General features: G+C 68.1%; 205 protein-coding genes, 7 tRNA genes, 1 other RNA gene and 3 pseudogenes (2 of these 216 running past the window's edge). 104 read left to right on the top strand and 112 right to left on the bottom strand.

Annotated elements, in window-relative coordinates; all coding sequences use genetic code 11:
* Positions 1–2,107: the 5' portion of a ribonucleoside-diphosphate reductase subunit alpha gene (locus D1793_RS15290; protein ID WP_119022912.1), read on the bottom strand. 794 nt of this gene lie to the left of the window's left edge; only the first 2,107 of its 2,901 coding nucleotides appear in the window; it begins with the start codon at positions 2,105–2,107; its stop codon lies beyond the left edge, outside the window.
* Positions 2,108–2,445: 338 nt separating this feature from the next.
* Between D1793_RS15290 and D1793_RS15285 the strand changes: the two genes are divergently transcribed.
* Both D1793_RS15285 and D1793_RS15280 read left to right on the top strand, forming a co-directional pair.
* Positions 2,446–3,159: a winged helix-turn-helix domain-containing protein gene (locus D1793_RS15285; protein WP_110070206.1), complete on the top strand. Its 714-nt coding sequence runs from the start codon at positions 2,446–2,448 to the stop codon at positions 3,157–3,159.
* 3 nt (positions 3,160–3,162) lie between these two features.
* Positions 3,163–4,764: an ATP-binding protein gene (locus tag D1793_RS15280; RefSeq protein WP_119022911.1), complete on the top strand. Its 1,602-nt coding sequence runs from the start codon at positions 3,163–3,165 to the stop codon at positions 4,762–4,764.
* Between the two features lie 13 nt (positions 4,765–4,777).
* Here D1793_RS15280 and D1793_RS15275 read toward each other — a convergent pair whose 3' ends face one another.
* Complete coding sequence (locus D1793_RS15275) at positions 4,778–5,692, bottom strand: LysR family transcriptional regulator (protein ID WP_110070204.1); 915 nt, start codon at positions 5,690–5,692, stop codon at positions 4,778–4,780.
* A gap of 104 nt (positions 5,693–5,796) precedes the next feature.
* Here D1793_RS15275 and metE point away from each other — a divergent pair, with 104 nt between their 5' ends.
* The 3 genes from metE to D1793_RS15260 all read left to right on the top strand — a co-directional run bounded on the left by metE (position 5,797) and on the right by D1793_RS15260 (position 9,683).
* A complete protein-coding gene (metE, locus tag D1793_RS15270; RefSeq protein WP_119022910.1) occupies positions 5,797–8,094 on the top strand; it encodes a 5-methyltetrahydropteroyltriglutamate--homocysteine S-methyltransferase in 2,298 nt (765 codons plus the stop codon).
* Positions 8,095–8,189: 95 nt separating this feature from the next.
* Positions 8,190–8,900: an MliC family protein gene (locus D1793_RS15265; protein ID WP_119022909.1), complete on the top strand. Its 711-nt coding sequence runs from the start codon at positions 8,190–8,192 to the stop codon at positions 8,898–8,900.
* A gap of 174 nt (positions 8,901–9,074) precedes the next feature.
* Positions 9,075–9,683, top strand: a complete 609-nt coding sequence (locus D1793_RS15260) for an NAD(P)H-dependent oxidoreductase (protein WP_119022908.1) — start codon at positions 9,075–9,077, stop codon at positions 9,681–9,683.
* Positions 9,684–9,779: 96 nt separating this feature from the next.
* Here the strand turns inward: D1793_RS15260 and D1793_RS15255 are convergent, their stop codons facing one another.
* Both D1793_RS15255 and D1793_RS15250 read right to left on the bottom strand, forming a co-directional pair.
* On the bottom strand, positions 9,780–10,847 hold the full coding sequence (locus D1793_RS15255; protein WP_119022907.1) for a metal-dependent hydrolase: 1,068 nt from the start codon (positions 10,845–10,847) through the stop codon (positions 9,780–9,782).
* A 61-nt stretch (positions 10,848–10,908) separates the two neighbouring features.
* Positions 10,909–11,445, bottom strand: a complete 537-nt coding sequence (locus D1793_RS15250; RefSeq protein WP_119022906.1) for a DNA-3-methyladenine glycosylase I — start codon at positions 11,443–11,445, stop codon at positions 10,909–10,911.
* A 101-nt stretch (positions 11,446–11,546) separates the two neighbouring features.
* Between D1793_RS15250 and D1793_RS15245 the strand changes: the two genes are divergently transcribed.
* Genes D1793_RS15245 through D1793_RS15235 form a run of 3 tightly spaced genes read left to right on the top strand, consistent with a single transcriptional unit; the run spans position 11,547 to position 12,940 of the window.
* Entirely contained in the window at positions 11,547–11,996 is a 450-nt protein-coding gene (locus D1793_RS15245) for a DUF411 domain-containing protein (RefSeq protein ID WP_119022905.1), read from the top strand.
* Between the two features lie 21 nt (positions 11,997–12,017).
* A complete protein-coding gene (gene gloA, locus D1793_RS15240; protein ID WP_119022904.1) occupies positions 12,018–12,458 on the top strand; it encodes a lactoylglutathione lyase in 441 nt (146 codons plus the stop codon).
* Positions 12,459–12,499: 41 nt separating this feature from the next.
* Positions 12,500–12,940: an META domain-containing protein gene (locus tag D1793_RS15235; protein ID WP_119023714.1), complete on the top strand. Its 441-nt coding sequence runs from the start codon at positions 12,500–12,502 to the stop codon at positions 12,938–12,940.
* Between the two features lie 184 nt (positions 12,941–13,124).
* Here the strand turns inward: D1793_RS15235 and D1793_RS15230 are convergent, their stop codons facing one another.
* From D1793_RS15230 to D1793_RS15210, 5 genes are all read right to left on the bottom strand, one after another.
* Complete coding sequence (locus tag D1793_RS15230) at positions 13,125–13,862, bottom strand: phosphatase PAP2 family protein (protein ID WP_240407687.1); 738 nt, start codon at positions 13,860–13,862, stop codon at positions 13,125–13,127.
* A 181-nt stretch (positions 13,863–14,043) separates the two neighbouring features.
* Positions 14,044–16,890 (bottom strand): valine--tRNA ligase, encoded by a 2,847-nt coding sequence (locus D1793_RS15225; protein ID WP_119022902.1) that lies wholly within the window; start codon positions 16,888–16,890, stop codon positions 14,044–14,046.
* A gap of 171 nt (positions 16,891–17,061) precedes the next feature.
* Positions 17,062–17,517, bottom strand: coding sequence for a DNA polymerase III subunit chi (locus D1793_RS15220; protein ID WP_119022901.1), 456 nt, complete (start codon positions 17,515–17,517; stop codon positions 17,062–17,064).
* Between the two features lie 3 nt (positions 17,518–17,520).
* Positions 17,521–18,621, bottom strand: coding sequence for a branched-chain amino acid aminotransferase (locus D1793_RS15215; RefSeq protein WP_119022900.1), 1,101 nt, complete (start codon positions 18,619–18,621; stop codon positions 17,521–17,523).
* A 165-nt stretch (positions 18,622–18,786) separates the two neighbouring features.
* A complete protein-coding gene (locus D1793_RS15210) occupies positions 18,787–20,298 on the bottom strand; it encodes a leucyl aminopeptidase (protein WP_119022899.1) in 1,512 nt (503 codons plus the stop codon).
* A gap of 150 nt (positions 20,299–20,448) precedes the next feature.
* Here D1793_RS15210 and lptF point away from each other — a divergent pair, with 150 nt between their 5' ends.
* The 8 genes from lptF to D1793_RS15170 all read left to right on the top strand — a co-directional run bounded on the left by lptF (position 20,449) and on the right by D1793_RS15170 (position 27,007).
* On the top strand, positions 20,449–21,531 hold the full coding sequence (lptF, locus tag D1793_RS15205; protein WP_119022898.1) for an LPS export ABC transporter permease LptF: 1,083 nt from the start codon (positions 20,449–20,451) through the stop codon (positions 21,529–21,531).
* Positions 21,528–22,592, top strand: a complete 1,065-nt coding sequence (gene lptG, locus D1793_RS15200) for an LPS export ABC transporter permease LptG (protein WP_119022897.1) — start codon at positions 21,528–21,530, stop codon at positions 22,590–22,592. The genes lptF and lptG overlap by 4 nt, the downstream gene beginning before the upstream one ends.
* Positions 22,593–22,605: 13 nt before the next feature.
* Entirely contained in the window at positions 22,606–23,082 is a 477-nt protein-coding gene (locus tag D1793_RS15195) for an RDD family protein (protein ID WP_110070189.1), read from the top strand.
* A gap of 111 nt (positions 23,083–23,193) precedes the next feature.
* Positions 23,194–23,400, top strand: a complete 207-nt coding sequence (locus tag D1793_RS15190; protein WP_110070188.1) for a (2Fe-2S)-binding protein — start codon at positions 23,194–23,196, stop codon at positions 23,398–23,400.
* 155 nt (positions 23,401–23,555) lie between these two features.
* Entirely contained in the window at positions 23,556–24,038 is a 483-nt protein-coding gene (bfr, locus tag D1793_RS15185) for a bacterioferritin (protein ID WP_110070187.1), read from the top strand.
* 303 nt (positions 24,039–24,341) lie between these two features.
* Positions 24,342–25,400, top strand: coding sequence for an ABC transporter substrate-binding protein (locus D1793_RS15180; protein ID WP_110070186.1), 1,059 nt, complete (start codon positions 24,342–24,344; stop codon positions 25,398–25,400).
* Positions 25,401–25,402: 2 nt separating this feature from the next.
* Complete coding sequence (locus D1793_RS15175) at positions 25,403–26,230, top strand: ABC transporter ATP-binding protein (protein ID WP_110070185.1); 828 nt, start codon at positions 25,403–25,405, stop codon at positions 26,228–26,230.
* Positions 26,231–26,239: 9 nt separating this feature from the next.
* Positions 26,240–27,007 carry an ABC transporter permease gene (locus D1793_RS15170; protein ID WP_110070184.1) on the top strand — a complete coding sequence of 256 codons (768 nt, stop codon included), beginning with the start codon at positions 26,240–26,242 and terminating at the stop codon, positions 27,005–27,007.
* 28 nt (positions 27,008–27,035) lie between these two features.
* Here D1793_RS15170 and D1793_RS15165 read toward each other — a convergent pair whose 3' ends face one another.
* From D1793_RS15165 to D1793_RS15150, 4 genes are all read right to left on the bottom strand, one after another.
* Positions 27,036–27,260 carry a DUF1653 domain-containing protein gene (locus D1793_RS15165; protein ID WP_110070183.1) on the bottom strand — a complete coding sequence of 75 codons (225 nt, stop codon included), beginning with the start codon at positions 27,258–27,260 and terminating at the stop codon, positions 27,036–27,038.
* Between the two features lie 55 nt (positions 27,261–27,315).
* Complete coding sequence (tcdA, locus tag D1793_RS15160) at positions 27,316–28,167, bottom strand: tRNA cyclic N6-threonylcarbamoyladenosine(37) synthase TcdA (RefSeq protein ID WP_110070182.1); 852 nt, start codon at positions 28,165–28,167, stop codon at positions 27,316–27,318.
* 12 nt (positions 28,168–28,179) lie between these two features.
* On the bottom strand, positions 28,180–28,953 hold the full coding sequence (locus D1793_RS15155; protein WP_110070233.1) for a pseudouridine synthase: 774 nt from the start codon (positions 28,951–28,953) through the stop codon (positions 28,180–28,182).
* An 86-nt stretch (positions 28,954–29,039) separates the two neighbouring features.
* Positions 29,040–30,218, bottom strand: a complete 1,179-nt coding sequence (locus D1793_RS15150; RefSeq protein ID WP_110070181.1) for a cation diffusion facilitator family transporter — start codon at positions 30,216–30,218, stop codon at positions 29,040–29,042.
* A gap of 171 nt (positions 30,219–30,389) precedes the next feature.
* On the opposite strand from D1793_RS15150, the gene D1793_RS15145 reads away from it, so the two are divergent.
* Together D1793_RS15145 and D1793_RS15140 are read left to right on the top strand one after the other, a co-directional pair.
* Positions 30,390–31,064 carry an SDR family oxidoreductase gene (locus D1793_RS15145; RefSeq protein ID WP_119022896.1) on the top strand — a complete coding sequence of 225 codons (675 nt, stop codon included), beginning with the start codon at positions 30,390–30,392 and terminating at the stop codon, positions 31,062–31,064.
* A gap of 97 nt (positions 31,065–31,161) precedes the next feature.
* Positions 31,162–32,454: an MFS transporter gene (locus D1793_RS15140; protein ID WP_119022895.1), complete on the top strand. Its 1,293-nt coding sequence runs from the start codon at positions 31,162–31,164 to the stop codon at positions 32,452–32,454.
* On the opposite strand, the gene D1793_RS15135 is transcribed toward D1793_RS15140, so the two are convergent.
* Entirely contained in the window at positions 32,423–33,769 is a 1,347-nt protein-coding gene (locus tag D1793_RS15135; RefSeq protein ID WP_119022894.1) for a glycosyltransferase, read from the bottom strand. The two genes, D1793_RS15140 and D1793_RS15135, sit on opposite strands and share 32 nt — an antisense overlap.
* A 159-nt stretch (positions 33,770–33,928) precedes the next feature.
* On the opposite strand from D1793_RS15135, the gene D1793_RS15130 reads away from it, so the two are divergent.
* From D1793_RS15130 to D1793_RS15120, 4 genes are all read left to right on the top strand, one after another.
* The gene (locus tag D1793_RS15130; RefSeq protein WP_119022893.1) at positions 33,929–34,348 is read left to right on the top strand and encodes an STAS/SEC14 domain-containing protein; all 420 of its coding nucleotides are present in this window, start codon (positions 33,929–33,931) and stop codon (positions 34,346–34,348) included.
* A gap of 45 nt (positions 34,349–34,393) precedes the next feature.
* Positions 34,394–36,565: a class I SAM-dependent DNA methyltransferase gene (locus D1793_RS15125; RefSeq protein WP_119022892.1), complete on the top strand. Its 2,172-nt coding sequence runs from the start codon at positions 34,394–34,396 to the stop codon at positions 36,563–36,565.
* A gap of 145 nt (positions 36,566–36,710) precedes the next feature.
* Positions 36,711–37,163 (top strand): restriction endonuclease subunit S, encoded by a 453-nt coding sequence (locus D1793_RS19510; RefSeq protein ID WP_162899985.1) that lies wholly within the window; start codon positions 36,711–36,713, stop codon positions 37,161–37,163.
* Positions 37,164–37,194: 31 nt separating this feature from the next.
* Complete coding sequence (locus tag D1793_RS15120; RefSeq protein WP_119022891.1) at positions 37,195–38,148, top strand: branched-chain amino acid ABC transporter permease; 954 nt, start codon at positions 37,195–37,197, stop codon at positions 38,146–38,148.
* Positions 38,149–38,236: 88 nt separating this feature from the next.
* Here D1793_RS15120 and gfa read toward each other — a convergent pair whose 3' ends face one another.
* From gfa to pqqA, 7 genes are all read right to left on the bottom strand, one after another.
* Positions 38,237–38,968, bottom strand: coding sequence for an S-(hydroxymethyl)glutathione synthase (gene gfa, locus D1793_RS15115; RefSeq protein ID WP_240407686.1), 732 nt, complete (start codon positions 38,966–38,968; stop codon positions 38,237–38,239).
* A gap of 137 nt (positions 38,969–39,105) precedes the next feature.
* Positions 39,106–41,592: an insulinase family protein gene (locus D1793_RS15110; protein ID WP_119022890.1), complete on the bottom strand. Its 2,487-nt coding sequence runs from the start codon at positions 41,590–41,592 to the stop codon at positions 39,106–39,108.
* The gene (gene pqqE, locus D1793_RS15105) at positions 41,589–42,740 is read right to left on the bottom strand and encodes a pyrroloquinoline quinone biosynthesis protein PqqE (protein ID WP_119022889.1); all 1,152 of its coding nucleotides are present in this window, start codon (positions 42,738–42,740) and stop codon (positions 41,589–41,591) included. Before pqqE ends, D1793_RS15110 begins: the two co-directional genes overlap by 4 nt.
* Complete coding sequence (gene pqqD, locus D1793_RS15100; protein WP_119022888.1) at positions 42,733–43,020, bottom strand: pyrroloquinoline quinone biosynthesis peptide chaperone PqqD; 288 nt, start codon at positions 43,018–43,020, stop codon at positions 42,733–42,735. The genes pqqE and pqqD overlap by 8 nt, the downstream gene beginning before the upstream one ends.
* Positions 43,020–43,805 carry a pyrroloquinoline-quinone synthase PqqC gene (gene pqqC, locus D1793_RS15095; protein WP_119022887.1) on the bottom strand — a complete coding sequence of 262 codons (786 nt, stop codon included), beginning with the start codon at positions 43,803–43,805 and terminating at the stop codon, positions 43,020–43,022. The genes pqqD and pqqC overlap by 1 nt, the downstream gene beginning before the upstream one ends.
* A 72-nt stretch (positions 43,806–43,877) precedes the next feature.
* The gene (gene pqqB, locus D1793_RS15090) at positions 43,878–44,807 is read right to left on the bottom strand and encodes a pyrroloquinoline quinone biosynthesis protein PqqB (protein ID WP_119022886.1); all 930 of its coding nucleotides are present in this window, start codon (positions 44,805–44,807) and stop codon (positions 43,878–43,880) included.
* 86 nt (positions 44,808–44,893) lie between these two features.
* Positions 44,894–44,965, bottom strand: a complete 72-nt coding sequence (gene pqqA / locus D1793_RS15085; protein ID WP_119023712.1) for a pyrroloquinoline quinone precursor peptide PqqA — start codon at positions 44,963–44,965, stop codon at positions 44,894–44,896.
* 357 nt (positions 44,966–45,322) lie between these two features.
* On the opposite strand from pqqA, the gene D1793_RS15080 reads away from it, so the two are divergent.
* From D1793_RS15080 to D1793_RS15045, 8 genes are all read left to right on the top strand, one after another.
* Positions 45,323–47,146, top strand: coding sequence for a methanol/ethanol family PQQ-dependent dehydrogenase (locus D1793_RS15080; RefSeq protein WP_119022885.1), 1,824 nt, complete (start codon positions 45,323–45,325; stop codon positions 47,144–47,146).
* Between the two features lie 106 nt (positions 47,147–47,252).
* Complete coding sequence (locus D1793_RS15075; RefSeq protein WP_119022884.1) at positions 47,253–47,729, top strand: cytochrome c; 477 nt, start codon at positions 47,253–47,255, stop codon at positions 47,727–47,729.
* 92 nt (positions 47,730–47,821) lie between these two features.
* Entirely contained in the window at positions 47,822–48,655 is an 834-nt protein-coding gene (locus D1793_RS15070; RefSeq protein WP_119022883.1) for a quinoprotein dehydrogenase-associated putative ABC transporter substrate-binding protein, read from the top strand.
* Positions 48,652–49,308: a hypothetical protein gene (locus tag D1793_RS15065; protein ID WP_162899984.1), complete on the top strand. Its 657-nt coding sequence runs from the start codon at positions 48,652–48,654 to the stop codon at positions 49,306–49,308. Before D1793_RS15070 ends, D1793_RS15065 begins: the two co-directional genes overlap by 4 nt.
* Positions 49,309–49,383: 75 nt before the next feature.
* Positions 49,384–50,601: an ABC transporter substrate-binding protein gene (locus D1793_RS15060; protein ID WP_119022881.1), complete on the top strand. Its 1,218-nt coding sequence runs from the start codon at positions 49,384–49,386 to the stop codon at positions 50,599–50,601.
* Positions 50,589–51,596 carry a PQQ-dependent catabolism-associated beta-propeller protein gene (locus tag D1793_RS15055; RefSeq protein WP_119022880.1) on the top strand — a complete coding sequence of 336 codons (1,008 nt, stop codon included), beginning with the start codon at positions 50,589–50,591 and terminating at the stop codon, positions 51,594–51,596. The genes D1793_RS15060 and D1793_RS15055 overlap by 13 nt, the downstream gene beginning before the upstream one ends.
* Positions 51,593–52,360 (top strand): ABC transporter ATP-binding protein, encoded by a 768-nt coding sequence (locus D1793_RS15050; protein WP_240407685.1) that lies wholly within the window; start codon positions 51,593–51,595, stop codon positions 52,358–52,360. The genes D1793_RS15055 and D1793_RS15050 overlap by 4 nt, the downstream gene beginning before the upstream one ends.
* On the top strand, positions 52,351–53,157 hold the full coding sequence (locus D1793_RS15045; RefSeq protein ID WP_119022878.1) for an ABC transporter permease: 807 nt from the start codon (positions 52,351–52,353) through the stop codon (positions 53,155–53,157). Before D1793_RS15050 ends, D1793_RS15045 begins: the two co-directional genes overlap by 10 nt.
* A gap of 15 nt (positions 53,158–53,172) precedes the next feature.
* Here D1793_RS15045 and D1793_RS15040 read toward each other — a convergent pair whose 3' ends face one another.
* The 3 genes from D1793_RS15040 to D1793_RS15030 are packed head-to-tail and all read right to left on the bottom strand — an operon-like array spanning position 53,173 to position 54,975.
* Positions 53,173–53,586, bottom strand: coding sequence for a c-type cytochrome (locus tag D1793_RS15040; RefSeq protein ID WP_119022877.1), 414 nt, complete (start codon positions 53,584–53,586; stop codon positions 53,173–53,175).
* A gap of 6 nt (positions 53,587–53,592) precedes the next feature.
* Entirely contained in the window at positions 53,593–53,973 is a 381-nt protein-coding gene (locus tag D1793_RS15035; protein ID WP_205527561.1) for a hypothetical protein, read from the bottom strand.
* Between the two features lie 45 nt (positions 53,974–54,018).
* The gene (locus D1793_RS15030) at positions 54,019–54,975 is read right to left on the bottom strand and encodes a LysR family transcriptional regulator (protein ID WP_119022876.1); all 957 of its coding nucleotides are present in this window, start codon (positions 54,973–54,975) and stop codon (positions 54,019–54,021) included.
* 127 nt (positions 54,976–55,102) lie between these two features.
* Between D1793_RS15030 and D1793_RS15025 the strand changes: the two genes are divergently transcribed.
* From D1793_RS15025 to fdhF, 5 genes are all read left to right on the top strand, one after another.
* A complete protein-coding gene (locus D1793_RS15025) occupies positions 55,103–56,212 on the top strand; it encodes an S-(hydroxymethyl)glutathione dehydrogenase/class III alcohol dehydrogenase (protein WP_119022875.1) in 1,110 nt (369 codons plus the stop codon).
* A gap of 76 nt (positions 56,213–56,288) precedes the next feature.
* A complete protein-coding gene (gene fghA, locus D1793_RS15020) occupies positions 56,289–57,146 on the top strand; it encodes an S-formylglutathione hydrolase (RefSeq protein ID WP_119022874.1) in 858 nt (285 codons plus the stop codon).
* 120 nt (positions 57,147–57,266) lie between these two features.
* Positions 57,267–57,971, top strand: a complete 705-nt coding sequence (mtgA, locus tag D1793_RS15015; RefSeq protein ID WP_119022873.1) for a monofunctional biosynthetic peptidoglycan transglycosylase — start codon at positions 57,267–57,269, stop codon at positions 57,969–57,971.
* A gap of 32 nt (positions 57,972–58,003) precedes the next feature.
* Entirely contained in the window at positions 58,004–59,722 is a 1,719-nt protein-coding gene (locus D1793_RS15010) for an NADH-ubiquinone oxidoreductase-F iron-sulfur binding region domain-containing protein (protein WP_119022872.1), read from the top strand.
* Positions 59,723–59,733: 11 nt separating this feature from the next.
* Positions 59,734–62,571, top strand: coding sequence for a formate dehydrogenase subunit alpha (fdhF, locus tag D1793_RS15005; protein WP_119022871.1), 2,838 nt, complete (start codon positions 59,734–59,736; stop codon positions 62,569–62,571).
* Here fdhF and D1793_RS15000 read toward each other — a convergent pair.
* Positions 62,531–63,457, bottom strand: coding sequence for a DMT family transporter (locus D1793_RS15000; RefSeq protein ID WP_119022870.1), 927 nt, complete (start codon positions 63,455–63,457; stop codon positions 62,531–62,533). The two genes, fdhF and D1793_RS15000, sit on opposite strands and share 41 nt — an antisense overlap.
* Before the next feature lie 326 nt (positions 63,458–63,783).
* On the opposite strand from D1793_RS15000, the gene D1793_RS14995 reads away from it, so the two are divergent.
* The 3 genes from D1793_RS14995 to D1793_RS14985 all read left to right on the top strand — a co-directional run bounded on the left by D1793_RS14995 (position 63,784) and on the right by D1793_RS14985 (position 66,968).
* Positions 63,784–64,179 carry a DUF4168 domain-containing protein gene (locus D1793_RS14995; RefSeq protein WP_110068552.1) on the top strand — a complete coding sequence of 132 codons (396 nt, stop codon included), beginning with the start codon at positions 63,784–63,786 and terminating at the stop codon, positions 64,177–64,179.
* A gap of 144 nt (positions 64,180–64,323) precedes the next feature.
* A complete protein-coding gene (locus tag D1793_RS14990) occupies positions 64,324–66,246 on the top strand; it encodes a DUF294 nucleotidyltransferase-like domain-containing protein (RefSeq protein WP_119022869.1) in 1,923 nt (640 codons plus the stop codon).
* Positions 66,243–66,968 carry a 3'-5' exonuclease gene (locus D1793_RS14985; protein WP_119022868.1) on the top strand — a complete coding sequence of 242 codons (726 nt, stop codon included), beginning with the start codon at positions 66,243–66,245 and terminating at the stop codon, positions 66,966–66,968. Before D1793_RS14990 ends, D1793_RS14985 begins: the two co-directional genes overlap by 4 nt.
* A gap of 58 nt (positions 66,969–67,026) precedes the next feature.
* Here D1793_RS14985 and D1793_RS14980 read toward each other — a convergent pair whose 3' ends face one another.
* Together D1793_RS14980 and D1793_RS14975 are read right to left on the bottom strand one after the other, a co-directional pair.
* On the bottom strand, positions 67,027–68,667 hold the full coding sequence (locus D1793_RS14980; RefSeq protein ID WP_119022867.1) for a BCCT family transporter: 1,641 nt from the start codon (positions 68,665–68,667) through the stop codon (positions 67,027–67,029).
* A gap of 48 nt (positions 68,668–68,715) precedes the next feature.
* The gene (locus D1793_RS14975; protein WP_119022866.1) at positions 68,716–69,141 is read right to left on the bottom strand and encodes a universal stress protein; all 426 of its coding nucleotides are present in this window, start codon (positions 69,139–69,141) and stop codon (positions 68,716–68,718) included.
* A 352-nt stretch (positions 69,142–69,493) separates the two neighbouring features.
* Between D1793_RS14975 and D1793_RS14970 the strand changes: the two genes are divergently transcribed.
* Both D1793_RS14970 and D1793_RS19505 read left to right on the top strand, forming a co-directional pair.
* Positions 69,494–69,856: a hypothetical protein gene (locus D1793_RS14970; RefSeq protein WP_119022865.1), complete on the top strand. Its 363-nt coding sequence runs from the start codon at positions 69,494–69,496 to the stop codon at positions 69,854–69,856.
* Between the two features lie 54 nt (positions 69,857–69,910).
* Entirely contained in the window at positions 69,911–70,315 is a 405-nt protein-coding gene (locus D1793_RS19505) for a hypothetical protein (protein ID WP_162899983.1), read from the top strand.
* A gap of 150 nt (positions 70,316–70,465) precedes the next feature.
* Here the strand turns inward: D1793_RS19505 and D1793_RS14955 are convergent, their stop codons facing one another.
* From D1793_RS14955 to D1793_RS14930, 6 genes are all read right to left on the bottom strand, one after another.
* Positions 70,466–71,854 carry a sigma-54 dependent transcriptional regulator gene (locus D1793_RS14955; protein ID WP_119022863.1) on the bottom strand — a complete coding sequence of 463 codons (1,389 nt, stop codon included), beginning with the start codon at positions 71,852–71,854 and terminating at the stop codon, positions 70,466–70,468.
* Positions 71,851–73,350, bottom strand: coding sequence for an ATP-binding protein (locus D1793_RS14950; RefSeq protein ID WP_119022862.1), 1,500 nt, complete (start codon positions 73,348–73,350; stop codon positions 71,851–71,853). The genes D1793_RS14955 and D1793_RS14950 overlap by 4 nt, the downstream gene beginning before the upstream one ends.
* 84 nt (positions 73,351–73,434) lie before the next feature.
* Positions 73,435–74,586: a PQQ-dependent sugar dehydrogenase gene (locus D1793_RS14945; RefSeq protein WP_119022861.1), complete on the bottom strand. Its 1,152-nt coding sequence runs from the start codon at positions 74,584–74,586 to the stop codon at positions 73,435–73,437.
* 118 nt (positions 74,587–74,704) lie between these two features.
* Entirely contained in the window at positions 74,705–75,580 is an 876-nt protein-coding gene (locus tag D1793_RS14940; protein ID WP_119022859.1) for an AEC family transporter, read from the bottom strand.
* Positions 75,581–75,662: 82 nt separating this feature from the next.
* The gene (locus D1793_RS14935; protein WP_119022857.1) at positions 75,663–76,577 is read right to left on the bottom strand and encodes a LysR family transcriptional regulator; all 915 of its coding nucleotides are present in this window, start codon (positions 76,575–76,577) and stop codon (positions 75,663–75,665) included.
* A 109-nt stretch (positions 76,578–76,686) separates the two neighbouring features.
* Positions 76,687–78,927 carry a TonB-dependent receptor gene (locus D1793_RS14930; protein WP_119022856.1) on the bottom strand — a complete coding sequence of 747 codons (2,241 nt, stop codon included), beginning with the start codon at positions 78,925–78,927 and terminating at the stop codon, positions 76,687–76,689.
* A 193-nt stretch (positions 78,928–79,120) separates the two neighbouring features.
* On the opposite strand from D1793_RS14930, the gene D1793_RS14925 reads away from it, so the two are divergent.
* Together D1793_RS14925 and D1793_RS14920 are read left to right on the top strand one after the other, a co-directional pair.
* Entirely contained in the window at positions 79,121–80,971 is a 1,851-nt protein-coding gene (locus D1793_RS14925; RefSeq protein WP_119022855.1) for an ABC transporter ATP-binding protein, read from the top strand.
* A gap of 210 nt (positions 80,972–81,181) precedes the next feature.
* The gene (locus tag D1793_RS14920) at positions 81,182–81,715 is read left to right on the top strand and encodes a DUF1440 domain-containing protein (protein ID WP_162899982.1); all 534 of its coding nucleotides are present in this window, start codon (positions 81,182–81,184) and stop codon (positions 81,713–81,715) included.
* 181 nt (positions 81,716–81,896) lie between these two features.
* On the opposite strand, the gene D1793_RS14915 is transcribed toward D1793_RS14920, so the two are convergent.
* Positions 81,897–82,535, bottom strand: a complete 639-nt coding sequence (locus tag D1793_RS14915) for a hypothetical protein (protein ID WP_240407684.1) — start codon at positions 82,533–82,535, stop codon at positions 81,897–81,899.
* 147 nt (positions 82,536–82,682) lie between these two features.
* On the opposite strand from D1793_RS14915, the gene D1793_RS14910 reads away from it, so the two are divergent.
* The 4 genes and pseudogenes from D1793_RS14910 to D1793_RS14890 all read left to right on the top strand — a co-directional run bounded on the left by D1793_RS14910 (position 82,683) and on the right by D1793_RS14890 (position 85,249).
* Positions 82,683–82,759, top strand: a tRNA-Ile gene (locus D1793_RS14910).
* A gap of 581 nt (positions 82,760–83,340) precedes the next feature.
* A complete protein-coding gene (locus D1793_RS14905) occupies positions 83,341–83,583 on the top strand; it encodes a hypothetical protein (protein WP_119022853.1) in 243 nt (80 codons plus the stop codon).
* 334 nt (positions 83,584–83,917) lie between these two features.
* Positions 83,918–84,094: pseudogene (locus D1793_RS14895) on the top strand (ATP-binding protein); the annotation flags it as partial.
* A 189-nt stretch (positions 84,095–84,283) separates the two neighbouring features.
* A complete protein-coding gene (locus D1793_RS14890) occupies positions 84,284–85,249 on the top strand; it encodes an arsenic resistance protein (protein WP_119022852.1) in 966 nt (321 codons plus the stop codon).
* 5 nt (positions 85,250–85,254) lie between these two features.
* Here D1793_RS14890 and D1793_RS14885 read toward each other — a convergent pair whose 3' ends face one another.
* From D1793_RS14885 to D1793_RS14870, 4 genes are all read right to left on the bottom strand, one after another.
* The gene (locus tag D1793_RS14885) at positions 85,255–85,944 is read right to left on the bottom strand and encodes a pirin family protein (RefSeq protein ID WP_119022851.1); all 690 of its coding nucleotides are present in this window, start codon (positions 85,942–85,944) and stop codon (positions 85,255–85,257) included.
* A gap of 25 nt (positions 85,945–85,969) precedes the next feature.
* Positions 85,970–86,872 carry a bile acid:sodium symporter gene (locus D1793_RS14880; protein ID WP_119022850.1) on the bottom strand — a complete coding sequence of 301 codons (903 nt, stop codon included), beginning with the start codon at positions 86,870–86,872 and terminating at the stop codon, positions 85,970–85,972.
* Positions 86,866–88,638, bottom strand: coding sequence for an AMP-binding protein (locus D1793_RS14875; RefSeq protein WP_119022849.1), 1,773 nt, complete (start codon positions 88,636–88,638; stop codon positions 86,866–86,868). The genes D1793_RS14880 and D1793_RS14875 overlap by 7 nt, the downstream gene beginning before the upstream one ends.
* 114 nt (positions 88,639–88,752) lie before the next feature.
* A complete protein-coding gene (locus D1793_RS14870) occupies positions 88,753–90,504 on the bottom strand; it encodes an ExeM/NucH family extracellular endonuclease (RefSeq protein WP_119022848.1) in 1,752 nt (583 codons plus the stop codon).
* A 218-nt stretch (positions 90,505–90,722) separates the two neighbouring features.
* Between D1793_RS14870 and D1793_RS14865 the strand changes: the two genes are divergently transcribed.
* The 4 genes from D1793_RS14865 (at position 90,723) to D1793_RS14850 (ending at position 93,541) form a co-directional block, all read left to right on the top strand.
* Positions 90,723–91,115 carry a CrcB family protein gene (locus D1793_RS14865; protein WP_119022847.1) on the top strand — a complete coding sequence of 131 codons (393 nt, stop codon included), beginning with the start codon at positions 90,723–90,725 and terminating at the stop codon, positions 91,113–91,115.
* Positions 91,112–91,531, top strand: coding sequence for a CrcB family protein (locus tag D1793_RS14860; protein WP_119022846.1), 420 nt, complete (start codon positions 91,112–91,114; stop codon positions 91,529–91,531). Before D1793_RS14865 ends, D1793_RS14860 begins: the two co-directional genes overlap by 4 nt.
* Positions 91,532–91,815: 284 nt before the next feature.
* On the top strand, positions 91,816–92,403 hold the full coding sequence (locus tag D1793_RS14855) for a GNAT family N-acetyltransferase (RefSeq protein ID WP_162899981.1): 588 nt from the start codon (positions 91,816–91,818) through the stop codon (positions 92,401–92,403).
* Positions 92,404–92,410: 7 nt separating this feature from the next.
* Positions 92,411–93,541 carry an aminoglycoside phosphotransferase family protein gene (locus tag D1793_RS14850; protein WP_119022844.1) on the top strand — a complete coding sequence of 377 codons (1,131 nt, stop codon included), beginning with the start codon at positions 92,411–92,413 and terminating at the stop codon, positions 93,539–93,541.
* A gap of 50 nt (positions 93,542–93,591) precedes the next feature.
* On the opposite strand, the gene D1793_RS14845 is transcribed toward D1793_RS14850, so the two are convergent.
* The 16 genes and pseudogenes from D1793_RS14845 to D1793_RS14770 all read right to left on the bottom strand — a co-directional run bounded on the left by D1793_RS14845 (position 93,592) and on the right by D1793_RS14770 (position 108,327).
* A complete protein-coding gene (locus tag D1793_RS14845; RefSeq protein WP_119022843.1) occupies positions 93,592–93,837 on the bottom strand; it encodes a hypothetical protein in 246 nt (81 codons plus the stop codon).
* Positions 93,838–93,936: 99 nt separating this feature from the next.
* Positions 93,937–94,545, bottom strand: a complete 609-nt coding sequence (locus D1793_RS14840) for an undecaprenyl-diphosphatase (RefSeq protein WP_119022842.1) — start codon at positions 94,543–94,545, stop codon at positions 93,937–93,939.
* Between the two features lie 150 nt (positions 94,546–94,695).
* On the bottom strand, positions 94,696–96,045 hold the full coding sequence (mgtE, locus tag D1793_RS14835; RefSeq protein ID WP_119022841.1) for a magnesium transporter: 1,350 nt from the start codon (positions 96,043–96,045) through the stop codon (positions 94,696–94,698).
* Positions 96,046–96,368: 323 nt separating this feature from the next.
* The gene (locus D1793_RS14830) at positions 96,369–97,460 is read right to left on the bottom strand and encodes a GTP-binding protein (protein ID WP_119022840.1); all 1,092 of its coding nucleotides are present in this window, start codon (positions 97,458–97,460) and stop codon (positions 96,369–96,371) included.
* Between the two features lie 3 nt (positions 97,461–97,463).
* Positions 97,464–98,684, bottom strand: a complete 1,221-nt coding sequence (gene zigA / locus D1793_RS14825; RefSeq protein WP_119022839.1) for a zinc metallochaperone GTPase ZigA — start codon at positions 98,682–98,684, stop codon at positions 97,464–97,466.
* Positions 98,684–99,112 carry a TraR/DksA C4-type zinc finger protein gene (locus D1793_RS14820; protein WP_119022837.1) on the bottom strand — a complete coding sequence of 143 codons (429 nt, stop codon included), beginning with the start codon at positions 99,110–99,112 and terminating at the stop codon, positions 98,684–98,686. The genes zigA and D1793_RS14820 overlap by 1 nt, the downstream gene beginning before the upstream one ends.
* Positions 99,113–99,130: 18 nt before the next feature.
* Complete coding sequence (locus tag D1793_RS14815; protein WP_346426396.1) at positions 99,131–99,943, bottom strand: DUF1826 domain-containing protein; 813 nt, start codon at positions 99,941–99,943, stop codon at positions 99,131–99,133.
* Positions 99,941–100,294 (bottom strand): annotated as a pseudogene (locus tag D1793_RS14810) (TRAP transporter large permease subunit); the annotation flags it as partial. The pseudogene D1793_RS14810 and the gene D1793_RS14815, both read right to left, overlap by 3 nt.
* A 240-nt stretch (positions 100,295–100,534) precedes the next feature.
* Complete coding sequence (locus D1793_RS14805; RefSeq protein ID WP_119022836.1) at positions 100,535–101,500, bottom strand: nitronate monooxygenase family protein; 966 nt, start codon at positions 101,498–101,500, stop codon at positions 100,535–100,537.
* 64 nt (positions 101,501–101,564) lie between these two features.
* Positions 101,565–102,503, bottom strand: coding sequence for an FAD-binding protein (locus tag D1793_RS14800; RefSeq protein ID WP_119022835.1), 939 nt, complete (start codon positions 102,501–102,503; stop codon positions 101,565–101,567).
* Between the two features lie 14 nt (positions 102,504–102,517).
* The gene (locus D1793_RS14795; RefSeq protein ID WP_119022834.1) at positions 102,518–103,267 is read right to left on the bottom strand and encodes an electron transfer flavoprotein subunit beta/FixA family protein; all 750 of its coding nucleotides are present in this window, start codon (positions 103,265–103,267) and stop codon (positions 102,518–102,520) included.
* Positions 103,268–103,311: 44 nt separating this feature from the next.
* A pseudogene (locus D1793_RS14790) lies at positions 103,312–103,521 on the bottom strand (acyl-CoA dehydrogenase); the annotation flags it as partial.
* A 246-nt stretch (positions 103,522–103,767) separates the two neighbouring features.
* Complete coding sequence (locus tag D1793_RS14785; protein WP_240407683.1) at positions 103,768–105,162, bottom strand: hypothetical protein; 1,395 nt, start codon at positions 105,160–105,162, stop codon at positions 103,768–103,770.
* Complete coding sequence (locus tag D1793_RS14780) at positions 105,159–105,578, bottom strand: PaaI family thioesterase (RefSeq protein WP_119022832.1); 420 nt, start codon at positions 105,576–105,578, stop codon at positions 105,159–105,161. The genes D1793_RS14785 and D1793_RS14780 overlap by 4 nt, the downstream gene beginning before the upstream one ends.
* Positions 105,575–107,176, bottom strand: coding sequence for an AMP-binding protein (locus D1793_RS14775; protein ID WP_119022831.1), 1,602 nt, complete (start codon positions 107,174–107,176; stop codon positions 105,575–105,577). The genes D1793_RS14780 and D1793_RS14775 overlap by 4 nt, the downstream gene beginning before the upstream one ends.
* Positions 107,176–108,327, bottom strand: coding sequence for an acyl-CoA dehydrogenase family protein (locus tag D1793_RS14770; RefSeq protein WP_119022829.1), 1,152 nt, complete (start codon positions 108,325–108,327; stop codon positions 107,176–107,178). The genes D1793_RS14775 and D1793_RS14770 overlap by 1 nt, the downstream gene beginning before the upstream one ends.
* A gap of 210 nt (positions 108,328–108,537) precedes the next feature.
* Here D1793_RS14770 and D1793_RS14765 point away from each other — a divergent pair, with 210 nt between their 5' ends.
* From D1793_RS14765 to csiR, 8 genes are all read left to right on the top strand, one after another.
* Positions 108,538–110,088, top strand: a complete 1,551-nt coding sequence (locus D1793_RS14765) for a 3-hydroxyacyl-CoA dehydrogenase (RefSeq protein ID WP_119022828.1) — start codon at positions 108,538–108,540, stop codon at positions 110,086–110,088.
* Between the two features lie 13 nt (positions 110,089–110,101).
* Positions 110,102–111,310 (top strand): 3-oxoadipyl-CoA thiolase, encoded by a 1,209-nt coding sequence (locus D1793_RS14760; protein WP_119022827.1) that lies wholly within the window; start codon positions 110,102–110,104, stop codon positions 111,308–111,310.
* Between the two features lie 217 nt (positions 111,311–111,527).
* A complete protein-coding gene (locus D1793_RS14755) occupies positions 111,528–112,337 on the top strand; it encodes an IclR family transcriptional regulator (RefSeq protein ID WP_119022826.1) in 810 nt (269 codons plus the stop codon).
* Positions 112,338–112,382: 45 nt separating this feature from the next.
* On the top strand, positions 112,383–113,516 hold the full coding sequence (locus D1793_RS14750; RefSeq protein WP_119022825.1) for an MlaE family lipid ABC transporter permease subunit: 1,134 nt from the start codon (positions 112,383–112,385) through the stop codon (positions 113,514–113,516).
* Positions 113,513–114,322: an ATP-binding cassette domain-containing protein gene (locus D1793_RS14745; RefSeq protein WP_119022824.1), complete on the top strand. Its 810-nt coding sequence runs from the start codon at positions 113,513–113,515 to the stop codon at positions 114,320–114,322. The genes D1793_RS14750 and D1793_RS14745 overlap by 4 nt, the downstream gene beginning before the upstream one ends.
* Entirely contained in the window at positions 114,322–115,260 is a 939-nt protein-coding gene (locus tag D1793_RS14740; protein ID WP_119022823.1) for an MlaD family protein, read from the top strand. The genes D1793_RS14745 and D1793_RS14740 overlap by 1 nt, the downstream gene beginning before the upstream one ends.
* The gene (locus D1793_RS14735) at positions 115,257–115,862 is read left to right on the top strand and encodes an ABC-type transport auxiliary lipoprotein family protein (protein WP_119022822.1); all 606 of its coding nucleotides are present in this window, start codon (positions 115,257–115,259) and stop codon (positions 115,860–115,862) included. Before D1793_RS14740 ends, D1793_RS14735 begins: the two co-directional genes overlap by 4 nt.
* A gap of 146 nt (positions 115,863–116,008) precedes the next feature.
* The gene (csiR, locus tag D1793_RS14730; RefSeq protein ID WP_119022821.1) at positions 116,009–116,692 is read left to right on the top strand and encodes a DNA-binding transcriptional regulator CsiR; all 684 of its coding nucleotides are present in this window, start codon (positions 116,009–116,011) and stop codon (positions 116,690–116,692) included.
* A gap of 23 nt (positions 116,693–116,715) precedes the next feature.
* Here csiR and sugE read toward each other — a convergent pair whose 3' ends face one another.
* Positions 116,716–117,030 (bottom strand): quaternary ammonium compound efflux SMR transporter SugE, encoded by a 315-nt coding sequence (gene sugE / locus D1793_RS14725; protein WP_162899980.1) that lies wholly within the window; start codon positions 117,028–117,030, stop codon positions 116,716–116,718.
* Between the two features lie 253 nt (positions 117,031–117,283).
* Here sugE and D1793_RS14720 point away from each other — a divergent pair, with 253 nt between their 5' ends.
* The gene (locus D1793_RS14720; RefSeq protein WP_119022820.1) at positions 117,284–117,496 is read left to right on the top strand and encodes a hypothetical protein; all 213 of its coding nucleotides are present in this window, start codon (positions 117,284–117,286) and stop codon (positions 117,494–117,496) included.
* A gap of 27 nt (positions 117,497–117,523) precedes the next feature.
* Here D1793_RS14720 and D1793_RS14715 read toward each other — a convergent pair whose 3' ends face one another.
* The 11 genes from D1793_RS14715 to D1793_RS14665 all read right to left on the bottom strand — a co-directional run bounded on the left by D1793_RS14715 (position 117,524) and on the right by D1793_RS14665 (position 127,716).
* Positions 117,524–118,477, bottom strand: a complete 954-nt coding sequence (locus tag D1793_RS14715) for a biotin-dependent carboxyltransferase family protein (protein ID WP_205527560.1) — start codon at positions 118,475–118,477, stop codon at positions 117,524–117,526.
* Positions 118,474–119,199 carry an allophanate hydrolase subunit 1 gene (locus D1793_RS14710; protein ID WP_119022819.1) on the bottom strand — a complete coding sequence of 242 codons (726 nt, stop codon included), beginning with the start codon at positions 119,197–119,199 and terminating at the stop codon, positions 118,474–118,476. Before D1793_RS14710 ends, D1793_RS14715 begins: the two co-directional genes overlap by 4 nt.
* Positions 119,196–119,951 (bottom strand): 5-oxoprolinase subunit PxpA, encoded by a 756-nt coding sequence (locus D1793_RS14705; protein ID WP_119022818.1) that lies wholly within the window; start codon positions 119,949–119,951, stop codon positions 119,196–119,198. The genes D1793_RS14710 and D1793_RS14705 overlap by 4 nt, the downstream gene beginning before the upstream one ends.
* Before the next feature lie 37 nt (positions 119,952–119,988).
* Positions 119,989–121,161: an NADH:flavin oxidoreductase/NADH oxidase gene (locus D1793_RS14700; RefSeq protein WP_119022817.1), complete on the bottom strand. Its 1,173-nt coding sequence runs from the start codon at positions 121,159–121,161 to the stop codon at positions 119,989–119,991.
* A gap of 89 nt (positions 121,162–121,250) precedes the next feature.
* Positions 121,251–122,063 carry a hypothetical protein gene (locus D1793_RS14695; protein ID WP_119022816.1) on the bottom strand — a complete coding sequence of 271 codons (813 nt, stop codon included), beginning with the start codon at positions 122,061–122,063 and terminating at the stop codon, positions 121,251–121,253.
* A 64-nt stretch (positions 122,064–122,127) separates the two neighbouring features.
* Positions 122,128–122,805, bottom strand: a complete 678-nt coding sequence (locus D1793_RS14690; protein ID WP_119022815.1) for a DUF2848 domain-containing protein — start codon at positions 122,803–122,805, stop codon at positions 122,128–122,130.
* A gap of 59 nt (positions 122,806–122,864) precedes the next feature.
* Complete coding sequence (locus tag D1793_RS14685) at positions 122,865–124,151, bottom strand: TRAP transporter large permease (protein ID WP_119022814.1); 1,287 nt, start codon at positions 124,149–124,151, stop codon at positions 122,865–122,867.
* Positions 124,148–124,744, bottom strand: coding sequence for a TRAP transporter small permease (locus tag D1793_RS14680; RefSeq protein WP_119022813.1), 597 nt, complete (start codon positions 124,742–124,744; stop codon positions 124,148–124,150). Before D1793_RS14680 ends, D1793_RS14685 begins: the two co-directional genes overlap by 4 nt.
* Positions 124,745–124,808: 64 nt before the next feature.
* Entirely contained in the window at positions 124,809–125,873 is a 1,065-nt protein-coding gene (locus tag D1793_RS14675) for a TRAP transporter substrate-binding protein (protein ID WP_205527559.1), read from the bottom strand.
* 40 nt (positions 125,874–125,913) lie between these two features.
* Positions 125,914–126,717, bottom strand: a complete 804-nt coding sequence (locus tag D1793_RS14670; protein WP_119022812.1) for a putative hydro-lyase — start codon at positions 126,715–126,717, stop codon at positions 125,914–125,916.
* A gap of 81 nt (positions 126,718–126,798) precedes the next feature.
* On the bottom strand, positions 126,799–127,716 hold the full coding sequence (locus D1793_RS14665) for a LysR family transcriptional regulator (RefSeq protein WP_119022811.1): 918 nt from the start codon (positions 127,714–127,716) through the stop codon (positions 126,799–126,801).
* A gap of 258 nt (positions 127,717–127,974) precedes the next feature.
* On the opposite strand from D1793_RS14665, the gene D1793_RS14660 reads away from it, so the two are divergent.
* The 3 genes from D1793_RS14660 to D1793_RS14650 are packed head-to-tail and all read left to right on the top strand — an operon-like array spanning position 127,975 to position 130,910.
* On the top strand, positions 127,975–128,964 hold the full coding sequence (locus tag D1793_RS14660) for a TRAP transporter substrate-binding protein (RefSeq protein ID WP_119022810.1): 990 nt from the start codon (positions 127,975–127,977) through the stop codon (positions 128,962–128,964).
* A 52-nt stretch (positions 128,965–129,016) separates the two neighbouring features.
* Positions 129,017–129,580, top strand: a complete 564-nt coding sequence (locus D1793_RS14655; RefSeq protein WP_119022809.1) for a TRAP transporter small permease — start codon at positions 129,017–129,019, stop codon at positions 129,578–129,580.
* A 25-nt stretch (positions 129,581–129,605) separates the two neighbouring features.
* On the top strand, positions 129,606–130,910 hold the full coding sequence (locus D1793_RS14650; RefSeq protein WP_119022808.1) for a TRAP transporter large permease subunit: 1,305 nt from the start codon (positions 129,606–129,608) through the stop codon (positions 130,908–130,910).
* 7 nt (positions 130,911–130,917) lie between these two features.
* Here D1793_RS14650 and D1793_RS14645 read toward each other — a convergent pair whose 3' ends face one another.
* Genes D1793_RS14645 through D1793_RS14630 form a run of 4 tightly spaced genes read right to left on the bottom strand, consistent with a single transcriptional unit; the run spans position 130,918 to position 136,294 of the window.
* Positions 130,918–132,768 (bottom strand): protein kinase, encoded by a 1,851-nt coding sequence (locus D1793_RS14645; protein ID WP_119022807.1) that lies wholly within the window; start codon positions 132,766–132,768, stop codon positions 130,918–130,920.
* 17 nt (positions 132,769–132,785) lie between these two features.
* A complete protein-coding gene (locus D1793_RS14640) occupies positions 132,786–134,093 on the bottom strand; it encodes a 2-oxo acid dehydrogenase subunit E2 (protein WP_119022806.1) in 1,308 nt (435 codons plus the stop codon).
* Between the two features lie 13 nt (positions 134,094–134,106).
* A complete protein-coding gene (locus D1793_RS14635) occupies positions 134,107–135,084 on the bottom strand; it encodes a transketolase C-terminal domain-containing protein (protein ID WP_119022805.1) in 978 nt (325 codons plus the stop codon).
* 1 nt (position 135,085) lies between these two features.
* Positions 135,086–136,294 (bottom strand): thiamine pyrophosphate-dependent dehydrogenase E1 component subunit alpha, encoded by a 1,209-nt coding sequence (locus D1793_RS14630; RefSeq protein WP_119022804.1) that lies wholly within the window; start codon positions 136,292–136,294, stop codon positions 135,086–135,088.
* A 242-nt stretch (positions 136,295–136,536) separates the two neighbouring features.
* Between D1793_RS14630 and D1793_RS14625 the strand changes: the two genes are divergently transcribed.
* The gene (locus D1793_RS14625; protein ID WP_240407682.1) at positions 136,537–137,097 is read left to right on the top strand and encodes a glutathione peroxidase; all 561 of its coding nucleotides are present in this window, start codon (positions 136,537–136,539) and stop codon (positions 137,095–137,097) included.
* Between the two features lie 9 nt (positions 137,098–137,106).
* Here D1793_RS14625 and D1793_RS14620 read toward each other — a convergent pair whose 3' ends face one another.
* From D1793_RS14620 to D1793_RS14605, 4 genes are read right to left on the bottom strand one after another with little or no spacing between them, the layout of a single operon-like run.
* Complete coding sequence (locus D1793_RS14620; protein WP_240407681.1) at positions 137,107–137,883, bottom strand: ABC transporter permease; 777 nt, start codon at positions 137,881–137,883, stop codon at positions 137,107–137,109.
* Positions 137,873–138,817, bottom strand: a complete 945-nt coding sequence (locus D1793_RS14615) for an ABC transporter ATP-binding protein (protein ID WP_119022803.1) — start codon at positions 138,815–138,817, stop codon at positions 137,873–137,875. Before D1793_RS14615 ends, D1793_RS14620 begins: the two co-directional genes overlap by 11 nt.
* Entirely contained in the window at positions 138,814–139,992 is a 1,179-nt protein-coding gene (locus D1793_RS14610) for an ABC transporter permease (protein ID WP_240407680.1), read from the bottom strand. The genes D1793_RS14615 and D1793_RS14610 overlap by 4 nt, the downstream gene beginning before the upstream one ends.
* Positions 139,993–139,995: 3 nt before the next feature.
* The gene (locus D1793_RS14605) at positions 139,996–140,907 is read right to left on the bottom strand and encodes an ABC transporter substrate-binding protein (RefSeq protein ID WP_119022802.1); all 912 of its coding nucleotides are present in this window, start codon (positions 140,905–140,907) and stop codon (positions 139,996–139,998) included.
* 98 nt (positions 140,908–141,005) lie between these two features.
* Between D1793_RS14605 and D1793_RS14600 the strand changes: the two genes are divergently transcribed.
* Positions 141,006–141,977, top strand: a complete 972-nt coding sequence (locus D1793_RS14600) for a DUF1853 family protein (RefSeq protein WP_240407679.1) — start codon at positions 141,006–141,008, stop codon at positions 141,975–141,977.
* Between the two features lie 98 nt (positions 141,978–142,075).
* Here the strand turns inward: D1793_RS14600 and cysS are convergent, their stop codons facing one another.
* Complete coding sequence (cysS, locus tag D1793_RS14595) at positions 142,076–143,497, bottom strand: cysteine--tRNA ligase (RefSeq protein ID WP_205527693.1); 1,422 nt, start codon at positions 143,495–143,497, stop codon at positions 142,076–142,078.
* Between the two features lie 14 nt (positions 143,498–143,511).
* Positions 143,512–145,206, bottom strand: coding sequence for a glutamine--tRNA ligase/YqeY domain fusion protein (locus tag D1793_RS14590; RefSeq protein WP_119022800.1), 1,695 nt, complete (start codon positions 145,204–145,206; stop codon positions 143,512–143,514).
* Between the two features lie 129 nt (positions 145,207–145,335).
* On the opposite strand from D1793_RS14590, the gene D1793_RS14585 reads away from it, so the two are divergent.
* On the top strand, positions 145,336–145,833 hold the full coding sequence (locus D1793_RS14585; protein WP_119022799.1) for a peptidylprolyl isomerase: 498 nt from the start codon (positions 145,336–145,338) through the stop codon (positions 145,831–145,833).
* A 78-nt stretch (positions 145,834–145,911) separates the two neighbouring features.
* Positions 145,912–146,676 (top strand): UDP-2,3-diacylglucosamine diphosphatase, encoded by a 765-nt coding sequence (locus D1793_RS14580; protein ID WP_119022798.1) that lies wholly within the window; start codon positions 145,912–145,914, stop codon positions 146,674–146,676.
* Here D1793_RS14580 and D1793_RS14575 read toward each other — a convergent pair.
* The 11 genes from D1793_RS14575 to D1793_RS14525 form a co-directional block, all read right to left on the bottom strand.
* Complete coding sequence (locus D1793_RS14575; RefSeq protein ID WP_119022797.1) at positions 146,665–147,723, bottom strand: GTP-binding protein; 1,059 nt, start codon at positions 147,721–147,723, stop codon at positions 146,665–146,667. The genes D1793_RS14580 and D1793_RS14575 overlap by 12 nt on opposite strands.
* Positions 147,724–147,877: 154 nt before the next feature.
* On the bottom strand, positions 147,878–149,695 hold the full coding sequence (locus D1793_RS14570) for a SurA N-terminal domain-containing protein (protein ID WP_119022796.1): 1,818 nt from the start codon (positions 149,693–149,695) through the stop codon (positions 147,878–147,880).
* 118 nt (positions 149,696–149,813) lie between these two features.
* On the bottom strand, positions 149,814–150,086 hold the full coding sequence (locus tag D1793_RS14565) for an HU family DNA-binding protein (protein WP_119022795.1): 273 nt from the start codon (positions 150,084–150,086) through the stop codon (positions 149,814–149,816).
* 177 nt (positions 150,087–150,263) lie between these two features.
* The gene (gene lon, locus D1793_RS14560; protein WP_119022794.1) at positions 150,264–152,669 is read right to left on the bottom strand and encodes an endopeptidase La; all 2,406 of its coding nucleotides are present in this window, start codon (positions 152,667–152,669) and stop codon (positions 150,264–150,266) included.
* Positions 152,670–152,879: 210 nt separating this feature from the next.
* Positions 152,880–154,160: an ATP-dependent Clp protease ATP-binding subunit ClpX gene (gene clpX, locus D1793_RS14555; protein WP_119022793.1), complete on the bottom strand. Its 1,281-nt coding sequence runs from the start codon at positions 154,158–154,160 to the stop codon at positions 152,880–152,882.
* 108 nt (positions 154,161–154,268) lie between these two features.
* On the bottom strand, positions 154,269–154,889 hold the full coding sequence (gene clpP / locus D1793_RS14550; protein ID WP_110068598.1) for an ATP-dependent Clp endopeptidase proteolytic subunit ClpP: 621 nt from the start codon (positions 154,887–154,889) through the stop codon (positions 154,269–154,271).
* 88 nt (positions 154,890–154,977) lie between these two features.
* Positions 154,978–156,339, bottom strand: coding sequence for a trigger factor (tig, locus tag D1793_RS14545; protein ID WP_119022792.1), 1,362 nt, complete (start codon positions 156,337–156,339; stop codon positions 154,978–154,980).
* 273 nt (positions 156,340–156,612) lie between these two features.
* A tRNA-His gene (locus tag D1793_RS14540) sits at positions 156,613–156,687 on the bottom strand.
* 41 nt (positions 156,688–156,728) lie between these two features.
* Positions 156,729–156,803: transfer RNA gene (locus tag D1793_RS14535), tRNA-His, on the bottom strand.
* A 38-nt stretch (positions 156,804–156,841) separates the two neighbouring features.
* Positions 156,842–156,918, bottom strand: a tRNA-Arg gene (locus tag D1793_RS14530).
* A 68-nt stretch (positions 156,919–156,986) separates the two neighbouring features.
* Positions 156,987–157,063 (bottom strand) — tRNA-Pro (locus D1793_RS14525).
* Positions 157,064–157,269: 206 nt separating this feature from the next.
* Between D1793_RS14525 and folD the strand changes: the two genes are divergently transcribed.
* From folD to D1793_RS14510, 3 genes are all read left to right on the top strand, one after another.
* Complete coding sequence (gene folD / locus D1793_RS14520; RefSeq protein WP_119022791.1) at positions 157,270–158,127, top strand: bifunctional methylenetetrahydrofolate dehydrogenase/methenyltetrahydrofolate cyclohydrolase FolD; 858 nt, start codon at positions 157,270–157,272, stop codon at positions 158,125–158,127.
* Between the two features lie 73 nt (positions 158,128–158,200).
* Complete coding sequence (gene mtnN, locus D1793_RS14515; protein WP_119022790.1) at positions 158,201–158,947, top strand: 5'-methylthioadenosine/S-adenosylhomocysteine nucleosidase; 747 nt, start codon at positions 158,201–158,203, stop codon at positions 158,945–158,947.
* On the top strand, positions 158,925–159,881 hold the full coding sequence (locus tag D1793_RS14510; RefSeq protein ID WP_119022789.1) for an alpha/beta hydrolase: 957 nt from the start codon (positions 158,925–158,927) through the stop codon (positions 159,879–159,881). The genes mtnN and D1793_RS14510 overlap by 23 nt, the downstream gene beginning before the upstream one ends.
* A gap of 80 nt (positions 159,882–159,961) precedes the next feature.
* Here the strand turns inward: D1793_RS14510 and luxS are convergent, their stop codons facing one another.
* Entirely contained in the window at positions 159,962–160,486 is a 525-nt protein-coding gene (luxS, locus tag D1793_RS14505; RefSeq protein ID WP_119022788.1) for an S-ribosylhomocysteine lyase, read from the bottom strand.
* Between the two features lie 119 nt (positions 160,487–160,605).
* Positions 160,606–161,643, bottom strand: a complete 1,038-nt coding sequence (gene pyrC / locus D1793_RS14500) for a dihydroorotase (RefSeq protein ID WP_119022787.1) — start codon at positions 161,641–161,643, stop codon at positions 160,606–160,608.
* 170 nt (positions 161,644–161,813) lie between these two features.
* Between pyrC and D1793_RS14495 the strand changes: the two genes are divergently transcribed.
* The gene (locus tag D1793_RS14495; RefSeq protein WP_119022786.1) at positions 161,814–162,704 is read left to right on the top strand and encodes a DMT family transporter; all 891 of its coding nucleotides are present in this window, start codon (positions 161,814–161,816) and stop codon (positions 162,702–162,704) included.
* Positions 162,705–162,745: 41 nt separating this feature from the next.
* Positions 162,746–163,183 (top strand): hypothetical protein, encoded by a 438-nt coding sequence (locus D1793_RS14490; protein WP_119022785.1) that lies wholly within the window; start codon positions 162,746–162,748, stop codon positions 163,181–163,183.
* 77 nt (positions 163,184–163,260) lie between these two features.
* Here D1793_RS14490 and D1793_RS14485 read toward each other — a convergent pair whose 3' ends face one another.
* From D1793_RS14485 to D1793_RS14475, 3 genes are all read right to left on the bottom strand, one after another.
* Entirely contained in the window at positions 163,261–164,502 is a 1,242-nt protein-coding gene (locus tag D1793_RS14485; RefSeq protein WP_119022784.1) for an FAD-dependent oxidoreductase, read from the bottom strand.
* 180 nt (positions 164,503–164,682) lie between these two features.
* Positions 164,683–165,138, bottom strand: coding sequence for a TerB family tellurite resistance protein (locus D1793_RS14480; protein ID WP_119022783.1), 456 nt, complete (start codon positions 165,136–165,138; stop codon positions 164,683–164,685).
* On the bottom strand, positions 165,077–166,372 hold the full coding sequence (locus D1793_RS14475; RefSeq protein WP_119022782.1) for a DegT/DnrJ/EryC1/StrS family aminotransferase: 1,296 nt from the start codon (positions 166,370–166,372) through the stop codon (positions 165,077–165,079). The genes D1793_RS14480 and D1793_RS14475 overlap by 62 nt, the downstream gene beginning before the upstream one ends.
* Positions 166,373–166,797: 425 nt before the next feature.
* On the opposite strand from D1793_RS14475, the gene D1793_RS14465 reads away from it, so the two are divergent.
* Complete coding sequence (locus D1793_RS14465) at positions 166,798–167,457, top strand: FCD domain-containing protein (RefSeq protein WP_119022781.1); 660 nt, start codon at positions 166,798–166,800, stop codon at positions 167,455–167,457.
* Between the two features lie 47 nt (positions 167,458–167,504).
* Here D1793_RS14465 and D1793_RS14460 read toward each other — a convergent pair whose 3' ends face one another.
* From D1793_RS14460 to smpB, 3 genes are all read right to left on the bottom strand, one after another.
* Positions 167,505–168,731 carry an integrase arm-type DNA-binding domain-containing protein gene (locus D1793_RS14460; RefSeq protein ID WP_119022780.1) on the bottom strand — a complete coding sequence of 409 codons (1,227 nt, stop codon included), beginning with the start codon at positions 168,729–168,731 and terminating at the stop codon, positions 167,505–167,507.
* A 268-nt stretch (positions 168,732–168,999) separates the two neighbouring features.
* Positions 169,000–169,380, bottom strand: a transfer-messenger RNA (tmRNA) gene (ssrA, locus tag D1793_RS14455).
* A gap of 41 nt (positions 169,381–169,421) precedes the next feature.
* On the bottom strand, positions 169,422–169,913 hold the full coding sequence (gene smpB / locus D1793_RS14450) for an SsrA-binding protein SmpB (protein ID WP_119022779.1): 492 nt from the start codon (positions 169,911–169,913) through the stop codon (positions 169,422–169,424).
* A 128-nt stretch (positions 169,914–170,041) separates the two neighbouring features.
* Here smpB and D1793_RS14445 point away from each other — a divergent pair, with 128 nt between their 5' ends.
* Both D1793_RS14445 and D1793_RS14440 read left to right on the top strand, forming a co-directional pair.
* Complete coding sequence (locus D1793_RS14445; protein ID WP_110070004.1) at positions 170,042–170,476, top strand: type II toxin-antitoxin system RatA family toxin; 435 nt, start codon at positions 170,042–170,044, stop codon at positions 170,474–170,476.
* A 3-nt stretch (positions 170,477–170,479) separates the two neighbouring features.
* Positions 170,480–170,776, top strand: a complete 297-nt coding sequence (locus D1793_RS14440) for an RnfH family protein (protein WP_119022778.1) — start codon at positions 170,480–170,482, stop codon at positions 170,774–170,776.
* Positions 170,777–170,828: 52 nt separating this feature from the next.
* Here D1793_RS14440 and bamE read toward each other — a convergent pair whose 3' ends face one another.
* Positions 170,829–171,290: an outer membrane protein assembly factor BamE gene (bamE, locus tag D1793_RS14435; RefSeq protein WP_205527558.1), complete on the bottom strand. Its 462-nt coding sequence runs from the start codon at positions 171,288–171,290 to the stop codon at positions 170,829–170,831.
* Between the two features lie 72 nt (positions 171,291–171,362).
* Here bamE and fur point away from each other — a divergent pair, with 72 nt between their 5' ends.
* The gene (fur, locus tag D1793_RS14430; protein ID WP_119022776.1) at positions 171,363–171,809 is read left to right on the top strand and encodes a ferric iron uptake transcriptional regulator; all 447 of its coding nucleotides are present in this window, start codon (positions 171,363–171,365) and stop codon (positions 171,807–171,809) included.
* Between the two features lie 102 nt (positions 171,810–171,911).
* Here fur and recN read toward each other — a convergent pair whose 3' ends face one another.
* Positions 171,912–173,585, bottom strand: a complete 1,674-nt coding sequence (gene recN / locus D1793_RS14425) for a DNA repair protein RecN (RefSeq protein ID WP_119022775.1) — start codon at positions 173,583–173,585, stop codon at positions 171,912–171,914.
* 234 nt (positions 173,586–173,819) lie between these two features.
* Between recN and grpE the strand changes: the two genes are divergently transcribed.
* From grpE to D1793_RS14405, 4 genes are all read left to right on the top strand, one after another.
* The gene (gene grpE, locus D1793_RS14420) at positions 173,820–174,437 is read left to right on the top strand and encodes a nucleotide exchange factor GrpE (RefSeq protein WP_119022774.1); all 618 of its coding nucleotides are present in this window, start codon (positions 173,820–173,822) and stop codon (positions 174,435–174,437) included.
* A 123-nt stretch (positions 174,438–174,560) separates the two neighbouring features.
* Positions 174,561–176,492: a molecular chaperone DnaK gene (gene dnaK / locus D1793_RS14415; RefSeq protein ID WP_119022773.1), complete on the top strand. Its 1,932-nt coding sequence runs from the start codon at positions 174,561–174,563 to the stop codon at positions 176,490–176,492.
* Positions 176,493–176,597: 105 nt separating this feature from the next.
* Positions 176,598–177,749 carry a molecular chaperone DnaJ gene (dnaJ, locus tag D1793_RS14410; protein WP_119022772.1) on the top strand — a complete coding sequence of 384 codons (1,152 nt, stop codon included), beginning with the start codon at positions 176,598–176,600 and terminating at the stop codon, positions 177,747–177,749.
* 175 nt (positions 177,750–177,924) lie between these two features.
* Entirely contained in the window at positions 177,925–178,206 is a 282-nt protein-coding gene (locus D1793_RS14405) for a DUF2218 domain-containing protein (RefSeq protein WP_086510472.1), read from the top strand.
* 64 nt (positions 178,207–178,270) lie between these two features.
* On the opposite strand, the gene D1793_RS14400 is transcribed toward D1793_RS14405, so the two are convergent.
* Positions 178,271–179,665 (bottom strand): efflux transporter outer membrane subunit, encoded by a 1,395-nt coding sequence (locus D1793_RS14400; protein ID WP_240407678.1) that lies wholly within the window; start codon positions 179,663–179,665, stop codon positions 178,271–178,273.
* 78 nt (positions 179,666–179,743) lie between these two features.
* On the opposite strand from D1793_RS14400, the gene D1793_RS14395 reads away from it, so the two are divergent.
* The 4 genes from D1793_RS14395 to D1793_RS14380 all read left to right on the top strand — a co-directional run bounded on the left by D1793_RS14395 (position 179,744) and on the right by D1793_RS14380 (position 185,696).
* Positions 179,744–180,310 carry a TetR/AcrR family transcriptional regulator gene (locus D1793_RS14395; protein WP_119022771.1) on the top strand — a complete coding sequence of 189 codons (567 nt, stop codon included), beginning with the start codon at positions 179,744–179,746 and terminating at the stop codon, positions 180,308–180,310.
* Positions 180,311–180,353: 43 nt separating this feature from the next.
* Complete coding sequence (locus tag D1793_RS14390) at positions 180,354–181,472, top strand: efflux RND transporter periplasmic adaptor subunit (protein ID WP_205527557.1); 1,119 nt, start codon at positions 180,354–180,356, stop codon at positions 181,470–181,472.
* Positions 181,469–184,582 carry an efflux RND transporter permease subunit gene (locus tag D1793_RS14385; RefSeq protein ID WP_119022769.1) on the top strand — a complete coding sequence of 1,038 codons (3,114 nt, stop codon included), beginning with the start codon at positions 181,469–181,471 and terminating at the stop codon, positions 184,580–184,582. The genes D1793_RS14390 and D1793_RS14385 overlap by 4 nt, the downstream gene beginning before the upstream one ends.
* 202 nt (positions 184,583–184,784) lie before the next feature.
* Positions 184,785–185,696 (top strand): DMT family transporter, encoded by a 912-nt coding sequence (locus D1793_RS14380; RefSeq protein WP_119022768.1) that lies wholly within the window; start codon positions 184,785–184,787, stop codon positions 185,694–185,696.
* Here the strand turns inward: D1793_RS14380 and D1793_RS14375 are convergent.
* The gene (locus D1793_RS14375; protein WP_119022767.1) at positions 185,693–187,669 is read right to left on the bottom strand and encodes an MBL fold metallo-hydrolase; all 1,977 of its coding nucleotides are present in this window, start codon (positions 187,667–187,669) and stop codon (positions 185,693–185,695) included. The two genes, D1793_RS14380 and D1793_RS14375, sit on opposite strands and share 4 nt — an antisense overlap.
* A gap of 132 nt (positions 187,670–187,801) precedes the next feature.
* On the opposite strand from D1793_RS14375, the gene dapB reads away from it, so the two are divergent.
* The 4 genes from dapB (at position 187,802) to greA (ending at position 193,815) form a co-directional block, all read left to right on the top strand.
* A complete protein-coding gene (gene dapB / locus D1793_RS14370) occupies positions 187,802–188,605 on the top strand; it encodes a 4-hydroxy-tetrahydrodipicolinate reductase (protein WP_119022766.1) in 804 nt (267 codons plus the stop codon).
* A gap of 310 nt (positions 188,606–188,915) precedes the next feature.
* The gene (gene carA, locus D1793_RS14365; protein WP_205527556.1) at positions 188,916–190,061 is read left to right on the top strand and encodes a glutamine-hydrolyzing carbamoyl-phosphate synthase small subunit; all 1,146 of its coding nucleotides are present in this window, start codon (positions 188,916–188,918) and stop codon (positions 190,059–190,061) included.
* A 50-nt stretch (positions 190,062–190,111) separates the two neighbouring features.
* The gene (carB, locus tag D1793_RS14360; protein WP_119022764.1) at positions 190,112–193,342 is read left to right on the top strand and encodes a carbamoyl-phosphate synthase large subunit; all 3,231 of its coding nucleotides are present in this window, start codon (positions 190,112–190,114) and stop codon (positions 193,340–193,342) included.
* The gene (gene greA / locus D1793_RS14355) at positions 193,339–193,815 is read left to right on the top strand and encodes a transcription elongation factor GreA (protein ID WP_086510466.1); all 477 of its coding nucleotides are present in this window, start codon (positions 193,339–193,341) and stop codon (positions 193,813–193,815) included. Before carB ends, greA begins: the two co-directional genes overlap by 4 nt.
* 105 nt (positions 193,816–193,920) lie before the next feature.
* Here the strand turns inward: greA and yhbY are convergent, their stop codons facing one another.
* Positions 193,921–194,247, bottom strand: coding sequence for a ribosome assembly RNA-binding protein YhbY (yhbY, locus tag D1793_RS14350; RefSeq protein WP_086510465.1), 327 nt, complete (start codon positions 194,245–194,247; stop codon positions 193,921–193,923).
* A 164-nt stretch (positions 194,248–194,411) separates the two neighbouring features.
* Here yhbY and rlmE point away from each other — a divergent pair, with 164 nt between their 5' ends.
* The 15 genes from rlmE (at position 194,412) to pnp (ending at position 210,322) form a co-directional block, all read left to right on the top strand.
* Positions 194,412–195,122 (top strand): 23S rRNA (uridine(2552)-2'-O)-methyltransferase RlmE, encoded by a 711-nt coding sequence (gene rlmE, locus D1793_RS14345; protein ID WP_119022763.1) that lies wholly within the window; start codon positions 194,412–194,414, stop codon positions 195,120–195,122.
* Positions 195,123–195,346: 224 nt separating this feature from the next.
* A complete protein-coding gene (gene ftsH / locus D1793_RS14340) occupies positions 195,347–197,338 on the top strand; it encodes an ATP-dependent zinc metalloprotease FtsH (RefSeq protein ID WP_119022762.1) in 1,992 nt (663 codons plus the stop codon).
* A 153-nt stretch (positions 197,339–197,491) separates the two neighbouring features.
* Positions 197,492–198,277, top strand: a complete 786-nt coding sequence (folP, locus tag D1793_RS14335; RefSeq protein ID WP_119023701.1) for a dihydropteroate synthase — start codon at positions 197,492–197,494, stop codon at positions 198,275–198,277.
* Positions 198,277–199,632, top strand: coding sequence for a phosphoglucosamine mutase (gene glmM, locus D1793_RS14330; RefSeq protein ID WP_119022761.1), 1,356 nt, complete (start codon positions 198,277–198,279; stop codon positions 199,630–199,632). The genes folP and glmM overlap by 1 nt, the downstream gene beginning before the upstream one ends.
* Before the next feature lie 67 nt (positions 199,633–199,699).
* Complete coding sequence (gene tpiA / locus D1793_RS14325) at positions 199,700–200,449, top strand: triose-phosphate isomerase (protein ID WP_119022760.1); 750 nt, start codon at positions 199,700–199,702, stop codon at positions 200,447–200,449.
* Positions 200,450–200,453: 4 nt separating this feature from the next.
* Positions 200,454–200,813 (top strand): preprotein translocase subunit SecG, encoded by a 360-nt coding sequence (gene secG, locus D1793_RS14320; protein WP_119022759.1) that lies wholly within the window; start codon positions 200,454–200,456, stop codon positions 200,811–200,813.
* Positions 200,814–200,843: 30 nt separating this feature from the next.
* Positions 200,844–200,930: transfer RNA gene (locus D1793_RS14315), tRNA-Leu, on the top strand.
* A 119-nt stretch (positions 200,931–201,049) separates the two neighbouring features.
* A tRNA-Met gene (locus D1793_RS14310) sits at positions 201,050–201,126 on the top strand.
* Positions 201,127–201,372: 246 nt separating this feature from the next.
* Positions 201,373–201,852 carry a ribosome maturation factor RimP gene (gene rimP / locus D1793_RS14305; RefSeq protein ID WP_119022758.1) on the top strand — a complete coding sequence of 160 codons (480 nt, stop codon included), beginning with the start codon at positions 201,373–201,375 and terminating at the stop codon, positions 201,850–201,852.
* Positions 201,853–201,924: 72 nt separating this feature from the next.
* Positions 201,925–203,415 carry a transcription termination factor NusA gene (nusA, locus tag D1793_RS14300; protein WP_119022757.1) on the top strand — a complete coding sequence of 497 codons (1,491 nt, stop codon included), beginning with the start codon at positions 201,925–201,927 and terminating at the stop codon, positions 203,413–203,415.
* 101 nt (positions 203,416–203,516) lie between these two features.
* The gene (gene infB / locus D1793_RS14295) at positions 203,517–206,024 is read left to right on the top strand and encodes a translation initiation factor IF-2 (protein ID WP_119022756.1); all 2,508 of its coding nucleotides are present in this window, start codon (positions 203,517–203,519) and stop codon (positions 206,022–206,024) included.
* A gap of 18 nt (positions 206,025–206,042) precedes the next feature.
* A complete protein-coding gene (rbfA, locus tag D1793_RS14290; RefSeq protein WP_119022755.1) occupies positions 206,043–206,483 on the top strand; it encodes a 30S ribosome-binding factor RbfA in 441 nt (146 codons plus the stop codon).
* Positions 206,483–207,400, top strand: coding sequence for a tRNA pseudouridine(55) synthase TruB (truB, locus tag D1793_RS14285; protein ID WP_119022754.1), 918 nt, complete (start codon positions 206,483–206,485; stop codon positions 207,398–207,400). The genes rbfA and truB overlap by 1 nt, the downstream gene beginning before the upstream one ends.
* Before the next feature lie 79 nt (positions 207,401–207,479).
* On the top strand, positions 207,480–207,749 hold the full coding sequence (gene rpsO, locus D1793_RS14280) for a 30S ribosomal protein S15 (RefSeq protein WP_110070029.1): 270 nt from the start codon (positions 207,480–207,482) through the stop codon (positions 207,747–207,749).
* Between the two features lie 437 nt (positions 207,750–208,186).
* On the top strand, positions 208,187–210,322 hold the full coding sequence (gene pnp, locus D1793_RS14275) for a polyribonucleotide nucleotidyltransferase (RefSeq protein ID WP_205527555.1): 2,136 nt from the start codon (positions 208,187–208,189) through the stop codon (positions 210,320–210,322).
* Between the two features lie 197 nt (positions 210,323–210,519).
* Here the strand turns inward: pnp and D1793_RS14270 are convergent, their stop codons facing one another.
* The 11 genes from D1793_RS14270 to dksA form a co-directional block, all read right to left on the bottom strand.
* Positions 210,520–211,695, bottom strand: coding sequence for an acetyl-CoA C-acetyltransferase (locus D1793_RS14270; RefSeq protein WP_119022752.1), 1,176 nt, complete (start codon positions 211,693–211,695; stop codon positions 210,520–210,522).
* Positions 211,696–211,922: 227 nt separating this feature from the next.
* Positions 211,923–212,303, bottom strand: a complete 381-nt coding sequence (gene panD, locus D1793_RS14265; RefSeq protein ID WP_110070032.1) for an aspartate 1-decarboxylase — start codon at positions 212,301–212,303, stop codon at positions 211,923–211,925.
* Between the two features lie 28 nt (positions 212,304–212,331).
* A complete protein-coding gene (gene panC / locus D1793_RS14260) occupies positions 212,332–213,180 on the bottom strand; it encodes a pantoate--beta-alanine ligase (protein WP_119022751.1) in 849 nt (282 codons plus the stop codon).
* A gap of 12 nt (positions 213,181–213,192) precedes the next feature.
* On the bottom strand, positions 213,193–213,984 hold the full coding sequence (gene panB / locus D1793_RS14255; RefSeq protein WP_119022750.1) for a 3-methyl-2-oxobutanoate hydroxymethyltransferase: 792 nt from the start codon (positions 213,982–213,984) through the stop codon (positions 213,193–213,195).
* A gap of 134 nt (positions 213,985–214,118) precedes the next feature.
* A complete protein-coding gene (gene folK / locus D1793_RS14250) occupies positions 214,119–214,613 on the bottom strand; it encodes a 2-amino-4-hydroxy-6-hydroxymethyldihydropteridine diphosphokinase (protein WP_119022749.1) in 495 nt (164 codons plus the stop codon).
* The gene (gene pcnB, locus D1793_RS14245) at positions 214,610–216,016 is read right to left on the bottom strand and encodes a polynucleotide adenylyltransferase PcnB (RefSeq protein ID WP_119022748.1); all 1,407 of its coding nucleotides are present in this window, start codon (positions 216,014–216,016) and stop codon (positions 214,610–214,612) included. The genes folK and pcnB overlap by 4 nt, the downstream gene beginning before the upstream one ends.
* Before the next feature lie 904 nt (positions 216,017–216,920).
* Positions 216,921–218,327: a sigma-54 dependent transcriptional regulator gene (locus tag D1793_RS14240; RefSeq protein WP_119022747.1), complete on the bottom strand. Its 1,407-nt coding sequence runs from the start codon at positions 218,325–218,327 to the stop codon at positions 216,921–216,923.
* Entirely contained in the window at positions 218,324–221,254 is a 2,931-nt protein-coding gene (locus tag D1793_RS14235; protein ID WP_119022746.1) for an ATP-binding protein, read from the bottom strand. Before D1793_RS14235 ends, D1793_RS14240 begins: the two co-directional genes overlap by 4 nt.
* 99 nt (positions 221,255–221,353) lie before the next feature.
* A complete protein-coding gene (locus D1793_RS19500) occupies positions 221,354–221,530 on the bottom strand; it encodes a hypothetical protein (protein ID WP_162899978.1) in 177 nt (58 codons plus the stop codon).
* Positions 221,531–221,539: 9 nt separating this feature from the next.
* Positions 221,540–222,436 (bottom strand): tRNA glutamyl-Q(34) synthetase GluQRS, encoded by an 897-nt coding sequence (gene gluQRS / locus D1793_RS14230; RefSeq protein ID WP_119022745.1) that lies wholly within the window; start codon positions 222,434–222,436, stop codon positions 221,540–221,542.
* Positions 222,437–222,520: 84 nt separating this feature from the next.
* Positions 222,521–222,958 carry an RNA polymerase-binding protein DksA gene (gene dksA, locus D1793_RS14225; RefSeq protein WP_119022744.1) on the bottom strand — a complete coding sequence of 146 codons (438 nt, stop codon included), beginning with the start codon at positions 222,956–222,958 and terminating at the stop codon, positions 222,521–222,523.
* A gap of 236 nt (positions 222,959–223,194) precedes the next feature.
* On the opposite strand from dksA, the gene D1793_RS14220 reads away from it, so the two are divergent.
* Positions 223,195–224,355, top strand: a complete 1,161-nt coding sequence (locus tag D1793_RS14220; protein WP_119022743.1) for a pyridoxal phosphate-dependent aminotransferase — start codon at positions 223,195–223,197, stop codon at positions 224,353–224,355.
* 9 nt (positions 224,356–224,364) lie between these two features.
* On the top strand, positions 224,365–225,138 hold the full coding sequence (gene sfsA / locus D1793_RS14215; RefSeq protein ID WP_119022742.1) for a DNA/RNA nuclease SfsA: 774 nt from the start codon (positions 224,365–224,367) through the stop codon (positions 225,136–225,138).
* Here the strand turns inward: sfsA and D1793_RS14210 are convergent.
* Positions 225,097–225,420, bottom strand: partial view of a Rieske 2Fe-2S domain-containing protein gene (locus D1793_RS14210; RefSeq protein WP_119022741.1) — the 3' portion only. It continues 18 nt past the right edge of the window; 324 of the gene's 342 nt are visible here — the last part of the coding sequence; its start codon lies off the right edge, out of view; its stop codon occupies positions 225,097–225,099. The two genes, sfsA and D1793_RS14210, sit on opposite strands and share 42 nt — an antisense overlap.

The following is a 225,420-nucleotide window of genomic DNA, read 5'->3' as shown; positions in this document are numbered from 1 at the left end:
GCGAGCCCTCGAAGCTCTCGTAGCGGCCGCGCTCGGCGGCGAGATCCGAGGAGGCCTCGATGGCGTGGTAGCTCACCAGCTCCATGGAGCGGTCGGCGAAGGCGACGGCAGCCTGGCTGGCGTAGGCGATGTCCAGGGCATAGAGGGCGTCCTGGAAGCCCATGATGCCGAGCCCCACCGGGCGGTGCTTGAGGTTGGAGTTGCGCGCCTGGGGCACCGCGTAATAGTTGATGTCGATGACGTTATCGAGCATGCGCACCGCGGTCCTCACGGTCTTGCGCAGCTTGGCGTCGTCGAGCTCGCCGTCGACCACGTGCTGGGCCAGGTTCACCGAGCCCAGGTTGCACACGGCGATCTCGTCCACCGAGGTGTTCAGGGTGATTTCGGTGCACAGGTTGGAGGAGTGCACCACGCCGGCGTGCTGCTGGGGGCTTCTCAGGTTGCAGGGATCCTTGAAGGTGATCCAGGGGTGGCCGGTCTCGAACAGCATCGAGAGCATCCGGCGCCACAGGTCCTTGGCGCGCACCCGCTTGAAGAGCTTGAGCTCGCCGGTGCGGGTCATCGCCTCGTACTCCTCGTAGCGCGTCTCGAAGGCGGCGCCATAGAGATCGTGGAGATCCGGGCAGGTGGAAGGCGAGAAGAGCGTCCACTCCTTGTCGTCGAAGACCCGCTTCATGAACAGGTCCGGCACCCAGTTGGCGGTGTTCATGTCGTGGGTGCGGCGGCGGTCGTCGCCGGTGTTCTTGCGCAGCTCCAGGAACTCCTCGATGTCCAGGTGCCAGGTCTCCAGGTAGGCGCAGACCGCGCCCTTGCGCTTGCCGCCCTGGTTGACCGCCACCGCGGTGTCGTTGACCACCTTGAGGAAGGGCACCACGCCCTGGCTCTTGCCGTTGGTCCCCTTGATCCAGGAGCCCAGGGCGCGCACCGGGGTCCAGTCGTTGCCGAGCCCGCCGGCCCACTTGGAGAGCAGGGCGTTGTCGCGGATGGCGCTGTAGATGCCGTCGAGCTCGTCGGGCACGGTGGTGAGGTAGCAGCTGGAGAGCTGGCTTCTCACCGTGCCGGCGTTGAACAGGGTCGGGGTCGAGGCCATGTAGTCGAAGCTGGAAAGCAGCTCGTAGAACTCGATGGCCCGCGCCTCGCGGTCGCCCTCGTTCAGCGCCAGGCCCATGGCCACGCGCATGAACATCACCTGAGGCAGCTCGTAGCGCACGTCATCGCGGTGGATGAAGTAGCGGTCGTAGAGGGTCTGCAGGCCCAGGTAGGTGAAGGCGTTGTCGCGGGTGTGGTCCAGCGCATCACCCAGGCGCGCCAGGTCGAACTCGGCCAGGCGCGGGTCGAGCTGCTCGAACTCGATGCCCTTCGCCACGTAGGCCTCGAAGGCCGGCCGGTAGAGCTCGGCCATCTCCTGATAGGTGGCCTCATCCGCCACGCCGAGGAAGGCGAGCGCCTCGCGGCGCAGGTTGTCCTGCAGCAGGCGGGCGGTGACGTACGTGTAGTTGGGCTCCTTCTCCACCAGGGTGCGGGCGGTCATCATCAGCGCCTGAGAGACGCCATCGACGCTGACGCCGTCGTAGAGGTTCTTCAGGGAGTCCTCGACGATGCGGCCGGGCTCGACGCTGTCGAGGCCCGCGCAGGCATCCTGCACCAGGGTCTCGACCCGGCCCAGGTCCAGCGGGCGGGTGGTGCCGTCGAGCAGGGTCACGTTGAGAGTGGGGTGAGGCTTCTGGATATCGCCGCCGGCGGCGGCGCGGGCCCGGGCGTGGGCCTCCCGGTAGAGCACATAGGCGCGCGCCACCTTCTGCTCGCCGGCACGCATCAGCGCCAGCTCGACCTGGTCCTGGATGTCCTCGATATGCACGGTGCCGCCGTCGGGCATGCGGCGCAGGAAGGCCTGGGCGATGGCCTCGCTGGCGTCACGCACGAGATCGCGTACCCGGGAGGAGGCGTCGGCGTTGTCGCCCTCCACGGCCAGGAACGCCTTGCGCATGGCCACGGCGATCTTGCCGGCATCGAAGGGCACCACGTCGCCGGTGCGCTTGATGACGCGCAGGGTCTGCGGGGCGGTGACGGTGACGGACGGCGCGTCCGGAGAGGTCGTGGATGACATGTCGATGGAGTCCCTGTCAGGTGAACGAGAGGCGGTGATGAAAAACGCTCGGGGGCGTCTGTGAAGGAACCGCGGCGGAGAGGGTCTTTTCACAGGATGTAGTGTTATGCCTCGTATGGAGGCACAAGATAGTGTGTGTTTCGGCAGGCTTCAAGTGGATAACCCTGTGGACGGCTTGTGATCTTCCTGGGGAGCCGTGGGCCCCCGCCGGGCGCTATGCCGTCGTCGAGTGGCGACAGGCAGGCGTATCCGGGGATTTCGGGTATCCTTTAGCCAATGGCGGTATGCCCCTGGGCGCCGCTGCCCCGATCACCTGCCAGTCAGGATGGAACTTGAGGATGGACGAGAGCTTGGACCCCCGGGAACAGGATCATGTGCTGATCATCGAGGATGATGAGCGCCTGGCCGACCTGACCCGCGACTACCTGCAGGCCAACGGCTTCCGCGTCACGCTTGAGGCCGACGGCGCTCGCGGCGTGGAGCGGATCCTGGCGCTGCAGCCGGACCTGGTGATACTCGATCTGATGCTGCCCGGCGAGGACGGCCTGTCGATCTGTCGGCGCGTGCGCGGCGACTATCCGGGCCCGATCCTGATGCTGACCGCGCGCACCGACGACATGGACCAGGTGCTGGGCCTGGAGATGGGCGCCGACGACTACGTGCCGAAGCCCGTTCAGCCCCGGGTCCTGCTGGCGCGCATGCGCGCCCTGCTGCGCCGGGCCGAGAGCGCCGAGGCCGCGACGGAGCCGCGGCTCACCTTCGGCAACCTGGAGATCGACAGCGCCACCCGCGAGGCGTGGCTGGACGGCGAGCGCATCGATCTCACCAGCGCCGAGTTCGACCTGCTGTGGCTGCTGGCCAGCAACGCCGGTCGGGTGCTGACCCGCGAGGAGATCTTCGCCCAGCTGCGCGGCATCAAGTACGACGGCCAGGACCGCTCCATCGACGTGCGGGTGTCACGCATCCGGCCCAAGGTCGGTGACGACCCCAACCAGCCGCATCGCATCAAGACGGTGCGCAGCAAGGGCTATCTCTTCGTCAAGGAGAGCTGAGCCATGCGGCGGGTCCTGGCCGACAGCACCTTCCTGCGCGTCTACGTGCTGCTGGCGCTCGCCCTGCTGCTGACCTTCGGCCTGGCCCTGCTGGGCGTGGCCATGGTCGACCAGGTGCGCCGTGAGCACCATCGCGAGCAGCTCGCCGAGGTGCCCATGCGCCTGCTCGCCCAGCGCCTCGAGGCCCTGCCCGCCGATGCCCATGCCGGCTGGCTCGAGGCCCAGGCCCGTCGCCTCGACCTGACCCCCTCCGTGCTGCCCGTCGGGGGCGCCTCCCTCGGCTACTTCACCCGCCTGCGCCTGGAACGGGGCAAGGTGCTGGTGCAGGAGCGCGATGAGCGCGGCTGGCGCCTGCTGAAGCAGCTGCCCGACGGCGAGCGCCTGCTGCAGGTGGACCTGGCCAGCCTCAGCGAGCAGCAGCTGCGCGGCTTCACCGAGCTGCTGGCGGAATGGCTGGCACAGAGCCCGCCCGCCGAGCGGCGCGCACGGCTCTCCCGGGTGGCTGCGGGCAGCGTTCCGGTCGACCTCGGCGATACGCCGCCGGCGGGGCTGGACCCCTACCAGCTTGGCCGCCTGGCCGATGGCGAGGTGGTGATCCGGCTCTTCCCCGGGCGCTGGGGCATGGCCATGTACCTGGCGCTGCCCGGCGGCGGCGAGGCCAACTGGCTGGCCATCGGGCCGGTGGAGGCCTTCGACCCGGTGCCGGTATCGCTGCAGCTGCTGGTGGTGCTGATCCTCCTGGCGGTGCTCGGGGCGACCATCTACCTGATCGTGCGCGGCGTCGAGGCGCGCATGGCAAGGCTGGAGCTGGCCGCCACGCGCATCGCCGCCGGCCGGCTCGACACCCGGGTCAAGGTGGAGAGTGGCGACTTCCTCGGCCGGCTGGGCATGGCCTTCAACGGCATGGCGGCCCAGGTCCAGGCGCTGCTGCGCGCCCAGCAGGACATGATCCGCGCGGTCTCCCATGAGCTGCGCACCCCGGTGGCTCGCATCCGCTTCGCGGTGCAGATGGTCGAGGACATGACCGACGATGCGGCGATTCGCCGCCAGCTGCAGGGGATCGATGGCGACATCGAGGAGCTGGACGGCCTGGTCGACGAGATCCTCACCTATGCCCGCCTGGGCAGCGACGCCGTCAAGGGCCGCGAGATGGAGGCGACCCTGGTGGATTGCCGGGCCATGGCGGAGCGGGTGATCGATGCGCTGAGCCCGCTGCACGGCCACCTGGCCATCGTGCTCGCCGAGGGACCCGAGGTGGAGGCCCTGGCCGAGGCGCGCTACCTGCAGCGGGCGCTGCAGAACCTGGTGGCCAACGCCTGCCGCCATGCGCGCAGTCGGGTGGTGATCCAGGTGCAGGCGGAGCCCCGCCTGGTGCGCATCGACGTGGAGGATGATGGCCCCGGGGTGCCGGTCGGCGAGCGCCAGGCGATCTTCAAGCCCTTCGCGCGGCTCGACGACAGCCGCACCCGCAGCTCCGGCGGCTATGGGCTGGGGCTCTCCATCGTGCAGAAGGTGATGACCTGGCACGGCGGCAGCGTGGGGGTGGACGCCAGCCCCGCCCTGGGCGGGGCCCGCTTCACCCTGCTGCTGCCCCAGCGACCCTAGCCGCCGGCGCCCGCTAGGCGGGCTTGATCCCCTCCAGCACCGCGAAGGAGGTCTCCCGGGCGGTGCGCAGGAAGTCCTCCATCCAGGGCGCCTGGCGGGTCTCCTCGCGGATCGCCGCGAACAGGGTGCTCCACACGCCCTTCTCCCCCAGCGCCACGGCCTTCACGTAGTCGCGCTCCAGGTACTCGGTCAGGGCCCAGTTGGGCAGCGCGCAGACCCCGCGGCCGCTGGCCACCAGCTGCATCATCATGATGGTCAGCTCGGCGGTGCGCAGCTCCTTCGGGCGCACCCCGGCCGGGTCCAGGAACTGGGTGAAGACATCCAGCCGCGCGTGCTCCACCGGATAGGTGATCAGCGTCTCCTCGGCCAGCTCCCGGGGGCTGACGAACGCCTTGCCGGCCAGGCGATGCTGGCGGGCCACCGCCAAGAGCCCCTCGTAGCGGAACAGCGGCTCGTAGTGGATGCCGGCCAGCGGCTGGGGGTCGGCGGTGATCACGAGGTCGAGCTGCTCGCGGGCCAGGGCCGGCAGCGGGTCGAAGTGGTGGCCGCCGGGGATGTCGATCTCCACCTCGGGCCAGTGGTCGCGGAAGTGGTCGACGGTGGGCATCAGCCACTGGAAACAGCTGTGGCACTCGATGGCCATGTGCAGCCGGCCCTGTTCGTTGCCGGCCAGCCGCGCCAGGTCGCGCTCGGCCATGCGCACCAGCGGCAGCACCTGTTCGGCCAGGGTCAGCAGCCGCTGGCCGGCGCGGGTGAACTCCACCGGCCGGGTCTTGCGCACGAACAGCGGATTGTCGAGCCGCTCCTCGAGGTCCTTGATCTGGTGGGAGAGGGCAGACTGGGTCAGGTGGACCCGCTCGGCCGCCTCGACGAGGGAGCCGGCGTCGCGCAGTGCGACCAGGGTGCGGAGGTGTCGCAGTTCGAGCATGCCGAGTGAGCCATTTTCATTTTCAAGATTAGGAAGTTTAGTTTGATTCACCCTGCGTGGCCAGCCAGACTCTGCTGGATTATTCATCCATGGAGGGTTTTTCAATGAGTATCTCTCATGTTATCGGTTATCCGCGCATCGGCGCCGATCGCGAACTCAAGCGTGCGGTGGAGGCCTACTGGCAGGGCGAGCTCGATCGCGAGGGGCTGGAGCGGGCAGGGCGCGAGCTGCGCGCCCGGCACTGGGCCGAGCAGCGCGAGGCGGGGCTCGACCTGGTCACGGTGGGTGACTTCGCCTTCTACGACCAGGTCCTGGACCTCTCCGTGACCCTGGGGGCGGTGCCGGCACGCTTCGGCGCCGAGGCCGAGCTGGCGGCCGGCGAGGTGTCGCTGGACACCGCCTTCCGCATGGCCCGCGGCCGGGCGCCCAGCGGCGAGCCCGCCGCCGCCTGCGAGATGACCAAGTACTTCGATACCAACTATCACTACCTGGTGCCCGAGCTCCACGCCGGCCAGTCCTTCCGGCTGGCCAGCTCCCGCCTCTTCGAGCAGGTGGCCGAGGCCCAGGCGCTGGGCCATGCGGTGAAGGTGACCCTGCTCGGCCCCCTGACCTGGCTGTGGCTGGGCAAGGCCCGCGACGAGGGGCTCGACCGCCTGAGCCTGCTCGAGTCCCTGCTGCCGGTCTATGGCGAGCTGCTGGTGCGCCTTGCTGACCTGGGCGTGGAGTGGGTGCAGCTCGAGGAGCCGGCGCTGGTGCAGGACCTGCCCCGTGAGTGGCAGCAGGCCTATGAGGCCGCCTACAGCGTGCTGGGCCGGGCCCCGGTGAAGCTGCTGCTGGCCAGCTACTTCGGCGGCCTGGGCGATAACCTCGGCCTCGCTCTCGGCCTGCCGGTGGCGGGGCTGCATATCGATGCGGTGCGTGCCCCCGAGCAGCTGGCGGCGGTGCTCGACCGGCTGCCCGCCTACAAGGTGCTCTCGGTGGGCGCCATCGATGGGCGCAACGTCTGGCGCGCCGACCTGGCGCTGCTGCGCGAACGTCTGGCCCAGGCGCGCATCCGCCTCGGCAGGCGGCTGTGGATCGCCCCCTCCTGCTCGCTGCTGCATGTGCCGGTGGACCTTGCGCGCGAGACCGAGCTCGACCCCGAGCTCAGAAGCTGGCTGGCCTTTGCCCGCCAGAAGCTCGACGAGACGGTGACCCTGGCGCGCCTGCTCGATGGCCGCGCCACCGAGGCCGACCGCGAGCGACTGGAGGCCGCCACCCTCGCCCTGCAGGCCAGGCGCGACTCGCCGCGCATCCACCGCCCCGAGGTGGCCGACCGGCTGGCGGGTATCGAGCCGGCAGACCTCGAGCGCGCGAGCCCCTATCCGCAGCGCGCCCTCGCCCAGCGCCGGGCGCTGGAGCTGCCGCTCTTCCCCACCACCACCATCGGCTCCTTCCCGCAGACCGACGCCATCCGCGCCGCGCGCCGCGCCTTCAGGGCCGGTGAGCTCGCCCGGGAGGCCTACGAGGCGCGCATGGAGGAGGAGATCGCCTACGCCGTGGCGCGTCAGGAGGCGCTCGGCCTCGACATGCCGGTGCACGGCGAGCCGGAACGCAACGACATGGTGGAGTACTTCGGCGAGCAGTTCGATGGCTACGCCTTCACCCGCTTCGGCTGGGTGCAGAGCTACGGTTCGCGCTGCGTGAAGCCACCGGTGATCGTGGGTGACGTCAGCCGCCCGGGCCCGATGACGGTGCGCTGGAGCCGGTACGCCCAGTCGCTCACCGACCGGCCCATGAAGGGGATGCTGACCGGCCCCGTCACCATGCTGCAGTGGGCCTTCGTGCGCGACGACCAGCCCCGCGAGACCACCTGCCGCCAGATCGCCCTGGCCCTGCGCGACGAGGTCCGGGACCTGGAGGCGGCCGGCATCCGCGCCATCCAGATCGACGAGCCGGCGCTGCGCGAGGGGCTGCCGCTGCGCCGGAGCGAGTGGCCGGGCTATCTGGCCTGGGCGGTGGATGGCTTCCGGCTGACTGCGGCCGGGGTGCGCGACGAGACCCAGATCCACACCCACATGTGCTATTCGGAGTTCAACGACATCATCGAGTCGATTGCCGCTCTGGATGCCGACGTCATTACCATCGAGACCTCACGCTCGAACATGGTGCTGCTCGACGCCTTCCAGGACTTCGCCTATCCCAACGAGATCGGCCCCGGCGTCTACGACATCCACTCGCCCAATGTGCCGGACGTGGCGTGGATGGTGGCGCTGATGGAGAAGGCCGCCGAGCGCATCCCGCTGGAGCGTCTGTGGGTCAACCCCGACTGCGGCCTCAAGACCCGCCGCTGGGAGGAGGTGGAGCCGGCCCTGGCCAACATGGTGGAGGCGGCGCGCCAGCTGCGCCGGCGCTTCGGCTAGGCGCCTCCAGCGTTGAGCCAGCGGGAGCGGCCGCCGGCCCCGGCGGCTGCTATGCTCGGCGGGTCAAGGAATCGTAACCCTCGCAAGGAGATGCCATGTCCCGCCTGCTCGTTCCCGCCGCCCTCGGGGCGGCCCTGCTGTTGGGGGGCTGTGCCACCGCCCCGGCGCCGGCGCCGATCACCTCCGGTCATCACGCCCCGCTGCTGCCCTCGGTGCTCTTCCCCGGTGGCGCCGAGAGCTTCACCGCCTGGCGCTGCACCCCCGACCAGGCCCTGGTCACCGCCGTCCCGGAGGGGGCGGAAAGCGAGCTGCGGCTGTGGTCGGCTCACGGCGCCTGGCGGCTTGCGCCCGCCGTGGTGGCCAGCGGCGCCCGCTACGAGCAGGGCGACGTCAGCTTCTGGAACAAGGGCTCCGAGGCGGTGGTGGAGACGCCCCGGGGGCGGCTCGAGTGCCAGGCCTACGTGCAGCGCCAGGCCCTGACCCGGCAGCAGCGGCCCGGGGTGATGTTCCAGGGGCGCGGCAACGAGCCGGGCTGGATGGTGCACCTGGCCCACGACCGGCCCGAGGCGACCCTGAGCCTGGATTACGGTACCCGGGAGCAGACGCTGCCCTATCGGGTGACCACCCTGGACAACGGCGCGGGGCGGGTGATCCTGCAGAGCGGCCGCGGCGATACCCCCTTCGAGCTGCGCATCGAGGCCGGCGCCTGCCTGGACGACATGAGCGGCGAGCCCTTCCCGGCGCGGGTCACCCTGACCGTGGACGGGCAGCAGTATCGGGGCTGCGGCCAGGGCATCGCTCCCTGACCGGGGCTGGCGAAAACTGTGTGCCCTCGACGCCTTTTCGCCAAGCCCCGGCGATTTGATCTTGGTCTCATCGATTTTATCGAACGGAGGGTGCGGATTTTTGCGCTTTTTATGGCAAAAAATGCATCTATCATGGTGACCATCATCCTGATGTCTGACTTCTAGGAGGTCGCCATGACCACTCGTACCCTCGTGATTACCGCTTCCATCCTCGGCGAGAACGGCCAGTCCAAGGCCCTGGCCGAGCACTTCATCGCCCAGGCTAAGAGCCGCGACGGCGTCGAGGTGACCCATCGCGACCTGGTGGCCAGCGAGCTGCCCCACCTCAACCTGGCCGAGCTCGGCAGCTGGCAGGTCGCCGAGGAGGAGCGCAGCGCCGAGCAGCGCGCGCTGGCTGCCCGCTCCGACTCGCTGATCGAGGAGCTCAAGGCCCATGACGTGGTGGTACTGGCGGTACCGATGTACAACTTCGGCATCCCGAGCCAGCTCAAGGCCTGGTTCGACCGCGTGATGCGCGCCGGAGTGACCTTCCGCTACACCGAGAACGGTCCCCAGGGCCTGGTGGAGGGCAAGCGTGCGGTGATCCTGGCGGCCCGCGGTGGCCAGTACGCCGGCACCGAGATGGATACCCAGACCCCGCACCTCAAGCTGATGCTCGGCATGATCGGCATCAAGGAGGTGGATAGCGTCTTCGCCGAAGGGCTCAACATGGGCAAGGGCAAGCGTGATGCGGCGCTCAAGGAGGCCCGTCAGGCCATCGACGGCCTGGTGGAGCGTCTGTAAGGCGGCGCTCTTCCGGCGCTGCGCTCGATAGCGCGCACACCCGAACGCAGCGGGGCGGCCAATGGCCGCCCCGCTGCGTTGTGGCGTCTGCCTGCCTCAGCAGGCTTCCGGGGTCTCCAACGCCCAGCCGGCGGCGACGAAGTCGCTGGTGCAGAGGGCTGTCTCGGGTGTCAGGATGCGGCCGGCCAGCCGGGTGAGGGCCTCGCGATTGCCGCGGGAGGGTGGCTCGAGCTGTTCGGAGGTCGCCACCGGCTGCCAGCCGTCGCTTTCGCGGGTGGCCAGGGTGAAGGCGAAGGGGTGAAAGCCGGGGAAGCCCAGCCGCAGATCGGTCACCACCAGGGTCTCGCGGCCGTCGAGCTCGCGGGTCTCGTAGCGCAGGAAAGGGCCGGCGAACCAGTCCAGCCGCTGGCCACGCGGGCTGTCGAGTGCCACCGCCTCCAGGTCGGCCCCGCGGCGGTAGGTCTCCACCAGCGGCGGTGTGTCTCCATCCAGCACCCCCACCAGCAGCTCGTGATGCTCGTCGCCATCCACCACCGTGACGCGCCACAGCAGGGTGTTGAAGGGGGTGGGCTGGACCAGGCGTGGGGCCTCGGCAAGCCCCCGCTCGGCCAGCACCGGTTCCAGGCGATGCTCCACCAGCTGCTTGGCGCCGAAGGCGAACACCAGGTAGGCGGAAGAGAGCGCCAGCCCCCAGGCCGGTCCGCGCCGCCCGTTGCCGGTGGCGAGCGCCACGCCGATGCCCACCAGCAGCGGCAGGGTGTAGAGCGGGTCGATGATGAAGACGATGGGGTAAGCCGCGGGTCGCACGTCCATGGGCCACCATAGCTGGGTGCCGTAGGTGGTGAGGGCGTCGAGCAGGGGATGAGTGGTCAGGCAGAGTACGTAGAAGAGCCACCAGTGCCCGAGGGGAATGTTCCGGGCCGCTTTCAGGCGCGAGGTGAGCAGGGCCAGCAGGGTGCCGAGGCCGGTGAGCACGAAGAGCGAGTGGGAGAAGCCGCGGTGCTCGGTGACATTGGCCACCGCATCGCCGTAGTCGATCATCACGTCGAGATCGGGGAGGGTGCCGAGCACGGCGCCGATCAGCACCGCCTTGCGGCCCAGTCGGCGGCCGAGCACGGCACCGCCCACGGCGGCGCCCAGGGCAGCCTGGGTAATCGAGTCCATCGGGAGGCGTTCCTCGCTGAGGGTGCCCGGCTATGATGCCACGGGCGGGGGCCGGGTTCCCTTACGCCTCCGCCCAGCGGGGCCCGGCGGCGAGGATGCGTGCCTGCACCGGGCAGTCGTCGCGGTGGGCGCCGGGGAGGTAGCCGGTGCTCATCAGAAACTCGCCGGTGATCTCCGGCCCGGTGAAGCGGAAGGTGCGCTTGAAGAGCCGGACCCACTCCGCATGGGAGAGCGGGTGGTGGTGGTCGAGCCAGGCGGCGAAGCTGCCGTGCTCATCGCGCAGGGCCTGGACCACGCCGGCATTATGGATCACGGCCTCGACCTTCAGGCGGTTGCGGATGATGCCGGCGTCGGCCAGCAGCCGGGCCCGCTCGGCCTCGCCATAGGCGGCCACCCGGTCGATGGCGAAGCCCTCGAAGGCCGCCCGGAAGGCGGTGCGCTTCTTCAGTACGGTGAGCCAGGAGAGCCCCGCCTGGTTGATCTCCAGGGCTAGGCGCTCGAAGAGGGCCTCGTCGTCGGCCACCGGGAAGCCATATTCGTGGTCATGGTAGGGGCCGTGAAACGGATGGCCCGGGGCCAGGTCACAGTAGTGGCTCATGCTGGGGCTCCCCGTGGCGCGCTGACTTGATCCAGGCCCTTGGCAAGGGCCTCGTCGATGCCGACAATCGTCCCATCACCCTACACCGCGGAGATCCTGCGATGAAGAGAACCCTTCGCCCCCTGGCCGCCGGTGCCCTGCTGGCACTGCTGGCCGCCCCCGCCTGGGCCGAGCGCCCTGTGGTCGAGATGTACCAGGACCCCAACTGTGGCTGCTGCGGCGCCTGGGCCGACCATCTGGAGGCCGAGGGCTTCACGGTGGAGCGCCACAAGACCCGCGAGATGCGCGCCATCAAGATCGAACAGGGCCTCACGCCTGAGCTCGCCTCCTGCCATACCGCCATGGTCGATGGCTACGTGATCGAGGGCCACGTGCCGGCGGCGGACATCCACCGCCTGCTGGAGGAGCGCCCCGACATGGCGGGCCTGGCGGTGCCGGGGATGCCCCACGGCTCGCCGGGCATGGAGACCGGCCGCTATGACGACTACCGGGTGCTGGGCTGGCACCGTGACGACCGTACGCCGGAGATCTTCAACGAGTATACTCACTGATCCCCTGACAAGGAGTTGGCTATGCAGTACCTGCACACCATGGTGCGCGTCAGCGACCTCGATGCCTCGCTGCGCTTCTACTGCGACCTGCTGGGCCTCAAGGAGGTGCGCCGCAAGGAGAACGACAAGGGGCGCTTCACCCTGGTCTTCCTGGCCGCCCCCGAGGACGAGGCGCGCTCCGCCGAACTCAAGGCCCCGGAGCTCGAGCTCACCTACAACTGGGACCCCGAGGAGTACACCGGCGGGCGCAACTTCGGTCACCTGGCCTATCGGGTCGACGACATCTATGCCCTGTGCGAGAAGCTCCAGGCCAACGGCGTGACCATCAACCGCCCGCCCCGGGACGGCCACATGGCCTTCGTGAGAAGCCCCGACGGCATCTCGGTGGAGCTGCTGCAGAAGGGTGATCCGCTCCCCGCCCGGGAGCCCTGGGCCTCCATGGACAACACCGGCAGCTGGTAGGCGGCCGGCCACGCGACAAGGAAGAACGACGACCCATGAAGATGACAGTTGTGGCCCGCCTGGGCCTGGTGATGGCCGCCGCTGCCCTGCTGGCGGCCTGTGGCGGGCGCCCCGAGGCACCGCCGGAGCGCGAGGTGAGCCTCTCGGGGCCGGTGGTGGAACAGCGCTGGAACCTGCTGCTGGTGGGCACCGACGAGCGGCTCTCCCTGCCCGAGCCCGCCTGGTTCCGCATCGACGAGAACGGCCGCGTCAGCGGCAGCGACGGCTGCAACCAGCTGATGGGACGGGCCAATCTCGGCGAGAATCAGCGCATCGAGTTCTCGCAGCTGGCCACCACCCGGCGCGCCTGCCCCCAGGGCGAGGACGCGGCGCGGGTGAAGGGGATGCTGGAGACCGCCTACCGCTACCTGATCGACCATGACCGGCTGGTCTTCTTCGGCCCCGATCAGCGAGTGCTCGGCGGCTGGCGCAAGGCCAACTGATCTTATTCAAGGCTGAGCTGCGCTTTGTGGGCGCATCGGAGCGAGAGGCGCCGGGGACAGGGCGAAGAGGAGGTCCTACGCCAGGGATGGCGTCGGTAGCGTACAGGGAGGTATTCACAGCGCCTCCTCGTAGCCCTGTCGACGGGTCAGCCTCGAGCGATCCTGCCAGGAGCAATGACCTGGTTTACCTTCTTCCCGGCAGCAGCGCCTGGACCCTGGCCATGCCCGCGGTGAGGCCGCGGGCCATGGCCGGTCCGACCGGCGTGAGCAGGAACCAGGGCGCGATGATCAGGTTGATGGCGATGGCGCCGAAGTAGACGTCGCTGAACCAGTGGGCACCGCTCAGGATGCGCGGGGCGCTCAGGATCACCGCGGCCACCAGGCTCACCAGCATCACCCTGAGTCCGGCGAAGCGCCACATGAAGGCGGCGAACAGGAAGAGGTTGACGCCGTGGTCGCCGGGAAAGCTCGCACCGGAGCTGTCCTTGGTGGAGAAGTCGACCATCTCGGTGATCAGGTTGACCTCCTGGTAGACCAGGGTGGGGCTCGGGTGGCTGTAGTCGATCACCATGCGCACGCCCTGGGCCATGAACACCGCCACCAGCAGCATGGTGATGCCGATGCCGCCCCAGCGCAGCATGCGCTGCTCGCGCACCGGGTCCCGGGAGATGGCCCACAGGTAGATGGCCAGCAGCACCAGCAGGCTCACCACGTCGAAGAGCCGCGCGTTGGTGGCCGCCACCAGCCACACCCAGGCGCCGTTCTCCTCGGTGAGCCAGCCGTTGGTGGTAAAGAAGACGGCGTCGTCGATCTCGGTCCAGAACAGCAGGTCCGGCGAGAGCCAGGTGAAGATCAGCAGCGCGCCCAGCAGGTTGAACAGCAGCAGGCGCCCGATGGCGAGGTCGGGGGGAGTCTGTGGCATCATGAAGTCGCGGGTCGGTGTATGTTCCGGCCCATTCTAGGCGAAGGGTTTTTGACAGAACAGCGTTTCTTAATATCTCTGTCACCGCCCTGTGCCAGGTCAATCCCGGCAGGCGATCTTGTCGGCCGAAACGACAGCGGCCCGCCGATGGCGGGCCGCTGCGTGCCAGAGGCGAGTGGGATCAGAGCGCGGCGATCTTGTCGCGCTGCTCCACCAGCAGGCGATGGGCGGCCTGGAACTCGGCCAGCTTGGCGCGCTCCTTCTCCACCACCGCTTCCGGGGCCTTGGCCACGAAGCCCTCGTTGCCGAGCTTCTTCTCGATGCCGCCGATCAGCTTCTCCTGCTTCTCGATCTCGCGGGCCAGGCGCGCGAGCTCCGCGTCCTTGTCGATCAGGTCGGCCATGGGCACCAGCACCTCCATCTCGCCCACCAGCTGGGTGGCCGAGAGCGGTGCCGCGGCCGGGTCGTCGAGCCAGGTGACGCTCTCGAGCTTGGCCAGCTTGGCCAGGAAGCGGCGGTTGGCCTCGAGGCGCTCGCGGTCGGCGGCGCCGCCCTTGGTGAGCAGCACCTCCAGCGGCTTGCCCGGGGCGATGTTCATCTCGGCGCGGATGTTGCGCACCGCCACGATCACGCCCTTCAGCCACTCGATGTCGCGGGTCGCCTGGTCGTCGAGCAGCGCGTCATCGGCGGTGGGCCAGGGCTGGGCCATGATGGAGTCGCCCTCGCCCTGGCGGGTGCCGGCCAGCGGGGCCACGCGCTGCCAGATCTCCTCGCTGATGTAGGGCATCATCGGGTGGGCCAGGCGGAGGATCGTCTCCAGCACCCGCACCAGGGTGCGGCGGGTGCCGCGCTTGGCTTCCGGGCTTGCGGCCTCGTCCCACAGCACCGGCTTGGAGAGCTCCAGGTACCAGTCGCAGTACTCGTTCCAGACGAACTCGTAGAGCGCCTGGGAGGCGTGGTCGAAGCGGAACTCCTCCATCGCCCTTGTCACCTGGGCCGCGGTCTGCTGCAGCCGCGAGAGGATCCAGCGGTCGGCCAGCGAGAGCTCGACGTCGCCACCGGCCGCCCCGCAATCCTCGCCCTCGGCGTTCATCAGCACATAGCGCGAGGCGTTCCACAGCTTGTTGCAGAAGTTGCGGTAGCCGTCCAGGCGGCCCATGTCGAACTTGATGTCGCGCCCGGTCGTCGCCTGGGAGAGGAAGGTGAAGCGCAGCGCATCGGTGCCGTGGGGCTCGATGCCCTCCGGGAACTCGCCGCGGGTGGCCTTCTCGATCGCCTTGGCCTTCTGGGGCTGCATCATGTTGCCGGTACGCTTCTCCACCAGCGTATCCAGCGCGATGCCGTCGATCAGGTCGATGGGGTCGAGCACGTTGCCCTTGGACTTGGACATCTTCTGGCCCTGGCCATCGCGCACCAGCCCGTGGACGTAGACTTGCTTGAAGGGCACCTCGCCGGTGAACTTCAGGGTCAGCATGATCATCCGTGCGACCCAGAAGAAGATGATGTCGAAGCCGGTGACCAGGACGCTCGAGGGATGGAAGGTCTTGAGCTCAGGGGTCTGCTGCGGCCAGCCCAGGGTGCCGAAGGTCCACAGGCCCGAGCTGAACCAGGTGTCCAGCACGTCCTCGTCCTGGGTCAGGACGACGTCGGCGGCCAGGCCGTTCTCCTCTCGGGCCTCGGCTTCGCTGCGGGCGACATAGACGTTGCCGTCCACGTCGTACCAGGCGGGAATGCGGTGGCCCCACCACAGCTGGCGGGAGATGCACCAGTCCTGCAGGTCGCGCATCCAGGCGAAGTACATGTTCTCGTAGTTCTTCGGCACGAACTGGATGTCGCCCTTCTCGACGGCCTCGAGGGCGGGCTTGGCGAGGCTCTCCACGGCGACGAACCACTGATCCGTGAGCAGCGGCTCGATGACGTCACCGGAGCGGTCGCCATAGGGCAGGGTGTTGCTGACGGTCTCGATCTGCTCGAGCAGCCCCGCGGCCTCCATGTCGGCGACGATCCGCTTGCGCGCCTCGAAGCGGTCCAGACCGGCGTAGGCCTCGGGCAGGCTCGGGTCGATGTCGGGCAGCGGCCGGCCCTGGATATCGAAGGCCTCGGCCTCGGGCAGGATCGCAGCGTCCTGGGTGAAGACGTTGATCAGCGGCAGCCCGTGGCGGCGGCCCACCTCGTAGTCGTTGAAGTCGTGGGCCGGGGTGATCTTCACGCAGCCGGAGCCCTTCTCCATGTCGGCATGCTCATCGGCAACGATGGGGATCCGGCGCCCGACCAGCGGCAGCGTCACGAACTTGCCGACCAGGGAGGCGTAGCGGGGATCCTCCGGGTTGACCGCCACGCCGGTGTCGCCCAGCAGGGTCTCCGGACGGGTGGTGGCGACCACCAGGTAGTCGAGGCCCGCGTCGGTGCTGACGCCGTCGGCCAGCGGATAGCGGAAGTGCCAGAACTGGCCCTGCTGGTCGCGGTTCTCCACCTCGAGATCCGAGATGGCGGTGTGCAGGGTCGGGTCCCAGTTGACCAGGCGCTTGCCGCGGTAGATCAGCCCCTCCTTGTGGAGGCGCACGAAGACCTCCTGCACCGCCTTGTAGAAGCCGTCGTCCATGGTGAAGCGCTCGCGGGACCAGTCGACGCTGGCCCCCATGCGGCGCAGCTGGCGGGTGATATGGCCGCCGGACTCGTGCTTCCACTCCCACACCTTGTCGATGAAGGCGTCGCGGCCGAGATCGTGGCGGCTCTTGCCCTCCTCGGCGGCGATCTTGCGCTCCACCAGCATCTGCGTCGCGATGCCGGCGTGGTCGGTACCCACCTGCCACAGGGTGTTGCGGCCCTGCATCCGCCGCCAGCGGATCAGGGTGTCCATGATGGTGTCCTGGAAGGCGTGGCCCATGTGCAGGCTGCCGGTGACGTTGGGCGGCGGGATCATGATGGAGTAGGGCTCGCCCTCGCCGGAGGGGGCGAAGCGGCCATCGGCCTCCCAGCGCTCGTACCAGCGGGATTCGATCTGCTCGGGTTGGTAGGTCTTGTCCATGGGCGTTCCGGGTCCAGAAATGAGCACCGCCGACCCGGGGGTCGGACGGCTGGAGAGGGCGACGAAAATGGGGCTGATTATAGCCCGGGGAGGCACTCGGCGTCAGCCGGACTGGCCGGGCATCTCGAGGGGGGCTGACCCGGCGGCGCCCTCCCGGCGAGGGTGGAGCCACTATCCTCCGCGCAGCTGGTGGGCCTTTACCGGGTAGCCGCGCTTCTTGTAGGTCTGCCAGCACTCGCGCTTGGCGGTGAGCACGTCCTGGTGCTGGTTGATGATCTCGGCGACCCGCTCGAAGCGCGAGAACCACTCCGGAATGTCCGGGGCGAGGTTGAGCAGCGCCTGGACGGCCAGGTCGGGGGAGGGCGGGGTGGCCCAGCCGATGGTCACCGGCACCCGCTCATCCAGGTCGGCCGCCGCCGCCTCCGTGCCCAGCAGAACATGAGGCACGTAGGCGTCGGGGCGGAAGGTCCAGAGCCGGTCGTCGAGCGCCCGGGCCATGGCCTCGTCCTCGGCGTGCAAGTGCAGCCGATAGCCCTTGCGCTGGATGGTCTCGGCCAGCCGGCAGGCGAAGTCGAGACGCGCCTCCAGTGTGGTGTCGGGGAGGACGTAGAAGTCGACCTGGGTCACCCCTTACACCAGCCGCGTCAGCCAGCCGTGAGTATCCTCGGCGCGGCCGTACTGCAGGTCGAGCAGCTTGCTGCGCAGGCGCTTGGCGATGGGGTTGCCGCTGTCGGCCTTCAGCCGGATGGTGCCCTCCTCGGTGACCAGCTCGCCCACCGGGGTGATGACCGCCGCGGTACCGCAGGCGAACACCTCGGTCAGCTCGCCGGAGGCGGCCGCCTCGCGCCACTCATCGATGCTGATCGGGCGCTCCTCGGGGGTGAGGCCCTCGTCGCGGGCCAGGGTCAGCACCGAGTCGCGGGTCACGCCCTCGAGGATGGTGTCGGTCAGGCGCGGGGTGGCGATGCGGCCGTCCTTGAAGACGAAGAACAGGTTCATGCCGCCCAGCTCCTCGATCCACTTGTTCTCGACGGCATCCAGGAAGGCCACCTGGCTGCAGCCGTGGGCGCTGGCCTCCTTCTGGGCAGCCAGGGAGGCGGCGTAGTTGCCGCCGCACTTGGCGAAGCCGGTGCCGCCGGGGGCGGCGCGCTTGTAGTGGCTGGAGAGCCAGATGGAGACCGGCTCGACGCCGCCCTTGAAGTAGGCGGCGGCCGGCGAGGCGATCACGTAGTAGTCCACCTCATGGGCCGGGCGCACGCCGAGGAAGCTTTCGCTGGCGATCATGAAGGGGCGCAGGTAGAGGCTGCACTCGTCGGCCTCGCTGTTCGGCGTCGGCACCCAGCCGTGGTCCTGGGCCAGCAGCGCCTTGAGCGAGCCGATGAAGTCCTCGTCGGAGAGCTCCGGCAGGGCCAGGCGACGGGCGCTGCGGCGGAAGCGTTCGGCGTTCTTCTCCGGGCGGAAGGTCCACACCGAGCCGTCGGCGTGGCGGTAGGCCTTGATGCCCTCGAAGATCTCCTGGCCGTAGTGCAGCACGGCGGCGGCGGGGTCCAGGGTCAGCGGCCCGTAGGGGCGTACCTCGCGGCCGTGCCAGCCGGCATCCAGGGTCCAGCGGACGTGGGCCATGTGGTCGGTGAAATAGCCACCGAAGCCGGGGTTCTCGAGGATCCCTGCCCGGATGGTGTCGGCGGTGGGGGTGGCGTTGGGAAGCAGTTCGAAGCTGGCAGTCGACACGGCAAGGGGTCTCCGCTACGCCCGGGGCGTGCCAGCCCCGGGGTGATACTGGAAGCTCGGGCCGGCGAGAGCCGGCCCGGGTCGTGGATTTATCGTCAGTCCCACATGAGAAAGGCGACGCGGAAAAAACGCAAGCCCGCGCCGCTATTCCACCTTGGTTTCCACTCAGGTTTCCACGATGGCGTCGCTTTCGCGATCCAGCAGGTACTGGGTCAGCAGGCCCACGGGACGGCCGCTGGCGCCCTTCTGCTTGCCGGAGGTCCAGGCGGTGCCGGCGATGTCCAGGTGCGCCCAGGGGAACTTGTCGGCGAAGCGCGAGAGGAAGCAGGCGGCGGTGATGGTGCCCGCCGGGCGGCCGCCGATGTTGGCCAGGTCGGCGAAGTTGGAGTCGAGCTGCTCCTGGTACTCGTCCCACAGCGGCAGGTGCCAGGCGCGGTCCCAGGCCGCCTCGCCGGCGTCGAGCAGGTCGAGGGCCAGGTCGTCATCGTTGGAGAGCAGGCCGGTGGCGTGGTGGCCGAGGGCGATGATGCAGGCGCCGGTGAGGGTGGCGATGTCGACGACGCTGGCCGGCTCGAAGCGCTCGGCGTAGGTGAGGGCGTCGCACAGCACCAGGCGGCCCTCGGCGTCGGTGTTGAGCACCTCCACGGAGAGGCCCTTCAGGGTCTTGATGATGTCGCCGGGCTTGGTGGCGCGGCCGTCGGGCATGTTCTCGGCGGCGGCGACGATGGCCACCAGGTTAACCTTCGGGCGGATGCCGAGGACGGCCTTGACGGTGCCGAAGACGCTGGCTGCGCCGCACATGTCGAACTTCATCTCGTCCATGGCCTCGCCGGGCTTGAGCGAGATGCCGCCGGTGTCGAAGGTGATGCCCTTGCCCACCAGCACGTGAGGGGCCTCCTCGGGATTCTCGGCGCCCTGGTACTTCATCACGATCAGCCGCGAGGGCTGCTCGCTGCCGCGGCCCACGGAGAGCAGGCTGTGGGCGCCCAGCGCCTCCAGGGCCTCCTCGTCGAGGATCTCCACGGCAAGCGCGCCGCCGGAGGCCTTGCCCAGCGCCTCGGCCTGCTCGGCCAGGTAGCTCGGGGTGCAGACGTTGCCCGGCAGATTGCCCAGGGTACGGGTGAAGCTCACGCCCTGGCCCACGGCGTCACCGATGCGCGCGCCCTCGCGGGCGGCGCCGGCCTCGCCGTCCTCGCTGACCAGCAGGGTCACCTGGGCGAGGCGCGAGGTGGGCGCCTTCTCCGACTTGAACTCATCGAAGCGATAGAGGGCGCGATGGGTCGCCTCGGCCACCATGCGCGCCTTCCAGTCGGCGCCGCGCTCGGCCAGCGGCACGTCGGTGAAGGCCACGGCGCAGTCGTCCACCGGCAGCTCGGCCAGCGCCGTGAAGGCGGCGTCCAGGGCCTTGCGGAAGGCGGCCTCCTGGCACTTGTCGCGCTTGCCCAGGCCCACCAGCAGCAGGCGCTCGGCACACAGGCCCGGGGCGAAGGGGATCATCTGCACACGGCCCAGCTTGGCGTCGAAGTCGCCGCGCTCGATGAGCTGGCCGATCAGCTTCTCGCTGGCGTCGTCGAGGCGTGCGGCGGCGGGCAGGAGCTCGCCCTCCTGATACACCGGGATGACGAGGCAGGCGGTCTCGACCTTGGCGGGGTTACCCGTCTTGACAGGAAATTCCATGGCGTCTCCACAGACAAGCGTGTTGGTTGCAGGCGTCGGGGGTTGCAAGCGCTAGGGTTACAACTGCTGGGGGATTCTGGATAATGCCGGCACGTCGCCGTGCCGTCCCAGTGTACCCAAGGCATGGCCCCATTGCATGGCAGACGCCGCATGATCATCTTCCGTTATCTGACCCGCGAGATCCTGCTGACCATGGCCGCCGTCGCCGGCGTGCTGCTGCTGGTGATCATGGGCAGTCGCTTCATCCGCTACTTCGCCGACGCCGCCGAGGGGGACATCCCGGCGAGCATCCTCGGCACCCTGATGCTGTTCCACCTGCCGGGCTTCCTCGAGCTGATCCTGCCGCTGGCCTTCTTTCTGGGCATCCTGCTCGCCTACGGCCAGCTCTACCTCAACAGCGAGATCACCGTGCTGGTGGCCTGTGGCACCAGCCCCAACAAGCTGCTCAAGGTGAGCCTGGTGCCGGCCACCCTGGTGGCGATCCTGGTGGGGCTGTGCAGCCTGTGGCTGACCCCGGCCGGCGCCCTGCACAACGCCGTGATGCTCGAGGAGCAGCGCAGCCGCATCGACTTCTCGGCCCTGGCGCCGGGGCGCTTCCAGGAGTTCGGCAGCGGCCGCACCGCCTACATGGAGGGCCTCAGCGCCGACGGCAGCGAGATGCGTGGCGTCTTCATCAGCGAGCGCCAGCGGCGCCGGGACGGCACCCCGGAGACGGCGGTGACTCGCGCGGAGGGGGGCTACCAGACCCTCGATCCCGAGACCGGCAGCCGCTTCCTGGTGCTGGCCGATGGCGAGCGCTACAGCGTCGATCCGGGGCGCTTCGAGGCGGAACGTCTCGAGTTCGACACCTACGCGGTGCGCCTCTCCCAGGCCGACGACATGCGCGAGCTCGACGCCCCCGAGTACGCCACCACCGCGGCGCTGTTCGGCGACGACTCGACCCGCGCCCAGGCCCAGCTGCAGTGGCGCCTGGGGCTGCCGCTGATGGTCTTCATCCTGACCCTGCTGGCGATGCCGCTCTCCCGGGTCAATCCGCGCCAGGGGCGCTTCGCCAAGCTGCTGCCGGCGATCTTCCTGCACGTGGCCTACCTGAGCCTGCTGCTGGCGGCGCTGGATGCCATCGGCCGCGGCGCCCTGCCGGCCGTGGTGGGCATGTGGCCGATCCACGGCGCCTTCCTGGCCCTGGGCCTGGTGATGATGATGCGCGCCCAACGCAAGGGGATGAGCGGATGATTGCCGATCGCTTCGACCGATACCTGGCGCGCAACGTGCTGGGGGCCATCATCGTGGTGCAGGTGGTGCTGCTGGGCCTGGACCTGGTGATCACCTACATCAACGACCTGGACGACGTGGAGGGCGACTATGGCGCCTTCCAGGTGCTGCTCTACCTGGGGATGCGCCTGCCCTGGCGCTTCTACCAGTACGCGCCGGTGGGGGTGCTGATCGGCGCGCTGATCGGGCTGGGCAGCATGGCCTCGAGCAACGAGCTCACCGTGATGCGCGCCGCCGGGCGCTCGCTGACCCGCATCCTGTGGGGGGCGATGAAGCCGATCATCCTGGTGATCGTCGCCGTGCTGCTGGTCGCCGAGTACGTGGCGCCGCGCACCGAGCAGTTCGCCAATGCCTGGCGCCTGGAGCGCATCCAGGGGGCCGGCGCCGTGGTCACCGAGCGCGGCGGCTGGCAGCGCGAGGGCGACAGCTTCTACCGCTTCGGCGCCATCCGCGCCGATGACACCGTGCTCGACCTGACCCGCTACCGCTTCGAGGGGGAGCGCCTGGTGGAGGCCGCCAGCGCCGAGCGCGCCGCCTGGCGCGACGGCAGCTGGCGGCTGGAGGAGGTGGAGGTCACCCGCTTCCATGACGAGCACACCGAGGCGGAGCACCACGCGGTGCTGCCCTGGGAGACCAGCCTCACGCCGGAGCAGCTCAACCGCCTGCTGCGCCCCATCAACAGCCAGGCGCCCAGCGAGCTCTGGGCCTATGCCCGCTACCTGCAGGCCCAGGGGCAGGCGGCCACCCAGCCGCTGCTGCACTTCTGGCAGAAGATGCTGATGCCCTTGACCATGGGCTCCCTGGTGCTGGTGGCCGCCTCCTTCGTGTTCGGCCCGCTGCGCACCGTGGCGGCGGGTACCCGAGTCTTCTACGGGGTGGTCACCGGCCTGGTCTTCAAGTACCTGCAGGACCTGCTGGCGCCGGCCTCCATGGTGTTCGGCTTCTCGCCCGCCTGGGCAGTGCTGGCGCCCACCCTGATCTGTGCCGCCGTGGGCCTCTACCTGCTGCGGCGCACCGCCTGAGCAAGGAACTTCCATGCAACGACGTTTTGGCAATCTCGACGATGTCTGGCCGGCGGGGTTCGCCCGCCGGCTGGGCGCCATGGTCTATGACAGCTTCCTGGTGGCCGCCATCTGGATCCTGGTGGCCGGCCTGCACCTGACGATCGGACGCCAGCTGCTGGGGATCTCCGCCGAGCAGGTGGGGGACGGGCCGTTCTGGGTGCTGTCGCTGCAGCTGCTGCTGCTGCTCTCGGCCTTTGCCTTCTTTGCCTTCTTCTGGACCCGCGGCGGCGTGACGCTCGGCATGCAGGCCTGGCGGCTGCGGGTGCAGACCCCTGACGGCCGCTCCATCACCCTGGCCCAGGCGGCGGTGCGCTTCGTGGTGGCCTGCCTCTCGATCGCCGCCTTCGGCCTCGGCTACCTGTGGATCCTGTTCGATGCCGAGCGGCGCAGCTGGTCCGATATCGCCTCGGGCACCCGGGTGGTGGCACTGCCCAAGCCGGCGAAGTAGGGGGCGAGCCGCGCGGGGTTGATCCGGATCAGACATTTGTCGATTCCCGCTTGCAGGGGGCTATGCGAATCATTTACATTTACCTCAGCAGTCGTCAGCGAGGTGATGTCGATGTACGTATGTCTCTGCAAGGGGGTCTCCGACCACCAGATCCGCCAGACCGTCGAGGACGGCGCCCGCAGCTGGCGCGACGTCCAGCGCGAGACGGGCTGCGGCACCCAGTGCGGCAAGTGCGCCTGCCAGGGCAAGGTCATCACCCGCGAGGCGGTGAAGGCCGAGCTGATGGTGGGTGCCGAGGACCTTGCCTACGCCGTCTGACGGAATCGAGATCATTCTCGCTTTCGTTATCATCCTCTTGATTTCATTGGTTTTTCGCCAGAGTTCGCTAGACTGGCAAGCAGCGCCTGGCAATGTCGCCCCTGGCATGCCAAGCTGCAGTCACATTTCCCTGACGACAGCCACAAGGTGAATCCATGAAAGGCGACAGCAAGGTCATCGAGCATCTCAACAAGGCGCTGGGCAACGAGCTGGTGGCGATCAACCAGTACTTCCTGCATGCCAAGATGTACAAGGATTGGGGCCTGCAGAAGCTGGCCAAGTGGGAGTACGACGAGTCCATCGAGGAGATGCAGCACGCCGACAAGCTGATCGAGCGCATCCTCTTCCTCGAGGGTATCCCCAACCTGCAGGACCTCGGCAAGCTCAATATCGGCCAGAACGTCCGTGAGATGCTGGAGTGCGACCTCAAGATCGAGCACGAGGGGCGCGCCGACTACATCGAGGCGATCACCTACTGCGAGCAGGTCAAGGACTACGTCAGCCGCGACCTCTTCCGTGACATCCTCGCCGACGAGGAAGATCACATCGACCATATCGAGACCGAGCTCGGCCTGATCGACAAGGTCGGCATCGAGAACTACATGCTCAAGCAGATGCAGATGGCCGGCGAGGAGTAACTCGCCTTCCCTCCTTCTGTCTGCTTCCCCTCACCGGCGCCCTCGTGGCGCCGGTGGCGTTTTGGGGCAGCCCCCCTCCTGAGCGACGCGATGTTCTACGCTGGTGCATAGCCCCCGCCGCGGCGCGGGGCGGTGCGCCATCGCGGTGCTTATGCCGGCGGCGGGGATGCCCTGCCATGGCGCGCCTGCCTTGACCGACAGGTCAGGCCGTCAACCTGGCAGGCTTCCTGCAAAGCAAAGAAGAACAATGCCACCACCCTTCAGGTCGGTGGACCACAACACGATCCGCGCGAGGGCAACTTCATGAGTCGTCACCTCCTCTCCAGGGCCGGGCTGCCGCTCGGCATGATGGGCCTGCTGCTGGCCGGCGCCACCCTCTCCAGTGCCACCCTGGCCGACGAGACCCGCATCCGCTTCCAGCTCGACTGGCGCTTCGAGGGCCCCTCGGCCCCCTTCCTGATGGCCGTGGAGCGCGGCTACTTCGCCGAGGAGGGGCTCGACGTCCAGGTCGACTCCGGCAGCGGTTCCGCCGGCGCCATCAACCGGGTCGCCTCCGGGGCTTACGAGATGGGCTTCGGCGATCTCAACGCCCTGGTGGAGTTCCTGGCCGAGAACCCCGACGGCCCCGGCATTCAGGGGGTCTACGTGGTCTATGACGGCTCCCCGGCGGCGGTCTTCGCCCGCAAGGATCGCGGCATCGAGTCCCCCGCCGACCTGGTCGGCAAGTCGCTGGCCGCGCCCGCCTTCGACACCGGCTACCGCGCCTGGGGAATCTTCGCCGCCGCCAATGACCTCGACGCCGACGGCGTCGAGTGGCAGAACGTCGACCCGACCCTGCGCGAGACCCTGCTGGTGCGCGGCGACGTGGACGCCATCACCGGCTTCTACTTCACCAGCCTGCTCAACCTTGAAGGGCGCGGCATGGGCGAGGAGGAGCTGACCATCCTGCCCTTCCCGGAGTATGGGGTGCCGCTCTACGGCAACGCCATCATTGCAAGCGAGGCCTTCGCCGAGGCCAACCCTGAGGCGGTGGAGGGCTTCCTGCGCGCCTTCAACCGGGCCCTGGCCGAGACCCTGGCCGACCCCGAGGGGGCCATCGACTACGTGCTGGCCCGGGACGGTCTGATCGACGTGGAGCTGGAGACGCGCCGCCTCAAGCTCGCCATCGAGAGCGTGATCGACACCCCGGATGCCCGCGCCCACGGGGCCGGCGCGGTGGACGAGGCGCGTCTGGCCAACGCTATCCAGCTGGTGGCCGACGCCTACGACCTGCCCGAGGTGCCGGCGACGGAGCGGGTCTTCACCTCCCGCTACCTCCCCGCGGAGGAGGCGCGGATGATCTTCCCGGCGCAGGGAGACTGAGCATGACGGCACCCGCCACCCTGACCCCGGAGGGCGCTACGCGCGCCGGGGCGGCCCCCTTCGTGGCCTTCGACCAGGTCAGCCTGGCCTATGACGAGACGGGTAACGCCATCGAGGAGGTATCGCTGACCATCGAGGAGGGGGAGTTCGTCGCCTTCGTGGGCCCCTCGGGCTGCGGCAAGTCCACCTTCATGAAGCTCTGCACCGGCCTGCACGCCCCCACCGCGGGGAGCGTGCGGGTCGATGGCCAGCCGGTGGGCGGGCCGCTGAAGATCTGCGGCATGGCCTTCCAGAGCGCCAACCTGCTGCCCTGGCGCACCACCCTGGACAACGTGCTGCTGCCCCTGGAGATCGTGAAGCCCTACCGCGCCCAGTTCCGCAAGCGCCGGGCCGAGTTCGAGGGCTGGGCCCGGGAGCTTTTGCGCACCGTGGGGCTCGAGGGTTACGAGGAGCAGTACCCCTGGCAGCTCTCCGGCGGGATGCAGCAGCGCGCCTCCATCTGCCGCGCCCTGATCCATCGACCGCGGCTGCTGATGCTCGACGAGCCCTTCGGGGCCCTGGACGCTTTCACCCGGGAGGAGCTCTGGTGCGTGCTGCGCGACCTCTGGGAGGCGCAGCGCTTCACGGTGGTGCTGGTCACCCACGACCTGCGCGAGGCGGCCTTCCTGGCCGACACCGTCTACGTCATGAGCCGCCGTCCCGGGCGCATCCTGGAGCGGCGCCAGATCGACTTCCCGCGCCCGCGGTCGCTGGAAATGACCTTCGAACCCGCCTTCACCGGCCTGGTGCAGGAACTGCGCGCGCGGATCGGCACGATCCGCGGCAGCTGAGGAGTCCCCATGTCCAAGCACAATCGGCTGCTCGAACGCCTGGCCCCCTGGATCGCCGTGCTGGCGCTGATCCTGATCTGGGAAGCCACGGTCAGGCTCTTCAACGTGCCGCCCTTCATCTTCCCCAGCGCCTCGGCCACCGCTCAGGCCCTGGTCACCTTCGCCGGTCCCATCGGGGTGCACTCCTGGCAGACCTTCTGGACTACCATGGCGGGCTTCGGCCTGGGGGTGGCGGTGGGCCTGCTGCTGGGCTTCATCATCGGCTCCTCGCGCTTCCTCTACCACGCCTGCTACCCACTGCTGGTGGGCTTCAACGCCATTCCCAAGGTGGCCTTCGTGCCGATCCTGGTGGTGTGGTTCGGCATCGGCTCGGTGCCGGCGATCCTCACCGCCTTCCTGATCTGCTTCTTCCCCATCGTGGTCAATGTGGCCACCGGGCTTGCCACCCTTGAGCCGGAGATGGAGGACGTGCTGCGGGTGCTGGGGGCGCGGCGCCTGGACGTGCTGCTCAAGGTGGGGCTGCCGCGCTCGCTGCCCTACTTCTTCGCCTCGCTGAAGATCGCCATCACGCTTGCCTTCGTGGGCACCGTGGTGTCGGAGACGGTGGCCTCCAACCAGGGCATCGGCTACCTGATGATGAGCGCCGGCTCCCAGATGCGCATGTCGCTGGTGTTCGCCGGACTGATCGTGATCAGCGCCATGGCCATGGTGATGTACGAGCTCTTCGCGCTGCTCGAGAAGCGCATGACGGCCTGGGCCCACCGCGGGCAGCGCTAAGCGGCCTTCCCTTGGCCGATAGCGTGCCTCAGAACGCCTTTTCGAGTTCGAAGCGAGGGACCGGCTCGCCCTGGACCTCGACCAGTTCGGTGAACATCGCAAGGGGCCTTACCCAGAGGCCGTATTCGCCGTAGAGGGCACGGTAGACCACCAGGGGCTCCTCGGTCTCGCTGTGGTGGGCCACGCCCAGCACCTCGTAGCGGTTGCCCTTGTAGTGGGCGTAGATGCCGGGGACGGGAAGGGAGTGGGTCATGGCGGGCTCCGAAGGCAGGTGTCGGGGGTTGGGGTGTCAGGGCGCGGGGCCCCGCTCAGGGCGTCGTCTCGGCCGCGGCCTTCTTGGCCAGCCGCGCCAGCACCCGGGAGGCGGCCACGAAGCCGAAGCTGCCGGTGACAAAGGTGGCGGCGCCGAAGCCCGAGGCGCAGTCGAGCCGCGTCGACTCGCCGCTGGCGGGCTTGGCGAAGCAGACCTCGCCGTCGCTGCCCGGGTAGACCAGCTGTTCGTCAGAGTAGACGCACTCCACCGAGAAGCGCCGCTTGGGGTTGCGTGAGAAGCCGAAGTCGCGCCGCAGCCGCGCGCGCACCTTGGCGAGCAGCGGGTCGTGCTCGGTGCGGGCAAGATCCGCCACCCGGATGCGGGTGGGGTCGGTCTGGCCCCCGGCGGCCCCGGTCACGGTGATCGGCAGCTTGCGCCGCTTGCACCAGCTGATCAGCGCCGCCTTGGCCACCACGCTGTCGATGGCGTCCACCAGGTGGTCGGCGTCCTCGGGGATCCGCTCGGCCAGGTTGGTAGGGGTCGCGAAGGCGATATCTTCCACCACCTCGATGCCCGGCTGGATGGCCCGACAGCGCTCGGCCAGCACCTCCACCTTGGGGCGGCCGATGGTGCCGTCCAGGGCGTGGAGCTGGCGGTTGACGTTGGAGACGCAGACGTCGTCCAGGTCGATCAGGGTCAGCTTGCCGATGCCCGAGCGCGCCAGCGCCTCCACCGTCCAGCTGCCCACGCCGCCGACGCCCACCACCACCACATGCGCGGTGCGGAAGCGCTCGACGGCGCGGGTGCCGTAGAGCCGGCGGATGCCGCCGAAGCGCAGGGCGTGGTCGTCGGTATCGACGCTCTCCTGGGGAACGACGGCGGGGGAGGAGAAGGGCAGGTCGGTCATGGCAGGTGTCGGTCAGTCGATGGCGGCGGGTTGGAGGGGCGTGCGGGTAGCGTCCACGGCGTCCACCGACAGGTGGCCGGCCCAGCCGAAGCGCCGGAAGAGCGCGCTCATGGTGGCATCCAGGGCGCAGGTCAGGCGCAGCGGCTGCCCGGTGACCGGGTGCACGAAGGAAAGCTCGGTGGCGGCCAGCAGCAGGCGCGGGGCGTCGAGGTGCTCGGCGAAGAAGCGGTTGTGGTTGCCCTTGCCGTGCTTGGCGTCGCCGATGATCGGATAGCCCCGCTGCGACAGGTGGCGGCGGATCTGGTGACGGCGCCCGGTCAGCGGGCGCGCCTCCATCAGCGAATAGCGGCTGCTCGGGTAGCGGTCCACCTGCACCGGCAGCTCCACGCTGTCCAGGCGGCGGATATCGGTCACCGCCTCCAGGGCGGGCATCTCGGCCTTGGGACGGCTGCCGTCCTCCTCGCGCAGCGGGTATTCGAGCCGCTCGGCCTCGGGGCCGATGCCACGCACTACCGCCAGGTAGCGCTTGGCCACCCGGCGCTCGGTGAAGGCCTCGGTGAGCCGGGTGGCGACGCCTGGAGAGAGCGCCAGCACCATCACCCCGGAGGTGGGGCGGTCGAGCCGATGTACCGGGTAGACCCGCTGGCCGAGCTGGTCGCGCAGCCGCTGCAGCAGGAACTCGCGCTCGCCGCGAGCCAGGGCGGTGCGGTGCACCAGCAGCCCCGAGGGCTTGTGCACGGCCACCAGGTGCTCGTCGCGATGGAGTATCCGCAAGGGGTCGCTCATGCCGGTCAGGTCGCCGCCAGGGTCGTGGAGAAAGGGGCGGCCATTGTCGCCGCCCGGGGCGGCGATGTCACCCATGGGGTCTGGGCTCAGCGGGTCGGCGAGGGGAGGGCGGCCAGGCGGCGGATCTCCACCTGGGCGAACCACTCGAGGTCGTCGGCGGCGCGCGCCAGCCGCCGGGCCGTCGCGGCACTCTCCAGCGGCGAGTGCTCGTCGAGGCAGGCCACCACGGTCACCGCTCCCTCCAGGTAGTGCAGCTCCAGGTCGAGGATCCAGGGCCACTCGGGAAGCCCGGCCCAGCGCTCGGTCAGCGCCGCCTCCACTGCAGGGCGCAGCGGCAGGCCCGGCAGGCGGCTGGGGTCGCCCTCGCCGGCGTCGTCCTCGGGGTCGATGTGGAAGGTCAGGTCGGTGAGCGCCGGAAACGCCTGGCGCAGGCGTCGGCTCACCTCGTTGCCGATCTCGTGGCCCTCGGAGACGCTGATGCGCGGCGGGACCACCACGTGGAGGTCGAGCATGGTGTGCCCGGCCGACTGGCGGGTGCGCAGGTCGTGGACCCCCGCCACCCCGGGCACCGAGAGCGCCACCTCGCGCATCGCCTCCTGCTGGGGAACCGGCAGGGCGGTGTCCACCAGTTCGCGGCCCGACTCCCACAGCAGGTCCCAGCCCACCTTGCCCACCAGCAGGCCGACGATCACGGCGGCGATGGTGTCGAGCCAGCCGTGGCCCAGTTGGGTGCCCACCAGGCCCACCAGCACCACGCCGGTGGAGAGCACGTCGGAGCGCGAGTGCCAGGCGTTGGCCTCCAGCAGCTTCGAGCGCAGCCGGCGCGCCACCCGCATGGTGAGGCGGAAGAGCGCCTCCTTGGCCAGCAGCGCCAGCAGCGCGATGAGCATCGCCCAGAGGCCCGGCGGCGGGATCTCGGCGCCGGCCACCAGCCGCTCGATGCTCGACCAGGCGATGGCGCCGGCCACGAAGATCAGTACGCTGCCCAGGAAGAGGGTGGCCAGGGTCTCGATGCGCCCATGGCCGTAGGGGTGGTCATGGTCCGGGTCCTGGCTGCCATAGTGGGTGGCCGCCAGCACGAAGCCGTCGGTGACCAGGTCGGAGAAGGAGTGGATGCCATCGGCCACCAGGGCCGCAGAGCCGACGATGATGCCGGTGATCAGCTTGACCAGGCCGACGATGGCATCGACCCAGATGGCCAGCAGGGTGACGCGGCGGGCTTCCTGAGCCTTATGAAGGGCAGGGCTGTGTTCGGTGCTCGACATGGTGCCAGGCCTCGGGCGGCGTGGTCGATGGGCTAGGGCAGCGGCCCCGGCGGAGCCGCTGCAATGCAAAATAGTACCGAAAGGGTCCACTTTCACGCAACGCTGTCGGGTTGATGTCGCCTCCCCCCTGGGGCACTGTCTTGGCAGGTACCTTCCCGAACAGGAGATCGCATGGCTTCCACCGTACTGATCACCGGCGCCAACCGCGGCGTAGGCCTCGCCCTGGCCCGCCACTACCACGCTGCGGGCTGGGAGGTGATCGGCGCCTGTCGCGGCAGCGGCGATGACACCGCCGAGCTGCGCCTGGTGGCCACACGGGTGATCGAGGGCATCGATGTGACCCGCGACGAGGATGTCGCCCGGCTCGCCGTGGAGCTGGAGTGGCAGCGCCTCGAGGTGCTGATCAACAACGCCGGCCTGCTCCGCGACGAGCGCCTGGGCGAGATCGACTTCGACTCCATCCGTACCCAGATGGAGGTCAACGCCTATGCGCCGCTGCGCGTCACCGAGGCGCTGCTCGGCTGCCTGGGGGAGGGCAGCAAGGTGGCCAACATCACCAGCCGCATGGGCTCCATCGCCGACAACGACTCCGGCGGGCGCTACGGCTACCGCGCCTCCAAGGCGGCGCTCAACGCCTTCGGCAAGTCCCTGGCCATGGACCTCGCCCCCCGCGGCATCGCCGTGGTCCAGCTCCACCCGGGCTATGTGCAGACCCGCATGGTCAACTTCGGCGGGCTGATCACCCCGGAGGAGGCCGCCGCCGGCATCGCCGAGCGCATCGCGGCCCTGAGCCTCGCGACCACCGGCACCTTCTGGCACAGCAACGGCGAGCCGCTGCCCTGGTGACGTGAGCCTTCGACGAACGCAGGCTTCGCCATTGGCGTTGGCGGCGATGGCAAAATTGTGTGTAGGCTAACGGTTCTGTCCTCGACCGGAGCCCCCCATGTCCGAGCCATCCTCTGCGGCACTGCCTGCCCCCTCCCGCCGCGAGGGGTGGTGGGTGCTGGCCGCCACTACCTGGGTCCAGGTGCTGTGCAGCGGGGGCATGCTGCTGGTGCCGACCCTGGCGCCCCAGGTGGCGGCGGCCTTCGGCGTGCCGACGGGCTGGGTGGGGCTGCAGGTCAGCCTGCTCTACGGGGTGGCGATGCTCGCCTCGCTGCAGTCGGCGGTGCTGGCCAGGCGCCTGGGGGGCTGCCGGGCCAGCCAGCTGGCCATGGCGCTGGTGATGGGGGGCTGCCTCATGGCGCTGATCGGCACGCCCCTGGCGCTGCTGGCCACCACCCTGCTGCTGGGGCTCGCCTACGGGGTCACCAGCCCCGCGGCCGCCGAGCTGCTCTCCCGCTTTACCCCGCCCGAGCGGCGCAACCTCGTCTACTCCATCAAGCAGACCGGCGTGCCCCTTGGGGGCGTGCTGGCGGGTCTGATGGCGCCGCCCCTGGCGGCCATCTGGAACTGGCAGGCTGCCTTCCTGGCGGTGGGGGTGGCGTGCCTGGCCACCCTGGCGGTGCTGCAGCCGCGTCGCGAGCGCTGGGACGCCAGCCGGGACGCCAGCGTGCGCATGCAGGGCGCCGGCAGCCTCGGCGTGCTGCGCCGCTACCGCGCCATGCGCTGGCTGGGGGCCACCGGCTTCTGCCTCTCCGCCGCGCAGCTCTCGCTGCTCAGCTTCGCGGTGGCCTACATGGTCGAGGAGCTGCTGCTGAGCCTGGTGCTGGCCGGGGCCGTGGTCTCCCTGGTGCACGTGGCCGGGGTCACCGGGCGCCTGGTCTGGGGGGCGCTGGCCGACCGCCTGGGGGGCAGCCTGCCGGTGCTGTTCGGCCTGGCCGGGGTCATCGCGGTGATCTTCTTCCTGCTGGCGGTGCTGGGCACCGCGGTGCCGACTTGGGTGACCCTGATCCTGATGGTGCTGGCCGGGGGCACCGCGGTGGCCTGGAACGGGGTCTACCTGGGGGAGGTGGCGCGGCGCTGCGAGCCCGGCGAGGTGGGCGAGGCCACCGCCGCCGTGCTGGTGCTCACCTATATGGGGGTGCTGGTGGGGCCGGCGCTGTTCAGCCTGATCGTGTGGCTCTCCGGCAGCTACGCGGTGGGCTTCCTGCTACCCACGGTGACCGGCGCGCTGGCCGTCTTCTGCCTGCTGCGCTGCGTGCGCAGCGACGGCTTGGCCGCCAGCGCTGGCGGAACGGGGCAGCCAAGCGATGACGCGGCGGTTACCGCGCCGCCAGGGCGGCAGGGGCGGTGACGCGGCGGTAGAGCTCGGCCAGCTCGGCGGCCTTGGCATCCTCGTGCCAGCCTGCCGCATGGGCGCGGCCTCGCTGGGCGAGGGCCCGACGCAGGTCGTCGTCCTCCAGCATCCGGTTTACCTTGGCGGCGAAGTCGTCGTGGGTCTCCTCGGCGATCAGGCAGCCTTCGCCCTCGGTGAGCACGTCACGGGTGCCCATCACCGCGGTCGAGACCACCGGGGTGCCCAGCGCCATGGACTCCAGCAGCACCAGCCCCTGGGTCTCGGTGCGCGAGGCGAAGACGAACAGGTCCGCGGCGCGGTAGGCGGCCTGGAGGGGGCCGTCGCGGTCCAGGTAGCCGAGGAACAGCACGGCGGCCCCCACCCCGGCATCCCGGGCCAGGCGAGCCAGCGCGTCCTGGGCGGGGCCCTCGCCGGTGATGATCAGGCGGGTATCGGGGTGCCTGGCGAGCACCAGAGGCAGCATCTCGATCAGGAAGCCGATGTTCTTCTCATGGGCGGCGCGCCCCACGAAGAGCAGCAGCCGTGCCCGGTGCGGGAGGCCATAGCGGGCGCGGAAGTCGCTCTCCTCATGGGGGTGGGTGAAGGCCTCCAGGGCCAGCCCGGTGGGAATCACCGCCATGGGGGTGGTCACCCCGTAGCGGGTCAGCGCCGACTGCATGGCCCGTGACGGTACGATCAGGGCATCGAGCCGGTGGCACTGGTTCACCGAGAGGCGACGCGCGGCGAAGCGCAGCCAGCGGCGTGGCAGCCAGCGCACGTAGTGGTGCAGGTACTCCTCGAAGAGGGTGTGGTAGGTGGCCACCACCGGAATGCCCAGGCGTCGCCCCAGCCCGATGCCGGCATAGTGGGCCACGAAGGGCGTATGCACATGGATCAGGTCGAAGGCCGGCTCGGCGAGCGGCGCGGCCAGGGCCAGGAGTTCCCGGTAGCGCATCATGCGGTCCTCCGGGTCCCCCGGAACACCCCGGGAGGAGATGCGTATCACCCCCGGCTCGTCCACCTGGCCGACCGGGTAGTCGGGGCAGGCCAGGGTGATCGAATGGCCCTGGCGCTGGAGGGCGCCGCGGAAGCTGGCGATGGAGGTGGAGACGCCATTGATGCGCGGAAAGTAGACGTCCGAGAGCATCAGGATCCTCAAGGCGCCCGGACGGGCCTGTGCCGCGCTGGTGGCCGCCTGGAGCGCCGCGGTGGCCGGGGCCAGCCGCGCCCGCTGCTCGGCCTGGATCTGCTGGGCCAGCGCATTGCCCCTGGCCAGCCGGATCAGGGATTCCACCTCCGCTTCGCTGAGCGGCTTGCGTGCGCGCCTTGGCATGCCGGGCGACCCTCCTGTGGGTATCCCGCCCATGGTGGCGTGCGACTGTGACGTTTGCGTGATCACGGGCCCCGGGCTCGCCGGCAGGGTCGTCCTGGCGCGCTATGCTGAAAGTGGCCGAGGCGCCTCGCCTCTCTCGATTTCCCAAGGAGTACGCCCATGTTGGACCTGATCTCCCACCCGGCAGAGCATGTCGTGGCGATGAAGGCAGGGGGCATCGTGACCGGCAGCGAACTGCAGCGCGCCATCGACGCCATCGAGGCCGCCAAGCGCAATCACCCGCTGATCAGTCTGGTGGTCGAGATCGACGACCTGCGCCTGATGACCCTGACCGCCCTGTTGAAGGACGTCGGCTACGGCCTGACCCAGCTCGGCGACCTCGAGCACTATCATCGCGCCGCCGTGGTCACCGACCAGTCCTGGATCCAGCTGATCGCCGACCTGGAGGAGCGGCTGTTCAAGGCAGTGGAGATCCGCACCTTCGCAAGCCACGAGCACGCCGCGGCCATGGCCTGGGCCGCCGAACTGCCCCAGGGTGCCCACGAGAACCCCGAGGAAGACGGCTACCACGGAGCGTGATAGCGTTCGGTGATTCTCCCGACGCACCACACATCAAGAGCAGCAATGACCGCCAACACTACCCAGCTCATCAATTTCGTCTTCGACATCGCCAACAAGCTCCGGGGCCCTTACCGGCCACCACAGTACCGGAAAGTCATGCTCCCCATGACGGTGCTGCGCCGTCTGGACTGTGTTCTGGCGCCCACCAAGGAGCAGGTGCTGAAGGAATATGACAGGCTCAAGGCAAAGGGGCATGAGGGGAACGCCTTGCATGCTGCACTTGCCAAGGCAGCCAGCAAGGGGCGCCAGCACCCGCTCTACAACATCAGCCCCTACACCTTCGAGACGCTGCTGGCGGACCCGGAGAATATCGCCACCAACCTCACCAGCTACATCAATGGTTTTTCCGAGTCCGCCAGGGAGATCTTCGAGGCCTTCGGCTTCGAGTCGGAGATCGAGAAGCTGGACAAGGCCAACCGCCTGTACCTCATCGTCAAGGGGTTCGCGGACCCCAGGGTTGACCTGCATCCGGGCCGGGTCAGCAACCACGACATGGGCTATGTCTTCGAAGAGCTGGTGCGCAAGTTCAACGAGCAGGCGAACGAGGAGGCCGGGGACCACTTCACGCCCCGCGAGGTGATCCGCTTGATGGCCCACCTGCTCTACACCGAGGACGAGGAGGTCTACACACCCGGCATCGCCCGCACCATCTATGACCCCACGGCGGGCACCGGTGGGATGCTGTCGGTCTCCGAGGAGTACATCACCGAGCAGAACCCCCAGGCCCACCTGGCGCTATTCGGGCAGGAGTACAACGAGGAGTCCTGGGCCATCTGCCGCTCCGATCTCCTGATCAAGGACGAACCAGTGGACAACATCGCCTTTGGCGACACCCTGGGCGACGGCGAGACCAGCGACGGCCACCCGGACAAGACCTTTCACTACATGCTGGCCAACCCACCCTTTGGCGTGGAGTGGAAACCCCAGGAAGACTACGTACGGAAGGAGCACAGGGAACTGGGCTTCCATGGCCGCTTCGGCCCCGGCCTGCCGCGCATCAATGACGGCGCCACCCTGTTTCTGTTGCATATGCTGAGCAAGATGAAGCCCAGCCCTGAGCAGGGCGGCGAGGGCTCGAAGATCGCCATCGTCTTCAACGGCTCACCGCTGTTCAACGGCGAGCCGGGCCCCAGCGAGAGCAACATTCGCCGCTGGATCATCGAGAACGACTGGCTCGACGCCATCATCGCCCTGCCGGACCAGCTCTTCTACAACACCGGCATCTACACCTACATCTGGCTGGTCAGCAACCGCAAGCCCATTGATCGCAAGGGCAGGGTGCAGCTGATCGACGGCACCCGCCACTACCGCAAGATGAAAAAGAGCCTGGGCAACAAGCGCAATGAGCTCAGTGATGAGCATATCGAGGAACTGACCCGCCTGTATGCCGAATTCGCCGATGGCGCCACCTGCCGGGTGGGCCTGAACGGCGAGCAGAACGAGCGGGTCTGCTCGAAGATTTTCGACAACCGTGACTTCGGCTACCTGAAAGTCACCGTGGAACGCCCCTTGCGGCTCAATTTCCAGGCCAGCGCCGAGCGCATCGAGCGTCTCTGGCAGGAAACCGCCTTCGTCAACCTCGCCAAAACCAAGAAGCGCAAGAACCCCACCGAGATGGAGGCCGAGGTGAAGGCCGGTGAGGCCACCCAGCAGCGCATTATCGAGATCCTCCGGGGGCTGGGCGACCAGCTTTATACCGACCGCGCCGCGTTCGAACCGCGGCTCAAGGCCGCTTTCAAGGCCGCCGGCGAGAAACTGCCCGCACCGATCAAGAAGGCCATCCTGGGCGCCCTGTCCGAGCGGGACCCGGAGGCTGCCATCTGCCGGGACAGCAAGGGCCACCCCGAGCCGGATACCGAACTGCGCGACACCGAGATCGTGCCCCTGCCGGCTGATATTCCCCTGCCGCTGCCCATCGGCTATGACAAGGACGCCGACAACAGCCAGTTGCTGGGCCTGGTTCTCGACCACTGCGAGGACTACCTGGCCCGGGAGGTGTTGCCCTTCGTCGCTGACGCCTGGATCGACCACGCCAAGACCAAGGTGGGCTACGAGATCCCCATCAACCGCCATTTCTACGTCTACGAGCCGCCCCGGCCATTGGAAGAGATCGAGCGCGATATCCAGGCGCTGGAAGGCGAGATTCTGGAGATGCTGAAGAAGGTGACGGCATGAGCGCGGGCGGGCTGAACGCGGCGGCAACTGTTAAAGATGGCTTAATGATTGGCCGGGGCCAGCGCAGAGAAGAACATGCCATACATGCCATGCACTTGCGAAAGTTGGAGGCGTTGGAGCAGCGGATCGAGAAGGGGGGTGACAAATGAGCGTTGCCATCTTTCCGCAGGAAGCGCTGAGCTGGCTTGGTCGATTACCTGCGGGCTGGCAGGTAAAGCCATTGAAGCATGTGGTGCGAGTGAATCCCGAGGCGTTATCCGATTCGACGGACCCTGATTGGCGGATGACCTACGCCGATATTTCCAGTGTGTCCCTCGGGCAGGGCATCGTGAACACTGAGGAATTCGCCTTTGCGGATGCTCCCTCTCGAGCGCGCCGACTGGTCAAGGCGGGCGATACGCTGGTTTCTACCGTTCGCACCTATCTGAGGGCCATCACAGTGGTTCGCGAACCGCCCGAAAATCTGGTCGCGTCCACTGGGTTTGCCGTTCTACGACCTGGCTCGGATATTGATGCCAACTTCCTTGGTTATTTCGCCACCTCGGATGCATTCGTCAATGCTGTGTTCTGGTCAAGTCGTAGCGGACACTTTTATTAAGCTGCTTCCGCGATTTTCTCGATCTCCCTCCATGAAGCGTCAGCGCCGCGCCGATATTCGCCGCAACGTCTTCTACCTGGTGCTGATCGGCATCGGCCTGGTGGCGCCCTTCGTGGCCTACCCGGTGTTCCTGATGAAGGTGCTGTGCTTCGCGCTCTTCGCCTGCGCCTTCAACCTGCTGCTTGGCTACGCGGGGCTGCTCTCCTTCGGGCATGCGGCCTTCCTGGCCACCGGCGGCTATATCACCGGCTACCTGCTGGCCAGCTATCCTGGGCTGACCCCGGAACTCGGCATCATCGCCGGCACCCTGGTCGCCGTGGCACTGGGGGCGGTGTTCGGGGCACTGTCGATCCGCCGGCAGGGGATCTACTTCGCCATGGTGACCCTGGCGCTGGCCCAGCTGGTGTTCTTCGTCTACGTCCAGTCGCCCTTCACCGGCGGCGAGGATGGCCTGCACGGGGTGCCGCGGGGTGAGCTGTTCGGCATCATCAGCCTGCGCAACAACCTGGCGATGTACTACTTCGTGTTCGCCATCTTCCTGTTTGGCTTCGCGGTCATCCAGCGCGCCGTGCACTCGCCCTATGGCCAGGTGCTCAAGGCGATCCGCGAGAACGAGCCGCGGGCGATCTCGCTGGGCTACAACGTCGACGCCTACAAGCTGGTGGCCTTCGTCCTCTCCGCGGGGCTCGCGGGCCTGGCGGGCTCCACCAAGACGGTGGTGTTCCAGCTGGCCTCGCTGACCGATGCCCACTGGCACATGTCCGGCGAGGTGATCCTGATGACCCTGCTGGGCGGGGTGGGCACCCTGTTCGGCCCGGTGGTCGGCGCCGGCATCGTGGTCAGCCTGCAGCACCTGCTGGCCCAGTCGCCGCTGGGCAACTGGGTGGGGCCGATCCTCGGGGTGATCTTCGTGATCTGCGTGCTGAGCTTCCGCAGCGGCATCGTCGGCGAGATCCTCAAGTCCTACCGCAAGAACTTCAAGTAGACGGGCTCGCGACAGCGCAGGCCACACCAGCGAAGGCGCCCTATGGGGCGCCTTCGTCGTGTCGGGGTGGGCCTGCCTGTGGCCGGAACTAGAGGATGCCCTTGGCCTTGGCGGTATGGATGGCGATGGCGTCCATCAGGGGCGGCGAAAGGCAGTCGTAGGGTTCGAGCTTCATCTCCTTCAGTCTGCCACGCACCTTGTCCATGTTGTCGGGGTTGGCCCCGGACTCGATGATCGATGACACGAAGGCCGCGAACTCCGGCGCGGCCCAGCCGTCGTCATCGGAGAGCTCGGTATGGATGAAGTCGAGGCCGTGGAAGGGGTGGCCGGTGTTCTCGATGCGGCCGAACATGTGGACGCCGCACTCCTTGCAGGCGTGGCGCTGGATGGCCGCCGAGGAGTCGACGATCTCCAGCTTCTCCTCGTGGGCGGTGACGCTGAGGCTGTCGCGGGGAACCACGGCCACCATGGAGAAGAGGGCGCCCTCCGGCTTCCAGCACTTGGTGCAGCCGCACACGTGGTTGTGGGCGCACTGGGACTTGATGGTGACCTCGACCCGGTTGTTCGCGCAGTGGCAATGCAGGGTACCGCCGCTGAAGCTCTCGCTGCCGGCCTTCAGGCCGCCATCCACCGCGGGGTGAATCCGGACGCTGCTGTTCGGTGTTGCCTGGGTGCTCGCCGCGACGGAGGGAGCCGCCGAGGTGTCCCGGGGCTGGCTGGCTGCGGTGGAGGGTGCGCTCTGCCCCCCGAACCAGCGCTTCAGGGTATCCATCAGGCTCATGGGCTTGCGCTCCTCGTTCAGACTCATTCGTGTCAGCATGGTCGTTCACCTCGCGTGGCCATTGTTGTTATCGCATTGGCTCCAGGGAACTGGGGCGTGCACTGCTGTCAGTCTAGGTGGCGCGGCGAGGGGGAATTATGCCCCGGCGGCACTAGTGCGTTCCCGTCAGGCAACGGTTAAGGGGAGGGCATGTGGCACCACCAGTGGCGGGGCAGGGTCGCGTCGGCCAGGGCTCGGCCCTGCCGGGCCAGGTCGATGACCCCCAGCCCCTCCAGCGCCCTGCGTTCCGCTGCCCATGGCGCCAGCCACTCATCCGGGCCTGCGGGGTGACGGCGCAGGGCCTGCCAGGTGCGCTCGATGGCTTCCCGGTGGGTCTCGGGCGCACCGTACCGCACCAGCATGCCGCGCCTTAGGCGGGCCAGCTCGCCCTCATCCGGCCGGGCCAGCGCCTCGCTCCGCCGGGCGAGGAAGTCGACGATCGCGCGCTGCAGCTCCGTCACGCTGGCCCAGGGGGACTGCACCACATAGCCGAGCCTGGGCCAGCCCGCGGCCTCTGCGTAGCGCACCGCCGCCACATAGCCGAAGCCGTGGCGCTGGCGCATCTCATGCTGGAAGGCGGCGTCGTGACAGGCGGCCAGCAGCTTCAGCATCCAGTGGCTGCGCGGGCTGGCGTCGACTCCCCTCACCTCCAGCATCACCGCACGCTCCTCGCCCAGGGGGGGCAGCCAGGACTCACCGCTCGTCGCCACGCTCGTCTCCATGGAGGCGGCAGTCGCCGGAGAGGCGTCAGGTGGCGCTGCCAGGATCTCGGCGAAGCGTTCGGCATCGCGCGCGGCTTGCCGCTGGCCTAGCTCGCCGCTGGCCCAGCCGAGCAGGCGCGGGCCTGGTACGCCGCGGGCGGCGCCGACCTCAAGCTGCCGCAGCAGCGCCCTGGCGAGGAGCCCCTGCGGGGGTGCGCTCGCGTCGGCATCGCCGGGTTCCGTCGACCAGGCGGCGAGCGCCTGCGCTACCAGGGAGGCGATCCGCCGGGGATCGCCCCGGGCCATCAGCCAGTCGCCGGCGGCATCCGCGGCGAGCGTCAGGTCGAGCCGCCGAGAGGCCGCGGCCTGGCGCAGTGCCAGGGTGCGTCGGTGCCAGCGCTTGAGCCTGGCCTCCTGGCCGGCCGGGTCGGCGGCCCAGCCCAGGCACCAGCTCGCACCGCCGGTGGCGCGCGGCCAGGCCGGCCCGCCCCACCAGAGGGTGAGACGGAGATCGCGGCGAAGGCATCCCGGGCTGGCCCTCCCGGCGGACGACGGTTCGGGCACCGGGTCGAGGGAGAGGGGCAGGCTCGGGGTAAGGCGCCCTGGTGATTCGGCCACGGGAGACGAGACGGGCAGGGCGAGCGGACGCCAGCGGGTCCCCGTCTCGGCTCGGGTCGACCAGGCGGCGTCCGCTTCCGGGGCGCGCCACAGGATGCGGCACTGCTCCCCGGCGAGCCATGGGGCCAGCGGCAACGCGTCGGCTGGCGAGTTGGCATCGGCGGCGAGTCGGCACGCCTGGCGGCGCGGCCAGGCATCCAGGTCGATGGCAGGCGAGGGCGGTGGAGGTAGCCGTTCCCCGAGCGCGCGCGCAGGCGCGGAGAGGCAGACGGCCAGCAGCGCGGCCAGGTCGGGTGTCGGCTCCGCCAGGGCCAGACGCATGACCAGGGCGGGGCCGGTGCCCTCGGGGGCCAGGTCGATGGCAAGATCCTGCAGGGCGGTCATGGCCTCCAGCCGGGCTGCCAGCCGGCCATCGGCCAGCCGCGCCGCCAGGGCGTCGAGTTCGCGGCGCCCGGCTCGGGCGACGGCGTCGGGCAGCGGCCAGATCAGCTCCAGCCGCGTGCCGCTGCCGGGTGGCGATGGCGTCGGTGGGCACCAGGCCAGCGCGGCGGGGTCGCGCCAGCGCCAGGCGGACGGGGCGGGTGGGCTGCCTCCGCAGGGAAGGCGGGCCCCGTGGCGCGCCAGCAGGGCGAGCTGCTCCTCCAGGGGCAGCGGGCCCAGCATCGCCAGGGCCATCCGCTCGGTGCGGTAGTGGCGGCGGTGGAAGGCGGTCAGCCGGGCCGCGAGCCCCCGCGGCGTGTCGTCGAGGGTGCCGCGGTGGCCGGCATGACAGCGCCGGGCCGGGTGGTCGGGGCGAAAGAGTCGCCCCAGGGCGGCGAGGCGGTGCAGGGCCGGGTCGGCCAGGCGTGCCCGGAACTCCGCCTCGAGGATGTCGACCTCCCGGGCGAGGCGTTCGGCATCGAGGCGCGGGCTGCCCAGCAGGTCGACGAGGCGCCGCAGCCCCTCGTCGGCGGCGTCCGGCGGCAGGTGGAGGTGGACGTCGGTGACGCTCTCGTCGGTGCGGGCGTTGTAGCGACCGCCCTGCTCGCCGATCCAGGCGGCGAAGTCGCCTTCGCCGGGGGCGCTGGCGGAACCGAGGAAGAGCCCGTGCTCGAGCAGGTGGGCCAGGCCGCGGCAGTCGGCGGGTTCGTCGAGATAGCCCACGCCCACCGCCCCCACCAGGCGCAACTGCCGGGCCTCGGGAACCTCTGCCGCCACGGTGGTCAGTCCGCTGGTCAAGCGTCGAAAGGCGCAGCGACTGCCGGGGGGCAATCCCGCCTCCAGCAGGGCCGCCTCGGGACCGCCGGCCGCGACCGCCTCGCTCATGAGCGGCAGAAGACCCGCGACTCGTGGACGTTGCGCGGTGTCAGCTCCTCGATCGTGCCGATGCCACCTTCGGCCTCGCGGCGGGCCGCCTCTATCAGGTGGTGGTTAGGAGAGAGCGAGCAGACCGGGTCGGTGGCGGCGGGATCGCCGGTCAGCAGGTAGGCCTGGCAGCGACAGCCGCCGACGTCGCGATGGCGCTCGTCACAGCTGCGACAGGGCTCCTGCATCCAGGCATCGCCGCGATAGCGATTGAAGGCCTCGCTGTCGTACCAGATCTCGCGCAGCGGCCTGTCGCGGACGCTGGGAAAGGTCATCGGCAGCAGCCGGGCGCTGTGGCACGGCAGCACGGCGCCGTCCGGGGCTACGGTCATGAAGATCGAGCCCCAGCCGCCCATGCACGCCTTGGGTCGGTCGTTGTAGTAGTCGGGCACCACGAACAGCAGGTCCATGGCACGCCCCCGCTCGGCGAGGCGTGTCCGCCAGCGGCCGGTGGTCGCCTCCGCGGCCTCGAGCTGCCCGCGGCTCGGCAGCAGTCCCGCCCGGTTGAGGTGGGCCCAGCCGTAGAGCTGGCAGTTGGCCAGCTCCACGGCGTCGGCGCCGAGCTCGTCGCACAGGGCGATGATGGCATCGAGCTGGTCGATGTTGTGGCGGTGCAGCACCACGTTGAGCACCATGGGATAGCCGGCGGCCTTGACCGCTCTGGCCATGGCCAGCTTCCTGGCATGTGCTTTCGCGGAGCCCGCCACCGCCGCGGCCACGTCGGGGTCGGAGGCCTGCAGGCTGATCTGGATATGGTCGAGCCCGGCCTCGCGCAGGGCGGCGATGCGTGCTTCGTCGAGGCCCTGGGCCGAGGTGATCAGGTTGGTGTAGAAGCCCAGTCGGCGCGCCTCGGCCACCAGCTGCTCGAGGTCCTGGCGCACCAGGGGCTCGCCCCCGGAGAAGCCCAGCTGCACGGCGCCCATCTCGCGGGCCTGGGCCAGGAGGTCGAGCCACTCCTCGGTGGTCAGCTCTTCCCTGACGCCGGCGAAATCCAGCGGGTTGGAGCAGTAGGCGCACTGCAGGGGGCAGCGGTAGGTGAGCTCGGCCAGCAGCCACAGCGGCGCGCCGCTGTGGGCGTTGATGGCGGCGGTATCGGAGCGGTCAGTCATGCTGGATCCAGCCCTGTTGCGAGGCATCGACGAGGAACGCCTGGACGTCCAGAGCGATGGCCCCGGTCGGTGCCTGGGGGTAGCGCGCCTCGAGGCGCTGGATCACGGCCTGCACATCGCGCTGGCCGTCGAGCTCGCCGAGGATGGCACCGGCGGTGTCGTTGAGCTGCACCATGCCCTCGGGATAGAGCAGCACATGGCGCTGCTGGGCCTCTTCCCACTGCAGGCGCCAGCCCGGACGCAGGCGGCAGACGCTGGTGGGACCGATCATGGTCGCCATCACGACACCCCCCGATGGTAAACCCTCTGGTCGGTGACGGTGTGGTAGGGCGGCCTGCCGAGCTGGTAGGCAAGGGTCATGGCGTCGAGCATCGACCACAGCACATCGAGCTTGAATTGCAGGATCTCCAGGGCTCGCTCCTGAGTCGCCCGGGTGGTGCAGACCGCCAGGGCCACCTCGAGCCCGTGTTCGACGTCCCGTCGCGCCTCGGTGAGCCGCTTGCGGAAGTAGCCATAGCCGGCCGCGTCGATCCAGGGATAGTGGGTCGGCCAGGTCGCCAGGCGGCTGCGGTGGGCCTCCGGCGCGAACAGCTCGGTGAGCGACGAGATCGCTGCCTCGCGCCAGTCCGCGCGGCGCACGAAGTTGACGTAGGCATCCACCGCGAAGCGGACCCCCGGCAGGACATGCTCCTGGGACCAGAGCTCGTCACGGGAGAGGCCCACCGCCTCGCCCAGGGTCAGCCAGGCCTCGATGCCGCCGCCGCCGCCGTCGGCGTCATGGCCGTCGTGGTCGAGCAGGCGCTGGATCCAGCGCCGCCGAAAGGCGGCGTCGGGGCAGTTGGCCAGCAGGGCGGCATCCTTCTGGGGGATATTGGTCTGGTAGTAGAAGCGGTTGGCGACCCAGCCTCGCAGCTGTTCCGGGCTGGCGCGCCCCTCGGCCATGTCGACCTGGTAGGGGTGGTGGATATGGTAGTAGGCACCCTTGGCCATCAGGGCCTCGCGGAAGGCAGAGGGGCTCAGGGCCTCTCCCTGCGCTGTCGTCGACGGCGACGCGATGCGAGTCATGCGGGACTCCTTCTGCTGGGCCCGACCGGGTCAGGCCCCTTCTGCGTGAGACGGTGGGACGTGCCGAAGGGTTCACACCTCCAGGCGCATGCCGTCGTGGGCCACCTCGATGCCAGCCGCGGTCAGGGTGGCATGCTCCTCGGACGCTTCATCGAGGATCGGGTTGGTGTTGTTGATATGGATCAGCACCCGGCGGGTCGCCGCGGGCAGCGTGCCCAGCGCCTCCAGCAGTCCGCTATCGCCGGCCAGCGCCAGATGGCCCATCTCTCGCCCGGTGGCGCGGCCGACGCCGGCGCGGATCAGCTCGTCGTCGTGCCACAGGGTGCCGTCGACCAGCACGCAGTCGGCTCCGGCCAGGTAGCCCCGCACCCGGTCATCCAGCTGGCCGAGGCCCGGGGCATAGAAGAGACGCGTGCCCTGGCGTTGGTCCTCGACCAGCAGGCCGATATTGTCGCCGGGCGTGGGCGCCCCCCGCCGCGGCGAGTAGGGCGGGGCATTGCTGGTCAGAGCCACGGCGGTGAAGCTCAGCCCCGGGCAGGCCGGCACCTCGAAGGTGGCCTCAAGATGCACCTCGTCGATGCCGATGGGCTGCCAGGCCAGGCCGCCCTGCCAGTGCTCGAGCATCGGGAAGAGCGGAAAGCCGCCGCTCAGGTCCTGGTGCACGTTGGGCGTGCACCAGACGTCGAGGGGGCACCCCTCGCGCAGCGACAGCAGCCCCGTGACGTGGTCGATCTGGCCGTCGACCAGCAGGACGGCGGCGACGCCGCTGTCTCGCGGAACCCGCCTGGGATGCAGTTCGGGGTTGGCCGCCAGCTGGGCGCGGATGTCGGGCGAGGCATTGCAGAGCAGCCAGCGCTCGCCGTCGCTGCTGATGGCGATCGAGGACTGGGTGCGCGGCCTGGCCGCGAGCTCTCCGCTACGCACGCCGAGACAGAGCCGGCAGTTGCAGTTCCATTGCGGGAAACCCCCGCCCGCCGCGGCGCCAAGCACCAATACCTGCATGTCACTCTCCGGCAGATTCCGGCAAAGAAAAGGCCGACGCACCCGGGGGCAGCGTCAGCCGTGTCGGTACCACCTCCCGCTCAAGGTCAGCGGTTGGAAATGTACAGCGTTACCTCGAAGCCGAGGCGTAGATCCTGGTAGGCAGGCTTGGTCCACATGGGAGTCCCTCCTCGCATCAGATGGTCGGTTTTCGTCAGACTGCACCTCTCAGTCAAGCACGCCGGGCGAGTTCTGCCTTGCGACCAAGGTCGTAGGGGGCGGGGTGGGAACCGATCACGATGTCCGGTGGGGATCACCAGTCCCGTCATCATGCGCCCCGGCAGGGATGTGGCCGCATTGTTGCTGAGAGGCAAAAGTCTTTTGCTTCGATCGGGGCCGGAAATCCCCCTGGTGAGGCAAGCGCCGCCCTAAGTTGTGCTAGACCTTCTGATGTCAATGCCTGAATCAGGATAACAATCACAACGAGGTGTGCCGCCCCCTGGCACACACTCCAGCGCGATGCGCGGAGACACGCCATGCTACGTACAATCCTCTGCACGGCAGCCGCCGCCGGGATGCTCTCGGCAGCCATTGCCCATGCCAACCAGAACCTGCTGGAGCTGCAGCAGAACCCCGAGTACTGGCCTACCCAGCTGGGCAACTACCAGGGCAACCGGTACAGCCAGCTGGACCAGATCAATCGCGACAACGTGAACGACCTGCGCTCGGTCTGGCAGTTCTCCACTGGCGTCCTGCGCGGCCACGAGGGCGGCCCCCTCTACGTGGGCGACGGACGCCTCTATATCCACACGCCGTTCCCCAACAAGGTCTTCGCCCTCGATCTGGAGGATGAGGGGCGAGTCGTCTGGAGCTACGAGCCCGACCAGGATTCCCGGGTCATCCCCGTGATGTGCTGCGATACCGTCAACCGTGGCCTAGCCTATGCCGACGGGCGACTCTTCCTCGGCCAGGCCGACAATACCCTGATCGCCCTGGATGCCGAGACCGGCGAGCTGCTCTGGGACGTCAGCAACGGGGACCACTCCGTCGGCGAGACCAACACCATGTCGCCGCTGGTGGTCCATGACAAGGTCATCGTCGGCATCAGCGGCGGCGAGTACGGTATCCGCGGCCACATGACCGCCTACGACGTCGAGAGCGGCGAAATGGTCTGGCGCGGCTACTCCACCGGCCCCGACGACGAGGTGCTGATCGACCCGGACGCCACCCTGATGATGGGCGAGCCCATCGGCGAGGCCGACCTCGGGGTGACGACCTGGCCCGAGGGCGAGTGGGAGCGCGGCGGCGGGGCCCCCTGGGGCTGGGTCACCTATGATCCCGACCTCGACTTGATCTACTACGGCACCGGCAACCCGGGAACCTGGAACCCCGACCAGCGCACCAAGGATGGCGAGCCGGCCGACAACAAGTGGGCGATCACCGTCTTCGCCCGCGACCCCAACGACGGCACGGTCAAGTGGGTCTACCAGAAGGTGCCCTTCGACGAGTGGGACTATGACGGGGTCAACGAGAACCAGCTGATCGACGTCGAGTTCAACGGCGAGGAGCGCAAGGGGCTGGCGATCATCGACCGCACCGGCTTCGGCTTCCTGCTGGACCGCGAGACCGGCGAGCTGCTGGTGGCCGAGAAGTTCGCCCCCGAGACCAACTGGGCCGACAGCTATGACATGGCGACCGGCCGACCCAACGTCAACGAGGAGTACAGCACCTTCCGCCAGGGGGTGAACGTCAACACCACCGACATCTGCCCCACCGCCATGGGCGCCAAGAACATGCAGCCCAGCGCCTACTCGCCCAAGACCGGGCTCCTCTACGCCGGGATCAACCGGATCTGCATGAACTACGAGCCCTACGAGACCGACTACGTGGCCGGCCAGCCCTATGTGGGGGCGACCCTGACCATGATGCCGGCGCCGCTGCAGAACGGCGGCATGGAAGGCCGCATGGGCAGCTTCATCGCCTGGGACCCGGTAGCCGGCGAGGTGGTCTGGGAGATCGACGAGCGCTTCGCGGTGTGGAGCGGCGCCCTGGCCACGGCCGGCGACCTGGCCTTCTACGGCACCCTGGAGGGCCATGTGAAGGCGGTGGATATCGAGACCGGCGAGGAGCTGTGGCGCTTCAAGACCCCCTCCGGAATCATCGGCAACGTGAACACCTTCATGCATGAGGGCAAGCAGTACGTGGGTGTGCTCTCCGGGGTCGGCGGCTGGGCAGGAATCGGCCTGGCGGCAGGGCTCGAGGATCCCGAGGAGGGCCTGGGGGCCGTCGGCGTCTTCTCGGCCCTGGGCGACTACACCAAGCTCGGCGGCGTGCTGACGGTCTTCGCACTGCCGGACTGAGCGACGTCCCACGTCCATCCGGCGGGGCTCGAGCGGTCGCCCGTGCCCCGCCGACCTATCCGACCCCGGGGGCCTTGCCCCCGGTGCCACGAGAAGGACGGTCTGCATGACGGTATTCCAGCATTTTTACGGCCATTCCCTGCCTGTTGTCCTGCTGAGTCTCTTGCTTGTCCCCCCGTCGCTGGCGAAGGAGCTGGGGGAGGCGCCCTACCGGCCCGGCGACTATGTGGTCGAGGACGGCAAGGTCGATCCCAACACCTACGAGGGGTATCTCGTCTACACCCGCGCCTGCATGGCCTGTCATGGGCCTGACGGCCTGGGCTCCTCCTTCGCCCCCAACCTTGTCCGCGCCGCCGAGCGCCGTGGCTGGGCCGATTTCGCCGGCACGGTAGCGGCGGGGCGCGAGGTGCAGCCGGGGCAGGTGATGCCCTCCTTCGCCGACGATCCCTACGTGATGCGCAATATTCCCTACATCTTCAGCTACATGAAGGCCCGCGGCGAGGGTGGGCTTGGCCGCGGCCGGCCACGCATCATCGAATCGATGGCGGAAGAGGCCGAGGCGCCTGGTGACGAGAGCGAGTAACGCCGCGAGGAGGCGGAATAGGGCCGCGGCGTCCATGCTGAGTCGAGTCCCAACGCCAACCGCCCGCCCACCCTTCCGGTAATGGAGGCCCCATGGCCAAAGGATTGCTTCGATGCCTGCCACTGCTGGTGGCGCTGCTCTCGGCAGGCCCGGCACTGGCCGATCTGCCGGAGCGCCAGGAGCGCGAGGCCCTGCGGGTCTGTGCCGACGGCAACAACCTGCCCTTCAGCAACGAGGCCGGCGAGGGCTTCGAGAACCGTATCGCCGAGCTGATGGCCGAGGACCTCGGCGTGCCCCTGGTCTATGTCTGGTCGCCTCAGGTGATGGGATTCGTGCGCAACACCCTGGAACTGAGGGTCTGCGACGTGATGATCGGCGCCGTGGCCGGCTACGAATTCGTGCAGAACAGCAACGAAGTCTACCGCTCGGTCTACGCCCTGGTGGTGCCCGAGGCGTCCGACCTCGAGGTCACCCGCCTGACGGATCCGGCGCTGCAGGGGCGGCGCATCGGCGTGGTGACCGAGACGCCCCCCCTGGTCCCCCTGCGCCGCACCGGGGCGATCCTCCAGAGCTATCCCCTGATGGTCGATACCCGGGTCCGGGCACCAGTGCGCGACGCCATCGAGGATGTGGTGGCCGGGCGCACCGAGGGCGCCGTGCTGTGGGGGCCGCTGGCCGGCTACTACGCCGCCCGCGCGGAGCCGCCGCTCAGGGTCATTCCGCTGGTCGACGATGACTCGGGGGCACGCCTGGACTACCGCATCACCATGGGGCTGCGCCGCGGGGAGCCCCACTGGAAGGACTGGATCAACGACTTCATCGACCGCCGCCGGGACGAGATCCACGCCATCCTCCAGGAATTCGGGGTGCCCCTGCTCGACCGGCGCGGCCAGCTGCTTTCCTCCGGCGCAGGAGGTGACCCATGAGTCTCGCACGATTGCCGGCACGGGCCGCGCCCGCGCTGCTGGCCTTGGCGCTTGGCTCGGGCCTGTTGCTCTGCGCTGCGCCGCCGGCCGAGGCCCAGCGCGCGGCGGCGGGACCTCCCGACTGGCCCTGCGTGCAGCGCCTGATTCCCGAACTGGCCTGGGGCACCCTCTGGGCCGGCCCCTCGCTGGACGACCTGGAGCAGCGCTGGTGGGAGGATGAGGAGGTCGGCCGGGTGGTGCGCTTCGCCATGGCCCGCAATACCCCCTCGGAGCAGGCGCTGGCGCGGGTAAGCGACTTCGTGGCATCGCTGGAGGATGACGAGGCACAAGCGCGGCTGACGCTGCTGTTCGCCGGGCTCTTCGAACTCACCGACCGCCAGCGCGGCCGCGCCATCGCCAGCGTGCGCCAGGCGAGCCGCGCCCAGGTGGCCCGCCTCGACACCATCTCCGCCATGATCGATGAGCTCGAGGCGCTGCGGGCCGAGACGGGAGCGAGCCCGGAAGAGATCGAGCGGCTCTCGGACGCCCTGTTCTGGGAGCAGCGCACCTTCCAACTGCGCCAGCAGACCCTGCCGGCCATGTGCGAGCAGCCCTATCTGCTGGAGGAGACCCTCAGCCGCATGGTGCGAGTGATCATGGAGCGGATGCCCTAGCGGCAAGGTGTCGCCGGGCAGATGACCACAACAAGACCAAAGACAGAGGCAGCCAAGGCTGCCTGAGGAGCCTGCATGAGATCCCTGCCACGCTTACCCCTACCGCGCTGGCTGGCGCTGGGCGGTATCGTCATCGGCCTGGGCTGGTCGGCCACGCTGCCGGCCGATGACCCGCAGACCATCACCCTCGGCTATCTCGGCATGGAGCGGCCGGACGACCAGGAACCGCTCTCGGTGCTCGACCCGGTGCTCGATGACGAGGGGCGCCAGGGAGCAAGGCTTGGGGTCAACGACAACAACGCCACGGCGCAGTTTCTCGGCCAGGCGTTCGTGCTGCACGAGGCCGAGGTGGCGCCGGGGGGCGATGTCGGCGAGGCGCTGGAGGGCCTGATCGACCAGGGGGCCGACTGGATCATCAGCGGCCTGCCCTCTGATGCGCTGCTGGAGGTGATGGCGCACCCGGCCCTGGGCGAACGCGTGGTATTCAACGCCTGGGCCCAGGATGACGCCCTGCGCGGCGAGGCCTGCCACCCCAACCTCTACCACACCACGCCGAGCCGGCGGATGCTGGCCGATGCCCTGGCCCAGTTCCTCGGCTACAAGCAGTGGGATCGCTGGGCGCTGGTCTACGGCAACACCGACGAGGATCGCCTGCTCGCCGAGACCCTGCGCGCCTCGGCCGCTCGCTACGGTCATCGCATCGTCGGCGACAAGATGTGGCCCCACGACCCCATGGCGCGCCGCGCCGAGGGGGGCTTCCACGCCATCCAGCGGGAGATCCCGGTGTTCGTCCAGGACCTCCCGGACCACGATGTCCTGGTGATCGCCGACGAGACCGACTACTTCGGCGAGTACTTCCCCTTCCAGACCTGGGCCCCTCGTCCGGTGGTGGGTACCCAGGGGCTGGTGGCCACCGCCTGGCACCGGGCCCACGAGTCCTGGGGGGCGGTGCAGCTGCAGCGCCGCTTCGAGAAGCTGGCCGACCGCTGGATGACGCCCCGCGACTTCGGCGCCTGGCTCGCCGTGCGCTCGCTGGGCGAGGCGGCGGCGCGCACCGGTTCCGTCGAGCGGGAAGCCGTGCTCGCCTACATGCTCGGCGAGGAGTTCGAGCTCGCCGGCTACCTCGGTTTCCCGGTCAGCTACCGCACCTGGAACCACCAGCTGCGCCAGCCGATCCTGATCACCGGCCCGCGCATGGTGGCCTCGGTGTCGCCCCAGGAGGGCTATCTGCATCCACGCACGCCGCTCGATGCGCTCGGCGCCGATGAGGGGGAATCATCATGTCGCTTCTGATTTCGCGGGGCCGGGCCCAGGCCTCCCGGCATCTCCTGCTCGGCCTGGCCCTGGGTGGCCTGCTGGCGCTGCCCCTCGCCGCCCAGGCTGAGCGCATCTTCGTCTCCAACGAGAAGGACAACACCATCTCGGTGATCGACGGCGCCAGCCTCGAGGTGGTGGAGACCATCCCGGTCGGCCGTCGTCCGCGCTCCATGGCCTTCAGCAGCGACGGCAGCGAGCTGTTCGTGGCGGTGGGCGACGACGAGGCCATCGACATGATCGACCTGGAGACTCTCCGAGTGGTGCGCAGCCAGGCCTCCGGCGACGACCCCGAGGTGATCCGCGTCGACCCCAACCGCCCCTATATCTATGTCTCCAACGAGGATGACAACATCGTCTCGGTGCTCGACTACGAGGCCCGCACCCTGGTCACCGAGATCCCCGTGGGGGTGGAGCCCGAGGGGCTGGGCATCAGCCCCGACGGGCGCTGGCTGGTCTCCACCACCGAGACCTCCAACATGGCGCACATCATCGATACCGAGACCATGGAGGCGGTCCACCACCGCCTGGTGGGGGCCCGGCCGCGGCACGCCGAGTTCACCCACGACGGGCGCGAGGCCTGGGTCTCGGCGGAGATCGCCGGCACGGTGTCGATCCTCGACATGGAGGAGACCTTCGACGTCAAGCACACCATCCGCTTCGACGTTCCCGGGGTACCTCGGGAGACCGTCCAGGCGGTGGGAATCGCCCTGACCTCCGACGGGCGCTACGCCTTCGTGGCGCTGGGGCCCTCCAACCGGGTGGCGGTGGTGGACCAGCAGACCTACGAGGTCCTCGACACCATCCTGGTGGGGCAGCGGGTCTGGCACCTGGCCCTCAACGCCGACGAGAGCCGCCTCTACACCACCAACGGGGTGAGCGGCGACGTCACCGTGATCGAGGTCGACCGCCTGAGGGCGATCCGCTCGATCCCGGTGGGGCGCTTCCCCTGGGGGGTGATCGTCGAACCGTGAGCGACTTGCCCACCAGGGAGGGGGGCGCACCTGCCCTCGAGGTCCAGGACCTGAGCTTCGCCTACGGCGGTCGGCCGGTGCTTGAGGCGATCTCCCTGGCCATCGCGGCCGGGGAGTTCGTGGTGTTGCTGGGCCCCAACGGCGCCGGCAAGACCACGCTCTTCTCGCTGGTCACCCGGCTGCACGATCGGCGCCGGGGCGAGATCCGTATCGGCGGCTTCGATGTGAGACGCCAGGCGGTGAAGGCCCATGCCCGGATCGGCGTGGTGTTCCAGCAGCCGACCCTGGACCTGGATCTCAGCGTTGGCCAGAACCTGGCCTATCATGCGGCCCTGCACGGCATGGGGCCCGGCGAGGCGCGCCGCCGGGCCGAGGCCCAGCTGGCCCGGGTCGGCCTCGCCGATCGCCGGCGCACCCGGGTACGGCTGCTTTCCGGCGGCCAGCGCCGGCGCGTGGAGATCGCCCGCGGCCTCCTCCACGAGCCGCGGTTGCTGCTCCTCGATGAGCCCACCGTGGGGCTCGACGTGGCCTCGCGGCGCGAGCTGGTCGAGCATGCCCATCGGCTCTGCGCCAAGGAGGGGGTGGCGGTGCTCTGGGCCACCCACCTGATCGACGAGGTGCGCCCGGGGGACCGGGTGCTGGTGCTGCATCGCGGGCGGCTCCTGGCCGACGGCACGCCCGAGGCACTCACTGCCCGGCTCGGCGTCGCCACCCTGGGGGAGGCCTTCGATCGCCTGGTCGGGAAGGAGGCGCCATGCAACTGATGCCCTGGTTGCACTGCCTGCGCGGCGTGGTGGGGCGCGAGCTGCTGCGCTTCCTGCACCAGCGCAGCCGCTTCTTCGCGGCCCTGGTGCGGCCGCTGGTGTGGCTGTTCGTGTTCGCCGTCGGCTTTCGCATGGCGCTGGGCGTGGCCATGACCGAGCCCTACCAGACCTACATCCTCTACGAGGTCTACATCGTGCCGGGGCTGGTGGGCATGATCCAGCTGTTCAACGGCATGCAGAGCTCGCTCTCCATGGTCTACGACCGCGAGATGGGCAGCATGCGGGTGCTGCTGGTCAGCCCCTTTCCGCGCTGGTACCTGCTGGTCTGCAAGCTGCTGGCCAGCACCCTGGTCTCGGTGGTGCAGGTCTATGTCTTCCTGGCCATCGCCTGGTGGTACGGCATCCAGGCGCCGCCGATGGGCTACCTGTGGATCCTGCCGGCGCTGCTGATCACCGGCTTCATGGTCGGTGCCCTGGGGCTGCTGCTCTCCACCTTCGTGCGTCAGCTGGAAAACTTCGCCGGGGTCATGAACTTCGTGATCTTTCCGATGTTCTTCCTCTCCTCGGCGCTCTATCCGCTGTGGCGCGTCCGCGAGGGCAGCTACCTGGTCTACCAGATCGCCGCCTGGAACCCCTTCACCCACGCGGTGGAGATGCTCCGCTTCGCCCTCTACGAGCGCTTCAACGGGGAGGCGATCCTGATCAGCGTGGCGGTGACCCTGGTGCTGCTGGCGCTGGCGATCCTCGGCTACAACCCCTCCCGCGGCCTGATGGCACGCAAGGGCGGAGGCGACTGAAGGCGAGGCGAGCGTTCAGGGCGCGGCGTCGGCCGCGAGGGCCTCGAGGTAGCGGATGATCTGACGGCGGGGCCGTTCGGCGAGTCCCCACAGCACCATGCGGTTGCCGGGCAGGAACTCCGCCGGGGCGGCGAGGAAGGCGTCGAGGGTCTCGGGGTTCCACTCGAAGTCGGCGGCCTCCAGCACCGGCGAGTAGCCGAAGTCCTCGAGGCCACCGGCGGGGCGCCCGATCAGCGCATGCAGGCTGGGGCCGGCGATATGCCGCCCCGGTGCCAGGCTGTGGCAGCCGACGCACTGGCTGCGAAACAGCCGTTCGCCCTGGCGGCGGTCGGCGTCATCGGCCGCCGCGGGCGTCGCGGCCAGGGCCGCCGAGAGGGCGATGCCCGTCAGCAGTCGACGCTGGCGGGGGGGGAGGGTAAGGCGTGTCACGGCGCGTCAGAAGCAGCGCAGGTTGGCATCGGCCTGGGCCTGGTGCAGGGCCTGCACCTGGTCCTGCATGCCGCGCTCGGTGCGGAACAGCACCCCCAGCTCGCCCCGCTGGTCCTGCATGCCCATCACCGTGGCGACCTGCTCATAGGTCTCGTAGCTGAGGTGCTCGGCGATGACGTCGATGCTGCAGGAGCACTTCTGCATGGTCAGGTAGTTGTTGCCGTTGGCCGCCATGCAGCCCAGCACATAGTCGACCCGGCTCTCCGTGGGGTAGTCGTTGGCCAGGGCAGCGGGGCTGCCCAGCAGCGAGAGCGCGAGCAGTGGGAGAGCCAGCAGGGGCAGAGTGGCCGAGCGGACAACGCCCGACAGCAGGAGGATGTGCTTCATCGGGACCTCGGGGGAGTGGAAGCTCCAGTGTCGATACCCTTCAAGCTATGGCACCTTGCCGCTTTTTTCCACTGCGTCGGCCGTCGAGGGGGGGGCGGGGGTCGGTCCGACGTTGCGGCGCACCGGCAGCAGCTCCTCGATATGCGCCACCAGGTAGTCGATGAACTGATAGACCTTGGGCGAGCGGTGGCGGTGGCGAGGATAGACGGCCCATACCGCGGTGTCGTCATGGCGATAGGCGTCGAGCACCGAGATCAGTTCGCCACTGGCGAGGTAGGGGTCTACATAATAGTCGGGCAGCTGGGCCAGCCCCAGCCCCTTGAGGGCGGCGTCGAGCAGGGCGGGACCGGAGTTGCCCTCCCAGGGGCCCTCGATGCGCACCTCGCGGCGCACGCCGTGGATGTCGAACCGCCAGTGATCCCGGGAACCGACCAGGCAGCGGTGCCGGGAGAGCTCCGAGAGGGTATGCGGCACCGGCACCCGGGCGAAGTACTCCGGGGAGCCGACGATATACTCGTGGCGTTCGCAGAGCCGCCGGGCGATCAGCGTCGAGTCCTTCAGGGTGCCCATGCGGATGGCGATGTCGTAGCCCTCGTTGATGATATCCACCTGGCGGTTGGTGAAGTGGAAGCGCACCTCGAGCTGCGGATTGAGCCGCATGAAGTCATTGATCAGCGGGGCCACGAAGCGTTCGCCGAAGGTGGTCGCCGAGGTCAGCTTGAGGACGCCGCGCGGCTGTGCCTGCAGGTCGTTGATGGCGGCCTCGGCATCGCGCAGCCCGTCGAACAGGTGGTGGCAGTGCTCGTAGTAGAGCGCCCCGGCATCGGTCAGCCGAATCTGGCGGGTGGTGCGGTAGAGAAGGGTGGTCCCCAACTGGGCCTCCAGCTGGCTGACCAGCCGGCTGACATGGGAGTTGGAGACCTTCAGCTGCCGTGCGGCGGCGGCGAAGGTCCCCAGGCGCACCACCTCGACGAATGCCTCCACCCTGTCCCAGCGTTGCATGGTCACCTCGTGAGGAAGAATTGTTGCTGTCGAACAACAATGTCATGTCTTTAATGCAGTTTATCCCAGGCCGGCGCTTTGCCTACACTGTTTCCACCTTTCGCCCATCGTCAACGAGGATATCGCCATGAAATCACGTGCCGCCGTCGCCCTGGAGCCCGGCAAGCCCCTGGAGCTCGTCGAGATCGACGTCGAGGGGCCCAAGGCCGGCGAGGTGCTGGTGAAGATCGCCGCCACCAGCGTCTGCCACACCGATGCCTACACCCTCTCCGGCGCCGATCCTGAGGGCAACTTCCCGGCGGTGCTGGGCCACGAGGGGGCCGGCATCGTCCAGGAGGTGGGCGAGGGGGTCACCAGCGTGCGCCCCGGCGACCACGTCATCCCGCTCTATACCGCCGAGTGCGGCAAGTGCAAGTTCTGCCTCTCCGGCAAGACCAACCTCTGTGGCAGTGTGCGCGCCACCCAGGGCAAGGGCCTGATGCCCGACGGCACCAGCCGCTTCTCGCTGAACGGCAAGATGCTGCACCACTACATGGGCACCTCCACCTTCAGCGAGTACACCGTGCTCCCCGAGGTGTCGCTCGCGGTGGTCTCCAAGGAGGCGCCGCTGGACAAGATCTGCCTGCTGGGCTGCGGCGTGACCACCGGTATCGGCGCGGTCATGAACACCGCCAAGGTGGAGCCGGGCTCCACCGTCGCCGTCTTCGGCCTCGGCGCCATCGGCCTCGCCGTGATCCAGGGCGCGGTGATGGCCAAGGCGTCGCGCATCATCGCCATCGACGTCAATCCCGAGAAATTCAAGCTGGCCGAGCAGTTCGGCGCCACCGACTTCGTCAATCCCAAGGACTACGGCGACCCCATCCAGCAGGTAATCATCGACCTGACCGACGGCGGCGTCGACTACTCCTTCGAGTGCATCGGCAACGTCAACGTCATGCGCTCTGCGCTGGAGTGCTGCCACAAGGGCTGGGGTGAGTCGATCATCATCGGCGTGGCCGGTGCCGGCGAGGAGATCTCCACCCGCCCGTTCCAGCTGGTCACCGGGCGGGTCTGGAAGGGCTCCGCCTTCGGCGGCGTCAAGGGGCGCTCGGAGCTGCCGGGCTACGTGGAGCAGTACATGAAGGGTGAGCTCAACATCGACGACTTCATCACCCATGACATGCCCTTCGAGAAGATCAACGAGGCCTTCGAGCTGCTGCATCGGGGTGAGAGCATCCGCACCGTCCTCCACTACTGACGCGCCGGGCGCCGTACCGCCCTTGACCCCCGACAGCGCGGCCGGGACAGGAGTCCCGGCCGCCAGGAGATCCCCCATGACCATGACCGAGAACCTGGAACTGGTGTCGGCCAACAAGAGCTTCGGCGGCTGGCACAAGCGCTACCGCCACCGCTCCCGGGCGTTGGACTGCGAGATGGTCTTCGCCATCTACCTGCCTCCCCAGGCCGAGACCGAGCGGGTGCCGCTGCTGTGGTGGCTCTCCGGCCTGACCTGCACGGACGAGAACTTCATGCAGAAGGCCGGTGCCCATCGCCTGGCGGCGGAGCTGGGCATCGCCATCGTCTGCCCCGACACCAGCCCGCGGGGCACCGACCTGCCCGGCGAGCATGACAGCTATGACTTCGGCAGCGGTGCCGGTTTCTATGTCAATGCCACCCAGGCGCCCTGGAAGAAACACTATCGCATGTACGACTACGTCACCGAGGAGCTCCCCTCGGTGGTGCGGCAGCACTTCCCGGTGAACGGGCGCGAGTCGATCAGCGGCCACTCCATGGGCGGCCACGGGGCACTGATCATGGCCCTGCGCCGGCCCGGCCACTACCGCTCGGTGTCGGCCTTCGCGCCCATCGTCAATCCCTCGGAGTGCCCCTGGGGCCAGAAGGCCTTTGGTGGCTACCTGGGCGAGGACCGCGGCAAGTGGACCCAGTACGACGCCTGCGAGCTGGTGGCCCGCGGTGCCTCCCGCCAGCCGCTGTTCATCGACCAGGGCGAGGCCGACGACTTCCTCGAGGAGCAGCTCAGGCCCGAGCGGCTGGAGGCGGTGTGCGCCGAGCACGACCACCCGCTCACCCTGCGGCGGCAGCCCGGCTACGACCACAGCTACTACTTCATCGCCTCCTTCATCGAGGACCACCTGCGCTATCACGCCGAACGGCTGCACAAGAACCGCTAGCGCGTTGAGGATGCGCCGGCCGCGTGCCTCCCTTGCCGCGATGCGAGCCCGTATACTGGCCGTCTGGCGTCGGGTTCGCAGGGGCGAGTGGTCGTGGGTCGAGCGATAGTGAGAAGAGGAATGGTCAGGGCATGGGGCCGCCGGCTGTGGGGCTGGCTGTGGCGCGCCCTGCTGGGTTTCGTGGTGCTCTCGGTGCTGCTGGTGCTGCTGTTTCGCCAGGTGCCGGTGTTCGGTTCCATGGTGATGGTGGAGCGCAAGGTGCAGTCCTGGATCGCCCGGGAGCCCATCGAGCTTCGCCACCAGTGGCGCCCCTGGGAGGCGCTCTCCGACCACGCCAAGCTGGCGGTGATCGCCGCCGAGGATCAGCGCTTTCCCGAGCATCGCGGCTTCGACCTGGTGGAGATGCGCCGAGCCTGGGAGTCCAATCGCGCCGGGGGGCGCCTGCGCGGGGCCAGCACCCTGAGCCAGCAGACCGCCAAGAATCTCTTCCTGTGGACCGGGCGCAGCTGGGCGCGCAAGGGGCTGGAGGCGTGGTTCACCCTGCTGATCGAGACCCTGTGGCCCAAGCAGCGCATCCTCGAGGTCTACCTCAACGTCGCCGAATGGGACAGCGGCGTGTTTGGCCTGGAGGCCGCGGCCCAGCACTATTTCGGGGTCTCCGCCGGCCAGCTCACGGCCGTGCAGGCCAGCCGCCTGGCGGCCATCCTGCCCAACCCGCGGGGCTGGGATGCGGCGCGCCCCAGCCCCCACGTTGAGCGGCGCAGCGTCTGGATCCGCCAGCAGATGAACAACCTGGGCGGGCCGGCCTATCTTGAAAGACTCTAGCCTCGTCTGCCCGCCGACTTCGGGAGTCCGCCATGACCGAATCGACCGTCAACCCCAAGCGCCGCCTGCGCGGCAAGACCCGCGGCCGTGAACTGGCACCGGTGGCCCTGGCCGCCCTGCGCGTGCTGCTCGGCGACGAGCGCGAGGCGCCGGAGCTGCGCCGCCGCGACAGGCTGATCGAGCACCTGCACGCCATCCAGGATGCCCACGGTCACCTCTCCCTGGTGGCGCTCCGGGCGCTGGCCGCCTACATGAACCTGCCCATGGCGGCCATCTACGAGACCGCCACCTTCTACGCCCAATTCGACGTGGTCCACGACGGTGAGGCCACGCCGCCGGAGGTCACCGTGCGGGTCTGCGACTCGCTCTCCTGTGTGCTGGCCGGCGCCGATGCCCTGCGCGAGCGCCTGGCGGCGGGCCTCGACCCCGAGGCGGTGCGGGTGGTGCGTGCCCCCTGCATGGGGCGCTGCGACAGCGCCCCGGTGGTCGAGGTGGGCCATCACCACCTGCTCTACGCCACCCCGGAGGGGGTCGAGGCGGTGGTGGATACCGGCCACACCCATCCCGAGGCGATCCTCTGGCAGAGCCTGGCCGACTACCGTGCCAGCGGCGGCTACTCGCTGCTGATCCGGTGTCGCGCCGGCGAGGTGGACGTCGAGGTGCTGATCGATGAGCTCGAGCGCGCCGGCCTGCGCGGCCTGGGCGGCGCCGGCTTCCCCACCTTTCGCAAGTGGCAGGCGGTGCGCGCCGAGCCCGCGCCCCGCTACGCGGTGATCAACGCCGACGAGGGCGAACCCGGCACCTTCAAGGATCGCTTCTATCTAGAGCGCGAGCCACACCGCTTCCTGGAGGGCGCCCTGGTCAGTGCCTGGGCGGTGGAGGCCAGCGCGCTCTATGTCTACCTGCGCGACGAATATCCCGGGCTGCACCGGGTGCTTACCGAGGCGATCGCCGAGCTCGAGGCCGCGGGCCTGGTCGCCCCAGGCTTCGTGGTGCTGCGCCGCGGCGCCGGCGCCTACATCTGCGGCGAGGAGTCGGCGCTGATCGAGTCGCTGGAGGGCAAGCCCGGCAAGCCGCGCCACCGGCCCCCCTTCGTGGCCCAGCGGGGGCTCTTCGGCCGGCCGACTCTGGTCAACAACGTCGAGACGGTCGCCTGGATTCCCGTGATCCACGAGAAGGGCGCTGACTGGTTCGCGGGCCAGGGCCGGCACGGGCGCAAGGGGCTGCGCAGCTTCTCGGTCTCCGGCCGGGTCAAGCGGCCCGGAGTGCACCTGGCCCCCGCCGGCATCACCCTGGCCGAGCTGCTCGAGGAGTACTGCGGCGGTATGGCCGAGGGACACCGCCTCGCCGGCTACCTGCCCGGCGGCGCCTCGGGGGGAATACTCCCGGTCGGCAAGGCGGATATCCCGCTGGACTTCGATACGCTCCAGGAGCACGGCTGCTTTATCGGCTCGGCGGCGATCATCGTGCTCTCGGACCAGGACGATCTGCGCGCGGTGGCCGCCAATCTGCTGGCCTTCTTCGCCGACGAGTCCTGCGGCCAGTGCACGCCGTGCCGGGTGGGCACCGAGAAGATGCTGACCCTGCTGGAGCGTGACGCCTGGGACGTCGAGGCGCTCGAGCGCCTCGCCCGGGTGATGATGGATGCCTCCATCTGCGGCCTGGGCCAGGCGGCGCCCAATCCGGTGCTGAGCCTGCTGCGCGACTTCCGCGGCGAGCTCGAAGCCCAGAACCTCATCGTGAAAGGGTAGGGAGGCAGACCATGCAGACCCCGCAGACCCCGAACCCCAAGACCTTTACCCTGACCCTGGACGGCGTCGAGGTGAGCGCCCGTCCCGGCGAGACCCTCTGGCAGGTGGCCAGACGCTTTGGTGAGACCATTCCCCATCTCTGCTTCAAGGACGCCCCGGGCTATCGGGCCGACGGCAACTGCCGCGCCTGCATGGTGGAGATCGAGGGGGAGCGGGTGCTGGCGGCCAGCTGCCTCCGCGAGGCGGCCCCCGGCATGGTGGTGAGGAGCGCCAGCTCCGAGCGCGCTCGCGAGGCGCGGGAGTCCGTGCTGGCGCTGTTGCTCGCCGACCAGCCCGAGCGGGAGGCGAGCCCCGACCGCGCCAGCCACCTCTGGTCCATGGCCGAGGCGCTGGCCATCGATGCCACGGCGGTGGGCGAGTGGCTGCCCGCCCGGGCGGAGCGCGCCACGCCCACCGTTCACCATGTGCGCCCCCGGGAGGCGCAGCGCTTCCAGGATGCCTCCCACACCGCGATGAACGTCAACCTGGACGCCTGCATCGAGTGCGGCCTCTGCGTGCGCGCCTGCCGCGAGGTGCAGGGCAACGACGTCATCGGCCTGGCCCACCGCGGTGCGGCGGCGAAGATCGTCTTCGACTTCGACGACCCCATGGGGGAGAGCACCTGCGTGGCCTGCGGCGAGTGCGTTCAGGCCTGCCCCACCGGAGCGCTGATGCCGGCGACCCTGATCGACGAGGCGGGCCGCGGCGACTCCGCCGCGGCCGACCGCGCCGTGGATTCCGTCTGCCCCTACTGCGGGGTGGGCTGCCAACTTACCTACCATGTGAAGGATGAGCAGATTCTCTTCGTGACCGGCAGGGACGGCCCCGCCAACCAGGGGCGACTCTGCGTCAAGGGGCGCTTCGGCTTCGACTATCCCAACCACCCGGCGCGCCTGACCCGGCCGCTGATCCGCCGGCCCGGCGTGGCCAAGGGGCTCGACCCCGACTTCGACCCGGCAAGGCCGCTGACCCACTTCTTTGAAGCGAGCTGGGAGGAGGCGCTGGCGCTCGCCGCCGATGGGCTCGTCGACCTCAAGACGGCCCACGGGCCTGGGGCGCTGGCTGGCTTCGGCAGCGCCAAGTGCTCCAACGAGGAGGCGTGGCTGTTCCAGAAGCTGGTGCGTACCGGCTTCGGCTCCAACCACGTGGACCACTGCACCCGGCTCTGTCATGCCAGCTCGGTGGCCGCGCTGATGGAGTGCCTGGGCTCGGGGGCGGTGACGGCGTCGTTCATGCAGGCGCTCGAGGCCGACGTGGTGCTCCTCACCGGCTGTAACCCGGCGATCAACCATCCGGTGGCGGCCACCTACTTCAAGCAGGCGGCGAGGGGCGGCACCCGGCTGATCATCCTCGACCCCCGCGGCCAGGCGCTGGATGCCTACGCCTGGCGCAGCGTGCGCTTCTCCCCCGGCGGCGACGTGGCGCTCTACAACGCCATGCTCAATGTGATCATCGACGAGGCGCTCTACGATCAGGCCTATATCGACGCCCATACCGAGGGCTTCGCGGCACTCAAGCGAAGCGTGGTGGACATGACCCCCGAGGCGATGAGCGGCCTGTGCGGGGTCGCCCCCGAGACCATCCGCGAGATCGCCCGGGCCTATGCTACCGCCGAGCGGGCGATGATCTTCTGGGGCATGGGCATCTCCCAGCACGTCCACGGCACCGACAACGCCCGCTGCCTGATCTCGCTGGCGCTGGCCTGTGGCCAGACCGGGCGCCCCGGCACCGGCCTGCACCCGCTGCGCGGCCAGAACAACGTGCAGGGCGCCTCGGATGCCGGCCTGATCCCCATGGTGCTCCCCGACTACCAGCCGGTGGGCGACGCCCAGCTGCGCGCCGCCTTCGAGGAGCTCTGGGGCGCCGAGCTCGACCCGGAGCCCGGGCTCACCGTGGTGGAGATCATGGATGCCATCCTGGCCGGCCGGATCCGCGGCATGTATATCCTCGGCGAGAACCCCGCCATGTCCGACCCGGACCTGAACCATGCCCGCCAGGCCCTGGCGGCCCTGGAGCACCTGGTGGTGCAGGATCTCTTCGTCACCGAGACTGCCCAGTTCGCCGATGTCATCCTGCCGGCCACCGCCTGGCCGGAGAAGGAGGGCACGGTCACCAACACCAACCGCCAGGTGCAGCTGGGCCGCGCCGCCGTGGCGCCGCCGGGGGAGGCGCGGCCCGACTGGTGGATCATCCAGGAGATCGCCCGGCGCTTCGGCCTGGCCTGGGACTACGCTCACCCGAGCGAGGTGTTCGCCGAGATGAAGCGGGGCATGCACTCCCTCGACAATATCTCCTGGGAGCGCCTGGAGCGGGAGGGCTCGGTGACCTATCCGTGCCCCGCCGAGGATGCCCCGGGCCAGGATGTGGTGTTCGCCGATGCCTTCCCGCGGGACGGCGGGCGGGCCAGGTTCGCCCCCACCCGTCCGCTGCCGCCGGACGAGCCGATCGACGCCGCCTACCCCACGGTGCTGACCACCGGGCGGCTGCTGGAGCACTGGCACACCGGCGCCATGACGCGGCGCGCCAGCGTGCTCGACGCCCTGGAGCCCGAGGCGACGGCCAGCCTCTCGCCGGGAGAGCTCAACCGCCTCGGGGTGGCGCCGGGTGAGGCGATCACCATCGCCACCCGCCGCGGCCAGATCACCCTGACGGCCCGGGTCGACCCGGGGATGCCCGACGGCATGGTCTTCGTGCCCTTCGCCTACGTGGAGGCGGCGGCCAACCTGCTCACCAATCCGGCCCTGGACCCCTTCGGCAAGATCCCGGAGTTCAAGTACGCGGCCTGTCGCCTGTCGTCGGCGGCGTCCTGACCACCAGCACCACGCCGGCGATGGCGACGGCCATGCCGACCAGCGAGATGGACGGCAGCGCCTCGTCGAAGAGCCACCAGGCCTGCAGGGCGGTGACCGGCGGCACCAGATAGAAGAGGCTCGCCACCCGCGAGGCCTCGCCGCGCCTGATCAGCGCCATCAGCAGCAGGATGGCGGCGATCGACAGCACCAGCACCAGCCAGCCCAGGGTGAGGGCGAAGGTGGGCGTCCAGGTCACGCGGCGCTCCTCGAAGAGCAGGGCGCCGAGTCCCAGCACCGCCCCCGCCGCCAGGTACTGCACCACGGTCCCGGAGAGCAGCGGCATGCCGGTGCAGTGGCGCTTCTGGTAGAGGGTGCCGCCGGAGATGCCGACCAAGGCCACCAGGATGGCCAGCAGGGCGCCGGCGCCGAAGCCCTGGAAGAGCGCCTCGCCCGGGTCCAGCTTGCCGCCCAGCACCAGGGTGACGCCGACGAGCCCCAGCCCCAGCCCCAGCCACTGGCGCCCGCCCAGCCGCTCGCCCAGCAAGGGGCCGGCGAGCCCGGCGGTGAGCAGCGGCTGCAGCCCCACCAGCAGCGAGGCGAGCCCCGCCGGCATGCCCAGGTAGATGCCGTAGAAGACCCCGCCCAGGTAGGCGCCGTGCACCAGCAGGCCGGAGACGGCGATATGCCCCCATAGCCGAGCCCCTCGCGGCCACTCCCCAGAGAGCCAGTGGGCCAGCGGCACCAGCAGTGCCAGGGTCAGCAAGAAGCGGATGAACAGGAAGGTGAAGGGCTCGGCGTAGGGCAGGCCGAACTTGGCACCGATGAAGCCGGTGCTCCACAGCACGACGAACAGCAGCGGCATGGCGGCAAGCCAGAGACTGGCAGCGCGGGAGGCAGGGGGCATGCGAAACATCCATGTCAGGAAGTCGGGTCAGCCCACGACCATACTGCGCCGCTCGAGTTTCGCCTAGCCCCCGGGAGGGTGTTGTCGGCATTGCTGGGGAATGAATGTCATTATCATTCTCCGGGAGTGCCGAGAAAGCGCCCATGGCAGGCCTGGTGGCGAAGCGATGACTCAGGGTGTCGCTTATCGGCAACGAATGTAAAGTTGCTCACACTTCATGTTTCAAAGTTTTACACGAAAAATCTGAACGCCGAACGGTTGCCACCGTCACAGTTCCCACATGCACGCAACGCCCCGACGGGGTCCTATAACGACTGGAGGAACTCATGAAACGGATGACCGCTCTCTTCTCTGCCGCCCTGCTCAGCGCCGGCCTGATGTCCGCCACCGCCCACGCCCAGCAGGATCCGGCACAGGACCCGGCGGCCGCTCCCGAGCAGCCCCAGGCCGCCGCCCCGGCCATGGACTTCTCCGACGAGCAGCTGCAGCAGTTCGCCGATGCCTCCCAGGAGATCGCCGTGATCTCCCAGGAGTACACCGAGCGCCTGCACTCCGCCGAGGATGAGGCCTCCCAGCAGGAGGTGCGCATGGAAGCCAACGACAAGATGGTCGAGGTGGTCGAGGAGAGCGGTCTCGACGTGGATACCTTCAACGCCATCGGTCAGGCCATCCAGCAGGATCCCGAGCTGATGCAGCGTGTTCAGGAGATGGCCCAGTCGTAAGCCGCTCCTGACTCCACGCCGACTCCCATCGGCATCGCAAACGGCCACCCCTCGGGGTGGCCGTTTGCATGTGCGCCGGCTTTACAGCACCGCCGACAGCTCCCAGACTTCCGGCATGTGACCAGCCGGACGGGAGCGCGACCCATGGAAGTGGAACTGCTGGAAATCCGCCAGCATATGGGGCGCTTCCCGCCCTTCGATGCCCTCTCGGACGACCTGCTCGACGAGATCGCCGGTCAGGTCGAGGTGGCCTACTACCGTGCCGGCAGCGAGATCCTGCTCCTCGATCAGGAGATCCACGAACTGGGCTACATCCGCAGCGGCGCCGTGGAGGTCTATCGCCGCAACGGCGACCTCTACGACCGCCGCGGTGAGGGCGATATCTTCGGCCACTTCAGCCTGCTGCGAAATCACCGGGTCCGCTACCCTGTGCGGGCGCTGGAGGACAGCCTGATCTACTTCCTCCCGGATGCGCTCTTCCAGCGTCTCTGCGAGGAGGATGAGCACTTCGCCGAGTTCGTGGAACTGGAGCGCCCGCGACTCGAGTCGGCGGTGGAGCAGCACAAGAAGCAGAACGACATGATGATCACCCGGGTGCGCAAGCTGCTGACCCGCTACCCGGTGATGGTGGTAGCGAGTACCACGGTGCAGGAGGCCGCGCGCTTGCTGGGCGACTTCGGCGCCTCGGCGGTGCTGGTGCTGGATGCCCCCGGCGACAATCCCCGCTATACCTTCCGCGACAGCGAGGAGCGCGCCTGGCAGGTGCGCGGCATCCTCACCGACAGCGACTTCCGCCAGATGGTGGCCGAGGGGCGCGGCCCCGAGACGCCGGTGGGCGAGGTGGCCGGTGACCGGCTGGTGGCGATCCAGTCCGACGAGTCGGTCCACGAAGCGATGCTCACCATGCTGCGCAACAACATCCACCACCTGCCGGTGATGCATCGCCGCCACCCGGTGGGCATCGTCCACCTCTCCGACATCATCCGCTACGAGACCCACTCCAGCCTCTACCTGGTCAGCAACATCTTCAACCAGTCCACGGCCGAAGGTCTGGCCAAGCTGGCCCCGGACGTGCGTGCCGCCTTCGTGCGCATGGTGGAGGATGGCGCCGACTCGCGGATGATCGGCAGCGCGCTCTCCACCATCGGGCGCAGCTTTACCCGCCGCCTGCTTGAGCTGGCCGAGGAGGCGCTGGGGCCGCCGCCGGTGCCCTACTGCTTCATGGCCATGGGTTCCATGGCGCGCAACGAGCAGTCCATCGTCACCGACCAGGACAACGCTCTGGTGCTGGATGACGCCTTCGACCCCGCGGCCCACGACGCCTACTTCCGGGAGATGGCGAAGATCGTCAGCGACGGCCTGCACGCCTGCGGCTACACCTACTGCAGCGGCGACATCATGGCCACCAACCCGCGCTGGCGGCAGCCGCTGGCGGTCTGGAAGGGCTACTTCGAGGACTGGATCCACGACCCGACCCCGGAGCGGCTGCTGCACAGCTCGATCTTCTTCGACCTCGATGTGGTCCACGGCGAGAACGTCTTCGTCGAGCAGCTCCAGGACTTGGTGGCCGAGCAGGCGCCGAAAAGCCCGCTGTTCCTGGCCGCCATGGCGCGCAACGCCCTGAACCGCACCCCGCCGCTGGGCTTCTTCCGCACCTTCGTGATGGAGAAGGATGGCAAGCAGAACAACTCCATCAACCTCAAGCGGCGCGGCACCGCGCCGCTCACCGACCTGATCCGGGTCCACGCCCTGGCCTGCGGCTCCCGGGCCCAGAACAGCTTCGAGCGCCTCGACGACATCGATCGCACCCAGTTGCTGGCACAAGGGGTCAGCGACAAGCTGCGCTACGCCCTGGAGTTCCTCGCCATGTCGCGCATCCGCCATCAGGTGTTCGACCTGCAGCACGAGCGTGCCCCGGACAACAACATCGAGCCGGAGAACGTCTCCGACGCCGAGCGCCACACCCTCAAGGATGCCTTCCAGGTGCTCAGCAACGCCCAGAAGTTTCTGAAGTTCCGCTATCCGGTCCCGGCCACGGCGGCGCGCCGCCCGCGAGGGACCCGGTGATTCGCCTGCCTGGCGCAACGCGCCAGCAGGAACCCGGCTGGCCGGAATATCTGGCGGACCGCGCCGCCCGGGTACAAGACACGCTGCTTCAGGACTATTTCGCCGCGGGCTGCCCGGACCCCGCCACCCCCATCGGCGAGGTGCCGCTGGTGGCGCTGGATATCGAGACCACCGGCCTCGACCCGCGCCGCCATGCCATCGTCAGCGTCGGAGTGGTGCCCTTCACCCTGGCACGCATCCCGCTGCGCGAGCGACGCTACTGGGTGCTCAAGCCGGTCCGTGAGCTCACCGAGCAATCGGTGATCCTGCACCGCATCACCCACGGCGAGGTGGCGAACGCCCCCGACCTCGCCGCGATCCTGCCCGAGCTGCTGGAGGTGCTGAAGGGGCGCGTGACCGTGGTGCACTATCGCCAGATCGAGCGGCCCTTCCTCGACTCCGCCATCCAGGCCCGGCTGGGGGAGGGGCTGCGCTTCCCGGTGATCGACACCATGTCCCTGGAGGCGCGCCTCCATCGCCAGTCGCTCTGGGCGCGCTTTCGCCGCTGGCTGGGCCGTCCGCCGGTCTCCATCCGCCTGCACAACAGCCGGGCGCGCTATGGTCTGCCCGCCTACCAGGGGCACCATGCCCTGGTGGACGCCCTGGCCACCGCCGAGCTGCTGCACGCCCAGGTGGCCCGCCACTACTCCGCCGACACCCCGGTGGGCGAGCTGTGGAACTGAACGAAGGAGGGCGGCCAGTGGCCGCCCTTCTTCGTTCATGCTGCGATGCCGGCTGGTCTCAGCGCGGCTCGCTCATCAGCCCCTTGATGATGGCGTAGCAGCCCACCAGCAGGACCAGGGTGAAGGGCAGGCCGGTGGAGATCACCGCCGCCTGCAGTGCCGCCAGGCCGCCGCCGATCAGCAGGCCGATGGCGATGGCGCCCTCGATGATGGCCCAGAAGATGCGCTGGGGCTTGGGTGCGTCCACCTTGCCGCCGGCGGTGATGGAGTCGATCACCAGCGACCCGGAGTCCGAGGAGGTGATGAAGAACACGATTACCAGCACGATGGCGATGAAGGAGGTGATCTCGGTCAGCGGCAGGCCGGCCAGCATCACGAAGAGCGCATCCGCCTCGCCCTCGAAGGTGCCGGCCAGCAGCTGGCTGATGCCGGCGCTGCCGAAGGAGGTCATCCACAGCACCGAGACCAGCGACGGCACCAGCAGCACGGCGATCAGGAACTCGCGCACGGTGCGCCCGCGGGAGACCCGGGCGATGAACATGCCGACGAAGGGCGACCAGGAGATCCACCAGGCCCAGTAGAAGGCGGTCCAGCCCTGGCTGAAGTTGGCGTCCTCGCGGCCGAAGGGGTTGGAGAGCGCCGGCAGGTAGCTGAGGTAGTGGCCCAGGTTCTGGAAGAAGCCGGTGGCGATCATCAGCGTCGGGCCCACCAGGATCACGAAGGCCAGCAGCAGGAAGGCCAGGCCCATGTTGAGCTGGGAGAGGCGCTGCACGCCCTTGTCCACGCCCAGGGTGATGGAGCCGATGGCCACGATGGTGATGACCACGATCAGCAGCACCATGGTGACGTTGGTGTCGGGGATGCCGAACAGGTCGTTCAAGCCGTTGGTGGCCTGCTGGGCGCCGAGGCCCAGGGAGGTGGCCAGGCCGAACAGGGTGGCGAACACCGCCAGGATGTCGATCACATGTCCCGGCCAGCCCCACACGCGCTCCCCCAGGATCGGGTAGAAGATCGAGCGCATGGTGAGCGGCAGGCCCTTGTTGAAGGAGAAGATCGCCAGCGACAGCGCCACCACCGCATAGATGCCCCAGGGGTGCAGGCCCCAGTGGAAGATGGAGGCGGCCATGCCCAGCGCCAGGGCGCCGGCCTCGTCGCCTTCCGCGCCGCCCAGCGGCGACCAGTCGGTGCGCGCGCCGTTCTCGGTGCTGATGCCGCCGAGCGCCGCCTGGAAGTGGTCCATGGGCTCGGAGACGCCGAAGTACATCAGGCCGATGCCCATGCCGGCGGCGAACAGCATCGCGAACCAGCCCGCGTAGCTGAAATCCGGCTTGGCATCCTGACCGCCGATGCGCACCTTCCCCAGGGGCGTGAAGATCAGCACGACCGACAGCAGCACGAAGATGTTGGCGGCCAGCAGGAAGAACCAGGCCATGTTGCCGGTCAGGAAGTTGAAGGTGGCGCTGAAGAGCGGTGCCACTTGCTCTTGCAGGGCCAGGGTGATGATCACGAAGAACATCACCACGATGGCCGACACGGCGAATACCTTGCCGTGCAGGTCCACGTCGATCCCCATGGGCGAGGCGGAAATGTTGTCCTGGCCGATCACGTAGTCGGTATCGATCAGGTTGGCTGGCCCCTCCGGGGCCGGAATGCCCTCGGAAGCCTGCGGCTTCTCGTTGGCGTTCTCGTCATTGGCCATAGTGGCTGTCTCCCTTGCGTAGCGTCTTGGGGGTTATCCGGGCGAGTCTCAGGCCTTGGACGGGCGCACCAGAAACACCGAGACATCGGTGTGGGTGGCCACCTTGCCGCCGTGGGACGGCATGATCACGTCGATATGCTTCGGCGGGTGGGTGGGCATCACTACCAGGTCGGCCCCCACCTCCTTGATCGCCTCGATCAGGTCGTCGTCGAGGTCGGCGACGGGGTCGGGGCTGACGATGACGTGGGTGGAGACAGGCTGCCCATGCACCTGGTGACGTTCCTGGGCGAAGGCCTCCAGCTTGCGGCGGAACTCCTCCGGCGTGCGGGCGACGCTGCCCGGCGCATTGGAGGTCACGCCCACGTAGCACACCTCGGCATCGTAGTGCCTGGCCAGGTCGGCCACGGTCTCGAGAGTCGGCTCGATCACCCCGATATGGGCGAGGTCGATCGGCACCATGATCTTGCTGTACATCACGGCATCTCCTTGTCGGCTGCGATGGTCCTGCCGTCTGGCATTTCCCTCAGGGGCCTTCAAAGCCTAGTCCTCGGCTCCGTGGAGGGCGATTCAACGCCCGGCGGGCGTCACGGGGAGGCGACTATACCTTCGTATAGCGTTGATTCCGAACCGGCCCGCCTCGATCCGGTGGGTAATCCGGGGCGCATGTGTCAGATCTGACCACCTGGTGCGCGGGTATCGGAATGCGGCGAGGTGTCGCTAGTTTAATCTTAAGCGTCTGATTAAAAGACTTTTTATGGATGGTTGGTCAGGGATGGCATGGCAGATGCTCCTCTCTGGGTGAAGCCAATGGAACCAGGAGAAGTCAATGCCTCAGCAAGCACCGTCCCGCCAGGTGGAGTCTCGACAGGACCATGCCTCCCGTTCGCCCCGAGGGCGTCGCCTGAAGGCGCTGGCGGCCATCGCCGCCCTGTCGCTCGGCAGCCTGGCACTGGCCGGCTGTGGCAACGGTGATGATGAGCTGCCCCCCATGGAGCCGGCGGACCCGCCCATGGAGGAACCGGCCCAGCCGCCGATGGAGGATGAACCTGGCATGGGCGATGAGCCTGCGATGGGCGACGAGCCCGGCATGGACCAGGCCCCCGCCCAGAGCGACGACCCCATGGATCCCATGGAGAGCCAGGAACCGATGATGGACGAGATGGACGACGAGGAAGCGGGCAGCTACTGACCGCAAGTTCGTCCCGATACGACGAAGGATGATCCGAAAGGAAAGGAGCGAAGCATGATGTCACAGGAGCTGTTGAAGAAACTGGGCGTTCTCGGTGTCTCTGTCGGCCTGCTGGCCAGCCCGCTGGCCTTCGCCGATATGCATGACCCGGCGGCAGGCGATCCGGCGGCAGGCGATCCTGCGGCCGGCGACCCGGCGGCCACCCAGCCCGCGGATCCGGCCACTCAGCCTGCCGATCCGGGTGCCCAGCCGGCCGACCCCGGGGTCGACTCCATGAGCGACCCCATCAATGACCCGGCGGCCGATCCGGCGTCCGGCGATCCCATGGCGCCGGCGGAGCCGGGCGGCGCGACTGACGAACCCGGCTTCGGCAGCGGCACCGAGCCCATGCCCAACGGCGAGCCGGGTGCGGCCCAGCCCGGCGGCGAAGATGACGAGTGGGAGATGCCGCAGGAGTAAGACCCGTCATGGTGGTGTTCCCCGGTGCGGCCGGCCGATGCTCCCTCCCATCCCCTCGGCATCGGAAGCCGGACCGCGCCCTTCAACCCCTGCCAGGTGCAGGGGTTTTTTCTGCCTGTCGCGTGCTTTCTGTCTGCTTCCCGGTCGCGTTCAGCCGTCGTCGAGGCGGCGATAGAGGGTGCGCCGGGCGATGCCCAGGATGTCGGCGGTGCGGCGCTTGTTGCCGCCGGTGGCGTCCAGTACCTTGCGGATATAGCGCTTCTCGACCTCCTCGAGACTTGGCCAGGCCTGGTGCGGCGCGCTGGGGGCCAGGCTGCCGGCCACGACCTCGCCGCTCTCGCGGCGGGATGCCTGGGCCTGCTCGCGCAGGCGCTCGGGCAGGTCGGCGTGGCGAATCTCGCCCGAATCGGCCAGGGTCACCGCGCGCATGATGGCGTTCTCCAGTTCGCGCACATTGCCCGGGTAGCCATAGGCGAGCAGCGCCTGCAGGGCGGCGGGCTCGATGCCCTCGATGCGCTTCTGCTGGGCGTCGGCGTGCTTGTCGATCAGCGCCGTGATCAGCCGCTCCAGATCCCCCTCCCGCTCGCGCAGCGGCGGAATACGCAGCGAGAAGGTCTCCAGGCGATAGAAGAGGTCGCTGCGGAAGTTGCCCGTCTCGATGGCCTGCTCCAGGTCGCGGTGGGTGGCGGCGATGATGCGCACATCCACCGGCTCCTCCCGCTCGCCGCCCACCGGTCGCACGGTCTTCTCCTGCAGGGCGCGCAGCAGCTTGGCCTGCAGCTCCGGCGACATCTCGCCGATCTCGTCGAGGAACAGGCTGCCGCCCCGGGCCGACTGGAACAGCCCCTGGCGATGGTCGCTGGCGCCGGTGAAGGCGCCCTTCACATGGCCGAAGAACTCGCTCTCCATCAGCTCGCCGGGGATGCTGGCGCAGTTGATCGCCACGAAGGGGCCCTCGGCGCGCGGGCTCTCGGCGTGGATCGCCCGGGCCAGCAGCTCCTTGCCGGTGCCGCTCTCACCGAGCACCAGGATCGGCGCATCGCTCTTCGCCAGCCGGGCGGCGTCGTGGAACAGTGCCTGCATCGGCTCGCTCTCGCCGACGATGCCGTGGAAGTGGCCGGGCGGCGCGTCGCGCTGGAAGCGCTCGGCCAGGCGGCGATGCTCCAGCACCCGGAACACCGCCTCGCGGACGTTCTCCAGGTCCAGCGGCTTGGTCAGGAAGTCATCGGCGCCGAGCTTGAGCGCCTCCACCGCCTGGTCGATGGTGCCGAAGGCGGTGATGACGATGAAGCCCAGCGCGCTGTTCTCAGCGCGCAGCTGTTCCAGCAGGGCCAGGCCGCTCATGCCGGGCAGGCGCACGTCGCTGATCACCAGGGCCACCGGGGTGTGGCTGAGGGTGGCGAGGGCCTCCTCGGCGCTGGCGGCGCCCAGGGTGGCGTGGCCAGCCTCCTGGAGCTCCTCCTCGAGCAGCTCCAGGATGGCGGGATCGTCCTCGACGATCAGGATCGGGCAGGGGGGCACGGCGTCCTTGGGGGTCACGATTGGCGTCCTCGCGTTGCCGGGTGGGTGGGGGTAACGGCCTCGTTCTCTACCGTTTCCAGAAGGTCCTCCAGCGGCAGGGTGATGGCGAACCCGGCACCGCCGAGCTCGCTGTCGAACACCCCGATGGTACCGCCATGGTCGTTGACGATGCGGTGGACCATGGAGAGGCCGAGGCCGCTCCCCTGGCCCACCGGCTTGGTGGTGAAGAAGGGGTCGAAGACCTGGGACTTGTCGGCCTCGCGGATGCCGCTGCCGTCATCCTCGAGCCTCAGGTGCAGCTGATCGCCACGGGACTCGGCGCTCAGCCTGACGCGGCGGGTGCCCTCGGCCTGGGCGGCATTGCGCAGCAGGTTGGTGAGCACCTGGGTCAGCTGCTGGCCGTTGGCCAGCAGACGCGGGGGCGTGGGGGGGAGCTCGATGTCCAGGCGGATGCCGCCCTGCTCCAGCTCCTCCTCCACCAGCTGGCGGGCCCCCTCCACCAGGGCGTCCAGGCGGACCCACTCCTTCTCGACGTTGTGGCGCCGCCCCAGCTCCATCAGCTGGCGCACGATCTCGACGATGCGCGCCACCTCGCCGCGGATGCGCCCGAGCCGGGCGCGTTCATCCTCGCCGATCACCTCGCGGCGGGCCAGGCGCTGGGCCTGGCCGTTGATCACGGTGAGCGGCGCGCCTATCTCGTGGGCCACGCCGGCGGCCAGCACGCCGAGCTCGGCCAGCTTGCGGGACTTGCGCAGGCGCTTCTCGAGGGCGATCTCGTTGAGGCGGCGCGCCTCGATGTCGGCGTCCTTCTCGGCCATGGCGTCGAGCATGCCGTTGAGGGCCACCGCCAGGCGGCGGTACTCCTCCGGCCCGCGGGGCGCGGCGCGCTGCTCGCGGTTGCCCCCCTCGACCCGGGCCATCACCTCCAGCAGGCGGTTGATGGGGCGCTCGATATGGCGCCGGAAGCCCCACCAGATGCCCAGCACGATGCCGGTGGAGCCGATCAGGAAGGCCAGGCCGGCCACCAGGGTCAGGAAGCCAGTGTAGTTCTCGATGCCGGTATTGAGCCGGTTGACCTGCAGCACGCCGCGTAGCTCGCCGTCCGGGGTGGTCAGCGGCATCAGCGCCGAGTAGTAGGTCCAGCCATCGTGCTGGCGGTAGTCGCCGGTGGGCTCGCCGGCCTCCACCACCTCGCGGATCTCCGCGGGTTCGAAGAGCGACTCGCCGAGCCCCAGGCCGTAGATCTCCTGGCCTTCGCGATCGAACACGTAGGCCCCATAGATGCGGTGGAAGGAGAAGGCCGCATGCAGCGACTCCTCCAGGGATTCCGGCGAGTCGCGGGCCATGGCGTAGCCCAGGGAGGTGCCGATGGCGTGGGTGATGATCTGGACCTCGGTCTGCAGCTTGGAGCGGACGTTGTCCTCCAGCGAGTGGATCGCCACCAGGCTGAAGACCACCAGGATCAGGAACAGCGGCACGATGACGGTGAGGATGATCAGGTTGCGCAGTCGCATGCTGGGTCCCGTGGCTGGCGCAGGCGGCCCCGCCAGGGGCGGGGCCGGTGAAGGGCAGAGGCGGGCGGCAGGCCCGGTGCGATGTCAGTCCGCCGGCACCAGCCGGTAGAGGCTGCCGCGGGCGTCGTCGTCGAGCAGGTAGAGGGCGCCGTCGCGGCCCTGGCGCACGTCGCGGATGCGGCCGATCTCGCCGTCGAGGATCACCTCGCTCTCGGCCACGCCATCGCCCTCCAGCACCAGGCGCTTGAGCAGCTCGCTGCGCAGGCCGCCGGCCAGCAGGTTGCCCTGCCATTCGGGAAAGTACTCGCTCGTGACTTCAGCGAGCCCCGAGGGGGCTTGGGTGCCGTCGAAGACGTGCACCGGATCGCGCATCCCGGGCAGGGAGTCCGCACCGATGGGCTGCCGGGTGGAGTAGTCCACGCCCAGGCTCACCTCGGGCCAGCCGTAGTTCTCGCCGCCCTCGATCAGGTTGAGCTCGTCGCCACCCCGGGGGCCGTGCTCGGTGGCCCAGACGCGGCCGTCGGCGGTGACCGTCATGCCCTGGATATTGCGGTTGCCGATGCTGAAGAGCGCCTCCAGGGCGTCGCCGTCATCCCGGAAGGGGTTGTCGTCCGGCACGCCGCCGGTCTCGGTGAGGCGCAGCACGCTGCCGGCATGGTCGCCCTTGTCCTGGGCCCGCGGCGGATGGCTGCCGCGGTCGCCGATGCTCATCAGCAGGGTGCCGTCGGTCCGCCAGGCCAGGCGCGAGCCGTAGTGGCGGCCGGGGCCGGAGAAGCGGTCCTGGACGAAGAGTTCCTCGACATCGGTCAGGGCGTCGTCGCCCAGGCGCGCCCGGGAGAGGGTGGTGGCGGTGCCGTCGCTGCCGGCCTGGCTCCAGGTGAAGTAGATCCAGTCGTGCTCGCCGTCGCCGGTGCCGTAGTCGGGATGCAGCACCACGTCGAGCAGCCCGCCCTGGCCGCGGGCGTTGACCTCGGGAACACCTTCCAGGTGGGAGATCTCGCCCGACTCGCTGACGTGGGCCAGGCGGCCGGGGCGTTCGCTGACCAGGAAGCTGCCGTCGGGCAGCTGGGCCACGGCCCAGGGGTGTTCGAATCCGGTGGCCACGCGCTCCAGGCGCAGGTCGTGGTGCTCGGTCTCGATCCGCTCGACGATGGTCTCGGCGGCCAGCGCCTGGCCGCCGACGGCCAGCCCCCCCAGCAGCAGGGCGGCAGGCAGTCTGCGAAGTGGTGCAGGCATCGTGTTCTCCCCTCGTTGGCTCGTTCATCGAATGGTGACGCGTCTACCAGCATAGGGACTTTTCGGCGGCGGGCACGTTCCCTGTCGCCATATGGCGACGCTTGCCTGTTCGATAGCGCTACATCAGCCAGGCCAGCAGCAGGGGCAGATAGAAGAGTGCCAGCAGGGTCGAACAGAACACCAGGCTGGCCACGTAGGCGGGTTCGCGGCCGGCCTTCTGGGCGAACAGGTAGTTGAAGACCGCCACCGGCATGCTCATCTGCAGCACCAGGATGCTCTGGGCCAGCGGGGGGAGCCCCAGCAGGGCGCCGATGCCCCAGGCCAGCCCGGCCGCCACCGGGATGCGCACCAGGCTGAAGCCGACCCCGGACTTGAGGCTCCTGACCTGGATGCTGGCCAGGGAGACCCCCAGGGTGATCAGCATCAGCGGCACGGTGAAGCCGGAGATCAGGTCGACGCTGTTGTCGAGCCAGCGCGGCAGCGAGGTGTCGGTGAGCAGCAGCGCCAGCGAGATCACGATGGCATAGACGGTGGGGGTCCGCGCCAGGGTCTTCAGCGCATTGCCCTGGCTCGCCATGATCGAGCCCACGGTGAACTGGAACAGCGACACCGTGACCATCACCGTGATGCCGAAGGCGAAGCCGGCGCTGCCGAAGGCGTAGAGCACCACCGGCAGCCCCATGTTGCCGGTGTTGGGGTACATCATGGGGGCAAGCACCACCCGCCAGTCTCGCCTGAGCAGCCGCGCCATCAGCGGGGTCGCGGCGGCCATGGCGATCATCACCAGGGCGGTGGCCAGCATGGTGCGCCCGACGCTGCCGGCGTCGATCTCGGCATTGGCAAGCGAAGCGATGATCAGCGCCGGGGTGCCGATATTGAAGACCAGGCGGGTGACGAACTCCACCGGGTAGGGCTGGCCCAGGCGAATCCAGGTGAAGCCCAGGCCGGCGCCGGCCAGCACCGGGGCCATCACGGCGAAGAGTTCGGCGATCATCGAGAGGTCCTCGTGGGGCGGGGCGCGCCATTGTCCTGAATCGCCCGGTGGGCTGGCAAGCGTCGGCGCCTCTCTCGAGGGCTCAGGCCGCCCGGGCGGGGGCCTGCCAGGCGCTGGGCACCGCCTGGCGCAGGCAGTCGAGCAGGGCGGCCACCCGGCGTGGCTGATGGCCGAAGGGGTAGAGCAGGGTGATCGGCAGCGGGGCGGGCTGCCACGCCGGCAGGCAGGCCACGAGCCGGCCCGGGTGGTGATGCGCGTGGCGCTCGACCATCCAGTGGGGCAGCAGGCCGATGCCCTGTCCACGGCTGATGGCGTCCATGTGCAACACCGGCAGGTCGACCCTCAGCCGCGAGACGGGCGGTAGGAAGTGAAAGGGTGCCTGATCGGGGTGGTGCAGGGTCAGGCCCTCACGGCTGGTGCCCAGCAGGTCGATCCAGGCATGGCCGGCCAGCTCGCTGGGATGCTCGGGTGCGCCGTGGCGGGCCAGGTAGTCCGGGTGGGCATGCAGGCCGCGGGTCAGCGCGCCCAGCGGCTCCTGACGCAGCCCCGATTCCGGCACTTCGCCCAGCCAGATGTGCACGCCCTGGCTCTCCGGGCCGGTGCAGGGCGCATCGCCCGTCTGCAGGGTCAGTACGATGCCGGGATGGCGGGCGAGAAAGGCGTCCAGGGTCGGCGCCAGCCAGCAGCGGGCCAGGGCGCAGTGCACCGTCACGCAGAGCTCGCCGCTGACCTCCTGGCGCAGCTCGTCCAGGGCCGTTCGGCTGCGCTCGGCCAGGGCAAGCATCTCGCGGCAGTGGTCATGGAACAGCAGGCCGGCCTCGGTGGGGATCAGCCGATTGGCCTGGCGGCGCAGCAGCGGCTGGCCCAGGCGGGTCTCCAGCTGGCTGACGCGTCGGCTCAGGGTCGACTTGGCGAGCCCCAGCTCACGCGCGCTGCGGGTCAGGCTGCCGGAGGCCATGATGGAGGCGAAGGCGATCAGTTCATCGAAGTCGTGCATGGCAGCAACCGTGGCAGGTGTCCTTGACCAGCGCAGTATGCCAGCCAATTATGCGAATGAAAATCATTGGCAAATAAAGTGGGGCCGGGGCGCGATCACCAGAGGCGCCTCAGAAGTCGTAGCTGGCGGAGAGCCAGAAGCTGCGGCCGTCCAGGGCCACGCCGTCGGTGGCGCGTCCGGTCTGGGTGAAGCGGTAGGCCTGGTAGGTGTCACCCTGCCACTCGTAGCGGTCGGCGCGGCCGAAGTCCTTGTCGAGGAGGTTGTAGACGGTGCCGGTCAGGCGCACGTTTTCCGCCAGCTGCCAGGAGCTGCGCAGATGGAAAAGCTCGTAGCCGTCCAGCGTGTTGCCGACCTGCTCGAGGAGCGCGAGGTTCTGGCCCGAGGTGGGCAGGCCGCCGGAGAAACGCTCCCGGGAGGCGTAATACTCGCCGTCCAGGCTGGTGCTCCAGCGGTCGTTGATCTGCCAGGTGACGCCGGCGGTGAGCTTGTGCCTGGGTGCGTTGGTCAGTTGAAGCCCTTCGTTCTCGCCGGAGGTGATCTTGGTCTCCGTGAAGGTGTAGCCGCCGCTCAGGTGCCAGGAGGGGGTCAGTTCCATCCGGGCGCTGAGCTCGATGCCCTGGGTCTCGGCGCGGTCGATATTGACCAGCTGGCCGAAACCCTCCTGGGCGGTGAAGTTGCCCACGCTCAAGCAGTTGACCAGGCCGGCGTTGGGCGTATTGCCGTCGCTGTCCACGAACTGGCAGTTGGGGATGTCCGCGGCGTCGGCGATGCGGTCGGTGAAGTGGGTATGGAAGGCGGTGGCGCTCGCCGTGAGCCCCTCGCCGCTGTCGTAGCTGGCGCCCAGCTCATAGTTGGTACTCTTCTCCGGCTTGAGGTCCGGCGAGCCGAGGGTCACGGTCTGGCCCTGAGCGGTGAAGCCGGTCACGCCGTCGTGAAGCTGGTTGAGGGTTGGCGTCTTGTAGCCGCGGCTGACGCCGCCCTTGAGGGTCCACTCGTCGCTTGCGCTCCACACCAGATAGCCGCGGGGGCTGAAGTGGCCGCCGAAGGCGTCGTGGTTCTCGTAGCGCCCGCCCATAGTCAGGGCCAGGTCCTCGGCAAGCCACCACTCGTTCTCGGCAAACAGCGCCCAGCTGTCCTGGCGGAAGACCTGGCGGCCCGCGGCCCCATCCTCCAGTCGGGAATCGATGGCCTGGCCGCCCAGGGTCAGCATATGGTCGCCCAGCGGCATCACGAATTTCGTATCGAAGGTGATATCGCGGTTCTCCAGCAGGCGTGGCTCGCCGCCCTCGGCCTCGTAGCCGAAGTCGGGCGCGCTGCCCGCCGGCAGGGTGCGGCCCAGGGTCTCGGTGGTGCTGTGGGTCAGGCTGCTCTCCAGGGTGCCCGCCGGCAGCCGTGCGGTGTGGCCGATCGCCACCTGGTCGCGGTTGAAGCGCAGCTCATCCTCGTAGCCGAAGACTCGCTCCGGGGTGTCCAGGTTGCCCAGCCTGCCGTCCATGTTGTCGTAGACCTGCCGGGAGCGCTCCAGGTCCAGCCACAGCTCGTTCGCCTCGTCCGGGGTGGCGTTGAGCCGGCCGCCGATGGAATAAATTCGCGCCTCCCCGGGGCGAGGGTCGCGGCCTGGGGTGCTGTCGGCAGGGACCTCGATGAGCCGCTCGGAGGCGTCGCGGTCGAACAGGCGACCGCGCAGCTGCAGCCCGAGGCGCTCCTCCACCAGGGGGCCTGCGGCATAGAGGTTGAGCGTCTGGGAGTTCCCCGCGTCGCGGTCCTGCTGGAAGGTGGTGTCCACCGCCACCGAGCCGCTCCACTCGCTGGCTACCCGGCGGGTGATGATATTGATCACCCCGCCCATGGCGTCGGAGCCGTAGAGGGTCGACATGGGCCCGCGGATCACCTCGATGCGCTCGATGGCGGAGAGCGGCGGAATGAAGCTGGTGCCGGTCTCGCCGAAGCCGTTGGGGGTCACGTCGCCCGAGGCGTTCTGGCGCCGGCCGTCGATCAGGATCAGGGTATAGGACGCCGGCATGCCGCGAATGCTGACGTTGAGCCCGCCGGTCTTGCCGGTGCCCGAACGCACGTCGACACCGGGCACGTCGGCAATTGCCTCGCCGATATTGGCGAAGCGCTTGCGCTCAAGCTCCTCCCGGGTGACCACCGAGATGCTGGCCGGCGCATCGCGCAGCGCCTGCTCGAAGCCGGCGGCGGTGACCACGATGTTCTCCAGGCGAGCGCTCTCCTCGGCCTGGGCCTGTGCCTGGGCGGGTAGGGCGGCAGCGGCGGCCAGGGCAATGGCGCTGGCCAGTGCCTTGGAGGGGAAGGGCTGGGCAAGGCGAGGCGGGAGTGAGCGAAGCATGACGTCCTCTTGAATGAGTTTGATTCTCAGTTGCGAGGAGGATTCTAGGCCCGGAAGTTCCCTGTCGAACAGCGACGGTGGTGGAACAGCGCGTTGCCGAGAACGAAACGCACCGTTGGACCAGGCTGCCAGGGCATTGGCCGGCGGCGGGCGCCCTCGGCTATGCTTCGCTGGCTAAGCACAAGGACGCCCCATGACCATCTTCGCCTCATCCACGACCGACTCCTCCGCCAGTGCCTCACCCAACAGCTTCCAGGCGCTGGTGCGCCTGCTGCGCTACGCCCGCGGCTACCGGCGGCGCATCATCGCCGCCACCAGCTGCTCGATCATCAACAAGATCTTCGATATCGCCCCGGAGATCCTGATTGGCGTGGCCATCGACGTGGTGGTCAACCAGGAGCGCAGCTTCGTGGCGCGGCTGGGCTTCACCACGCCCCAGGAGCAGATCTTCGTGCTGGCGATCCTGACCTTCTTCATCTGGGCCGGCGAATCGATCTTCGAATACCTCTACAAGATCCTGTGGCGCAACCTCGCCCAGCGCCTCCAGGCCGACATGCGCCTGGACACCTACGAGCACGCCCAGCGTCTCGACATGGCCTATTTCGAGTCGAAGAGCTCGGGCCAACTGGTGGCGACCATGAACGACGACGTCAACCAGCTCGAACGCTTCCTGGACGGCGGCGCCAACTCGCTGATCCAGGTGGGCGTCACCGTGGTGGCGGTGGGGGCGGTGTTCTTCGTGATCTCGCCGCTGATCGCGCTGCTGGCCTTCACCCCGATTCCGCTGATCATCTGGGGCGCCTTCTTCTTCCAGCGCAAGGCCGGCCCCCTCTACGCCGACGTGCGCGAGAAGGTGGGCGATCTCGCCAGCCGGCTCTCCAACAACCTGGCGGGCATCGCCACCATCAAGAGCTTCACCAGCGAGGCCCGGGAGGCGGCGCGGCTGCGTGAGGTGAGCGAGGCCTACGTGGAGGCTAACCGCCGTGCCATCCGGGTCAGCTCCGCCTTCATCCCGGTGATCCGCATGGCGATCCTCGCCGGCTTCCTGGCCACCTTCACCGTAGGCGGCCTGCTCGCCCTGCGCGGCGATCTCAACGTGGGCGCCTACGGCGTGCTGGTGTTTCTCACCCAGCGCCTGCTCTGGCCGCTGACGGGCCTGGCCGAGGTGATCGACCTCTTCGAGCGCGCCATGGCCAGCACCCGGCGCATCCTTGACCTGCTGGCAGTGCCCATCACCGTGCGCGATAACGCCACCACGCCGCTGGCCGAGCCGCTGCGCGGCGAGGTGAGCTTCGAGGGGGTGAGCTTTCGCTATGCGGCAAGCGAGGTGGGGGTGGAGAACGTCAGCCTCCAGGTACCCGCCGGCAATACCCTGGCCCTGGTAGGCGCCACCGGCTCCGGCAAGTCGACCCTGATCAAGCTGCTGCTGCGCTTCTACGACCCCAGCGCCGGGCGAGTGCTGATCGACGGCCAGCCCATCGACCAGGTGAGCCTTGCCTCATTGCGCGGCGCCGTTGGCCTGGTCAGCCAGGACGTCTACCTCTTCGAGGGCAGCGTTCGCGACAATATCGCCTATGGCAAGCCCGAGGCCGCAGAAGTCGAGATCATCGAGGCGGCCAGGACCGCCGAGGCATGGGAGTTCATCCAGGCGCTGCCCCAGGGGCTCGACACCGCGGTGGGGGAGCGGGGCATTCGCCTCTCCGGCGGTCAGCGCCAGCGGCTGTCGCTGGCCCGGGCGCTGCTCAAGGACCCGCCCATCCTGGTGCTGGACGAGGCCACCAGCGCCGTGGACAACGAGACCGAGGCCGCCATCCAGCGCTCCCTGCGCAAGATCGCCCACGGCCGCACCGTGATCATGATCGCCCACCGCCTCTCTACCATCGTCCACGCCGACGAGATCGTGGTGATCGAGGGCGGCCGGGTGGTGGAGCGCGGCACCCACAAGACGCTGCTCGAGGCCGACGGCCGCTATGCCGCCCAGTGGCGGGTGCAGACCGGGGCGCTGACGGTGGACCTTGCCGAGGGCGACGCCACCCGTGCGTGAGGCGCTGGAGCCCCACCCGGCCGGGGTGATGTGGTTTACCTGGGGTAGACGCTTCGATAAGCCTGATAAAGGACGCGTCGCCTCGGCTGGCCTTCCAGGGCTGGATAAAGGGGCGGCTGAGGTCGTTGTGCCTCCACCTGGCTTCAGGAAGAACGATGCACCGACTGGCTCAGGCATTGCACCTATACTGTGGTCAGGAGGCTGTCGAGCGTGACGCAGATCGGCATGAACCCGCCTCTCTCGCTATGGTCGATCAACGCCCCCCCCCGCCTCTTGGAACAACTGATAGCGAGGTGCGTCATGGTCGTTCGATTGGGCAGAGGAATGCTTGCCGGACTGGTGGCCACCCTGGTCATCTCCCTGTTCATGATCCTGCGCCTGGCGGCAGGGATCATGCCCTGGTACAACATCGTCGAGATCATGAACCTGACGGCCCAGAGCGTGCTGGGCACGCCGAACAGCATTGTCGTGGGGTGGATCATCCATTTCCTGGTCGGCACGCTGATCTGGGGCACGTTGTTCGCACTGTTGGCTCCGTACCTGCCCGGCAGCAGCGAGACGCGCCGAGGGCTGGTGTTTGGCCTGGGTGCCTGGCTGGTGGTCATGCTCACGGTGTTCCCGCTGGCCGGTTCCGGCATGTTCGGCATGGGGTTTGGCTTGATCGCTCCCATCTCCACCCTGCTGGGACATATCGTGTTCGGACTGGTGCTGGGTGCTACCTACGGCTGGCTGCAGCGCCTGTAGGCGAGGCGAGACTCGGCAATCACTGAATACCGGCAGGGTGGACGGAGCGCTTTCGCGCGGAGTCCACTACCGCATCTCCGGCTGTGTGCTGCGTCAGCGGATGCTGCGTATGGCCCAGCGCCATGTGCCGCCGGGACCGATCCCCTAGGAGCCCTGCCCCAGGCGGTGTTCTTGGCGAGGCTCAGCGCCGCACCAGCACCGCATCCAGGCTCACCGGCACCTCGTCGCCGATCTGCTCGTAGCCGAGCAGCAGCAGCACCGAGCGCAGCGTCGGGTCGGCCATCAGCTCGCGGCCGTCCAGCGCCACCCGCTCGGCGTTGGTGACCCGCACGCGCTCAGGCGACTCCCGGGTGAAGCGCACCGCCAGGGGCTCGCTGCGGGTGCTGTTGCCGGTCTGCACCGAGAGCATCAGCACCTCCACCAGAGATTCGCCCACGGGCAGGCGCTCCAGGCGCTCCGGCGGGAAGCGGGTGGTCAGGGTCGCCATGGGGCGCTCAGTGAAGCCCGAGAGCCAGGGCGGCAGCGGCCCCATCCGCTCGATCACGTCGCTCTGGGCCAGCCGCAGCGGCAGCACCAGGGTGCCGTCCGCCTCGGCGGTGCCGCTGAGCCGGCGCACCTCGTGCTGGCGGGGAATGGGCCCCTCCGGGGCGAGCTGCACCACGGTGGCGGCAACCCGCGACTGGGCGGGATCCAGCTCCCAGGCGGCCGCTGCCGGAAGGGCGGCCAGGGGTGCAGCCAGCAGGGCGACCAGGGCAGCGCCCGGGGCGGAGGACCGGAAAAGAGGGCGAGCAAGCGAGTAGGCAAGCGAACGAAGAGGCACCGGCGGATCTCCAGAAGGGGCGGGCCCAAGGAAGACCACGGCGGAGGGAGAAGGTGCCATGGAGGCCGCGAGCGGCGCGCGGGCTATGGCCACCTTCATCGCCATTCGCTATCATACGCCGGCGCTCTGCCGCACCTTCCTCTGAAAGGGCCTATAGCTCAGTTGGTTAGAGCAGGGGACTCATAATCCCTTGGTCGCTGGTTCGAGTCCAGCTGGGCCCACCACTCTTCGTTGCCTTCCGCTATCCTTTGCTACCGAGCAAGCTCACGGCTCCTGCCCGGTCAATATCCGCAACGTGGCATCGCTGGAGATTGCCTGGCCAGCCTCTTTTCCACACGGCTTGCCGATGGGTACGGCTTCGTAGCCTGACACTTCCAGCCTCAGGTATTGGCGAGTTGGGGGACGGCCTTACTCGGAACCCTCGCAGTCCGTTTGACCATCAGTTGAGCCACCGTCCAATTGCGGGTTGTCGGCTCGCCCAAGCCGTTTCGCCACCATCCTTACAGCTCGCCACCGGATGCGATCAGCTGTCGTCATTTAGATACTCAAGTGCCTGAAATTCTGAAAGAGTGTGGATCGTTATCCGCTCCATGAACCGTCTTCCTCCCGAGGCTGTATAAGGGATACAGCGCAACGGCAACCAGTGGCCCCAGGACATGCGATTTGATGCTGCGCTGCGCGGTTTCGATGACCTGCGCTCCGGCCAAGGCGTCGTGTGGATACCGAAGCCGGGGCGTTTGCTTGGTTGCCAAAGAAATCAAACTGGATGATTGGTCGTAATTGACCCTGTTGGGAGGGAAATGCCATGCGAATGCTATCTATCGGACTGTTGACTGGTGTACTGACCCTGGGGCTTGCTGGCTGTGGTACCACCACTGGCGAGCGAGCGCTGAGTGGCGCCGGCTTGGGCGCAGCCGCCGGCGCCGGTACCGCCGCCATGACAGGCGGCAGCGTGACCCGAGGGGCGGTGATCGGTGGCGGCCTGGGCGCTGCCGCCGGGGCGGCCACCACCCGTGATGACATCGACCTGGGCCGCTGGCGTCGCTGATTGACGACGAGAGAGCGCTTTCCCCGGAATCGAAAGCATCATTCCATAATTGCCGGATGCGTCAGCTGCCTCGTTTCTGCTAACGCCACCCCAGGTCCACAGCGATCGGGTCATGGTCCGAGTAGGGGAAGGGATCTGGGCGGAATGGGGCGCTGCGTTGTCCGGCCCATCGTAGCCGAGGTGGGGCGGCTCATCGGCATTGATGGACCACGGCCTCACTTCTGCCACTGCTACGGCCAGTTCTGGGCTTGCCAGGGAATGGTCCAGATAGCCCGATTCACCGCGGAACACATAGCTGTAGCGCCGCTCGGGCGGCAGCTCGCGGGCCGTCAGCGAGTGGGGCGAGGTGTTCGGTGACGCCGTGGTCGCCACCGCCATCCTCGATCGGCTGCTGCATCACAGTCACGTCATCACCATCCGCGGTGACAGTTACCGACTGCGCGCCAAGCGCAAGGCCGGGCTGATCAAGCCCGATTCCATCCACCATGACGAGCAGGTCGTCAGAGAGTAAGGGGGTCAGGTTTCACTGTCGCCAGGGGGGCACTTTCTGGTGTCGCTTGACAGCGCTAACGACGCCGAAGGCCGGGCTCTCCTTTGCCTACGCCGAGGTCACCGATGCCGCGGCCTGGCTTGATCGGCACAGGTAATGGGGTAGGGTGGCGGGAACCGATGAAGAGCGAGGGGGCAGGGGTGATCGCCAGTGCGTGAACTCATGGAGCGCCACCAGTCCTGGATTTATCTGGGCGCGATTCTCGCCGGCCTGGGGGTCGGGCTTGCCTCGCCATCCGTGACCGGGTCGCTGGATCGGCTGCTGTGGCCGCTGCTCGGTCTCCTGCTCTATGCCACCTTCACCCAGGTGCCGTTGACGCGGCTCTCCCTGGCCTTTCGGGACTGGCGGTTTCTGGGTGCGCTGCTCACCGGTAACTTCGTGATCATCCCGCTGATGCTGGGCGCGATGGTGTGGTGGCTACCGCTTGCGCCGGCCGTTCTCGTCGGGGTGTTGCTGGTGCTGCTGGTGCCCTGCACCGACTGGTTCATCAGCTTCACCCACCTCGGCAAGGGAGACACCGGCAGGGCCATTGCCGCGGCGCCGATCCTGCTGCTCGTCCAGATCGTCGCCCTGCCGGCCTACCTCTGGTGGTTCCTGGGCAGCGACTGGCTGCGGATCGCGATCAGCGGCCAGCTGCTTGGCGCCTTCGCCGGGCTGATCCTGCTGCCCCTGGCGCTGGCCTGGCTGACCGAGCGGCTGGCGGCTCGCCGCCCGAATGCCCGGCGCCTGGTCCACGGCCTGGGGTTTCTGCCCGTTCCCTTGCTCGCCAGCGTGGTGTTTCTGATCGCGGCATCCCAGGTGAACCTGGTGGCCGGCCTGACCGGGGTCCTGGCGCAGGTGCTGCTGATCTTCATGGCCTATCTGGCCCTGGCCGCGCTGCTGGGCAGGCTGCTCGGCCGCGGCTTCGGGCTACCTCCGGCGTCGGCCAGGACCCTGACCTTCAGCTTCGGCACCCGCAACTCCTTCGTGGTCCTGCCCATCGCGCTGACGCTGCCCGAGGCCTGGCACGCCGCCGTGGTGGTCATCGTCTTCCAGTCGCTGGTCGAGCTGTTCGGCATGGTGGCCTACATGGCCTGGGTGCCCAGCCGGTTGATTCCCGACCGCGATGGCAGGTGAACCCCTCAGGCCAGGTCGAACAGCAGGAGTTCTGCGTCCTTCACGCCCACCGCCTCGATGCTCTCCCCCGGCTGGAAGGCGGCGGCATCGCCGGCCGAGAGCCGCTGTCCGTTGATCTCTGCCTCGCCACGTGCCACCTGCAGCCAGGCATGGCGCACCGCGGGGATTGGTGCCCGCTCGCCGGCAGCGAACCGCCCGATGTAGAGGTTGACGTCCTGGTTGATGCTCACCGAGCCATCGCGCCCATGCCGAGAGACCACCAGCCGCCACTGGCCCTCGCGCTGCTCGGCGGGGAAGGCCTTCTGCTCGTAGCCGGGGGCGATCCCTCGCGTCATCGGCTCGATCCAGATCTGCAGGAAGTGCAGCTCCCGGTCGGGGGCGTTGTTGAATTCGCTGTGGATCACCCCGGTGCCGGCCGACATGCGCTGCACATCGCCCGGGCGCATGATCGCACCGTTGCCCATGCTGTCCTTGTGGGCCATCTCGCCCTCCAGCACGTAGGAGAGGATCTCCATGTCCCGGTGGGGGTGAGCGCCGAAGCCACTGCCGCCCGTGACCCGGTCCTCGTTGATCACGCGCAGCGTGCGAAAGCCCATGTGGTGCGGGTCGAAGTAGTCGGCAAACGAGAAGGTGTGGCGCGACTTCAGCCAGCCGTGGTCGGCGTAGCCGCGCTCGTCGGCATGACGAATGATCATCGAGTTTTCCTCCAGGGTGGTTTCCTCAGGGGGTGGCCGCCTCCACCTTCGCCTGGTCGCGGGCGAGCTCCTCGCGCTGGCTGCGGCGTCGGTAGTAGAAGGTCAGGAAGGTGGAGGTGATGACGATGAACAGCGAGTACATCACCGGGATCAGCAGCATCTGCTGCTGGGTCTCGCCGGTAAAGGAGAGGGTGATGATCAGCACCGCCAGCGGCCCGTTCTGTATGCCGGTTTCCAGCGACACGGTGCGCGCCTTCTGCGGATTGAGCCGTGCCGCACGGCTGAACCAGTAGCCGATCAGGAAGCCGCACAGGCCGAGGCCCACGGCCGCCAGGTAGACCTCGGCGCCGGTGGTCATCAGCAGCTGCCAGTTGCGCGGCACCCAGGTTGCGATCAGGAAGACGATCACCACCACCCCGAGGATGCCGCCCATCAGCTCGGTGCAGGCGCCCACGTTGGCGTTGCGCCGGCGCAGCCACATGCCGAGCAGGGTGGGCACCAGCAGCACGCCCAGCACCGCCACGATATTGCCCGAGGGGATCTGGAAGGCGGCGTCGATGCCGCTGGTGTAGAAGGCCAGCACCAGCGGCACCATCACCACCGCCAGCAGGGTCGAGCAGACCGTCATCAGGATGGAGAGCCCGAGCAGGCTCTTCGAGAAGTAGGCGAAGATGTTGGAGGTGGTGCCGCCCGGCACGCAGCCCATCAGGATCAGGCTGACCGCCTGGATGGGGGGCAGCTGCAGGGCGCGGCCGATCAGGAAGGCGAGCAGCGGCATGAACAGGTACTGGGAGGCGAAGCCGATGCCGATCGCCTGGGGGTGGCGCATGGCGATGCGGAAGTCCTTGAAGGTCAGCGACGACCCCATGCCCAGCATGATCACGGCCATCATGATGGCCAGCAGGGTCTCCTCGAGTGGGCTCAGCATGATGGGCTCCCGTCAGTGGCGGTGTCCGGATGATCCTTGAGGTACTGAGCGCGCAGCTCCTTGCGCAGCACCTTGCCGATGGGGCTCTTGGGCAGCTCGTCGACGAAGGCGATCTGCTTGGGCACCTTGTAGCGGGCCAGCTGCTGCCGGCAGTGGGCCTTCACCGCCTCGCGGTCGAGCTCGCCGCGGGTGACGATATAGGCGCGCACCGCTTCGCCGGTGTCCGGGTCGGGCACGCCGATCACCCCCACCTCGTGCACGGCGTCCAGCAGGGCGATGCAGTCCTCCACCTCGTTGGGGTAGACGTTGAAGCCGCTGACGAGGATCAGGTCCTTCTTGCGGTCGACGATGCGCAGGTAGCCGTCCTCGTCCATGGCGGCCACATCCCCGGTGTGCAGCCAGCCGTCGCGCAGGGTCTCGGCGGTGGCCTCGGGCTGCTGCCAGTAGCCCTGCATCACCTGGGGGCCGCGGGCGGTGAGTTCTCCAGGCTCCCCTTCGGCCACCGGCGCGCCGGCGTCATCGACCAGGCGGATCTCGGTGCCGGGTACCGGGATGCCGATGCTGCCCGGCTTGCGCACCCCCACCAGGGGGTTGAAGCTGATCACCGGTGAGCTCTCGGTGAGGCCGTAGCCCTCCACCAGCGGGGTGCCGGTGATCCGCTCCCAGCGCTCGGCCACGGCGGCGTGCAGCGCGGTGCCGCCGGCGGCCGCGGCGCGCAGCTTGCGCGGCGGGTAGAGGGTGAACCACTCCTCGTTGAGCAGGGCATTGAAGAGGGTATTTACCCCGCTGATCCAGCTGACGGGGTAGTTCTCGATCGCCCGCTGCAGGTTCTGGATCGGCCGCGGGTTGGGCACCAGGACGTTGTGGGCGCCATGCCGGAAGAAGGCGAGCAGGTTCACCGAGAAGGCGAAGACATGGTAGAGCGGCAGGGCGGTGAGCACGCACTCCTCGCCGTCGCCGATGTGCGAGCCGGCCATCGCCTCGATCTGTGCCACGTTGGCGAGCAGGTTGCCGTGGCTGAGCATGGCCCCCTTGGCGATGCCGGTGGTGCCGCCGGTGTACTGCAGCGCGGCGAGGCTCTCCGGCCCCAGGTCGCGCCAGTAATCCTTTACCGTGACGCCCTGCCCGAGCCGCCTCCCCTCTGCCAGCGCCTGGCCGAGCGGGGTCGCCTTGACCGGGCAGGGCGGAATCACCCGGTTCCAGTATCGGAGCACCGCCTGCACCACCTGGCGCACCACCGGCGGGAAGAACTGGGCGAGGCTCGTCACCACCACGTGACGGATGGTGGTGTGGGGCAGCACCTCGGGCAGCTTGTCGACGAACATGTCGACGATCACCAGCGCCTCGGCGCCGCTGTCGCGGAACTGGTGCATCATCTCCGAGACGGCGTAGAGCGGGTTGGTGTTCACCAGCACGCAGCCGGCCTTGAGGATCCCGAACACCACCACCGGGTAGCTCAGGCAGTTGGGCAGCTGCACCGCGACCCGGCTGCCCGGGGCGAGACCCAGCCCCTCGCGCAGGTAGAGGGCGAAGGCGTCTGAGGCCTCGTCTACCTGGGCGTAGCTGAGCGCGCCGTTCATGCCGTTGGGCATGCAGCTGGTGAAGGCGCGCCGGTCGGCGAAGCGCTCGGCGCTCTCACTGATCAGCGCGGCCAGGTTGGGATGCGCCTGGGGCGGCAGCTCGGCCGATATGCCGTCGCGGTAGTGACGCGTCCAGGGGCGGGGGGCCTGGCGGCGAGGGGTGGCGGCATCCTGCGGTGACTCCATGGGGCTCCTCCCCGAGGGGCGATTGTTATTTTAGTGCCTTCTTGATAGCGGGAAACGGCCGCCACTGCACCCCTTTTCTCGTCGCCTGGCGCACGCTCTTTCCACGCCCTGGGCTCACCGCCCCTCGGGCGAGAGGTCCACCACCACCGGGTCATGGTCCGAGGAGCGGAAGGGGTCGGGGCGGATGAGTCCTGCGGCGCTCTCCGGTCCGTCGTAGCCGAGGAAGGGGGGCTCGTCGGCGTTGATGGGCCAGGGGTGTACCGCCGCCACGGCTGCAGCCAGAGCGGGGCTCGCCAGGGCGTGGTCCAGGTACCCCGACTCGCCGTGGAACACATAGGTGTAGCGTTGCTTCGGCGGCAGCTCCCTGGCGATCAGGTCGACCAGGCCGGTATCGGTCAGTGTGCGGATCGGCTCCTCGGCGCCGTAGGCGTTGAGGTCGCCGACCAGCAGCAGCCGCTCGCTCCCCTCGGCGGCGAGGCGCTCGAGGAAGGCGCTCATAGCCCGGGCCTGGGCCACCCGGCGCTCGTTCCAGCACCCCTGGCCGCGGTCGATATCGCCCCGGGCGGGGCAGCCGCTCTTGGCCTTGAAGTGGGCGGTCACCACCCCGAAGGCCTCACCGCCCTCCCGGGAGCGGAAGAAGGCCGCCAGCGGGGGGCGATGGTGCACCGGGTCGTTGTCGGCATGCAGCTCGCCGATCGCATCCACCCGGTCCGGTCGGTAGAGCAGGGCGAGCTTGATGGCATCGGAGCCGCGGTCGGCGCTGCCGCCCACCGCCCGGTAGGTCACGCCGGTGCGAAGGCTCAGCTGCTCGACCAGGTCGGCCAGCGCCCCGGGGTCGTTCTCCACCTCCATCAGCGCCAGGATATCGGCCTTCACCCCCGCCACCGCGGCGGCGAGCTTGGCCCGCTGGCGCTCCAGCTCCTCGGCGTTGGCCGCACCGCGCTGGCCCAGGGTGGTGAAGTAGTTCTCGACGTTGAAGGCCGCGACCCGCAGCCGCTCACCCGGCTCGTCCAGCGGCGACGGACGCGGGTTGGCATCCAAGAAGCGTGGCGTCTCGGTGGGGTGCAGGCGCCAGGCGTCGAAGGCGTGGGTCAGCACCCCGGTCATCCCCGCGACCCGGCTGCCGACGCGGCGGGTGCCGTCGTCGTTCAGGTAGGGAATGGGGCTCGGGAAGGCGCGGTAGCTGCCGTCGTCGAGCATCAGCACGGCGCGCTCCTGCGTATCGTCCGGGGCGTTGGTGGGGCGAAAGAGGCGCTCGTTGGCGAGCCTCAGGGAGCCATAGCGCCCAAGCTCGTAGTTGCCGGTGACGGTGAGGGGCTCGGGGAAGGAGACCAGCCGCCCCTCCAGCGTTTCCAGCTCTGATTCCTCGAGGGGCCAGGCCAGCGCCTCGGGCTCCGGCAGTCGGTCTCGGGCGCAGATCTCGACGCGCTCGACCCGCTGCAGCTGCACCCGGCCGCGGTACTCGCCGGTGCGGGCGTGGAGCTGCACGTGCTTGCCCGGCACGAGGCGCTCGGCGTCGCGCTCGGTGGCACCGGGCATGTAGACGAAGAGCCCCACCGGGCCCTGCTCGGTGGCCTGCTGGAGATAGAAGCCGTTGAGGCGGTCGCGGCCCAGGAAGGCGCCGGTCACCACGCCCTCGGCCACCACCGCCTGGCCTTCGGGCAGGGCCGGCGCAGCGCCTGTTCCCTTGATGGCAGCGAGGTCGGCGGTGGAGGGTTCGGGGCAGCTGGCTGGGGCCTGCGCGGCTACCAGCAGCAGGGCCAGCAGCAGATGGCGCCCGATACGCCGGGTGCCCAGCAGGCGGGGGGCGCCGTCGGAGGCGGCACTCAGCCGTGCAAACAGGGCGAGGTTTTGCGTGGGTGTCATGGGGATAATGTCGCTGCCCTGAAGATTGCCAAGTCCAAGATAGTGTCATGACGATGAGCCGTGACTCTAGCGAGGTTTGTCTTGCACTCCAAGGGCGAGCGCAGGGCAGGGGGGAGCCTCAGGCCGGCAGGCCCGGCACTGTGCCACCCTTCGTCAGGGGGATCGGGTAGACTCGTGCTGCGCGAGAACCATCGAGAGGCGACCGAGGGAGATTGAGCATGGGGATCGGAGCATCCAGCTTGCTGCTGGTGGCAGTCGGAGGCGCGCTGGGCGGCATGGGCCGCCTGGCGGTGACCAACCTCTTCAGCCACTGGCTGGGCGCGCGCTTTCCCTGGGGCACCCTGGCAGTCAATCTAAGCGGTGCGCTGGTGGCGGGCTGGTGGGCCGCGCGGCTGGGAATTCCCACCAGCCTGGAACTCTCCTCGGCCTGGCTGGCGCTGGTGGTGGGGCTGCTGGGCGGCTACACCACGGTCTCCTCCTTCAGCCTGCAGACCCTCACCCTCTGGCAGAGCGGCCATCCGCGCCGCGCCGTGGCCAACGTGCTGGCCACCTGCCTGGCGGGTATCGCCCTGGCGGCGCTTGGCTGGTGGCTGGCGGGAGGTGGCGCATGAGCCGCGGGTATTCCCCCCTGTTTCCCTATGCCGCGGTGGGGCTCGGCAGTGCCCTGGGCAGCCTGCTGCGCTATCTGGTCTCCATGGGGGCGCTGGCGCTCTTCGGCCCGCTCTTCCCCTGGGGGACCCTGGCGGTCAATGTTGTCGGCTCCTGGCTGATCGCCTGGCTGGCCACCCTGGGTGGGCGCTACACCCACGGCCGCATGGCACGCTGGCAACCCTTCCTGGTGGCCGGCTTTTGCGGCGGCTTCACTACCTTCTCGCTGTTCAGCCTCGAGACCCTTCATCTGATCACGCTCGGCCGCCCCTGGCTGGCCGTGGCCTACGTGGCTGCCAGCCTGCCGCTCTGGTTCGCCGCGGCCTGGCACGGGCAGCGGGTCGCCAGGACGATGCGCCAGGCGCGGGGGCGGCGTTGAGCATGGTCAGCACCGCCACGACGGTGGCCAGCACGGCCGAGAGACCCAAGCCGATCCGCCAGATCCTGGAGCCTTTCGTTATGCACTCTCCCCGGTCGCTGGCGTCATGGGCCGCTGCGTTCTGCGAAGCGTGACACCCTGGCATGATGCCATCGCCGGGTGGACGGGCACCGGGGTATCGCCTCTACTGCGTCAGTCACCATGGGCCGGACGGGAGCCACTTCAGGTGGCCATCGAGACGGGGTAGGCTGTAGGCCGACAGGATGAGTCGAGAGGTGGACGGCGTGAGCCAGGGAGTGGTGACCTATCAGGTGAGAAAGGGAGCGCTGGCGCGGCCCGAGGAGGTTCGGCTGGCGTCGAGTTCGCCGTCGTTCCTGCGGCCCCTGCTGGGTCGGGCCCATCAGCGGCGGAGCCTGCTGGCGAGCGGGGTGAACTGGGAGCGGGTCCTGTTCATCGAGGTCGATGGCGAGGTGGCCGGTTATCTCCAGTTCTATCTGGATGGCGAGGGGCCGCATCGTCTCTACCATGAGGACCTGCGCGCCGAGTTCGGCGCCGCCAGCGCGGCCTGGCGCTGGGCGCTCTACCGGCTGGTGCAGTGGCGCTTCCGCCGCTTCGACGCCTACCTCTATCGCATCATCATCGACGAGCGCTTTCGCGCCCGGGGCCTCGGCCGGCAGCTGCTGGAGCGCTGGCTGGCGCTGCTGTCCGAGCAGGGCGTGCGGCGGGCGGATCTTGAGGTGTGGGGCAACAACCCGCGGGCCGAGGCCCTCTATGCGGCGCTGGGGTTCCAGGTGAAGCGACGTCGCCGGCTGCCGCTGCGCGCGAGCTGGCTGCGCGATCGCGAGCTGACCCAAATGATCAAGCGGTGGTAGGGCAATCATGTCGGTGAGCGGTTTCGTCGATCGCGTGTGGGCCGAGGGGGTCTCGGGGTGGAGCCCTGGGCCCCGGGTGCTGGTATCGGTCAATGGCGCCGCGGTGGGCAGCGTTGCCTGCACGAATCCGCGCCCCGATGTGCAGGCGGCAGGGCTATCGGCCGATGGCCGCGTCGGCTTTCGTGCCCCGCTCGCGCTCGCCTGCGGGGATGTCGTCCGGGTGACCACGCCCCAGGGGCGGCCGCTGCGCCACAGCCCATGGCTCTACCTGACCGAGGAGAGCGATGGCTGGCTGCCGGTGTCGCTGGCCGCTCGCCACCCGGAGTATGCCGAGATAGCGGCGCTGGCCGAGCGGCTGCCCGTGTCGCGATTCCGGCCGCTGTTTGGTCAGCCCGGCCAGGTGGCGGCAGCGAAGCTGGAGCTCGAGGAGGGCCCGCGGGTGGCGCGTTTCGGCGTGGCCCCGCGCGACGCGGACCTCCTTCAGCACTTTCATGAGCGGGTGCTTGGCCCCGCGGGTGTCGCCAGTCCGGTGTTGCGCCAGCGGGTCGAGCTGGACCGGCGCCAGGCGCTGATCTTCGATTTCTTTCCTGGTCAGTCGCTCGATTGCTGCGGCCCCGGATGGGAGGCCTGGCTGCCGGCGGTGATGGCGGAGCTTTCTCGCCTGCAGCGATTCGGCGCATCGCAGCGCGCGGGTCTTCGCGAGGGTACCGGCCCCGGTCGCCCCCTGCTCAATCGCCTCATGCGCCAGGCCCTGGGGGACGCCCTGTCCCCGTTGCGCGCCCGCGGCGAGCGCCGCTTCCTGCTCTGGCTGCTGGCGCGTCTCTGGCGCCTGCCACGGGTGCTGTCACACGGTGACCTGCATCGGGAGAACGTGCTGGTGGATGCCGAGCGGGGCGAGATTGCCCTGATCGACTGGGAGCGCTGGGGCCGGCTGCCCATCGGCTTCGATCTGGCCCTGCTGATGCGCGGCCTCCCGGGGGAGGTCGCCGACTCCCTGGCCGGCGGTGGCCGGGTTCAGCGTCTGGGCGTGGCGGGCTTTACCTATCTCTTCCAGCGGCTCGACCGGCCGGGCCTGGTGCAGACGGAGGAGGGCAGGGCGCTGCGCCGGCGCTGCCGGAAGCTGGCCGACCACCGCTGATCGCCGAGAGGGTCTCCTTGATGCCGGCGACGGGGGGAGCGTCGGAGTGCTCAGGTGAAATCGGGGTCGCTGGTCCTGACAATCAGGTCGCTCTCCTCGCCGGGCAGGGTCACGGAGAACTCGCCGGCGCCCAGGTAGGTCACCGGGTGCCCCTCGCGGGTGCGCAGGGCGGGCTCGCCGCTGACCGGGCCGGCGCGGGTGAGTTCGCCGAGCTCCTTCACGCTGACCAGGATGTCGATCATCACCTCTCGACCCTGATCATCGAAGGCCATGATGGTGCGTTCGTGTTCGCTCATGGAGTGGCTCCGGGGGCTGATGGGGCTGCCTCCAGTATCGGCGCTTGAGCCGGGAGTGGCGAGTGCCGGAATGCCGTGGGGCGGACAGGGTGGCAGCGCTCAGCGCTCCACCCAGCCTCGGCTGATCAAGGGCGCGAACAGCAGGTGGTAGAGCCGCCTCGCCACGTGGTGATAGAAGGGCAGGATCAGCCAGCTGCGACTGATGCCGACCAGCGCGGCCACGCCGGCGGCCAGCAGCAGGGCGCCCAGCATGTCCTGGGGGAAGTGCACGCCGAGAAAGACCCGCGCCCAGGCGACCGGCACGGCCAGCAGCAGCAGGTAGCGGCCGATGCGACGGGTGCCGGTGTGCAGCAGCAGGCTGAAACCCATGGTCAGCATGATGGTGGCATGGTTGCTGGGGAAAGCGGGCGTCGCCGCATGCTCGAGGAAGGTCTGCCCCACCGGCATCATGAAGGGGCGTGGCGTGGGCCACCAGTACCCGATCAGCCAGCTCGCGGCCAGGGCGAACAGGGTGGCGATGAACGCCTCGAGCAGCGGACGCTTCAGGCGGTCGCTGCCGCGCAGCCAGCCGATGACCAGCAGGGCCGGCACCAGCCAGATCAGATAGACCGCGGCGACCTCGGCCAGCAGCAGCAGGCGAGGATCGCTGTCGGGGGCGGCATTCAACTGGGCGAACAGGGCGAGATTGAGCGTCTTTTCCGTGAGCATGAGGTGTCGGGGCGTCGTCCTTGAGGGGGGCGCAGGTCCGCATCGGCGGGTGACCCGGTGCGCGGCCTTTCTGCAGTGTGTGACAGGAGTATGACGATGCGCCCGGGCGGGGACAATGGGGCGACCATGAGGTCGCCCCTTGCCCGGGCGTCACGCGGGCAGGCCAAGTACCGCGGTGGCGATGGCGAAGTAGATCAGCACGCCCACGGCGTCGGCGATGGAGGTCACCAGCGGCGCTGAGGCGGTGGCCGGGTCCCAGCCCAGGCGATTGAGCAGGAAGGGCAGGATCATGCCGATCAGGCTGCCCATGATCACGATCAGCACCATGCTCATGGCGACCACCATGGCGATCTCGGTGCCGGCGCGGAAGATCCCCACCACCGAGACGGCGAGTGCCATGGTCAGGCCCAGGGCGATGGCCACGCTGACCTCGCGGCCGAGCAGTCGAGCCCAGTCCCGGGTGCGCACATCGCCGGTGGCCATCCCGCGCACCATCAGGGTCGCCGCCTGGGAGCCGGCGTTACCGCCGCTGTCTACCAGCAGGGGCAGGAAGAAGACCAGGGCGATATAGGCCTCGATGGTCTCCTCGAAGTAAGCGATGCCGGCGCCGGAGAAGATGTTGGCGAACACCAGCAGCACCAGCCAGACGATGCGCTTGCGGTAGAGGTCGAAGAGGCTGGCGCTGCGCAGGCCGCCCTCCAGCTTGCCCACCGAGACGCTCTTGTGCATGTCCTCGGTGGCCTCCTCCTCGGCCACGTCCATGGCGTCGTCGTAGGTCACGATGCCCACCAGGCGCTCGCCGCCGTTGGTCACCGGCAGGGCCATCAGGTCGTAGCGCGAGATCAGCCTGGCCACCTCTTCCTGAGGGGTGTCCACCTTGGCCACCACCAGCTCCTCGACCATCAGGCTGGCCAGGGTGGCGCGGGGATTGGCCAGGATCATCTCGCGCAGCGACAGCGTGCCGGTCAGACGGCCTTCGTCGTCGACACAGTAGATCTGGTAGATGGTCTCGGCATTGGGGCCGGTGCGGCGCACCTTCTCCAGGGCGGTGGCCACGTCCATCTCGGCCGGCACGGCCACGTACTCGGAGGTCATCAGGGCCCCGGCGGTGCCCTCCTCGTAGCTGGCCAGCTTGCGGATGTCCTCGCGCTCGGCGTGGGCCAGGCGGCGCAGCAGCCCCTGCTGGCGGGCCTCGTCGAGCAGCTTGAAGAGGTCGGCACGCTCGTCGGCGCTCATGTGGTGCAGCAGCTCGGCGAGGGTGGCGTCGTCCATCTCGGCGGCAAGCGCGCTCTGGGTCTCCTCCTCCAGATAGCCGAAGGCGCTGGCGCGCTCGTCCAGGGGCAGGTAGTCCAGCAGGGAGAGGGTAGTGTCCTCCTGCTCGTGCTGGATGAATTCGGCGAGGTCGGCCAGCTGCATCTCGGCGACCAGGTGGCGGATGGCAGCGGTGTCCTGCTGCTCGATGGCGCTGCGCAGGTCGGCAGCGAGCTCGATGTAGCTCATGGTGTGGCTCCTTGGCGCGCGTCAGGCGGGCGCGCAGGAACCAGAGCCTAGGGGGTAGGCGCGGGCGAGCTCCGGCGCACCACGACGTTCGACGCGGCGCGGTCGATCAAGTTGTCGGTCGTGTAGCGACTCGGAGGTTCCATTGATTCCTCAAGGGGTTTCGCTGCCATGCAGCAGCGCCAGCATATTAGTCGCGAGTCAGATGAGGGTCAATTGAGATCGATTGGCGATTGCCTTGAGCGGCCAGGTGCCTCATGCCAAGGCCTCCTCGGCGCTCGCCGGGCATGCAGGCGCTGCCACTCGTAACCTGGACGCCTGATCTATTAAGGTCGGATAGTCTCCAGGAGTTGCGGCGCCTGGAAGTAGTCGAACAGCCGGGTCACGGCTTCGGGCGCCACGCCATTGGTGATAAAGACGAAGCGCGAGACCCCGTCTGGGCAGGCCTCCGCCGGCAGCGTCACCGGTGGGTGGAAGATATTCTGCACGCCGTGCAGCGCCAGCGGCTGCTCGCGCCCGGCAATCTTCACGATGGCCTTCACCCGCAGGATCTTCTCGCCCAGCAGCGACATCAGCAGGTCCAGCCAGTCCTCCAGCACCTCAGGTTCGATGGGGTGCTCGACGGTGAAGCAGAAGGAGCGGATCTGCTCGCCGTGGCGGGTGAGCGTCGGGTAGGACGCGGGCGCCATCATCGAGACCAGGGCGCCCTGTGTCGGCGGTGAGATGCCCGCGGCGGGTGAGACCTGAGCGTAGGACGCCGCGCGCAGCCAACGGTCGGCGCGCCGCCCCTGTGCAGGCAAGCCGCCGCCGATGACATGCTCGGCCGCCAGTTCGCCATGGCGTACCTGCAGCTGCTCGGCGGCCGGGTTGAGCGTCGCCAGCTGGCAGGCCAGCCGTGACAGCTGTTCCTCATCGACCAGGTCCGTCTTGGTCAGCAGCAGCCGGTCGGCCACCGCCGCCTGGCGCTGGGATTCGCGATGGGCGTTCAGGGTCGAGACACCGTTGGCCGCATCCACCAGGCAGACCACGCCGTCCAGGCGAAAGCGCTGGGCGAGCCAGTGGTCGGTCATCAGGGTGTGCAGGATGGGCGCCGGGTCGGCCAGGCCGGTGGTCTCGATGATCATCCGCGAGATCGGCCGGCCCCCGTCGCGCTCGATCGCTTCCCAGGCCTGCTGGACGCTTCGGCTCAGGTCGCCGCGGATGGTGCAGCAGAGACAGCCGCTGCTCATCTCCACCACGCTGTGCTCGTCGCCCTTGGTGACCAGCCGGTGGTCGAGCCCGATATCGCCGAACTCGTTGATCACCACCAGCGAATCGCGCATGGCGGGCTGGCGCACCAGGTGGTTGAGCAGGGTGGTCTTGCCGCTGCCGAGAAAGCCGGTCAGCACCGTGACCGGCGTGAGGTCTGCCTCGTGCATGGGTCACTCCCAGGCGGGGAAGGGGTCGGGCAGCGCCTGCCAGGCCTCCTTGCCGGCCAGCAGCGCCTCCTCGCTGAGCAGGCAGGCGTCCAGGGCCTGGCGGATACGCGCCTCGTCGAGGTTCTGGCCGATGAAGACCAGCTCCTGGCGCATGTCGCCGAAGGGCTCCTGCCACTTGTCGAGGATGGCGGCGCGGTAGTCGGGGTCCTCCGGCCAGCGCGACTCGGGTACCGCCTTCCAGAACATGCCGGCAAAGCCGTAGTGGGCGATGCCGCCTGCCTGGCTCCACTGGCCGGCGAACTGCGGCCGGGTGGCGAGCCAGAAGAAGCCCTTGGAGCGCAGCAGCTTGCCGCCGAACCAGTCGCCATGCAGCAGCTCGAAGAACTGCTGCGGGTGGAAGGGGCGCCGGGCATGGTAGGCAAAACTCGAGATGCCGTACTCCTCGGTCTCCGGCACATGCTCGCCGCGCAGCTCCTTGAGCCAGCCCGGCGCCTGCTGGGCGCGCTCGAAGCTGAAGCGTCCCGTCTCCAGCACCTTCTCCAGCGGCACCTGGCCGTGGGTGATGGGGATCAGCTCCGCCTCGGGGTTGAGCGAGCGCAGCACGGCGGTGAGCTCGTCGAGCTGGGCGGGCGTGAGAAGGTCGCTCTTGCTGATCAGCAGCACGTCGCAGAACTCGATCTGGTCCACCAGCAGGTCGGCGACGTTGCGCTCGTCCTCCTCGCCCAGGCTCTCGCCCGCCTCGGCCAGGGACTGCGCCTCGCGGTACTGGGTAAGGAAGTTGGCGCCGTCGACCACGGTGACCATGGTGTCGAGGCGAGCGACATCCGAGAGGCTCCGGCCCTCTTCGTCGGCGAAGGTGAAGGTCTCGGCCACCGGCAACGGCTCGGAGATGCCGGTGGATTCGATCACCAGGGTGTCGAAGCGCCCCTCTTCGGCAAGCCGGCGCACCTCGATCAGCAGGTCCTCGCGCAGGGTGCAGCAGATGCAGCCGTTGCTCATCTCCACCAGCCGCTCCTCGGCGCGGTTGAGGGTCACCTCCTCCTCGTCGCCGGGGGCGCCGCGCACCAGGGCGGCATCGATATTGACCTCGCTCATGTCGTTGACGATGACCGCCACCCGGCGGCCCTCGCGGTTGGCGAGAATATGGTTGAGCAGGGTGGTCTTGCCGGCGCCCAGAAAGCCGGAGAGCACGGTCACCGGCAGGGGCGTGTGCAGGGATGTCATCAGCCGTCACCTCGGGTCTTGCGGTAGTGGTTCTCGCGCTGTTCCTGGCGCTCCTTGGCCTCCAGGCAGAGCCTGGCGGTGGGGCGCAGCAGCAGCCTGGGGAGCCCGATCGGTTCGCCGGTCTCCTCGCAGTAGCCGTAGTCGTCCGCGTCGATGCGGCGCAGGGCCGCCTCGATATTGGCCAGCAGGCGGGTCTCGCGATCGGCCTGGCGCAGTTGCAGGCGTAGCTCCTCCTCGAAGGCCGCCTGGTCCAGCTCGTCGCTGTCGCGCTCATGGGAGGCCATGGCGGCGCGCACCTCGCGCAGGTGCTCTTCCACCTGTGCCTTCTCCTCGAGCAGCCGGTCGCGGAAGAAGGCCAGCTGCTCGTCGTTCATGTAGTCGTCGTCGGGCATCGCCAGCAGGCGCGCCTCTTCGGGGGCATAGGGCATGGGGGTCTCTTGCGGGCGTCAGGCGGGGTCGATGGTCAGCAGTAGGCGCTTCTGCCCCTCGATCAGCGCGGGGCTGCGGTGCACCAGGGCGCGGTGCTCGTTGCCCTCCCAGCCGCCCCCCTTGAGCAGGGCCAGGTCGCCCGCCACGAGCCGCTGGATGGCACCGGGGTCGCGCACGATCTCGGGCTTCTCCGCCGAGGGGGCGCCCAGGCCTTCGCGGTTGACGGCCTCCTCGGGGAGCCATTCGCTGCCCGGGCCGTGATAGGTGGTCACCAGGCGCACCGGCAGGTTGTCGACGTGGAAGCGCGGGCACATGGCGGCGTCCAGCAGTCGCAGGCGGATGCCCACCGTATCGGTATCGAACAGGTAGGCCATGGCCTCGGCCAGCAGCTGGACGTCCTCCACCAGCGCCTCGGCCGCCTCGGGGGCCGGCAGCCCCTTGAGCAGGTCGGCGCGCAGGTCCTCGCCGGGTTGACCCAGCCAGGCCAGCTGCCAGGCGCGCTCGGTTTGGCACTGGGCCAGAACGCTCTGCTGCAGCGCCGCCGAGAGGCGCCGGCGCATCACGGCGATGTTGATATCGTCCTCGAAGATGCGCGGCAGGACGTCGATCTCGTCACCCAAGGCCAGGTGGCGGGTAAACCCCGCATCGGACAGGGGGACAGCAAGAGCGGGTGTCGGCATGATGAAGACTCCACGGCGCCAAAATATAGAGATGTTATAACGTATCTTTTTTGGGCGGCGAAGCCAAGCGCGCAGCGTGACAATAGCCAAGATGGCAGAGCGCCCGCCATGCGGGGCATGGCGGGCGCTGGGTGTTGCCGGTGGGCACACGAAGGGCAGCACCGCCTTGTAGAGATCGATGATCTCCACCCCCTTGGGCGCCACCCCCTTCATGTAGAAGAGCGCATAGCCGAACGGCGGGGTGAGGAAGGAGGTCTGCAGCACCACCGCCACCATCACCACGAACCACAGCACGTCGATGCCCAGCTGCTGGACGATCGGCAGCATGATCGGGAAGCTCAGCAGCACGATGCCGGTCCAGTCCAGGAACATGCCCAGCAGGAAGACCAGGAACAGCATGAAGATCATCGCGCCCACGGTGCCGCCGGGCATCGCCAGCACCAGGTCGCTGATCACCGTCATGCCGCCGCCGCGGGAGAAGACCCCGGTGAAGGCGGTGGCGTACTCTTGCGCTCCCCCCGCGGGAGCGCAATTCGTTGTGCCCCCGAAGGGAGCTCATGACCTCGGAGACTGATCGCTGCTGCCGACGCCAATTCATTCTGGTGGGAGCCGCGCTTTGCGGAGCGAATGGAGACCGAAGGGCTCCCAGGCGGTGTTAGCCAACGGCAGGCTACACCGCCGGGCGCCTGCGGCGCCATTCGTTGAAGCGTCGAACCGCCGGCGGAGCCGATCTCCCACCAGTTACTTCACGTCTTGGAAACACCGCCGCCGGGCCGCCCGGTAATCTCGCTCCAGTTCGTCCACGATCTCGGCCACGCTCTGCCTGGACTGAATAGCCCCGACACCCTGGCCGGCCCCCCAGATATCCCGCCACGCCCTGGGCTTGCTGCCGCCGCCAGACCCGTAGCGCATCTGGCGCTTGTCACCAGTCGGGAGATCGTCGGGATCAAGGCCGGCTCGCTCGATGCTGGCTCGCAGATAATTGCCGTGCACCCCGGTAAAGAGGTCGCTGTAGACAATGTCGGCCGCCCGGGAGTCGACCACCATACGCTTGTAGGCCTCCACCGCACTGGCTTCGTGACTGGCGATAAAGCGTGTTCCCATGTAGACCAGATCGGCACCCAGCGCCTGGGCCGCCAGGATCTGCTCACCGCGCCCGATACCGCCGGCCAGGACCAGAGGGCCATCGAACCACTGTCTTACCTCAGCCACGAAGGCGAAAGGGTTTATGCGCCCACCGTGCCCACCCGCACCGTGGCCGACCAGGATCAGTCCGTCCACGCCGCACTCGATGGCCTTTTGCGCATGGCGCAGGGTCGTCACATCATGAAAGACCTTCCCGCCATATTCGTGCACTCGCGCCACGACACGATCCGGGGCGTGCAGGCTGGTGATCACCAGAGGCACTCGGAACTCGGCACACAGCACCAGATCGTGCTCGAGGCGATCATTGGTGGGATGCACGATAAGGTTGACCGCGAAGGGAGCGATCCTGCGTCCGGACTCGGCCTCTCGGCTTTCGGCAAGCCCCTCGGTGATGCGAGAGAGCCAATCCGCCAGTGCGTCCGCGGGGCGAGCATTGAGTGCGGGGAAGGCACCCAGGATACCCGCACGGCACTGAGCCAGCACCAGTTCGGGACCGGAAAGGATGAACATCGGTGAACCAATCACCGGCAGTCGCAGGGAGTCCTCAAACCAATCCAGCATGGTGTCTCCTGATAGACGAAAGGCCCACCGAAGTAGGCCCATTCAGGGAAGATCCCGACCATCGTTACAGGTTCTGCTCAAGCTCCGGCAGCGCCTGGAAGAGATCGGCCACCAGGCCATAGTCGGCCACCTGGAAGATCGGCGCCTCCTCGTCCTTGTTGATGGCGACGATCACCTTGGAGTCCTTCATGCCGGCCAGGTGCTGGATGGCACCCGAGATACCCACGGCGATGTAGAGCTCAGGCGCGACGATCTTGCCGGTCTGGCCCACCTGCATGTCGTTGGGCACGAAGCCGGCGTCCACCGCGGCGCGCGAGGCACCGATGGCCGCGCCCAGCTTGTCGGCGATGCCGTCGAGCAGCTTGAAGTTCTCGCCATTGCCCATGCCGCGGCCACCGGAGATCACCACCCGGGCGGCAGAGAGCTCGGGGCGGTCGGACTTGGCCAGCTCCTCCTTGAGGAAGGTGGACTGGGCGTTGTCGGCCACAAAGTCCACCGCCTCGACGGCGGCACTGCCGCCCTCGGTCCCTCTATCAGGGCAGGCATCGAAGCCGGTGGTGCGCACGGTGATTACCTTGAGGGCGTCCTCGCTCTGCACGGTGGCGATGGCGTTGCCGGCGTAGATCGGGCGCTTGAAGGTGTCCGGGGACGCCACCGCGATGATCTCGGAGATCTGGGCGACGTCGCGCAGGGCGGCGACGCGGGGCAGCACGTTCTTGCCGGTGGTGGAGGCGGCCGCCAGCAGGTGGGTGTAGTCGCCGGCCAGCTCGTTGAGCAGCGCCGCGGTGGGCTCGGCCAGCAGGTGGGCGTAGGCGGCGTGGTCGGCCACGCGGACGCGGGAGACGCCGTCCAGCCTGGCGGCGGCCTCGGCGATGGCGGCGACGCCTTCGCCTGCCACCAGCACGTCGATATCACCGCCAATGGCCTTGGCAGCGGCGACCACATGGGCGGTGGCGCCGGCCAGGGCGCCGTCGTGATGTTCCGCGAGTACCAGAATGCTCATGAGATCCGCTCCTATCAAAGCACTTTGGCTTCGTTCTTGAGTTTGTCGACCAGTTCATCCACGGAGCCCACCTTGACGCCGCCCTGGCGCTCGGCCGGCGGCTCGACCTTGAGCAGCTTGACCTTGGAGGCCACCTCGACGCCGAGATCCGCCGGGGTCTTGACGTCCAGCGGCTTCTTCTTGGCCTTCATGATGTCCGGCAGCTTGGCGTAGCGCGGCTCGTTGAGGCGCAGGTCGGTGGTGACGATGGCGGGCAGGCTCAGCTCGACGGTCTGCAGGCCGCCGTCGACCTCGCGGGTCACCTGGAGCTTCTCGCCCTCGACCTTCACCTCGGAGGCGAAGGTGCCCTGAGGCAGGCCGGTGAGGGCCGCCAGCATCTGGCCGGTCTGGTTGTTGTCGGTGTCGATGGCCTGCTTGCCGAGGATCACCAGGCCCGGCTGCTCCTCTGCCACCAGCTTGGCCAGCGCCTTGGCGGCGCCCAGCGACTCGACGCGCTCGTCGGTCTCGACGTGAATCGCGCGGTCGGCGCCCAGCGCGAGCGCGGTGCGCAGCTGCTCCTGGGCGGCCTTGGGACCGACAGTGACGGCGACCACCTCGGTGGCGACCCCGCGCTCCTTCAGGCGCACCGCCTCTTCCACGGCGATCTCGCAGAAGGGGTTCAGGGCCATCTTGACGTTGGTGAGGTCGACGTCGGAGTGATCCGGCTTGACCCGGATCTTCACGTTGTAATCGATGACGCGCTTGACCGCGACGAGGACTTTCATGGCGTATCTCCCGTAGCTTGTTGTTGGGTGCGCCGAGTCGGCGCTCAGCAGAAAGCCTGGAGGCCGGTCTGGGCCCGCCCCAGAATCAGCGCGTGAACGTCGTGGGTGCCCTCGTAGGTGTTCACCACCTCGAACTCGTCGCTGATGCCGTTGCCGCCCAGCATGTTGCGGGCCAGGCGGGCGATCTCCAGCGCCTTGCCGCAGCTGCTGCGCTTCATGAGGGTGTGCTGGCGGGCGGTGTGCCCGCAGTCCTCGGCGACGAACTGGGCAGCGCTCTGCTGCACCATGCGCTCCTCCTCGGTGAGCTTCTGGTCGAGGAGCAGCGGGTCCTGCCAGTGGAAGGCGGGCATCTGGGACATGTTGGCGTTTCCTCTACTAGCCGTTATGGCCTGTGGTGAAAATCACTTGGTCCATGCCGGACCGTTGCGTTTTGCAGAACTGAATTTCATTTTCCAATGGCGCTGAACGACCACGCCACGGACAAGCGGTAATTGCCATGCTTAAAAGCGTGCTACCAGAAACCACGCCGCCAATAGCGGCATGGCGAAACAGAGAAAAGGGCCGTTCCAGCGATAGCCGATCCGCAGCGACGAAACGCCCGTGAACCTGGAAAGAATCAGCATCGAGACGGTCATGGGGGATGACATGAGCGCCAGCGTCCACCCCACCAGAAGCGAGACCGCCAGAATGGGCGGCGACAGTCCCTCGATGCCCAGCGTCGGCAGGATGCCTGCCAGCAGGGTGACGCTGACGATGGGATTGATGCCAACCTGGGCCAGCACGGCCACCAGCAGCATGGCGATCACCGCCGTGCCGGCCCCCAGCGATGAGAGGAAGCCGAGACTCCCGGCCAGGGCCGAACCATCCACCAGCCCCACACAGAGGTGGCCCAGATAACCTGCCGCCCCCAGCACCACGATCTCATTGGACGCCGGTGACACCAGCCTGGGCAGCCCGCGGTGCAGGGCAATGGTGGCCGCCGGCATTCCCGCCCTGCCATGGCCACGGAACTGCCAGCAGAGCCAAAGGAAAGCCCCCAGGGGCGCCCCCAACAGCACGGCGATGGGCAACCGAAGATCGAGCCCCCAGGAGAGAGAGAAGATCAACGCCACCAGCGAGAGCAGCAACAGGGAGAAACGCCCCAGGGGCCTCAGCGAGGGAACCGCATGCTCCCTGGTCGGCCGCATTCGCGGGCCGGTGACTCGATCGACCCCCCAGCCGGCCAGGAACAGCAGCAGCGCCGCACCCAGGGCGTAGGGCGCCAGCTCGAGCCAGCGCAGGCCCTGCATGCTCGAGAGCACAACCGCCATGCCGATGCCCATGGGCGACACCAGTGGCGCCAGAGAAAAACCGCGCAGCAGTGCCAGCATCATGCGCCGCTGCCGTGCCTTCTGGACCCACAGGCGCCCCTGAGCGGCCGCCAGGGTGTTGCTCTTCTCTATCATGGCGGCCACGAGATTCAACACGCCGATGTTGAGAATGATGCCGAACAGCGCCGAGCCCAGCGACAGGATCGGATAACGTCGACTGGGTGGCTGAAGCAGCATGGCATGCCCGCAGCGCTTCACTAGCCTGGAACGACAGGCAGGTAGTCGAAGCAGGCCCAGCGCCACCAGAAAGGTCGCGAAGAAGGCGAAGCGTCCGGCCGCCTCACGCAGCAGCGCCAAGGGGTCGGAGTGATGCCACAGCGCTACCAGACTCAGCAGGGCCACAGCGCTCAGCAGGGTAAGGGCCATGGCTGAGAGCCCACGCAGAGTGAGCAGATAGCCTCCCAGTGCCACCATGGCCAACCACTGGGACTGGGCGCTGACGAATACCAGGTCTGCCAGGGTCGCCAGCGTCACTACCAGCAGTAGGGAAGCCCTCAGGCGATCCCGGCTCACTGGCTCTCTCACACCTCGACCTCGCTTCCCCGACGCCGACGAAAGGAGCCTTCCCCCATCGCCACGAGGTTGCCTTGGCTGTCGAATACCTTACCGCTGGCCATGAAGGTGCTGCGCCCTCCCCCTTCCAGCCGACCCACGGCGCGAAGCGTCGCTCCCCTGGCCGGCGCAACGAAGGTAGTGGAGAGCGACAGCGTCATCGCCTTGCGCAGCTGGTCCGGCGCCTCGCAGTGCAGGCCTGAAAAGCTCAAGGCCACATCCAGCAAGGTACATAGAACACCACCGTGCACGATCCCGCTGCGGTTGAGATGATGGGGCTCTACTGTCAGCTCGAGCACCACCTGATCAGGCTCCCAGTCGACGACGCGAACGCCCAGCAGCTCCTGAAAGCCCACCATCCGCCACGACAACGGCAAGGCATCACTCATGACAGGTCCTTCCCTTGTGCCAGGTCGCGCAGCCGCCCCTTGAGGATCTTGCCGCTGGCCGTCGCCGGCAGAGTTTCCACCATGACGATCTGCGAGGGCCGCTTGTAGGGCGCCAGCCGCTCGCCAATGAAGGCCCTGAGCGCCGACTCCTCGAGATCCGCGCCGGGCTCGCACTGAACAAAGGCCACCACCTCCTCGTTGCCCGATACCTGACGCCCCACCACGGCCGAGAGCGTCACATCAGGATGTTCGTTGATCACCGCCTCCACATCGGGTGGGTAGATGTTGAACCCGGAGCGGATGATGAGCTCCTTGCTGCGCCCCACGATATAGAGCTGGTCATCTTCGTCGATGCGTGCAATGTCGCCGGTGTTGAGCCAGCCATCCTGGCTGAGGCAGGCTTGCGTTGCCTCGGGCTGACGAAAATAACCTTTCATCACATTGGGCCCCCGCACCCAGAGCTCACCCACCTCGTCACCGTCATCGGCGTTATCGCCGCTGGCACCCAGGGGCTCCAGGCGATACTCGAGCAGCGGCAGCACACGTCCCACGGTATTGCTGACGTGGCGATCGTCGATCCGGGTCTGGCTGATGGTCGGACTGGCCTCGGTCAACCCGTAGCCGTTGTGCAGGGTCAAGCCGAAAGCGGTCTCCACTCTCCCCTTGATGTCGGCATCCAGAGGCGAGCCGCCTGCAGAGATATAGATCAGCGCGGGGATTTCCAGGGCCTGTCCCTGCCGGCGCACAAACTCCAGGGTTCGCGCGTACATGGCCGGAACGCCCTGCAGGACGGTGATGCGCTCCCGCTTCAGGGCGTCCAGCAGCATCGCCGCATCGAAGCGCGGCACCGTATAGAGGCAGGCACCGTTGTAGAGCGATCCCATGCACACCGAGGAGAGACCGAAGACATGGGACATCGGCAGCACCCCATAGACGCGCTGCCCCTCACTGAGATGGCGCATGCCACCCGAGATGGAAGCGATATAGAGGATGCCACGATGGGTCAGCATGACGCCCTTGGGGGTGCCGGTGGTCCCTGAGGTGTAGATCATCGCCGCGACCTGCTCGGCACCACTGGCCGCGACCGGTTCCGGATCGCTGTCGGCCAGCCTCCCTACCCGCAGCGCGCCCAGGCTGGGATGCACCAGGGGCTCGGCACCGTGCCGACAGCCGTGCGCGTCCGCATCGGGGGACGCCTCGCTGGTGTAGAAGATGCGCCGCGGCAGACAATTATCGCGGATCAGGTCGATTTCCTTGGCCGTCAGGCGCGAGTTGACGATCGCCACCCAGGCATCGAGTTCGCTGGCGGCCAGCAGCAGTACCACGAGGGCACGACTGTTCTCTCCGACCGTCATCAGACGGTCGCCCGGACGAATCCCCAGCGAGGCCAGCCATTCCCGGGCCTCGAGGATCTCGCGCCCAAGATCGGCATAGCGCCAGCGGACCTCGCCATCTACCAGTGCCGGCTGATCGGGAATGCGCCTGGCATTGTCGAGCACCCGGGTACTCAGGCGTTCTGGAAGCTCCGCCACCAGCTCACTGGCCAGGCGTCCGAAGATAGATTCGTCGGGCGCCCGGTGTGTCACGGAAAGGGCCATCAGGACGCCTCCCGTACCATATTGCGGGCGATCACGATCTGCTGGATCTGGGTGGTGCCCTCGTAGATACGGAACAGCCGCACGTCGCGGTAGAAACGCTCGACGGCGTACTCCGCCATGTAACCTGCCCCGCCGTGGATCTGAACCGCACGATCGGCAACACGGCCAACCATCTCGGCACAGAACAGCTTGGCGCACGAGGCCAGGGTCGACACGTCCTCGCCGTCATCCTTGCGGCGCGCGGCATCGAGGACCATGGTGCGGCCGGCATAGGCTTCGGTCTTGCTGTCGGCGAGCATCGCCTGGATCAGTTGATGCCCGGATAGAGGCGTCCCGAACTGCTGGCGGTCCATGGCATAGCGGAGCGATTCCTCGACCAGCCGCTCGGCGACACCGACACAGACAGCGGAAATATGCAGGCGACCTCGGTCGAGCACCTTCATCGCTGTCTTGAAGCCCTGTCCCTCGCGCCCGCCGATGATGTTCTCGGCCGGCACCCGGCAGTTGTTGAAGATGATGTCGCAGGTATGGGCGCCCTTCTGCCCCATCTTGTTGTCGGCAGGCCCACGCTCGAGACCGGGAGTGTCGCCCTCGACGATAAAGGCCGAAATGCCACCGGCACCTTTGTTATCGGGATCCGTTCTTGCCATCACGGTGAACAGGTCCGCCTCGGGACCGTTGGTGATGTAGCGCTTGGTGCCGTTGAGGATGTAGTGATCGCCGTCGCGTACCGCCGTGGTACGCAGGCTGGCCGCGTCGGAACCGACGTCAGGCTCGGTGAGGCAGAATGAGCTCAGGATCTCGCCGGTGGCCAGCGGCGGCACATAGCGCTCTTTCTGCTCCGGCGTGCCATCGATCAGGATGCCCTGGGCGCCGATGCCGTTGTTGGTGCCGAACACCGAGCGAAACGCCGGAGAGGTCTTGCCGATCTCCATGGCCACCAGCGCCTCTTCCTCCATGGTCAAGCCGAGGCCGCCGTACTCTTCGGGGATCGACAGGCCGAACAGCCCCATCTCCTTCATCTCCGCGAGCAATTCGGGGGGGACGGCATCGTCCTCGGCCAGGCGTGCCTCGTTGGGAATCAGTCGTTCGCGCACGAAACGAGAAATGGTATCGAGAAGCTGATTCAGGAGTTCCGGATCGCGAATCATGGCGTGTCCTCACAGGTCGAGTGGCAGGCAGGTCCCCAGGGGGCGGCAGCGTCAGGAGCACTGGTTCTGCATTGTGGAATTGTCGTTCGCATCTGTTGTCAGGCACTTTTGCATAGCCTAGGATGGGAGTCAATAAACGGAATGCAGTTCCGCTTTGCGGAATAAAGTCAGCACCCTGGCCCGACACAGATTCGAGAGGAGAACCCCGCCATGTCGAACGCTCCGCCCCTGGAAGCCACTTCAGCCCTCCCCTTCCGTCGCCTGGGCATCGTCGGCACCGGCGCCATGGGCCGCGGCATCGCCCAACTGGCCGCCCAGGCCGGGCTCGAGGTAAGCCTCCATGATGCCCGCGCAGGCGCGGTGGAAGAGGCAAGGAGCTTCATTACCGACGTCTGGACACGCGGGGTGACGAAGGGGCGCCTGAACGAGAAGGACCTGGCCTGCTACCGAGACCGACTGCACGAAGCCGCCGATCTGAGAGACCTGGCGGGCTGCGACATCGTGGTGGAAGCCATCGTCGAGAACCTCGAGGTCAAGCAGGAACTCTTCACGCACCTGGAAGCCATTCTGGATGACCAGGCCATTCTCGCCACCAACACCTCGTCGCTATCGGTGACGGCCATCGCCTCCGCCTGCCGTCTGCCGCAACGAGTCATCGGCTTTCACTTTTTCAACCCCGTGCCGCTGATGAAGATTGTGGAGGTCATTCCTGGCCTGCGCACCACGGCCGATGTCGCCGATCGTGTCGAGGCGCTGGGACAGGCCATGGGCCACTTCACCGCTCGCGCCACCGATACACCAGGCTTCCTGGTCAATCACGCCGGTCGCGCCTATGGGACCGAAGCGCTAAGACTGCTCAGCGAAGGTGTCGCCGACCACACCACCATCGACCGCCTGCTTGTCGATCAGGGCGGCTTTCGCATGGGCCCCTTCAGCCTGCTCGACCTGACCGGCCTCGATGTCTCCCACGCGGTGATGGAGTCCATCTATCACCAGTACTACGAGGAGCCGCGCTTCCGCCCATCACCGATTACCCGTCAGCGCCTCACCGCTGGCCTGCTCGGCCGCAAGAGCGGCGAGGGCTTCTATCGCTATGAGGATGGCCAGCCGGTAGTGGCGGCGGAACCGGCTCCGCCGGCAGCTGATCCCCTACCCGTATGGATAAGCCCCGAAGACCCCGAGGCCGCCCGGGCACTCTCGGCGCTCGTATCCGCTGCCGGCTGGCCGCTGGATCGGGGCGAGCGGCCAACCGGAGAGTCGCTCTGCCTGATCACTCCGCTGGGCGAAGACACCACCACGGCGGCCCTTCGCCAGGGACTCGAGGCCCACCGCTGCGTGGCCGTCGACATGCTGGCAGGCCTCGACCGACGCCGCAGCCTGATGACCACCCCGGGCACCGGGACCCGCTATCGGGATGCCGCCTGGGCCCTGCTCGGCGACGATGGCACGCCGGTAAGTCCTCTCAACGACAGCAACGGCTTCGTGCTCCAGCGTGTCGTCGCCTGCATCGTCAACGTCGGCGCCGAGATCGCCCAGCAGGGCGTGGCTGAGCCCACCACCCTCGACCGCGCAGTGGAACTGGGGCTGGGCTATCCCCGGGGCCCGCTGGCCATGGGTGACCACTACGGCAGCCAGCGCATCCTCACGATCCTCGACAACGTGTTCGCCGCCACCCGCGACCCCCGCTACCGCCCCAGCCCCTGGCTGCGCCGACGCGCCGCCCTGGGACTGCCACTGACCACCACGGCCCAACCGATCTGACAGGAGTTTTCCCATGCACGACGCCTTCATCTACGACGGAGTTCGTACTCCATTCGGTCGCCACGGCGGCAGCCTCTCCGCTGTGCGCCCCGATGAACTGTTGGGCAGGACTCTGAGAGCCCTAGTCGAGCGCAACGGTTTCGCCCCCGAAGACTACGAGGAGGTGCTGGCTGGCTGCACCAACCAGGCTGGTGAGGATTCGCGAAACGTAGCCCGCCACGGCGCTCTCCTGGCCGGCCTGCCGGTCGAGGTCGCCGGCCAGACCGTCAACCGCCTTTGCGGAAGCGGCCTGGCCGCGGTGATGGATGCCGCCCGGGCAATCCGCGCCGGCGAGGGGCAGCTGTTCCTGGCCGGCGGCGTGGAGTCCATGTCCCGGGCTCCTTATGTACTGGGGAAGGCGGACTCCCCCTTCGCCCGCAACCAGCCGCTCTACGACACGGTGATCGGCTCGCGCTTCCCCAACCCCTGGATCGCCCAGGCCTATGGCAGCCACAGCATGCCGGAGACTGCCGACAACGTGGCCCACGACCTGGGACTGGGACGCGCCGAGAGTGATGCCTTCGCGGCACGCTCCCAGGCACGCTACGGCGACGCTCAGGCCCGCGGTTTCTATGACGAGGAGATCCTCGGTATCGAGGTACTCCAGGGTCGCAAGCAGCCCCCTGTGCTGGTCGACCGGGACGAGCACCCGCGACCTGGGACCGATGCCGACAAGCTCGGTCGACTGTCGCCTCTGTTCGAGGGCGGCGTGGTCACCGCCGGCAACGCCTCGGGCCTCAATGATGGCGCCGCCGCCCTGATCGTCGGCAGCCGGCAGGCAGGCGATACGGCAGGCGTCAGGCCAAGGGCGCGTATCCTGGCCGGTGCCGTGGCGGGCGTGGCGCCCCGCATCATGGGGCTTGGGCCGGTGCCTGCCTCCCGGAAGGCCCTTGAGCGAGCCGGGCTGAGTCTGGATCAGATGGACGTGATCGAGATCAATGAAGCCTTCGCGGTGCAGGTCCTGGGCTGCATCAAGCAGCTCGGGCTCTCGGCCGACGACAGTCGCCTGAACATCAACGGCGGCGCCATCGCCATAGGCCATCCCCTGGGCGCCTCAGGGGCACGTCTGGCACTGACTGCCCTGCGCCAACTGGAGGCCTCGGGTGGTCGCTACGCCTTGGTCACCATGTGCATCGGCGTCGGTCAGGGCATCGCCTGCGTGATCGAGCGCCTGGAGGGCTGAGGCCCGAAGAAGCCTGGCATTCCCTTCCCCGGCCAAGACGCCGCCGAGCTTGAGAGTCGGCGGCGTCTTGGCGAGGTGGCAACCATGGAGCTCATCAAGACCCCAACGCTTCGAAGCACGGGCGTTTACTCGATGTCATCGAGGAGTTCGTGGTCGCAGGGGGCTGTTATGCGATACTAGATTCCGAAATAGCCTACTCAACTCTGGACGGCAACCAATGAGACAGACGCCCTCCCATGAAGGCGAGCATGAGCAAGCCGGCAAGGACCGCAACTTCGTGACGGCTCTGGCCCGTGGCCTGGAGCTGCTTCGCGCCTTCGGCGCAGGAGAGGAGTACTTGGGAAACGCCGAGCTCTCCAACCGAACCGGAATCCCGCGCCCCTCAGTATCTCGGCTCACATACACTTTGACGCAGCTTGGCTACCTGCAGCACAACCCCGGCATTGAGAAGTATCGGCTTGGAGCTGGAGTGCTGGCGCTCGGCTATCGCTACCTCGCGAACATGGGCATACGCGACCTGGCCCGACCACACCTGCAGCGTCTCGCCGACGCCACCGACTGCAGCGTCAGTCTGGGCACCGCCGACCGTACCTCCATGATGTACCTTGAGAGCTGCCATGGTACCGGGCCGCTGATCATCCGGCTGGGAGTCGGCTCGCGGCTTCCCATGGCGACTTCGGCAATCGGCCGTGCCTGGCTCTGTGGCGTTTCCGCCGAGCGACGTCAGCAGCTCATGGGGGAGCTCAGAGAGATCCACAAAGGTGACTGGGCCCGGATCGAAGCCGGCATTGAAAAGAGCCTGGCCGAATACAGGGAGTACGGTTTTTGCCTCTCTGAGGGAGATTGGCAACCGGAAATCAGCGCCGTGGCACTTCCGCTTGTACTGGAAGGTGGCGCAGAGGTGATGGCACTAAACTGTGGTGGACACAGCATGAAGTTGACCCACGATAAGCTCGTGGAGAGCCTGGGACCACGACTCAAGACAGTTGCACAAGATATCATCAACCTCTTGGAGCCGACCCGATAATACTCATGGAAGACCCCCCCATGCTCGAGAAGGAGTCTCCGCACCATGGCCTCGACCGACGCCTCGCCCGGCCGACTCCGCGTGGAGGCCGGCCGGCTGCTGATCAGCGGTGACTGGACCCTCACGCACCACCGCGAGCTGCGAGAGCAGGTGCTCGCCCACCGCCGTGACGCGGCCCCCGATGCCACCCTGGACCTCTCCGGCCTCGCCGCCCTGGACACCGCCGGGGCCCGCCTGCTGGTGGAGCTGGTCGGTGCCGATCGCGTGGCCGAGGTGTCGCGCTGGGCACCTGACCTGCCCAAGGCGCGCCAGGCGCTGCTCGAGACCGTGGCCAAGGTACTGCGCGAGCCGCTGGAGCCGGAGGCGCCTCGCCGGGCGCCGCTGGCCGACTGGCTGGTCGACATCGGCGAGCGCATCACCGCCCTATGGCACCAGCAGCGCCTGCTGCTCGGCTTCATCGGCCTGACCCTCACCACCCTGCTGGCCTGCCTGGTGCGCCCCTGGCGCTGGCGGGTCACCGCGCTGGTGGCCCATGTCCATCAGACCGGCCTCAATGCCGTGCCCATCGTCGCCCTGCTCACCTTCCTGGTGGGGGCCGTGGTGGCCTTCCTGGGCGCCACCGTGCTGCGCGATTTCGGCGCCACCATCTTCACCGTCAACCTGGTGGCCTTCGCCTTCCTGCGCGAGTTCGGGGTGCTGCTGGCCGCCATCCTGCTGGCCGGCCGCACCGCCAGCGCCTTCACCGCCCAGATCGGCGCCATGAAGGCCAACGAGGAGATCGACGCCATCCGCGCCATCGGCCTCGACCCCATGGAGCTGCTGGTGCTGCCGCGGCTGCTGGCGATGATGGTGATCCTGCCGATCCTCACCTTCATCGGCATGCTGTGCGGCATCCTCGGCGGCGCCCTGGTGTGCATCTTCATGCTCGATATCTCCGCCACCCAGTTCCTCACCATCCTGCAGCGCGACATCCCGCTCAACCACTTCCTGGTGGGGCTGGGCAAGGCGCCGGTGTTCGCCTTCCTGATCGCGGTGATCGGCTGCCTCGAAGGCTTCAAGGTCAGCGGCAGCGCCCAGTCGGTGGGCGAGCACACCACCTCCAGCGTGGTGCAGTCGATCTTCATGGTGATCCTGCTCGACGCCGTGGCCGCGCTCTTCTTCATGGAGATGGGCTGGTGAGCGGCGCCAACGACACGGTCATCCGGGTGCGGGGGCTGGCGAACCGCTTCGGCAGCCACGTGGTCCACGAGGAGCTGGACCTCGACATCCGCCGCGGCGAGATCCTCGGCGTGGTGGGCGGCTCCGGTACCGGCAAGTCGGTGCTGCTCAGGAGCATCGTGGGGCTCAAGCGCCCCGACGCCGGGCGCGTCGAGCTGTTCGGCGAGGACCTCTCTGCCCTGCCCGCCCGCCGGCGCTCCGAGATGGAGCGGCGCTTCGGCGTGCTCTTCCAGCGCGGCGCGCTCTTCTCGTCGCTCAACCTCCAGGAGAACGTGGCACTGCCGCTGATCGAGCATGCCGGCCTCGGCCGGCGCGACGCCGAGGACCTGGCACGCATGAAACTGGCCCTGGCCGGGCTGCCGCCGAATGCCGCCTTCAAGATGCCCGCGGAGCTCTCCGGCGGCATGATCAAGCGCGCGGCGCTGGCGCGGGCACTGGCGCTGGACCCGGAAGTGCTCTTCCTGGACGAGCCCACAGCCGGCCTCGACCCCATCGGCGCCGCCGACTTCGACCGCCTGATCATGACCCTGCGCGACGCCCTGGGCCTCAGCGTCTTCCTGGTCACCCACGACCTGGACACCCTCTACACCGCCTGCGACCGGGTCGCCGTGCTCTCCCGACGCCGCGTGCTGGTGGCCGACCGCCTGGCGGTGGTGGAAGCCAGCGACGACGCCTGGATCCGCGACTACTTCCACGGCCCACGCGGCCGTGCCGCCGCCCGGGCCGCCACTTCCCACCCGCCGACAACCTCCGGGGAGAACACCTGATGGAAACCCGCGCTCACCACCTGGTGATCGGCCTGTTCACCGTCATCGCCCTCGTCGCCGCCCTGGGCTTCGCCCTGTGGCTCGGCAAGTCCGCCACGGACCGCGAGGTGACCTACTACGAGGTCGGCTTCGACCGCCCCGTGGGCGGGCTGGATACCGGCAACGCCGTGCTGTTCAGCGGCATACGCGTCGGCGACGTGGCCGACCTGCGCCTGGACCCGGATGATCCGCGCCTGGTGCGGGCCCTGGTCCGCATCGATGCCGACATCCCGGTGCGCGAGGACACCCGCGCGAGCCTGGTGCTCGCCAACATCACCGGCAGCATGAACATCCAGCTGCAGGGGGGAAGCCCGGAGCGGGAGCGCCTGCGCGGCAGCCGCGAGAGTCCACCGCTAATCCTGGCCGAGCCCTCGCCGCTGAGCTCGCTGCTGGCCGACGGCGAGACCCTAGTGGGGGGGCTCAACCAGCTGCTGATCAACGCCAACCGCCTGCTCGCCGAGGAGAACACCGACCGGGTCGAGCAGATCCTGATCAACCTGGAGCAGCTCAGCGAGGAGCTGGCCGCCCGCAGCGGCGAGCTCGGGGCGGTGGTCGACATCGCCGACCGGCTGGGCGAGGAGGCCACTTCCCTGCTGCGGTCGCTGGCCGGCCTGAGCCAGAGCGCCGAGACCCTGGTCGAGGGGGACGGCCGCCAGGCCCTGGAGAGCGCCGGCCAGGCCATGGGCAGCCTGCAGGGCATGGCCCGCCGCCTGGAGGAGCTGCTCGGCAGCAACGAGGAGGCCCTGGGCCGCGGCATGCAGGGGCTGGGCGACCTCGGCCCGACCATCCGCGAGCTGCGCGGCACCCTGGACACCCTGGGGCGCATCACCCGCCGCCTGGAGGAGAACCCGGCCGACTTCCTGCTGGGCCGTGAACCGATCGAGGAGTTTTCACCGTGAGACGCCTGGCCCTGCTGCTGCTGGCAAGTACCCTCACCGCCTGCACCCTGCTGCCGGAGAGCGAGCCGCCCAGCCTTCACCTGCTGCCCGCCACCCCGCTTGCCCCCGCCCAGAGCGCCCCCCTGGAGGCACGCCTGCGGGTGGAGACCCCCCAGGCATCGGCGCTGCTCTCCGGGGCGCGCATCCTGGTGATGCCGGAGCCCAACCGCCTGCAGGCCTACGCCGGTGCCCGCTGGAGCGACCGCACCCCGCTGCTGCTGCGCGACCGCCTGGTGGAGGGGCTGCGCGACCGCGGCCGTCTGCAGGTTCAAGACGACAACAGCCCGCTGGGCGCCGATGTCGCCATGGTCAGCGACCTGCGCGCCTTTCACAGCGTCTATCCGCCGGCAGAGGCGCAAGGCTCGCCGGTGGCGGTGATCCGCCTCGACGCCAGCCTGGTGGACGAGAGCCAGCGACGGCTGCTGGCCGAGCGGCGCTTCGAGGTGCGCGAGCCCAGCGAGGGGATCGCCGTGGCCCAGGTGGTGGAGGCCTTCGGCCGCGCCGCCGACGAGCTGGCCCGGGCCATCGCCGAATGGAGCGAGGAGGTCATGGCGACGCGCTGACGCCCGCCGGCCAAATGCCGCCATTCCCGCAGGATGCCGCCGATTATTCAGATCGGCGATGTTCGGCTATGATGTCGGCAAACGATGGCTTGGATAAGAACGGATTGGTTAAGAACGGCTTGAATAAGCACAAGGACGCAGGCGGCATGGACACGACTCCCCCTCGGCAAAACCTCGGCATCAGCGCCTACCGCTGGCTCAAGCAGGACATCATCCGCGGGGTGTTCCGGCCCGGCGAGAAGCTGCTGATGAGCCGGCTCAAGGAGCGCTACGACCTGGGCGTCGGCCCGCTGCGCGAGGCGCTCTCCCAACTGGTGGCCGAACGCCTGGTGGTGGCGATCAGCCAGCGCGGCTACCGGGTGGCCCCCATGTCCCTGCCCGAGCTCGAGGACCTATACGACGCCCGCGCCCAGCTCGAGGGGCTGGTGCTGCGGCTGGCCATCGAGCGTGGCGACGACGCCTGGGAGGCAGAGATCCTGGCCACCGCCCACACCCTCGCCAAGGTGATGGAGGTCAACTCCCCCGACGAACTGCTCGACGTCTGGGACGCCCGCCACAAGGCCTTCCATACCGCCATCGCCAGCGGCTGTCGCTCGCCCCACCTGCTGCAGGTGCGCGAGAGCCTGTTTGACCAGGTGGAGCGTTACCGCCACCTGTGGCTGCGCGAGACGGTCTTCTCGGAGCAGGCGCTCGAGCGCAAGCGCCAGGAGCACGCCGCCCTGGTGGAGGTGATTCTCGCCCGGGACGTGGAGCGTGCCAGCGAGATGATGCGCGAGCACCTGATGACCCCGGTGCCGATCATCACCCAGGTCATGAAGCGCCAGGCCTAGGTCGCCCCCCCACTGCTCCGCCCTCAGCCGGCCAGCTTGAGCCCGACCAGGCCGGCCAGGATCAGCACCAGGCTGAGCAGGCGCAGCGGCGAGGCGCTGTCGCCGTAGATCAGGATGCCCAGCAGCACGGTGCCCACCGCGCCGATGCCGACCCACACCGCATAGGCGGTGCCCACCGGCAGCACCTTCATCGCCTGGGCCAGCAAGTAGAAGCTGGCCACCATGGCCAGCACGGTCAACACGCTCGGCAGCGGCCGGGTGAATCCGGCAGAGGCCTTCAGCCCCAGCGCCCAGGCGACTTCCAGCAGGCCGGCCACGGCCACGAGAATCCACGCCATCTCGATGATGTCCTTTCCGGGCGAGGCCGTCCCCGCAGCGCAGGCGCGCACCGGGTCGTCCCGGGCGCGTAGTTCAATGATCTGGTCGAGCCCGGCATGCTAGCACCCCGGACGCACTTTTCAAGACGACGGCTTGCCTGGCTGTCACGCCGCTGTCATCGAGCCCGTCCAGAGTGGTGAGTGACAGGATATCGCTCCCCCCTTATGCTGGAGTGACACCCCGCCCGAGGATGGGCACGCCGGAGACGAGACAATGCCTCACCTGCTGAGATTTTCCCGCGACCTGGAAGCCCGCCTCGATGCGCTCGCCGAGGCCAGCGGCCTGGGCAAGGCCGAGCTGATCACCCGCTGCGTGGAGGGCGGCATCCTGGCCCTCGAGCACCAGCTGCTGCCCGAGAGCGGCGCAGCCCCCCTGGCCGAGCGCAGCATCGACCAGGTGCTGCGCGAGAGCGGCCTGGGGGCCTGAGCCGAGCGGCATCGCCGCCCTGCCCGTTCAGCCGATGAAGCCGGCGCAGAAGCGCCGATACGCCACCAGCGCCCGCTCCCGGGAGGTGGCGACGAGATGCACCTCCTGGCCCGGCAGGCACTGGGCCAGCCGCGCGGCGGCCAGCGGCGTGAGCGCCCCCAGCCGTGGATAGCCGCCGATGGTCTGGCGGTCGTTGAGCAGCGCGATGGGCTGCCCGTCCGGCGGCACCTGCACCGCGCCGAGACCGATTCCCTCCGAGACCAGCGAGCCGAGCCGGCACGCGAGCCGCGGGCCGGTCAGGCGAACCCCCATGCGATCGGCGCGGTCGTCCACCCGCCAGGCCGCATTGAAGGCCTGGTAGAGGCTGTGCCCGCTGAAATCGCCCACCTGGGCGCCAGGCAGCAGCGCCAGCCTGGCCGGGGAACGATAGTCGAGGCGCGCCTCGTCGGGGGCCCTCCCTTCCCCCACGCTCGCCGCGACCTCGACCACCGTCAGCCGATCCCCCTCGCCAAGCTTGCTGCCGCGCCCGTCGAAGCCGCCCAGCCCCTCCCGCACCACGCAGGCCACGCTGCCCAGCACCGGCTCGGCGACGAAGCCGCCGGCCACCGCCAGGTAGGCGCGCAGGCCATTGACGGGGGCGGTGAAGACCAGCCGCTGCCCTTCCCTGCAGGTGACGCGCTGCCACAGCGGCAGCGGCTTGCCCTCCAGGGTGGCCCCCAGGTCGGCACCGGCCACGGCAAGCGTCAGGTCGCGCTCGGCCACCAGGGTCAGCCCGCCGAAAGTGACCTCCAGCGCCGCCGTCCCCCAGGGATTACCCGCCAGGCGGTTGGCCCAGGCCCAGCCGTGGAGGTCGGCCGGCCCGCCCTGGGTGACCCCCAGACGGCGCACGCCGAAGCGTCCGGCATCCTGCAGCAGCGCGAGGGGGCCGGCACGCTCGACGCGAAAACCGATAACGGTATAGTTTCCTTTATCGCGACTCATCGGCCTGCCTCCATGGGCGTGGTATCGCCCCCCTCGGCCTCGAAGGCCTGCCGGTCCACCGGCACGAAGCGCACCCGGTCGCCCACCCGGAGCAGGCTGAAGCCCTCGCGGTCGCGATCGAAGAGCCGCGCCGAGGTGCGCCCCAGCAGGTGCCAGCCGCCGGGGGTGACCGCCGGGTAGGCGGCGGTCTGGCGCCCGGCGATGGCCACGCTGTTGACCGGCACGCGCTCCCGGGGCGTATCGAGCCTTGGCACCTCCAGGCGCGCATCCAGCAGGCCCATGAAGGCGAAGCCGGGCGCGAAGCCTAGCGCGAAGACCCGATAGTCGTGGCCGGCGTGGCAGGCGATCACCTCGTCCACCGTCATCCCGACCCGCTCGGCCACCCGGGGCAGGTCCGGCCCCACGCTCGGGTCGTACCAGGTGGGCAGCTCGCGGACCTCGCCGGCCTCGGCCTGCTCGTCAGGGGCGAGATCCCCCAGCAGCCCGAGCAGACGGCGGCGGGCCTCCTCGGGGGAGAGCCTGAGCGGGTCGAAGACCACCAGCAGGGTGGTATAGGAAGGCACCAGGTCGACCAGCGCTTCGCCAAAGGCCGCCTCGCAGCGCCGCGTCAGCGGGGTGATCCAGGCCAGGTTGGACTCCTCGATGCGCTCGAAGAGCCGCACCATCCAGCCGTCCAGCCCGGTGGACTCCAGCCGCGGCAGCCCTGCGCCCTCCCCCCTCATGAGCCCGCCTCGATCTCGTCGAGGGCCTGGCGGATCGCCCGCACCGCGGCGATGGACTCGGGGTTGTCGCCGTGCACGCAGAGGGTATCGGCGGCCAGCACCAGTTCGCTGCCGTCCCTGGCGGTGAGCGGCTGGCCGGTGGCGATACGCCGCGCCTGGTCCACGATCACCGCCTGGTCATGATGCACCGCTCCCGCCTCGCGCCGGGAGACCAGCCGCCCCTCCCCATCGTAGGCGCGGTCGGCGAAGGCCTCGAACCACAGCGATACCCCTTCGGCCTTGGCCAGGACCCGGGCCGCCGAGGTGTCGCGGGTGGCCATGGTCATCAAGGGCAGCGCGGGGTCGAAGGCCAGAATCGCCCGCATCACCGCGGTCATGATCTCCGGGTCCCGGGCCATGTCGTTGTAGAGGGCACCGTGGGGCTTCACGTAGCTTACCTCGACCCCCTCCGCCCGGCACATGCCATAGAGAGCACCGAGCTGATAGAGCACCAGGTTCTCGACCTCCTCGGCCGAGCAGGCCAGGGAGCGACGCCCGAAGCCCACCAGGTCCGGATAGGCCGGGTGGGCGCCGACGCGCACTCCGTGCTTCTTCGCCAGACGCACCGTCATGCGGATCACGTCGGGGTCCGAGGCGTGGAAGCCGCAGGCGACGTTGGCCAGGTCCACGTGGGGCATCACCTCATGGTCGAGCCCCATCACCCAGGGGCCGTAGCTTTCCCCCATGTCGGCGTTGAGCAGGATAGGTGTCATGGAGTCTCTCCTTGTGGAACAGGATTGGGCCCGAGCCCTAGAAGATATTGGAGCGTTCGTACTGGCTCGGCCAGGCCACATCACGGGCCTTCAGCGCCGCGGCGGCCCGCAGCGGCCAGACCGGATCGGCCAGCAGGGCCCGCCCGAGGATCACCAGGTCGGCCTGGCCGTTGGCGATCACCGACTCGGCAAGATCGGGACTATGGATCAGGCCGACGGCACCGGTCGCGATCTCGGCCCCCGCACGAACCGCCTGGGCCAGGGGGATCTGGTAGCCGGGGTGAATGGGGATCGCCTGGCGGGGGTCGTTGCCGCCCGAGGAGCAGTCGATCAGGTCCACCTGGCCAAGCTCCTTCAGCCGCGATGCCAGGCGCACCGTCTGCGCCAGGTCCCAGCCTCCCTCGACCCAGTCGGTGCAGGAGAGGCGCAGGAACAGCGGCAGCTCCTCGGGCCACTCCTCCCGGGTCGCCGCGATGGACTCCAGCAGGAAGCGGATGCGATTGTCGAAGCTGCCGCCGTAGCCATCATCGCGCCGATTGCTCAGGGGGGACAGGAACTGATGGATCAGATAGCCGTGGGCGCCGTGCAGTTCCAGGGCCTTGAAGCCTGCCTCCCGGGCACGGCGCACGCTGGCCTTGAGGCTGGCGATGGACGCCTCGATCTGGTCGACCGACATGGCCTTGGGCGTCGCCCAGCCCCGGGCATAGGGCAGCGCCGAGGCCGAGACCAGGTCCTGCCAGCCCCCCTCGGTAGGCGTCAGGGGGCGTGAGCCCTCCCAGGGGCGCCCCACCGACGCCTTGCGCCCGGCGTGGCCCAGCTGGATCCCCGGCACGGCACCCTGGGCCTCGACGAAGCCGGCAATGCGGGCCAGGGTGTCGCGCTGCTCGTCGTTCCAGAGCCCGAGGCAGTGCGGGGTGATTCTCCCCCGGGGCTCGATGTGCACCGCCTCGGTGAACACCCAGCCGGCGCCACCGGCGGCCCTGGCGCCCAGGTGAACGAGATGCCAGTCGTTGGTCAGGCCGTCGCGCCCGGAGTACTGGCACATGGGCGATAGCATGATCCGGTTGCGGGCGGTGACCGAGCGAAACTGGATCGGCCGGAACAGGTGGGGGTCGGGGTCGCGGCGCAGGATCCGGCGCTCATCCTCCCCGCCGGAGCGTGAGTCGATGATGGCACCCTGCGCCGCCGGGTCAGGTGTGATGTCGGCCATGGCCAGGCCTCCTTGTCGTTGTTTTGGGCGTTGCTGTCTACGTTGTTGTCCGGGTTCTTGTTGGTCGTGTTCCGTGTGCCGCCGTCGGCTCATGAATCGACGGTGCCGCCCCTGCGGGCGAGGGCACGCCTGAACTGCCACTGGCTGATCAAAAACAGCGTCGCGCTGACGCCCATGGAAGCCAGCAGCGCGAGCAGGAAGACCGCCATCGGAGGCAGATAGCCGACCAGAATCGCCGTCACCGCGCCGAAGGCCACCAGGCTCAGCATGCCCTTCTGGGCCATGCTCACGGTGGCTCGCGCCACCTCGGGACCGTAGCGCTCATGCAGGGTCCAGCCAATGGTAAACAGTCCCACCGGGAACCCAACCAGCATGCCGGAAAGCAGCGGACCCGACTTGACCGCCAGGGTGGTCGCCACGCTCACCAGCACGCCGGCCAGCAGGCCGCGCAGCGCCAGGTCGAACCAGCCGGATCGTGCCACGACGACGGGTTGGCGCAACCGGAGCCACCGCCTGACTCCCTCCGCCAGCAGCAGCATGGCAAAGTACATCAGCACCGCGACCCCCACCCCTCCCGGCACCCGCGTGAACAGCAGGGCCGCGGGCACCCAGCACAGCGTGGCGATGCACAGGCTGGCCAGGGCGCTCAGCCGTCCAGCGGTGACCACGAAGCTGATGCTGAACAGCAGGGTGGCGACCAGCGCATGCAGGGTCGAGAGTGCCGCGGCCTGGATGAACTCGGTCGAATGCTCCCGAAGCATGAAGAAGTAGCCGGGGCCCAGGATGATGGGGGTCCCGGCGATGATACCGCCCAGCCGGGGCCCCAGCTTGCCGACCGCCAGAGACACCCCGACCACCACCACCGCTGTGGCGATGAGCTTGGCCAGCAGTACGCTCAGCATGGCGCCGTGCCTCCCCTCCCCGGATGGCGGAGCGAGGGGCGCCCGGTCGCGCCTTCGCCTCGCCTCATGCCACAACCGGCAGGGTCTCGACCCGGTAGGCGTGCTCCAGGGTACGCCCGGTGACCGGGTCGGTCAGCACCACCCGAAAGGCCTCGGCGGGCCGCACCCCGCCGATCACCGGCAGGGTACCGCAGAACATCACCTGGCCCGGCGCCAGCTGCGCACCGGCCAGCCCGAAACGCGACAGCAACGCCTCGGGATGCAGCAGCCCGGTCACGCCCCCCTGCTGGTAGCACACCTCCTTCCCATCGATGGTGGCATGGGAGGCCAGGGTCAGCGCGTCCCAGTGGTCGATCACCTCGTCGAGGCGCCACACGCTCCCGCCTACCGGCTTGGCACAGACCTGCTTGGAGTGCGCCACCGACCAGGCCTCGGCCTCTCGGTCGGTGTGGTCGGACCCGATGCCGACCAGGGTGCCGGCGTGGCTGCCGATCAGCACCACCTCCACTTCGCCGCTGGTGGCCTCGCCCAGCACCTGGACGCCGGGGTCGGTGGTCAGCTGGTTGGCCGCCACGCGGTAGAAGAGCGGCGTGGTGGAGGGCGGGGTCACGCCGATCGCACGGAGCTCCTCGATGTGCTCGTGGATGGCGGCCTGCTCGCGGCCGGCCCAGCCGGCGATGATCAGCTCCTCGACCTCCACCTCGACGGGTGGCTGTGTCGCCGAAAGATAGAATGTGGTCACTATGGGCTCCTCCTTGTTGTGAGTGGTGAGCGGCGAGCGGTGCCTGGTGGGCGGCGGCACTAGCCGCGCACCAGGTTGGGCAGGTACATGGCGACCGACGGGAAGAGGATCAGCACGATCGCCATGATGAACATGATGCCGACATAGGGCATGGCGCCGAGCATCACGTCGTTGAAGGAGCCGCCCTGGCGAACCCCCTGGACCACGTAGAGGTTGAGCCCCACCGGCGGGGTGATCAGCGCCATCTCGATGAGCAGGATCAGCAGGATGCCGAACCACACCGGATCGAAGCCCATGGCGATCACGATGGGCGCCACGATGGGGATGGTGATCACCATCAGCGACAGCGTCTCGATGAAGAAGCCGAGGATGATGTAGAGCACGATCACCAGCATCAGGGTCGAGTAGGGACCGAGACCCGCCGACTCCAGGAAGGCGGTGAGCTCCCGGGTGACACCGGTGGAGGCCAGCACGAAGTTGAGGAAGTAGGAGGCGATGATGATCAGCATGATCATGCCGGTGGTACGCATGGTGCCGTCCAGGGCCTCGACGATGATGCGCAGCGACAGCTTGCGCATGAAGAGCGCGATCAGCAGCGCCCCGATCACCCCCAGCGAGGCCGCCTCGGTGGGGGTCGCCCAGCCGGCGTAGATCGAGCCCACCACGATGCCGAACAGGATCAGCACGGGGACCAGGTGCCTGAGCCCCGCGATACGCTCTCCCCAGCTGTGGTGGGTACTGGGCCCACCGAGGCTGGGGCGCCACATGCAGATCAGGGCCGTGCCGACCATGAACAGCACCGCCAGCAGCAGACCCGGAATCAGGCCCGCGGCGAACAGCTGGGGAATCGAGGTCTCGGTCAGAAAGCCGTAGACGATCAGGTTGATGGAGGGGGGAATCATGATGCCGAGGGTGCCCCCGGCGGCGATCGAGCCGGTGAACAGCTTGGCGTCGTACTTCATCTCCTTGCCCTGGGGGATGGCCACGGTGCCGATGGTGGCCGCCGTCGCCACGCTGGACCCGGACGTGGCGGAAAACAGCGTCGCGGTGCCGATGTTGGCATGCAGCAGCCCACCCGGCAGCCAGGAGAGCCAGCTCTCTAGGGCCCGGTAGGTACCCTTGGCGATCCCGGTACGCACCAGGATCTCGCCCAGCAGGATGAACAGGGGGATGGCGATCAGCAGGAAACTATCCGAGGCCGACCAGAGCACGTCGCCCATGGCCCTGACCAGCGGGAAGGGGGAAAAGAACTCATCCAGGAACAGCCCCAGGGCAATCAGGGTCGCCGCCACGGGGACGCTAACCAGCAGCAGGACGAGCAGCACCAGCAGTGCGATCAGAATCATGAGTGGGCTTCCTTGTTTTCTTCGCTGATCTGCTCATCCAGCGTCGGGCTGCCCGCCAGCCGCTGGACCCCCGCCACATCCCGGCACAGCAGGCCGAGGAGGACGCGCAGCGAGAGCAGGCCGACGGCGAGGCTGAACCAGGCCCCCCCCAGCAGCCACAGCGCCTGGGGCAGCCAGATGGGCGTGCCGAGCGGGGTGTTGGCCGTCGCCCCGGCCAGGTAGGAGTCCTTGGTGACCTCGAAGGCGGCCCCGACCACCAGCACGCAGAACAGCGCCATGGCGAGCAGGGCGACCAGGTCGAGCACCCCACGGACGGTGATCGGCAGGTTGAGGTAGAGGGCATCGATGCGAATGTGCGCCTTGCGCATCAGGGTGAAGGCGAACGACCAGCTGGCGCTGATAGCCATGATGTAGCCGGTGATCTCGGTGGCATGGACGGCCGAGCGTCCCATGAAGCGCCGCGACAGCACTTCCAGGGTGACCATGATCACGGTCAGCAGGATCAGCACGCCGCCGGCTCTCGCCAGCCACAGGGAGCCGACCTGCACGCCATCCAGCACCCGATCCAGGTTGGTATTGACCCGTTGCAACATGTGTCTCTCCAGGGCGAGGCCGGGCTGTGGAACAGCCCGGTCGCCGGCAATCATCGAACGGGAATTACTTGGCGGCCGTCAGGCCCGTGATGGCCCCGATGGTCTCGTTCCAGCGATCGACCCACTCCTGGTCCACGCGGTTGGCCCAGTTCGGCAGCAGGGTCTCCTCGAGGTGACGCGTCGCTTCCGCGTAGTCCTCGTCGGTCGCCTCTACCAGCACCATCCTGCCGGGGTCGCCACGGGTGCACTCCCCCTCGCCGGTCAGGCAGGCGATCCCCTCGCGGGTCTCCTCCACGGCGGACTCCCAGACGGGGTTCTCGTAGTGGTCGCGTATCTCGGCGGTCAGCCACTCCTGGGTCTCGGGCGAGAGGGAGGCCCACTTGTTGCCGTTCATGGCCGTGACCAAATGGTCCCAGCCCCCCACCGGCAGCGGGTAGAGGTGGGTGGAGACCTCATACCAGCCGGAGCTGTAGCCGGAGAGCGAGCCGGTCACGGCGCAGTCGATGACGCCACGCTGCAGGGCACCGGGTACCTCGCTGAAATTCAGCGTGATGCCCTCGGCGCCCAGCGCCTCCAGGAACTCGGCAGTGGTCCGGCCGCTGGCCCTGACCTTCTTGCCGGCCAAGTCGGAGAGCCCGTCGATGGCGACATTGCAGAAGACCATCTGCGAGGGATAGGGCACCACGGCCAGCAGGTGCGCGTTGCGATAGCGCTTGGCGAAGGCGTCGGCCAGCACCGGACGATAGGCGTCGGCCACCGCCCGGGCCGTCTCCACGTCCGGCGCGATCATCGGCATGTCCAGCCCCTCGAGCTCCGGCGCATCCTGCACGGCATAGTTGGCCACCGTTGCGGCCACCTCGATCACGTCGCGGCCCATCAGGCGGTAGACCTCCCCTCCACCGAGCCCCATCTGGTCGAAGGTGGTGACATCGGTGGTGATCCGGCCACCGGAGGCCTCGGGCAGGTGGCGCTCCCAGAAGGGGCGCTCGAAGTTCTGATAGAGCGACAGGCTGCTCCAGCTGCCCACGTAGGCGATGCTGGTCTCGTCCAGCTCCTGGGCCTGGGCCTGGGAGGCGGCCACCAGCATGCCGGCAGCCACGGCAGTCACGAGGGATTTCGGGGTCATCATGGGATCTACCTCTTGTTGGTGTTGTGGGGTCTTCCGAGGGTTACAGCAGGGCCAGGCGGCTGTCGGGAATGTCCGTGATCAGCATGTGGCCCGGGCTGTGGGTGATGGCAAACTCGATGGCGGACTCGACCAGCACCTGCTGGGGGGTGACCCCGCAGGCCCAGAACACCGGGATCTCGTCCTCGCCGATCGTGACCGCATCGCCGTAATCGGGGGTGCCGATGTCAGGGATCCCGATCAGTGCCGGGTCACCGAAATGCACCGGCGCACCGTGTGCCTGGGGATAGCGGGTGGTGATCTGGATCGCCCGGATGGCGTCCGCGGCCCGGTAGGGACGCATGGAGACCACCAGGCGACCGCCGAAGCCGCCCGCCGGCGTCAGCGGAACGGAGGTGTTGTACATCGGGACATTGCGTCCCTCGTCGATATGGCGCACCGGCAGCCCATCCAGGGCCAGCGCATGCTCGAAGGTGAAGGAGCAGCCCAGGGCGAAGGTCACCAGGTCATCGCGCCAGATCTCGGCGACGTCATGCACCGTCTCGGCCAGCCGGCCGTCGCGGTAGATGCCGTAGGCGGGAACATCGCGAGCGATATCCAGGTCCTCCCCCAGCGCGACGCAGCCCCGCTGGCCGGGCTCGGTGACGGCCAGCAGCGGGCAGGGCCTGGGGTTGGCCTGGCAGAAGCGCAGGAAGCCGTTGGCCTGGGCTTCGGGAAGGATCACCAGGTTGACCTGGACATACCCCTTGGCCAGGCCCGCGGTGGGGCCGACCAGGGTGCCATCACGAGCGGAGAGGCGCACGGCTCTCGGGTCGTTCTCGGCATAAGGGAGCGTTGTTGGGGTCATTGTCCTGCCTCTCCATGCGGTCCTTCCAAGGTAGGGCAGAACAATTGATTACTTCAAATCGATAATCAGGATCACTTTTGATCAATAAAGCTGATCATCGGGGAGCCTATCACCGCTTCGATCGCCTTCCGCCACCGTGGCAAGCGACAGCTCGGCCACCGCGCGGACCACGCCGGCACCGGGCGAGGCGCTGTAGGCGGTGCTGAACACCAGGTCCGGCAGCGTGGCCTCGACCCGGAACTCCCGAAGCGCCCCCGAGGCCAGCTCCCGGGTGAGAATCTCCCGCGGCAGGGCGCTCACCCCGAGGCCATCCACGGTCATCCTGATGATGGTGGAGAGCGACGAGCTCGAGTGAATCCGGGTAGGGTGGTCCGTGGGGGTCACCAGGGAGCGGATATTGGCATAGGGCTCGCTGCGGCGCGGGTAGGTGATGATCGGGATCCTGGCCAGGTCGGCCAGGCGGATCGGCTCCTCGGGCAGGGGGATCGAGGGACTGGCCACCCAGACCAGGGAGTAGCGGCAGAAGGGGCGGCTGACGAAGTCCGCCTGATTCACCTCGCCGATCAGGAAGGCGATATCGATCTCCCGGCTGGTGAGCTTGTCGGCCAGGTTGACGGAAATGTCCACGTCCAGCTCGAGGTTGATGGCCGGGTAGGCCTCGCTGATCTTCTCGATCAGCCGCGGCAGCCAGGTGTAGGCGATGGTCTCCGAGACCCCCAGCCGGATGGTGCCGTGGATGGCATCCGGGCGGGCCACGGTCTCGAGAAGCTCGGCGTGCAGCTGGAGGATCTTCTCCGCGTAGACCAGCAGCTGCCGCCCCTTCGCCGTGAGGACCGCCTTGCGCCCCGTGCGGTCGAACAGCTCGGTACGCAGCTCATCCTCGAGGCTCGAGATCCTCGCGGAGACGGAGGGCTGGGAGGCATAGAGCCGCTTGGCGGCGGCCCTGAAGCTGCCCAGTCGGGCAATCCATACGAAGGTTTCCAAGGTTCTGATGTTCATCCGTTACCTGCTCGACTCCCGGGACCGAGGGGGTGCGGCGGGCCTGGGCGACAGGCAGCGCCGATCATGCTCGACCCCCACTGATGAAATTACCCTATCACAGCCGCCGAGGCGCCATGGCAGCGCCCGATGCCGACCGGCAGGGGCGTTCGCCACCGTTTAGAGGGGGTCGAAAGGTCACCGAGCGGCCGGCCAGGCACCTGCTAGGCTTCGAGGAGTCTGCGCTCCGTCATCGGCATCCCTCAGGAGGTTCGCGCCATGCGTCCACATCGCTTCACGCCACTGCTGTTCTCGCTCTCCGCCCTCGCCTTCGCCGGCGCCGTTCAGGCCGCCGAGTGGAACATGGCCACCCCCTACGGAGACGCCAGTTTCCATACCCAGAACGTCAAGCAGTTCGCCGAGGACGTGGCCGAGGCCACCGACGGCGCGCTGCGCATCACCGTCCACAGCGGTGGCTCCCTGGTGGCCCACGGCGAGATCAAGCCCTCGGTGCGTCGCGGCACCATTGACGCGGGCGAGGTCTTCCTGTCGATCCTCTCCAACGAGGATCCGATCTTCGAGATCGACACCCTGCCGGGGGTGGCGGGCAGCTACGAGGAGGCCATGGCGCTGTGGGAGGCCACCCGCCCCATGATTACCGAGCTCTTCGCGGCTGAGGGGCTCAAGCCCCTCTATGCCGTAGCCTGGCCGGCCCAGGGCCTCTACACCCGGGAGGAGATCACCGACCCCGAGCAGTTCGAGGGGCTCAGGGTGCGCGCGCCCAACATCAACACCCAGCGCTTCGTGCAGAACCTCGGCGGCAGCCCCACCGAGACCGAGGAGTCCGATATTCCCACCGCCTTCAGCACCGGCCGGGTGGACGCCATGATCACCTCCAGCGCCACCGGCAACGCCATGACCGCCTGGGACTACGTCTCCTGGTACACCGATGCCAACCTCTGGCTGCCCAAGAACATCGTGTTTATCAACCAGCGCGCCTTCGACCGCCTCGACGAGGTCACCCAGGAGGCGCTGCTCGAGGCGGCCGCCCGCGCCGAGGAGCGGGGCTGGCAGATGAGCCGCGACAACAACGCGACGAGCCTCGAGGCCCTAGCGGCCAACGGCGTCTCGGTGGTGACCCCCAACGAGGCCGTGGCCGAGGCGCTGCAGGCGGCCGGTGACAAGCTCTTCGCCGACTGGGAGTCCCGCGCCAGCGACGAGGCCAAGGCGCTGCTCGAGGCCTATCGCGACGGCCTCGACGAGGAGTAACCGTCCCCCGGCACGCGTCCATGGCCGCGTGCCGGCAACCCGAGGGTGACCCATGCCATTCAAGTTTGCCCTGCTCTACCGCCTGGGCGCCTGGGGGGCGGCGGCCTGCATGGTGACAATCTGCGGCCTGGTGGCGCTGCAGGTGACCTTCCGCGTGCTGGATGCCCTGCTGATCCTGGTCGGGCTGCGTCGCCTTGGCCTCGGCATCACCGGGGTATCGGAGCTCGCCGCCTACCTGCTGGTGGGGGCCACCTTCCTGGGGCTCGCCTACACCTTCGTCCATCACGCCCATATCCGGGTGACCCTGCTGCTCTCCCGGCTTCCCTCGCGCTTCCGGGTCTGGGTGGAGGTGTGGTGCCTGATCGTCGCGCTGGCCATCGCCCTGCTGCTGGCCTACGGCCTGGTCGAGCTGGCCCGCGAGAGCCTGCACTACCGGGATGTCTCCTCGGGCTTCCTGTCGATTCCGCTGTGGATCCCGCAGACGGTGCTGGCGACCGGCGTCGGGTTGCTCTGCCTGGCGCTGGCCGAGGCCCTGCTGATGACCCTGCGCATCGCCGCCCGGGACCCCGACAGCTTCCGCGAGCTCACGGCCACCGACGACAGCGACCTGCCCTGACCAGCTCACCGGGAGACGACATCTCGTGCTAGCCCTGTCCCTTACCGCCATCCTGACCCTGGCCCTGCTGCTCGGCAGCGGGGTTTGGATCGCCTTCGCCCTGATCGGCACCGCCTGGGTGGCCCTGGCGCTCTTCACCCCCTTCGCCCCCGGCCCCATCCTCGCCTCGGACTTCTGGGGCGCCAGCTACGGCTGGGACCTGACCGCGCTGCCGATGTTCATCTGGATGGGCGAGATCCTCTTCCGGTCGGGGCTGGCCGACAACATGTTCCGGGGGCTCTCGCCCTGGCTGAACCGGCTGCCCGGCCGGCTGCTTCACACCAACATCATCGGCAGCGGCATGTTTGCCGCCGTCTGCGGCTCCTCGGCGGCCACCTGCGCCACCGTGGGCAAGATGACCCTGCCGGAGCTTGAACGGCGAGGCTACGACCCCCAGATGGCCATCGGCACCCTGGCCAGCGCCTCCACCCTGGGGCTGCTGATCCCGCCCTCCATCGTGCTGATCGTCTACGGCGTGGTGACCGAGCAGTCCATCTCGCGGCTCTTCATGGCCGGCATCGGACCGGGGCTCATGATCCTCTCGCTCTTCATGGGCTATCTGATCCTGTGGTCGCTGCTCAAGGGCAACCGGGCGGGGCTCACCGGCGCGGACGAATCCTCCCTGCCGCTTGCCCAGAAGCTGCGCCAGACCCTCTCGCTGCTGCCGATCCTTGCACTGATCGGCGGCATCATCGCCTCCATCTACGGCGGGCTGGCGTCCCCCACCGAGGCCGCCGCGGTGGGAGTGGTGCTATCGATGCTGATCGCCCGCTGGAACGGCCACTTCGGCTCGGTCGTCTTCCGTGAGTCGCTCTTTGCCGCGGTCCGGACCTCCTGCATGATCGCCTTCATCATCGCCGGGGCCTCCTTTCTGACCTCGGCGATGGGCTTCACCCAGGTGCCGATGCAGCTGGCCCGGGCCATAGGCGAGATGGGGCTCTCCCCCACCCTGCTGCTGATGGCCCTGACCCTGCTGCTGCTGGTGATGGGCTGCTTCCTGGACGGCATCTCGCTGATCCTGCTGGTCACCGCCATCATCATGCCGGTGATCAGCGCCGCGGGCTTCGATCTGATCTGGTTCGGCATCTACCTGGTGATCGTGGTGGAGATGTCGCAGATCACCCCGCCGGTGGGGTTCAACCTGTTCGTGATCCAGGGGCTCACCGGCAAGGACATCCTGACCATCACCCGGGCCACCCTGCCCTTCTTCCTGCTGATGCTGGCGGCCATTGCCCTGATGCACCTCTTCCCGGAGATTGCCCTCTACCTGCCCCAGGCGATGAACCGCTGAATCGGGGTCAGTCGCCCTCTGCCCTGCGTGTTGATTCCCGAAGCGCGGCGCGCGGGTTACGCGGATAGAAGCGCTCCGGCTGGCGCTCCACGTGGGGAAAGAAGCGGGTGTCCTTGTAGGGCATCTTCATGAAGCCGGAGACCCCGAGCCCCTCGATCAGCCCCACGGCGTCGAGGATGTCCTCCAGGCGACGGCGAAATTCCGCCTCCCGGGAGGGGTCGAGCAGGCGGTAGTAGCTGTGGATCTTGAGGTGGGCCGGCAGCGCCTCGAAGATGATCATGCCGGTGTGGTGGATCTCGTTGAGCGCCTCCAGGGAGGTGATGATCGCCTCCGGCAGCACCAGGAACTCCTCGGGATCGGGACCATCCTCGAAGTAGCTGTGCAGGCGGCTGCGGTCCTCCAGCTCCGGCATCGCGCTGACCTCGTAGGCCAGGCGCATCCCGGGCTCCAGCCGGAAGGGCTGCTCCGGCCCCTCGCGATCCAGGTGCAGGGTGTCCCGGGCATTGAACAGGCAGCTCTTGAAGATGCCCTGGCGGTAGATGGCCCGGGCCAGATGAACCATGTTGTTGACCGCGGCGATGAAGGCCGGGCGCCGGGCGGCGTCGTGCAGGTTCAGCGAGGTGTCGATGTAGACCCCATCGGCCTCCCAGCGCACCGCCAGCCCCCCCACCACCGGGTAGCGCCCCAGCCGGCTCACCGCGGCCAGGAAGGCCTTCTCGGTTTCGCCCATCCCCTGCATGAAGTTCTTGTAGTAGCGATCGAGCTGCACGTCGTTGACGTCGTTGAGGGTCTCCGGCGCCCCCTCCTCGCGCAGGAAGGCCTTGCGCGAGCTGTAGACCACGGTGTCGATCTCGCGCTCGGCCGGTCGCACCCAGACCGGCACCAGCGCCTGGGGCGGCGTGACCGGCAGGTCGATCATCACCAGCCGGGCGAGCCTGGGCATCTCGCGGATGAAGTGGTCGCCGGCCCGGTGGCGCCGGCGCGGATCGGGGTCGAGCATGCCGTCGAGCATGCGCGCGAACTCCACCGGCAGCCCCAGGGAGGTGGCGGGAATGGCGCGGTGGCCGAAGCGGCAGGACTGCGCCGAGGCCAGCGCATAGAGGGTGCCGGCGGCCCCCTGCTCGTCGAAGCGCGGCGAGGAGAGCGCGCCATTGAGCTGCTCCTCGCCGATGAAGTAGACATCGCCCAGGCGGGCGTTGGTCTGCTGCAGGTTGTCGGACATCAGCTCCATGACGTTGGCCGCCACGAACTGCTGGTTGGCGTCGAGCTGGGCGAACACAGAGGAGCCCCAGTCGATCAGGGCGATGTTCTCGGTGGCGGCGTCGAACACCAGGTTGGAGGGCTTGATGTCGCCATGCACGATGGGCCGGCCCGCCGGGCCGGACTCCCGGCGCAGCGCGCGCAGGATATCGGCCAGCTGGCCGGCGATATGCACCACCAGGCGCGGCGAGAGCCGCCCCTCGCGCAGCGACACCTCCTCCAGGTTGAGGCCCGGCGCCCGCTGCATGACGAGGATCGACTGGTGGCGCACCCGCTGGTAGGCGATCAGCTTCGGGACCCGGGGGTGGTCCACCTGCTCCAGCATGAAGGCCTCCTCCTCGAGGCGGTCCTGGAGATGCTGGGGCAGGTTGACCCGGGTGAACTTGAAGACGTATTCGTCGCCGAGCGCGGTGAGCCCCGCGAAGACGAAGCCGTAGGCGCCCTTGCCGATCAGCGCGATCTCCCGGTAGCCCAGCTGCTCGAGCTGGGCCTGGCACAGCGCCACCCACGCCTTGAGCTTGCGGGCGTCGTGGTGGCTGAGCAGGTAGATCGACTGCTCTTCCGGGATGTAGAACTGCTGCAGGGGCGCCTGGGTCATCGTTCAACCTCTCGGCGTCAGCCGAGGTGGAGCAGCATGGTCTCGGGTCCCTCCAGGAAGCCCTTCCAGGCGTTGCAGAAGCGCGCGATGGTCCCGCCATCGATGATGCGATGGTCGCCGGCCCAGGTGACGGTCATGATCGCCCGCTTGACCACGCGCTCCTCAGCATCGAAGCGCGGCAGCCACTGGGTCTTGCCGATGGCCACGATGGCCACCTCTGGAGCGTTGATGATCGGCGCGGCATAGGTGCCCCCGAGGGCCCCGATGTTGGAGATGCTGATGGTGCCGCCCTTGAGGTCTGCCTGGCTCACCTTGCCGGCCCGGGCCGCCTCGGTGAGGCGCCCCACCTCCTCGGCCACCGACAGCAGGCTCCTGTGCTCCACCCCCTTGACGTTGGGCACCAGCAGGCCGGCGCGGCTGTCCACCGCCATCCCCACGTTGACCGAGGCAAGGTAGTGGATCTCGCTTTCGTCATCGCTGAGCCGGGCATTGAGGATCGGCGCCTCGCGCACCGCCAGCGCCATCGCCTTCATGAAGAAGGGCATAAGGGTCAGGCGCACGCCCTCGGCCTCGGCCAGGGGCTTCAACCGCTGGCGCAGCGCCAGCAGCTCGGTGACGTCGATCTCCTCGCCGTACTGGAAGTGCGGGATGGTGCTGGCCGCCTCCACCATGCGCCTGGCCATGACGGCGCGAACGCCGCGCAGGGGCTCCACGCGAATCTCCTGCCGGCTGCCGGCGTCGGCCGCCGCGATGCCTTCGGCGGCCCGCTCGACCGGCCCGCCCTCCTCCAGGTAGCGCAGCACGTCCTCCTTGAGCACCCGTCCCTGACGGCCGGACCCCGGCACCGCCTCGGGGTCGAGGTCGTGCTCGCGCAGCAGGCGACGCACCGCCGGGGCGACCGGGATGCGCCCGTAGGGGCCACGCCCTGGCTCGGCTCTCTCCTCATCCGGGGCCACCTCCGAGGCGTCGGGCGCCCGGCGGTCCCGGCTCGGGGCCTGGTCGACGGTTGGCCCTGGCGCCTGCGCGGCGGTGCCGGTGTCATCGGGCGTCGCTTCCGGCACGGCCTCAGGCGGCCCCTCGTCTGCCTCCCCCTCGGCCACATAGCCGAACAGCGGCGCATGCACCTTGGCGATCTCGCCCTTCTGCACGTAGAGCCGCGTCACCCGCCCCGCCTCGGGGGCGGTGATCTCCACCAGCGCCTTGTCGGTCATCACCTCGACCACCGGCTGGTCCTCCTCGATCACGTCGCCCTCGGCCACGTGCCACTCCACTACCTCGCACTCCACGATACCTTCGCCGATATCGGGCAGCATGAAATCGCTCATCGTCTTGTCTCCCTCAGAAGGCCATCGAGGCCTGGATCGCTTCGAAGATCTTCAGGTGGTCCGGCAGGTACTCCTTCTCCAGGGTCAGCGGGAAGGGGGTATCCAGGCCGGTCACCCGGGCGATGGGAGATTCCAGGTAGAGAAAGCAGCGCTCCTGGATGGTGGCAGCGATCTCGCCGGCGAAGCCGCCGGTCAGCGGCGCCTCGTGGGTGATCAGCAGGCGCCCGGTCTTGAGCACCGATTCGACCACGGTGTCCTCGTCCCAGGGCAGGATGGAGCGCAGGTCGATCACCTCGCAGGAGATGCCCTCCTTCTCGGCCAGCGCCACAGCGCGCTCGATCACCTCCATCTGAGCACCCCAGCCGAGCACGGTGATGTCGCTGCCCTCGCGGGTCACCTCGGCCTCACCAAGGGGCAGCTGGTAGTCCGCCTCGGGCACCTCGCCGGTGGAGGCCCGGTAGAGCCGCTTGGGCTCGAAGAAGAGCACCGGGTCGGGGTCGCGGATGGCCGAGAGCAGCAGCCCCTTGGCCTGGTAGGGGTTGCGCGGCACCACCACCTTGAGGCCCGGGGTATGCGCGAAGTAGGCCTCCGGCGACTGGGAGTGGTAGTGGCCGCCGGAGATGCCGCCGCCGTAGGGGGTGCGGATGGTCAGCCCACCGACGTTGAAGAGATCCCCCGAGCGGTAGCGGAACTTGGCGGTCTCGTTGACGATCTGGTCGAAGGCCGGAAAGATGTAGTCGGCGAACTGGATCTCGGCCACCGGCACCGAGCCCTGGGCAGCCAGGCCGTTGGCGAAGCCGATGATGCCCTGCTCCACCAGCGGCGTGTTGAAGCAGCGCGCCTTCCCGTACTTCTCCTGCAGGTGGCTGGTGGCGCGGAAGACCCCGCCGAAGAAGCCCACGTCCTCGCCGAAACAGATGACCTTCTCGTCCTCGGCCATGGCGATGTCGAGGGCGTTATTGATCGCCTGCAGCATGTTCATGGTCGGCATCTCACTCCCCTCCCTGGGTATCGAGGCTGGCGCTCACGTCAGGGTCCAGGGAGCGTGCCCCCTTCGGATAGGCCTCAGGGTACTTGCGGATATGGGCCTTGAGCCCATCGAGCTGGCGCTGAAGCGCCGGGGTCACGTCCGCATAGACGTCGGTGACCAGGCTGTCGAGCGGCGGCGGCGGGCGCTTCTCGGCACGCTTCATGGTCTCCAGCACCTCGCGCCGCAGCGTCTCCTGGAGCGCCTTCTCCTCCTCTTCGTCCCACCACTCTCTGGCCAGCAGCCAGTTCTGCATGCGCTGGATGGGATCCTTGTCGCGCCACGCCTCCTCCTCCTTCTTCGAGCGGTAGCCAGAGGGGTCATCCGAGGAGGAGTGGGCCGCCAGGCGGTAGGTCATCGCCTCGATCAGCACCGGCTTGTTCTCCTCCACGGCGATGCGACGGGCCTTGCGGGTCGCGGCCAGCACCGCCAGCACGTCATTGCCGTCGACGCGAATCACGTGCATGCGGTAGCCAAAGGCCCGGGGCGCCACGCCGTCGGCGGCGAACTGCTCGATGGAGGGGGTGGAGATCGCATAGCCGTTGTTGCGGCAGAAGAAGATCACCGGCACCTCGTGGACGGCGGCCATGTTCAGCGCGGCATGGAAGTCCCCCTCTGAGGCCGCCCCCTCGCCGAAGAAGACGATGGTGCAGTGCCCCTCGCCCGCCAGCTTCTGGCCGTAGGCGTAGCCAGCCGCCTGGGGGATCTGGGTGGCCAGGGGCGACGAGATGGTCATGTAGTGCAGCTTGCGCGAGCCGTAGTGGATCGGCATCTGGCGGCCCTTGCCGTAGTCGAGCTCGTTGCCGAACAGCTGGTTCATGAACTCGTCGTAGCTGAAGCCGCGATAGACCAGCGCCCCCTGCTCGCGGTACTGGGCCATGATCATGTCGGCGTCGTCGAGCGCCGCCGCCGAGCCGATCACCGCGGCCTCCTCGCCGGTGCACTGCATGTAGAAGGAGAGCCGTCCCTGGCGTTGGGCGGCCATCATGCGCTCGTCCAGCACCCGGGTCGCCACCATGGCGCGGTAGATCTTCAGCGCCTGGTCGCGCTCGAGCGCGGGCGCCACGGCTCCCTCATGGAGGGTGCCGTCCTGCCGGAGCAGGCGAAAGGTGGGAATGGAAAACTCGTCGCCGCGAAGGAAGTCGGGCGTATGGATATCTTGTGTCGTTGTCATCTCGGTTTCCTCTACCCCTTTTGAGGGCAGTGTTGTTGCTTGCCTCGCCCTTTGCCAGGAGGATTGCCCCCGGCGGGTCAACGCAACCCGAGTTGACGTTAACGTAAAATGCGATGACGTGCATCCATCTTGCCAGGCAAGTGACCTACGCTGGTGGATTCGACTGCCCAGAACCCCTGGCGGTGGCCGCGGTCAACCGTATCCCGGCCCTCGCGGGCCCTCACCCTGGAAGCCGATCCGCCATGTGGACCCCGACCCTGCCCGCCATGACCTTTTACTGCCTGACCCTCGCCGCGGCCCTGGTGGCCGGCCCAGTCCAGGCCGACCCGGACGCCCTGCTCGACCACGACCTGCGGCGCCTGCACTCAAGCGAGGTGGTCAACCTCAAGGAGCGGATGGGCGGCTCACCGCTGCTGCTGGTCAATACCGCCAGCCGCTGTGGCTTCACCGGACAGTTCGAGGGGCTCGAGGCGCTGCACCAGCGCTACGCCGAGCACGGGCTCAAGGTGGCGGGCTTCTCCTCCAACGACTTCAACCAAGAGATCGACGAGGAGGGGGCCGCCGAGGTCTGCTTCATCAACTTCGGCGTGACTTTCGACATGTTCGCGCCGATCCCGGTCCGGGGCCCGGAGGCCCACCCGCTGTTCACCGAGCTGGCCCGGCAGAGCGAGGCGCCGGGCTGGAACTTCACCAAGTATCTGGTCGACGAGAGCGGCCGGGTGGTGGCTCACTTCCCCTCCCGCGTTCGGCCGGAGTCACCGGCGATGCGCGAGGCCATCGAGACGTTGCTGGCGGGCGAATGAGGCACTGGCTCAGGGGCCGGCCCCGGGCCGCGTGAGCCGCCGCTGGCAGCGCTCGAAGGCGCTGTCCATGGCCAGCGCCAGCAGGCCGATCAGCACCGCCCCCTGCAGCACGTAGGCGCTGTTGCCGTTGACGATGCCGGAGATGATCGGCGCGCCGAGGTTGCTCGCGCCCACGGTGGCGCCGAGCGCCGCGGTGGCGATGTTGATGGTGACCGAGGTGCGGATGCCGGCCAGGATCACCGGCGCGGCCAGGGGCAGCTCCACCTGGCGCAGGACCTGCCCGTGGCTCATGCCCATGCCGCGCGCCGCCTCGTGCACTGCGGGGTCGATCCCCTCCAACCCCGCCAGGGTGTTGCGCACGATGGGCAGCAGGCCATAGAACAGCAGCGCCACGATGATCGGCCAGGTGCCGAAGCCCAGCACGGGCACGGCCAGGGCGAGCACCGCCACTGGCGGCAGGGTCTGTCCCATGGCGGCGAACTGCGCCACCAGCGGCAGGAAGTCGCGCCAGCCCTCCCGGGTCACCAGCACGGCCGCGGCCACCCCCAGCAGAATGGCCAGCAGCGAGGCCACCGTGACCACCAGCAGGTGACGACCCAGCAGCAGCAGGAAGTCGGCATGGGGGTAGATCACCTGGCGGGTGTCGGGCTCAAGCCAGCGAAACAGCGGCTCCAGCCAGGCCATGCCGGAGGCCAGCAACAGCAGGCAGGCGAGCCAGGCCAACGGCGCGCGCCAGGTCGCCAGCCGTGCAGCAGCGCCGTCCGCCCCGGTTGGCTCATGCCTCACGGCGGCTCTCCACCAGGCGCCGCAGGGAGAGCTCCCCCACCGCCATGTCCTCGTCGTCCACCACGGCGAGGCGGTCGGCGTGCTCACGGAACATAACCGCCAGGGCCTGGCGTAGGGTTGCATCGCGATGCACCCGCGCCCGGGGCAGCAGCCGCGGTGACAGCGGCTGCATCCGCTCGACAACCCGGATGATGCCGGCCTCCTTGAGGCCGCGGTCATCGCCGCCCAGCAGCGAGGCCACGAAGTCGTCGGCCGGCTCGCGCAGCAGCGCGAGCGGCGTGCCCTGCTGCACGATGCGCCCGGCCCGCATCACCACCAGCCGGTCGGCCAGGGCCAGCGCCTCGTCCATGTCGTGGGTCACGAAGACGATGGTCTTGTTGAGCCGGGCCTGCAGCTGGCGCAGCTCGGCCTGCAGCGTCTCGCGGGTAATGGGATCCAGGGCGCCGAAGGGTTCGTCCATCAGCAGGATGTCGGGGTCCGCCGCCAGCGCCCGGGCGACCCCGACCCGCTGGGCCTGGCCGCCGGAGAGCTGATGCGGGTACTTGTCCGCGAACTGGGCCGGCGGAAGCCCCAGCAGGGCCATCAGCGCCTCGACGCGCTCGCGGATCCGCGGTGTCGGCCACTTCAGAAGGCGCGGCACCAGGCCGATATTGCGCGCCACCGTCCAGTGGGGAAAGAGCCCGGTGCTCTGGATGACATAACCGATGCGACGGCGCAACTGCCGCTCGTCGAACTCCCGTACCGGCCGTCCCTCGATGAGGATGCGCCCCTCGTCATGCTCGATGAGGCGATTGATCATGCGCAGGGTGGTCGACTTGCCGCAGCCGGAGGTGCCCACCAGGGCACACAGCTCGCCCCTCTCCACCCGCAGTGAGAGGCGCTCCACCGCGGTCTCGGTGCCGAAGCGCTTCGTCACCTCGCGAAGCTCGATCATGGGGTGGCTCCTGGGGCGATGCGGGTGTCCAGGCGACGCGTGAGGGCGCCCAGCAGGGAGTCGGCGGCCAGTGCCATGGCCAGGATCGGCAGCGCGCCCAAGAGCACCAGGTCCATGGCCGCCTGGCCCAGCCCCTGGAAGATGAAGGTACCGAGCCCGCCGGCCCCGATCAGCGCCGCCACTGCTGCCAGGCCGATGGCCTGCACCGTGGTGATGCGCACCCCCTCCAGCACCACCGGCAGCGCCAGGGGCAGGCGCACCTGCAGGAAGACCTGGGCACGGCTCATGCCCATGCCCCGCGCCGCCTCCAGCACTCCGGCATCCACCGCGGAGAGCCCGACGAAGGTGTTGCGCACCATGGGCAGCAGGCTGTAGCCGAGCAGGGCCAGGAAGGCCGGCGCCCAGCCGATGCCGCGCACGCCAAGGGCGTTGACCCAGGCCAGGTTGGCCGAGAGCCAGGCAAGCGGCGCCAGCAGCAGGCCGAACAGGGCGAGGCTCGGGATGGTCTGCAGGAAATTGAGCAGGGCGAGCCCGACCCGCTCCACGGCCGGGTGACGGCGCATGGCCAGCGCGATCAGCGCCCCCAGCACCAGGCTCGCTCCCACGGCGGCGCCGACCAGCAGCAGGTGGTCGACCACGGCACCGGCGAACTGGCCGCTGCGTCCCCGGTATTCCCGGGCGAGCGCCAGCGGTTCCAGCCAGGGAGAGGCCAGCCACCAGGCGGCCAGCACCGCCGCGACCAGCAGCCAGCCCGCGGCGGCACCGAGCACGAGACGGGTGCGCAGCTCGATCACCATCAGCGAGAGACAGAAGAGCAGTAGCCAGAAGCCCGCGCCCAGCCCCAGGCGCGCCTGGGGCTCGCCGGGGTCGAGGTTCAGGAGGGCCGCCACGGCAAGCCAGGCCGGCAGCGCCATCACCACGCCGATGGTCAGGGCGAGGGCCAGCCAGAGCCGGCGCCGAGTGGGACGCCAGGCCAGCACCGCGAGCCCCAGCAGCGGCAGCAGCAGCGCCAGGGCACCCAGCCAGCCGGCGGCCTCATGGGCCCGGAGGGGAGAGCCCGGCACGATCCGGTTGGGCGCCACGCTCACCGCGGCCAGCCAGCCGACGCCGAGGGCCGCCATCAGCGCCAACAGTCCGATCACCCGATTGGCGGGTGGCGCGTCCCTGCGCGTCACGGGTCACTCCTCCAGGCCGGCGAGGAAGTCGGCCGCCACCTGGCGCGGATCGAGCCCGTTCACTGCCACGTCGCCGTTGAGGCGCTGGAGCACCTCGAGATCGAGGGCCTGGAACAGCGGCGCCAACAGCGACTCGATCTCGGGATGACGCTCGAGCACCTCGGCGCGCACCACCGGTGCCGGCTGGTAGACTGGCTGCACGCCGAGGGTGTCCTCCAGCACCACCAGGTCCAGGGCGTTGAGCCCACCGTCGGTCCCGTAGGTCATGGCGCCGTTGACCCCGCTGGTCCGCTGGGCGGCGGCGCGCATGGTGGAGGCGGTATTGCCGCCGGAGAGCACCAGCAGCTGGTCATCGGAGAGCGCGAAGCCATAGGCCGCCTGGAAGGCCGGCAGCGCCTGCTCGGACTCGACGAACTCGGCGCTGGCGGCGAACCTGAAATCGCCGCCGTCGCCCAGCCAGGCGGCCAGGTCCTCCAAGGTCGCGAGCCCCTGCTCCCGGGCCAGGTCGCCGCGCACGCTCATCGCCCAGGTGTTGTTGGCCGGTGCCGGCGTCAGCCACGCAAGGCCGCGCTCGGCGTCGCGCTCACGCACCGTCGCGTAGGCGGCCTCGGCGTCGTGCCAGACGTCGCTGTCGGTCATGTCGAAGAAGAAGGCGCCGTTGCCGGTGTACTCGGGATAGAGGTCGACCTCCCCGGCCAGCAGGGCCTCGCGCACGATACTGGTGCCGCCCAGCTGCAGCCGCTCCCGCACCTCGATGCCGCCAGCTTCCAGGCGCTGGACGATCAGCTGGCCGAGCACCGAGCCTTCGGTATCGATCTTGGAAGAGACCACCACGGGCCCTTCTGCCTGGGCGAGGGAGAGAGTCAGCAGGGTGCCGGCCGCGATGGCCAGGGGGCGAGAAAACGGGATACGCATGGCGAGTGACCACCCGGGAAGTGTGAAGGTATGCTGCAGTATAGGGATCACAGCCCTTGGCTGTCAGACACTTGCCGCCAACGCAAAGGATGCCCCGGATGCCGCACGCCACCCCGCCCCTGCTCGACCGCTGCTACCACCCGCTGGTCCGCGACCTGGCGTGGCTGCTGCTGGCACCCGACCTGCTCGACATGCCCTGGCCAGGCCGGCCTAGCCGCGAGGCGCTGGGGCTGGGTGACGACGCCCTACTCGCCGCCTGGCTGGATGACCTCGAGGCCGACCCGGCAGCCCTCGAGGCCTGCGTCGGCGAGGCCCTCGTCGGCCGCATGGGGCTCTACCACGAGCGGCTCTGGCAGTTCCTGCTCGACGCGGCCCCGGGCACCGAGCTGCTCGCCCACAACCTGCGCATCCATCGCGGCAAGCAGACGCTGGGCGAGCTGGATCTGCTCTACCGCCGCCGCGGCGAGACGGCGCTGATCCATCTCGAGGTCGCCATCAAGTACTACCTGGGGCTGATCGAGGGACCGGGAAGCGCCGAGGACCAGGCGCGCTGGATCGGCCCCGGCGGCGCCGACAGCCTGGGCGGCAAGCGCGAGCACCTCCATCGACACCAGCTTCGCCTGACCGAGCAGCCCGAGACCCGCCAGGCCCTGCGCGAGCTGATCGGCGGCGATGCCGTGGGCGCCGCTCGCCCCCTCGAGATCCATCGCCAGCTGGCCATGCCGGGAGTGCTCTTCTACCCCTGGCGCCACCCCCTGCCGGTGCCCCGGGAAGCGAACCCGGCGCACCTCCGCGGGACCTGGCTGTTCTGGGGAGCGTGGCGAGTCTTCCGGGATGGGCTGCCGACCGGCACCCGGGCGGCCAGGCTGACCAAGCCTCACTGGCTGGCGCTGCCCCGCCATGAGTGCCTGCAGCCCCTGGGCGAGGTCGAGGCCCGGCTAGCCGAGCACTTCCGGGAGCCCGCCTCGCCGGTGCAACTCGCCCTCTGGCAGGCGAAGACGGGCTGGCGACGCCTCTTCGTGGTGGCCAACGACTGGCCGCGGCAGATCCCGCTGCCGCCTGCCACCTAGGCTCGCGCCCCCTGGCGCACTGGGCCTGCCCGCGACAACCAGAAAGCCCGACCCCACAGGGGGGCCGGGCTTTCCGGGATAACGCTGCTGACTTGCGGCTAGGCGTCGGGCTTCTCGAAGACCCAGGTGGTACCCTCGCGGGAGTCCTTGAGGATGATGCCCAGCACCGCGAGCTCGTTGCGGATGGCGTCGGCGGCGGCGAAGTCCTTCGCCTGCTTGGCTGCGGCGCGCGCGTCGATCTTCGCCTGGATCTCGGCTTCCGAGAGCGGCAGGCCGGAGGCGCCCGCCTTGAGGAAGGTCGCCGGGTCCTGCTGCAGCAGGCCCAGGATGCCACCCAGGCGCTTGAGCTCGAGGGCCAGGGCCGGCGCCTGCTCGGGCGCCTCCTTCCTGGCGCGGTTGAGCTCGCGGGCCAGGTCGAAGAGCACCGAGAGCGCCCCGGGCGTGTTGAAGTCGTCATCCATGGCGGCGGTAAAGCGCGCACTGAACTCGGGCGCCACCGCGCCTGCTGCCGGCTCGCTCGCTTCCTGAGCCAGCCCTTCCAGAGCCAGCCCTTCAAGAGAGTGGTAGAAGCGCTCCAGGGACTTGCGGGCCTCGGCCAGGGAGTCCGGCGAATAGTTGATGGCGCTGCGGTAGTGGCTGGCCACCAGCAGGTAGCGCACCACCTCCGGGTCGTGGTGCTCGAGCACCTCGCGGATGGTGAAGAAGTTGCCCAGGGACTTGGACATCTTCTCCTGGTTCACCCGCACCGCCCCGGCGTGCATCCAGGTATTGACGAAGGGCTTACCGTTGGCGGCCTCGGACTGGGCGATCTCGTTCTCGTGGTGGGGGAAGGTGAGGTCCGGCCCACCGCCATGGATGTCGAAGGTGTCGCCCAGGCAGCACTTCGACATGGCCGAGCACTCGATGTGCCAGCCGGGGCGCCCCTCGCCCCAGGGGGAGGGCCAGCTGGCCTCGCCGGGCTTGGCGGCCTTCCAGAGCACGAAGTCCAGCGGATCCTCCTTGTGCTCGTCCACCTCGATGCGCGCCCCAGCGCGCATCTCGTCGAGATCACGGTTGTTGAGCTTGCCGTACCCCTCGAACCTGCGCACCCGGTAGTAGACGTCGCCGTTGTCGGCGGCATAGGCGTAGCCCTTGGTGATCAGGGTCTCGACCATCGCGATGATGTCGCCGACATGGCGGGTCGCCCGGGGCTCCTGATCGGGGGGCAGCACGAAGAGGCGCGCCTCATCCTCGTGCATCGCCTCGATCATGCGCTCGGTGAGCGAGGCGATGCTCTCGCCGTTCTCGTCGGCACGGCGCAGGATCTTGTCGTCGATGTCGGTGACGTTGCGCACATAGGTGACGTCATAGCCGCGATGGCGCAGGTAGCGGGTGATGACGTCGAAGGCCACCATCACCCGGGCATGGCCCAGGTGGCAGTAGTCGTAGACGGTCATGCCGCACACGTACATGCGCACCCGGCCCGGCTCGATGGGGGTAAAGGCTTCCTTACGGCGGGTCAGCGTGTTGTAGATCTGCAGCTCGTTGCTCACGATCACCCCTTCGTCTGCGCGTCTTTCTTCATGACTTTGGCCCAGCTGTCCTTGAGGCCCACAGTGCGGTTGAACACCAGCTTGCCGTCGCGGCAGGCATGGCGGTCGGCGCAGAAGTAACCCACGCGCTCGAACTGGAAGCGGCTCTCGGCGGCAGCCTCGGCGAGACTCGGCTCGCCGATGGCCTGGCAGACCACCAGCGACTCCGGATTGAGGTGGTCGAGGAAGTCGGCATCCCTGTCGCGGTCCGGCTGCTCCACGGTGAAGAGGTTGTCGTAGAGACGCACCTCCATGGGCACGCCGTGCTCGGCGCTGACCCAGTGAATCACGCCCTTGACCTTGCGACCCTCGGGGTTCTTGCCCAGGGTATCGAAGTCCACGGAGCAGTGGAGCGCTTCGATCTCGCCGTTGGCGTCCTTGACCACCTCGTCGCAACGGATGACGTAGGAGTTGCGCAGGCGCACCTCCTGGCCCGGCGCCAGGCGGAAGAACTTCTTGGGCGGCTCCTCCATGAAGTCGTCCTGATCGATATAGAGCTCCCGGGTGAACGGCAGCCTGCGCACGCCGAGATCGTTCCGGGCCGGGTGGCCGGGCACCTCATAGACCTCCTCATGCCCCTCCGGCACGTTGGTCAGCACCACCTTAAGCGGCTTGAGCACCGCCATGGCCCGGGGCGCGTTGTCCTCGAGGTCGGCGCGGATGGCATGGTAGAGCATGGCAATGTCCACCAGGCCGCCGTCGGCACGGGTCACGCCGATCATGTCGCAGAACCTGCGGATCGAGGCCGGCGTGTAGCCGCGGCGGCGCATCCCGGAGATGGTCGGCAGACGCGGATCATCCCAGCCGTCGACGATGCCCTCGTCCACCAGCAGCTTGAGCTTGCGCTTGGAGGTCAGGGTGTAGTTGAGGTTGAGCCGGGCGAACTCGATCTGGCGGGGCCTCGCCGGCACCGGCAGATTCTCCAGGAACCACTCGTAGAGCGGGCGATGGTCCTCGAACTCCAGGGTGCAGATGGAGTGGGTGATCCCCTCGATGGCGTCCGACTGGCCATGGGTGAAGTCGTAGGAGGGGTAGATCTTCCACTTGTCGCCGGTCTGGTGATGATGGGCGTGGCGGATGCGATAGAGGATCGGATCGCGCAGGTTGATGTTGGGCGAGGCCATGTCGATCCTGGCCCGCAGCACCTTCTCGCCCTCGGCGAACTCGCCGGCACGCATGCGCTCGAGCAGATCGAGGTTCTCCTCGGCCGTGCGCTCGCGGTAGGGGCTCGGGCGGCCGGGTTCGGTGAGGGTGCCGCGGTACTCGCGGATCTCGTCGGCCGAGAGGTCATCCACGTAGGCCCTGCCCTCGCGGATCAGGTGCTGGGCCCAGGCATAGAGCTGATCGAAGTAGTCCGAGGCGAAGCGCACCGCCCCGGCCCACTCGAAGCCCAGCCAGCGGACGTCCTCCTGGATGGCGTCGATGTAGGCCTGCTCTTCCTTGGCCGGGTTGGTGTCATCGAAGCGCAGGTGACAGTCACCACCGAACTGCTCGGCGAGGCCGAAGTTGAGACAGATCGACTTGGCGTGGCCGATATGCAGGAAGCCGTTGGGCTCCGGCGGGAAGCGGGTCACGATCTTGCCGGTGCGACCGGCCTCGATCTCGTCGCGAATCTGGTTGCGAATGAAATTCGGCGCGCTGGTGGTGTCGGTGGTCATGGTTGGGAAAACAACCTCTGGTTGAAGGTGCGGGCGCTCACTTCGCGCCTCGAGGCAAAACCGGTATTATAGCGCCACGTCCATGGGCAACGCCAAGGCGAGGCCCCTTTACCGCACAGGAACTTACGCATGATCACTCTGCAGACTACCTACGGCGACATCGGCATCGAGCTGGACTACGAGAAGGCGCCGAAGACCGCTGCCAACTTCGAGCAGTACGTGCGCGACGGCTTCTATGACGGCACCCTCTTTCACCGTGTGATCGACGGCTTCATGGTCCAGGGCGGCGGCTTCGACGAGGACTTCAACCAGAAGCCCACCCGCGACCCCATCGAGAACGAGGCCGACAACGGCCTGCAGAACGAGACCGGCACCCTGGCAATGGCACGCACCCAGGACCCGCACTCCGCCACCGCGCAGTTCTTCATCAACGTGGCCGATAACGCCTTCCTGAACCACAGCGGCAAGTCCATCCAGGGCTGGGGCTACTGCGTCTTTGGCCGCGTGGTCGAGGGCATGGACGTGGTCGAGAAGATAAAGGGCGTGGCCACCACCCGCCGCGGCATGCACGCCGACGTGCCTGCCGAGGACGTGGTGATCCAGAAGGCCTACGTGAAAGAGGCCTGATTCACCGCCCTGCCCCGGCCGACGCCCGCCCCGCGCGGGCGTCTTGCCCTCTGCCCGCCAGCCCAGGACCCCGCTGCCATGACCACCCTGCTGATTTCCGACCTGCACCTGCACCCCGGCGCCCCCGAGGTCACCGAAGGCTTCCTGCACTGGCTTCAGACGCGCGCCTGCGGCTGTGACGCGCTCTACATCCTGGGCGACTTCTTCGAGGCGTGGATCGGCGACGACCTGCTCGACCTGGCCGGCCAGGACCCCAGCGGCAACGCCGACCTGGCCCAGCGCGTCGCCCGGGCGTTGCGGCGCCTGGCCGATGACGGCACCGAGCTCTTTCTGATGCATGGCAACCGCGACTTCCTGCTCGGGAAGCGCTTCGCCGAGGCGGCCGGCGCCACCCTGCTCCCCGACCCCAGCGTGGTGACGCTCGGCGGCCAGCGGATCCTGCTGATGCATGGCGACAGCCTCTGCACCCTGGACGCCGAGTACCAGGCCTTCCGCGCCCAGGCCCGCAACCCGCTGTGGCAGGCCCAGGTGCTCTCCATGCCCCTGGCGCAGCGCATCGCCCTGGCGAAACAGTTGCGCGAGCAGTCCGGGGAGGCCAACTCCAACAAGGCCGAGGACATCATGGACGTGACGCCGGAGGAGGTGGTCAGGGTGATGGCCGAACAGCGCGTCACCACCCTGATCCACGGCCACACCCACCGCCCCGCGGTGCACGACCTGAGCGTCGACGGCGAGGCCGCCACGCGCCTCGTGCTGGGCGACTGGCAGCCCGGCCAGGGGTGGGAGATCGTCATCGAGGAGGGGCAGGCCCCCAGGCTTGAGCACTTCGCCCTAGGCGGGTGACCCCGCGCCGAGCCGACAGGCCTCGAGGCGCGCCTCCAGCGCTTCGGCGTCGGGCAGGCTCCCCGCCGCGCCGATGACCTCGAGGCGCGAGTCGCGCCGCCAGGCGCTGGCGGTGAGGCTGACCGCCCCCGCGGCGCGATTGTAGAGCCGCCAGCCGGCGTCACAGTGGAACACTCCCTTGACCCGCAGGGTGGCCGGCAGCTCCCCCAGCACCATGGCCAGCCGGTCGAGCTCGAACCGGTCGTCGGGGTGCCAGCGCCACCCCAGGGTGGCGTGTCCCAGCGCCGCGCCCTCCTCCCGTTGGGGCCGCCCCGGCGCGGGCAGCGGCGCCGCGAATGCCTCCAGCACCACGCCCTGCGAGCCGAGCGCCCCGCCCACCGCGTCGCGAAGCCGTCGGTGGGTCTCGTTGTCGGGCGCCGCGCGCGGCGAGGCGGGCGCTCCGGCGTCGAGCAGTCGCGCCAGCGGCAGGCGGCCGAGGGGCGCCTCCATGATCCAGCGCTTAGCGGGCCACAGCTCGGCGAGCCACGCTTTCGCCCTCGCCACCTGCTCGGGGCTTGCCAGGTCGACCATGGTCAGTGCCACCCCGTCGGCCAGGGTCAGCTGGTCGCGGAAGGTCTCGTGCTCGAGGGTACGCGGGTCATCCAGACGGCGGGGGTCCAGCACGGCGACCATCTCCCCCAGCGCCAGCACCCCCTCGAAGGCCTCGCCCCTCAGTACCTCCAGCAGCCCCGCGGGATGGCCGAGCCCGGAGGGCTCGATGATCAGCCGGTCCGGGCGATGGCGATGCAGCAGGTTGACCAGGGTCGCCTGCATCACGAAGGCCAGCTGGCAGCAGAGGCAGCCACCCGGCAGCCCCTTCACCACCAGGTCGTCGCGCTCCTCAAACATGGTCTGGTCGATGCCCACCTGGCCGAACTCGTTGACCAGCACCGCCCAGCGTTCATCCGCGGGTTTCTGCTCGATCAGCCGATGGATCAGGGTGCTCTTGCCACTGCCCAGGAAGCCGGTGATCAGGTGCACGGGGATATTGGCCAGGGGTGCGGGCATGAGGGAGGCCTCGGACGGAGAAAGTGTTATATCATAACACAACGATCAAGGGGACGAAGCGGACAAGGGTCAGGGCCAGCAATGAAAAAGGAGCAAGCCAAGGGGTTGCCTTGAAGCTTGCTCCTTTCGCTGGCCTTGCGGCTAGCCGAGGACCCTAGCGGCGAATCTCCGCCCTGTCGCGCAGGTCATCCAGCAGTCCCAGGATGGCGGCCTGGGCGCGCAGCCGTTCGGCCATGCTGGCTACGAATTGCTCGACCTGGGCATCCAGCTCGCCCTCCTCGACCCGCTCCAGGGCGATCAGCACCACCCGGTCACCATCGGCGGCGCGGCCATAGACCGGGGCATCGCCCTCGGGGGCCGGGAGGCGGAACACCGCATCCACCAGCGCGCGGGAGAGGCCCTGGGTCTCCTGGCGGCCCACGCCGTCGACCCGCTGCCAGTCGAGGCCCTGCTCGTCGCCGTCGCGCAGCGCCGCGAGGCGCTCCTCGGCCAGTGCCATCAGCGCATCGCGGCGAAGGTTGGCGGCCACGCTGGCCTCGACCTGGTCACGCACCTCCTCCAGGGGCAGGGTGGTGGCCTCGCGATGCTCCGCCACGCGCACCACCAAGCGGCGGTCGTTATCCAGCTCAATCACCTCGCTGTTGAAGCGCTCCTCCAGCACGTCGGGGCTGAAGGCCTCGCTCATCACGCCGGGCTCCGAGAGCACGCCCTCGGCGCCGTCGCGAGAGACCCAGTCGCTCTCGTGGAGGGCCAGGCCGAGGTCGTCGGCGACGCTCTGCAGGTCGTCGGCGGCGAAGCTCTCGTCGATCAGGCGCTGGACCCGCTCGTTGAACTCGCCGGAGACCCGGGAGAGCGCGAGCTCGCGACGAAGCTCGTCGCGCAGCTCCTCGAAGGACTGTCGCTCGAGGCCGGTCACGGTCAGCAGATGCAGGCCGTTGTCGGTCTCGACGATATCGGAGACCTCACCCTCGTCGAGGCTGAAGGCCGCCTCGTCGAAGCTGTCGCCGAAGAAGCCGCGGCTGATCACGCCCAGATCGCCACCCTGCTCCGCCGTGACGGTGTCATCGGAGACCTCGAGGGCCAGGTCGGCGAAGGCTTCGCCCTCGGCCAGCCGCTCGCGCACCGCTTGAAGCTCAGCACGCGCCTCGTCGCGACTGCGTTCGCCATCGACGGTCAGCATGATATGGGCGATGCGACGATCGGCGTCGGCGGTGCGCTCCTTCCAGGCATCGCGCAACGCGGACTCCTCTACCTCGACCGCCTCGGCCATCTCCTGGCGGTCGATGAGCACGTACTCCAGGCGCACCTGCTCGGGGCGGCGGTAGTTGTCGGCGTTGGCGGCGTAGTACTCCTCCAGCGCGGCCTCGGTCACCTCCACGTCGCCCTCCACCTGCTCGGCGGACAGCGCGGCATAGCGGAAGCTGCGGGTCTGGCGCTGCAGGGTCGCCAGGGTCTCCTGCTCGCTTGGCAGGGTGAAGTCGCTGAAGGCCAGGCCCTGCTGCAGCTGCTGGCGCTTCATGTCCACGCGCAGCTCCTCGCGGAAGGCCACCGGGGTATAGCCGGCGCTGGCCAGGCGGTTGCGGAACAGCTCGCTGTCGAAGCGGCCCTCCTGGTCCTGGAACTCCGGCAGCGACACGATGATCTGGTCGAGCTGCTCCTCGGAGAGGTGCAGGCCACCCTCCTCGGCATACTGGGTCAGCAGGCGGTCGGTGATCAGTTGGTCGAGCATCTGGGCGCGCAGGGCGCGCTCCTGCTCGGGAGGCACCTGACCGCTGCGGATCGCCCGCTGAACCTCGAGCTCCAGCTGCTGGCGAGTGATCGGCTCACCGTTGACCTTGGCGATCTCGTCGCCTCCGCCGCCGAACAGACCCACCAGGGACTCGACGCCGAACAGGGCCATGGTCACGACCACGGCCCCGACGATGATCTTGGCGCCCCAGCTTCGGGAGCGGTCACGAATACTTTGCAGCATGCAGGCCTCGGCAACGTATTGTGTGGAAAGTGCGGTCTTTAAACCAAGACAGGCGCACCGCCATGGGCGATGCGCCTGTAGGAGAGTCAACCATCAGCGGCGCGGCGTGCGGGACGCCTCAGTTGACGGAATCCTTGAGCGCCTTGCCGGCCTTGAAGCTCGGCACCTTGGCGGCGCTGATCTCGATCGGCTGGCCGGTCTGGGGGTTGCGGCCGGTACGCGCAGCGCGCTCCTTGACCTGGAAGGTGCCGAAACCCACCAGGGAGACGCTGTCGCCCTTCTTCAGGCTATCGGTCACGGTCTCGACCATGGCGTCCAGGGCCCGGGCAGCGGCTGCCTTGGGAATGTCGGCAGACGCGGCGATGGCTTCGATCAGCTCGGACTTGTTCACACTTCACCCCTTGATTTTTCGGATTTTGGCTCTAATCGGCGCAACAACTCAACCGGAAGGTCACGATCACGGCATGGCGCATTTTATAGCAATGCGATGAAAGGACTGTCAAGCATGCTACCGCGCCGGACCCCACCATATCAGGCTTTTCGACAAAACATGGTGGGGAAATTATTGTCAATGCGTGCTGATCATCGACGGGGATGAGGCGGCATCCTCGGATCGAGATTCCTCTCCGGAAGACTCCGGCCTTTTGGCCAGCGCAACTTCAAGCACCTCGTCGATCCAGCGAACCGGCCTGATGTCGAGAGCCTCCTTGATATTATCCGGAACCTCCTTGAGGTCGCGGCGATTCTCCTCGGGCACCAGCACGGTCTTTATACCACCGCGCCGAGCGGCCAGCAATTTCTCCTTCAGGCCGCCGATAGGCAGCACCTCGCCGCGCAGGTTGACCTCGCCGGTCATCGCCACGTCGCAGCGCACCGGGCGACCAGTGTAGGCGGAGACCATGGCGGTGACCATGGCGATGCCGGCGCTGGGACCGTCCTTGGGCGTGGCGCCCTCGGGCACGTGGATGTGAAGGTCCTCCTTCTCGAAGCGCTCAGGGTCAATGCCGAACTTTAGCGCTCGGGCCCGCACCACGGTCTGGGCCGCACTCACCGACTCCTTCATCACCTCACCGAGCGAACCCGTCTTGTTGATGCGCCCCTTGCCCGGCGTCACCACCGACTCAATATTGAGCAGCTCGCCGCCCACCGAGGTCCAGGCCAGGCCCGTCACGCGGCCGACCTGGTCATCTTGGTCGGCCAGGCCGTAGCTGTAGCGGCGCACGCCGGCGTAGGCCTCGATGTCGGCAGCGGCCAGGGTCTGCGGTGCCAGAGCGCCCTCCTGGCTCTCCTTCTCGAGGCGCTCGCGCAGCACCTTGCGGCACACCTTGGCGATCTGGCGCTCGAGCTCGCGCACGCCCGCCTCGCGGCTGTAGTAGCGGATCAGCTCGAGGATCGCCTCGTCGGCGAAGGCGAGCTCCCCTTCCTGGAAGCCGTTGGCCTTGAGCTGCTTAGGCGCGAGGTAGCGCTTGGCGATGGCCAGCTTCTCGTCCTCGGTGTACCCCGGCAGACGAATCACCTCCATGCGGTCCAGCAACGGCCCCGGGATGTTCATGGAGTTGGCGGTACAGATGAACAGGGTCTCGGAGAGATCGTAGTCCAGTTCGAGGTAGTGGTCGCTGAAGGTGTCGTTCTGCTCCGGGTCGAGTACCTCGAGGAGCGCCGAGGCGGGATCGCCACGGTGGTCCATGCCGATCTTGTCGATCTCGTCGAGCAGGAACAGCGGGTTCCTGACCCCGGCCCGGGACATGCGCTGGATCACCTTGCCCGGCAGCGAGCCGATGTAGGTGCGACGATGGCCGCGGATCTCGGACTCGTCACGCACCCCGCCGAGCGCCAGGCGCACGTACTTGCGGTTGGTGGCCCGGGCGATGGACTTGCCCAGCGAGGTCTTGCCCACCCCGGGCGGCCCCACCAGGCAGAGCACCGGACCCTTGAGCTTCTTGACACGCTTGTGCACCGCCAGGTACTCGAGGATGCGCGCCTTGACCTCCTCGAGGCCGTAGTGATCCTCGTCCAGGACCTGCTGGGCGTGCACCAGGTCGTGCTTGACCCGGGTGCGCTTCTTCCAGGGCACCGAGACCAGCCAGTCGAGGTAGGAGCGCACCACCGTCGCCTCGGCGGAGTTGGGCGACATCATCTTGAGCTTGCCGAGCTCCTGGGTGGCCTTTTCGCGAGCCTCCTTGGGCATCCCGGAGGCCTCGATGGCCTGCTCGTACTTCTCGGCCTCGTTGGGCACATTCTCGAGCTCGCCCATCTCCTTCTGGATGGCCTTCATCTGCTCGTTGAGATAGTACTCGCGCTGGGACTTCTCCATCTGGTCCTTGACCCGGGAGCGGATGCGCTTCTCGACCTGCAGCAGGTCGATCTCCGCCTCGATCAGCGCCATCAGGTGCTCGATGCGATCGCGCACGCGATCCATCTCCAGCAGCCGCTGCTTGTCGTCGATCTTCAGCGACAGGTGAGCGCAGATGGTGTCCACCAGGCGGCTCGGGTCCTCGATGCCGGAGAGGGAGTTGAGCACCTCGTTGGGCACCTTCTTGGACATCTTGACGTACTGCTCGAACTGGTTGAGCAGCACGCGCACCAGGGCCTCCTGCTCGCGCTCGGTCAGGGGCTCGCTCTCGCGCAGCACCGCCTCGGCCGAGGTGAAGGCCTCGCCGGCATGGATGATTCCCACGTCGGCGCGGGAGACCCCCTCGATCAGCACCTTGACGGTGCCGTCGGGAAGCTTGAGCAGCTGCATGATCTCTGCCACGGTGCCGATGGCGAAGAGGTCATCCCGGTCGGGATCGTCCTTGCTGGCCTCGCGCTGGGCCACCAGCAGTACCCGCTTGTCGGCACTCATGGCCGCCTCGAGGGCCTGGATCGACTTCTCCCGGCCGACGAAGAGCGGAATGACCATCTGCGGGTAGACGACCACGTCCCGCAGCGGCAAAAGGGGCAGACTCAGGGTCTGATCGGCGTTCTGCTGCATCGCAGACGTTCCTCAAACAAAACGGATGAATGTGACAGGGGTGGGGGCGCGCCGGCTGCTTTGCAAGGGAAGGCCTGACGATGGATGACGAAAAAAGACAGCGCCCGCACAAAAGAACGCGGGAGCGGCCTCGCCTGGCCGGCGGGTCACCGGCTGTGGCGAGGCACGCTCCCGCATCGGGGCCCGGCGCTGGCGCCGGACCCGAACCGCTCAGCCGTCGGTGCCGTCGCCGGCCACTTCCTGCTGCTGGGAGTAAATCAGCAGCGGCTCGCTCTCGCCGCTGATCACGGAGGCGTCGATCACCACCTTGCTAACCCCCTCCAGGGAAGGAATCTCGTACATGGTGTCGAGCAGTACCGACTCGAGGATCGAGCGCAGGCCACGGGCGCCGGTCTTGCGCGCCATCGCCTTGACCGCCACCGCACGCAGGGCGTCCTCGCGGAACTCGAGCTCCACGCCTTCCATCTCGAACAGCTTGGCGTACTGCTTGACCAGCGAGTTCTTCGGCTCGGTGAGGATCTGGATCAGCGCATCCTCGGTGAGCTCGGTCAGCGTGGCGATCACCGGCAGGCGCCCCACGAACTCGGGGATCAGGCCGAACTTGACCAGATCCTCGGGCTCGACGTCGGCCAGCAGCTCGCCCACGCCGCGCGACTCGTCCTTGCTCTTGACCTCGGCGCTGAAGCCGATGCCACCCTTCTCGGCACGGTCGCGGATCACCCGATCCAGGCCGGCGAAGGCACCGCCGACGATGAACAGGATGTTGCCGGTGTTGACCTGCAGGAACTCCTGCTGCGGATGCTTGCGCCCGCCCTGGGGCGGCACCGAGGCGGTGGTGCCCTCGATCAGCTTGAGCAGCGCCTGCTGCACGCCCTCCCCCGAGACATCACGGGTGATGGAGGGGTTGTCCGACTTGCGCGAGATCTTGTCGATCTCGTCGATGTAGACGATGCCGCGCTCGGCCTTCTCGACGTCGTAGTCGCACTTCTGCAGCAGCTTCTGGATGATGTTCTCGACATCCTCGCCCACATAGCCCGCCTCGGTCAGCGTGGTCGCGTCGGCGATGGTGAAGGGCACGTTGAGCAAGCGCGCCAGGGTCTCGGCCAGCAGGGTCTTGCCGCTGCCGGTGGGACCGATCAGCAGGATATTGGACTTGCCGAGTTCGACGTCGTCCTTCCTGACCTCGGAGCGCAGGCGCTTGTAGTGGTTGTAGACGGCAACTGACAGCACCATCTTGGCGCGGTCCTGGCCGATCACGTAGTCATCGAGGGTGTGACGAATCTCGCGGGGAGTCGGCAGGCGCTCCTCGTCGGTCTCGGCATCGGCATCGAGCACCTCCTCGCGAATGATGTCATTGCAGAGGTCGACACACTCATCGCAGATATAGACGGACGGGCCGGCAATCAGCTTGCGCACCTCGTTCTGATTCTTGCCGCAGAACGAGCAGTAGAGCAGCTTGCCGCCTTCGTCCTTGCCTTTGCCGTCGGCCATTCGCTTACCTCATTTCAGTTGGCCCGGCGCACATGGCGCCCGGCCGGGCTCACATCGGCAGCACAAGCTACCGGAGAACGGTGTCAGGACGTGATGAAATTCACGCTATCAGGATGTCGGCCGCTTATCCAGCACCGCATCGATCAGGCCATACTCGGCCGCCTGCACACCGTTCATGAAGTTGTCGCGGTCGGTGTCCCGCGCGATGGTATCGATGTCCTGGCCGGTATGGTGCGCCAGGATGTGGTTGAGCCGGTCGCGAATACCGAGGATCTCACGGGTGTGGATCTCGATATCCGAGGCCTGGCCCTGGTAGCCGCCCAGGGGCTGGTGGATCATCATCCGCGAGTTGGGCAGGCAGAAGCGCTTGCCGGCCGCACCGCCGGCCAGCAGCAGGGCCCCCATACTCGCCGCCTGGCCGATGCAGACGGTAGAGACGTCGGGCTTGATGAACTGCATGGTGTCGTAGATCGACATCCCCGCGGTCACCGCCCCGCCCGGGGAGTTGATGTAGAGGTGGATGTCCTTGTCCGGGTTCTCGGACTCAAGGAACAGCAGCTGAGCCACCACCAGGTTGGCCATGTAGTCTTCCACGGGACCTACCAGGAAGATCACACGCTCCTTGAGCAGGCGGGAATAGATATCATAGGCCCGCTCGCCGCGCGCGCTCTGCTCGACCACCATCGGCACCAGGCCACCGGCGTTGTGGATCTCGAACTCGTTGCTCATCAGTGTGACGTCCTTGCATCCGGAGAATGGAAGCGGCTGGGCAGGCGCACCGAACGTCGGCGCGCCTGCCCGGAGGCGGTGAAGGAGATCAGGCCTTGCTCTCTTCCTGACCCTCTTCCTCGCTCTCCTCCTCGTCGGCCTCGGCCTGCTGCTGGGCAGCGGCCAGGACCTCCTGGTAGGTCATGGTGACATCCTTGACGCTGGCCTGCTCGAGCAGCTTGTCCACGGCCTTCTCTTCGAGAATGGCAGACTTCAGCTGAGTCTTCATCTGCTCGTTGCCCATGTAGTACTCGACCACCTGGGCGGGCTCCTGGTACTGCTCGGCGAGCTCCTCGACCTTGGCCTTGATCTCGTCGTCGGTGGCGTCGAGCTCACCGGACTTGATCACCTCGGCCAGCAGCAGCCCGACCTGGACGCGGCTCTTGGCCTGCTCGGAGAACAGCTCGTTGGGCAGCTGGGAGACATCGAAGTCCTCGCCCAGGCCGAACTGCTGGGCCGCCTGGCGCTTGAGGCCGTCGGTCTCCTGCTGGATCAGCGACTGCGGCACCGGAATCTCGTTGGCCTTCTTGAGCGCCTCGAGCACCTGCTGCTTGACGCGGTTGTCGACGGCCTGAGAGGCCTCGCGGGTCATGTTCTTCCTGACCTCGGCGCGGAACTTGTCGAGGTCGCCGTCCTCGACGCCAAACTTCTTGACGAATTCGGCGTCCACCTCGGGCAGGGCCTGAGCCTTCACCGTGTGCAGCTTGATCTTGAAGGTCGCTTCCTGACCGGCCAGGTGCGCGGCCTGGTAGTCCTCGGGGAAGGTGACCTTGATCTCCTTCTCCTCGCCGGCCGCGACACCCGCCAGCTGCTCCTCGAAGCCGGGGATGAAGCTGCCGGAGCCCAGCACCAGGCTGTGGCCCTCGGCGCTGCCGCCCTCGAAGGGCTCGTCGCCCAGAAAGCCCTGGAAGTCGATGGTCACCTGGTCGCCCTCGGCGGCGGCACGCTCGACCTCTTCCCAGCCGGCATTCTGCTTACGCAGGGTCTCGATCATCTCGTCGACGTCGGACTCGACGACCTCGACCACCGGGCGCTCTACCTCGGTGCCCTCGATGGAGGAAAGTGTGAACTCCGGATAGACCTCCAGGGTCGCCACAAACTCGAGGTCCTTGCCCGCCTCGTCGACGGTCGCCTCGATGCGCGGGAAGCCGGCCGGGTTGAGCTCGTTCTCGGAAATGGCGCGCACATAGCGCTCGCGCATCACTTCGCCCACCACTTCGTTACGCACGTCGCGGCCGTAGCGCTGACGGATCACCGACATCGGCACCTTGCCCTTGCGGAAGCCGTCCATGCGAACGTTCTTGGCGGCATCCTTGAGACGGGCATTGACGGCCTCGTCGATCTCGGCGGCCGGCACCTGGACGGTGATGCGGCGTTCGATCTGGGAGGTCGTATCGACGGAAACTTGCATGAAATGTCCTCTACCGACTGGGGGCGTTATGTTGAAGAGTGGAAAGATCAAAGAAGGGATTTTATGAATCCCGCCCGGCACTGGCAAGCGCCATGCCGCAGAACATGGGGGCTTCGGACGTTTTTACAAGGGCAGTACGACCAGCGGCGTCGAAATCGGCTACGCCATGGCACAAACGCCAGAAACGACAAGAACGCCGACTCGTGGAGCCCGCGTGAGGATACAACGCAACAGAAGAACAGAAACGAGGATCGAACGGAGGAAGTCAAGGAGTGGGGTGGATGATGGGGATCGAACCCACGACCACCGGAGCCACAATCCGGGGCTCTACCACTGAGCTACATCCACCACTGCCTTGAAACAACTGTCGAAACTACCGCCTGTCGAAATGGGGTGGATGATGGGGATCGAACCCACGACCACCGGAGCCACAATCCGGGGCTCTACCACTGAGCTACATCCACCATAATCGACAACAGCTCGAACCACATCCTGCCAGAGCTGGCACGCCCAGCAGGACTCGAACCTGCAACCTACGGCTTAGAAGGCCGTTGCTCTATCCGGTTGAGCTATGGGCGCATTCTACTCTTCAGACTGCCGAACCGCAACCCACGGATCTCATTTTCTACAGACCATTCAACAGGTTGTGGTCGGAGTGGAGGGATTCGAACCCCCGACATCCTGCTCCCAAAGCAGGCGCGCTACCAGACTGCGCTACACTCCGCCGCGATTCATGCCGGCCTGACGCCGCCGCAGGGGCCTCGTCGAGCGCTGCGTATTCTACGTGACTTTCCCCTGCGGTCAAGCGCTTGGATCATCGACATTAGGGCCCGGCGCTTTGTTTCGACGCCGCGGCATGCGAAAATCACGCCTTCTTCCGCGGGCCGGCTGCCAGCCCGCACCGCCCACCCAGCCGCCAGAGGAAGCGCGATGTCCGCCCAACTGATCGATGGCAAGTCCATAGCCGCCCGAGTCCGCCAGCAGGTCGCACGCCAGGTTCAGGCACGTCGCGACGCCGGGGCCCGCGTGCCGGGGCTCGCCGTGGTGCTGGTGGGCGAGGATCCGGCCTCGGCGGTCTATGTGCGCAACAAGCACAATGCCTGCGTGGAAGCGGGGATCGAATCCTTCCAGCACCAGCTGCCGAGCGAGACCAGCCAGCTCGAGCTCGAGGCCCTGGTGGATCAGCTCAACGCCGACCCGGCGGTGGACGGCATCCTGGTGCAGCTGCCGCTGCCCGCCCATCTCGATGCCCGGCCGATCCTCGAGCGAATCCGCCCCGACAAGGACGTGGACGGTTTCCACCCCTACAACCTCGGCCGCCTGGCCCAGCGCCTGCCCATGCTGCGCCCCTGCACCCCCAAGGGGGTGATGACGCTGCTCGAGCAGTCCGATCTCCGGGTGCGCGGGCTGGACGCCACTGTGGTCGGCGCCTCCAATATCGTCGGGCGCCCCATGGCGCTGGAACTGATGCTGGCCGGCTGCACCACCACTGTCTGCCACCGCTTCACCCGCAACCTCGAGGAGCACGTGCGTCGCGCCGACCTGCTGGTGGTGGCCGTGGGCAAGCCGGGGCTGGTGAAGGGTGAGTGGGTCAAGGAGGGCGCCATCGTCATCGACGTGGGCATCAACCGTCTGGAGGACGGCAGCCTGGCGGGGGACGTCGACTTCGCCGCCGCCGCCGAGCGCGCCAGCTGGATCACCCCGGTGCCCGGCGGCGTCGGCCCCATGACGGTCGCCACCCTGCTCGAGAACACCCTGCAGGCCGCCGACATGCACGACGCACGCTGACCCCGACACCCGGGCCAGTACCCGAGACTCATTTCGGGGTCCGCCGCGACGGGCCCCACCACCAGGACCTGCTATGCAACGCATCGGAATCATTGGCGCCATGGCCCAGGAGGTAGAGCACCTGGCTTCCCTGCTGGAGGGGCGCGAAACCCGCTCTCACGTGGGCTCCACCTTCCACAGCGGACGGCTGCACGGGGTCGAGGTGGTGATCCTGCAGTCCGGCATCGGCAAGGTGAACGCGGCGGTCGGCACCACCCTGCTGCTGGACATCTACAAGCCCGATGCCGTGATCAACACCGGCTCCGCCGGCGGCTTCGGCAAGGATCTGGCGATCGGCGACGTGGTGATCTCCAGCGAGGTGCGCCACCATGACGTGGACGCCGTGGTGTTCGGCTACGAGCATGGCCAGGTACCGCAGATGCCTGCCGCCTACCTGCCCGACCCGCGCCTGGTGGCCATCGCGCGGGAGAGCGTGGAATCCCTGGGCGAGGTCCGCGTCGTGGAAGGGCTGATCGCCACCGGCGATGTCTTCATGGCCTGCCCCAACCTGGTGGAACAGACCCGCCGGCGCTTCCCCACCATGCTCGCCGCCGAGATGGAGGCCGCCGCCATCGCCCAGACCTGCCTGCTCTACGGCTGCCCCTTCGTGGTGATCCGCGCCCTCTCCGATATCGCCGGCGGCGGCGACAACCACCTCTCCTTCGAGGCGTTCCTGGAGAAGGCCGCCACCCACTCCGCCCACATGGTGGAGGCCATGGTGAAGCGCCTGGCGAGCCTCCCCGTCGAGCAGCCCAGCGATGCCCTGGCGGAGCGGGCCTGATCCCTGGCGGTGGGTGCCGGCGCTGCTGCTGGCCGGCGCCCTGCTGACCGGCTGCGGCTCCACCCACCTCAACGACAGCTTCGCGCCGGTCGCGGCGACCTCGACCGAAACGCCCAGCCTTGCCTTCGATGCGCTGCCGGCGCGGACCTACACACCACCGGACTGGCCCAGCCCCCTGCGGGCCGAGGTGCTGCTGCCGCGCTCGGCGGATGATGCACTGCGCCCCGCCGCCCTGCTGGTCCACGGCGGAGGCTGGCAGAACCGCACCCCACGGGACATGGCCGGCATCGCCGAGCAGCTGGCCGCCCGGGGCTACGTCACCATCAACATCGAACACCGCTTCGCCCCGGAGCACCGCTTCCCCGCCCAGTTGCACGACCTCCAGCAGGCCATGGCCTGGATTCACGCCAACGCCGAAGCGTGGCGAGTGGACACTGCGAGGATCGTCGGCGTGGGCTTCTCCTCCGGCGCCCACCTGGTCAGCCTGCTGGCCCTGGCAGGGGCGGAGGGGCCCCTGGCCGAACCCCATGGCGGCGAACACGCCCGGCTCGCCGCCGTGCTGGCCGGCGGCATCCCGAGCGACCTGTTCAAGTTTCCCGATGGCCGGCTGGTGGTGGAGTTCCTGGGCGGCACCCGCGCCGAGGTGCCGGAACAGTATGCCCTCGCCTCACCGGCCCGCCAGATCAACGGCCAGCCGCCGCCCTTCTTCCTGTTCCACGGCACCCGCGACCGCCTGGTGCCGCTGGACCACAGCACCGACTTCCAGCAGGCGCTGGTGGCCCGCGGCGGCGAGGCCGAACTCTATCTTCAGCATGGGCGTGGTCACTTCCTGAGCTTCCTGACCCGCGGCAGCGCCATCGAGGCGGGCATCGACTTCCTGACGCGCCAGGTCTCGCCGGCCGAGGCGCCCAGCGCACCCTCAACACCGCCGTGACGCCCCCACATACGACACTGCCGGCCCTAGGGCCGGCAGTGTCGCGTGATGGCAGGCCCGAAGGTCCTGGCGCGAGGCGCTCAGGCGCTCTTGCCCTCCGCCTCCGCCAGGAAGGCCTCGCTGAGGTAGAGCGCCTCGTTGCTGTTGACGCCAATCCCGCGGGCGATGATGTCCCGAGCGATCGCCTGTGCCTCCTCCAGGGAGTGCAGGGTGTAGGTGCCGCACTGGTACTCGTTGAGCTCGGGGATCTGATCCGCGCTCGGCACCCGGGTGACATCCTCCATGGCGGCCAGCCACGCGCGGCTTACGTCCGCTTCGCTGGGCGTGCCGATCACGCTCATGTAGAAGCCGGTACGGCAACCCATGGGCGAGAGATCGATGATCTCCACCTCGGGCCCGTTGAGATGGTCCCGCATGAAACCGGCGAAGAGGTGCTCCAGGGTATGGATACCCTTCTCCGAGAGGATCTCGCGGTTGGGCAGGCAGAAGCGCAGGTCGAAGACGGTGATCTTGTCGCCAGAGGGGGTCTGCATGGCCTTGGCGACCCGCACGGCGGGCGCCTCCATCCGGGTATGATCAACGCGAAAACTGTCCAGGAGTGGCATGGGGTTCTCCATTCAGGTCCGATGAATTCAACGGCACGATAACAGATCCGGGCGAGGCCCTGCCCGAAAACTGGCGGCACCCGCCGGGGCCTCGCAAGGGCCCGGCGGGCGCGGAGGCATTATGCCTGCAGCTTCCAGGCCAGCGTCTCGCCGGCACGCAGCGGCACGATGCGCTGGCCTGCGGCGTAGGGCAGCGAGGTCGGCAGCTGCCACGGCTCACGCACCAGGGTGATGGTGTCGGCATTGCGAGGCAGGCCGTAGAAGTCCGGCCCGAAGTGGCTGGAGAAGCCCTCCAGTCGCGCCAGGGCACCCGCCGCCTCGAAGGCCTCGGCATAGAGCTCGATGGCCGCCGGGGCGGTGTAGGCGCCGGCGCAGCCGCAGGCGCTCTCCTTGTCACCCTGGGCGTGGGGGGCGCTGTCGGTGCCCAGGAAGAACTTGGGACTGCCGGAGGTCGCCGCCGCCAGCAGCGCCTGGCGGTGACGCTCGCGCTTGAGGATCGGCAGGCAGTAGTAGTGGGGACGAATGCCGCCCACCAGCATGTGGTTGCGGTTGTAGAGCAGGTGGTGGGCGGTGATCGTCGCGGCCACGTTGGCCGGAGCGCTGGTCACGAATTCGGCGGCATCCGCGGTGGTGATGTGCTCGAAGACCACCCTCAGGGTGGGGTGGCGCTCGAGCAGCGGCTTCATCACCCGTTCGATGAACACCGCCTCGCGATCGAAGATATCGATCTCGGCGTCGGTCACCTCGCCGTGTACCAGCAGCGGCAGGCCGAGCCTCGCCATGGCGGCGATGGCGGCGTCGCAGTGGGCGAGGTCGGTGACGCCGGAATCGGAGTTGGTGGTGGCACCGGCCGGGTAGAGCTTGACCGCATGCACCAGGCCGCTGGCGTGGGCGCGCTCGATCTCCTCGGCCGGCGTCCTGTCGGTGAGGTAGAGCGTCATCAGCGGCTCGAAGGCGCTGCCCGCCGGCAGCGCGGCCAGGATGCGCTCGCGGTAGGCCAGGGCCTGCTCGGTGGTGGTGACCGGCGGCGTGAGGTTGGGCATGATGATGGCACGGCCCATCTGGCGAGCAGTGGCACCGACCACGGCGGCCAGCGCCTCGTCGTCACGCAGGTGCAGGTGCCAGTCATCGGGGCGGGTCAGGGTCAGTGAAGTCACGGCGGGTCCTGTGTCGGCGGGTCAAGGAAGCATGTGCCCATTATACGGAAAGATGCCCAAAGATTCCGGAAGCCGTCGGGCGAGCGTGCCGATCGGCACACGGCAAGTTACTTTGTCTGCTAACATCCTTGTCACCCGTCTCGGGCCAACTCTCAGCCCCTCAGGACCCCATGCCCAACACCACCACCCGGGCGCCGCTGCGCGCCGACCTGCTGCTGCTGCTGGTCACCCTGCTGGCCGCGGCCGGCTGGATCTTCTCCAAGGAGGCCCTGAACGGCATGCCGCCGCTGCTGTTCATCGGCACCCGCTTCCTGCTGGCCGGGATGCTCCTCGGCGCCTTCGCCCTGCCCGCCCTGCGCCGGCTGTCCCGCAGCGACATCCTGGCCGCCTCCGGCGTCGGCGTGCTGTTCAGCGCCGCCCTGGCGCTGTGGATCCTCGGCCTTTACCACTCCCGTCACCTCGGCGAGAGCGCCTTCATCAATAGCCTGGGCATCCTGCTGGTGCCGGTGATGGCCCGCCTGCTGTTCGGCGACCGCCCGCCGCGCAGCACCTGGATTGCCCTGCCGGTGGCACTGCTCGGCTTCGCCCTGCTGTCGCTCAACGCGGGGCTGCGCATCGAGGCCAGCCAGGGCCTCATCACCGCCTCGGCGGTGCTCTTCTCGATCCTGATCAACGTCAACTCGCGAGTGGTACGCCGGGTGCCGGCCCTGCCGCTCACGGTGATCCAGCTCAGCGTGGTGGGCCTGCTGCTCGGCCTGGCTTCGCTTCTGATCGAGCCCTGGCCTGGGCGCATCGGCGGGGTGACCCTCGGCTGGCTGGCCGCCAGCGTGCTGCTGGCCAGCACCCTGCGCTTCTTCCTCCAGGTGCACGCCCAGGGGCTCACCACCCCCAGCCATGCCGCGGTGATCCTGATGCTGGAGGCGGTCTGGACCGCCCTGCTGGCCGCCGCCTGGTACCGCGAGACCATGACGCCGCTGCAGCTTGCGGGCTGCGTGCTGATCTTCGCCGCGCTGCTGATCAACCGCTGGTACTGGGTTCGCCGGCTCTTCACGCGGCGCTGATTTCCCGTATCATGCCCGCAGATCCAACGAGGGAAGTGAACATGCCGAAGGTGCGCCACTATGCCGATCTGGTCACCGTTCTGTCCGGGCTGTCCTGGCTGGTGGTGTACTGGTCGATCAGCCTGACGGCGCAGGTCGGCAGCATCGAGCCCACCCTGGCCGCGCTGCTGATGCTGGGGGCGCTGGTGCTGGTCAGCTTCGTGCATCGCCCCATTCGCGTGCTGCTGCGCCGCTACCACGTGCGCAAACGGCGCACCGAGATGTGGATGCATATCCTGGCGCTGCCGCTGACCCTGGCCTTCTTCTTTGGCATCGTCATCGAGAGCGTGCTGGCCCCGCTGAGCGGACCGCAGAAGATGATGCTGTTCAACGTCTTCGCCACCGCCGGCTGGCTGGTCTTCGTGGTCACGGTGCTGATCAAGCTGGCCATCCACCAGCTGCGCCGCCGGAATAGCAGCAACGGCAAGGCCGAGGGATAGCCTCCCCCCGACGAGACAGCGGGCGCCTGGCAATCAGGCGCCCGCTGTCGTGTAGGGCCTTGCAACCCGAGGCGCCGTCAGAAACGGTCGAGGCGGAACGGCGCCATGTCGACCGCCGGGGTCTCTCCATCCATCATCTGGGCCAGCAGCTCACCGGTGGCGGGCCCCAGGGTGAAGCCCTGGTGGCCGTGGCCGAAGGCCAGCCACAGGCCCTCCTTGCCAGGCGCGGCGCCGATCACCGGCTTCATGTCGGGCATGCAGGGACGCGCGCCCTTCCACGGCTGGGCATCGCGCCGCTTGCCCAGGGGGAACAGCTTGCGCGCCGCCTTCTCCGCCGCCGCCAGCTGCTTATACTGGGGCGGCGCGTCCAGGTCGGCCAGCTCCGCGCCGGTGGTCAGACGAATGCCGGCCCGCATCGGCTCGAGCAGGAAGCCCCGCTCGGCATCCATCACCCAGTGGTTGAGCCGGGCCTCTCCCTCCGCCGAGTAGTGCATGTGATAGCCACGCTTCACGAACAGCGGCGCCTCGAGGCCCAGCCGTGACAGCAGCTCGCCGCTCCAGGGGCCCATGGCCACCACCACCTGCTGCGCCTCCAGAGCCCCCTCGCTGGTGGTGACGCGCCAGCCGGTGCCCACCTGATGCACCTCCTCCACGCTGGCCTGCATCACATGGCCGCCAAGCGCCTCGAAGTTCGCGGCGTAGGCCTGCACCAGGCCGCCCGGGTCCGCCACCATCCACGGCTGGGTCCAGTGGATGGCACCGACCAGCCCCTCGGCCAGGTGCGGCTCCTTGGCATAGAGTGCCTTTGCATCCAGCACCTCGTACTCCACGCCGAAGCGCTCCTGGTTCTCCTTGGCCTCCACCAGGCGCTCGTCCAGCGCCTTGCGGGTCCGGTAGAGCTCCAGCCAGCCGCCCTTGCGCACCAGCGCCTCGGCGCCGGCGGCCTCGATCATTGGGGCGTGGGCGTCCTGGCAGCGCATGATCAACGAGGCCCACTCGTTGACGATGCGCGCGTAGCGCGCCCCGCCGGAGTTGATCCAGTACTGCAGGAGCGGCCCCGCCGCGCCGACCATGCCAGTCGGACGATAGCGGATGTCCACCTCGCGGTTGGGCAGCACGCGCAGTAGGGTGCCGAGATCCCGGGGGAAGGCGTAGGGGCGCACCGCCTCGCGCTGGATGATGCCGGCATTGCCGAAGGAGGTCTCGAGGCCCGGGGCGCGACGATCCACCAGGGTAACGTCGTGGCCGCGGCGCGCCAGGTGCCAGGCCACCGAGACGCCGATCATCCCGGCGCCGAGAACGATGATGTTGCGGGACATGGAAGTCTCCCTGCTCAGCCAAAGAGAAAACCCCGCCTCGCGGCAGGGCAATCATGGCGTGAAGTCTAGCAGGCCTCGGCGGAACATCGGCAAGTGGTGGAAAATTAAGATTTTATATCTGTTGCGAGACTAATTATCGACATTTTTCTCTCACAGAAACACCGCCTGCAGAGAATTCTTTCAAGCGCGCTCACCCCGGGACTGGAGCTTGGCGCGGATGAAGTCGCCGTGGCCCACGTGCAGCAGGTCGGCGAGCTGACGAATGCGGTGCTCCTCCAGGTGATGGTGCTCGCCGTCGGCCAGCGCCAGGTCCCACATCATGCGCACCAGCTCGCAGCGTTTCGGGTAGTCATAGTGCTGCTTGATCAGGCTGACAAACTGGTAATGGTCCACCGAGCTCTCGACCTCCTCCCGGGCGAGGTCGACCAGCTCATCCACCGCCTCGTCCTCGAGCGCAAAGCGGCCTCGCAGCATCTCGCGCAGCGCCACCAGCTGCGCCGGGTCCTCCTGATAGTCGGCGCGCATCACCTCGCACAGCAGGGCGGCGGTGGCCAGCTCCAGGGTCGGCGCCTTGTCATCCCGCGCCTCGGGATCGGCCAGCACCTGCTGGAAGAATCGTTGGATATCTGCGAGCACGGTCGATCTCCGGTTGCCTGTCACCCGCTATGACACGAGGCCGGCGCCGACGTTCGAAAGCGGGCCACTTGCGCTCCACCAGCGTCGCCATGGCCATCACCTCGGCGACCGTGTCGGCCAGGCGGCCCATCTGTTCGACAGACAGCGTGTGGTCCACCAGGAACATCAGGCTGGTCTCGCCCAGTCGCCTCGCCACCGGCAGCGGCGCGCGAGGACGAAGATCGGTGCCCTCGAAGGCCTGCTCCCGATAGATCTCGCTGCAGCCACCGTGCAGGCAGTGGCCTCCTCGCGAGTTGATCTCGGCGACCAGGGCGTCTCGGTCCCAGCCCGGCGTCAGCGCCTCGGGCTCCACATAGGCGTAGAAGCGGTACCAGGCCGGCATGGCCTGTGGCGGGCAGGCCGGAAAGCGAAGCCCCGCCACCCCGTTGAGCCCTGCCGCCAGGCGTGCCGCATTCTCGGTGCGACGGGCCACCCAGCCGGCCAGCTTGCGCAGCTGGCAGCGCCCGATGGCTGCCTGCATCTCGGTGAGCCGCCAGTTGCTGCCGAAGCTGCCGTGCAGCCAGCGAAATCCAGGTGGATGCTCGGCGTGCACCGCCCGCCAAGACTTGCCGTGATCCTTGTAGCTCCAGGCGCGCTCCCAGGCCGCTGCGTCCTTCAGCAGCAGCATGCCGCCCTCGCCGCCAGTGGAGATGATTTTGTCGGTACAGAAGGAGAAGGCCGCCGCATCGCCGACGCTGCCGACCCTCCAGCCGTTCCAGAGGGCGCCATGGGCCTGGGCGCAGTCCTCGATAAGGTAGAGCCCGAGACGATCACAGAAGTCCCGCAGCGCCCCCAGATCGCAGGGCCAACCCGCCAGGTGCACGGCCACCACGGCCCGGGTACGCGGCGTCAGGACCGCCGCTACGCTCGCGACGGTGAGGTTGCCGGTGTCGGGATCGACGTCGGCAAACACCGGGCGCCCCCCGCAGGCCACCACGCAGGAGACCGACGCCATGAAGCTGCGCGGTGTCACCACCACCTCGTCACCCACACCCACCTCGAGCGCTCGCAGCGCCAGCTCCAGCGCCAGGGTGCCGTTGGCCACGGCAATGGCATGGGGCATGCCGTGATACTCGGCAAACTCCTGCTCGAAGGCGCGCCCCTCCTCGCCGTTCCAGTAGTTCACACGCCCCGAGCGCAGCACGCGGGTCACCGCTTCCAGCTCATCGGGTTCATGACGTGGCCAGCCTTCCATCGATACCTCCCGGCGCCAGGGGCGCCTGCAACGATCATGATGTCTCAGCGCTCCTCCGCCCCGTGAGCGAGGCGGGGAAACGCGGTGCGCCACAGGTAGACCAAGTCCGAGTTAAGCTCAAGTCTTGTGTATGGAGGGAAGTCGAGAGGGTGACGTATCCTGCTGATTGTATCATGGCCGGACCACCGCCGAAGCCGAGCAGGCCGATGCGGGTGAAGGACCAGAAGAGGGCACCCAGCGGCGCCTGAGGGCCAGTGCTCATGGCGCTGAGCATTCCGTGTCGGTAATTCTTGAAACCATAGATGCAATCCCAATATGTCGCGCATAGATCAAGAAATCGATTATGCTGTTGACTATAGGATCCGAGCAGGCAAAGCGTCAAATGGTCAGCAATTAAACGGTCTGGCATCAATACGGAGGGAGGCATGGCAGCACCCAAACGGAAGAGTGGCCGGACCCGGTCCAGCCTCATCTACGACACCTTGCGGGAAGAGCTCGTCAACGGGCGCTTTGAGGCAGGGGAAAAGGTAGCGATCAGTGCTCTGAGGGAGCGTTATGACATCGGTTTGAGCCCGCTGCGCGAGGCACTCAATCGGCTAGCGGCGTACGGGCTACTGATCCAGGAGAACCAGAGGGGTTTTCGAGTCCCGAGGCTGGATCGTAGCGAGCTTGATGACATCGCCGAGATGCGCCGTGAACTGGAGTGTATGGCACTGGTGCGTGCCATTGAGCGGGGAAATGCGGCATGGGAATCGGAGCTGCTGGCCGCGGCCCATCGCCTGAAGCGGGCCGACGAGTGCCCGGAGCAGGTTGACGAGTGGGAAAGGCTCCATGGCCAGTTCCATCGGACACTACTCGCCCCCTGCGGCTCTGTGTGGCTACTGCGCTTCATTGAGCAGCTCCATGATCAGTTCGACCGCTATCGGCGCCTGGCCCCACGGGCTCCCCAGGTACGCGATCAGCTCAACCAGCAGCATGACCAACTGGTAGAGCTGGCACTGGCGGGAAAAGTGGCCGCTGCCCAGGCGCTGATGGAGGATCATATCCAGCGCTCCTACCAGGTGGCGCTGGGAGCCTGTCAATAAGGACGTATTTCTCCCTGAAAGCTTTGACTGGCAAGGCTGTTATCTTGCTATTGCGCCGAGCTTTGACTTGACGATGGGTGGGCTTGGCGCAGCTCATCCAGGTAATCTGCCCAGCGTTGAAGCATCTCACGCCGCTGCTCCAGAAACTGGGTCCGGTTGTATGCCCGTCCATTGCTGTCGCGCACTGCATGCGCAAGCTGCTGTTCGATGTACTCAGGTGGATAGCCCAGTCGTTCAGCTAGGATTGTTCGGGCCATGGCTCGGAAGCCATGAGCAGTCATCTGCCCTTTGAATCCCATTCGATCCAAAGCCGCCTTGATCGCGACGTTGCTCATCGGCCTTTTGTGGCTGCGCGCGCCGGGGAATACATATTCTGAGCGGCCAGTGAGGCCGTAGAGATCGCGCAGGATGGCTACAGCCTGGGAGGGGAGGGGAACGAGGAGCGGCTGATCGGTTTTGCTGGCTGTGAACGACCACAGCGCGTTATCCAGGTCGATGTCGCTCCACCTGGCCTGGCGCAGCTCCCCTGGGCGAGTAAAAACCATAGGAGCGATCTGCAGTGCGGCGATAGTGACGGGCTGGCCGCCGTAGCCATCGATCGCTCTCAGGAGCTCTGCAACGGCGCTGGGCTCCGTGAGCGCTGCGAAGTGCTGGGATCTATGGGGGCGAAGCGCGCCCCGAAGGTCAGGGGTGGGGTCTCGCTCGGCGCGCCCGGTGGAGATCCCGTAGCGAAATACCTGTCCGCACAGTGCTTTTACGCGGTGGGCTGTTTCCACATGGCCCCTGTCCTCGATGCGGCGCAGGCAGGCCAGCAGTTCAGCCGCGGAGATCTCGGAAAGCGGTCTCTTGCCGAGAACAGGAAAGGCATCGCGCTCGAGTCGTCGGCGGTTGCGCTGGTAGTGATCAGGCACGACATCATGCTGGTGAACACGCTCAAGCCACTCCTGTGCCACCAGCTGGAAGGTATTGGCAGCGACCTGTTGCCCCAGCTTGCGCTCAAGCTGCTTGGCCATGCTGGGGTCCACCCCCTCACTAAGCCGCTCCTTGGCCTTTTCGCGTGCCTTGCGAGCGTCAGCCAGCGAGATCTCGGGGTAGGTGCCGATGGCGAGCAGTTTTTCTTTACCGGCAAAACGGTATTTCATCCGCCAGTATTTGCCCCCACTCGCCCGGACCTCCAGGTAGAGGCCGCCGCCATCGGCCATTTTAACCGGCTTGTCTGTGGGTTTTGCTGACTTAACGGCAGTGGCGGTGAGTTTGTTGGTCTGGCGGCTCATGGGGGTACCTCATGGAAGGCGTGGCCAGTACCCCCAGTCTCGGCACCCCCATCCAATGGGTGAGCTCGCGGGCAAAGCCCCGGCTACTGCTGGTGCCGGGTGGGTTGGGGGTATCAAATTTTGGTTTCGACGTTGTACCCCCAGATTTACCCCCATCAATGGGGGTATGTCAAAGATTCGGGTGGATGCTCCTGAAACAAGAAAGGGGCCCGGAGGCCCCTATTCATGCGGTTTCTGGTGCTTCTTGGGAAGTCCTGAAACCTTTGTGTGGTGGAGGCGGCGGGAATTGAACCCGCGTCCGCCAGCACTCGCCCATTGGCTCTACATGCTTAGATTCCGTTATTTGATTTAACGCCTCTGGCTCCAACGGTCAGGATCCAGCGACGCGATTCCTCGTAGATTTAGCAACCGGCATGAGGACGCTACCGATCACGATCCCATCAGTCTTGGCTCATATCCCCTCCGTGATGAATGGGCACATCACTTCGGGGCCGGACTAGAAGCTAACAGCGTTTAAGCTGCCAGCGCGCCCTGAGCGTAGTTGTCGTCGTTTGCGACTATTCATTTGTGATGTTGGATTTACGAGATACATCACGCTCTCGGCATGCACCGCAGGGGTTGTCACCGGCGTCGAAACCATGTCGCCCCCTTGATCGCGCATCCTATCAGGATGTGCGTCACTGTGACAGCCTACGCCTTGTTTTGTTCCCGCATGATGCGACCCTTCTGGCGCTGCCAGTCGCGGTCCTTCTCGGTGGCCCGCTTGTCGTGGAGCTTCTTGCCCGTCACCAGGGCCAGCTCGCACTTCACCCGGTTGCCCTTCCAGTAGAGCTTGAGCGGCACGCAGGTGTGCCCCTTGTCCTGGGTCCGCGAGAAGATCCTGGCGATCTCCTTCCGGTGCAACAGCAGCTTGCGGGTGCGGACGGGGTCGGCGATCTCGTGGGTGCTGGCGGTGTTGAGCGGCATGATATGGCTGCCCAGCAGCCAGGCCTCGCCGTTCTTGACCAGGATGTAGGTGTCGGTGAGCTGCGCCTTGCCGGCGCGCAGGCTCTTCACCTCCCAGCCGGCCAGCACCAGGCCCGCCTCGAACACCTCGTCGATGTGGTACTCGAAGCGCGCCTTCTTGTTCTGGGCGATGACGTTGCTGGTGGGCCCATTGCCCTTGCCTTTCTTGTTGGCCATGAAACCTCGTGTCTGTCCGTGCCCTTGGCGGCCGCCCCTTCGATATGGGGGGAAGCGTGATACCATTCAAGGCCTGAAATAACGGCTCATGATACGCCCTGGGCACTGTGAAGTCAGCGGAGAGCTCAATGCCAACGGTCAACCGAACCGCCATGGTGCGACACACCCCCCAGCAGATGTTCGACCTGGTCAACGATTTCGAGCGCTATCCGGAGTTCCTGCCCGGCTGTCGTCGCGCCCGCCTGATCGAGCGGGATGACTCCCACCTGATCGGCGAGATGACCCTGGGGCGCGCGGGCATCGAGCAGAGCATCGCCACGCGCAACGACCTGATCGAACCGGAGCGCATCGAGATGTCGCTGGTCAGCGGCCCCTTCAAGCGCCTGCGCGGGCGCTGGATGTTCATCCCCATGGGCGAGAACGCCTGTAAGGTGTGCCTGGAGATGGAGTTCGAGTTCGCCAACCGCCTGCTGGGCATGGCCTTCGGCAAGCTCTTCCAGCAGGTGGCGGGGCAGCTGGTGGAGGCCTTCACCCGCCGCGCCGATCAGCTCTACGGGCGCTGAGCCATGGCCGAGATCGCGGTGGAGGTGGCCTTCGCCCTGCCCGGGCATCAGGCCGTGGTGGCGCTGAGCGTGCCCCTGGGCACCACCGCCAGCGAGGCGGTGGTGCTGGCCAACCTGCCCGGGCGCTTCCCCGAGCTGCCCGCGGAGGCCTTCGAGCAGCCAGACCTCGGCATCTTCGGCAGGCGGCTGCGCGAGCCGGCGACCCATCGCCTGCGGGCCGGCGATCGCGTGGAGCTCTACCGCCCGCTGACCATCGATCCCAAGCAGGCCCGGCTGGCCCGGGCCGCCGAAAAACGCTGACGCCCCGCCGGGCAGGGCCACGGCGGGGCGTCCAGGGGCGTCGCCTGCGGGTTCAGAAATCGCTGGCCGGCTCGCCGCCCATGGGCACGGTCGCGCCGCCTTCTGGCTGCGGCTCCGGGGTGGTCTCCAGCGGCTCGGCGCCTTCTACTTGGGGGCCGGCGCCCTCGCTGGCGCGCAGGTCGATATCGCGCTCCAGGTTACCCTCGCGCTGGATATCCACCAGGCGGTTGCCGTCGAAGGTCAGGGTCACGCGGCGCCGTTCCACACCGCCGTAGGCCTCGTCGAGACGGAACACGTAGTCCCACTGGTTGGCGTCGAAGGGTGCCTCCAGCAGCGGGCGGCCCATGACGTAGACCACGTCGTCGCGGGTCATGCCGGGACGCAGCTGTTCCACCATGTCGGCGGTGACCAGGTTGCCCTGAGGGATGTCCCGCTTGTAGACCCCGAAGTAGCTGCAACCGCTGGCCAGCAGCAGGGCGGCAGAAAGGGTGACGATTCTTGTCAACTTTTGCATTTGCGCCTGTTCTTCACTATCGTGGTTTCGGTCGATCATACCCGACCCTACCCGATACTGCGAAGAGCAACCATGGCCGACCAGAACCATGAACTGCGCAAGGCCGGTCTGAAGGTGACCCTGCCCCGCGTCAAGATCCTGCAGATCCTCGAGAACGCCCAGGGCGAGCACCACATGAGCGCCGAGGACGTCTACAAGACCCTGCTGGAAGCCGGCGAGGACGTCGGCCTGGCCACCGTCTACCGCGTGCTGACCCAGTTCGAGTCCGCGGGCCTCGTGGTGCGCCACAACTTCGATGGCGGCCACGCCGTCTTCGAGATCTCCCAGGACGAGCACCATGATCACATGGTCTGCCTGGAGAGCGGCGAGATCATCGAGTTCTTCGACGAGACCATCGAGCGGCGCCAGCAGGAGATCGCCGAGGAGCATGGCTTCGACCTCGTCGACCACGCCCTGGTGCTCTATGTGCGCCCCAAGGGCTCGAGCGTGACCCGCCAGGACGCCACCCAGAAGAAGTAGCGGCCCGGCAGCCGGTCCCACGACCGGCGCCCACGGCTCAGCGCGGCCCCGATCCTCGATCGGGGCCGCGCGCGTTCGGGGGTCCGCCGCCGGCGGGTGGGCTCAGTGGTGGGGGCGCTGGCTGGCGTCGAGCATCTCGCGGGCGTGGGCCAGGGTGCGTTCGGAGAGGTTGACCCCGCCCAGCATGCGCGCCAGCTCGCCCACCCGGCCGGCCTCGTCGAGCAGCGCCATGCGGGTGAGGGTGGTCTCCTGCTCCGCACGCTTCTCGATGTGCAGGTGCCGGTGGGCCTGGGCCGCCACCTGGGGCAGGTGGGTCACGGTCATCACCTGGCCCTGCTCGCCCAGGCGGCGCAGCAGCTGGCCGACGATCTCGGCGGTGGCGCCGGAGACCCCCACGTCCACCTCGTCGAACACCAGGCTGGGAATGGTGGAGTGGCGGGCAGCGACCACCTGGATCGCCAGGCTGATGCGCGACAGCTCACCCCCGGAGGCCACCTTGGCCAGCGGCCGGGCCGGCTGGCCGGGGTTGGCGCTGATCAGGAAGCGTACGCCCTCCAGGCCCTCGGCGGCGGGGGTGTCACGCTCCAGCACCTCGACCTCGAAGCGCGCCTTGCCCATGGCCAGGAAGGCGAGCTGCTCCTGGACCGCCTTGCCGAAGCGGGTGGCGGCCTGGCGGCGCGCGTCGCCCACCTGGCGGGCCTGCCCCCGCCACCGCTCGCGCAGGGCGTCCACCTCGGCCTCCAGGGTCTCGAGATCTTCCTCGCCGCCTTCCAGGCGAGCCAGCTCCTCCTGCAGCTGCTGGTGCAGCGCGGTGAGCTCCTCGGGCATCACATGATGCTTGCGGGCCAGGCGGTGCACCTCGCCGAGGCGCTGCTCGACCCAGGCCAGGCGCTCCGGGTCGAGCTCGGTGCCCTCGGCGAAGTGGTGGAGCTCCCGGGCGGCCTCCTCGACCTGGATGCGGGCATCGCCCAGCATGGCGAGCGCCTCGGCCAGGCGGCCGCGGTCGCTGCCCGGCAGCGCCGAGAGGTGGTTGATCGCCTGAGTCAGCAGGCTCATGGCGCCGCCTTCGTCGTTGTCGCAGCACTCGGCGGCGAACTGCGCCTCGCGCAGGCGCTCCTCGGCGTGGGCCAGCTCCTCCTGCTCCTCCTCCAGCGCCTTGAGCTCGCCCTCGGCCAGCGCCAGCTGGTCGAGCTCCTCCACCTGATAGCGCACCAGCTGGCGGCGGGCGGCCAGCTCGTCGCCGTCCTCGGCCAGCCGCCGCAGCCGGCGCCTGGCGGCCTGCCAGGTGCGGAAGGTCTCGGCCATCTCGCCCACCGCCTCGCGGTGGCCGGCGAAGTCGTCGAGCAGGCGCAGGTGGGTCTCCTCGCGCAGCAGTGCCTGGTGGGCGTGCTGGCCGTGGATCTCGATCAGCCGCTCGCCCAGCGCCTTGAGATCGGCCACGGTGGCCGGCTGGCCGTTGATCCACGCCTTGGAGCGGCCATTGGTGCTCACTACGCGCCGCAGCAGGCAATCGTCCTCGGGCAGCTCCCGGGCCGCGAGCCAGGCGCGGGCCTCGGGCAGCGCGGCGATATCGAAGCGCGCGCTGAGGTCGGCGCGCTCGGCGCCGTGGCGCACGCTGCCGGCATCGGCGCGCTCGCCCAGGCAGAGCCCCAGGGCGCCGAGCAGGATCGACTTGCCGGCGCCGGTCTCGCCGGTGATGGCGGTCATGCCGCCGGCGAGCTCCAGCTCCAGGTGGTCGACGATGGCGAAGTCGCGAATGGCAAGCTCTGTCAGCATGAGGCCTCCCGGGAAGTCTGCGCGCCCTGATCTCAGGACTACTGGTCATACATCCAATATGTGTGCGTTTATACAGTAGTCCACGATGCCCCACAATGCACGGATCGGCCTCTCCCGGCTGTCTCACCTTGAGATCCGCCCTGGCGTCCCCATATAGCTCGCAGAACCGTTCAACCCCCTCATTCATGTTGCATCGGCGGCCAGGCGCCGCCGCATCCCTGTCAGGAGAGACCCATGGCCAGAGATCCCCAGACCCCGCTGGACGAGGAACTTGCCCGTCGTGAGCAGGAGGCCGAGCCCCAGCCCATCGAAGGCGAGCTGGAGGAGGCCATCGAGGCGGCCGAGGAGACCGAGGCCGCCGCCGAGGCGAGCGACAACCCCGAGGCCGAGCTGCTGGCCGCCCGCGTCGAGGAGCTGGAGCAGAGCGTCGCCGAGGCCAAGGACCAGGCGCTGCGTGCCGCCGCCGAGGCCCAGAACGTGCGCCGCCGGGCCGAGCAGGAGGCCGAGAAGGCCCGCAAGTTCGCCCTGGAGAAGTTCGTCAAGGAGCTGCTGCCGGTAGTGGACAGCCTGGAGAAGGCCCTCGAGGCCATGGCGGACGAGGCCACCGAGGCCCATCGCGAGGGCGTCGCCATGACGCTGAAGATGCAGCGCGACGTGCTGGCCAAGTTCGGGGTGGAGATCCTGGAGCCGGCGGGCGAGCCCTTCGACCCGCAGTTCCACGAGGCCATGGCCATGGTGCCCAACCCCGAGCTCGACCCCAACACCGTCATGGACGTGTTCCAGAAGGGCTATCTGCTCAACGGCCGCCTGGTGCGGCCGGCCATGGTGGTGGTCAGCCAGGCCGCCGGCTGAGCAACAAATCCTGGCCTCGGGACTTGAAATGAGGCCTGCGGCCCCCAGATAGACGTCAACTCCGCGGCGCAGGCCGCAGAACACGACTCCGGATACACAGCAACGACTTTTCGAGGATTTCCTATGGGACGCATCATCGGTATTGACCTGGGGACCACCAACTCCTGCGTGGCCGTGCTCGACGGCGACAGCGCCAAGGTGATCGAGAACGCCGAAGGCGCTCGCACCACGCCCTCCATCATCGCCTACACCGACGATGGCGAGACGCTGGTGGGCCAGTCGGCCAAGCGCCAGGCGGTCACCAACCCGACCAACACCCTCTACGCCATCAAGCGCCTGATCGGTCGTCGCTTCAAGGACGACGTCGTCCAGAAGGACATCAAGATGGTGCCCTACACCATCACCGAGGCCGACAACGGCGATGCCTGGGTCGAGGTGAAGGGCAAGAAGCTGGCCCCGCCCCAGATCAGCGCCGAAGTGCTTAAGAAGATGAAGAAGACCGCCGAGGATTACCTGGGCGAGCCGGTCACCGAGGCGGTGATCACCGTGCCGGCCTACTTCAACGACAGCCAGCGTCAGGCCACCAAGGATGCCGGCCGCATCGCCGGCCTCGAGGTCAAGCGCATCATCAACGAGCCCACCGCGGCGGCGCTGGCCTACGGCATGGACAAGTCCCGCGGCGACAAGACCATCGCGGTCTATGACCTGGGCGGCGGCACCTTCGACATCTCCATCATCGAGGTGGCGGACGTCGACGGCGAGACCCAGTTCGAGGTGCTGGCCACCAACGGCGACACCTTCCTGGGTGGTGAAGACTTCGACATGCACCTGATCAACTACCTGGTCGATCAGTTCAAGGCCGATAGCGGCATCGATCTCTCCGGCGACAACCTGGCCATGCAGCGCCTCAAGGAAGCCGCCGAGAAGGCCAAGATCGAGCTCTCCAGCGCCCAGCAGACCGACGTCAACCTGCCCTACATCACCGCCGATCAGACCGGTCCCAAGCACCTCAACGTCAAGGTGACCCGGGCCAAGCTGGAGTCGCTGGTGGAAGACCTGGTGCAGCGCTCCCTGGCGCCCTGCAAGATCGCGCTGAAGGATGCCGGCCTCTCCGCCTCCGAGATCGACGACGTCATCCTGGTCGGCGGCCAGACCCGCATGCCCATGGTGCAGCAGAAGGTCGCCGAATTCTTCGGCAAGGAAGCGCGCAAGGACGTCAACCCGGACGAGGCGGTGGCCGTGGGTGCAGCCATCCAGGGCGGCGTGCTGGGCGGCGACGTCAAGGACGTGCTGCTGCTCGACGTCACCCCGCTGACGCTCGGCATCGAGACTCTGGGCGGCGTGATGACCCCGCTGATCGAGAAGAACACCACCATCCCGACCAAGAAGACCCAGACCTTCTCGACCGCGGATGACAACCAGACCGCCGTGACCATCCACGTGCTGCAGGGCGAGCGCAAGCAGGCGGGCGGCAACAAGTCGCTGGGCCGCTTCGACCTGGCCGACATCCCGCCGGCGCCGCGCGGGGTGCCGCAGATCGAGGTCGCCTTCGACCTGGACGCCAACGGCATCCTGAACGTCTCCGCCAAGGACAAGGCCACCGGCAAGGAGCAGTCCATCGTCATCAAGGCCTCCAGCGGCCTCTCCGACGACGAGATCGAGCAGATGGTCCGCGACGCCGAGGCCCACGCCGACGAGGACAAGAAGTTCGAGGAGCTGGTGCAGCTGCGCAACCAGGCCGACGGCATGGTCCACGCCGCGCGCAAGACCGTGCAGGAAGCCGGCGAGCACGCCAGCGACGAGGAGAAGGAAGCCATCGAGAGCGCCGCCAAGGAGCTCGAGGAGGCGATCAAGGGTGACGACAAGGACGACATCCAGGCCAAGCTCGACAAGCTGACCGAGGTCTCCGGCAACCTGGCCCAGAAGATGTATGCCGCCCAGGCCGAAGCGGCCCAGCAGGGCGGTGGCGAAGGCCAGGAGGCCGGCGCCAAGCAGGAAGATGACGTGGTCGACGCCGAGTACGAAGAAGTCAACGACGACCAGAAGAAGCAGTAATCGCCACGGCGATGCCACGGACGACGGTAGCGCGGGGGGACGACTCCCGCGTTGCCGTTTCCGCGGATCGGGCAGCACTGCCTAGACCAGGAGGCGCATGGACCCATGTCCAAACGCGATTATTACGAGGTGCTCGGCGTCGAGCGAGGGGCCGACACCAAAGAGATCAAGAAGGCCTACCGACGGCTGGCGCAGAAGTACCATCCGGACCGCAATCCGGATGACGACAAGGCCGCCGAGAAGTTTCGCGAGGTCTCCGAGGCCTACGAGATCCTCTCCGACGGCGAGAAGCGTGCCGCCTACGACCAGTTCGGCCATGCCGGCGTGGACGGCCAGGCCGGCGGTTTCGGTGCGGGCGGCTTCGGCGGCGCGGGTGCCGGCGGCTTCAGCGACATCTTCGGCGACGTGTTCGGCGACATCTTCGGTGGCGGCGGCGGCCGGCGCAGCCCCCATGCGCCGCAGCGCGGCAGCGACCTGCGCTACAACCTCGAACTCGACCTCGAGAGTGCGGTGGCCGGCACCACGGTGGACATCCGCGTGCCGCGTCACGTGGAGTGCAGCCGCTGCGACGGCGAGGGCGCCGAGCCTGGCTCCACCAAGGAGACCTGCCCCACCTGTGCCGGCCACGGCCAGGTGCGCATGCAGCAGGGCTTCTTCGCCGTGCAGCAGACCTGCCCCACCTGTCACGGCAGCGGCGTGCACATCAAGGTGCCGTGTCACAAGTGCCACGGCGAAGGCCGCGTGCGCGAGACCCGCACCCTGTCGGTGAAGATTCCCGCCGGGGTCGACACCGGAGACCGCATTCGTCTCAACGGCGAGGGCGAGTCCGGCATCAACGGCGGCCCGCCCGGCGATCTCTACGTGCAGGTGGCGATCAAGCCGCACCGCATCTTCCAGCGCGACGGCAAGCACCTGCAGTGCGAGGTGCCGATCAACTTCGTTGACGCTGCGCTGGGCGGCGAGCTCGAAGTGCCCACCCTGGACGGCCGGGTCAAGCTCAAGATCCCGCCCGAGACCCAGACCGGCAAGCTGTTCCGCCTGCGCGGCAAGGGCGTCAAGCCGGTACGCGGCGGTCCGCCCGGCGACCTGCTGTGCAAGGTGGTGGTGGAGACCCCGGTCAACCTCAGCGAAGACCAGAAGGCGCTGCTGCGTCAGTTCCAGGAGAGCCTGGGGGGCAGCAACAGCGCCCACCACTCGCCCAAGAAGAGCGGCTTCTTCGACGGCGTGAAGAAGTTCTTCGAGGACATGAAGCCGTAAGGCGGAACTGCGCCACGCAAGCCCCCGAGCCCTTGCGGTGTCGGGGGCTTTTGCGTTTTCGGCGTGGACGGTTCCTTCGAACCCGGCGTTCCGCCCTGCGCTGCGCATCGGGGCTGGCGCCAACCCGCTCCGGCATCTTAGTCTGTTGGCTCAGATACGAATGGAGATCGTTGCTATGCCGATGTCGCGTGCCGAGATCGCCACCGAGTCCGGGGCGAGGGTGATGAAACGGCTGTGCAAGCACTGGGCGCACAAGCTGGAGGTGGAGCAGGGCGAGGAGCAGAGTCGCGTGGCGTTCGAGGGCGGCTCCTGCGTCATGCGCGTCGAGCCGGGCAAGCTGCTGGTGGCCATCGAGGCGCTGGACGATGAGGTGCTCGACCGCCTCGAGGGCGTGGTGGATTCCCACCTGCAGCGCATGGCGGGCGACGAGGAACTGGCCATCGTCTGGGAAAATTGAGCGCTGCTCTTGTGTCCGAGTGGCTGCCTGCGGCTAGCCACTCGGGTGGAGGGCGGGGAGGTGATTAAATTTCCCCAGCGAAAGCACGACGCAGGCCAATAGCTGCGACCCCGTGCGACCCAATGGCCTGTGCTAGCGCATCCCGGGTGTGCAGATGGCTCAATTGGGCTGCTAGCACCAGCTCTAGATCTGCCATCCCAGCCTCGTACAGGCTGGTCGCATTGCGTGCGGCAATCGCTGCAGCAGACTCAGCGCGCTGCCGCTCCAGCAAGGACTCGTCGGCCATCGACCATTGGGTGAGTGCGGTCTCGGCGTCGATGAGTGCCTCGAGAAGCGCCTTTTCATATACAGCCATCGCTTCCTGCACCTGGGCTTCCCGTATCGCGATGTTTGTGCGGATACGCCCGCCATCAAGCAGCGGCAGGCTGATGGATAGCCCGTAGCCTATTACCAGTTGAGGTGCAGCTGAACCACCTGCCTGAGCTATGCGCTCCTTCCCCCTCTGCCAGGCAATTTGCAGGCTAGGATAAACCTCTCGTCGTGCCATGCCCGCACGTACCAGTGCGGCGTCCAGTGCATGCGCCTGGTGCAATACGTCCGGTCGGCGCTCCAGGAGCTCTACGGGCAGCAGTAGGCTGGGGGGAGCAGGGGAGGCGATAGGAAGATGCAGGTTCTCCAGTTGCGGCACCTGGCCATCCCCCAGGAGTAGTGATAATCGGTGCAGCTGCATTTGGTATTCGCCATTGAGCTGCGTCATTGTCGCCTGTTTCTCTGCCAACTCCCGCCGTCGGTGCTCGACGTCCGACGAAGTGGCATGGCCTGCAGCGAGCTTGTGCTGTGACACCTCTATCTGCCGCTGCGCAATGTGGATCGCTTCACGCTGCAGTGTTAGGCGCTGTGCCAGTGTACGCAGCTCGAGGTAAGCGGTACTAACATCCGCTGCCAGGGAGATACGGGCTGCCTGTAGCGCCTGGAGAGCGCCTTCGGCATCGTCTTCGGCAGCTCGCATTGCGAGGGTGGTGCGGTCGAACAAATCTACTTCCCAGGTTGCACGTAGGCCGACAGCAGTGCGCTCTGTCTTTGGCTCCGCGCTGCTATTGCGCCCGCGCTCGGCGCCGGCAACGGCGTCAATTTTAGGACGCCGTTCCGCTCTGACGCCGCTCCTCAGAGCGCGTGCCTGGGCCAAGCGGGCTACGGCGATTGCCAGGTCGGGATTGGCATCAAGTGCTGCATCAACCAGTGCGTTCAGTGTCGGATCGCCAAAGCTGTGCCACCAGTTTCCTACGACGACTCCCTGACCATCGGGAGCCGTGAATGACCAGTGCGTGGGAACATCCAGGGCCGGCTCCCCTGAAATTCCACTGGGTGGCAGGGTGGCACAGCCGCTCAATGTCATGGTGGCGAGTGCGATGACCATGAGCGTTGGGTAGGAGCTAGTGGTGCGGGGAGGCATCGTCATGAGTGATCTGCTGTGTTGACATGAAGTTTCATGAAACTATACTATACGTATAGTATAGTTTGAAGATGGAGAATCCCCATGACAGGCTCTCGTCGGCGCCCGGGCCGTTCAAGCTCGCGTGACAAGCTTCTCGATGCAGCCGCTGGTCTCGTTGCCAAATACGGTGTGCAGAACTTGACCATCGATGCCGTAGCGGCTGAGGCAAAAGTAACCAAGGGTGGTTTGATCTATCACTTCAAGACACACGACGACCTGCTTGGCGCCTTGATCGAGAGGATGGTCGAGCAGTGGGATGTACGTACCCGCATGCAGGACGCTGTGCGATCCGGTGAGATCCCCGTGAAGGACGCGCTGTCCCTGTTACTGGACGAAACCTTCGACATGTCAGAGGAGCAGCGCACGCTGCTGACCAACTTGTTGGCTGCTGCTGCTGCCTATCCTCATTTGCTCGAACCGGTAAAGGCGTATTACGCCCGTGACTTTGAGGCGTTCAGCAACGCCCCTAATGCCGGGATGGTAATGATCCTGGCAGCGGCCCTTGATGGTATCGCGCTACTGGAGATTCTTGGGCTACATCAGTTCAGCGCACAGCAGCGCCAGGCCATGCGCGACGCCTTGGAAAACGCGATTGGAGAGCTGCCCTGACTCCACCGCTCTCGTCGCTCTGCGATCATCAAAGGCCTTCCTCATGATTCCAATCACCATGCCCGGTCAGGGTAGGTTGGTGCTTTTTGCACTTCTCGCCGTGTTGTTGCTTTCGGCTTGCGCTGATTCGACCACGGTACCGACGACCCCACCGAAGCCGGTCAAGGTTGAGGTGGTCGGCCAGACCGTCCAGAGCCGAGCCGATAGCTTTGTAGGCACGCTGCGAGCTCGTCAGCGTGCTGCCCTAGGCTTCGAGTCACCTGGTCGTGTCGTTGCCATAGGAGTGGATGTGGGAGATAGCGTGCGTGCGGGACAGTTGCTTGCGCGGCTCGATGAGTCGCCCGCGCGCTGGCACCTCGACCGGGCGGTGGCCGAGCGAAGTGCCGCCGCCGCTACGCTGGACGAACGCAGACACCACCTGCGTCAGCACGAGACGCTGGCACGCAATCAGGTGATTTCTGCATCTGCATTACAGGCGGTGCAAACCGCCCACCAGCAGGCGGTGAGCCAATTGGAAGCCGCCGAAGCTGCTGTAGAAGAGGCTCGACGTGATCTGGAGCTGATGCGTATCACTGCCCCCTTCGATGGCGTGGTCGCTGCACGCAATGTTGAACCATACTCCGACGTCGCGGCAGGGCAGCCGATCCTGCTGGTGGAATCGGAGGGTGAGCTGGAGGTGGTCGTGATGTTGCCGGACCGGGTGGCAGCTATGCTGGCGCCGGGCATGCAGGCACAGGCCAACAGCGATGGAGATAGGCTAGCACTGACGCTGGAACGCCTCTCGAGTCGCAGTGACAGGGGCTCGCTGGTTCAGGCCATCTTCCGGGTCGATCAATTCCCTGAGCATGTCCGCAGTGGTGGGGCGGTATCGATTGAGCTGGCCAGCCAGGTCAACCAGGCCGTTACCCTGCCCATCACTGCCATTATGCCCGGCACGGAAGTGGGCAAAGCCAGCGTATTCCTCATCGATGCCCAAGGAGGCACGCTACAGCGGCGCACGGTGCGCACTGAGAGATCTCTGCAACCTGACGGGCGTGTTGTCATTGCAGAGGGACTGAGAGAGGGGGAGCAAGTCGTGGTGGCAGGCACCGCGTTCCTGCATGAAGGTCAGTCGGTCATCGTTCATGAGGCGCAGACCCTGTTGACGGGAGTGCACCAGTGAAGCTCACCACTGCAGCATTGAATTCCAGCCGCTTCACTCTCTTGGCGGCGCTGCTCATCCTGGTGGGTGGAGTCTCCACCTTCCTGAGCTTTCCCGCGCAGGAAGAGCCAACCGTCACCATCCGCGATGCGATGATATTCGTCGCCAACCCCGGCATGTCGGCGGAGCGCATGGAGCAACTTGTGGCACGGCCGCTTGAGGAGCGGCTGCGTCAGCTGCCAGAACTCAAGACTGTGAGGAGCATAGTGCGAGCCGGCAGCGTGATAATGCACGTCAGCTTGCACGACGAGGTGCGGGATATGCTGCCAGCCTGGCAGCGCATGCGGGCCAAGGTAGAGGAGGCGGTACCACAATTTCCAACTGGTACCCTGCCGCCACAGATCGACGACGAATTTGGTAGCGTGGCAATTGCCTCGTTAGCCGTCACTGCACCTGGTTTTACGATGAGCGAGATGCGGGCGCCGCTTCGGCAGTTGCGAGAAGGGCTGTATCGCGTGCCGGGTGTGCAAAAGGTAAGCATGCATGGCCTGCAGGAAGAGCGTGTCTATATCGAGTTCGACCGTGCTCGCCTGGCGGGGCTAGGACTTTCCATTCCTCAAATCCAGCAGCAGTTGCAGGAGCAGAACATCGCACAGTCAGGTGGCCAGGTCGTAATGGCCGGATTGAATGGCTCCCTTGCCGTGTCGGGTGAGCTGAGCTCGCTGCAGGATTTGCGCGAATTCGCGTTGAGTGTGCCCGGGGCGGCAGGAAGTGGTGTAGAGACACCGGCCATGGTGCGCTTGGGAGATATCGCTCAGATCAAGGTACTGACACCTGATCCACCGGAAAGCGCCGCTATCTACCATGGCGAGAAGGCCGTGGTGCTTGGGGTGTCGATGCGCACTGGCGAGAATATTCAGAGGGTAGGTCAGGCGGTCCGGGATCGGGTAGAAGAATTGAAACCGTTACTACCCGCCGGCTTCTCGCTAGACTATGTCACCTTCCAGGCTGACGTGGTCGAGCAAGAGATCAACAGCATGGGCAATACGATGGTACAAACCATCGTGATCGTAATGATCGTCGTAGTGCTGTTCATCGGCTGGCGAGCCGGTGTTGTGGCCGGAAGTATCGTGCCCCTGACCATTTGCGCCACTCTACTGGTAATGCGTGTGCTGGCCATCGAGCTGCATATCGTCTCAATGGCTGCCATCATCATCGCGTTGGGGCTATTGGTGGACAATAGTATCGTGATCGTGGAGGACATTCAGCGCCGCCTCGCCGCGGGAGAAGCGCGCCGTCATGCCTGCATTGAAACCTGTCGCACCCTGGCGATGCCGCTACTGGCCTCGTCATTGGTCATAATTCTCGCCTTTTCGCCTTTCTTCTTCGGTCACTCGGTAACCAATGAATATTTGCGCCCCCTTGTGGTGGTGCTCACGGTGGCTTTGCTGGGTTCCTGGTTGCTGTGTCTGACGGTGATTCCACTCTTGTGCTACCGCTTCCTCAAGGGAGGTAGGCATGATGCAGCCGTCGCGCCGAAGCATAGCCGCTTCCGTGTGGCCTATGCTCGGCTGATCGAATTCGTGCTGGAGCACAAGTGGCCGTATTTGACCGCGATGACGCTGGTATTGGCAGGGTCGCTAGTCATCCTGGCGAACCAGCCGGCTGGTTTTCTGCCCCCCTCAGATCGACCCCAGTTCCAAATTGAGCTTGAACTGCAGCCGGGTAGTGACTCACGGCTGACGCAGGAGGTGGTGCGTGACCTGAGTCGATGGCTAAGTGATCCGGAGCATAACCCCGAGGTGACCACTAGCATTGGTTACGTGGCCGAAGGTGGGCCTCGTGTCGTGTTGGTAATTACGCCACCATTACCGGCTTCTCATGTAGGCTACTTCACCGTTTCGGTTGCTCATTCCAGTGACGTCGACAAGGTCATGGCGCGCACGCGAAACTGGATGGCGCAACAACATCCCGCAGTACGTGCGGACATCAAGCGCTTTTCGCGAGGTGAGAACGATGCTGGCACTGTGGTCTATCGTGTCTCAGGCCCTGAGGAGGAGGTCCTGCGGGATATTGGTAATCAGATAAAGAAGGCGCTTCGCTCCCAGCCTGCAATGGAACAGGTGCGAGACGACTGGGGGCCGCGCGTGCCGCGTGTGGACGTTCAGATAGACCAGGACAAGGCCAAGATTCAGGCTGTCAGCAGCCAGGGTATCGCTGATGCGCTGGCCAGCCGCTATAGCGGTGTGGAGATTTCCATGCTGCGCGACAATGACACGTTCATACCTTTGATTGCGCGGGGTGGTGACGTTGAGCGTGCCGAGCCGGAAAATGTAACCAGCACACTGATCTATCCGGTAGACGGCAGCTTGCCAATCCCGCTATCCGCGATTGCCGTTGCGAGCCTAAGCTGGGAGCCCTCGGCGATCCATCGCCGCAATCTGGAGCGCACGCTAACCGTCAAGGGGCGTAGCACACAGAATACCGCAGAACAGGTGGCGGACCGAGTTTCAGCTGCTATCGAGGACATCGTGCTGCCACCTGGTTATCGCATTGAGCTGGGTGGTGAGATCGAAGAAGCAGCCGAGTCCAATGAACCTTTAGCGAAATATCTGCCAATTGCTGCTCTGGCCATGGTGTTACTGTTTCTTTGGCAGTTTGGCTCCTTTCGCAAGCTTGCCTTGATCATCATCTGCATGCCGTTTGCCATGGCCGGAGTTGGGCCGGCGCTGGCCATTGCGAATGAGCCGTTTGGCTTCATGGCGAGCTTCGGTGTGCTCTCCTTGGCCGGCATCATTACCAGCAATGCCGTCTTACTGCTTGAGAGAATAGAAACCGAGAGGAATGTCGGAAGAAAGCGGCGCGAGGCAGTTGTTACAGCAGCAGTTGCACGCCTGCGCCCTATACTCATGACCCAATTGACTTGCATCGTAGGCTTGGTGCCGCTGTTGCTGTTCGGTGGGACACTGTGGACTGGCATGGCCGTGACCATCATGGGGGGGCTGCTGCTCGGCACATTGATCACTCTTGGGCTGGTGCCGGTGCTTTATGAGCTACTGTTTAGCCGGAAGCTGTCCGGCTGGAGCCGAAAGTTATTCGGGTTGGGCGTGGCTCGGACAGTAGAGGGCTGAACTCACATGCTTAATGGTACCCGATGCCTACAGGTTGCTAGCATAGACGGGTATATCGCTGAACGGAGGCGAGCATGTCGGTTTCAGGTGTGCAGAGTGCGAGTGAGTCAGTCGGCGGGTGGGTGATCGGGTGGTGCAGGCTAGGACCCTTGAGTTCCAACGTCATGCAACTGGATGAAACATTAGCCATCGTCTGGGAAAATTGAGCACCCCGCTGTCGCCCCGCCTGGCCCACCTCGGCATGCTGCTGTGGGCCCTGCTGGTGGGACTGTCGTTTCCCGCCGTGGGGCTGATGAGCGAGCTGCCGCCGCTGTCGCTCACCAGCCTGCGCTTCGCCATCGCCTGTGCCGGGCTGTGGTGGCTGGCGCGGCGCTCGTCCGACTTCCTCCCGCCCTGGCGGCTGCTGCCGCTCTATACGCTGATGGGGCTGTGCCTGGCCGGTTTCTTCGGCGCCATGTTCTGGGCCGCCCATCACGCCACTGCGCTCTCCATGGCCACCCTCTACGTCACCGTGCCGCTGCTGGCCTACCTGCTGGGGCTGGGCTTTCGCGTCGAGCGGCTGGGCTGGCAGCTGCCGGCCATTCTCGCGCTGGGCGCCGCCGGGGCATTGGCGCTCGCCTTCGCCGAGGCCCGCAGCCACGGTGAAGGCATGCGGGTGGGGATCGGCGAGGCGGTGTTCTTCTTCGGCTGCGTGTCGTCGGCGCTCTACCCGGTGCTGAGCAAGTGGGGGCTGGCGCGGCAGTGGCTGCCCGAGTCGGCGGCGGTGCGCACTTTCTGGAGTCTGGGGCTGGGCGGGATCGCCATCGGCCTGCTGGGGCTCGCCATCGAGCCGGCTACCCACCTCGTCGCCATGCGCTGGCACGATCTGGCCCTGGTGGTTTATCTCGGGCTCTTCTCCAGCGCGCTCACCTTCTGGTTGATGCAGCGCGCCACGGCGGTGCTCACGCCGGGAGCCGTGACCGCCTACGGCTACATGGTGCCCTTCGTCTCCATGCTGCTGCTGTTCGCCACCGCCCCCGAGCAGCTCGGCTGGCACTGGCTGCCGGGCAGCGCGCTGGTGCTCACCGCCATCGGGCTGCTGCTGCGCCAGGACGGCAGGCGGGAGCCAGGCTAGCCTTCCACGTCGTCGTGCTGCTCGTCGGTGCTCTCGCTGCCCGGCGTGGCGGCCAGCCGCGGAAAATGGCGGCCAACTTCGGCGTAGAGCTCGCTCACGTCCGCCACGTGACGGCGCGAGAAGTGGAACGGTACCAGTTGGCCGACCCCGGCCGCGGCGGCGATTTCGCCGCAGGCGCGGGCGGTCAGATGGCCGGTGCGCCGGGCCTGTTCGGCCTGGTCTTCACGAAACGAAGCCTCGCAGAACAGCACCTCGGCGCCGTGGGCAAGCGCACACAGGCGCTCGCGGTTCTCGGGTGTGTCGCCGAAGTCGGTGGCATAGACCAGGCGCTGGCCTGGCTGCGCGAACAGCAGTTGCTCGGCCAGCCCGGCGACGGGCTGACGGCTGCCGTCGGGCAGGGCGATCTCGCCTGCGTCGCCGCCTTCCTGCGCGCGCTGCTTGAGCTCACCGAGCCAGGGGCCGGGCGCCCAGCCGTGTGCGTTCAGGCGCTCCTTGCGCACCTTGAGCTGGGTCGCCGGCTCATAGGCGAAGGCCAGTACCGGGGTGCCGTGGTCGAGGGTGATCGCTCTCACGCGAAAGCTGGGCTCGGCGTGGATCACGCCGTCGTCGACCTCGCGCGGTGAGCGCGCCTGCATCGGCTGGCCGGCGACGAGCCGATAGTGGGCCAGGCGCTCGCCGTGCAGCTCGAAGACCTCGAAGCGAGGCGCCTTCTGTTCGACCCGGTCCCACAGGATGCCGCGCAGAAAGCCGTCCAGGTGAGCGGCTAGCCCGGGCGGGCCGTAGACCCGGCAGGCCGAGTAGTCGCCGATGCGCGAGCGCAGCAGCCACAGGAAACCGCCGATATGGTCGACATGGGCATGGCTGATGAACACGTCGCTGATCTGGTGGGCCAGCCGCGCCGGCAGCCGGCCGGGGTCGCCCAGGTCGAACAGCAGACTGCGCTTGCGGTGGCGCAGGCGCAGGTGCAGCAGCGGGTCGCCGAACACGCCGTTGACCAGCGTGGCGCGCAGGCTATCGAGGCGCAGCACCGGGCGGGGGCCGGTGGCGCTCTCCTGAGGAGTGTACGAGAGCGCCGGCGCTTCACCGGATGCGGCAGAGGAGCGAGGGTGAGGGCGCGCCGTGCCGAGCTGTCCTTCGGCGCTGCGCCGGGCATCGCGAATCACCAGGGTACGCGGCGTGCCCGTCAGGGGCGGAGTGCGCACGCTGAGCCGATCCCCCACCAGAGCGTACGCTTCGCCCATGGCCAGGGTCGCCCCGCCGGCATCGAGCAGGCCGATCTGACGCCCTGGCCAGGTATGCGGCACGTCGCCGGGTGGCGGGGCGCCGACGATGGTCAGTGCCGCCAGCTCGAGCTCCCGCGCCTCGGCGCTGTGGAGATATTCATCCCAGGCGGCGGTGCGCCACTGGCGGCGCAGCTGCTTGCCGGGGTGGTGCGCCCGAGGGTGCGCAGGCAGGCTCAGCGTCGCCAGGCCGAGGGTGGCGCGCTCATGCGGATACGGGTCGCTCACCTGCGCCGGTGCCAGGCGTACCACGGCACTCACCCGGCCGGCGCCGGCCAGTGTCGGCAGCAGCTCGGCACCGCCGATGCCGCGCTCCACGCCGGGGGCGTCGATGAGCAGCGGCCCCTCGTCGACCTGCGCGGCCATGCGACGTACGGCTTCTGTCAGCGGCAGGCGGAAGCGGGCGCTGTCCAGGGTAGCGAGCGCCTCGATGGCCTCCAACTGCCAGTCGCCCAGGCGCTCGTCCCAGCGCCCCAGGCACACGGCGCCGGGCGGGCCGAAGCCGGGCAGACCGGGGTCGGCGGCCAGGCAGCGGCACACCTGGCCGCGCCCGGCCAGGGCTGTCGCCGTACTCCGCGCCAGGGTGCTCTTGCCGCTGCCGGGCGGGCCGGTGAGCAGCACGCGCGGATGACGTTCGAGCAGCTCGAGCAGGGCGGCTGCACGGGTGGTGTCGGGCGGCATCGACTCAGACATGGCGTTCCTTGAGTGGTGTCGTCATGCCCAGTGTGGGCGATTCCGCCGTCGTTGCCCAAGCGCTCGGCCAGGCGGGCTCTGGCTCTGATATACTGCCTCGATCCCCACTCGTCAGATTTCGCAGGAGTCCGCATGACCCGTATCGCCATCGTCGGTGTCGCCGGCCGCATGGGCCGCACCCTGGTCAACGCCGTGCAGGAGGATGCCGGCGCCACCCTGGCCGGCGGTATCGTCGAGCCGGGCAGTTCGCTGGCCGGGGCCGATATTGGCGAGCTGGCGGGGCTCGGCAAGCTGGGTGTCGCCGCGGTGGACTCCCTTGACGCCATCGTCGACGACTTCGACGTGTTGATCGACTTCACCGCGCCCCGGGTCACGCTGGCCAACCTGGCCTTCTGCGCGGCGCACGGCAAGCGCATGGTGATCGGCACCACCGGGCTCTCCGACGACGAGCTGGCCGAGCTCGACGGCTACCGCGAGCGGCTGCCCTTCGTCTTCGCTCCCAACATGAGCGTGGGGGTCAACCTGACCCTCAAGCTGCTCGAGACCGCGGCCCGGGCGCTGGGCGACGAGGGCTACGACATCGAGGTGATCGAGGCCCACCACCGCCACAAGGTCGACTCGCCCTCCGGCACCGCGCTGAAGATGGGCGAAGTGGTGGCCGAGGCGCTGGGGCGCACGCTCAAGGAGCACGGCGTGTTCGAGCGTGTCGGCCAGTGCGGGCCGCGGGACCCCAAGGAGATCGGTTTCGCCACGGTGCGCGCCGGCGACATCGTCGGTGAGCACACGGTGATGTTCGCCACCGAGGGCGAGCGCATCGAGATCACCCACAAGGCCTCGAGCCGCATGACCTTCGCCAAGGGCGCGGTGCGGGCGGCGCGCTGGGTGGCCGACCAGGAAAGCGGTCGATACGGTATGCAGGACGTGCTGGGTCTCTGAGTTGCCCCGGGGCGCCCCTGAGGTGCGGCGGAATCCAACACTTCTGGGGCAGTAGGGGGTGGTCGAAGTTGGGAGAATCCTGTAACATCTCCAAAATTTTGGCCGGGCGCCTGAAATACAGCAGTCCAACTGCGCGCTTGTTGCGTGGCCAGCCCCGAGCAAACAGAGACAACAAGCGGGATGAAACCGGTTCCATCGGCTTCGTCCCGCTTTTTTACGAGCCAAATCTGTCGCCGCGACGATAGCCGCCGAGCCTGCGCCCCTCAGGCTCGCATCAGCATGGGAGGACCTTGTCTTGAACAGCCCCGCATTGAGCAGACCCGCGATACTGGCCCTGGAAGACGGCAGTGTGTTTCACGGCACCGCCATCGGCGCCGATGGGCAAACCAGCGGCGAGGTGGTGTTCAATACGGCCATGACCGGCTATCAGGAGATCCTCACCGATCTTTCCTATACCCGACAGATCGTGACCCTCACCTACCCGCATATCGGCAATACCGGCGTCAACGCCGAGGACGTCGAGTCCGACGGCATCGCGGCCGCCGGCCTGGTGATCCGCGACCTGCCGCTGATCGCCAGCAACTTCCGCTCCGAGCAGTCGCTCTCCGACTACCTGAAGAGTCGCAACGTGCTCGGTATCGCCGACATCGACACCCGCCGTCTGACCCGCATCCTGCGCGACAAGGGTGCCCAGAACGGTGCCATCCTGGCCGGCGCCGAGGCCGAGGGCGACGATGCCGTCGAGCGCGCCCTGGCCGCGGCCCGCGACTTCCCCGGGCTCAAGGGCATGGACCTGGCCAAGGAGGTCAGCTGCAAGCAGGCCTACGAGTGGAACGAAGCAGAGTGGGTGCTGGGCCAGGGTAACGTCGATGCCAGTGGCAGCGAGCGCCCCTTCCACGTGGTGGTCTACGACTACGGCGTGAAGTACAACATCCTGCGCATGCTGGCCTCTCGCGGCTGCCGCCTCACCGTGGTGCCGGCCCAGACCCCGGGCAGCGACGTGTTGGCGCGCAATCCGGATGGCATCCTGCTGGCCAACGGCCCCGGTGACCCCGCGCCCTGCGACTACGCCATCAAGGCGATCCAGGAGATCCTCGAGACCGACGTGCCGGTGTTCGGCATCTGTCTCGGTCACCAACTGCTGGCGCTGGCCGCCGGCGCCAAGACGGTCAAGATGAACCACGGCCACCATGGCGCCAACCACCCGGTACAGGACCTCGACAGCGGCCACGTGATGATCACCAGCCAGAACCACGGCTTCGCCGTCGACGAGGCGAGCCTGCCGGGCAACGTGCGCGCCATCCACCGTTCGCTGTTCGACGGCACGCTGCAGGGCATCGAGCTGACCGACCGCCCGGCCTTCAGCTTCCAGGGCCACCCGGAAGCGAGCCCCGGACCGCGCGACGTGTCGCCGCTATTCGATCGCTTCGTCGAGATGATGAAGGCCCGCCGCTAGGCCGAGCCCCGAAACGTCACTACTCGTCACCTTTTTAAGCGGGGAGCACCATGCCCAAGCGTACCGACATTAACAGTATCCTGATCATTGGCGCCGGCCCCATCGTCATCGGCCAGGCGTGCGAATTCGACTACTCCGGCGCCCAGGCCTGCAAGGCGCTGCGCGAGGAGGGTTTCCGGGTCATCCTGGTCAACTCCAATCCGGCCACCATCATGACCGACCCGGCCATGGCCGATGCCACCTACATCGAGCCGATCACCTGGCAGGCGGTGGAGAAGATCATCGAGGCCGAGCGCCCCGACGCCATCCTGCCCACCATGGGTGGCCAGACCGCGCTCAACTGCGCGCTCGACCTCGACAAGCATGGCGTGCTCGAGAAGTACGGCGTGGAGATGATCGGTGCCAACGCCGACGCCATCAACAAGGCCGAGGACCGCGACCTGTTCGACCAAGCCATGAAGCGCATCGGCCTGGAGTGCCCCAAGGCCGAGGTGGCTCACACCATGGAGGAGGCCTGGCGCATTCAGGAGTCGCTGGGCTTCCCGGTGATCATTCGCCCCTCCTACACCATGGGCGGCTCCGGCGGCGGCGTGGCCTACAACAAGGAGGAGTTCGAGGAGATCTGCACCCGCGGCTTCGAACTCTCCAACAACCACGAGCTGCTGATCGACGAGTCGCTGCTGGGCTGGAAGGAGTACGAGATGGAGGTCGTTCGTGACAAGAACGACAACTGCATCATCGTCTGCTCGATCGAGAACTTCGACCCCATGGGCGTGCACACCGGCGACTCCATTACCGTGGCCCCGGCGCAGACGCTGACCGACAAGGAATACCAGATCATGCGCGACGCATCGCTTGCGGTGCTGCGCGAGATCGGCGTCGAGACCGGCGGCTCCAACGTGCAGTTCGGCGTCGACCCCAAGACCGGGCGCATGGTGGTCATCGAGATGAACCCGCGGGTGTCGCGCTCCTCGGCGCTGGCCTCCAAGGCCACCGGCTTCCCGATCGCCAAGATCGCCGCCAAGCTGGCGGTGGGTTACACCCTGGACGAGCTCTCCAACGACATCACCGGCGGGCGTACCCCGGCCTCCTTCGAGCCGGCCATCGACTACGTGGTCACCAAGATCCCGCGTTTCACCTTCGAGAAGTTCCCCCAGGCCAACGACCGCCTCACCACCCAGATGAAGTCGGTGGGCGAGGTGATGGCCATCGGGCGTACTTTCCAGGAGTCGCTGCAGAAGGCGCTGCGCGGCCTGGAGACCGGCAACGACGGCCTCGACCCCAAGGTGAGCGAGTTCACCGAGGAGGCCATGCAGCACATCAAGGGTGAGCTGCAGGCCGCCGGCGCCGACCGCATCTTCTACGTCGCCGATGCCATGCGTGCCGGCATGAGCGTGGAGGATATCTTTGCCCTGACCAAGATCGATCCCTGGTTCCTCGTCCAGTTGGAGGACCTGGTACGCATCGAGCACGACGTGGCCAAGCGCTCGCTCTCCGAGCTCAGCGCCCAGGAGCTGTTTGGCCTCAAGCGCAAGGGCTTCTCCGACGCACGCCTGGCCAAGCTGCTCGGCGTATCCGAGAAGGAGTTCCGCAAGACCCGCCAGAAGGCCGGGATTCGTCCGGTCTACAAGCGCGTCGACACCTGTGCCGCCGAATTCGCCTCGGACACCGCCTACATGTACTCCACCTACGAGGAGGAGTGCGAGGCGGAGGTCTCCGATCGCCAGAAGATCATGGTGCTGGGCGGCGGGCCCAACCGTATCGGCCAGGGCATCGAGTTCGACTACTGCTGCGTCCATGCCGCCTTCGCCATGCGCGACGACGGCTATGAGACCATCATGGTCAACTGCAACCCGGAAACCGTCTCCACCGACTACGACACTTCCGACCGTCTCTACTTCGAGCCGGTGACCCTGGAGGACGTGCTCGAGATCGCCGACAAGGAGCAGCCGGTCGGCGTGATCGTGCAGTTCGGCGGCCAGACCCCGCTCAAGCTGGCCCGCGAGCTCGAGGCCGCCGGTGTGCCCATCATCGGCACCACCCCGGACGCCATCGACCGCGCCGAGGACCGCGAGCGCTTCCAGCAGATGATCGACAAGCTGGGCCTCAAGCAGCCGCCCAACGCCACCGCGCGCAGCTTCGACGAGGCCTTCGCCAAGGCCGAGGCGATCGGCTACCCGCTGGTGGTGCGGCCGAGCTACGTGCTCGGCGGGCGCGCCATGGAGATCGTCTACTCCGCCGACGAGCTGGAGAACTACATGACCCATGCGGTCAAGGTCTCCAACGACTCCCCGGTGCTGCTCGATCACTTCCTCAATGCCGCCATCGAGATCGACATCGATGCCGTCTCCGACGGCCACGAGGTGGTGATCGGCGGCATCATGCAGCACATCGAGCAGGCCGGCGTGCACTCCGGCGACTCCGCCTGCGCGCTGCCGCCCTACTCGCTGCCGGCAGACGTGCAGGACGAGATGCGCGATCAGGTCAAGCGCATGGCCGTCGAGCTCGGCGTGGTGGGCCTGATGAACGTGCAGCTGGCGTGGCAGGACGACGAGATCTACGTCATCGAGGTCAATCCGCGTGCCTCGCGCACCGCCCCCTTCGTCTCCAAGTGCATCGGTACCTCGCTGGCCCAGGTCGCCGCCCGCTGCATGGCCGGCAAGACCCTGGCCGAGCAGGGCTTCACCCGCGAGATCGTGCCTCACTTCTACAGCGTCAAGGAGGCGGTGTTCCCGTTCAACAAGTTCCCCGGGGTCGACCCGATCCTGTCGCCGGAGATGAAGTCCACCGGCGAGGTGATGGGCTCGGGCGAGACCTTCGCCGAGGCCTTCTACAAGGCGCAGTTGGGCGCCGGCGAGGCGATCCCGGCGCTGACCGGCGAGCGCAAGGCGTTCCTCTCGGTGCGCGAACCGGACAAGGCGGGAGTTATCGAGATCGCCCGTTCTCTGCTAGGATTGGGATTCACCCTGTGCGCGACTCGCGGCACTGCCGCAGCCCTCGAAGCCGCTGGCCTCGAGGTGGAGGTCGTCAACAAGGTCTATGAAGGTCGTCCGCATATCGTCGATCTGCTCAAGAACGACGACATCGCCTACATCGTCAATACCACCGAGGGTCGCCAGGCGATCAACGACTCGTCGGTGATCCGTCGCACCGCACTGGCCCGCAAGGTGCCCTATGCCACTACCCTGGCAGGGGCGAGTGCCGTTTGCATGGCGCTGGAGTATGGCAACGAGATCACGGTGCGGCGGCTACAGGAACTGCATGCAGGAGCAACGCAATGAACAAGGTCCCGATGACCGTTGCCGGCGAAGCACGCCTGCGCAAGGAACTCGAGGAGCTCAAGAGCGAGGCGCGCCCCAAAGTGATCGCGGCCATCGCCGAGGCGCGTGAACACGGCGATCTCAAGGAGAATGCCGAGTACCACGCGGCGCGCGAACAGCAGGGCTTCATCGAGGGGCGTATCCAGGAGATCGAGAGCAAGCTCTCCAACGCCCAGGTGATCGACGTAGCCAAGCTGCCGCAGACCGGCAAGGTGATCTTCGGCGTCACCGTGGAGCTGATCAACCTCGGCAACGACGAGGAGGTGAGCTACCAGATCGTCGGCGAGGACGAGGCCGACATCAAGGCCGGCAAGATCTCCGTCACCTCGCCCATTGCCCGTGCCCTGATCGGCAAGGAGGAGGGCGACGTGGTGGTGGTCAGCACGCCGGGCGGCGAGGTCGAGTACGAGATATCCAGCGTCGAGCACCGCTGAGCCGAGCCCAGCCGGCATGGAAAAGCCCGCGACATCATGTCGCGGGCTTGCTTTTTCAGCCCTTGGCTCTTTCTGGGCTTTTCCTCGGCGGCTTGCCGGTTGGTCTCAGTGCCGGCCGTGGTGGTTCTCGAAGCGCTTGATGTTGGAGAGCTTCGGGTTGGCCTGGGGGCTCTTGCGGTAGAGCAGCGCCATCTTGCCGATGGTCTGCACGCGCTCGGCGCCGCTGGCCGCCAGCAGCTCCTCGAGCATGGCGGCGCGGTCGTCGCGTTCGGCCAGGGCCAGCTTCACCTTGATCAGTTCATGATCGGCGAGCGCCCGGTCGAGTTCCGCCAGCACCCCCTCGGAGACACCGTTCTCCGACACCGTCACCACCGGGTTGAGGTGGTGGCCGATGCTGCGAAATGCTTTCTTTTGTGCCTGTGACAAGCTCATGGTATCTTGCGTCTTCCCGGTTGCGCGTAACCTGCCATGGTACGGTGAAATGCGCGCCGGCGAAAGCATGGCAAGGCCCACCGGGCCCTCGTCCAGCTCTGCATCATACCGAACCGGGCCGGCATGTCTGCGCTCTGCTCGGCGTCTTCAGTCAAGGTGATCGTGTGGCTCGATCCACTTCCTCGTCCCGCAACGGCGCATCCGACGGCTCGCGCCGCCAGCGGCCTGGTGCCAGTAAGGGCAGCGCAGGCAAGAGCAGTGCCAGCAAGAGCAGCGCCGGCTGGCTCAAGGAGCACTTCGACGACCGCTTCGTGCAGCAGAGCTGGCAGGACGGCTATCGCTCCCGTGCCAGCTACAAGCTGCTGGCGCTCGACGAGAAGGACCGGCTGTTCAAGCCCGGCATGAGCGTGATCGACCTGGGCGCGGCCCCGGGCGGCTGGAGTCAGGTGGCGGCCGACCGCGTAGGCCCTGAAGGCATGGTGATCGCCTCGGACATCCTCGAGATGGATGCCCTGGCCGGCGTCGAGTTCATTCAGGGCGACTTCACCGAGGAGGCCGTGCTGGAGGCGATACTCGCCGTCCTCGATGGCAGGCCGGTGGACCTTGTTATGTCCGACATGGCCCCCAATATGAGTGGTATGAGCGCCATCGACCAGCCCCAGGCCATGTACCTGGTGGAGCTGGCGCTGGACCTGGCGCGCCAGACCCTGCGCCCCGGCGGTCGCTTCCTGGCCAAGGTGTTCCAGGGCGAGGGCTTCGATGCCTATCTGAAGGAGCTGCGCGAGAGTTTTGCCAAGGTGGTGACACGCAAGCCGGAGGCGTCCCGCGCCCGCTCGCGCGAAGTCTACCTGCTGGCAGACGGATTTCGGGGCTGAGCCGCGGCTCGGCCCGACGACACGAGCCAGGGTGCGGCGGCGCCGGCCCTGGGCGATCGACAATAGCTTTAGACTAATAGCGCTATGGCCAGACATGGCCGCCCAACTGTGCCACAGTGTGGGATGGTGCGGGTACGGCCCGCGAGGCGGAACATGGCCTCTCCATTCGTGGTCTTAGAGCCAGGCATCGTTGGCCGAGAGTAGCTTGCAATGAGGGTAGACCCTTGAATGATATGGCGAAGAATCTGATTCTCTGGTTGGTCATCGCAGCCGTGCTGCTGACGGTGTTCAACAATTTCACCGTCGACACGACACCGCAGTCGATGAACTACTCCCAGTTCGTCCAGCAGGTGCAGAACCAGCAGATCCGCAGCGTGACCATCGACGGCTACCGCATCACCGGTGAGCGGGCCGACGGTTCGCAGTTCCAGACCATCCGGCCGGCGGCGGAGGATCCCAAGCTGATCGACGATCTGCTCTCCAACAACGTCACCGTGGTCGGCAGGGAGCCCCAGGAGCAGAGCCTGTGGACGCGGCTGCTGATCGCCAGCTTCCCGATCCTGCTGATTCTCGCCATCTTCATGTTCTTCATGCGCCAGATGCAGGGTGGCGCCGGCGGCAAGGGCGGGCCGATGAGCTTCGGCAAGTCCAAGGCCAAGCTGCTCTCCCAGGATCAGATCAAGACTACCTTCGCCGATGTCGCCGGCTGCGACGAGGCCAAGGAGGAGGTCGAGGAGCTGGTCGACTTCCTGCGCGACCCCTCCAAGTTCCAGCGCCTGGGCGGCACCATTCCCCGCGGCGTGCTGATGGTGGGGCCGCCGGGCACCGGTAAGACGCTGCTGGCCAAGTCCATCGCCGGCGAGGCCAAGGTGCCGTTCTTCTCGATCTCCGGCTCCGACTTCGTCGAGATGTTCGTCGGCGTGGGTGCGTCCCGCGTGCGCGACATGTTCGAGCAGGCCAAGAAGCAGGCCCCCTGCATCATCTTCATCGACGAGATCGATGCCGTGGGCCGTTCGCGCGGTGCCGGCATGGGCGGCGGCAACGACGAGCGCGAACAGACACTGAACCAGCTGCTGGTGGAGATGGACGGCTTCGAGGCCAACGAGGGCATCATCGTCATCGCCGCCACCAACCGCCCCGACGTGCTCGACCCGGCGCTGCTGCGCCCGGGCCGCTTCGACCGCCAGGTGGTGGTACCGCTGCCCGACATCCGCGGCCGCGAGCACATCCTCAACGTGCACCTGCGCAAGGTGCCGCTGGCCGACGACGTCAAGCCGTCGCTGATCGCCCGCGGTACCCCGGGCTTCTCCGGCGCCGACCTGGCCAACCTGGTCAACGAGGCGGCGCTGTTCGCCGCGCGCCGCAACAAGCGCCTGGTGGGCATGGAGGAGCTGGAGCTGGCCAAGGACAAGATCATGATGGGCGCCGAGCGCCGCTCCATGGTCATGACCGAGAAGGAGAAGCTCAACACTGCCTACCACGAGTCGGGCCACGCCATCATCGGCCTGGTGGTGCCGGAGCACGACCCGGTCTACAAGGTGACGATCATCCCCCGCGGTCGCGCCCTGGGCGTGACCATGTTCCTGCCCGAGCAGGATCGCTACAGCCTGTCGCGTCAGCAGATCCTCAGCCAGATCTGCTCGCTGTTCGGCGGCCGCATCGCCGAGGAGATGACCCTGGGCCCGAACGGGGTCACCACTGGGGCCTCCAACGACATCAAGCGCGCCACCGAGCTTGCCCACAACATGGTCGCCAAGTGGGGCCTCTCCGACGAGATGGGCCCGATCATGTACGACGAGGACGAGTCCCACCAGTTCCTCGGCGGTCCGGGCCAGGGCGGCGGCAAGCTGAAGTCCGGCGAGACCATCTCGCGCCTCGACAAGGAGGTGCGCAAGGTGATCGACGAGTGCTACGAGCAGGCGCGCACCATCCTCGAGGAGAACCGCGACAAGCTCGACGCCATGGCCGAGGCGCTGATGAAGTACGAGACCATCGATGCCGACCAGCTCAAGGACATCATGGAGGGGCGCGATCCGCGTCCGCCCAAGGACTGGGAGGATGGCGACTCCTCCGGTCCCGGGGCACCGGTGACCGACGAGCCTGCCGCCGAGGCGACCCCCGAGGCCACCCCCGAGGATGAGGCCGGCGGCGACGAGGAGGACGACGAGCCCCGCCGCCGTCCCTCCGACCCGCTGGGCGGCCCGGCCGGCTCCTGAAGCCGCAGCGTCCACCCCCTGACAGGCGCCCCCATCGTGGGGCGCCTGTGCGATTATGAGCCCCGATTCCCGCCACCACGAGCCATGATGACTTCGACCCTTGCCTCCCTCGCCTGCGGCCGCCACCGGCTGGACCTCAGCTTTCCCCGCGTGATGGGGATCCTCAACGTCACCCCCGACTCCTTCTCCGACGGCGGCCGCCATGTGGCCCTGGATGACGCCCTGCGCCACGCCGAGCGCATGCTGGCCGAGGGGGCGGCGATCATCGACGTGGGCGGCGAGTCCACCCGCCCCGGCGCCGATGAGGTCTCTTCCCAGCAGGAGCTCGACCGGGTCGCGCCGGTGGTGGAGGCCCTGGTGCGCGAGCTGGACGCCCTGGTCTCGGTGGATACCAGCTGCCCCGAGGTGATGCGCGAGAGCGCGGCCCTGGGGGCCGGCATGATCAACGACGTGCGCGCCCTGGAGCGCGAGGGCGCGCTGGCCGCGGCAATCGGCACGGGCCTGCCGGTTTGCCTGATGCATCGCCAGGGCGAGCCCCGCGACATGCAGCAGGCGCCCCGCTATGATGTGCCCATCGAGGAAGCGGTGGTCGACTACCTCGCCGAGCGGGTCGCCACCTGCGAGGCGGCCGGCCTGCGCCGCGAGCGCCTGCTGGTCGACCCCGGGTTCGGCTTCGGCAAGACCGTGGAGCACAACCTGCGCCTGCTAAATCGCCTGGAGCGCCTGGCGGTGCTCGAGCTGCCGCTGCTGGTGGGCATGTCCCGCAAGAGCATGATCGGCAAGGTGCTGGAGCGTCCGGTGGAGGAGCGCCTGCCCGGGGGGCTGGCGCTGACGGCCCTGGCGGTGGAGCGTGGCGCCCGCATCCTGCGTGTCCATGACGTGGCCCCCAGCGTGGATGCGGTGAACATGACCTGGGCCGTACTCAAGGAAGGATGCTGATGACACGACGCTATTTCGGCACCGACGGAATCCGCGGAACCGTCGGTGAGCCCCCCATCACGGCGGATTTCATGCTCAAGCTGGGCTGGGCCACCGGCCGCGTGCTGGCCGCGCGCGGCGGCAAGCGTCGCCCGCGGGTGCTGATCGGCAAGGACACCCGGATCTCCGGCTACATGTTCGAGTCGGCGCTGGAGGCGGGGCTCTCCGCCGCCGGCGTCGACGTGGCCCTGCTCGGCCCCATGCCGACGCCCGGCATCGCCTACCTGACCCGCACCTTCCGTGCCGATGCCGGGATCGTCATCTCGGCCTCCCACAACCCCTTCGCCGACAACGGCATCAAGTTCTTCTCCACCGCCGGGACCAAGCTGGACGATGCCCTCGAGGGGGAGATCGAGGCGATGCTCGACGAGCCGCTGACCACGGTGGCGGCCGACCAGCTGGGCAAGGTGGCGCGCATCGACGATGCCGCCGGCCGCTATATCGAGTTCTGCAAGTCCACGGTGCCGGATCGGGTGAGCCTGACGGGCCTGAAGGTGGTGCTGGACTGCGCCCACGGCGCGACCTACCACATCGCCCCCAGCGTGTTCCGCGAGCTGGGCGCAGAGGTGAGCCTGATCGGCGCGAGCCCCGATGGCCTCAATATCAACAAGGCGGTCGGCTCCACCCACCCGGCGGCACTGCGCGCGGCGGTGATCCAGCAGGGCGCCGACCTCGGCGTGGCCTTCGACGGCGACGGCGACCGCGTGCTGCTGGTGGATGCCGACGGTCGCGAGATCGACGGCGACGACATCCTCTACCTGATCGCCCGTGACCGCCACGCCCGCGGCGAGCTGGGCGGCGGCGTGGTGGGCACCCTGATGTCCAACTTCGGCCTGGCGGCGGCCTTCGAGGAGATGGGCGTGCCCTTCGAGCGCGCCAAGGTGGGCGACCGCTACGTGATGGAGCGGCTGGCCGCCAAGGGCTGGCAACTGGGCGGCGAATCCTCGGGCCATATCGTCTGTGGCCACGTGCAGACCACCGGCGACGGCATTGTCTCGGCGCTGCAGGTGCTGGCAATCATGGTGCGCGAGGAGAAGCCGCTGCAGCGCCTGCTGGCCGGCCTGGAGAAGGCGCCCCAGGCGCTGGTGAACGTGCGGCTCACGCCGGGCAGCAAGGCGGCGCTGCTCATGGAGCGGCCGGAACTCCAGGCGGTGGTGGCCGAGGTGGAGGCCGAGCTGGGCGACGAGGGGCGCGTGCTGCTGCGCCCCTCCGGCACCGAGCCGCTGATTCGCGTGATGGTGGAGGGGCGTCCCCACCTGGATGTGGACGGCCTGGCGCGACGCATCGCCGCCGAGGTCGAGTCGCTACTGGGCTGAGCGGGGCCGGTTGTCTTGACAGGGCCGCTCCTATACCATTTCGCTCCACCTTGAAAGAGGACAGTCGATGCGTACCCCGCTGCTTGCCGGCAACTGGAAGATGAATGGCTCGGCCGATCTGGTCGAGGCGTTCGGTCGTGCCTTTGCCGAGGCCGAGCTGCCGGAGGGGATCGAGGTCGTGATCTTTCCTCCGTTCCCCTACCTGGATGCGGCGCGGCGCGCCTTCGCCGACACTCCGCTGCGGCTTGGCGCCCAGTCGCTCAATCCGCTGCATTCCGGGGCGCATACCGGCGAGGTCAGCGGGCGCATGCTGTGCGAGTTCGGCGTGCGCTATGCCCTGGTCGGGCATTCGGAGCGCCGTCAGCTCTATCGCGAAGGCGATGCGCAGGTCTTCGATCGCCTGCTGGCCGCCCTCAGCGTCGGCCTGACGCCGGTGCTCTGCGTGGGCGAGACCCTCGAGGAGCGCGATGCCGGCCGCACCATGGAGGTGGTGCTGCGCCAGGTGGGGTTCGTGATGTCGCGCCTGGAGCCGGAGCAGCGCCCGCGCGTGGTCATCGCCTACGAACCGGTGTGGGCCATCGGCACCGGTCGCACCGCCACGCCGGAGCAGGCCCAGGAGGTCATGGCCGGCATTCGCGACTACCAGGCCAGCTACGACCGGGAGCTGGCCGATGGACTGCGGTTGCTCTATGGGGGGAGCATGAACGCCGGCAATGCCGCCGAACTGCTCGCCCAGCCCGATATCGACGGCGGCCTGGTGGGCGGTGCCTCGCTCAAGGTCGACGATTTCCTAGCCATCTGTCAGTCAGCAGGTTGATTCCATGCAAGTTGTCATTCTCATGATCCACGTGGCGATCGCCATCGCCCTGGTCGTCCTCGTCCTGCTGCAGCAGGGCAAGGGCGCCGAAGCCGGCGCCGCCTTCGGTGGCGGTGCCTCCCAGACCGTGTTCGGTTCCCGCGGCAGCGGCGGTTTTCTCTCCAAGAGCACCGCGGTACTGGCGGCGGCATTCTTCGCCACCTCCCTGACCCTGGCCTGGTATGCCACCCAGGCGAGCCAGGCGCCGGAGGCCGGGATTCCCGACTCCCGTCTGATCGAGCAGCAGCGCGGCATTCCGACCCTTGACGACAGTGCTCAAGGTATGGATAATGCAGCGCCAGTGCTGGAGGGAAGCGACGACTAGATCGCTTCGCAGTTTCCAGCCTCCCCTGATGCCGAAGTGGTGGAATTGGTAGACACGCTATCTTGAGGGGGTAGTGACCTTACGGTCGTGCGGGTTCAAGTCCCGCCTTCGGCACCATCTGATTCACCGCAGCGCCCTGGGCGCACAGGCGGTCCTTCAGACAGCAGGATTGGCATAGCGGTGAGCATCCCTTGACGTAAGTCGCGGTGATGCGTAGAATCACCGACCTAGATTGATGCGGGGTGGAGCAGTCTGGTAGCTCGTCGGGCTCATAACCCGAAGGTCGTCGGTTCAAATCCGGCCCCCGCTACCATCTTCCGGTTGACGCCTTTCGAATTGCGGTCCATGCGCTAAAGTTCGAAGAGAAGGGGCGGTCAGATTGCCGGAGTGGTATACAGGTTTCTTCTGAAAGCCCCTTCCTGTGAAGGGGCTTTTTGTTAGCAGCATGCAGGGCGTTGCGCGCCCGGCGGCTGTTCCGGGCAACGCCAATCAGCCACCTGACTTTCCTGATGACTCCCGGCCAGGTGCCTGATGCAACGGCTGTAGGAGCGATATTTTCGTGGCAATCAAGGATGCAGCCCTGCACGCAATGATCGAACCCGTGGTCACTGCCATGGGTTTCGAGCTGTGGGGCATCGACTTTCAATCCCAGGGCAGGCACTCCCGTCTGGTGATCTACATCGATCACGAGAATGGCGTCAGTGTGGACGACTGCGCCGACATCAGTCGCCAGGTAAGTGCGGTGTTCGACGTCGAGGACCCGATCCGCGGCGAGTACCGCCTCGAGGTCTCCTCCCCGGGCATGGACCGTCCGCTCTACACCCTCGATCAGTTCACCCGCTATCGCGGCCACGATGTGGCGCTGAAGCTGCGTGTGCCCTTCGAGGGGCGACGCAAGTTCCAGGGCCTGCTGGCCGGTGTCGAGGGGGATGAGGTGCTGCTCCAGATGGACGGCGAGGAGTACTGCTTTCCGATCGAGAGCATCGACCAGGCGCACGTGGTGCCAAGGTTCGAGGACCCGGTCGATGGTCAGCCGTGACCATCAGGCTACCGGTCGGCACGGCGCAATGAGCATGACGCTCGAGGATAGGTTTTCTGGCGAGGCAATGGCATGAGCAAAGAGATTCTGGCGGTCGTTGACGCGATCTCCAACGAGAAGGGAGTTCCCCGCGAGGTGATCTTCGAGGCCGTCGAGGCGGCCCTGGCCAGCGCGTCCCGCAAGCGCTTCGAGGATGAAGAGGCCAGCGTGCGGGTGCATATCGATCGTCGTACCGGTGAGTACGAGACCTTCCGCCGCTGGACGGTGGTGGAAGACGACGACTTCGATGGTCCCGACCACGAGATCAAGCTCTCCTTCGCCGAGCGTCGCGACCCGCCCCTGGCGCTGGGCGATGTGGTCGAGGAGAAGATCGAGAACGCCGACTTCGGCCGCATCGCCGCCCAGACCGCCAAGCAGGTGATCGTGCAGAAGGTGCGCGAGGCCGAGCGGGCCGAGGTGGTGCGCCTCTACGCCGAGCGCGAGGGCGAGCTGGTCTCCGGCATCGTCAAGAAGACCACCCGCGACGGCCTGATCATCGACCTGGGCGAGAACGCCGAGGCGTTCCTGCCGCGCAGCGAGATGATCCCCGGCGAGCGCTATCGCATGAACGAGCGCGTGCGCGCCCTGCTGGTCAAGGTGGATCCCGAGGCGCGCGGCGCCCAGTTGATCCTGTCGCGCACCTGCCCGGAGCTGATCATCGAGCTGTTCAGCATCGAGGTGCCGGAGATCGCCGAGCAGCTCATCGAGATCAAGGGCGCCGCCCGTGATCCGGGCTCCCGGGCCAAGATCGCCGTGAAGACCAACGACCGGCGCATCGATCCGGTCGGCGCCTGCGTGGGCATGCGCGGCTCCCGCGTCCAGGCGGTCTCCTCGGAGCTGCAGAACGAGCGCGTCGACATCGTGCTGTGGGACGACAACCCCGCCCAGCTGGTGATCAACGCCATGGCGCCGGCGGACGTCGCCTCCATCCTGGTGGACGAGGATGCCCACGCCATGGACGTGGCGGTGGCCGAGGACAACCTGGCCCAGGCCATCGGCCGCAGCGGCCAGAACGTGCGCCTGGCCTCCGAGCTGACCGGCTGGCGGATCAACGTCATGACCGAAGCGGATGCCGAGGCCAAGCGCGACCAGGAGATCGACAGCCTGGTCGAGCACTTCATCCAGCACCTGGACATCGACGATGACGTCGCGCGCCTGCTGGTGGAGGAGGGCTTCACCTCCCTGGAGGAGATCGCCTACGTACCGGTCGAGGAGATGCTCGAGATCGAGGAATTCGACGAGGAGATCGTCGAGGAGCTGCGCGCCCGCGCCAAGGACGAGCTGCTCAACCTGGCCATCGCCTCCGAGGAGGAGCTCGACGGCGCACAGCCGGCCGAGGACCTGCTGGAGATGGACGGCATGGAGCGCCACCTGGCCTTCATCCTGGCCAGCCGCGGGATCGCCACCATGGAAGATCTTGCCGAGCAGTCCGTCGATGACCTGCTGGACATCGAGGGGATGGACGAGGAGCGCGCCGCGGCATTGATCATGACTGCCCGTGCGCCCTGGTTTGAAAACGAATAGCTCGAAGGCGATTGGCGTGACAGGCGCCATGCCCGGTAACCAGAGACCGGGCGAGAGGATTCGAAGCGAAGAATTGGGGTCACGGGCTCAGGAGGGTCGTAATGTCAGAGATGACCGTTAAGGATTTTGCAGCGAAGGTGGGGCGCGACGTGCCTCGTCTGCTGGAACAGATGAAAGAGGCCGGTCTCGGCCACAAGACCGAAGGCGATGCGGTGTCCGAAGAGGACAAGCGCCAGCTGCTGGACTACCTCACCAAGAGTCACGGTGGTGGCACCAGCGCCGCGGCGCCGAAGAACCGCATCACCCTGACGCGCAAGACGCGTACGCGCATCAACACCGGCGAGCGCGGCAAGACCATCGAGGTGCAGGTGCGCAAGAAGCGTACCTACGTCAAGCGGGCCGATGAAGAGGCGACGCCGGAGCCGGTCGAGGAGACCGGGCCGCGCCAGCTGGTCGGTGACATGGCCGACTCCCAGCAGGCCCAGGCCGAGCAGGAGGCCCGCGAGGCCGAAGCCGCCAAGACCCGCGCCGCCGATGAGGCCGCCCGCGAGGCCGCGGCCAAGCTCGAGGCCGAGAAGGCCGAAGCCGAGCCGCAGATCCCGGTGCCCGAGCTCGAGGAGGCACCGGCCGGTGACGAGCCGCCCGCGCCGCCCAAGGAAGGCCGTACCGATCGTCGTACCGCGCCGCCCAAGAAGGCCGCCGCCAAGAAGGGGCGGCACGAGCGCGACGACGATGATCGCGACGAGCGTCGGCGTGGCGGTGCCAAGAAGGCCAAGCGCGCCGAGCGCCGCGGCGGTCGTCGTGGTGGCACTCAGGGAGGCGGCAAGCACGGCTTCCAGAAGCCGACCCAGCCGATCGTCCGCGAGGTCTCCATCCCCGAGTCGATCAGCGTCGCCGACTTGGCCGACAAGATGTCGATCAAGGCGAACGAGGTCATCAAGGCCATGTTCACCATGGGCGCGGCGGTGACCATCAACCAGACCATCGATCAGGACACCGCGGCCATCGTGGTCGAGGAGATGGGCCACAAGCCCAAGCTGATCAAGGACGACGCCCTCGAGACCGAAATGCTCGAAGGCATCTCCTACGAGGGCGAGGAGATCACCCGCTCGCCGGTGGTCACCGTGATGGGTCACGTCGACCACGGCAAGACCTCGCTGCTCGACTATATCCGCAAGGCCAAGGTGGCCACCGGTGAAGCCGGCGGCATCACCCAGCACATCGGCGCCTACCACGTCGAGGACGAGCACGGTGGCGTGACCTTCCTGGATACCCCCGGCCACGCGGCGTTCACCGCCATGCGTGCCCGCGGCGCCAAGGCCACCGACGTGGTCATCCTGGTGGTGGCCGCCGACGACGGCGTGATGCCCCAGACCATCGAGGCGATCGAGCACTCCAAGGCGGCCGATGTGCCCATGGTGGTGGCGGTCAACAAGATCGACAAGCCGGCGGCCGATCCGGATCGGGTCAAGAACGAGCTTTCACAGCACGGCGTGATCTCCGAGGAGTGGGGCGGCGACACCCAGTTCGTTCACGTCTCGGCCAAGAGCGGTGAAGGCATCGAGGACCTGCTGGAAGCGATCCAGCTGGTCTCCGAGGTGCTCGAGCTCAAGGCCGTGCCGGCAGCGCCCGGCAAGGGCGTGGTGGTCGAGTCCCGCCTCGACAAGGGCCGCGGCCCGGTGGCCACCGTGCTGGTCCAGAACGGTACCCTGAAGAAGGGCGACATCGTGCTGGCCGGCCTACACTACGGCCGCGTGCGCGCGCTGACCAACGAGCTGGGCCAGCAGGTCGACTCGGCCGGTCCCTCGATGCCCGTGGAGATCCAGGGCCTCGACGGCACCCCGGACGCCGGTGACGACTTCATGGTGGTGGCCGACGAGAAGAAGGCCCGCGAGGTCGCCAACTTCCGTCAGGGCAAGTACCGCGAGGTGCGCCTGGCTCGCCAGCAGAAGGCCAAGCTGGAGAACATGTTCAGCCAGATGGGCCAGGACGAGGTCGCCAAGGTCAACATCGTGCTCAAGGCCGACGTCCAGGGCTCCCTGGAAGCGATCAAGGGCGCGCTGGAAGAGCTCTCCACCGACGAGGTGCAGGTGGCCGTGGTCTCCTCCGGGGTGGGCGGCATCACCGGCACCGACGCCAACCTGGCGCTGGCCTCCGAGGCCATCGTGGTCGGCTTCAACGTGCGTGCCGACGCCGCGGCCCGCGAGATCATCGAGCGTGAAGGCCTGGATCTGCGCTACTACAGCGTCATCTACCAGCTGATCGACGAGGTCAAGCAGGCGATGAGTGGCATGCTGGCGCCGGAGTGGAAGGAAGAGATCGTCGGCGTGGCCGAGGTCCGTGACGTCTTCCGCGCGCCCAAGATCGGCGCCGTGGCCGGCTGCATGGTGGTCGAGGGCAGCGTCTTCCGTAACAAGAAGATCCGCGTGCTGCGCGACAACGTGGTGATCTACGAGGGTGAGCTCGAGTCGCTGCGCCGCTTCAAGGACGACGTCCAGGAAGTGCGCAACGGCATGGAGTGCGGCATCGGCGTGAAGAACTACAACGATGTCCAGGTCGGCGACAAGATCGAGGTCTTCGATCAGGTCAAGGTCGAGCGGACCCTCTAAGGGCTCGAGGAGTCGTTCATGCGCGAGTTCAAGCGAACCGACCGGGTGGCCGACCAGCTCCAGAAGGAGCTGGCGGTACTCATCCAGCGCGAGGTCAAGGACCCGCGCCTGGGCATGGTGACGGTCAGCGGCGTCGAGGTCAGTCGTGACCTCGGCTACGCCGACGTCCACGTGACCCTGCTGGGCGAGGACACCCCGGAGCGGATCAAGGAGAACCTCAAGGTTCTCAAGCAGGCCGCGGGTTTCCTGCGGGGCCAGGTCGCGCGGCGCATCAAGCTGCGCCACGTGCCGGAGCTGCGCTTCCACTACGACGAGAGCGTGGTGCGGGGTCAGCGGCTCTCCTCGCTGATCCAGGAGGCGGTCGCCAGCGACCGCTCCCGCAGTGGCGAGGAGAGCGGCGACGAGGGCGCTGAGTCGAGCGGCGAGGGTCAGCCCGGCAGCGACAGCGGGCGCGACTGATGGCGCGTCGGCGTCGCGGCCTGCCGGTCAACGGGGTGCTGCTGCTGGACAAGCCCAAGGGCCTCTCCAGCAACCACGCCCTGCAGCGTGCCCGGCGGCTGTTCCAGGCCCAGAAGGCCGGTCATACCGGCACCCTGGACCCCATGGCCACCGGGCTGCTGCCGGTCTGCTTCGGTGAGGCGACCAAGTTTTCCGCCCACCTGCTGGCCGCCGACAAGGTCTACCGTACCCGGGTCGAACTGGGCGCGGTGACCGATACCGGCGACGCCGAGGGCGAGGTGGTCGAACGCTGTGCGGTGCCGCCGCTCACCGCGGCCGACGTGGAGGGCGTGCTCGAGCGCTTCCACGGCGAGATCGAGCAGGTGCCGCCGATGTACTCGGCGCTCAAGCATCAGGGGCGCAAGCTCTATGAGCTGGCCCGCGAGGGCAAGACGATCGAGCGTGCAGCGCGGCGCGTGACGGTGTATGATGCCCGGCTTCTCGCCTTCGAGGGCGAGGCCTTCGAGCTGGAGGTGAAGGTCAGCAAGGGCACCTATGTGCGCACCCTGGCCGAGGACATCGGTCGGGCCCTGGGCAGCGGCGCGCATATCAGCGCGCTGCGGCGCCTGGCGATCGGCCCTTTCACCGCGCCGGGCATGCTGACCCTCGAGGCCCTGGAGGCGCTGCCCGACCAGGCCGCCCGGGAGGCGACGCTGCTGCCCGTCGACGTGCTGGTCGCGCACCTGCCGCGACTCGAGCTGGACGCCTCGGCGGCCGCTCGCCTGACCCTGGGTCAGGCGGCGCGTGTCGATGCCTCGGGCATCGCCACCGGCGAGACGGCAAGACTCTACTGCGACGGGGCCTTCCTGGGCCTCGGCGCGGTAACGGCGCCACAGGAGGTGGCGCCGAAACGGCTGCTGAGCACCGCGGCCGATTGAAGGGAGAAACGCCCGAGACTGCAAATATGCGTGGTCTCACACACTCATCATTCAGGCATATTGCTTACTGGAGAGACAGATGGCACTGACAGCCGAGCAGAAGTCCGCAATCGTCAGCGAATTTGGTCGCGGCGAGAACGACACCGGTTCCCCCGAAGTGCAGGTAGCCCTGCTGAGCGCCAACATCGATGGCCTGCAGGACCACTTCAAGACCAACAAGCAGGATCACCACTCCCGTCGTGGCCTGATCCGCATGGTCAACCAGCGCCGCAAGCTGCTTGACTACCTGAAGCGCAAGGACTTCGAGCGCTATCAGGCACTGATCCAGCGTCTGGGCCTGCGTCGCTAAGAAAAGGGTATTTCGCTGCTGCGCTCGATATCCTGGCTGCCGGCGGTGCTCGGAATCCTCATGTAGCGAGCTACACTCCGGTTCCTGCGCTCCGGCGGCAACCAGCCTCTCATCGCTCGCAATGCGAAATCCCCCTTTTCTTCAGCATTTTTGAAACGGGTAGCTCCCTCGGGGGGCTACCCGTTTTGCTTTTTGGCGCCGGACTAGGGGCGCCGGGGACAGGTCGTAGGGGAGGTCCGAGGACCAGGGATGGCCGAGGTAGCGTACATGGACGTATTCACAGCGCCTCCCCGAAGGCCTGTCGCCGGATCAACCCCGGCCGGTGATGTCTGGGTGGAAATGTCGCTATCCGGTGGCCGCGGGGCGCGTCAACCCCTAAAATGGTCGCCGAGTCAAAACGACCCCAACACAGAAAAGTAGATAGGAAGGAAGTCGCCGTGAATCCGGTCAAGAAGACATTTCAGTACGGTCGCAGCACCGTCACCCTGGAAACCGGGCGCATCGCCCGCCAGGCCACCGGTGCCGTCATGGTCACCATGGACGACACCGTGGTGCTCTGCACCGTGGTGGCGCGCAAGGAGGCCAATCCGAGCCAGCCGTTCTTCCCGCTCTCCGTCCACTACCAGGAGAAGACCTACGCGGTCGGCAAGATCCCCGGCGGCTTCTTCAAGCGCGAGGGGCGTCCCACCGAGAAGGAGACCCTCACCTCGCGGCTGATCGATCGCCCGATCCGCCCGCTCTTCCCCAAGGGCTTCATGAACGAGGTGCAGGTCGTCTGCACGGTGCTCTCCACCGACCGCAACCATGACCCGGACATCGCGGCGCTGCTCGGCACCTCCGCGGCCCTGGCCATCTCCGGCGTGCCCTTCAGCGGCCCCATCGGCGCGGCCCGCGTCGGCTTCAACGAGGAGAAGGGCTACTTCCTCAACCCCACCGTCGAGGAGCTGACCACCTCCGAGCTCGACATGGTGGTGGCCGGCACCGAGAAGGCGGTGCTGATGGTGGAGTCCGAGGCCAAGGAGCTGCTCGAGGACGAGATGCTGGGCGCCGTGCTCTACGGCCACATGGAGATGCAGGTGGCCATCCAGGCCATCAACGAGCTGGCCGCCGAGGCGGGCAAGCCGAAGTGGGAGTGGCAGGCACCGGCGGAGAACACCGAGCTCAAGGCCGCCCTGGCCTCCGCGTTCGAGGCCAAGGTGGGCGAGGCCTACCGCATCACCGACAAGATGGCGCGCCAGGATGCCCTCTCCGCCCTCAAGGAGCAGGCCGTCGCCCAGCTCGCCGGCGAAGAGGAGGGCAAGTTCGCCGTCGACGAGGTCAAGGGGGCCTTCTCCGGCCTGGAGAAGCGCGTGGTGCGCCATCGCGTGGTCAAGGGCGAGCCGCGCATCGACGGCCGCGATCACAGGACCGTGCGTCCGCTGGCCATCGAGGTGGGCACCCTGCCCAAGACCCATGGCTCGGCGATCTTCACCCGCGGCGAGACCCAGGCCATCGTGGTGGCGACCCTCGGCACCCTGCGCGACTCCCAGCTGATCGAATCGCTGGAGGGCGAGCGCAAGGACCGCTTCCTGCTGCACTACAACTTCCCTCCCTACAGCGTGGGCGAGGCCGGCTTCATGGGCGGTCCCAAGCGTCGCGAGATCGGCCACGGCCGCCTGGCGCGTCGCGGTGTGCAGGCCATGCTGCCCGACGATGCCGAGCTCCCCTACACCATCCGCGTGGTCTCCGAGATCACCGAGTCCAACGGCTCCAGCTCCATGGCCTCGGTGTGCGGTGCGTCACTGGCGCTGATGGACGCCGGCGTCCCGATGAAGGCCCCGGTGGCCGGTATCGCCATGGGCCTGGTGAAGGATGACGACGGCTTCGCCGTGCTGACCGACATCCTGGGTGACGAGGATCACCTCGGCGATATGGACTTCAAGGTGGCCGGTTCCTCCGAGGGCGTGACCGCCCTGCAGATGGACATCAAGATCGAGGGCATCAACGAGGAGATCATGGAGCAGGCGCTGCAGCAGGCTCTGGAGGCGCGCCTCAACATCCTCGAGCAGATGAATGCGGTGATCGGCCAGAGCCGCACCGAGGTCTCCGAGAACGCCCCCTCCATGGCGACCATCAAGATCGACCCGGAGAAGATCCGCGACGTCATCGGCAAGGGCGGCTCCACCATCCGCAAGATCTGCGAGGATACCGGCGCCTCCATCGACCTGGACGACGATGGCACCGTGCGTATCTATGCCGAGGACAAGAAGGCGGCCAAGGCGGCCATCGACACCGTGCTGGCGATCACCGCCGAGGCGGAGATCGGCAAGCTCTACCTGGGCAAGGTGGTACGCATCGCCGACTTCGGCGCCTTCGTCAACATCATGCCGGGCACCGACGGTCTGGTGCACATCTCCCAGATCGTGCCGGAGCGGGTCAACGACGTGCGTGACTTCCTCAACGAGGGTGACGAGGTGGTGGTCAAGGTGCTCGACATCGACAACCGCAACCGGGTGAAGCTCACCATCAAGGAGATCACCCCGGAAGAGAAGGCGGCCTTCGAGGCCGAGGCAGCCGCCGAGCCTGCGCTCTAAGCGCCAGGCGCCCAGCCGCAACGAAAACCGCCCCCGCAGCCAGGCTGCGGGGGCGGTTTCTTTTTGGCCCGCGGCTTGTCCGGCGACAGGTCTCGAGGGGGCGTTGTGAACCCGTCCTTGGGCGCTACCGACGCCATCCCTGGCGTAGGACCCCCTCTGCGACCTGCCTCCGGCGCCGCTCGTGCCGCAGTGTGCGCTTAGCGCTCGATCGCCAGCGCCACGCCCTGACCGCCGCCGATGCAGAGGGTGGCGAGGCCCTTCTTGGCATCGCGGGCGATCATCTCATGCAGCAGGGTCACCAGCACGCGGCAGCCGGAGGCGCCGATCGGGTGGCCCAGCGCGATGGCGCCGCCGTTGACGTTGACCTTGCTGACGTCCCAGCCGAGCTCCTTGTTGACGGAGAGGGCCTGGGCGGCGAAGGCCTCGTTGGCCTCGACCAGGTCGAGGTCGTCCAGGCTCCAGCCGGCCTTCTCCAGGCAGCGACGGGTGGCCGGGGCCGGGCCGATGCCCATGATGGCCGGGTCGACGCCGGCGTTGGAGTAGGCGGCGATGCGCGCCAGGGGCGTAAGGCCCAGCGCCTTGGCCTTCTCGGCGGAGCAGAGCATCACCGCGGCGGCGCCGTCGTTGAGGGAGGAAGCGTTGCCGGCGGTGATGGTGCCGTCCTTCTTGAAGGCAGGACGCATGCCGCCGAGCTTCTCGGCGCTCACCTCGCGGGGGTTCTCATCGGTGTCGAACACCACCGGGTCGCCCTTGCGCTGGGGGATCTCCACCGGGACGATCTGGCCCTTGAACTTGCCGTCGCGGATGGCCGCAGAGGCCTTCTGCTGGGAGGCGGCGGCGAACTCGTCCATCGCCTCGCGGGTGATGGCGTACTTCTCGGCCAGGTTCTCGGCGGTGATGCCCATGTGGTAGTTGTTGAAGGCGTCCCACAGGCCGTCATGGACCATGGTGTCCACGGCCTTCCAGTCACCCATGCGCTGGCCGTTGCGCGAGTTGGGCAGCACGTGGGGCGAGGCGGACATGTTCTCCTGGCCGCCGGCGATGATCAGCTCGGCGTCGCCGCAGCGGATCGCCTGGGCGGCGAGGTGCAGCGCCTTGAGGCCGGAGCCGCACACCTTGTTGATGGTCATGGCGGGCACGGCAGCGGGCAGGCCGGCCTTGATGGCGGCCTGGCGGGCGGGGTTCTGGCCGACGCCTGCGGTGAGCACCTGGCCCATCAGCACCTCGTCCACCTGGTCGCCGGACACGCCGGTGGTGGCGAGCAGGTCCTTGATCACCAGGGCGCCCAGGTCGCTGGCGGGAATGCCGGCCAGGGAGCCGCCAAAGGCGCCGATGGCGGTACGACGTGCGGCAACGATCACCACTTCTTGCATGGGAGAGTTCTCCTGAATGGTAGACGACGGGCTTGCGGCCGTGCCGCTCAGCAACGGGGCAGGGCCGGGTCAGTCCAGCATAGGTGACTCTTGTGCGCCGCGGCAATGCTTCCATGGGCGCAGGGGGAGAAAGCGCGGAGCGAGGAGGGGGGGGGAACACCGGTGAATGGCGTCCGGGGGCGGGCGGGGCGGCCGGCGTGGTTGCCGGCCGCGGCCCTGGGGCATGATCAGGCCATCTGTACCGGGATGGCGTGGCTGGTATGGCTGACCGTGTTGCCTTCCTGCAGGTAGACCAGCGCCGGCTGGTGGTTCTCGAGCTCCGCTTCGCTGTAGTGGGCGTAGCTGCAGATGATCACGCGGTCGCCGGGGCCGGCCAGGTGGGCGGCGGCGCCGTTGATGGAGATCACCCGGGAGCCCTCCTCGGCGCGAATGGCGTAGGTGGTGAAGCGCTGCCCATTCTCGACGTTGTAGATCTGGATCTGCTCATTCTCGCGGATGCCGGACATGTCGAGGAGCTCGCCGTCGATGGCGCAGGAGCCCTCGTAGTTGAGCACGGCATGGGTAACGCGGGCCATATGCAGCTTGGCCTTGAGCATGATGGTGAACATGGACGTGGGGTCCTCCGGGTAGGCTGCCTCAGCGCGGCAGGGTCAGGGTCAGGTTGTCGATCAGGCGCGTGGCGCCGAGCCGGGCGGCTGCCAGCAGCACGGCCTCGCGGGTGGTGGGCGTGACGGGGCCCAGGTCGGCGGCACGCAGCTCGAGGTAGTCCGGCGCAAAGCCGGCCTGCTGCAGGCGGGCGTAGCCGCGCGCCAGGGTCGGCCCGGTCGCCTCGCCGGCCTCCAGGGCCTCGCGCAGCTCGCCCAGGGTCTGGTAGAGCCGCGGGGCCACCGCGCGCTGCTCGGCGCTCAGGTAGCCGTTGCGCGAGGAGAGCGCGAGGCCGTCCTCGGCGCGCACGATGGGCACGCCGACGATCTCGATGGGGAAGTGCAGGTCGGCCACCATGCGGCGGATCACCGCCAGCTGCTGGTAGTCCTTCTCGCCAAAGCAGGCGATGTCCGGCTGCACCAGGTTGAAGAGCATGCCGACGATGGTGGTGACGCCGTCGAAGTGGCCGGGGCGCGAGCCGCCGCACAGCCCTTCGGTGACCTCGGGGACCGCGATGCGGGTCTGCGCCTCCAGGGGGCGCGGGTAGACCGTGCTCACCTCCGGGGCAAACAGCAGGTCGCAGCCGGCCGCCTCGAGCCCCGCCTGATCCGCCTCGAGGGTGCGCGGGTAGGCGTCGAGGTCCTCGTTCGGGCCGAACTGCATGGGGTTGACGAAGATCGTGGCGATCACCACGTCGGCACGCTCGCGGGCCGCGGCGACCAGCGCCAGGTGGCCGTCGTGCAGATTGCCCATGGTGGGCACCAGGGCGATGCGCTCGCCGCGACGGCGAACGTCCGCCAGCGCCTCGCGCAGGGCGGGGATCTCTCTGAGGGTGCGCATTGCGGGCTCCAGCTAGAAGCAGTGTTCCTCGGCGGGGAAGCGCCGGGCCTTGACGTCCTCGTGGTAGCGCCGGAAGGCGCCCTGGACGTTGTCGGCCTCGGCCATGAAGTTCTTGACGAAGCGCGGCTTGCGGCCGGCGGTGACGTCGAGCATGTCGTGCATCACCAGTATCTGGCCGTCGGTGTCGGGACCGGCGCCGATGCCGATCACCGGGACGTCGAGCGCCTCGGTGATGGCGCGACCGAGGCTCGCCGGCACGCACTCCAGCAGGATGACCGAGGCGCCGGCCTCGACCAGGATGCGGGCGTCCTCGAGGATCTGGGTGGCACGCTCGGCCTCGCGGCCCTGCACCTTGTAGCCGCCCAGCTGGTAGACCGTCTGCGGGGTGAGGCCCAGGTGGGCGCATACCGGCACGCCGCGGCGGGTCAGCTCGCGGATGCCCTCGGCCATCCACGCCTCGCCCTCGACCTTGACCAGCTCGGCGCCGGCGCGCATCAGCTCGCCGGCATTCTCCAGCAGGCGCTCGGTGCTGGCATTGCCCATGAAGGGCAGGTCGACCATCAGCAGGCTCGCGCCCTTGCCGCGGGCCACGCAGCGGGTGTGGTAGCAGATCTCCTCGAGCGTCACCGGCAGGGTGCTGGCGTGCCCCTGCAGGACCATCCCTAAGGAGTCGCCGACCAGCAGCACCTCGATGCCGGCGTCGCTGGCGGCCCTGGCAAAGGAGGCGTCGTAGGCGGTCAGGCAGCTGAATGACTCACCGGCGCGCTTGAAGGCCTGCAGCGTGCTCAGGGTGACGGTTTTCATGGCGTGCTCTCATCGTTGTGGCAGCAGGGGGCGCAAGGTGAGGGCGTCTCCTGCCGGTAACCGTGCTGAAAGTAACCTGCGATTGTTACCCGAACCGCCAGGGCGTGTCGATAGGTAACACTTCCTCGGCGAGATCAGGTCGGCGGTAGCAGCGGTGTCAGCCCTTCGGCCGTCAGGGCGTCGGCCGCTGCCGCCAGGCGCTCGCCATTCGGCAGCACGAGCTGAGGCGCGAGTTCCAGCAGCGGCATCACCACGAAGGCGCGCTGCCTCAGTTCGGGATGGGGCACGACGAGGCGCGGCAGAGCCAGCACGCTGTCATCGAACAGTAGCAGATCCAGGTCCAGGGTGCGGGGCCCCCAGCGGCGCGCACGGACCCGGCGATGTCGCTGCTCCAGCGCCTGCAGCTGATCGAGCAGCGCCAGCGGTGAGAGACGCGTCTCCAGCAGCGCCACGGCGTTGATGAAGTCGGGCTGGTCCTGGGGGCCGAGCGGCCGGCTGGCATAGAGGCGGGAAGCGGCAAGGCGGCGGGTCAGCGGCAGGCGGTCGAGCTCCACGAGGGCCTGCGCGACGTGCCGGCGCGGATCGTCCAGGTTGCTGCCCAGGCCGATCCAGGCGCGGTGGGGGCTCATGCGTTGCCGTTGTCGCCGCCGTTTCCGCCGCGCGGGCCGCGACGGCGACGCTTGCGCTTGCGCGGGGCGCCGCTGCCGGCGGGGTTGGCGCCCGCCTTGTCGAGCAGGCGGCGCTGCTCATGCTCGTCGGCCTGCTGGAAGGCGGTCCACCAGTCGCCGAGGCCGGGCTCGAGCTCGCCGGCGGCCTCGCGCAGCAAAAGCAGGTCGTAGGCGGCCCGGAAGCGGGGGTGCTCCCGTGTCTGGTAGACGCGGCGTCCGCGACGCAGCGGCAGGCGCTGCTGCAGGTCCCAGATGTCGCGCATCGGCAGGCTGAAGCGCTTGGGGATCGAGATGTGCTGCAGCTGGTGGGAGACCACCTGCTGGGAGGCCGCCTGCAGTGCGGGGATGGGGGGCAGCCCCTTGGCCTCCTGCTCGGCCTGGCGCAGCACCACCGGCCCCCAGAGCAGCGCGGCGAACAGGAACGCCGGGGTGACCGGGCGCTCCTCGGCGATGCGTCGGTCGGTGCTGGCCAGGGCGGCCTCCACCAGGGGTTCGGCCCAGGGCAGGGCGTCCATGGCCTCCGCGGCCGCCGGGAAGAGCATCTCGAAGAGCCCGTAGTGGCGCAGCAGCCGGAAGGTCGCCACGCCATGCCCGGACATGAACAGCTTGAGGATCTCGTCGAACAGCCGGGCCGGCGGAATCTGCAGCAGCAGCGGGGCGAGCTCGCGGATCGGCGCCTCGGTGGCGGGATCCAGGTGGAAGTCGAGCTTGGCGGCGAAGCGCACCGCCCGCAGCATGCGTACCGGATCCTCGCGGTAGCGCGTGGCGGGATCGCCGATCAGGCGCAGGGTGCGTGCCTCGATGTCGCGCACGCCATTGGCGAAGTCGTGGATCGAGAAGTCGGCGATGCTGTAGTAGAGCGCATTGATGGTGAAGTCGCGGCGCAGGGCATCCTCCTGGATATTGCCCCAGACGTTGTCGCGCAGCAGCAACCCCTCGTCGGACTGCTGGGCGATATGGTCGCCGTGGTCATCGCCAGGCTTGCCGCGGAAGGTGGTCACCTCGATCACCTCGCGGCCGAAGCGCACGTGCACGATGCGGAAGCGCCGCCCGATGATGCGCGAGTTGCGAAACAGCTCCTTGACCTCTTCCGGCGTGGCGTCGGTGGCCACGTCGAAGTCCTTGGGCATGCGTCCGAGCAGCGAGTCGCGGATACAGCCGCCCACCAGGTAGGCCTGGTAGCCGGCGTTGTGCAGCCGGTAGAGCACCTTGAGGGCGGCATCGCTGAAGTGCTGGCGCGACACCGGGTGCTCCTGACGGGGGATGACGCGCGGCTCGGGTGGGCCGGCGCTGCTGTCGGGGCCGAAGAGGGACTTCAGGCGTTCGCCCGGACTCTGCAGGAAGCGGGTAAATCCTTTGAACATGCGTCGATATCGACTCGCAGTGCGAAAAAAGGGTGCTAAAGCGTCCGAGTGTAGCCGACCCCCGGGACCTTGCATAGCATGGCGGCGGTGTGGCGCGGTGCCTGACGCCTCGCCGCCGTCGGCCAAATAGAAGGGGGAGGCCGGCTGGCCTCCCCCTCAAGTGGTCTTGCAGCATCCTGCTGCTGGTTCTTCTTCGTGATGGCACATCGCCTTGAATACGCACCACAGTCACCAAGGAGAAGAACAGGCTAGCTGTGTTGTTGTCCTTGTTGGCGCTCCTGGTGGTAACCGCCTCGTATTCAAAACAATAATCCAACCACGACGGCAGCTGATCTGCCTCCCCCCGGCTTGTTGGTGTTGTTGCCGGGGGTGCATCTTCGACGGCGATTGTTCTTGTTGTTGGCCGTATTGATGCGTCGCGTCCTGAGCTTCCGGTGCCTCGCGGGGCTTGTTGTTGTTGGCAAGCGAGGGGCCGGGCACGTTACCTGTTGTTCTTGTTGGCTAATCGTGCCTTGCTGCACTGGCCCGCGGTATTTGTTGTTGTTGGCGGTGCGGGCCTCGTCATCCTGGGCTGCAGCGTTGTTCTTGTTGGGGCAGCCGGTGACTCCGGAACTTGTTTTTCTTGCCAAGGTATATAGCAGGCCGCGTGCCATCTGAATTTTATACCTTATCTATCAGTGATCTAGGGGGTGGCGCCTGCTGGCTTCTGCAGCCGGGACGGGAAAGTGTTACCCCTTGGGCTCCATCGTGGGGCACGGGCTGTGTGGGACGGTAACAAATGGCGCAGGATGGGGTGTCAGGCCCCCTGCGACGGCGCCCGCGGCCTTGGCCGCGGGCGCCGTATCGTTGGTCGCATAGACGATGGTCACAGGGTGGCGCCTGGGGCGACAGGGAGTCCGGGCGCTCAGTCGGCCTTGCGTCGCGGGCTCTTCTTGCGCGGGATGCCCAGGCGCTGGCGCCGCTCCCACAGGGACTTGCGGCTGATGCCGAGCTTCTGGGCCAGCTCCGTCTCGCTCATCTGGTCCTGGTGCTCCAGCACGAAGTGCTGGAAATAGTCCTCGAGGGAGAGGTCGTCCTCGCCGCTGCCCTCGTCGTCGGGGCCGGCGGAGGCCTTGGCGGACTCGGGCTCGGAGGCAAGGGGCTTGCGCGGTGCGGGGGACGCGGCGCTGGGCGGGGAGAGCCCCAGGTCGTCCGGGTGGATCAGGTGGCCCTCGGCGAGGATCACCCCGCGCTCCAGGGCGTTCTCCAGCTCGCGGACGTTGCCGGGCCAGGGGTAGTCGTGGATCTCGCGGCGTGCGGCGCGGGAGAGGCGCAGCCCCTCGCGATCATGGCGGCGACACGCCTTCTCCAGCAGGGCATCGGCGATCAGCAGCACATCCTCCTCGCGGTCGCGCAGCGGCGGCAGGTCGATCTGCATCACGTTGAGGCGGTAGTAGAGGTCGAGTCGGAACTCGCCGGTCTTCGACAGGGCGCGCAGGTCGCGGTGGGTGGCGGCGATCAGGCGCACATCCACGTGGCGGGTCTCCACCGAGCCGATCTTGCGGATCTCGCCCTCCTGCAGCACCCGCAGCAGCCGGGCCTGGGCGTCCAGCGGCAGCTCGCCGATCTCGTCGAGGAAGAGGGTGCCGCCATCGGCGGCCTCGACCAGGCCGGTGCGCGAGGCGCTGGCGCCGGTGAAGGCGCCCTTCTCGTGGCCGAACAGCTCCGACTCGATCAGCGTCTCGGGGATCGCGGCGCAGTTCACGCAGATCAGGGCGGCATGGGCGCGCTTGCTCTGCTGATGCAGGGCGCGGGCCACCAGCTCCTTGCCGGTGCCGGACTCGCCCTGGATCAGCACGGTGACGTCGGCGGGTGCGGTCTTGCGGATGCGCGAGTAGACCAGCTGCATGGCGGGGCAGTTGCCGATCATCGGCTGGGCCTGGCCGCTGGGCTCGGTGATGTCCGGCGGCTCGGCGCGCCGCGAGGCCTGCAGGTGCAGCACTCGGGCCACGGTCTCGAGCAGCTCGTCGTGGTCGAAGGGCTTGGCCACGTAGTCCACCGCCCCCTGCTTCAGGGCATCCACCGCCGAGCGCATGCTGGCGTAGCTGGTCATGATCAGCACCGGCACCGGGGCGGCGCGATGGATCAGCTCGGTGCCTGGTTCGCCGGGCAGGCGCAGGTCGCTGATCACCAGGTCGAAGCGCTGCGGGTCCAGGGCCGTGGCCTCGTCCACCGAGCCGGCCTCCTCGACCCGGTAGTCGTGGCGCTCCAGCAGGCGGCGCAGGGCGCTGCGGATGATGGCTTCGTCTTCTACGATCAGGATCCGGCTCATCGCGGTGTCTCACCCTCCTGTGGGTTCAGCGGCAGCCAGAGGCTGATGCGGGTGCCGCGCTCGTCCCCCGGCGGCGGGGACTCGATCTCGATCTGGCCGTGATGCTCGGCGACGATGCTGTAGACCAGCGGCAGGCCCAGCCCCGTGCCCTGGCCGGGCGGCTTGGTGGTGGTGAAGGGCTCGAAGAGGTGGTCGCGCATCCGTTCGTCGATGCCGTGGCCCTCGTCGGTCACGGTCACCCTCAGCCCGGCCCCCTCGGGGGCCGCCTCGATGACGACCCGGTCGCCGGGGCCGCTGGCATCGCGGGCGTTGCCGAGCAGGTTGACCATCACCTGCAGCAGCCGCTGGGCGTCGCCCTGAACGCGGGGCTCGGCGGGGCAGTGGTTCTCGAAGCGGACATCGTCGCCCGAGCGGGCGAGGTGGATCAAGTGGATGGCCTCGTCGACGACCTCGGCCAGGGAGACCGGGGCAAAGGTCTGTCCGCCCAGGTGGCGCCCCCCGTGGGCGAAGCCGACCAGCGAGGAGACGATCCGCGAGACGCGGTCGGTGAGCTGCTGGATCTGCCCGGCGGTCTCGAGGACCTCGGGGTCCTCGGTGTCGTAGCGCAGGTTCTGGGCCAGCGAGGAGATGCCGGTGATGGGGTTGCCGATCTCGTGGGCCACCCCGGCGGCCAGCTGCCCGATGGAGGCGAGGCGAGCGGCGTGGACCAGTTCGTCCTCCAGCCACTTCATCTCGCTGTGGTCCTCCACCAGCACCACCATGCCGCCGGGCTCGCTGTCGTCGCCGGCGAGCTCGGCCTTGTGCAGGCTGAGGTAGCGGACGCCGCCCTCGAGGGTGACCGGCTGCTTGTAGAGGTGGCTGTGCGACTCGGCCAGGATGCGGCCGAGCAGCTCGCCCCAGGGCGCCGGCAGGCTGTCGCGGCGGGCGCCGATCACGCTGGCGCCGTCGATGCCGCTGAGGGTGGCCAGGGCGTCGTTCCACATCAGCAGCTCGCCGTCCTCGCCGAAGGCGCAGAGCCCCACCGGCAGGCGGGTCAGGGTGCGGCGGTGGTAGCGGCGCAGGCCGTCGAGCTCCCTGGCAAGGCCGGTGAGGCGCGAACGGTAGGCCTCCAGGCGGCTCTCCACATAGTGGATGTCCTCGGTGGCGCCGGTGCTGCCCTGGCGATAGGGCAGGTAGCGGTCGACGATGTCCTGGGCCACCGAGGGGCCCATCAGGCCGGAGAGGTTGGCCTGCAGGCGGTCGCGCAGCCGGCGCAAGGCGTAGGGGCGGCCGTCCAGGGGGGAGAGCCCCAGGTCGTCGAGTGCTCGGTCGACCTCGCGGCGGGCGACCTCGTCGCCCAGGGCTCGGGCCAGGCAGGCCTTGAACTCCTCGCCGTTGGCGGCGTCCAGCGGCAGGCGCTTGGGGCGGATCACCGCGTCCACCGAGCAGGCCTCGGCCGCCGCCCGCTCACCCTCGGAGGTGGGGGTGGCCAGGGAGACGAGGATGAAGACCAGGGCGTTGCTGGCCAGGGAGACCAGGGTGATCACGTACCACTCCGGCTCGCCGGCCAGGGCCTCGAGGCCGGGAGGAATGACCACCAGCGCGGGCAGGCCGGTGAGCAGCGGCCCCCACAGGCCGAGCAGCCATACCAGCAGGCCCACCACCAGCCCCGAGACCATGCCCTTGCGGTTGGCGCCGGGCCAGTAGAGCAGGGCCAGCAGCCCCGGCAGGCACTGGGCCATGCCGACGAAGGCGGCCAGCGCCAGGGTGGTGAGGTCGTGATGCACGCCCACGGTGCGGTAGAAGAGCCAGCCGCCCAGCACCACGGCGCCCACCAGGGCGCGGCGCAGCCACAGCAGCCAGCGGTAGAGGTTCAGCTGGGCCTCGGGGGGGTGGGCCACCAGCAGCACGTGGTTGAGGATCATGCCGGCCAGGGCCAGGGCGATCAGCACCATGGTGGCGCTGGTGGCGGCAAGCCCCGCGATGAAGGCCAGCGACTGTATCCACAGCGACTCCGACAGCCCGAAGGCCAGATAGGCGGAGGGCAGCAGATCGTCTGCGCCGAGGCGCTGGCCCGCCCACAGGATCAGCGGCACCGGCAGCGCCATCAGCAGCAGGAAGAGCGGCAGCGCCCAGCTGGCCTGGAGCAGGGTGTGGCGGGAGTGGGTCTCGGTGAAGGTGATGTGGAAGATGTGCGGCATCAGCAGGGCCGCGGCGAAGAAGAGCAGCAGCAGGGTGCGCCAGTGGGCGGGGTCGGGCTGTATCACGTCGGCCTGGAAGGCCTGGCCGGGGCCGTCGAGCCAGGTCTGCAGGTCGGCGGGGCCGTCGAAGACCACGAACAGCGAGAAGGCGCCGAGGCCCAGCATGGCGACCACCTTGACCAGCGAGGAGAGGGCGATCACCGCCAGCAGGCTGTCATGGTGGCCATCCACGCGGCCCTGGCGGGCGCCGAAGAGCATGGCGAACAGGGCGATCATGGCGCAGAAGGCCAGCGCCAGCAGCGACGGTGAGGCGGCGCCGGTCATCAGGAAGATGGCATCGCCCATGGTCTGCACCTGCAGGGCAAGCAGCGGCAGCACCGCCAGCAGGCTGATCAGGGTGCCGACCCAGCGCGAGCGGAAGCGGAAGGCGAACAGGTCGGAGAGCGAGGCGAGCTGGTAGGTGCGGGTCATGCGCTGGATCGGCACCAGCAGCACCGGAGCGAGCAGGAAGGCCCCGGCCACCCCCAGGTAGTAGGCCAGGTAGCCGTAGCCGGAGGTGGAGGCGAGCTCCAGGCTGCCGTAGATGGCCCAGGCGCTGGCGTAGACCCCGAGCGCCAGGGTGTAGACCAGCGGGTGGCGGGTGATCCGCGTGCCGATCAGCCCGCGCTCCACCGCCAGGGCACAGAGGAAGAGCACCAGCAGGAAGCCGGTGCCCAGGGCGAACATCCCGGCCAGGCTAGCGTTCATCGAGCTTCCTCTTCTGCTCCGGCCACAGGGTCAGCGCGATCAGCCCCCCCCCAGATGATGCTCGGGGAGCCGGTACCAGGCGAGCAACGCCGCGTCAGGCTAGCGTTCATCGAGCTTCCTCTTCTGCTCCAGCCACAGGGTCAGTGCGATCAGCACCCCCCAAATAATAAAGGGGCGATACCAGGCCACGCCGGGGCTGGCCCAGCCGCTCATCATCAGCGGCGAGAGCAGGTAGCCACCGAGCACCAGGAACAGCAGGATGCGATAGACGTACATGGGCGCCTCTCAGTCGGACCGGAGCGCATCGCGCGTTCGGTGTGGCTCGGGGCGGATGCGGGAGACCTCCCAGTGGGCGATGGCCCAGGCGAGCTGCTCCGCCACTGGCGCCCCGCGGAGCCCGGCGGGCGGGGCCTGGTCCAGGGCCACGAGGGCGGCATGCAGCAGGGGGCGCACCGCGTCGCCGTCGGTGGGCAGGGCCGGGGCCAGGTTCTGCTTGGAGAGCTTCTGGCCCCCTTCGCCGATGATCAGCGGCAGGTGCAGGTAGCGCGGCGCGGGGTAGCCCAGGGCGTGCTGCAGCTGGCGCTGCCAGGGAGTGTTGTCGAGCAGGTCGAAGCCACGCACCACGTCGCTGATCCCCTGCCCGGCGTCGTCCACCACCACGGCGAGCTGGTAGGCCCAGAGGCCATCCTTGCGCTTGAGCACCACGTCGCCGAGCTCGGCGGGATCGAAGCGCTGCTCGCCGAAGAGGCGGTCCTGCCAGACCACCGGATGCAGGCCCAGGTCGCTGCGCAGCCGCCAGGCCACTGGCCTGCCGGGCTCGCGCACGCCCTCGCGGCACCAGCCGGGGTAGACCGCATGCTCGCGCCACTGCTTGCGCGAGCAGCTGCAGGGATAGGCCAGGCCGAGTGCAACCAGGCGGTCGAGGGCCGCCTGATAGGCGTCGCCGCGGTCGTGCTGCCAGAGCACCGGGCCGTCCCAGTGCAGGCCGAAGGCCGCGAGCTGGCGCTGGATCTCGTCGGCGGCACCCGGCGGGCAGCGCGGCGGGTCGATGTCCTCGATGCGCAGCCACCACTCGCCGCCGGCGCGGCGGGCATCCAGGAAGCTGGCCAGGGCGGCCACCAGCGAACCGAAGTGCAGCGGGCCCGACGGGGTCGGGGCGAAGCGGCCGCGGTAGTGGCTCATGGGCGGCTCCCGCCATCAGACGCGCGAACGGGCACCCAGGGGTGCCCGTTGCGAGGGTTCATGCAGGCCATCGGCATGCCTGGATCAGCCGCCCAGCTGCTTTTCCTTGAGCTCGGCCAGCGTCTTGCAGTCGACGCACAGGGTGGCCGTGGGGCGCGCCTCGAGGCGGCGGATGCCTATCTCGACGCCGCAGGCCTCGCAGAAGCCGTAGTCATCCTCGTCGATCTTGTCGAGGGTCTCGTTGATCTTCTTGAGCAGCTTGCGCTCGCGATCCCGGGTGCGCAGCTCCAGGCTGAAGCCCTCCTCCTGGGTGGCGCGGTCGGCCGGGTCGGCGTAGTTGTTCGCCTCTTCCTGCAGGTGACGCACGGTGCGGTCCACCTCTTCCATGAGCTCCTGCTTCCAGCCCAGCAGGATCTGGCGGAAGTGCTCCAGCTGCTGCTCGTTCATGTACTCTTCACCCGCCGCCGGCTCGTAGGGGGTGAACTTCTTGGGAGCTTCCGCTTTCTTGTCGGCTACTGGCATGGGACTGCCTCGTTACTTGAGTGACTGCTGATCAATACCTGCCTGGGTGCAAGGTATCTCACGCCAAAGGGATGCTTGTTTAGCGGAAAAACCGGGGGTTTGCAACCTCGCCCTCCCCGCCGGCTGCGGCCTTGCCACCAAAGTCGCTACACTATGGGCCCTCGATCATATGACACTGTGACCACGCCGCGGGAGCAAGGCTCCCTGGCGTCGGTCGTCTGCCACAGGAGCCCGCCATGGCGTGGAATGCACGCATCGATAAGGTTGCCCCCTTCCGGGTGATGAGCCTGCTGGAAACCGCCCAGGCCCGCGAGGCGGCCGGCCACGACGTCATCCACCTGGAGGTGGGCGAGCCCGACTTTCCCACCCCGGCCCCGGTGGTGGCCGCTGGCCAGGCGGCCCTGGCCGCGGGCCATACCCGCTATACGCCGGCGGCGGGACTGCCGGCGCTGCGCGAGGCGATCGCCGGCCACTATGCCGAGCACTTCGGCGCCGAGGTCGACCCGCGGCGCATCCTGGTGACCCCCGGCGCCTCCGGGGCGCTGCTGCTGGCCAGCCAGCTGCTCGCCGGCCCCGGCGACCGCGTGCTGATGGCCGACCCCAACTACCCCTGCAACCGCCACTTCATGGCCCTGGCCGGCGCCGAGGTGGACGCCGTGCCGGTGGGGCCGGCCAGCGGCTGGCAGCTGGATGCCGGCCTGGTCGAGGCCCACTGGCGCGACACCACCCGGCTGGCGATGCTGGCCACCCCCTCGAACCCCACCGGCCATATGCTCGACGAGGCGCAGCTGGCGGCCGTGGCCGCGACGGTAGCGGCCAGGGGCGGCCACCTGCTGGTGGACGAGATCTACCAGGGGCTCTGCTATGACCTCGAGCCACTCTCGGTGGCCGCGATCACCTCGGACGCCTTCGTGGTCAACAGCTTCTCCAAGTACTTCGGCATGACCGGCTGGCGCCTGGGCTGGCTGCTGGCGCCCGAGGCTGCGGTGGAGCCGCTCACCCGGCTGGCCCAGAACGTCTTCCTGGCCGCCCCCACCCCGGCCCAGCACGCCGCCCTGGCGGCCTTCACGCCCGAGTGCCGGGAGATTCTGGAGGCCCGTCGCCATGAGCTTTCGCGTCGCCGCGACGCCCTGCTGGCGGCCCTGGCACCCCTGGGGCTTGCGCCTTCGCTGCCGCCCCAGGGGGCCTTTTACCTGTGGCTCGATATCTCCCGCTACAGCAACGACAGCCAGGCCTTCTGCCGGCGCCTGCTGGAGGAGGAGAACGTGGCGATCACGCCGGGAATCGACTTCGCCCTCGCGGGCGGCGAGCATCACGTGCGCATCGCCTTCACCACCGGCATCGTGCGGCTGGAGGAGGCGGTGGCGCGTCTCGCACGCTTCCTGGCCCGGCAGTAGGGGGCGCGCATGGACTACCCCGAGCTGGTGCCGGGCACGCTGCTGCGGCGCTACAAGCGCTTCCTCGCCGACGTGCGCCTCGACGACGGCCGCGAGGTCACCGCCCACTGCCCCAACACCGGCTCCATGCGGGCCGTGAACGTGCCCGGCTGCCGGGTGTGGCTCTCGCCCAGCGACAATCCGGCGCGCAAGCTGGCCTGGACCTGGGAGCTGATCGAGCTGCCCCAGCCCGATGGCACCCTGGCCGCGGCCTCGGTGCAGACCGGGCGGGCCAACCGCATCGTCGAGGAGGCCCTGCGCGAGGGCCGGGTGCCCGGGCTCGCCGGTTACGCCGACCTGAAGCGCGAGGCAAGGGTGGTGCTGGACGGTGGGCTCTCGGCGCGGCTCGACTTCCGCCTGGACGACCCCGCGCGCGGCGGCGCCTTCGTGGAGGTCAAGCAGGTCACCCTGAAGGAGGCCGACGGCCACGGCTACTTCCCCGACGCGGTGAGCGAGCGGGGCCGCAAGCATCTGGAGGTGCTGGCGGCGCTGGCCGAGCGCGGCCAGCGCGCGGTGCTGCTGTTCTGCGTGGCCCACGAGGGCATCGAGGACGTGGCGCCGGCGGCGCACCTGGATCCCGCCTATGCGGCGACCCTGCGCACGGCGGCGGCGCGCGGCGTGGAGGTGCTGGCGCAGCGCTGCGAGGTGGTGCGCCGGGGCGGCGTGCCGGTGGCGATCCGCCTGGGCCCCTCGCTTGCGGTCTCACTCCATCGCGAGGTGGACCTGCCCCTCGGCGTCGACTGAGATCGGAATCGCCACGAGGCGCCTGCCCTGGCAGGGGCCGAAGACGCACTCGCCGCTCTCGGGCAGGAAGAGGGCGCCGTGCATGGCGCACTGGATCAGCTCACCGCCGGCCTCGAGGAAGCGGTGGGGCTCGGCCTCGAGCGGCACGCCCCGGTGGGAGCAGCGGTTCTCGAAGGCGCTGACCCGGCCATGCACCCGCACCAGGAAGGCCGCACGCCCGTCGGGCAGCGTCACCCCGAGCGCCGCGGTGTCGGCCAGCTGGTCGAGGTGGGCGAGGGGTGC

The organism is Halomonas sp. JS92-SW72 (assembly GCF_003547075.1).
In the GTDB taxonomy this organism is placed as follows: Bacteria; Pseudomonadota; Gammaproteobacteria; order Pseudomonadales; family Halomonadaceae; genus Halomonas; species Halomonas alkalicola.
The sequence above is the reverse complement of the archived record's forward strand: the minus strand, read 5'-3'. Positions and strand labels throughout refer to the sequence as shown.

Excerpts from the sequence above, each read along its gene's own strand:
- D1793_RS15125 (WP_119022892.1), top strand. The coding sequence starts at position 34,394 with ATGACCGCCAACACTACCCAGCTCATCAATTTCGTCTTCGACATCGCC.
- csiR (WP_119022821.1), top strand. The coding sequence starts at position 116,009 with ATGGACACGACTCCCCCTCGGCAAAACCTCGGCATCAGCGCCTACCGC.
- D1793_RS14795 (WP_119022834.1), bottom strand. The coding sequence starts at position 103,267 with ATGAAAGTCCTCGTCGCGGTCAAGCGCGTCATCGATTACAACGTGAAG.
- clpX (WP_119022793.1), bottom strand. The coding sequence starts at position 154,160 with ATGGCCGACGGCAAAGGCAAGGACGAAGGCGGCAAGCTGCTCTACTGC.
- D1793_RS14220 (WP_119022743.1), top strand. The coding sequence starts at position 223,195 with ATGGCGTGGAATGCACGCATCGATAAGGTTGCCCCCTTCCGGGTGATG.
- tcdA (WP_110070182.1), bottom strand. The coding sequence starts at position 28,167 with ATGACCGACCTGCCCTTCTCCTCCCCCGCCGTCGTTCCCCAGGAGAGC.
- D1793_RS15255 (WP_119022907.1), bottom strand. The coding sequence starts at position 10,847 with ATGGACTCGATTACCCAGGCTGCCCTGGGCGCCGCCGTGGGCGGTGCC.
- folK (WP_119022749.1), bottom strand. The coding sequence starts at position 214,613 with ATGAGCCCCCACCGCGCCTGGATCGGCCTGGGCAGCAACCTGGACGAT.
- D1793_RS14570 (WP_119022796.1), bottom strand. The coding sequence starts at position 149,695 with ATGCTGCAAAGTATTCGTGACCGCTCCCGAAGCTGGGGCGCCAAGATC.
- D1793_RS15285 (WP_110070206.1), top strand. The coding sequence starts at position 2,446 with ATGGACGAGAGCTTGGACCCCCGGGAACAGGATCATGTGCTGATCATC.
- mtgA (WP_119022873.1), top strand. The coding sequence starts at position 57,267 with ATGGTCAGGGCATGGGGCCGCCGGCTGTGGGGCTGGCTGTGGCGCGCC.
- D1793_RS14645 (WP_119022807.1), bottom strand. The coding sequence starts at position 132,768 with ATGACCCAGGCGCCCCTGCAGCAGTTCTACATCCCGGAAGAGCAGTCG.
- D1793_RS15155 (WP_110070233.1), bottom strand. The coding sequence starts at position 28,953 with ATGAGCGACCCCTTGCGGATACTCCATCGCGACGAGCACCTGGTGGCC.
- infB (WP_119022756.1), top strand. The coding sequence starts at position 203,517 with ATGTCAGAGATGACCGTTAAGGATTTTGCAGCGAAGGTGGGGCGCGAC.
- gloA (WP_119022904.1), top strand. The coding sequence starts at position 12,018 with ATGCAGTACCTGCACACCATGGTGCGCGTCAGCGACCTCGATGCCTCG.
- D1793_RS14820 (WP_119022837.1), bottom strand. The coding sequence starts at position 99,112 with ATGCCCTATGCCCCCGAAGAGGCGCGCCTGCTGGCGATGCCCGACGAC.
- D1793_RS14950 (WP_119022862.1), bottom strand. The coding sequence starts at position 73,350 with ATGCGACTGCGCAACCTGATCATCCTCACCGTCATCGTGCCGCTGTTC.
- D1793_RS14975 (WP_119022866.1), bottom strand. The coding sequence starts at position 69,141 with ATGTACAGCAAGATCATGGTGCCGATCGACCTCGCCCATATCGGGGTG.
- D1793_RS14395 (WP_119022771.1), top strand. The coding sequence starts at position 179,744 with ATGACAGGCTCTCGTCGGCGCCCGGGCCGTTCAAGCTCGCGTGACAAG.
- D1793_RS14945 (WP_119022861.1), bottom strand. The coding sequence starts at position 74,586 with ATGCCTGCACCACTTCGCAGACTGCCTGCCGCCCTGCTGCTGGGGGGG.
- greA (WP_086510466.1), top strand. The coding sequence starts at position 193,339 with ATGAACAAGGTCCCGATGACCGTTGCCGGCGAAGCACGCCTGCGCAAG.
- D1793_RS14675 (WP_205527559.1), bottom strand. The coding sequence starts at position 125,873 with ATGATGACCCCGAAATCCCTCGTGACTGCCGTGGCTGCCGGCATGCTG.
- D1793_RS14930 (WP_119022856.1), bottom strand. The coding sequence starts at position 78,927 with ATGCTTCGCTCACTCCCGCCTCGCCTTGCCCAGCCCTTCCCCTCCAAG.
- D1793_RS14850 (WP_119022844.1), top strand. The coding sequence starts at position 92,411 with ATGTCGGTGAGCGGTTTCGTCGATCGCGTGTGGGCCGAGGGGGTCTCG.
- D1793_RS14760 (WP_119022827.1), top strand. The coding sequence starts at position 110,102 with ATGCACGACGCCTTCATCTACGACGGAGTTCGTACTCCATTCGGTCGC.
- D1793_RS14575 (WP_119022797.1), bottom strand. The coding sequence starts at position 147,723 with ATGCCCGCACCCCTGGCCAATATCCCCGTGCACCTGATCACCGGCTTC.
- D1793_RS15280 (WP_119022911.1), top strand. The coding sequence starts at position 3,163 with ATGCGGCGGGTCCTGGCCGACAGCACCTTCCTGCGCGTCTACGTGCTG.
- D1793_RS14805 (WP_119022836.1), bottom strand. The coding sequence starts at position 101,500 with ATGCTGGATTGGTTTGAGGACTCCCTGCGACTGCCGGTGATTGGTTCA.
- D1793_RS15060 (WP_119022881.1), top strand. The coding sequence starts at position 49,384 with ATGAGATCCCTGCCACGCTTACCCCTACCGCGCTGGCTGGCGCTGGGC.
- D1793_RS15190 (WP_110070188.1), top strand. The coding sequence starts at position 23,194 with ATGTACGTATGTCTCTGCAAGGGGGTCTCCGACCACCAGATCCGCCAG.
- D1793_RS14980 (WP_119022867.1), bottom strand. The coding sequence starts at position 68,667 with ATGGCCAATGACGAGAACGCCAACGAGAAGCCGCAGGCTTCCGAGGGC.
- tig (WP_119022792.1), bottom strand. The coding sequence starts at position 156,339 with ATGCAAGTTTCCGTCGATACGACCTCCCAGATCGAACGCCGCATCACC.
- D1793_RS14935 (WP_119022857.1), bottom strand. The coding sequence starts at position 76,577 with ATGCACGACTTCGATGAACTGATCGCCTTCGCCTCCATCATGGCCTCC.
- bfr (WP_110070187.1), top strand. The coding sequence starts at position 23,556 with ATGAAAGGCGACAGCAAGGTCATCGAGCATCTCAACAAGGCGCTGGGC.
- D1793_RS15065 (WP_162899984.1), top strand. The coding sequence starts at position 48,652 with ATGAGTCTCGCACGATTGCCGGCACGGGCCGCGCCCGCGCTGCTGGCC.
- D1793_RS14270 (WP_119022752.1), bottom strand. The coding sequence starts at position 211,695 with ATGCAAGAAGTGGTGATCGTTGCCGCACGTCGTACCGCCATCGGCGCC.
- D1793_RS15035 (WP_205527561.1), bottom strand. The coding sequence starts at position 53,973 with ATGAAGCACATCCTCCTGCTGTCGGGCGTTGTCCGCTCGGCCACTCTG.
- D1793_RS14670 (WP_119022812.1), bottom strand. The coding sequence starts at position 126,717 with ATGACCCCAACAACGCTCCCTTATGCCGAGAACGACCCGAGAGCCGTG.
- D1793_RS15180 (WP_110070186.1), top strand. The coding sequence starts at position 24,342 with ATGAGTCGTCACCTCCTCTCCAGGGCCGGGCTGCCGCTCGGCATGATG.
- D1793_RS14460 (WP_119022780.1), bottom strand. The coding sequence starts at position 168,731 with ATGAGCCGCCAGACCAACAAACTCACCGCCACTGCCGTTAAGTCAGCA.
- D1793_RS14765 (WP_119022828.1), top strand. The coding sequence starts at position 108,538 with ATGTCGAACGCTCCGCCCCTGGAAGCCACTTCAGCCCTCCCCTTCCGT.
- secG (WP_119022759.1), top strand. The coding sequence starts at position 200,454 with ATGCAAGTTGTCATTCTCATGATCCACGTGGCGATCGCCATCGCCCTG.
- D1793_RS15145 (WP_119022896.1), top strand. The coding sequence starts at position 30,390 with ATGGCTTCCACCGTACTGATCACCGGCGCCAACCGCGGCGTAGGCCTC.
- smpB (WP_119022779.1), bottom strand. The coding sequence starts at position 169,913 with ATGGCCAACAAGAAAGGCAAGGGCAATGGGCCCACCAGCAACGTCATC.
- D1793_RS14390 (WP_205527557.1), top strand. The coding sequence starts at position 180,354 with ATGATTCCAATCACCATGCCCGGTCAGGGTAGGTTGGTGCTTTTTGCA.
- D1793_RS15070 (WP_119022883.1), top strand. The coding sequence starts at position 47,822 with ATGGCCAAAGGATTGCTTCGATGCCTGCCACTGCTGGTGGCGCTGCTC.
- rbfA (WP_119022755.1), top strand. The coding sequence starts at position 206,043 with ATGCGCGAGTTCAAGCGAACCGACCGGGTGGCCGACCAGCTCCAGAAG.
- lptG (WP_119022897.1), top strand. The coding sequence starts at position 21,528 with ATGATTGCCGATCGCTTCGACCGATACCTGGCGCGCAACGTGCTGGGG.
- D1793_RS14880 (WP_119022850.1), bottom strand. The coding sequence starts at position 86,872 with ATGCTGAGCCCACTCGAGGAGACCCTGCTGGCCATCATGATGGCCGTG.
- D1793_RS14970 (WP_119022865.1), top strand. The coding sequence starts at position 69,494 with ATGCCTCAGCAAGCACCGTCCCGCCAGGTGGAGTCTCGACAGGACCAT.
- D1793_RS14440 (WP_119022778.1), top strand. The coding sequence starts at position 170,480 with ATGGCCGAGATCGCGGTGGAGGTGGCCTTCGCCCTGCCCGGGCATCAG.
- D1793_RS14615 (WP_119022803.1), bottom strand. The coding sequence starts at position 138,817 with ATGATCGAGCTTCGCGAGGTGACGAAGCGCTTCGGCACCGAGACCGCG.
- D1793_RS14605 (WP_119022802.1), bottom strand. The coding sequence starts at position 140,907 with ATGCGTATCCCGTTTTCTCGCCCCCTGGCCATCGCGGCCGGCACCCTG.
- D1793_RS15130 (WP_119022893.1), top strand. The coding sequence starts at position 33,929 with ATGTTGGACCTGATCTCCCACCCGGCAGAGCATGTCGTGGCGATGAAG.
- recN (WP_119022775.1), bottom strand. The coding sequence starts at position 173,585 with ATGCTGACAGAGCTTGCCATTCGCGACTTCGCCATCGTCGACCACCTG.
- zigA (WP_119022839.1), bottom strand. The coding sequence starts at position 98,684 with ATGACATCCCTGCACACGCCCCTGCCGGTGACCGTGCTCTCCGGCTTT.
- D1793_RS15225 (WP_119022902.1), bottom strand. The coding sequence starts at position 16,890 with ATGGACAAGACCTACCAACCCGAGCAGATCGAATCCCGCTGGTACGAG.
- tpiA (WP_119022760.1), top strand. The coding sequence starts at position 199,700 with ATGCGTACCCCGCTGCTTGCCGGCAACTGGAAGATGAATGGCTCGGCC.
- D1793_RS14865 (WP_119022847.1), top strand. The coding sequence starts at position 90,723 with ATGGGGATCGGAGCATCCAGCTTGCTGCTGGTGGCAGTCGGAGGCGCG.
- gluQRS (WP_119022745.1), bottom strand. The coding sequence starts at position 222,436 with ATGAGCCACTACCGCGGCCGCTTCGCCCCGACCCCGTCGGGCCCGCTG.
- fghA (WP_119022874.1), top strand. The coding sequence starts at position 56,289 with ATGACCATGACCGAGAACCTGGAACTGGTGTCGGCCAACAAGAGCTTC.
- D1793_RS14475 (WP_119022782.1), bottom strand. The coding sequence starts at position 166,372 with ATGGAAGGCTGGCCACGTCATGAACCCGATGAGCTGGAAGCGGTGACC.
- D1793_RS15245 (WP_119022905.1), top strand. The coding sequence starts at position 11,547 with ATGAAGAGAACCCTTCGCCCCCTGGCCGCCGGTGCCCTGCTGGCACTG.
- rpsO (WP_110070029.1), top strand. The coding sequence starts at position 207,480 with ATGGCACTGACAGCCGAGCAGAAGTCCGCAATCGTCAGCGAATTTGGT.
- D1793_RS15250 (WP_119022906.1), bottom strand. The coding sequence starts at position 11,445 with ATGAGCCACTACTGTGACCTGGCCCCGGGCCATCCGTTTCACGGCCCC.
- D1793_RS14510 (WP_119022789.1), top strand. The coding sequence starts at position 158,925 with ATGCCCTGGCGGAGCGGGCCTGATCCCTGGCGGTGGGTGCCGGCGCTG.
- D1793_RS14680 (WP_119022813.1), bottom strand. The coding sequence starts at position 124,744 with ATGTTGCAACGGGTCAATACCAACCTGGATCGGGTGCTGGATGGCGTG.
- D1793_RS14845 (WP_119022843.1), bottom strand. The coding sequence starts at position 93,837 with ATGAGCGAACACGAACGCACCATCATGGCCTTCGATGATCAGGGTCGA.
- D1793_RS14465 (WP_119022781.1), top strand. The coding sequence starts at position 166,798 with ATGGCAGCACCCAAACGGAAGAGTGGCCGGACCCGGTCCAGCCTCATC.
- D1793_RS14665 (WP_119022811.1), bottom strand. The coding sequence starts at position 127,716 with ATGAACATCAGAACCTTGGAAACCTTCGTATGGATTGCCCGACTGGGC.
- fur (WP_119022776.1), top strand. The coding sequence starts at position 171,363 with ATGGCCGACCAGAACCATGAACTGCGCAAGGCCGGTCTGAAGGTGACC.
- D1793_RS14235 (WP_119022746.1), bottom strand. The coding sequence starts at position 221,254 with ATGAACGCTAGCCTGGCCGGGATGTTCGCCCTGGGCACCGGCTTCCTG.
- D1793_RS14770 (WP_119022829.1), bottom strand. The coding sequence starts at position 108,327 with ATGATTCGCGATCCGGAACTCCTGAATCAGCTTCTCGATACCATTTCT.
- panB (WP_119022750.1), bottom strand. The coding sequence starts at position 213,984 with ATGAAAACCGTCACCCTGAGCACGCTGCAGGCCTTCAAGCGCGCCGGT.
- D1793_RS15030 (WP_119022876.1), bottom strand. The coding sequence starts at position 54,975 with ATGCAACGCTGGGACAGGGTGGAGGCATTCGTCGAGGTGGTGCGCCTG.
- pcnB (WP_119022748.1), bottom strand. The coding sequence starts at position 216,016 with ATGTTCAAAGGATTTACCCGCTTCCTGCAGAGTCCGGGCGAACGCCTG.
- sugE (WP_162899980.1), bottom strand. The coding sequence starts at position 117,030 with ATGGCGTGGATTCTCGTGGCCGTGGCCGGCCTGCTGGAAGTCGCCTGG.
- D1793_RS14925 (WP_119022855.1), top strand. The coding sequence starts at position 79,121 with ATGACCATCTTCGCCTCATCCACGACCGACTCCTCCGCCAGTGCCTCA.
- dnaK (WP_119022773.1), top strand. The coding sequence starts at position 174,561 with ATGGGACGCATCATCGGTATTGACCTGGGGACCACCAACTCCTGCGTG.
- D1793_RS14580 (WP_119022798.1), top strand. The coding sequence starts at position 145,912 with ATGACCACCCTGCTGATTTCCGACCTGCACCTGCACCCCGGCGCCCCC.
- D1793_RS14905 (WP_119022853.1), top strand. The coding sequence starts at position 83,341 with ATGCGAATGCTATCTATCGGACTGTTGACTGGTGTACTGACCCTGGGG.
- D1793_RS14590 (WP_119022800.1), bottom strand. The coding sequence starts at position 145,206 with ATGACCACCGACACCACCAGCGCGCCGAATTTCATTCGCAACCAGATT.
- D1793_RS14940 (WP_119022859.1), bottom strand. The coding sequence starts at position 75,580 with ATGATCGCCGAACTCTTCGCCGTGATGGCCCCGGTGCTGGCCGGCGCC.
- D1793_RS14885 (WP_119022851.1), bottom strand. The coding sequence starts at position 85,944 with ATGATCATTCGTCATGCCGACGAGCGCGGCTACGCCGACCACGGCTGG.
- panD (WP_110070032.1), bottom strand. The coding sequence starts at position 212,303 with ATGTTCACCATCATGCTCAAGGCCAAGCTGCATATGGCCCGCGTTACC.
- clpP (WP_110068598.1), bottom strand. The coding sequence starts at position 154,889 with ATGAGCAACGAGTTCGAGATCCACAACGCCGGTGGCCTGGTGCCGATG.
- D1793_RS14870 (WP_119022848.1), bottom strand. The coding sequence starts at position 90,504 with ATGACACCCACGCAAAACCTCGCCCTGTTTGCACGGCTGAGTGCCGCC.
- D1793_RS14655 (WP_119022809.1), top strand. The coding sequence starts at position 129,017 with ATGCCATTCAAGTTTGCCCTGCTCTACCGCCTGGGCGCCTGGGGGGCG.
- lon (WP_119022794.1), bottom strand. The coding sequence starts at position 152,669 with ATGCAGCAGAACGCCGATCAGACCCTGAGTCTGCCCCTTTTGCCGCTG.
- D1793_RS14700 (WP_119022817.1), bottom strand. The coding sequence starts at position 121,161 with ATGGCCGACATCACACCTGACCCGGCGGCGCAGGGTGCCATCATCGAC.
- D1793_RS14715 (WP_205527560.1), bottom strand. The coding sequence starts at position 118,477 with ATGAGTCGCGATAAAGGAAACTATACCGTTATCGGTTTTCGCGTCGAG.
- D1793_RS15045 (WP_119022878.1), top strand. The coding sequence starts at position 52,351 with ATGCAACTGATGCCCTGGTTGCACTGCCTGCGCGGCGTGGTGGGGCGC.
- carB (WP_119022764.1), top strand. The coding sequence starts at position 190,112 with ATGCCCAAGCGTACCGACATTAACAGTATCCTGATCATTGGCGCCGGC.
- yhbY (WP_086510465.1), bottom strand. The coding sequence starts at position 194,247 with ATGAGCTTGTCACAGGCACAAAAGAAAGCATTTCGCAGCATCGGCCAC.
- pqqD (WP_119022888.1), bottom strand. The coding sequence starts at position 43,020 with ATGGCGACCATGATCGGTCCCACCAGCGTCTGCCGCCTGCGTCCGGGC.
- mtnN (WP_119022790.1), top strand. The coding sequence starts at position 158,201 with ATGCAACGCATCGGAATCATTGGCGCCATGGCCCAGGAGGTAGAGCAC.
- sfsA (WP_119022742.1), top strand. The coding sequence starts at position 224,365 with ATGGACTACCCCGAGCTGGTGCCGGGCACGCTGCTGCGGCGCTACAAG.
- D1793_RS14720 (WP_119022820.1), top strand. The coding sequence starts at position 117,284 with ATGCCTCACCTGCTGAGATTTTCCCGCGACCTGGAAGCCCGCCTCGAT.
- folP (WP_119023701.1), top strand. The coding sequence starts at position 197,492 with ATGGGGATCCTCAACGTCACCCCCGACTCCTTCTCCGACGGCGGCCGC.
- D1793_RS14375 (WP_119022767.1), bottom strand. The coding sequence starts at position 187,669 with ATGTCTGAGTCGATGCCGCCCGACACCACCCGTGCAGCCGCCCTGCTC.
- glmM (WP_119022761.1), top strand. The coding sequence starts at position 198,277 with ATGACACGACGCTATTTCGGCACCGACGGAATCCGCGGAACCGTCGGT.
- D1793_RS15210 (WP_119022899.1), bottom strand. The coding sequence starts at position 20,298 with ATGGAATTTCCTGTCAAGACGGGTAACCCCGCCAAGGTCGAGACCGCC.
- D1793_RS15275 (WP_110070204.1), bottom strand. The coding sequence starts at position 5,692 with ATGCTCGAACTGCGACACCTCCGCACCCTGGTCGCACTGCGCGACGCC.
- D1793_RS14830 (WP_119022840.1), bottom strand. The coding sequence starts at position 97,460 with ATGCACGAGGCAGACCTCACGCCGGTCACGGTGCTGACCGGCTTTCTC.
- D1793_RS19500 (WP_162899978.1), bottom strand. The coding sequence starts at position 221,530 with ATGTACGTCTATCGCATCCTGCTGTTCCTGGTGCTCGGTGGCTACCTG.
- truB (WP_119022754.1), top strand. The coding sequence starts at position 206,483 with ATGGCGCGTCGGCGTCGCGGCCTGCCGGTCAACGGGGTGCTGCTGCTG.
- D1793_RS15135 (WP_119022894.1), bottom strand. The coding sequence starts at position 33,769 with ATGCCAAGGCGCGCACGCAAGCCGCTCAGCGAAGCGGAGGTGGAATCC.
- D1793_RS15075 (WP_119022884.1), top strand. The coding sequence starts at position 47,253 with ATGACGGTATTCCAGCATTTTTACGGCCATTCCCTGCCTGTTGTCCTG.
- D1793_RS15080 (WP_119022885.1), top strand. The coding sequence starts at position 45,323 with ATGCTACGTACAATCCTCTGCACGGCAGCCGCCGCCGGGATGCTCTCG.
- D1793_RS15170 (WP_110070184.1), top strand. The coding sequence starts at position 26,240 with ATGTCCAAGCACAATCGGCTGCTCGAACGCCTGGCCCCCTGGATCGCC.
- D1793_RS14585 (WP_119022799.1), top strand. The coding sequence starts at position 145,336 with ATGATCACTCTGCAGACTACCTACGGCGACATCGGCATCGAGCTGGAC.
- D1793_RS15230 (WP_240407687.1), bottom strand. The coding sequence starts at position 13,862 with ATGCCACAGACTCCCCCCGACCTCGCCATCGGGCGCCTGCTGCTGTTC.
- D1793_RS14445 (WP_110070004.1), top strand. The coding sequence starts at position 170,042 with ATGCCAACGGTCAACCGAACCGCCATGGTGCGACACACCCCCCAGCAG.
- D1793_RS15195 (WP_110070189.1), top strand. The coding sequence starts at position 22,606 with ATGCAACGACGTTTTGGCAATCTCGACGATGTCTGGCCGGCGGGGTTC.
- fdhF (WP_119022871.1), top strand. The coding sequence starts at position 59,734 with ATGCAGACCCCGCAGACCCCGAACCCCAAGACCTTTACCCTGACCCTG.
- dnaJ (WP_119022772.1), top strand. The coding sequence starts at position 176,598 with ATGTCCAAACGCGATTATTACGAGGTGCTCGGCGTCGAGCGAGGGGCC.
- mgtE (WP_119022841.1), bottom strand. The coding sequence starts at position 96,045 with ATGAGCTACATCGAGCTCGCTGCCGACCTGCGCAGCGCCATCGAGCAG.
- D1793_RS15010 (WP_119022872.1), top strand. The coding sequence starts at position 58,004 with ATGACCGAATCGACCGTCAACCCCAAGCGCCGCCTGCGCGGCAAGACC.
- D1793_RS14630 (WP_119022804.1), bottom strand. The coding sequence starts at position 136,294 with ATGACAACGACACAAGATATCCATACGCCCGACTTCCTTCGCGGCGAC.
- D1793_RS15000 (WP_119022870.1), bottom strand. The coding sequence starts at position 63,457 with ATGCCCCCTGCCTCCCGCGCTGCCAGTCTCTGGCTTGCCGCCATGCCG.
- panC (WP_119022751.1), bottom strand. The coding sequence starts at position 213,180 with ATGCGCACCCTCAGAGAGATCCCCGCCCTGCGCGAGGCGCTGGCGGAC.
- D1793_RS15055 (WP_119022880.1), top strand. The coding sequence starts at position 50,589 with ATGTCGCTTCTGATTTCGCGGGGCCGGGCCCAGGCCTCCCGGCATCTC.
- D1793_RS19505 (WP_162899983.1), top strand. The coding sequence starts at position 69,911 with ATGATGTCACAGGAGCTGTTGAAGAAACTGGGCGTTCTCGGTGTCTCT.
- bamE (WP_205527558.1), bottom strand. The coding sequence starts at position 171,290 with ATGCAAAAGTTGACAAGAATCGTCACCCTTTCTGCCGCCCTGCTGCTG.
- gfa (WP_240407686.1), bottom strand. The coding sequence starts at position 38,968 with ATGCTGACACGAATGAGTCTGAACGAGGAGCGCAAGCCCATGAGCCTG.
- nusA (WP_119022757.1), top strand. The coding sequence starts at position 201,925 with ATGAGCAAAGAGATTCTGGCGGTCGTTGACGCGATCTCCAACGAGAAG.
- D1793_RS14780 (WP_119022832.1), bottom strand. The coding sequence starts at position 105,578 with ATGAGTGATGCCTTGCCGTTGTCGTGGCGGATGGTGGGCTTTCAGGAG.
- D1793_RS14635 (WP_119022805.1), bottom strand. The coding sequence starts at position 135,084 with ATGCCGACCATGAACATGCTGCAGGCGATCAATAACGCCCTCGACATC.
- D1793_RS15235 (WP_119023714.1), top strand. The coding sequence starts at position 12,500 with ATGACAGTTGTGGCCCGCCTGGGCCTGGTGATGGCCGCCGCTGCCCTG.
- D1793_RS15140 (WP_119022895.1), top strand. The coding sequence starts at position 31,162 with ATGTCCGAGCCATCCTCTGCGGCACTGCCTGCCCCCTCCCGCCGCGAG.
- luxS (WP_119022788.1), bottom strand. The coding sequence starts at position 160,486 with ATGCCACTCCTGGACAGTTTTCGCGTTGATCATACCCGGATGGAGGCG.
- pqqB (WP_119022886.1), bottom strand. The coding sequence starts at position 44,807 with ATGCAGGTATTGGTGCTTGGCGCCGCGGCGGGCGGGGGTTTCCCGCAA.
- D1793_RS14995 (WP_110068552.1), top strand. The coding sequence starts at position 63,784 with ATGAAACGGATGACCGCTCTCTTCTCTGCCGCCCTGCTCAGCGCCGGC.
- D1793_RS14625 (WP_240407682.1), top strand. The coding sequence starts at position 136,537 with ATGTGGACCCCGACCCTGCCCGCCATGACCTTTTACTGCCTGACCCTC.
- D1793_RS14485 (WP_119022784.1), bottom strand. The coding sequence starts at position 164,502 with ATGTCCCGCAACATCATCGTTCTCGGCGCCGGGATGATCGGCGTCTCG.
- D1793_RS15110 (WP_119022890.1), bottom strand. The coding sequence starts at position 41,592 with ATGAGCGAGGCGGTCGCGGCCGGCGGTCCCGAGGCGGCCCTGCTGGAG.
- pqqC (WP_119022887.1), bottom strand. The coding sequence starts at position 43,805 with ATGACTCGCATCGCGTCGCCGTCGACGACAGCGCAGGGAGAGGCCCTG.
- D1793_RS14400 (WP_240407678.1), bottom strand. The coding sequence starts at position 179,665 with ATGACGATGCCTCCCCGCACCACTAGCTCCTACCCAACGCTCATGGTC.
- D1793_RS15025 (WP_119022875.1), top strand. The coding sequence starts at position 55,103 with ATGAAATCACGTGCCGCCGTCGCCCTGGAGCCCGGCAAGCCCCTGGAG.
- D1793_RS14990 (WP_119022869.1), top strand. The coding sequence starts at position 64,324 with ATGGAAGTGGAACTGCTGGAAATCCGCCAGCATATGGGGCGCTTCCCG.
- metE (WP_119022910.1), top strand. The coding sequence starts at position 5,797 with ATGAGTATCTCTCATGTTATCGGTTATCCGCGCATCGGCGCCGATCGC.
- folD (WP_119022791.1), top strand. The coding sequence starts at position 157,270 with ATGTCCGCCCAACTGATCGATGGCAAGTCCATAGCCGCCCGAGTCCGC.
- grpE (WP_119022774.1), top strand. The coding sequence starts at position 173,820 with ATGGCCAGAGATCCCCAGACCCCGCTGGACGAGGAACTTGCCCGTCGT.
- D1793_RS14775 (WP_119022831.1), bottom strand. The coding sequence starts at position 107,176 with ATGGCCCTTTCCGTGACACACCGGGCGCCCGACGAATCTATCTTCGGA.
- D1793_RS14640 (WP_119022806.1), bottom strand. The coding sequence starts at position 134,093 with ATGAGCGATTTCATGCTGCCCGATATCGGCGAAGGTATCGTGGAGTGC.
- D1793_RS14660 (WP_119022810.1), top strand. The coding sequence starts at position 127,975 with ATGCGTCCACATCGCTTCACGCCACTGCTGTTCTCGCTCTCCGCCCTC.
- D1793_RS14695 (WP_119022816.1), bottom strand. The coding sequence starts at position 122,063 with ATGCTGAGCGTACTGCTGGCCAAGCTCATCGCCACAGCGGTGGTGGTG.
- D1793_RS14860 (WP_119022846.1), top strand. The coding sequence starts at position 91,112 with ATGAGCCGCGGGTATTCCCCCCTGTTTCCCTATGCCGCGGTGGGGCTC.
- D1793_RS14405 (WP_086510472.1), top strand. The coding sequence starts at position 177,925 with ATGCCGATGTCGCGTGCCGAGATCGCCACCGAGTCCGGGGCGAGGGTG.
- D1793_RS14240 (WP_119022747.1), bottom strand. The coding sequence starts at position 218,327 with ATGAGCCGGATCCTGATCGTAGAAGACGAAGCCATCATCCGCAGCGCC.
- dksA (WP_119022744.1), bottom strand. The coding sequence starts at position 222,958 with ATGCCAGTAGCCGACAAGAAAGCGGAAGCTCCCAAGAAGTTCACCCCC.
- D1793_RS14490 (WP_119022785.1), top strand. The coding sequence starts at position 162,746 with ATGCCGAAGGTGCGCCACTATGCCGATCTGGTCACCGTTCTGTCCGGG.
- D1793_RS14685 (WP_119022814.1), bottom strand. The coding sequence starts at position 124,151 with ATGATTCTGATCGCACTGCTGGTGCTGCTCGTCCTGCTGCTGGTTAGC.
- D1793_RS14710 (WP_119022819.1), bottom strand. The coding sequence starts at position 119,199 with ATGAGGGGGGAGGGCGCAGGGCTGCCGCGGCTGGAGTCCACCGGGCTG.
- D1793_RS14600 (WP_240407679.1), top strand. The coding sequence starts at position 141,006 with ATGCCGCACGCCACCCCGCCCCTGCTCGACCGCTGCTACCACCCGCTG.
- D1793_RS15265 (WP_119022909.1), top strand. The coding sequence starts at position 8,190 with ATGTCCCGCCTGCTCGTTCCCGCCGCCCTCGGGGCGGCCCTGCTGTTG.
- D1793_RS15175 (WP_110070185.1), top strand. The coding sequence starts at position 25,403 with ATGACGGCACCCGCCACCCTGACCCCGGAGGGCGCTACGCGCGCCGGG.
- D1793_RS14740 (WP_119022823.1), top strand. The coding sequence starts at position 114,322 with ATGGAAACCCGCGCTCACCACCTGGTGATCGGCCTGTTCACCGTCATC.
- D1793_RS15165 (WP_110070183.1), bottom strand. The coding sequence starts at position 27,260 with ATGACCCACTCCCTTCCCGTCCCCGGCATCTACGCCCACTACAAGGGC.
- D1793_RS19510 (WP_162899985.1), top strand. The coding sequence starts at position 36,711 with ATGAGCGTTGCCATCTTTCCGCAGGAAGCGCTGAGCTGGCTTGGTCGA.
- D1793_RS14750 (WP_119022825.1), top strand. The coding sequence starts at position 112,383 with ATGGCCTCGACCGACGCCTCGCCCGGCCGACTCCGCGTGGAGGCCGGC.
- D1793_RS15120 (WP_119022891.1), top strand. The coding sequence starts at position 37,195 with ATGAAGCGTCAGCGCCGCGCCGATATTCGCCGCAACGTCTTCTACCTG.
- D1793_RS14755 (WP_119022826.1), top strand. The coding sequence starts at position 111,528 with ATGAGACAGACGCCCTCCCATGAAGGCGAGCATGAGCAAGCCGGCAAG.
- D1793_RS14495 (WP_119022786.1), top strand. The coding sequence starts at position 161,814 with ATGCCCAACACCACCACCCGGGCGCCGCTGCGCGCCGACCTGCTGCTG.
- pqqE (WP_119022889.1), bottom strand. The coding sequence starts at position 42,740 with ATGACTGACCGCTCCGATACCGCCGCCATCAACGCCCACAGCGGCGCG.
- D1793_RS14840 (WP_119022842.1), bottom strand. The coding sequence starts at position 94,545 with ATGCTCACGGAAAAGACGCTCAATCTCGCCCTGTTCGCCCAGTTGAAT.
- dapB (WP_119022766.1), top strand. The coding sequence starts at position 187,802 with ATGACCCGTATCGCCATCGTCGGTGTCGCCGGCCGCATGGGCCGCACC.
- D1793_RS14875 (WP_119022849.1), bottom strand. The coding sequence starts at position 88,638 with ATGGAGTCACCGCAGGATGCCGCCACCCCTCGCCGCCAGGCCCCCCGC.
- D1793_RS14705 (WP_119022818.1), bottom strand. The coding sequence starts at position 119,951 with ATGACACCTATCCTGCTCAACGCCGACATGGGGGAAAGCTACGGCCCC.
- D1793_RS15260 (WP_119022908.1), top strand. The coding sequence starts at position 9,075 with ATGACCACTCGTACCCTCGTGATTACCGCTTCCATCCTCGGCGAGAAC.
- D1793_RS14800 (WP_119022835.1), bottom strand. The coding sequence starts at position 102,503 with ATGAGCATTCTGGTACTCGCGGAACATCACGACGGCGCCCTGGCCGGC.
- D1793_RS15150 (WP_110070181.1), bottom strand. The coding sequence starts at position 30,218 with ATGTCGAGCACCGAACACAGCCCTGCCCTTCATAAGGCTCAGGAAGCC.
- lptF (WP_119022898.1), top strand. The coding sequence starts at position 20,449 with ATGATCATCTTCCGTTATCTGACCCGCGAGATCCTGCTGACCATGGCC.